This window comes from Actinoplanes sp. NPDC023801, from assembly GCF_040639655.1.
GTDB lineage: Bacteria > Actinomycetota > Actinomycetes > Mycobacteriales > Micromonosporaceae > Actinoplanes.
The window spans coordinates 115,344-308,219 of the sequence record NZ_JBFAAI010000007.1 but is presented as its reverse complement, the minus strand read 5'-3'; the positions used below and the strand labels follow the sequence as shown (position 1 = coordinate 308,219).

At 70.1% G+C, this 192,876-nt stretch carries 172 protein-coding genes, 1 pseudogene and 1 riboswitch (1 of these 174 cut by a window edge); of the genes and pseudogenes, 112 read left to right on the top strand and 61 right to left on the bottom strand.

Going from position 1 to position 192,876, the window contains the following annotated elements; genetic code table 11:
* Positions 1-88 precede the first annotated feature (88 nt).
* The 3 genes from AB0G04_RS16560 (at position 89) to dapB (ending at position 3,122) form a co-directional block, all read left to right on the top strand.
* Positions 89-1,360 carry a pitrilysin family protein gene (locus AB0G04_RS16560; protein WP_360982839.1) on the top strand — a complete coding sequence of 424 codons (1,272 nt, stop codon included), beginning with the start codon at positions 89-91 and terminating at the stop codon, positions 1,358-1,360.
* A gap of 105 nt (positions 1,361-1,465) precedes the next feature.
* Positions 1,466-2,356, top strand: coding sequence for a phosphatase PAP2 family protein (locus tag AB0G04_RS16555; RefSeq protein ID WP_360982837.1), 891 nt, complete (start codon positions 1,466-1,468; stop codon positions 2,354-2,356).
* Positions 2,357-2,360: 4 nt separating this feature from the next.
* A complete protein-coding gene (gene dapB, locus AB0G04_RS16550; RefSeq protein ID WP_360982807.1) occupies positions 2,361-3,122 on the top strand; it encodes a 4-hydroxy-tetrahydrodipicolinate reductase in 762 nt (253 codons plus the stop codon).
* Here dapB and AB0G04_RS16545 read toward each other — a convergent pair.
* Entirely contained in the window at positions 3,119-3,703 is a 585-nt protein-coding gene (locus AB0G04_RS16545; RefSeq protein WP_360982805.1) for a GNAT family N-acetyltransferase, read from the bottom strand. The two genes, dapB and AB0G04_RS16545, sit on opposite strands and share 4 nt — an antisense overlap.
* Before the next feature lie 39 nt (positions 3,704-3,742).
* Between AB0G04_RS16545 and AB0G04_RS16540 the strand changes: the two genes are divergently transcribed.
* The 5 genes from AB0G04_RS16540 (at position 3,743) to AB0G04_RS16520 (ending at position 9,806) form a co-directional block, all read left to right on the top strand.
* Positions 3,743-4,972: a crosslink repair DNA glycosylase YcaQ family protein gene (locus tag AB0G04_RS16540; protein WP_360982803.1), complete on the top strand. Its 1,230-nt coding sequence runs from the start codon at positions 3,743-3,745 to the stop codon at positions 4,970-4,972.
* 5 nt (positions 4,973-4,977) lie between these two features.
* The gene (locus AB0G04_RS16535; protein ID WP_360982801.1) at positions 4,978-5,520 is read left to right on the top strand and encodes a DUF2752 domain-containing protein; all 543 of its coding nucleotides are present in this window, start codon (positions 4,978-4,980) and stop codon (positions 5,518-5,520) included.
* Between the two features lie 26 nt (positions 5,521-5,546).
* Positions 5,547-6,440 carry a 4-hydroxy-tetrahydrodipicolinate synthase gene (dapA, locus tag AB0G04_RS16530; protein ID WP_360982799.1) on the top strand — a complete coding sequence of 298 codons (894 nt, stop codon included), beginning with the start codon at positions 5,547-5,549 and terminating at the stop codon, positions 6,438-6,440.
* Between the two features lie 13 nt (positions 6,441-6,453).
* A complete protein-coding gene (locus AB0G04_RS16525) occupies positions 6,454-8,142 on the top strand; it encodes a ribonuclease J (protein ID WP_360982797.1) in 1,689 nt (562 codons plus the stop codon).
* 116 nt (positions 8,143-8,258) lie between these two features.
* Positions 8,259-9,806 (top strand): S1 family peptidase, encoded by a 1,548-nt coding sequence (locus tag AB0G04_RS16520; RefSeq protein ID WP_360982795.1) that lies wholly within the window; start codon positions 8,259-8,261, stop codon positions 9,804-9,806.
* Positions 9,807-9,921: 115 nt separating this feature from the next.
* Here the strand turns inward: AB0G04_RS16520 and AB0G04_RS16515 are convergent, their stop codons facing one another.
* Positions 9,922-10,347, bottom strand: coding sequence for a YbjN domain-containing protein (locus AB0G04_RS16515; RefSeq protein ID WP_360982793.1), 426 nt, complete (start codon positions 10,345-10,347; stop codon positions 9,922-9,924).
* An 86-nt stretch (positions 10,348-10,433) separates the two neighbouring features.
* Between AB0G04_RS16515 and AB0G04_RS16510 the strand changes: the two genes are divergently transcribed.
* Positions 10,434-12,950, top strand: coding sequence for a DNA translocase FtsK (locus AB0G04_RS16510; RefSeq protein WP_360982791.1), 2,517 nt, complete (start codon positions 10,434-10,436; stop codon positions 12,948-12,950).
* Here AB0G04_RS16510 and AB0G04_RS16505 read toward each other — a convergent pair.
* Together AB0G04_RS16505 and AB0G04_RS16500 are read right to left on the bottom strand one after the other, a co-directional pair.
* On the bottom strand, positions 12,937-13,395 hold the full coding sequence (locus AB0G04_RS16505; RefSeq protein ID WP_360982789.1) for a DUF3291 domain-containing protein: 459 nt from the start codon (positions 13,393-13,395) through the stop codon (positions 12,937-12,939). The two genes, AB0G04_RS16510 and AB0G04_RS16505, sit on opposite strands and share 14 nt — an antisense overlap.
* 31 nt (positions 13,396-13,426) lie before the next feature.
* Entirely contained in the window at positions 13,427-14,086 is a 660-nt protein-coding gene (locus AB0G04_RS16500; RefSeq protein ID WP_360982787.1) for a transcriptional regulator, read from the bottom strand.
* Between the two features lie 88 nt (positions 14,087-14,174).
* Here AB0G04_RS16500 and rimO point away from each other — a divergent pair, with 88 nt between their 5' ends.
* From rimO to AB0G04_RS16470, 6 genes are all read left to right on the top strand, one after another.
* Positions 14,175-15,632, top strand: a complete 1,458-nt coding sequence (gene rimO, locus AB0G04_RS16495; protein WP_360982785.1) for a 30S ribosomal protein S12 methylthiotransferase RimO — start codon at positions 14,175-14,177, stop codon at positions 15,630-15,632.
* Positions 15,629-16,219, top strand: coding sequence for a CDP-diacylglycerol--glycerol-3-phosphate 3-phosphatidyltransferase (gene pgsA / locus AB0G04_RS16490; protein WP_360982782.1), 591 nt, complete (start codon positions 15,629-15,631; stop codon positions 16,217-16,219). The genes rimO and pgsA overlap by 4 nt, the downstream gene beginning before the upstream one ends.
* A gap of 8 nt (positions 16,220-16,227) precedes the next feature.
* On the top strand, positions 16,228-16,719 hold the full coding sequence (locus AB0G04_RS16485) for a CinA family protein (protein WP_360982780.1): 492 nt from the start codon (positions 16,228-16,230) through the stop codon (positions 16,717-16,719).
* 158 nt (positions 16,720-16,877) lie between these two features.
* Positions 16,878-17,255: a helix-turn-helix transcriptional regulator gene (locus AB0G04_RS16480; protein WP_360982778.1), complete on the top strand. Its 378-nt coding sequence runs from the start codon at positions 16,878-16,880 to the stop codon at positions 17,253-17,255.
* A gap of 226 nt (positions 17,256-17,481) precedes the next feature.
* Entirely contained in the window at positions 17,482-18,342 is an 861-nt protein-coding gene (locus AB0G04_RS16475; RefSeq protein ID WP_360982776.1) for a PspA/IM30 family protein, read from the top strand.
* Positions 18,343-18,370: 28 nt separating this feature from the next.
* Positions 18,371-19,234 (top strand): hypothetical protein, encoded by an 864-nt coding sequence (locus AB0G04_RS16470; protein ID WP_360982774.1) that lies wholly within the window; start codon positions 18,371-18,373, stop codon positions 19,232-19,234.
* Between the two features lie 138 nt (positions 19,235-19,372).
* Here AB0G04_RS16470 and AB0G04_RS16465 read toward each other — a convergent pair whose 3' ends face one another.
* Both AB0G04_RS16465 and AB0G04_RS16460 read right to left on the bottom strand, forming a co-directional pair.
* Entirely contained in the window at positions 19,373-20,161 is a 789-nt protein-coding gene (locus tag AB0G04_RS16465; protein ID WP_360982772.1) for a DNA-formamidopyrimidine glycosylase family protein, read from the bottom strand.
* 147 nt (positions 20,162-20,308) lie between these two features.
* Entirely contained in the window at positions 20,309-21,097 is a 789-nt protein-coding gene (locus AB0G04_RS16460; protein WP_360982771.1) for an SAM-dependent chlorinase/fluorinase, read from the bottom strand.
* Positions 21,098-21,170: 73 nt separating this feature from the next.
* Here AB0G04_RS16460 and AB0G04_RS16455 point away from each other — a divergent pair, with 73 nt between their 5' ends.
* Positions 21,171-22,100 carry an LLM class F420-dependent oxidoreductase gene (locus tag AB0G04_RS16455; RefSeq protein WP_360982769.1) on the top strand — a complete coding sequence of 310 codons (930 nt, stop codon included), beginning with the start codon at positions 21,171-21,173 and terminating at the stop codon, positions 22,098-22,100.
* A gap of 324 nt (positions 22,101-22,424) precedes the next feature.
* On the opposite strand, the gene AB0G04_RS16450 is transcribed toward AB0G04_RS16455, so the two are convergent.
* The gene (locus AB0G04_RS16450; protein ID WP_360982767.1) at positions 22,425-26,981 is read right to left on the bottom strand and encodes an ATP-dependent helicase; all 4,557 of its coding nucleotides are present in this window, start codon (positions 26,979-26,981) and stop codon (positions 22,425-22,427) included.
* A gap of 245 nt (positions 26,982-27,226) precedes the next feature.
* On the opposite strand from AB0G04_RS16450, the pseudogene AB0G04_RS16445 reads away from it, so the two are divergent.
* Positions 27,227-28,033: pseudogene (locus AB0G04_RS16445) on the top strand (serine/threonine-protein kinase); the annotation flags it as partial.
* A gap of 2,191 nt (positions 28,034-30,224) precedes the next feature.
* Here the strand turns inward: AB0G04_RS16445 and leuE are convergent.
* Positions 30,225-30,875 (bottom strand): leucine efflux protein LeuE, encoded by a 651-nt coding sequence (gene leuE / locus AB0G04_RS16440; RefSeq protein ID WP_360982765.1) that lies wholly within the window; start codon positions 30,873-30,875, stop codon positions 30,225-30,227.
* 32 nt (positions 30,876-30,907) lie between these two features.
* The gene (locus tag AB0G04_RS16435; RefSeq protein WP_360982835.1) at positions 30,908-32,146 is read right to left on the bottom strand and encodes a bifunctional pyridoxamine 5'-phosphate oxidase family protein/GNAT family N-acetyltransferase; all 1,239 of its coding nucleotides are present in this window, start codon (positions 32,144-32,146) and stop codon (positions 30,908-30,910) included.
* 60 nt (positions 32,147-32,206) lie between these two features.
* On the opposite strand from AB0G04_RS16435, the gene AB0G04_RS16430 reads away from it, so the two are divergent.
* The 6 genes from AB0G04_RS16430 (at position 32,207) to rny (ending at position 40,244) form a co-directional block, all read left to right on the top strand.
* Positions 32,207-33,553, top strand: coding sequence for an aminotransferase class I/II-fold pyridoxal phosphate-dependent enzyme (locus AB0G04_RS16430; RefSeq protein WP_360982762.1), 1,347 nt, complete (start codon positions 32,207-32,209; stop codon positions 33,551-33,553).
* A gap of 56 nt (positions 33,554-33,609) precedes the next feature.
* Positions 33,610-34,272, top strand: coding sequence for a UdgX family uracil-DNA binding protein (locus AB0G04_RS16425; RefSeq protein WP_360982760.1), 663 nt, complete (start codon positions 33,610-33,612; stop codon positions 34,270-34,272).
* Between the two features lie 34 nt (positions 34,273-34,306).
* Complete coding sequence (locus AB0G04_RS16420; protein ID WP_360982758.1) at positions 34,307-34,507, top strand: DUF3046 domain-containing protein; 201 nt, start codon at positions 34,307-34,309, stop codon at positions 34,505-34,507.
* A 196-nt stretch (positions 34,508-34,703) separates the two neighbouring features.
* Complete coding sequence (gene recA, locus AB0G04_RS16415; protein WP_360982756.1) at positions 34,704-35,753, top strand: recombinase RecA; 1,050 nt, start codon at positions 34,704-34,706, stop codon at positions 35,751-35,753.
* 14 nt (positions 35,754-35,767) lie between these two features.
* Complete coding sequence (locus tag AB0G04_RS16410; protein ID WP_360982754.1) at positions 35,768-36,529, top strand: regulatory protein RecX; 762 nt, start codon at positions 35,768-35,770, stop codon at positions 36,527-36,529.
* Positions 36,530-38,519: 1,990 nt separating this feature from the next.
* Complete coding sequence (gene rny / locus AB0G04_RS16405; protein ID WP_360982752.1) at positions 38,520-40,244, top strand: ribonuclease Y; 1,725 nt, start codon at positions 38,520-38,522, stop codon at positions 40,242-40,244.
* Between the two features lie 60 nt (positions 40,245-40,304).
* On the opposite strand, the gene AB0G04_RS16400 is transcribed toward rny, so the two are convergent.
* Genes AB0G04_RS16400 through AB0G04_RS16385 form a run of 4 tightly spaced genes read right to left on the bottom strand, consistent with a single transcriptional unit; the run spans position 40,305 to position 43,681 of the window.
* On the bottom strand, positions 40,305-41,264 hold the full coding sequence (locus AB0G04_RS16400) for an amino acid ABC transporter permease (RefSeq protein WP_360982749.1): 960 nt from the start codon (positions 41,262-41,264) through the stop codon (positions 40,305-40,307).
* A complete protein-coding gene (locus tag AB0G04_RS16395; protein ID WP_360982747.1) occupies positions 41,261-41,971 on the bottom strand; it encodes an amino acid ABC transporter permease in 711 nt (236 codons plus the stop codon). The genes AB0G04_RS16400 and AB0G04_RS16395 overlap by 4 nt, the downstream gene beginning before the upstream one ends.
* A 30-nt stretch (positions 41,972-42,001) precedes the next feature.
* Complete coding sequence (locus AB0G04_RS16390; protein ID WP_360982745.1) at positions 42,002-42,883, bottom strand: glutamate ABC transporter substrate-binding protein; 882 nt, start codon at positions 42,881-42,883, stop codon at positions 42,002-42,004.
* Between the two features lie 54 nt (positions 42,884-42,937).
* Positions 42,938-43,681, bottom strand: coding sequence for an amino acid ABC transporter ATP-binding protein (locus AB0G04_RS16385; protein ID WP_360982743.1), 744 nt, complete (start codon positions 43,679-43,681; stop codon positions 42,938-42,940).
* Positions 43,682-43,819: 138 nt separating this feature from the next.
* Between AB0G04_RS16385 and AB0G04_RS16380 the strand changes: the two genes are divergently transcribed.
* Positions 43,820-44,284 (top strand): hypothetical protein, encoded by a 465-nt coding sequence (locus AB0G04_RS16380; RefSeq protein ID WP_360982741.1) that lies wholly within the window; start codon positions 43,820-43,822, stop codon positions 44,282-44,284.
* Positions 44,285-44,299: 15 nt separating this feature from the next.
* Positions 44,300-45,805 carry a tRNA (N6-isopentenyl adenosine(37)-C2)-methylthiotransferase MiaB gene (gene miaB / locus AB0G04_RS16375; RefSeq protein ID WP_360982832.1) on the top strand — a complete coding sequence of 502 codons (1,506 nt, stop codon included), beginning with the start codon at positions 44,300-44,302 and terminating at the stop codon, positions 45,803-45,805.
* A 385-nt stretch (positions 45,806-46,190) separates the two neighbouring features.
* Here the strand turns inward: miaB and AB0G04_RS16370 are convergent, their stop codons facing one another.
* Entirely contained in the window at positions 46,191-47,117 is a 927-nt protein-coding gene (locus AB0G04_RS16370; RefSeq protein ID WP_360982739.1) for a LysR family transcriptional regulator, read from the bottom strand.
* Positions 47,118-47,202: 85 nt separating this feature from the next.
* Here AB0G04_RS16370 and AB0G04_RS16365 point away from each other — a divergent pair, with 85 nt between their 5' ends.
* Positions 47,203-48,156 carry a pyridoxal-phosphate dependent enzyme gene (locus AB0G04_RS16365; protein WP_360982737.1) on the top strand — a complete coding sequence of 318 codons (954 nt, stop codon included), beginning with the start codon at positions 47,203-47,205 and terminating at the stop codon, positions 48,154-48,156.
* 129 nt (positions 48,157-48,285) lie between these two features.
* On the opposite strand, the gene AB0G04_RS16360 is transcribed toward AB0G04_RS16365, so the two are convergent.
* A complete protein-coding gene (locus tag AB0G04_RS16360) occupies positions 48,286-49,494 on the bottom strand; it encodes a DUF349 domain-containing protein (RefSeq protein ID WP_360982735.1) in 1,209 nt (402 codons plus the stop codon).
* A gap of 180 nt (positions 49,495-49,674) precedes the next feature.
* On the opposite strand from AB0G04_RS16360, the gene miaA reads away from it, so the two are divergent.
* Genes miaA through AB0G04_RS16345 form a run of 3 tightly spaced genes read left to right on the top strand, consistent with a single transcriptional unit; the run spans position 49,675 to position 52,171 of the window.
* On the top strand, positions 49,675-50,580 hold the full coding sequence (miaA, locus tag AB0G04_RS16355) for a tRNA (adenosine(37)-N6)-dimethylallyltransferase MiaA (RefSeq protein ID WP_360982733.1): 906 nt from the start codon (positions 49,675-49,677) through the stop codon (positions 50,578-50,580).
* Between the two features lie 8 nt (positions 50,581-50,588).
* Complete coding sequence (dapF, locus tag AB0G04_RS16350) at positions 50,589-51,434, top strand: diaminopimelate epimerase (protein ID WP_360982731.1); 846 nt, start codon at positions 50,589-50,591, stop codon at positions 51,432-51,434.
* A complete protein-coding gene (locus AB0G04_RS16345; protein WP_360982729.1) occupies positions 51,434-52,171 on the top strand; it encodes a glycerophosphodiester phosphodiesterase family protein in 738 nt (245 codons plus the stop codon). The genes dapF and AB0G04_RS16345 overlap by 1 nt, the downstream gene beginning before the upstream one ends.
* A gap of 85 nt (positions 52,172-52,256) precedes the next feature.
* On the opposite strand, the gene AB0G04_RS16340 is transcribed toward AB0G04_RS16345, so the two are convergent.
* On the bottom strand, positions 52,257-53,717 hold the full coding sequence (locus tag AB0G04_RS16340; protein ID WP_360982727.1) for an NAD-dependent malic enzyme: 1,461 nt from the start codon (positions 53,715-53,717) through the stop codon (positions 52,257-52,259).
* A gap of 153 nt (positions 53,718-53,870) precedes the next feature.
* Here AB0G04_RS16340 and hflX point away from each other — a divergent pair, with 153 nt between their 5' ends.
* Both hflX and AB0G04_RS16330 read left to right on the top strand, forming a co-directional pair.
* Positions 53,871-55,280: a GTPase HflX gene (gene hflX, locus AB0G04_RS16335; RefSeq protein WP_360982725.1), complete on the top strand. Its 1,410-nt coding sequence runs from the start codon at positions 53,871-53,873 to the stop codon at positions 55,278-55,280.
* Positions 55,281-55,372: 92 nt separating this feature from the next.
* Entirely contained in the window at positions 55,373-57,211 is a 1,839-nt protein-coding gene (locus AB0G04_RS16330) for a hypothetical protein (protein WP_360982722.1), read from the top strand.
* 345 nt (positions 57,212-57,556) lie between these two features.
* Here the strand turns inward: AB0G04_RS16330 and lexA are convergent, their stop codons facing one another.
* Positions 57,557-58,330 (bottom strand): transcriptional repressor LexA, encoded by a 774-nt coding sequence (gene lexA / locus AB0G04_RS16325; RefSeq protein ID WP_360982720.1) that lies wholly within the window; start codon positions 58,328-58,330, stop codon positions 57,557-57,559.
* Positions 58,331-58,580: 250 nt separating this feature from the next.
* Here lexA and AB0G04_RS16320 point away from each other — a divergent pair, with 250 nt between their 5' ends.
* From AB0G04_RS16320 to AB0G04_RS16290, 7 genes are all read left to right on the top strand, one after another.
* Positions 58,581-58,718: a hypothetical protein gene (locus AB0G04_RS16320; protein WP_360982718.1), complete on the top strand. Its 138-nt coding sequence runs from the start codon at positions 58,581-58,583 to the stop codon at positions 58,716-58,718.
* A 353-nt stretch (positions 58,719-59,071) separates the two neighbouring features.
* Entirely contained in the window at positions 59,072-59,590 is a 519-nt protein-coding gene (gene nrdR, locus AB0G04_RS16315) for a transcriptional regulator NrdR (RefSeq protein ID WP_360982716.1), read from the top strand.
* Between the two features lie 83 nt (positions 59,591-59,673).
* Positions 59,674-62,580, top strand: coding sequence for a vitamin B12-dependent ribonucleotide reductase (locus AB0G04_RS16310; RefSeq protein ID WP_360982714.1), 2,907 nt, complete (start codon positions 59,674-59,676; stop codon positions 62,578-62,580).
* A 164-nt stretch (positions 62,581-62,744) separates the two neighbouring features.
* Positions 62,745-63,914: a site-specific integrase gene (locus AB0G04_RS16305; RefSeq protein WP_360982712.1), complete on the top strand. Its 1,170-nt coding sequence runs from the start codon at positions 62,745-62,747 to the stop codon at positions 63,912-63,914.
* Complete coding sequence (locus tag AB0G04_RS16300) at positions 63,911-64,237, top strand: helix-turn-helix transcriptional regulator (RefSeq protein WP_360982710.1); 327 nt, start codon at positions 63,911-63,913, stop codon at positions 64,235-64,237. Before AB0G04_RS16305 ends, AB0G04_RS16300 begins: the two co-directional genes overlap by 4 nt.
* Positions 64,238-65,271: 1,034 nt before the next feature.
* The gene (locus AB0G04_RS16295; protein ID WP_360982708.1) at positions 65,272-66,483 is read left to right on the top strand and encodes a hypothetical protein; all 1,212 of its coding nucleotides are present in this window, start codon (positions 65,272-65,274) and stop codon (positions 66,481-66,483) included.
* Positions 66,484-66,903: 420 nt separating this feature from the next.
* On the top strand, positions 66,904-68,082 hold the full coding sequence (locus AB0G04_RS16290; RefSeq protein WP_360982706.1) for a protein kinase family protein: 1,179 nt from the start codon (positions 66,904-66,906) through the stop codon (positions 68,080-68,082).
* Positions 68,083-68,197: 115 nt separating this feature from the next.
* Here the strand turns inward: AB0G04_RS16290 and AB0G04_RS16285 are convergent, their stop codons facing one another.
* Positions 68,198-68,461 (bottom strand): helix-turn-helix transcriptional regulator, encoded by a 264-nt coding sequence (locus AB0G04_RS16285; protein ID WP_360982703.1) that lies wholly within the window; start codon positions 68,459-68,461, stop codon positions 68,198-68,200.
* A 224-nt stretch (positions 68,462-68,685) separates the two neighbouring features.
* Between AB0G04_RS16285 and AB0G04_RS16280 the strand changes: the two genes are divergently transcribed.
* A complete protein-coding gene (locus tag AB0G04_RS16280) occupies positions 68,686-69,516 on the top strand; it encodes a hypothetical protein (protein WP_360982701.1) in 831 nt (276 codons plus the stop codon).
* 54 nt (positions 69,517-69,570) lie between these two features.
* Here AB0G04_RS16280 and AB0G04_RS16275 read toward each other — a convergent pair whose 3' ends face one another.
* The 4 genes from AB0G04_RS16275 to AB0G04_RS16260 all read right to left on the bottom strand — a co-directional run bounded on the left by AB0G04_RS16275 (position 69,571) and on the right by AB0G04_RS16260 (position 74,387).
* Positions 69,571-71,733 (bottom strand): hypothetical protein, encoded by a 2,163-nt coding sequence (locus AB0G04_RS16275; protein WP_360982699.1) that lies wholly within the window; start codon positions 71,731-71,733, stop codon positions 69,571-69,573.
* A 26-nt stretch (positions 71,734-71,759) separates the two neighbouring features.
* A complete protein-coding gene (locus tag AB0G04_RS16270; RefSeq protein ID WP_360982697.1) occupies positions 71,760-72,548 on the bottom strand; it encodes a hypothetical protein in 789 nt (262 codons plus the stop codon).
* 20 nt (positions 72,549-72,568) lie between these two features.
* A complete protein-coding gene (locus AB0G04_RS16265) occupies positions 72,569-73,408 on the bottom strand; it encodes a vWA domain-containing protein (RefSeq protein ID WP_360982695.1) in 840 nt (279 codons plus the stop codon).
* A 136-nt stretch (positions 73,409-73,544) separates the two neighbouring features.
* Positions 73,545-74,387, bottom strand: a complete 843-nt coding sequence (locus tag AB0G04_RS16260; protein WP_360982693.1) for a restriction endonuclease — start codon at positions 74,385-74,387, stop codon at positions 73,545-73,547.
* Positions 74,388-74,694: 307 nt separating this feature from the next.
* On the opposite strand from AB0G04_RS16260, the gene AB0G04_RS16255 reads away from it, so the two are divergent.
* The 6 genes from AB0G04_RS16255 to AB0G04_RS16230 all read left to right on the top strand — a co-directional run bounded on the left by AB0G04_RS16255 (position 74,695) and on the right by AB0G04_RS16230 (position 86,428).
* Entirely contained in the window at positions 74,695-74,826 is a 132-nt protein-coding gene (locus AB0G04_RS16255; RefSeq protein WP_360982691.1) for a hypothetical protein, read from the top strand.
* Positions 74,827-75,252: 426 nt separating this feature from the next.
* Positions 75,253-78,675 carry an NACHT domain-containing protein gene (locus AB0G04_RS16250; protein ID WP_360982689.1) on the top strand — a complete coding sequence of 1,141 codons (3,423 nt, stop codon included), beginning with the start codon at positions 75,253-75,255 and terminating at the stop codon, positions 78,673-78,675.
* A 387-nt stretch (positions 78,676-79,062) separates the two neighbouring features.
* The gene (locus AB0G04_RS16245; RefSeq protein WP_360982686.1) at positions 79,063-80,019 is read left to right on the top strand and encodes a radical SAM protein; all 957 of its coding nucleotides are present in this window, start codon (positions 79,063-79,065) and stop codon (positions 80,017-80,019) included.
* The gene (locus AB0G04_RS16240) at positions 80,016-80,447 is read left to right on the top strand and encodes a DUF6375 family protein (protein ID WP_360982684.1); all 432 of its coding nucleotides are present in this window, start codon (positions 80,016-80,018) and stop codon (positions 80,445-80,447) included. The genes AB0G04_RS16245 and AB0G04_RS16240 overlap by 4 nt, the downstream gene beginning before the upstream one ends.
* On the top strand, positions 80,440-84,438 hold the full coding sequence (locus AB0G04_RS16235; RefSeq protein WP_360982682.1) for a hypothetical protein: 3,999 nt from the start codon (positions 80,440-80,442) through the stop codon (positions 84,436-84,438). Before AB0G04_RS16240 ends, AB0G04_RS16235 begins: the two co-directional genes overlap by 8 nt.
* A 406-nt stretch (positions 84,439-84,844) precedes the next feature.
* On the top strand, positions 84,845-86,428 hold the full coding sequence (locus tag AB0G04_RS16230) for a hypothetical protein (RefSeq protein WP_360982680.1): 1,584 nt from the start codon (positions 84,845-84,847) through the stop codon (positions 86,426-86,428).
* 48 nt (positions 86,429-86,476) lie between these two features.
* Here AB0G04_RS16230 and AB0G04_RS16225 read toward each other — a convergent pair whose 3' ends face one another.
* The 6 genes from AB0G04_RS16225 to AB0G04_RS16200 form a co-directional block, all read right to left on the bottom strand.
* Complete coding sequence (locus tag AB0G04_RS16225; protein ID WP_360982678.1) at positions 86,477-87,475, bottom strand: SGNH/GDSL hydrolase family protein; 999 nt, start codon at positions 87,473-87,475, stop codon at positions 86,477-86,479.
* A gap of 69 nt (positions 87,476-87,544) precedes the next feature.
* Entirely contained in the window at positions 87,545-88,093 is a 549-nt protein-coding gene (locus tag AB0G04_RS16220; protein WP_360982676.1) for a hypothetical protein, read from the bottom strand.
* 119 nt (positions 88,094-88,212) lie between these two features.
* Entirely contained in the window at positions 88,213-89,199 is a 987-nt protein-coding gene (dctP, locus tag AB0G04_RS16215) for a TRAP transporter substrate-binding protein DctP (RefSeq protein ID WP_360982674.1), read from the bottom strand.
* A gap of 27 nt (positions 89,200-89,226) precedes the next feature.
* On the bottom strand, positions 89,227-91,215 hold the full coding sequence (locus tag AB0G04_RS16210; RefSeq protein ID WP_360982671.1) for a bifunctional diguanylate cyclase/phosphodiesterase: 1,989 nt from the start codon (positions 91,213-91,215) through the stop codon (positions 89,227-89,229).
* Positions 91,216-91,295: 80 nt separating this feature from the next.
* Positions 91,296-92,210, bottom strand: coding sequence for an alpha/beta hydrolase (locus tag AB0G04_RS16205; RefSeq protein ID WP_360982669.1), 915 nt, complete (start codon positions 92,208-92,210; stop codon positions 91,296-91,298).
* Positions 92,207-92,677, bottom strand: a complete 471-nt coding sequence (locus AB0G04_RS16200) for a hypothetical protein (protein ID WP_360982667.1) — start codon at positions 92,675-92,677, stop codon at positions 92,207-92,209. Before AB0G04_RS16200 ends, AB0G04_RS16205 begins: the two co-directional genes overlap by 4 nt.
* Positions 92,678-92,751: 74 nt before the next feature.
* On the opposite strand from AB0G04_RS16200, the gene AB0G04_RS16195 reads away from it, so the two are divergent.
* Positions 92,752-92,991: a DUF5522 domain-containing protein gene (locus tag AB0G04_RS16195; protein ID WP_360982665.1), complete on the top strand. Its 240-nt coding sequence runs from the start codon at positions 92,752-92,754 to the stop codon at positions 92,989-92,991.
* Positions 92,992-93,058: 67 nt separating this feature from the next.
* Positions 93,059-93,634: a hypothetical protein gene (locus tag AB0G04_RS16190; protein WP_360982662.1), complete on the top strand. Its 576-nt coding sequence runs from the start codon at positions 93,059-93,061 to the stop codon at positions 93,632-93,634.
* A 61-nt stretch (positions 93,635-93,695) separates the two neighbouring features.
* Here AB0G04_RS16190 and AB0G04_RS16185 read toward each other — a convergent pair whose 3' ends face one another.
* Positions 93,696-94,385 carry a metal-dependent transcriptional regulator gene (locus AB0G04_RS16185; RefSeq protein ID WP_360982830.1) on the bottom strand — a complete coding sequence of 230 codons (690 nt, stop codon included), beginning with the start codon at positions 94,383-94,385 and terminating at the stop codon, positions 93,696-93,698.
* A gap of 150 nt (positions 94,386-94,535) precedes the next feature.
* On the opposite strand from AB0G04_RS16185, the gene AB0G04_RS16180 reads away from it, so the two are divergent.
* Both AB0G04_RS16180 and AB0G04_RS16175 read left to right on the top strand, forming a co-directional pair.
* The gene (locus tag AB0G04_RS16180) at positions 94,536-95,717 is read left to right on the top strand and encodes an acetoin utilization protein AcuC (protein ID WP_360982660.1); all 1,182 of its coding nucleotides are present in this window, start codon (positions 94,536-94,538) and stop codon (positions 95,715-95,717) included.
* Between the two features lie 4 nt (positions 95,718-95,721).
* Complete coding sequence (locus AB0G04_RS16175) at positions 95,722-98,277, top strand: GNAT family N-acetyltransferase (RefSeq protein ID WP_360982658.1); 2,556 nt, start codon at positions 95,722-95,724, stop codon at positions 98,275-98,277.
* Here AB0G04_RS16175 and sigB read toward each other — a convergent pair whose 3' ends face one another.
* A complete protein-coding gene (gene sigB, locus AB0G04_RS16170; RefSeq protein ID WP_360982828.1) occupies positions 98,278-99,231 on the bottom strand; it encodes an RNA polymerase sigma factor SigB in 954 nt (317 codons plus the stop codon).
* Positions 99,232-99,501: 270 nt separating this feature from the next.
* Between sigB and AB0G04_RS16165 the strand changes: the two genes are divergently transcribed.
* On the top strand, positions 99,502-100,290 hold the full coding sequence (locus tag AB0G04_RS16165; RefSeq protein ID WP_360982656.1) for a sporulation protein: 789 nt from the start codon (positions 99,502-99,504) through the stop codon (positions 100,288-100,290).
* 45 nt (positions 100,291-100,335) lie between these two features.
* On the opposite strand, the gene dtd is transcribed toward AB0G04_RS16165, so the two are convergent.
* Positions 100,336-100,755, bottom strand: coding sequence for a D-aminoacyl-tRNA deacylase (gene dtd / locus AB0G04_RS16160; RefSeq protein WP_360982654.1), 420 nt, complete (start codon positions 100,753-100,755; stop codon positions 100,336-100,338).
* 37 nt (positions 100,756-100,792) lie between these two features.
* The gene (locus tag AB0G04_RS16155) at positions 100,793-101,014 is read right to left on the bottom strand and encodes a hypothetical protein (RefSeq protein ID WP_360982841.1); all 222 of its coding nucleotides are present in this window, start codon (positions 101,012-101,014) and stop codon (positions 100,793-100,795) included.
* Positions 101,015-101,261: 247 nt separating this feature from the next.
* On the opposite strand from AB0G04_RS16155, the gene AB0G04_RS16150 reads away from it, so the two are divergent.
* The 12 genes from AB0G04_RS16150 to AB0G04_RS16095 all read left to right on the top strand — a co-directional run bounded on the left by AB0G04_RS16150 (position 101,262) and on the right by AB0G04_RS16095 (position 112,032).
* Positions 101,262-103,202 carry a methyl-accepting chemotaxis protein gene (locus AB0G04_RS16150; RefSeq protein WP_360982652.1) on the top strand — a complete coding sequence of 647 codons (1,941 nt, stop codon included), beginning with the start codon at positions 101,262-101,264 and terminating at the stop codon, positions 103,200-103,202.
* A gap of 21 nt (positions 103,203-103,223) precedes the next feature.
* Positions 103,224-104,783, top strand: a complete 1,560-nt coding sequence (locus AB0G04_RS16145) for a chemotaxis protein CheW (protein ID WP_360982650.1) — start codon at positions 103,224-103,226, stop codon at positions 104,781-104,783.
* 11 nt (positions 104,784-104,794) lie between these two features.
* Entirely contained in the window at positions 104,795-105,859 is a 1,065-nt protein-coding gene (gene cheB / locus AB0G04_RS16140; RefSeq protein ID WP_360982648.1) for a chemotaxis-specific protein-glutamate methyltransferase CheB, read from the top strand.
* A 26-nt stretch (positions 105,860-105,885) separates the two neighbouring features.
* On the top strand, positions 105,886-106,512 hold the full coding sequence (locus tag AB0G04_RS16135) for a HEAT repeat domain-containing protein (RefSeq protein ID WP_360982646.1): 627 nt from the start codon (positions 105,886-105,888) through the stop codon (positions 106,510-106,512).
* The gene (locus tag AB0G04_RS16130) at positions 106,512-107,381 is read left to right on the top strand and encodes a protein-glutamate O-methyltransferase CheR (protein WP_360982644.1); all 870 of its coding nucleotides are present in this window, start codon (positions 106,512-106,514) and stop codon (positions 107,379-107,381) included. Before AB0G04_RS16135 ends, AB0G04_RS16130 begins: the two co-directional genes overlap by 1 nt.
* A complete protein-coding gene (locus AB0G04_RS16125; RefSeq protein WP_360982642.1) occupies positions 107,381-107,794 on the top strand; it encodes a response regulator in 414 nt (137 codons plus the stop codon). The genes AB0G04_RS16130 and AB0G04_RS16125 overlap by 1 nt, the downstream gene beginning before the upstream one ends.
* Positions 107,791-110,148, top strand: a complete 2,358-nt coding sequence (locus AB0G04_RS16120; protein WP_360982640.1) for a chemotaxis protein CheA — start codon at positions 107,791-107,793, stop codon at positions 110,146-110,148. Before AB0G04_RS16125 ends, AB0G04_RS16120 begins: the two co-directional genes overlap by 4 nt.
* Positions 110,129-110,404: a hypothetical protein gene (locus tag AB0G04_RS16115; protein WP_360982638.1), complete on the top strand. Its 276-nt coding sequence runs from the start codon at positions 110,129-110,131 to the stop codon at positions 110,402-110,404. The genes AB0G04_RS16120 and AB0G04_RS16115 overlap by 20 nt, the downstream gene beginning before the upstream one ends.
* Positions 110,401-110,559, top strand: a complete 159-nt coding sequence (locus AB0G04_RS16110) for a hypothetical protein (RefSeq protein WP_360982636.1) — start codon at positions 110,401-110,403, stop codon at positions 110,557-110,559. The genes AB0G04_RS16115 and AB0G04_RS16110 overlap by 4 nt, the downstream gene beginning before the upstream one ends.
* Positions 110,511-110,960 carry a GAF domain-containing protein gene (locus AB0G04_RS16105; RefSeq protein WP_360982633.1) on the top strand — a complete coding sequence of 150 codons (450 nt, stop codon included), beginning with the start codon at positions 110,511-110,513 and terminating at the stop codon, positions 110,958-110,960. Before AB0G04_RS16110 ends, AB0G04_RS16105 begins: the two co-directional genes overlap by 49 nt.
* Entirely contained in the window at positions 110,957-111,535 is a 579-nt protein-coding gene (locus tag AB0G04_RS16100) for an HhH-GPD-type base excision DNA repair protein (RefSeq protein WP_360982631.1), read from the top strand. Before AB0G04_RS16105 ends, AB0G04_RS16100 begins: the two co-directional genes overlap by 4 nt.
* Positions 111,536-111,603: 68 nt before the next feature.
* Entirely contained in the window at positions 111,604-112,032 is a 429-nt protein-coding gene (locus AB0G04_RS16095; protein WP_360982629.1) for a DUF3099 domain-containing protein, read from the top strand.
* On the opposite strand, the gene AB0G04_RS16090 is transcribed toward AB0G04_RS16095, so the two are convergent.
* Both AB0G04_RS16090 and AB0G04_RS16085 read right to left on the bottom strand, forming a co-directional pair.
* Positions 111,970-112,851 carry a PfkB family carbohydrate kinase gene (locus tag AB0G04_RS16090; protein WP_360982627.1) on the bottom strand — a complete coding sequence of 294 codons (882 nt, stop codon included), beginning with the start codon at positions 112,849-112,851 and terminating at the stop codon, positions 111,970-111,972. The two genes, AB0G04_RS16095 and AB0G04_RS16090, sit on opposite strands and share 63 nt — an antisense overlap.
* A 10-nt stretch (positions 112,852-112,861) precedes the next feature.
* On the bottom strand, positions 112,862-113,812 hold the full coding sequence (locus AB0G04_RS16085; RefSeq protein WP_360982625.1) for a pseudouridine-5'-phosphate glycosidase: 951 nt from the start codon (positions 113,810-113,812) through the stop codon (positions 112,862-112,864).
* Between the two features lie 191 nt (positions 113,813-114,003).
* Here AB0G04_RS16085 and AB0G04_RS16080 point away from each other — a divergent pair, with 191 nt between their 5' ends.
* The 6 genes from AB0G04_RS16080 (at position 114,004) to AB0G04_RS16055 (ending at position 119,170) form a co-directional block, all read left to right on the top strand.
* Positions 114,004-114,228 carry a DUF3039 domain-containing protein gene (locus AB0G04_RS16080; protein ID WP_360982826.1) on the top strand — a complete coding sequence of 75 codons (225 nt, stop codon included), beginning with the start codon at positions 114,004-114,006 and terminating at the stop codon, positions 114,226-114,228.
* Between the two features lie 7 nt (positions 114,229-114,235).
* Positions 114,236-114,850 (top strand): TRIC cation channel family protein, encoded by a 615-nt coding sequence (locus AB0G04_RS16075; RefSeq protein ID WP_360982623.1) that lies wholly within the window; start codon positions 114,236-114,238, stop codon positions 114,848-114,850.
* Between the two features lie 92 nt (positions 114,851-114,942).
* The gene (locus tag AB0G04_RS16070; RefSeq protein WP_360982621.1) at positions 114,943-116,673 is read left to right on the top strand and encodes a DEAD/DEAH box helicase; all 1,731 of its coding nucleotides are present in this window, start codon (positions 114,943-114,945) and stop codon (positions 116,671-116,673) included.
* A 60-nt stretch (positions 116,674-116,733) separates the two neighbouring features.
* A complete protein-coding gene (locus AB0G04_RS16065) occupies positions 116,734-118,329 on the top strand; it encodes a GGDEF domain-containing protein (protein ID WP_360982619.1) in 1,596 nt (531 codons plus the stop codon).
* A gap of 66 nt (positions 118,330-118,395) precedes the next feature.
* Positions 118,396-118,896: a hypothetical protein gene (locus AB0G04_RS16060; RefSeq protein ID WP_360982617.1), complete on the top strand. Its 501-nt coding sequence runs from the start codon at positions 118,396-118,398 to the stop codon at positions 118,894-118,896.
* Positions 118,897-118,939: 43 nt separating this feature from the next.
* A complete protein-coding gene (locus AB0G04_RS16055; protein ID WP_360982615.1) occupies positions 118,940-119,170 on the top strand; it encodes a helix-turn-helix transcriptional regulator in 231 nt (76 codons plus the stop codon).
* A gap of 79 nt (positions 119,171-119,249) precedes the next feature.
* On the opposite strand, the gene AB0G04_RS16050 is transcribed toward AB0G04_RS16055, so the two are convergent.
* Together AB0G04_RS16050 and AB0G04_RS16045 are read right to left on the bottom strand one after the other, a co-directional pair.
* Positions 119,250-119,492: a hypothetical protein gene (locus tag AB0G04_RS16050; protein ID WP_360982824.1), complete on the bottom strand. Its 243-nt coding sequence runs from the start codon at positions 119,490-119,492 to the stop codon at positions 119,250-119,252.
* A 245-nt stretch (positions 119,493-119,737) separates the two neighbouring features.
* The gene (locus AB0G04_RS16045; RefSeq protein WP_360982613.1) at positions 119,738-121,288 is read right to left on the bottom strand and encodes an RNA polymerase sigma factor; all 1,551 of its coding nucleotides are present in this window, start codon (positions 121,286-121,288) and stop codon (positions 119,738-119,740) included.
* Positions 121,289-121,543: 255 nt separating this feature from the next.
* On the opposite strand from AB0G04_RS16045, the gene AB0G04_RS16040 reads away from it, so the two are divergent.
* A complete protein-coding gene (locus AB0G04_RS16040) occupies positions 121,544-122,365 on the top strand; it encodes an inositol monophosphatase family protein (protein WP_360982611.1) in 822 nt (273 codons plus the stop codon).
* 20 nt (positions 122,366-122,385) lie between these two features.
* Here AB0G04_RS16040 and AB0G04_RS16035 read toward each other — a convergent pair whose 3' ends face one another.
* Positions 122,386-122,940 (bottom strand): LytR C-terminal domain-containing protein, encoded by a 555-nt coding sequence (locus AB0G04_RS16035; RefSeq protein WP_360982609.1) that lies wholly within the window; start codon positions 122,938-122,940, stop codon positions 122,386-122,388.
* Positions 122,941-123,286: 346 nt separating this feature from the next.
* On the opposite strand from AB0G04_RS16035, the gene AB0G04_RS16030 reads away from it, so the two are divergent.
* Positions 123,287-123,583: a DUF4193 domain-containing protein gene (locus tag AB0G04_RS16030; protein WP_111651499.1), complete on the top strand. Its 297-nt coding sequence runs from the start codon at positions 123,287-123,289 to the stop codon at positions 123,581-123,583.
* 145 nt (positions 123,584-123,728) lie between these two features.
* Positions 123,729-124,538, top strand: coding sequence for a hypothetical protein (locus AB0G04_RS16025; protein ID WP_360982607.1), 810 nt, complete (start codon positions 123,729-123,731; stop codon positions 124,536-124,538).
* Here AB0G04_RS16025 and AB0G04_RS16020 read toward each other — a convergent pair.
* The gene (locus AB0G04_RS16020; protein WP_360982605.1) at positions 124,504-125,001 is read right to left on the bottom strand and encodes a DUF3093 domain-containing protein; all 498 of its coding nucleotides are present in this window, start codon (positions 124,999-125,001) and stop codon (positions 124,504-124,506) included. The two genes, AB0G04_RS16025 and AB0G04_RS16020, sit on opposite strands and share 35 nt — an antisense overlap.
* Before the next feature lie 92 nt (positions 125,002-125,093).
* On the opposite strand from AB0G04_RS16020, the gene dut reads away from it, so the two are divergent.
* The 4 genes from dut (at position 125,094) to AB0G04_RS16000 (ending at position 127,643) form a co-directional block, all read left to right on the top strand.
* Positions 125,094-125,546, top strand: coding sequence for a dUTP diphosphatase (gene dut, locus AB0G04_RS16015; protein WP_360982603.1), 453 nt, complete (start codon positions 125,094-125,096; stop codon positions 125,544-125,546).
* Positions 125,547-125,573: 27 nt separating this feature from the next.
* Complete coding sequence (locus AB0G04_RS16010; protein ID WP_360982601.1) at positions 125,574-126,245, top strand: DUF3710 domain-containing protein; 672 nt, start codon at positions 125,574-125,576, stop codon at positions 126,243-126,245.
* An 88-nt stretch (positions 126,246-126,333) separates the two neighbouring features.
* Entirely contained in the window at positions 126,334-126,711 is a 378-nt protein-coding gene (locus AB0G04_RS16005; protein ID WP_360982599.1) for an OB-fold nucleic acid binding domain-containing protein, read from the top strand.
* Positions 126,708-127,643 (top strand): DUF3159 domain-containing protein, encoded by a 936-nt coding sequence (locus AB0G04_RS16000; protein ID WP_360982597.1) that lies wholly within the window; start codon positions 126,708-126,710, stop codon positions 127,641-127,643. The genes AB0G04_RS16005 and AB0G04_RS16000 overlap by 4 nt, the downstream gene beginning before the upstream one ends.
* Here the strand turns inward: AB0G04_RS16000 and AB0G04_RS15995 are convergent.
* Both AB0G04_RS15995 and AB0G04_RS15990 read right to left on the bottom strand, forming a co-directional pair.
* Positions 127,611-128,297: a TrkA family potassium uptake protein gene (locus tag AB0G04_RS15995; RefSeq protein ID WP_360982822.1), complete on the bottom strand. Its 687-nt coding sequence runs from the start codon at positions 128,295-128,297 to the stop codon at positions 127,611-127,613. The two genes, AB0G04_RS16000 and AB0G04_RS15995, sit on opposite strands and share 33 nt — an antisense overlap.
* Positions 128,294-128,959, bottom strand: coding sequence for a TrkA family potassium uptake protein (locus AB0G04_RS15990; RefSeq protein WP_360982595.1), 666 nt, complete (start codon positions 128,957-128,959; stop codon positions 128,294-128,296). The genes AB0G04_RS15995 and AB0G04_RS15990 overlap by 4 nt, the downstream gene beginning before the upstream one ends.
* Before the next feature lie 113 nt (positions 128,960-129,072).
* Between AB0G04_RS15990 and AB0G04_RS15985 the strand changes: the two genes are divergently transcribed.
* A complete protein-coding gene (locus AB0G04_RS15985) occupies positions 129,073-131,094 on the top strand; it encodes an APC family permease (protein WP_360982593.1) in 2,022 nt (673 codons plus the stop codon).
* Entirely contained in the window at positions 131,091-132,428 is a 1,338-nt protein-coding gene (locus tag AB0G04_RS15980; RefSeq protein ID WP_360982591.1) for a TRAM domain-containing protein, read from the top strand. The genes AB0G04_RS15985 and AB0G04_RS15980 overlap by 4 nt, the downstream gene beginning before the upstream one ends.
* Positions 132,429-132,504: 76 nt before the next feature.
* Here AB0G04_RS15980 and AB0G04_RS15975 read toward each other — a convergent pair whose 3' ends face one another.
* Positions 132,505-133,365, bottom strand: coding sequence for a bifunctional 5,10-methylenetetrahydrofolate dehydrogenase/5,10-methenyltetrahydrofolate cyclohydrolase (locus tag AB0G04_RS15975; protein ID WP_360982589.1), 861 nt, complete (start codon positions 133,363-133,365; stop codon positions 132,505-132,507).
* A gap of 14 nt (positions 133,366-133,379) precedes the next feature.
* Positions 133,380-133,462: riboswitch (ZMP/ZTP riboswitch) on the bottom strand.
* Positions 133,463-133,626: 164 nt separating this feature from the next.
* On the opposite strand from AB0G04_RS15975, the gene dxs reads away from it, so the two are divergent.
* The 6 genes from dxs to AB0G04_RS15945 all read left to right on the top strand — a co-directional run bounded on the left by dxs (position 133,627) and on the right by AB0G04_RS15945 (position 141,613).
* Entirely contained in the window at positions 133,627-135,552 is a 1,926-nt protein-coding gene (gene dxs / locus AB0G04_RS15970) for a 1-deoxy-D-xylulose-5-phosphate synthase (protein ID WP_360982588.1), read from the top strand.
* Positions 135,553-135,593: 41 nt separating this feature from the next.
* Positions 135,594-136,910, top strand: coding sequence for a PQQ-binding-like beta-propeller repeat protein (locus AB0G04_RS15965; RefSeq protein ID WP_360982586.1), 1,317 nt, complete (start codon positions 135,594-135,596; stop codon positions 136,908-136,910).
* Positions 136,911-136,926: 16 nt separating this feature from the next.
* Positions 136,927-138,282 carry a PQQ-binding-like beta-propeller repeat protein gene (locus tag AB0G04_RS15960; protein ID WP_360982584.1) on the top strand — a complete coding sequence of 452 codons (1,356 nt, stop codon included), beginning with the start codon at positions 136,927-136,929 and terminating at the stop codon, positions 138,280-138,282.
* Between the two features lie 58 nt (positions 138,283-138,340).
* Positions 138,341-139,663 (top strand): PQQ-binding-like beta-propeller repeat protein, encoded by a 1,323-nt coding sequence (locus AB0G04_RS15955; protein WP_360982582.1) that lies wholly within the window; start codon positions 138,341-138,343, stop codon positions 139,661-139,663.
* 61 nt (positions 139,664-139,724) lie between these two features.
* Complete coding sequence (locus AB0G04_RS15950) at positions 139,725-140,399, top strand: response regulator transcription factor (protein ID WP_360982580.1); 675 nt, start codon at positions 139,725-139,727, stop codon at positions 140,397-140,399.
* On the top strand, positions 140,396-141,613 hold the full coding sequence (locus AB0G04_RS15945; protein ID WP_360982578.1) for a HAMP domain-containing sensor histidine kinase: 1,218 nt from the start codon (positions 140,396-140,398) through the stop codon (positions 141,611-141,613). Before AB0G04_RS15950 ends, AB0G04_RS15945 begins: the two co-directional genes overlap by 4 nt.
* 22 nt (positions 141,614-141,635) lie before the next feature.
* On the opposite strand, the gene AB0G04_RS15940 is transcribed toward AB0G04_RS15945, so the two are convergent.
* The 3 genes from AB0G04_RS15940 to AB0G04_RS15930 all read right to left on the bottom strand — a co-directional run bounded on the left by AB0G04_RS15940 (position 141,636) and on the right by AB0G04_RS15930 (position 145,850).
* Entirely contained in the window at positions 141,636-142,466 is an 831-nt protein-coding gene (locus AB0G04_RS15940; protein WP_360982576.1) for a hypothetical protein, read from the bottom strand.
* 130 nt (positions 142,467-142,596) lie between these two features.
* Positions 142,597-144,657 (bottom strand): 3-hydroxyacyl-CoA dehydrogenase NAD-binding domain-containing protein, encoded by a 2,061-nt coding sequence (locus tag AB0G04_RS15935; RefSeq protein WP_360982574.1) that lies wholly within the window; start codon positions 144,655-144,657, stop codon positions 142,597-142,599.
* Positions 144,654-145,850 carry a thiolase family protein gene (locus tag AB0G04_RS15930; protein ID WP_360982572.1) on the bottom strand — a complete coding sequence of 399 codons (1,197 nt, stop codon included), beginning with the start codon at positions 145,848-145,850 and terminating at the stop codon, positions 144,654-144,656. The genes AB0G04_RS15935 and AB0G04_RS15930 overlap by 4 nt, the downstream gene beginning before the upstream one ends.
* A 265-nt stretch (positions 145,851-146,115) precedes the next feature.
* Here AB0G04_RS15930 and AB0G04_RS15925 point away from each other — a divergent pair, with 265 nt between their 5' ends.
* On the top strand, positions 146,116-147,012 hold the full coding sequence (locus AB0G04_RS15925; RefSeq protein WP_360982570.1) for a hypothetical protein: 897 nt from the start codon (positions 146,116-146,118) through the stop codon (positions 147,010-147,012).
* Between the two features lie 123 nt (positions 147,013-147,135).
* On the opposite strand, the gene AB0G04_RS15920 is transcribed toward AB0G04_RS15925, so the two are convergent.
* Complete coding sequence (locus AB0G04_RS15920; protein ID WP_360982568.1) at positions 147,136-148,443, bottom strand: ribonuclease D; 1,308 nt, start codon at positions 148,441-148,443, stop codon at positions 147,136-147,138.
* A 150-nt stretch (positions 148,444-148,593) separates the two neighbouring features.
* Here AB0G04_RS15920 and AB0G04_RS15915 point away from each other — a divergent pair, with 150 nt between their 5' ends.
* Positions 148,594-149,580, top strand: a complete 987-nt coding sequence (locus AB0G04_RS15915) for a trypsin-like peptidase domain-containing protein (protein ID WP_360982566.1) — start codon at positions 148,594-148,596, stop codon at positions 149,578-149,580.
* A 12-nt stretch (positions 149,581-149,592) separates the two neighbouring features.
* Here AB0G04_RS15915 and AB0G04_RS15910 read toward each other — a convergent pair whose 3' ends face one another.
* Positions 149,593-150,159: a DUF3000 domain-containing protein gene (locus tag AB0G04_RS15910; RefSeq protein ID WP_360982564.1), complete on the bottom strand. Its 567-nt coding sequence runs from the start codon at positions 150,157-150,159 to the stop codon at positions 149,593-149,595.
* An 81-nt stretch (positions 150,160-150,240) separates the two neighbouring features.
* On the opposite strand from AB0G04_RS15910, the gene hemE reads away from it, so the two are divergent.
* The 3 genes from hemE (at position 150,241) to hemQ (ending at position 153,437) form a co-directional block, all read left to right on the top strand.
* Positions 150,241-151,275 (top strand): uroporphyrinogen decarboxylase, encoded by a 1,035-nt coding sequence (gene hemE / locus AB0G04_RS15905; protein WP_360982562.1) that lies wholly within the window; start codon positions 150,241-150,243, stop codon positions 151,273-151,275.
* Positions 151,276-151,362: 87 nt separating this feature from the next.
* Positions 151,363-152,739 carry a protoporphyrinogen oxidase gene (gene hemG, locus AB0G04_RS15900; RefSeq protein WP_360982560.1) on the top strand — a complete coding sequence of 459 codons (1,377 nt, stop codon included), beginning with the start codon at positions 151,363-151,365 and terminating at the stop codon, positions 152,737-152,739.
* Positions 152,736-153,437 (top strand): hydrogen peroxide-dependent heme synthase, encoded by a 702-nt coding sequence (hemQ, locus tag AB0G04_RS15895; RefSeq protein WP_360982558.1) that lies wholly within the window; start codon positions 152,736-152,738, stop codon positions 153,435-153,437. The genes hemG and hemQ overlap by 4 nt, the downstream gene beginning before the upstream one ends.
* Here hemQ and AB0G04_RS15890 read toward each other — a convergent pair.
* Positions 153,409-153,876, bottom strand: a complete 468-nt coding sequence (locus AB0G04_RS15890; RefSeq protein WP_360982556.1) for a GNAT family N-acetyltransferase — start codon at positions 153,874-153,876, stop codon at positions 153,409-153,411. The genes hemQ and AB0G04_RS15890 overlap by 29 nt on opposite strands.
* A gap of 65 nt (positions 153,877-153,941) precedes the next feature.
* Here AB0G04_RS15890 and AB0G04_RS15885 point away from each other — a divergent pair, with 65 nt between their 5' ends.
* Genes AB0G04_RS15885 through AB0G04_RS15875 form a run of 3 tightly spaced genes read left to right on the top strand, consistent with a single transcriptional unit; the run spans position 153,942 to position 155,482 of the window.
* Entirely contained in the window at positions 153,942-154,196 is a 255-nt protein-coding gene (locus tag AB0G04_RS15885) for an isoamylase early set domain-containing protein (RefSeq protein WP_360982554.1), read from the top strand.
* A 24-nt stretch (positions 154,197-154,220) separates the two neighbouring features.
* Positions 154,221-155,012 (top strand): thymidylate synthase, encoded by a 792-nt coding sequence (locus tag AB0G04_RS15880; protein ID WP_360982552.1) that lies wholly within the window; start codon positions 154,221-154,223, stop codon positions 155,010-155,012.
* Positions 155,013-155,020: 8 nt separating this feature from the next.
* Positions 155,021-155,482: a dihydrofolate reductase gene (locus tag AB0G04_RS15875; protein WP_360982550.1), complete on the top strand. Its 462-nt coding sequence runs from the start codon at positions 155,021-155,023 to the stop codon at positions 155,480-155,482.
* On the opposite strand, the gene msrB is transcribed toward AB0G04_RS15875, so the two are convergent.
* Positions 155,460-155,876, bottom strand: a complete 417-nt coding sequence (gene msrB, locus AB0G04_RS15870) for a peptide-methionine (R)-S-oxide reductase MsrB (protein ID WP_360982548.1) — start codon at positions 155,874-155,876, stop codon at positions 155,460-155,462. The two genes, AB0G04_RS15875 and msrB, sit on opposite strands and share 23 nt — an antisense overlap.
* 65 nt (positions 155,877-155,941) lie before the next feature.
* Here msrB and AB0G04_RS15865 point away from each other — a divergent pair, with 65 nt between their 5' ends.
* The 3 genes from AB0G04_RS15865 (at position 155,942) to ligD (ending at position 158,191) form a co-directional block, all read left to right on the top strand.
* The gene (locus tag AB0G04_RS15865) at positions 155,942-156,421 is read left to right on the top strand and encodes a hypothetical protein (protein ID WP_360982546.1); all 480 of its coding nucleotides are present in this window, start codon (positions 155,942-155,944) and stop codon (positions 156,419-156,421) included.
* A 98-nt stretch (positions 156,422-156,519) separates the two neighbouring features.
* Entirely contained in the window at positions 156,520-157,089 is a 570-nt protein-coding gene (locus tag AB0G04_RS15860; RefSeq protein ID WP_360982544.1) for a hypothetical protein, read from the top strand.
* Positions 157,090-157,165: 76 nt separating this feature from the next.
* A complete protein-coding gene (gene ligD, locus AB0G04_RS15855) occupies positions 157,166-158,191 on the top strand; it encodes a non-homologous end-joining DNA ligase (RefSeq protein ID WP_360982542.1) in 1,026 nt (341 codons plus the stop codon).
* Here the strand turns inward: ligD and AB0G04_RS15850 are convergent.
* On the bottom strand, positions 158,180-158,635 hold the full coding sequence (locus tag AB0G04_RS15850; protein ID WP_360982820.1) for a GNAT family N-acetyltransferase: 456 nt from the start codon (positions 158,633-158,635) through the stop codon (positions 158,180-158,182). The two genes, ligD and AB0G04_RS15850, sit on opposite strands and share 12 nt — an antisense overlap.
* A 56-nt stretch (positions 158,636-158,691) precedes the next feature.
* Between AB0G04_RS15850 and AB0G04_RS15845 the strand changes: the two genes are divergently transcribed.
* Complete coding sequence (locus AB0G04_RS15845; RefSeq protein ID WP_360982540.1) at positions 158,692-159,153, top strand: potassium channel family protein; 462 nt, start codon at positions 158,692-158,694, stop codon at positions 159,151-159,153.
* On the opposite strand, the gene AB0G04_RS15840 is transcribed toward AB0G04_RS15845, so the two are convergent.
* Both AB0G04_RS15840 and AB0G04_RS15835 read right to left on the bottom strand, forming a co-directional pair.
* Positions 159,104-160,663, bottom strand: coding sequence for an alpha/beta hydrolase (locus AB0G04_RS15840; RefSeq protein ID WP_360982538.1), 1,560 nt, complete (start codon positions 160,661-160,663; stop codon positions 159,104-159,106). The two genes, AB0G04_RS15845 and AB0G04_RS15840, sit on opposite strands and share 50 nt — an antisense overlap.
* Positions 160,664-160,722: 59 nt before the next feature.
* A complete protein-coding gene (locus tag AB0G04_RS15835; RefSeq protein WP_360982536.1) occupies positions 160,723-161,790 on the bottom strand; it encodes an ATP-dependent DNA ligase in 1,068 nt (355 codons plus the stop codon).
* 55 nt (positions 161,791-161,845) lie between these two features.
* Between AB0G04_RS15835 and AB0G04_RS15830 the strand changes: the two genes are divergently transcribed.
* Together AB0G04_RS15830 and AB0G04_RS15825 are read left to right on the top strand one after the other, a co-directional pair.
* The gene (locus AB0G04_RS15830) at positions 161,846-162,676 is read left to right on the top strand and encodes a MerR family transcriptional regulator (protein WP_360982534.1); all 831 of its coding nucleotides are present in this window, start codon (positions 161,846-161,848) and stop codon (positions 162,674-162,676) included.
* A 5-nt stretch (positions 162,677-162,681) separates the two neighbouring features.
* On the top strand, positions 162,682-163,614 hold the full coding sequence (locus AB0G04_RS15825) for a transglutaminase-like domain-containing protein (protein ID WP_360982532.1): 933 nt from the start codon (positions 162,682-162,684) through the stop codon (positions 163,612-163,614).
* A gap of 188 nt (positions 163,615-163,802) precedes the next feature.
* On the opposite strand, the gene AB0G04_RS15820 is transcribed toward AB0G04_RS15825, so the two are convergent.
* The 3 genes from AB0G04_RS15820 to AB0G04_RS15810 all read right to left on the bottom strand — a co-directional run bounded on the left by AB0G04_RS15820 (position 163,803) and on the right by AB0G04_RS15810 (position 165,875).
* Positions 163,803-164,180, bottom strand: a complete 378-nt coding sequence (locus tag AB0G04_RS15820) for a DUF3037 domain-containing protein (RefSeq protein WP_360982530.1) — start codon at positions 164,178-164,180, stop codon at positions 163,803-163,805.
* Positions 164,177-164,899, bottom strand: coding sequence for a HipA family kinase (locus AB0G04_RS15815; protein WP_360982528.1), 723 nt, complete (start codon positions 164,897-164,899; stop codon positions 164,177-164,179). Before AB0G04_RS15815 ends, AB0G04_RS15820 begins: the two co-directional genes overlap by 4 nt.
* 424 nt (positions 164,900-165,323) lie before the next feature.
* On the bottom strand, positions 165,324-165,875 hold the full coding sequence (locus tag AB0G04_RS15810; protein ID WP_360982526.1) for a hypothetical protein: 552 nt from the start codon (positions 165,873-165,875) through the stop codon (positions 165,324-165,326).
* A gap of 1,136 nt (positions 165,876-167,011) precedes the next feature.
* Here AB0G04_RS15810 and AB0G04_RS15805 point away from each other — a divergent pair.
* The 3 genes from AB0G04_RS15805 (at position 167,012) to AB0G04_RS15795 (ending at position 169,676) form a co-directional block, all read left to right on the top strand.
* On the top strand, positions 167,012-167,359 hold the full coding sequence (locus tag AB0G04_RS15805; RefSeq protein ID WP_106319498.1) for an Lsr2 family protein: 348 nt from the start codon (positions 167,012-167,014) through the stop codon (positions 167,357-167,359).
* A 60-nt stretch (positions 167,360-167,419) separates the two neighbouring features.
* Positions 167,420-168,181, top strand: a complete 762-nt coding sequence (locus tag AB0G04_RS15800) for an SDR family NAD(P)-dependent oxidoreductase (protein WP_360982524.1) — start codon at positions 167,420-167,422, stop codon at positions 168,179-168,181.
* A gap of 418 nt (positions 168,182-168,599) precedes the next feature.
* Positions 168,600-169,676: an NAD-dependent epimerase/dehydratase family protein gene (locus tag AB0G04_RS15795; protein ID WP_360982523.1), complete on the top strand. Its 1,077-nt coding sequence runs from the start codon at positions 168,600-168,602 to the stop codon at positions 169,674-169,676.
* A gap of 151 nt (positions 169,677-169,827) precedes the next feature.
* Here the strand turns inward: AB0G04_RS15795 and AB0G04_RS15790 are convergent, their stop codons facing one another.
* The gene (locus tag AB0G04_RS15790; protein WP_360982521.1) at positions 169,828-172,857 is read right to left on the bottom strand and encodes an EAL domain-containing protein; all 3,030 of its coding nucleotides are present in this window, start codon (positions 172,855-172,857) and stop codon (positions 169,828-169,830) included.
* Between the two features lie 83 nt (positions 172,858-172,940).
* Between AB0G04_RS15790 and AB0G04_RS15785 the strand changes: the two genes are divergently transcribed.
* A complete protein-coding gene (locus AB0G04_RS15785; protein ID WP_360982519.1) occupies positions 172,941-173,573 on the top strand; it encodes a 50S ribosomal protein L11 methyltransferase in 633 nt (210 codons plus the stop codon).
* Between the two features lie 162 nt (positions 173,574-173,735).
* Here AB0G04_RS15785 and AB0G04_RS15780 read toward each other — a convergent pair whose 3' ends face one another.
* The 4 genes from AB0G04_RS15780 to AB0G04_RS15765 form a co-directional block, all read right to left on the bottom strand.
* Positions 173,736-174,455 (bottom strand): HAD family hydrolase, encoded by a 720-nt coding sequence (locus tag AB0G04_RS15780; RefSeq protein ID WP_360982517.1) that lies wholly within the window; start codon positions 174,453-174,455, stop codon positions 173,736-173,738.
* Positions 174,452-175,207, bottom strand: coding sequence for an ROK family protein (locus AB0G04_RS15775; protein ID WP_360982515.1), 756 nt, complete (start codon positions 175,205-175,207; stop codon positions 174,452-174,454). The genes AB0G04_RS15780 and AB0G04_RS15775 overlap by 4 nt, the downstream gene beginning before the upstream one ends.
* 56 nt (positions 175,208-175,263) lie before the next feature.
* Positions 175,264-175,971 (bottom strand): dethiobiotin synthase, encoded by a 708-nt coding sequence (gene bioD / locus AB0G04_RS15770; RefSeq protein WP_360982818.1) that lies wholly within the window; start codon positions 175,969-175,971, stop codon positions 175,264-175,266.
* Positions 175,972-176,354: 383 nt separating this feature from the next.
* Entirely contained in the window at positions 176,355-177,473 is a 1,119-nt protein-coding gene (locus AB0G04_RS15765) for an 8-amino-7-oxononanoate synthase (protein ID WP_360982513.1), read from the bottom strand.
* A gap of 84 nt (positions 177,474-177,557) precedes the next feature.
* Between AB0G04_RS15765 and bioB the strand changes: the two genes are divergently transcribed.
* Entirely contained in the window at positions 177,558-178,553 is a 996-nt protein-coding gene (bioB, locus tag AB0G04_RS15760; RefSeq protein ID WP_360982511.1) for a biotin synthase BioB, read from the top strand.
* A gap of 216 nt (positions 178,554-178,769) precedes the next feature.
* Here the strand turns inward: bioB and AB0G04_RS15755 are convergent, their stop codons facing one another.
* Both AB0G04_RS15755 and AB0G04_RS15750 read right to left on the bottom strand, forming a co-directional pair.
* Positions 178,770-179,810 carry a GNAT family N-acetyltransferase gene (locus AB0G04_RS15755; protein WP_360982509.1) on the bottom strand — a complete coding sequence of 347 codons (1,041 nt, stop codon included), beginning with the start codon at positions 179,808-179,810 and terminating at the stop codon, positions 178,770-178,772.
* Between the two features lie 88 nt (positions 179,811-179,898).
* Positions 179,899-180,609: an amino acid-binding protein gene (locus AB0G04_RS15750; RefSeq protein WP_360982507.1), complete on the bottom strand. Its 711-nt coding sequence runs from the start codon at positions 180,607-180,609 to the stop codon at positions 179,899-179,901.
* A 366-nt stretch (positions 180,610-180,975) separates the two neighbouring features.
* Between AB0G04_RS15750 and AB0G04_RS15745 the strand changes: the two genes are divergently transcribed.
* The 10 genes from AB0G04_RS15745 to AB0G04_RS15700 form a co-directional block, all read left to right on the top strand.
* Complete coding sequence (locus AB0G04_RS15745) at positions 180,976-181,701, top strand: pyrimidine reductase family protein (protein WP_360982505.1); 726 nt, start codon at positions 180,976-180,978, stop codon at positions 181,699-181,701.
* Positions 181,702-182,066: 365 nt separating this feature from the next.
* The gene (locus tag AB0G04_RS15740; protein ID WP_360982503.1) at positions 182,067-183,854 is read left to right on the top strand and encodes an ATP-binding protein; all 1,788 of its coding nucleotides are present in this window, start codon (positions 182,067-182,069) and stop codon (positions 183,852-183,854) included.
* Positions 183,855-183,875: 21 nt separating this feature from the next.
* Positions 183,876-185,030: an exonuclease SbcCD subunit D gene (locus tag AB0G04_RS15735; RefSeq protein WP_360982501.1), complete on the top strand. Its 1,155-nt coding sequence runs from the start codon at positions 183,876-183,878 to the stop codon at positions 185,028-185,030.
* Complete coding sequence (locus AB0G04_RS15730; protein ID WP_360982499.1) at positions 185,027-187,516, top strand: SMC family ATPase; 2,490 nt, start codon at positions 185,027-185,029, stop codon at positions 187,514-187,516. The genes AB0G04_RS15735 and AB0G04_RS15730 overlap by 4 nt, the downstream gene beginning before the upstream one ends.
* Entirely contained in the window at positions 187,513-188,484 is a 972-nt protein-coding gene (locus AB0G04_RS15725; RefSeq protein WP_360982498.1) for a hypothetical protein, read from the top strand. Before AB0G04_RS15730 ends, AB0G04_RS15725 begins: the two co-directional genes overlap by 4 nt.
* 623 nt (positions 188,485-189,107) lie before the next feature.
* The gene (locus tag AB0G04_RS15720; RefSeq protein ID WP_360982495.1) at positions 189,108-189,788 is read left to right on the top strand and encodes a sigma-70 family RNA polymerase sigma factor; all 681 of its coding nucleotides are present in this window, start codon (positions 189,108-189,110) and stop codon (positions 189,786-189,788) included.
* Positions 189,785-190,555 carry a zf-HC2 domain-containing protein gene (locus AB0G04_RS15715; RefSeq protein ID WP_360982493.1) on the top strand — a complete coding sequence of 257 codons (771 nt, stop codon included), beginning with the start codon at positions 189,785-189,787 and terminating at the stop codon, positions 190,553-190,555. The genes AB0G04_RS15720 and AB0G04_RS15715 overlap by 4 nt, the downstream gene beginning before the upstream one ends.
* A 222-nt stretch (positions 190,556-190,777) precedes the next feature.
* Complete coding sequence (locus AB0G04_RS15710; RefSeq protein WP_360982491.1) at positions 190,778-191,452, top strand: hypothetical protein; 675 nt, start codon at positions 190,778-190,780, stop codon at positions 191,450-191,452.
* Positions 191,453-191,483: 31 nt separating this feature from the next.
* Positions 191,484-192,260, top strand: coding sequence for a DUF4142 domain-containing protein (locus AB0G04_RS15705; protein WP_360982489.1), 777 nt, complete (start codon positions 191,484-191,486; stop codon positions 192,258-192,260).
* Between the two features lie 39 nt (positions 192,261-192,299).
* A protein-coding gene (locus AB0G04_RS15700; protein ID WP_360982487.1) for a Pecanex-like protein 1 crosses the window boundary here: on the top strand, positions 192,300-192,876 show its 5' portion. 647 nt of this gene lie beyond the right edge of the window; only the first 577 of its 1,224 coding nucleotides appear in the window; the start codon lies at positions 192,300-192,302; its stop codon lies beyond the right edge, outside the window.

The following is a 192,876-nucleotide window of genomic DNA, read 5'->3' as shown; positions in this document are numbered from 1 at the left end:
CGCCCCCGGCGGCCCCCCCCTATAATTTCTCACCCCCCCCTCCCGCGGGGGCCCCCCACCGCGCCCCCCCCGCGTCTCTACCCGGACCCTGCAGGACGGCGTCAAGAAGACCGTCCTGCCCAGTGGCCTGCGCATCATCACCGAGGCCATCCCGACCACCCGGAGCGCCGCCCTCGGCATCTGGGTCGGGATCGGCTCACGGGACGAGACGCCGGCCCTGCACGGTGCGTCGCACTTCCTGGAGCATCTGCTCTTCAAGGGCACCCGCAAACGCACCGCCCTCGAGATCTCCTCGCAGATCGAGGCGGTCGGCGGCGAGACGAACGCCTTCACCACGAAGGAGTACACCTGCTACTACGCGCGGGTGCTCGACACCGATCTGCCGCTGGCGGTGGACGTGCTGGTCGACGCGGTGGCCGACTCGATCCTCGACCCGGCGGACGTGGAGACCGAACGTGGCGTGATCCTCGAGGAGATCGCCATGCACGAGGACGAGCCCGGTGACGAGGTGCACGACGTCTTCGCCGAGGCGATCTACGGCGACCACCCGCTCGGACGGCTGATCTCCGGTACGCCCGACTCGATCACCCCGATGACCCGGGACCAGATCAACCGGTTCTACCGGCGCCGGTACACCGCGCCGGAGATCGTCGTCGCGGCGGCCGGCAACCTGGACCACGCGACGGTGGTGCGGCTGGTCCGCAAGGCGCTGGCCGGCACCCCGCTGGACACCGGACAGGCGGATCCGGCACCGCCGCGTGCCGGCAACGCGAAGGTACGGGTCCGCAAGGCACACGACGTCGTCCTGCACCGGGACACCGAGCAGGCGCACATCGTCCTGGGCGGCCCCGGGCTGGGCCGCCACGACCAGCGGCGCTTCGCGCTCGGTGTGCTGAACAACGTGCTCGGCGGCGGCATGTCGAGCCGGTTGTTCCAGGAGATCCGGGAGAAGCGCGGTCTCGCCTACTCGGTGTACTCCTACGCCAGTCAGTACGCCGACAGCGGCCTGATCGGCGTCTACGCCGGCTGCGCCCCGGCCAAGGCGCGTGAGGTGCTCGACCTGATCCGGCTCGAGCTGGGCCGGATCTCGGCCGACGGCATCACGGCCGAGGAACTGGTCCGCGGCCGGGGCATGGCCAAGGGGTCGTACGTGCTCGGACTTGAGGACAGCGGTTCCCGGATGAGCCGGCTGGCCAAGTCGGAGCTGCTGCACGGCGATCTGATGGGTGTGGACGAGTTGCTCGCCCGGGTGGACGCGGTCACCGCCGAGGAGGTCCACGCGGTCGCGGCGGAACTGCTGTCCAAACCGTTGTCGCTGGCCGTCGTGGGCCCGTTCGACGAGGGTGAATTACCTTCCTAGCAACCTGCGGTTCTACCCTTGTTCACCGTGACATCAGTGGAGACACCGCCCGAGACATCAGCCACCCCGCTGCCGCCGGACATCCGGAAACGGCGGATCGTGGGGATGCTCGTCTGGGCGGTGGTCTTCTCGGTCGGCGTCTACTTCGTGGGTGTCCCGACCAGTGACCCGCTGATCGCCTTCGGCTGGCTGTGGCTGGCCACCATCGCGTGGCGCAACCACGAGCCGTGGCGGACGCATCTGCGCTTCCTGCGTGACTGGTTGCCGATCTGCCTGCTCCTGGTGCTGTACAACGTTTCCCGCGGCTACGCCGACCGGCTGTTCGAGCCGCATGTCACCGAGCTGATCGCCTTCGACGAGTGGGCGTTCGGCGGGCTCACCGGCGGCGTCACACCGACCGAGTGGCTGCAGGACCACCTCTGGCAACCGGGCGTGGTCCAGTGGTGGGAGGTGGTCGTCTCGATCGTCTACTTCTCACACTTCCTGACGCTCCCGACGATCGCCGTGGTGCTGTGGATGCGGTCCCGGCCGCAGTGGGCGCGGTTCATGCGGCGCTGGTTCCTGCTCTGCGTGTTCGGCCTCATCACGTACTTCCTCTATCCGGCCGCCCCGCCGTGGTGGGCGGCCCTGCCGGAGCACGGTTCGCTGGTCGACGCCGAGCGCATCTCGACCAACGGCTGGAACGCGATCGGCCTGCACAGTGCCGGCAACACGTTGAACGCCCTGCAGGTGGAGGCGTCGAACCCGGTGGCCGCGATGCCGTCGCTGCACACCGCGTTCGCGTTCATGGCGGTGGTGTTCTTCCTGCCCGGGGTACGGCGGAGGTGGTGGCCGCTGCTGCTCGCCTACCCGCTGTCGATGACCTTCACGCTGGTCTACACGGCCGAGCACTGGGTGATCGACGTGCTCGTCGGATGGGCGTACGTGGGGCTGGTCTTCCTGGTCGTGGGCGCCGCCGAGCGATGGTGGGAGCGACGTGGGCGTACGTTAAGTTGACGGTGTGAGCGATCTGCCTGAACCCATCCGTGTCGGTGTTCTCGGCGCCCGGGGCCGCATGGGCCTCGAGGTGTGCAAGGCGGTCGACGCCGCCGACGATCTCGCCCTGGTGTCGATGATCGACCAGGGTGAGGAGTTGTTCCAGGCGTCCGACGCCGGAGCCCAGGTGCTCGTCGACTTCACCAACCCCGACGTGGTGATGGACAACCTGCGGTGGGCGATCGAGCAGGGCATCCACGTGGTGGTCGGCACGTCCGGGTTCACCGAGGACCGGCTCGACACTGTGCGTGGCTGGCTGGCCGCCAAGCCCGGCGTCGGCGTGCTGATCGCACCGAACTTCGGCATCGGCGCGGTGCTGATGATGCAGTTCGCCGCCCGCGCGGCCCGCTACTTCGAGTCGGTCGAGATCATCGAGCAGCACCACCCGCGCAAGCTGGACGCGCCGAGCGGCACGTCGATGCACACCGCGAAGGTGATCGCCGAGGCACGCGCCGCGGCGAAGTGCCCGCCGATGCCGGACGCCACCAAGGAGGAGCAACTCGGCGCCCGCGGCACCGAGATCGACGGCGTGCGGATCCATTCGGTACGCGCCTCGGGTCTCGTGGCGCACCAGGAGGTGTTGTTCGGCACCCCCGGCGAGACGCTGACCATCCGGCACGACTCGCTGGACCGGTCGTCGTTCATGCCGGGCGTGCTGCTCGCCGTCCGCAACGTGGTCGCCCGGCCGGGCCTGACCATCGGCCTCGACCCGCTCCTGGAGGGCTAGGCCGGGCCGGCGCCGGCGGTCGTCTCGTTGATCGCGACGTGCAGGCGGAGCTGCGGCACCAGGAGGTCGTCGACGTCCAGTGCCCGGCCCGCCCCGTCCGGTTCCCAGCCGGTCGAGCCGAGGAACTTGCGCATCGCGTCGTCGGCCTCGTACACCCAGGCCACCGCGGTCCGGAAGCCGTCGTCGCGCCAGTTGTCGACCGCGGCGGCCAGCAGCCGGCTGCCGTGGCCGCGCCGGCCCCACCGGGGTTCGATGAGCAGATCGGTGACGGCCGCGACGTCGTCCGGCAGCGGTTTCTCCTCGGGCGCCAGCGCCTGCTCGTCGGCCGGCCCGGAGGCGGCGAACCCGACCACGTGGGCGTTGCTCTCGCCCTGCTCGACGGCGATCAGGACCCGGTGCCGGGCGGACGGCGGCGCGGTGATCGCCTCGGTCCAGCCGCGTGCCAGGTAACCCTCGTCGAGACTGGCCAGTACGTGCGCCGGGAACATCCGGCGGTACGCGGTGCGCCAGGTGGAGAGCTGGATACGAGCGATCTCCGCGGCGTCCTCGGGACGGGCGGGACGGACGAAGCCGAGAGCCATGGCCGCAACTTTGTCATACCCGTCACCTAGTCTTCCCCGGTGGCTGTGTCCGAATCGCTCTCCGTCGCCCAGGCCCGCCGGATCACCCTGGCGGCCCAGGGTTTCCTGGACCCCCGGCCGGGCGGTGTCACCGACCTGCGCCACCTGCGCCGGGTGCTGCGCCGCCTGCACCTGATCCAGATGGATTCGGTCAACGTGCTGCAGCGTGCCCACTTCATGCCGCTCTACAGCCGCCTCGGACCCTATGACCCCGGGCTGCTGGAGCGGGCCGCCTATCGCCGGCCGCGAGAGCTCTTCGAGTTCTGGGGCCACGAGGCGTCGCTGATCCGCGCCGACCTGCAGCCGTTGTTCCGCTGGCGGATGGCGCGGGCACACGAGTTCGCCTGGGGCAACATGCGGCGCATCGCCGAGGAACAGCCCGGCCTGGTGGCCTGGGTCCTCGCCGAGGTGCGCGAGCGGGGCCCGATCACCGCGGCCGAGATCGAGCACGACGCCCCGCGCACCAAGGAGCACTGGGGGTGGAACTGGTCGGTCGTCAAGCAGGCCCTGGAGTGGCTCTTCTACACCGGTCAGGTGACCGCCGCCGAGCGCACCACCTCGTTCGCCCGCCGCTACGACCTGCCCGAGCGGGTGCTGCCGGCGGCGGTGCTTGCTGCGCCGACGCCCGAGCCGGCCGAGGCCTTCCGTGCCCTGGTGGAGCTCTCCGCCCGGGCTCTGGGGGTGGCCGGCGAGGCGGAGCTGCGCGACTACTTCCGCCTCCCGGTGCAGCCGTGCCGCACGGCGATCGCCGAGCTGGCCGAGGCCGGGGTGCTGCGGCCGGTGACGGTCCCGGGATGGAAGTCCGCGTGGCTGCATCACGAGGCACGGCTGCCCCGCCGGGTGAGCGCCGCGACGCTGATCAGCCCGTTCGACCCGCTCATCTGGGAGCGGGCCCGCACCGAGCGGCTGTTCGGCATGACGTACCGCATCGAGATCTACGTGCCGAAACCGCAGCGGCTGTTCGGGTATTACGTCCTGCCGTTCCTGCTCGGTGACCGGTTCGCGGCCCGGGTCGACCTGAAGGCCGATCGGCGCACCGGTGAGCTGCAGATCCCGGCCGCCTGGCTGGAGCCGGGCGCCGACCTGGAGGAGACCGCCGTGGCGCTCGCCGCCGAGCTGCGGCGCCTGGCCGGCTGGCTGGGGCTGCACACGGTCGCGGTGCCCGAGCGTGGTGACTTCGCCGGCCCGCTGTCGAGCGCGCTGGCGCACGGCACCGCGGGTGTACCGTGACGGCCATGAGCGCTGTCGAGCTGCCGGCCTGGTTGGCCGACCAGCCGGTTCAGGGCCCGCCGGTGCCTCCTGAGTGGTTCGACCACTACCGGCCGCCCGAGCCCGACCGGCTGACCCGCCTGGTCAACCGGCTCGCGGCCCGTTCGCCGATCTGGCTGGCCCCGTTCGCGGTGCTGGCCTGCACGGGTGCCGCGGTGGGTTACACGCTGATCAGCGACCCGGCCACCGCCGGTGCCGGCGAGGCGCCGTCCTGCCTGCTGAAATATCTGACGGGATTCGTCTGCCCGGGCTGCGGCGGTACCCGTGCCGCCTGGTTCCTGCTGCACGGCGATGTGCCGGCTGCGGCCCGGCATCACCTGCTGTTCGTCTTCGCGGTGCCGTTCCTGATCTATCTGTACGTGGCGTGGGCCGGCCGCAGGGTGTTCCGCTGGAAGCTGCCGGAGTTCTCGATCAGTCCGGCCGCCATGATCACGTTCATGGCGGTCTGGGGTGTGTGGAGCATCCTGCGCAACCTCCCATGGGCGCCGTTCACCGCTTTCTACGTGTGACCGGAGCGTCCGATAGGTTGTCAGGTATGACGCACGACCCGCGGCCCTTCGGACGGCTGCTGACCGCCATGGTGACCCCGTTCACCCCGGACGGTTCCCTGGACCTGGACGGAGCGGCCCGTCTCGCCGCCCACCTGGTCGACGAGCAGCGCAACGACGCTCTCGTGATCAGCGGCACCACCGGTGAATCCCCCACCACCACCGACGCGGAGAAGGAGTCACTGCTCCGCGCCGTGATCGAGGCCGTCGGGGACCGGGCGCAGGTGCTCGCGGGCGTGGGCACCAACAACACGGCCCACACCATCGAGCTGGCCCACGCCGCGGAGAAGGCGGGGGCGCACGGCCTGCTGGTCGTCACGCCGTACTACAGCAAGCCGCCGCAGGCGGGCATCGAGCGGCACTTCCGCACGGTCGCCGACGCCACCGGCCTGCCGATCATGGTGTATGACATCCCTCACCGTGCCGGCACGGCGATCACCACCGAGACCATGGTGCGGATCGCCGAGCACGACCGGATCATCGCGGTGAAGGACGCCAAGGGCGACCTGGTCGCCAGCTCCCAGGTGCTGGCCCGGACGGACCTGGCGTATTACTCCGGCGACGACGCGGCCACCCTGCCGCTGCTCGCGATCGGCGGGGTCGGCCTGGTGGGCACGTCGACGCACTTCACCGGCAAGCTCGCCAAGCAGATGATCGAGGCGTGGGAGCGGGGCGACGCGGCGGCCGCGCTGACCCTGCACCGCACCGCTCTGCCCCTGTTCACCGGCATCTTCCGGACGCAGGGGGTAATGCTGGTCAAGGCCGGTCTGGGCGCGCTCGGGCTGCCCGCCGGGCAGGTCCGCTCGCCGCTCGTCGACGCGACCACCGAGGAACTGAACCAACTGCGCCAGGACGCCGCCGCGGCCGGCATCGTGCTCTGACAGGAAGAGGCGAATGACTAACGCTCACATCGAGCTGGGTCCGCCGCCGCCGCTGCCGGAGGGCGCCCTGCGCGTCGTCCCGCTCGGTGGGCTCGGCGCCATCGGCCGCAACATGACCTATTTCGAGTACGACGGGAAGATCCTGATCGTCGACTGCGGGGTGCTCTTCCCCGACGTCGAGCAACCGGGTGTCGACCTGATCCTGCCCGACTTCGCGCCGATACTGGACCGGCTCGAGGACGTGCAGGCGATCGTCCTCACCCACGGGCACGAGGACCACATCGGCGCGGTGCCCTATCTGCTCGCCCACAAGCCGGACATCCCGCTGGTCGGCTCGGAGTTCACGCTCGCCCTGGTCGAGGCGAAACTCGCCGAGCGCCGGCTCGACCCGTACACCCTGACCGTCCGGGAGGGCGGCGTGGAGCGGCTCGGGCCGTTCGAGTGCGAGTTCTTCGCCGTGAACCACTCGATCCCGGACGCGCTTGCGGTCGCCATCCGGACCCCCGCGGGTCTGGTGCTGCACACCGGTGACTTCAAGATGGACCAGGTGCCGCTGGACGGCCGGATCACCGACCTGGCCGGCTTCGCCCGGCTCGGCGCCGAGGGCGTCGACCTGCTGCTCTCCGACTCGACGAACGCCGAGGTCCCGGGCTTCGTCACCCCGGAGCGCGACATCGGCCCGGTGCTCAGCTCGATCTTCGGCAAGGCGCGTGGCCGGATCATCGTGGCCAGCTTCGCCTCCCATGTGCACCGCGTGCAGCAGGTGATGGACGCCGCCTGGGAGTACGAACGGAAGGTCGCCCTGATCGGCCGGTCCATGGTCCGCAACATGGGCATCGCCCGGGACCTGGGTCTGCTGCGCATCCCCGAGGGACTGCTGGTCGGCCTGGACGAGGCCACCCACCTGCCGCCCGACGAGATCGTCTTCATGTCGACCGGTTCCCAGGGCGAGCCGATGAGCGCCCTCGGCCGGATGTCCACCGGCGACCACCGGCACATCACCATCGCGCCGGGAGACACGGTCGTGCTCGCCAGCTCCCTGGTGCCGGGCAACGAGACCTCGGTCTACCGGGTGATCAACCAGCTGTCCCGGGCCGGTGCGACCGTCGTCCACAAGGAGACGGCCAAGGTGCACGTCTCCGGGCACGCCCCGGCCGGCGAGCTGCGCTATCTGCTGAACGTGACCAGGCCCAGCAACCTGATGCCGGTGCACGGCGAGTGGCGGCACCTGCGCGCCCACGCGCAGCTCGGCATCGAGACCGGTGTGGCGCCGGACCGTGTGGTGCTGTGCGAGGACGGCGACGTGGTCGACCTGGTCGAGGGGCACGCCCGCGTGGTCGGCCGGGTCCGGAGCCGGTACGTCTACGTGGACGGTCTCGCGGTCGGCGACGTCAGCGAGTCGCTGCTCACCGAGCGCCGGATACTCGGTGACGGCGGGTTCATCGCGGCGACCGTGGTCATCGACTCGGTGACCGGGAAGGTGGTCGGCGAGCCGGTCATCTCGGCGAAGGGTTTCTCCGAGGACCCGGAGGCGTTCAACCCGGTCGTCCCGCTGCTGACCGCAGCCCTGCACCGCTCGGCCGAGGACGGCATCACCGACACCCACCAGCTGCAACAGGTGGTCCGCCGCACGGTGGGCCGCTGGGTGAACGACGCGTATCGCCGGCGGCCGATGATCGTACCGACGGTTGTCGAGGTCTGATATTCCTGTGAATCCATAAGCTCCGCGCGTCGATTTTCAACCATCTGCGCCTCAGCTGCGTACTCCCTGGCACCGGTGCCGCCCCCACGGCACCCGTGGCGGAGGGAGTTCTCCAGATGCAGCGCAGTGCGATCGCCGTAGGGGCGGTTGTTGCGGTGGCGGGTGCGGCGGCGGTCGCCTTCACCCTGCCATCGCTCGCCGGCACCGAAGACACCGGTGCGTCGAAGGCCAAGAGCAGCACTCCGGGGGGTCTGTCCCCGGATCTGCTCGCGGCGATGAAACGCGACCTCGGTCTCGACGGTGAACAGGCAGCCACCCGGCTGGCCCGCTCGGAGTGGGCGGGCGGCGTCTCGGCGACGCTGGCCGCACAGACAGGTGAGGACTTCGGCGGCGCCTGGCTGGCGTCCGACGGCACCACGCTCAAGGTCGCGGTGACCGATTCCGCAGCGGCGTCGGCGGTGAAGGCCGCGGGTGCCGTGCCGGTCCTGGTCAAGCGCAGCGAGGCCGAGCTGGACGCGGCGAAGACGAAGCTCGACGCGGCGGCCGCGAAGGCCTCCGGCCTGACCGGCTGGTATGTCGACGTCGCCACCAACAAGGTGGTCGTCGTGGCCCGGCCGGGTGAGAAGCCGGAGGCGCTCGCGCTCGCGAAGCGGGCCGGCCTCTCCTCGGACGCGGTGACCGTGAAGATCAGCGACGCCAGGCCGAAGCCGTTGTTCGACGTGCGCGGCGCCGACCCGTACTTCATCAACGTCGGTGGTGGCCAGGCCCGCTGCTCGATCGGCTTCTCGGTGACGACCGGCTTCGTCACCGCCGGTCACTGCGGCGCGGAGGGCGCCGCGACCACGGGCTTCAACAACCAGGCTCAGGGCACCGTGGAGTTCTCGGTCTTCCCCGGCGAGGCCGACATGGGCTTCGTCGCGGTGAACGGTGACTGGACGCCGCGTCCGGTGGTCAACGACTTCAAGGGCAACGAGCTGCCGGTGGCCGGCAACACCGAGGCCCCGGTCGGTGCGGCGATCTGCCGCTCCGGCTCCACCACCGGCACGTTCTGCGGCACGATCCTCGCCAAGAACCAGACGGTTCGCTACCCGGAGGGCGCGGTCACCGGCCTGACCCGGACCGATGTCTGCGCCGAGGGCGGCGACTCGGGTGGTCCGTGGCTCTCCGGCGACCAGGCCCAGGGTGTCACCTCGGGCGGGTCCGGCGACTGCACGGTCGGCGGCGAGACGTTCTTCCAGCCGCTGAACGAGATCCTCGCGGCGCAGAACCTGACCCTGGTCACCACCGAGGGTGCGGGTGGCGAGGCGCCACCGGCGACCACTCCGCCCGCTGAGGAGGGTGAGGAGGCGTCCGCGTGTGACGCGCTCCCGGTGCAGCGGACCGGCACGATCAACCGGACCGGTCAGGCACAGGCGCAGCCGAACGGCGGGGCCTACCGCGCCCGGGCCGGTACGCACACCGCCTGCCTCGACGCCCCGGAGGGCGCCGACTTCGACCTGGTGCTCCAGCGGGCGAACAACCGCGGTCAGTTCCGGACCGTGGCGCAATCGGCCGGTAACGGCGACAAGACGCTGAGCTTCACCGGCAACTCCGGCACCTACCGGTACGTCGTCGTGGCCAGTTCGGGCACCGGCGCGTACAGCCTGGGCTTCAACGTCCAGTAACCCGACGAGCATCGGGCCGGACCGGGTGGGGTAGCCACCCGTCTCCGGTCCGGCAGCCGGGTCCGGACGCCTCCGCCCGGCCGGGCATCCGTGACCCGGTATCGGATCGGGGTCCTCACGCCGTGCGTGGGGGCCCCGATTTCAGTTCGCCGAGGGCCTCTCCGAGCCGGCAGCCGGTCGCGACTCCGCAGAGGATGACCTGGTCGAGTTGCTGGACTGTGGCGCCGTGTTCCCAGTCGGTGGTGACCTCGCCCACCACGATCGCCTGGCCGTCGTCGGTGACCTGAACGTAGGCCTTCGGCCAGAGCTGATCCCGGTTCCAGGTGTTGCAGAACTCGTAGAGCCTCGGCACGTCCTCGACCGCGAAGACGTGCTGCATCATGGCCCGCACCTGGAGGATCTCCTGCCGCTGACCGAGGCGGAAGAAGTAGATGAGGTTGCCCTGGAAGTTGCCGGCTATGTCACCGTCGGCATCGACGAAGTACGAGAAGCCGCGCCCGTCCAGCGCGGCTTTGATCAAGTCGTTGCTGAGAGGTTGCACCGTACGATGGTAAATGCCGGGAAAGTGAAAAGCAGTCGCGGTGCGCCTTCTCGGCGGATCGGCCCCGCACCGCTACGGTGACATCCATGGCGGGCCGAACTCCTCCGGCGGGCCGGAGCCGCGCCGCGTCCACAACTCGGGGCGCGGCGGTCAACCGTGCCCGGCAACCGGCACGAAAGGCCACCGGCAAGGCGGCCGCGCGCAAACCCGCGGCCAAGCGCCCCGCGGTCCGCAAACAACCGCCGGTCGTCGGCCCCAGCATCGCACGCGGCGTCGGGTCGCTCTGGCTGGGCATGGCGGGCGGCGTCGGCTGGCTGGCCCGTGGCGCCGGCCGTCAGGCCGCCTCCGCCAAGTCGATCGGCCCGGAGCACCGCCGCGACGGCGCCGGCCTGTTCATGCTCGGCATCGCCATCCTGATCGCGGTCGCGGTCTGGGCGGGCAGCGCGGGCCCGGTCGGCGTCTGGGTGGCCGACATGGTCCGGCTCTTCCTCGGCAACCTTTCCGTGCTGCTGCCGCTGCTGCTGTTCTTCGGCGCGATCCGGCTGATGCGGGAGCCGGCCGACCCCGAGCATCGCGGGCGCTCCCTGGTCGGCTGGACGGCGATCATCGTGGCGACCGCGGCCCTCCTGCACATCTCCGGCCCGGCCTCGGACAACCCGCGGGTCGACCAGGCGGGCGGTCTGCTCGGCTTCGGGATCGGCGGGCTGCTGGAGCGCGCGGTGACCGCCTGGGTGGCCGTACCGCTGTTGCTGCTCCTCTTCGTCTTCGGTTTTCTGGTGATCACCGCGACGCCGATCGCGAAGATCCCGGAGCGGGTGACCCTGCTGATCGACATGGTGTCCGGTCGTTCCGGCCAGCACCTGCCCGCCGTGCCGCCCCCGCCGGTCGGCGAGGAGGACGAGCCGGAGGACGAGGACGCGACCGCCAAGCCGCGGCGCCCGGCCCGGCGCCGGCAGGCGACGATGGCCGAGCCGGTCCCCTTCGAGCCGGATGTGCCGGACGACTTCGACGAAGAGCTGATCCTGCACGACACGGTGGCGTTGCCCAAGCTGCCGAAGACGCGCAAGAAGCCGCCGCCCGAGCACTCGCCGATGCCGCCGGTCCGCGCCGAGCAGCTGGAGATCCCGGCGTCGATGGACGGCTACCGCCTGCCGCCGCCGAACCTGCTCGCCCTCGGTGCCCCGGCGAAGGCCCGCAGTCGTGCCAACGACGAGATCATGGCCGCGCTGACCGGGGTCTTCGAGCAGTTCAACGTGGACGCGGTGGTCACCGGCTTCACCCGTGGCCCCACCGTCACCCGCTACGAGGTGGAGATCGGCCCGGGCACCAAGGTCGAGCGGATCACCCAACTCTCCCGCAACATCGCCTACGCCGTGAAGTCCCCGGACGTTCGCATCCTCAGCCCGATCCCGGGCAAGAGCGCGGTCGGCGTGGAGATCCCCAACACCGATCCGGAGAACGTGGCCCTCGGTGACGTGCTGCGCTCCCCGATAGCCGCCGGCGACCGGCATCCGATGGTGGTGGCGCTCGGCAAGGACATCGAGGGCGGCTTTGTCATCGCCAACCTGGCGAAGATGCCGCACATCCTGATCGCCGGAGCCACCGGCGCGGGCAAGAGCTCCTGCCTCAACTCACTGCTGGTGTCGCTGCTGACCAGGGCCACCCCCGATCAGGTACGCCTGCTGCTCGTCGACCCGAAGCGGGTGGAGATGACCGCGTACGAGGGCATCCCGCACCTCGTCACGCCGATCATCACGAACCCGAAGAAGGCGGCGGACGCCCTGGAGTGGGTGGTCCGCGAGATGGACATGCGTTACGACGACCTCGCCGCCAACGGGGTACGCCACATCGACGACTTCAACCGCAAGGTCCGCAGCGGCGAGATCACGGCGCCGCCGGGCAGCGAGCGGGAGATGAAGCCGTACCCGTACCTGCTGGTGATCATCGACGAGCTCGCCGACCTGATGATGGTCGCCCCGCGTGACGTGGAGGACTCGGTCGTCCGGATCACCCAGCTGGCCCGGGCCGCCGGCATCCATCTGGTGCTGGCCACCCAGCGGCCGTCGGTCGACGTGGTCACCGGCCTGATCAAGGCCAACGTGCCGTCCCGCCTGGCGTTCGCCACCAGCTCGCTGGCCGACTCGCGGGTCATCCTGGACCAGCCGGGCGCGGAGAAGCTGCTCGGCCGGGGTGACGGCCTCTTCCTGCCGATGGGCGCGTCGAAACCGGTCCGGATCCAGGGCGCGTGGGTCGACGAGAAGGAGATCGCGGCGGTCGTCAAGTTCTGCAAGGACCAGCGCGAGCCGGAGTTCCGTCCGGATGTCACCGAGGTCCCGCAGAGCAAGAAGAAGGAGATCGACGAGGAGATCGGCGATGACCTGGCGCTCCTTATCCAGGCCATCGAGCTCGTGGTGACCAGCCAGTTCGGCTCGACCTCGATGCTTCAGCGCAAGCTGCGTGTCGGCTTCGCGAAGGCGGGCCGCCTGATGGACCTGATGGAGACCCGCGGCATCGTCGGCCCGTCCGAGGGCTCGAAGGCCCGCGACGTGCTGATCAAGCCGGACGAGCTGGAGGAGACGCTCGCCGCCCTCAGGGTCGACTGAGCACCGGGGCGGGGAACGTCTGGCGGAACGTGAACGCCTGCGGCCCCGGTCCCTGGGCGCCGAGCAGTGCCAGGCGCTGGAGGCCGTCGCGGAGCGTCGGGATCCGGCCGGCCTCCACCCACCACAGGACCATGGCGGACCCGCCGGCCACGAACCATTCCCGGCGGCGGCGCAGGTAGTCCAGGTGCGCGGACTGGTAGACGTACCCCCGGAGGGCCTCCAGGGACTCCCAGACCGACATCGTGGCGATCATGTCGGGAGCTGCCGGCTGGATACCGAGCGCTTCGAGATCGACATCCTCCTCCTTGAGCCGCCAGATGAAGCCGGGGGACCGGTCGGCCAGCTCGTTCATCAGGTCGACGCCGGCGGTGAACTCGGCGACCAGCGGATCTCCCTCCGGGGCTCGGAGCTTGGCGACGTTCATCTGGGCGAGGTGGAAGGTCATGCCTCCACTTCACCAGCCCGGTTTTCTAAAGTCAATCAGATTGTTTTTTAGAAACCGTGACGCAGCAGCGGCCCGGCGCCGGCTCCATCCGCGCGCACCACTCGCCGGCCAGCCCGGCGCCGTCGAGCAGGCCGCCGAGCATCGCCAGGTTCATCCCGCAGATCAGCGGCGGGAACTCCTCGGCGAGACGGTGGTACGGGCAGTTGCGCAACTCGATCCGCCCGTCCTCGTCCGCCGCCGGGGCGTAGCCGTTCTCGGCGAGCAGCGTCGTGACGTCCGGTGCCGGCCCGGCCTGTCTTCCGTGGGCCTCGGCCACCCGGTACAGCGCCTCCTCGCCGCCGGTGCGCTCCAGGGCCTCGGCGAGCAGTTCGGCGGCGCTGCGGTAGGCGCGCGGCGGCACACTGACGGCATGCTCCGCGGCGGAGAGCCGGTACAGCTTGGCGGGACGCCCGGCGCCCGGCCCACTCCGGCCGGACCTTCGCGCGTACGAGACCTCCAGCAACCCGGCGTCGACGAGTTTGTCCAGGTGGAATGCGGCAAGCGTGCGGCCCACGCCGAGCGTCTCGGCCACCTCGTCGCGTCCCAGCGGTCCGGGTGCCGCGTCGGCCACCGCGCGGTACGCCGCCCGTCGTACCCGGTCGGTGAGCGCCGCCACGGCGTCTAGGTCGTCCAGGTGCTCGGGTGTCGTCACCCGGCAATCGTATTGCCAACCCGGCTTGTCGCTAGAGTCCGACCGTGCGGAGGAAGGACCCGCCCCGGCCGCCCGGTAACCTTGTCGGGTGTCTGGAACTCCTCCCACCCGCCGTGTCGCCCTGCTGACCCTGGGCTGCGCCCGCAACGAGGTCGACTCGGAAGAGCTCGCCGCCCGCCTCGACGCCGGCGGCTGGGAAGTCGGTACCGACGCCGAGGGTGCCGACGTGGTCGTCGTCAACACCTGCGGCTTCGTCGAGAAGGCCAAGCAGGACTCGATCGACACCCTGCTCGCCGCCGCCGACACCGGTGCCAAGGTGGTGGCCGCCGGCTGCATGGCCGAGCGGTACGGCAAGGAGCTCGCCGACAACCTGCCCGAGGCGAACGCGGTGCTCGGCTTCGACGACTACACCGACATCACCGACCGCCTGGAAAGCGTGCTGCGCGGCGAGAGCCACGTCTCGCACGTTCCCCGCGACCGCCGCGAGCTGCTCCCGATCACGCCGGTCGAACGGCACGCCGCCAAGGTGGTCGTGCCCGGCCACGCCACGGTCGACGAGCACACCCCGGCCCACCTGCGCACCGTGCTGCGCCGCCGGCTCGACACCGGCCCGGTCGCCTCGCTCAAACTCGCCAGCGGCTGCGACCGGCGCTGCGCGTTCTGTGCGATCCCGGCGTTCCGCGGCGCCTTCGTCTCCCGCGACCCGCAGGAGCTCCTCGCCGAGGCCGAGTGGCTGGCCAAGACCGGCGTGCGCGAGCTGGTGCTGGTCAGTGAGAACAGCACGTCGTACGGCAAGGATCTGGGCGACCCGCGCCTGCTGGAGAAACTGCTGCCCCAGCTGGCCGCGGTCGACGGCATCGTGCGGGTCCGGGCCAGCTACCTGCAGCCCGCCGAGACCCGTCCCGGCCTGGTCGAGGCGATCGCCACCACGCCCGGTGTCGCCGCCTACTTCGACCTGTCATTCCAGCACTCCAGCGAGCCGGTGCTGCGCAGGATGCGCCGGTTCGGCTCGACCGACCGCTTCCTGGACCTGCTCGACTCGGCGCGCAAGCTGGCCCCCATGGCGGGCGCCCGGAGCAACTTCATCGTCGGTTTCCCCGGCGAGACGAAGCAGGACGTGGAGGAGCTGATCCGCTTCCTCACCGAGGCGCGCCTGGACGCCATCGGTGTCTTCGACTACAGCGACGAGGACGGCACCGAGGCCGCCGGCCTCGACGGCAAGGTCAGCGAGAACACCATCAAGCGGCGGTACGAGAAAGTCGTCGCCCTCGCCGAGGAGCTCTGCGCGCAGCGCGCCGAGGACCGTGTCGGCAGCACCGTCGAGGTGCTCGTCGACTCGATCGACGACGGTGAGATCGAGGGCCGCGCCGAGCACCAGGCGCCCGAGGTGGACGGGTCCACCACCCTGGTCAGCGGTGACCAGGGCGTCGATCTGGCCGCGCTGCGCCCCGGCGACCTGGTGCGCGCCCGCGTCACCGGCACCGAGGGCGTGGACCTGATCGCGGTGCCGATGGAGATGATCTCAGCCGCCTCGGTGACCCGGTGACCGACGAGCCGGTGCCCGCGCCCCGCGTGGTCTCGCTCTACAACGCCGCCAACGCGCTGACCGTGGTCCGGATCGTGCTGATCCCGGTCTTCCTGGCACTGGTCGTCGTCTCCGAGATGAACGACCCGGACTGGCGGATCGGGGCCTGCCTGGCCTTCTGCATCGCGTCGGCGACCGACTTCGCGGACGGCTGGATCGCGCGCAGATGGCACCTGGTCACCTCGTTCGGCAAGGTCGCCGACCCGATCGCGGACAAGGCGCTGACCGGGACGGCTCTCGTCCTGCTCTCCCTCTACGGCCCGCTGGCCTGGTGGGTGACCGCCGTGATCCTGATCCGTGAGTGGGGTGTGACGGCGCTCCGGTTCTGGGTCATCCGGTACGGCATCATCCCGGCGTCCCGGGGTGGCAAGCTCAAGACCGGGCTCCAGACCGCCGCCATCGCGTGGTACCTGTGGCCCGTACCCGAACCGTTCCATCTCGTCGGCGTCGTGCTGATGGGCGCCGCGCTGGTGGTCACCGTGGTCACCGGCGCCGACTACGTCGTGCAGGCCCTGAAGCTGCGACGGGATGCCCGCGAGAACTCCTAGGAGGTCCGATGGAGATGTCCGTGGCGGCCGCTGCGGCCGTGCATGCCCTCGTCGAGCGCCGGGAGACCCTGGCGGTCGCCGAGTCGCTCACCGGCGGCCTTCTGGCGGCGACCATCGTCGAGATCCCGGGCGTGAGCTCCGTCTTCCGCGGTGGGCTGGTGGTCTACGCCACCGACCTCAAGGCGCGTCTCGCCGGCGTACCGCAGGAACTGCTCGACGAGCGGGGCCCGGTCGACGGTGACGTGGCCGCCGCCCTGGCCCGTGGAGTCCGGGAACGCTGCGGCGCGGACTGGGGCCTGGCCACCACGGGCGTCGCGGGTCCCGAGCCGCAGGACGGCAAGCCGGTCGGGCTCGTCTATGTCGCGGTCTCCGGCCCGACCGGGACCTCGGTGAGTGAACTGAAACTGGACGGAAACCGGGAAGCCGTCCGCACCGAAAGTGTGACGGCCGTCCTGCAATTGCTGACCGACTCTCTCCGCTCCTTGCCGGAGCGGCTCTGAGCTGGGAATGTTTCCGCTCCTGCGCTAGTTGTCCGGTTCGATGGCGAGCCGGCCGGTCCGGGAATTCGGCGGGGCGGGATGTCGGCGCGGCTCGCGCCAGGTACGGTTGCGGGAAGCCTCCGGCGTCAGCCGGCGGCGAGCCCGCAGGAGGAGGTGCCATGGTCCTGCTACGCCGCGTTATCGGCGACGCTCTTCGTGCGCGCCGGCAGGGGCAGCACCGCACGCTGCGCGAGGTGTCGACCGCCGCGAACGTCAGCCTGGGTTATCTGTCCGAGATCGAGCGTGGGCAGAAGGAGGCGTCCAGCGAGCTCCTCGCGGCCATCTGCGACGCTCTCGGCGCCCGCCTGTCCGAGTTGCTCAGTGAGGTCAGCAACACGCTGGCTCTCGCCGAGAACATGGAGGGCGTGCTCGTCCCCATCGAGGAGAAGGCGTCCGCCGACGGAGATGTCTCCGTCAAGGTGCGCCACGATTCACCGCTGAAGGCGACGTTGCACGCGACCCGCAAACCGAAGCGGGACATCGTCTACGCCGCCTGATCATGACGAACTCGAGAGCCGGGCTGTTCCATGGGGAAAGCCCGGCCTTCTTCGTGCCTCGCCCATGGGCCTCAGGGCAGCGTAGCCTCGATGCCAGGGGAGACCCTGAGATCCCCCGGAGGACCCGTGACGCGGCTGGCGTCCGGCTGTCACGATGGGTTTCGCGTCACCGGCAGATCCAGCGGTGACGCGTCCGACGGAGCGACATTTGAGGGGACACCACGAGATGGCGAATCCGTTCGTCAAGGGCTGGCACTACGTGATGGCGCTCTTCGGCGCGAAGATCGACGAATACGCCGACCCGAAGGTCCAGATCCAGCAGGCCATCGAGGACGCTCAGCGCCAGCATCAGGCGCTCGTGCAGCAGGCCGCTGCCGTCATCGGCAACCAGCGGCAGCTCGAGATGAAGCTGTCCCGGCAGATGACCGAGGTCGAGAAGCTGCAGGGCATGGCTCGCCAGGCCCTGGTGCTCGCCGACCGGGCCCGCGCCGCCGGTGACGAGTCCGAGGCGCAGAAGTACGAGCAGACCGCTCAGACGCTTGCCACCCAGCTGGTCGCCGGCGAGCAGTCGATGGAGGACCTGAAGACCCTCCACGACCAGGCTCTCGGCGCCGCCGGTCAGGCCCGCAAGGCGGTCGAGAACAACGCGATGCTGCTGCAGCAGCGCATCGCCGAGCGTTCCCGTCTGCTCAGCCAGCTCGAGCAGGCCAAAATGCAGGAGACCGTGGCGAAGTCGCTGGAGTCGATGTCGCAGCTTGCCGCGCCGGGCAACACCCCGTCGCTGGACCAGGTGCGCGACAAGATCGAGCAGCGCTACGCGAACGCCATGGGCCGCGCGGAGCTGGCATCCAACTCGGTCGAGGGCCGCATGCTGGAGGTGCAGAAGTCCAGTCTGGACCTGGCCGGTGCGTCCCGGCTGGAGCAGATCCGGTCCAGCATGGCGGGCGACAAACTCGGCGGAGCCACGGCGCAGCCGGCCGTCGAGAAGCCCGCCACCCCGGCCGCCGACCCGGCGAGCGTCGCCCGGCTCGACGAGATCCGGGCCAGCCTGAACCAGAAGCGCGGCGACACCAGCGCGGCCGGCTGAGCGGCACCCTGACGGGAGAGGAGCGACGGTGGACGAGCGGGCCAGGTACTTCCGGCGGCTCAAGCGGCTGCGCGGAGCCGCGCGGCGGTGGAGCGTGCTGGGTGGTGGCCTGACCGCCGCCACGGCCGTTCTCGTACCGTACGCGGGCGTCGGCATCGGTGATGCGGCCTGGGCCGCCGGAGCCGGCGCGTCGGCGGTGTTCGCCTGGTGGCGCTGGAAAGACCACCGCGAGCTGGCCGCCACCCCGGCGCCGCCGCCGTCCCTCCCGGAGGACAAGTTCAGCGCAGCCCTGCAGCGGGTCCCCGGCGGACGTGCCGTGCTGCGGGAGGTCCGTCGCCAGCGCAACCGTTACGCGTTGCGCGGCTCCGTGATCGCCGACGCGTGGGACCGGCTCGAGCGGGCCTCGCAGACCATGGCAGGGCTGGCCGGCCTCCTCACGGGCCCCGGCGAGACCGCCGTGCTCGAGGCGGCGACGGCCGAGCACTGGCTTCGTGACCTCGGGCAGCGGGCGGCCAGCGTCGAGCGGGCCATCCCCCTGGGACAGCCGGGGCAACACGACGGCCTCGCCGAGTCGCACGCCGGGCTCACCGAGCAGTTCAGCGAAGGCGTCGCGGCGTTCGAGCAGCTGGTCGCCGCGGCCGCCAGTTATGTGGCCGAGGACGGCCATCCGCTCGCCGAGCCCCGCCACCCGGCGTACTTCAGCCTTGTCGACGCCGCCGAGCATCTGCGCGGCATCGCCGAGGGCCTTGCGGAGCTGCGGACCGGCGAGATCCGGATACCACCGGCTGCCCGGCCCGCCTCCGACCCGCTGAGCCCGCCGGACGAGCTACGGGAGACCCGGTCCGGTGAGTCGCATCGGCCGCCCGGCTCCCGGTCCGCCACGGCCGGCTGATCACGATTCCGGCCGGCAGCGCGGGCACCGGTGTGTGATTCGCTCGCGCTGGTCTGTCACGCCGGCTGATCATGGCTCTGGCCGACTGCGCGGATAGTCGGTGTGATCCGCTCGGGCTGGTCTGTCACGGCCGGCTGATCATGACTCCGGTTGGCAGCGCGGGCACCAGTATGTGATCCGCTCGCCCTGGTCCGCCTTGCGGATCGCCGTGCCGCACCGGCGGCACGGCTGGGCGCGACGGCCGTACACATAACTGGTCTCGCCCTTGCGTAAGGAACCGGTGGTGGTCTGCGTCCAGCGGCCGCGGTTGGACGCGACCAGCTTCTGAGCCAACTCGACCGTGCCGGTGAGATCGGCGACGGCGGCGACCGGTGTCCACGGCCACAGGCCGCGCAGGAACAGGGTCTCCGCCTTGTAGAGGTTGCCCACCCCGGCGAGGTTCCGCTGGTCCAGCAGTGCCTCGGCAATCGTGGTGGACGGCCCGGCGGAGATCCGGCGGACCACCTCGACCGGATCCCAGTCGGCGCCCAGCAGGTCCGGCCCCAGGTGGCCGACCAGGCTCTCCTCCTCGGCGGTCGGTACCAGGGCGATCTCGTGCAGGTGGTAACCGACCGCCACCGACCGGCCCGCGCGCAGCACCACCCGGATCAGATGGGCGGGGCGGCCGGTCCAGCGTTCCCCGGGGGCGTAGGCACGCCACGCGCCGTCCATCCGCAGATGCGAGTGAAGGGTGTGCGGCGGACGGCCGTCTCGGGCCAGGCGCAGCAGCAGGTGCTTGCCGCGGCTGGCCGACTCGGCGACCGTCCAGCCGGACAGGTCCGTCGTCGCCAGCCGGGGGACGCGGAAGTCCGAACCGGTCAGGGTTTCCCCGGTCAGGGCCTTCTCCAGCACCCGTGCGGTGTTCCAGACGGTGTCCCCTTCCGGCATGCCCCCATTCTGCCCGCGGCCGCCGTGCCGAAACCGGATGCCGGACCGGCGTGCGGCTGACATCCCGCCGCGACGGACCCGGGCTGTGTCACACCGCTGTCTCGACGGGCTTGAGACAGCGGTGCGGCACAGCCGGGACGCCGAGTCTCAGCGGGCCGTGATGCGGACGATGTCGCCGGGGACCACCGAGAGCAGGACGACAGCGCGGCCGTTGTTGACAGCGATCGCCACCCGGTCGGCGGAGTCGGCGAAGACGAGCAGTTCGCCCACGTTCACGTCGGCGAACGTGGTGCCGCGCCGGGCCCGTACCCCGCCGTTGACGAGCAGCTCGGAGCCGAGGCCGGACAGCGCGGAGCCCTCCGCGGCGAGTTGAACGTTGCCGAACCGGTCGACGGTGAGGACCTCGGCCTCGATCCAGCCGTCCCCGACGGTCACGACCGGATCCGGGAGACGGGTCAGACCGGCCGGGTCGATCTCCGGGCCGGCGTCCTCCGGTGCCGCTCCGGCCGCCAGCCGGGCCGCAGCCGGAGCGAACAGGTCCCGGCCGTGGAAGGTGCGGGACACGTCGCCGAGCGTCCAGTCCTTGTTGGCCAGCTCACGGGCGGCGGTGATGCCGCCCAGTGCGTCTGCCGCCCAGATCAGCAGCCCGTTGTCGGGGCCGACCAGGAGCCCGTTCGGCGTGGTCAGCACGATGCCGCGACGGGCCGTGCCGACACCCGGGTCGACCACCGCCAGGTGCACGGATGCAGGCAGGTGCGGTGCGGTCTGCGCCAGGACGGCCGCACCGCGGGCGACGTCGGCCGGCGGCACATGGTGAGTGACATCGATCACTTTGATGTCAGGTGCGATCCGGGCGATCGAGCCATGGCAGGCGGCGACGAAGCCGTCAAAAGTGCCGTAATCGGTAGTGAAGCTGATCCATCCATAACCGGCCATGGTGGTCAACGTTACTGCCTGTTGTTGTTCGATGTGGTACGGGCACGCCGGGGTGTCGTGGCAGTGTTGGGCCATGCGTCTCGTGATCTTCACCGAACCCCAGCAGGGCGCCAGCCACGACGATCTCCTGCGCGTCGCCAAGGCCGCCGAGGACGGCGGATACGACGGATTCTTCCGCTCCGACCACTACCTCAAGATGGGCGACGTCTCCGGCCTGCCCGGACCCAGCGACGCGTGGATCACCCTGGCAGCGCTGGCCGTGCAGACCTCCCGCATCCGGCTCGGCACCCTCGTCAGCTCCGCCACGTTCCGCCTGCCCGGCCCGCTCGCGATCGCGGTGGCCCAGGTCGACGCGATGAGCGGCGGACGCGTCGAGTTCGGCCTCGGCGGCGGCTGGTTCGAGGACGAGCACACCGCCTACGGCATCCCGTTCCCGCCGCTCGGCGAGCGCTTCGACCGCCTCGAGGAGCAGCTCGAGATCATCACCGGCCTGTGGGAGACCCCCGAAGGGTCCACCTACGACTTCAAGGGCAAGCACTACCAGATCGGCAACTCGCCGGCGCTGCCCAAGCCGGTGCAGGCCCCGCGCCCGCCGGTCATCATCGGCGGACACGGGAAGAAGCGCACGCCGTACCTGGCCGCACGCTACGCCACCGAATTCAACGTCCCGTTCGCCAAGATCGAAGACATTCCGGCCCAGTACGACCGGGTCCGCGCCGCCTCCGACACCCTCGGCCGCACGGAACCGCCCGCCTTCTCCGCCGCCGCGGTCCTCTGCGTCGGCCGTGACGACGCCGAGATCAACCGTCGCGCCGCAGCGATCGGCCGGGAGGCCGGCGAGATGCGCGCCAACGGCGGCGTGGTCGGAACGCCGGCCGAGGCCGTGGACACCATCCGCCGCTACGCCGAGGCGGGTGCCTCTCGCCTCTTCCTGCAGGTCCTCGACCTGTCCGACCTCGACCACATCGACCTGGTCGCCGCCGAGGTGGCCCCGCAGCTCTGACGTCGTGCAGCGCCGGCTTCCGCACAGCGCCGGCCTTCGTGCGGTGCCGGCGTTCGTGCGGTGCCGGCGTTCGTGCGGTGCCGGCGTTCGTGCAACGCCGGCGTTCGTGCGCTGACAGCCTTCGCGCAGCGCCGGCGTTCGTGCGCTGCAGGCGTTCGCGCAGCGCCCGCGTTCGGGCGGTGCCGCCCTCCGGGCGGTGCCGCCCTCCGGGCGGTGCCGCGCTTAGCGGGCGCGTCTGCAGCATCGATGCAACGCTGGAACGGCCCGCCGCACGGGCCGCTCCAGCGTCCCGCGATGGCCCGGAGCGGTGGCCGGTCGAGGGCGTCAGGCTCGGAGCCGGAGGCCTCGCGGTGTGGTTCGGAAACCGGCCGCGGTGAGGGCGTCTCGCAGAGGTGACGCGTGTACCGATTCGCCGTCGGCGCGTTCCACCGACATCGGGCCCAGCGCGCCCGACCGGACCGCGCCGGCCAGACCGTGCGCGGCGCGGATGAGCAGTTCCGTGTCGTCCGAGAAGGACAGCAGGGTGCGTCCGCCGCGTTCGACGTAGAGCACCAGATCACCGCCGGCCAGCACCACCAGGGCACCGGCTTTGCGGCCGGCCCGATGACCGGCCTTGGCGACCGGTTCGCCGCTGCCGCTGTCGATGATCCGCTCCGGCCACGGGAGCGCCGCCCCATAAGGATTGGCCGGGTCGGTCGAGGCCAGCACCACCGCCGGTGATCCGTCGCGCCGTTCGTCGTCGGGTTCGGTCAGCGCGCGCAGCCGGTCCACCGCGCCGGGAACCGCGAACTGCGCCGCCCCGAGCCCTTCGACGAAATATCCACGCCGGGCCGCTCCGCGCTCCTCCAGGGCCGCCAGCACCGGGTAGACGGCCGCGAAGCCGCCGCTCACCCCCTCGGCCACGGCCGCGCCGCGGGTCACCACACCGTGCCTTTCCAGCAGCAGGTCGGCGACCGCGGCAGCCCGCCGGGTGGGGTCGAGGTCACGGTCCGGCAGCCGGGACCAGCGGCCCGCCATGTTCGGCGGACCACCGCGGGCGGGCATGGACGGTCGTCCGGGACGGCGGTACCGAGCGCGGGCCGGGGCCGCTTTCGCCTTGTGCGCGCCGCTGCCACCGAGCAGAGCCCGCAGCGGCGCAAACGTGTCATTGGTCAGGTACCCGGCCCACACCAGGTCCCATACCGCTGCGGACAAGGCGGTGTCGTCGGTCGACCCGGCCCGATCCGAGAGCGACCGGAAGAACAGGGCCTGCCCGCCGTCGAGCGCGTCCAGGACCGCCTGGTGCAGCGGGGTCGCCGCGAATTCGTCGTCGGGCGGTGGCAGCAGCAGCGGTGCGCTCTCCGCGTAGGCCAGGGTCACCCAGCCGTCCCCGCCGGCGATCGACCCTGACCCGGCCCACAACACCTCGCCGGAGGCACACAGCTCGTCCAGCTGTGGTGCCGCGTAGTCGGCGACCCGGGCCGGGAGCACCAGCCGCTCCCAGGCCGACGCCGGCACCGCCACACCTTGTACCTGCTCCAGCGCGGCGGCGAGCGCGTCCACCCCGCGGTTGTTACCGCCCACCTGCTGCCAGCGGGGCAGGAAGGTGGCCAGTACCCGGGGTGGCACCGGCTCGATCTCGCGGCGCAGCGCGGCCAGTGAACGGCGGCGCAGCATCCGCAGCACCTCGGCGTCGCACCACTCGGTCCCGGCGCCGCCGGGGGAGAACTCGCCGGAGGTGACCCTCCCGGTGGCGCTGAGCCGTTTGAGAGCCTGCTCGACGACGAAGACGCCGAGCCCGAACCGCGCCGCGCAGGTCGCCGCCGCAAACGGCGCATGTGTCCGGGCCCAGCGTGCGACCAGGTCACCGAGCGGGTCGGCGACCGGCTCGAGATAGGCCTCCGCAATGCCGACCGGCAGCGCCACACCGAGCGCGTCGCGGTAGCGTCCGGCGTCGTCGATGCCGATCCACCGGTCCTCGCCGGCCACCCGCACCCGGATCGCCCGGCGGGCCGCGGCGAGAGCCTCGACCCACTCCTCGGGAACACCCCGCACGGCGAGCTCGGCCGCGGACAGATCACCGAGGAGCCGGAGGAGCTCGGCCGCGTCCTCGGCGTCGCGCGGGGTGCGCTGTGCGGTGAGCCACTGCAGCTGGGCCTCGGTCTCGGCGACGACCTCGGGGTCAAGCAGCTCCCGCAGGTCGACCCGGCCCAGCAACTCGCCGAGCAGGGTCGAGTCGAGGGTGAGCGCGGCAGCGCGGCGCTCGGCCAGTGGCGCGTCACCCTCGTAGAGGAAGGCGCCCACATAGCCGAACAGCAGTGACCGGGCGAACGGCGACGGCCGGGAGGTCTCGGCCTCGACCAACCGGACCTTGCGCCCGGAGATCTCCCGCATCAACCCGATCAGTCCCGGCAGGTCGAAGACGTCCTGGAGACACTCGCGGGCCGCCTCCAGCGTCACCGGGAAGTCGGCGAACTCCCGGGCCACGTCGAGCAGCTGCGCCGACCGCTGCCGCTGCTGCCAGAGGGGCTGCCGGCGCCGCGGGTCACGACGGGGAAGCAGCAGGGACCGGGCGGCGCACTCCCGGAACCGGGAAGCGAACAGTGCCGACGTGCCGACCGACTCCTCGACCAGCTGGCCGATCTCCTCCGGGTCGAAGGCGATCAGTTCGCTCCCGGGCGGCTCGTCCGCGGTGTCCGGCAGGCGCACCACGATGCCGTCGTCGGAGGGCATGACCTGCCCGTCCACACCGTATCGCTCGGACAGCCGGCGGGCGATCGCGAGCGCCCACGGCGCGTTGACCCGGGCGCCGAGCACACAGTGCACGGTCATCCGCCAGTCGCCGAGCTCGTCGCGGAACCTCTCGACCACGACGGTCCGGTCGTCGGGCAGGTGCCGGGTCGACTCGCGTTGCTCGCGGAGATAGGCCACCAGATTGTCGGCCGCCCACTCGTCCAGCCCCGACTCGCGCAGCGCGGTCGTGGCGGCTTCGTCACCGGCCCGCGTCAGCCCGCGCAGCCGTGCACCGATCGCACGGCCCAGCTCGATCGGGCGGCCGGGTGAGTCGCCCTTCCAGAACGGCATCCGGGCCGGCGCTCCCGGAGCGGGGGAGACCAGCACCCGGTCAGGGGTGATGTCCTCGATCCGCCAGGACGTCGACCCGAGCAGGAAGACGTCACCGACGCGTGACTCGTACACCATCTCCTCGTCGAGCTCACCGACCCTCGAGGCACGCTCCGACCCGGCCAGGAAGACCCCGAAGGTGCCGCGGTCCGGAATGGTGCCGCCGCTGGTCACGGCGAGGCGTTGCGCGCCCGGCCGGCCGCTGAGCTGATCGGTGGACCGATCCCAGACCAGGCGGGGGCGCAGCTCGGCGAACGCGGTGGACGGATAGCGCCCGGACAGCATGTCGAGCACGGCGTGCAACGCCGACGACGGCAGTTCGGCGAACGGCGCCGCCCGCCGGACCAGCGCCGCCAGATCGTCGACCTGCCACTCGTCGAGTGCCACCATCGCGACGATCTGCTGAGCCAGCACGTCCAGTGGATTGCGTGGGCAGCGCAGCTCCTCGATCGCGCCGTCGCCCATCCGCTCGGCCACGACGGCACAGGACAGCAGATCACCGCGATGCTTCGGGAAGACCACGCCTCGCGAGACGGCGCCCACCTGGTGCCCGGCCCGGCCGATGCGCTGCAGGCCGGCCGCGACCGACGGCGGGGCCTCGATCTGGACCACCAGGTCGACCGCCCCCATGTCGATGCCCAGCTCCAGGCTGGACGTCGCCACCACTGCCGGCAACTGCCCTGACTTGAGCGCCTCCTCGATCTGTTTGCGTTCCTCCCGGGAGACGCTGCCGTGGTGGGCGCGGGCCACCACGGCGGGCGCGCCGCGGGTGCCGCCGGCCTGCGCCATGATCTCCGCGGGCAGCCGGGAGCCGACGGGGATCTGCGCGGATTCCGGATCGGCGCGTTCGGCGGCCAGCTCGTTGAGGCGGGCGCAGAGCCGCTCGGATCCGCGTCGCGAGTTCGTGAACACGATCGTCGACCGGTGCGCCTGGATCAGGTCGAGAACCCGCTCCTCGACGGCCGGCCAGATCGACGGCGTGTGCCGCCCGGAACCGGGACCCTCCTGATCGGGATCGGGCACCTCGTCGAGGCGGGTCATGTCCTCCACCGGGACCTCGACGGTCACCTCGATCGTCTTGGCACTGCGTGGCTGCACTATCTCGACGTCGTGCGCCCCGCCGAGGAACCGCGCGGTCTCGTCGATCGGCCGGACGGTCGCGGACAGGCCGATCCGCTGGGCGGGGCGCTCCAGCAGCGCGTCCAGCCGTTCCAGCGAGAGCGCCAGATGCGCGCCGCGCTTCGTCGCCGCGACCGCGTGCACCTCATCGATGATCACTGTCTGGACTCCGCGCAGCGACTCCCGCGCGGCCGACGTGAGCAGCAGGAACAACGACTCCGGAGTGGTGATCAGGATGTCCGGCGGGGTGCGGGCGAAGCCGCGTCGCTCCTCGGCCGGGGTGTCGCCGGTGCGCATCCCGACGGTGATCTCCGGTGGTGGCAGGCCGAGACGCCCGGCCGCCTGCCGGATCCCGGTCAGCGGTGCCCGCAGATTGCGCTCCACATCGACCGCCAGTGCCTTCAGCGGGCTCACGTAGAGCACCCGGCATCGCTGCCGGACCTGCTCCGGAACCGGCTCACGGGACAGTCGGTCGAGCGACCAGAGGAAGGCCGCAAGCGTCTTGCCGGAACCGGTTGGCGCGACCACCAGGGCGTTGCGCCCCGCGCCGATCGCCCGCCACGCTCCGGTCTGAGCGGCGGTGGGCGCGGCGAAGGCGGCCGCGAACCACTCACGTGTGGCTGGACCGAACTTCTCGAGCACCTCTCGCACGTCCCTCATCCTGCCCCGGGGGTATGACAGAAAACCGGCGCGGACGCGACGCCGGACCGAAGACCCCCATTTCCTCAGCCGGTACGGGGCGAGCGCGCGCCTGGCCGGCAGGCGGCGGCACGCGTGGCCCGTACCGGAGAGGGTCGTGAAGGGTTTTCGGATCCTGCGGGCCCTGAGCGGTGGGCGGGTGATCGTCGTTCCTTGGGCGGTCTGTGCGTGATTATCCTGATACCCGACGTGATGGGTGGGTGCCGATGGCGGTCAGGCAGATGCTCGTCGCAGACCGGTACCGCCTCCTGGAACCGGTCGGCGCCGGCGGGATGGGCCGGGTCTGGCTGGCCCGGGACGAGATGCTGCACCGCGACGTGGCCGTCAAGGAGATCGTGCCGCCCTCGTGGATGTCCGATGCTGAACAGGACAGGATGCGCGACCGAACCCTTCGGGAAGCTCGCAGCGCCGCCCGCCTCAACCATCCTCACGTGGTCCGGATCTATGACGTGGTGCACGCCGAAGGCCTGTCCTGGATCGTCATGGAGTACGTCCCGTCCCGTTCCCTGCACCAGGTCCTGAACGAGGAAGGGCCCTACGATCCGGCGGCGGCCGCACGGATCGGCCTGGCTTTGCTCGACGCGCTCGCCGCCGCGCACCGGGCCGGTGTGCTGCACCGCGACGTGAAGCCCCACAACGTGCTGATCGGCACCGACGGCCGCGTTGTTCTGACCGATTTCGGTCTGGCCACCTTTGTGGGTGACGGCTCCGTGACCGCTCCCGGGCTGATCGTCGGCTCGCCGCAGTACGTCTCCCCGGAACGGGCCCGCACCGGTGCGTCCACCGTCGAATCGGACCTGTGGTCTCTTGGCGCGACCCTTTACGCCGCGGTCGAAGGGCACTCCCCGTACGCGCGGGAGACCGCGATGGCGACCCTCTCCGCCCTCGCCACCGAACCCCCCGATCCGCCTGTCCGGGCCGGGCCGCTCGCTGCGGTCCTCGACGGGCTGCTGCGGTACGAACCAGCCACCCGTCTGACCGTGCCGGAGATCGAACGACGGCTTCGCATGATCGTGTCCAGCGACCCGCGCGAGATACCGTTCCTGTCCCGCCGGGACCGCCCGGGGACCCGGCGACGGTCTTCCGGCGAGGGGGTGGTTCCCGCGGCATCGGGACGTGCCGGGGCCGGGGCATCCGGGCCCTCCGGACCGCTGCGGGGTACGGCCACCGTCCCCGGCCGGCATGCTCAGCCACCGTCACCGTCACCGTCACCGCCGCCGGCCTGGCCGCCGAGGCCGGCCGATTCCCCGGCTCGGCAGACCGGCCCTGAGCGGCCGTCGCCCCGCCAACTGCGGCGGCCGGCTGGCCCCGGCGCTTCGACTGCCTCCCCGGCTCCGGCAGTCCCAACTCCCGCGGTCCCGGCAAACCCAACTGCCGCCGTCCCGGCAACCCCAACTCCCGCGGTCCCGGCAAACCCAACTGCCGCCGTCCCGGCAACCCCAACTGCCGCCGTCCCGGCAACCCCAACTGCCGGCGGCCCGGCGGCCCCGGCCGTTCCGGCGGCCCCGGCGGTTCGGAGAGCACCTAACGCCCCCAACGTCCTGCCGGTTCCCAACGCCGCCCCCGTCCCGCCTGCCCCGTCTGCCGCCATCGTCCCGGCAGCCCCCGATGCCCGTCCGGCGCCGCGTCCCGCTCAGGGGCGTTCCGTGCCCGCCGCAGCCACGCCGGAGCAGGGGAATGTCCCGTCCGGGGCACACCCGGAGGACGCCAGTCCGGTGTCGGCTGACACCGATGCTGAATTCCCCGGGCAGTTGAATCCGGTCACCCCCGTGGCGCTACCGCTCTCCCCGAGCACTGATCTGGCCGTTCCGGACACCTCGTCCGAACGGGACTCCGGTGCGGCCTCTCCCGATGCCGATCGCCCTCTGCCGCATGTCGACCACCACTCGCCCGACGACGACCCGCGGGCGCCTGGACATGTCGCTCATCGCCCGGCGGATGCCGGGCTGCCGGCCCCGGACAACGTTGATCATCAGCCGGAAGACGGCGCGTCACCGGACTCCGGGACGCATGCCGACCCCGGACCCCCTGGAGTGAAGGACCCCGGACGCCCCGGAGTGAAGGACCCCGGGCCCCCCGGAGTGAAGGACCTCGACGATCCCCCGGCGTCCGGCTCGGACGAATCGGAGAACAGGCGAACCCCTGGTGCTCCCAGCCAGGCCCTGGTCCCGATCGGAACCGGACCCGCCACGGGTACCACCGGGCGGCGATCACGCCGGCGCTGGTTCGGGGCTCCGACGCCGATCCGCCTGACCCCGGCGCGTCTCGCCGCGACCGGTCTCGTGGTACTGCTGCTCGGCGGCAGCCTGGTAGCCGGTTACGTGGCGGAGCTGACCGGTGCGCGGCCACAGGTCTTCGTACCGTCCCCTCTGCCTTCGGCACCGTCATTCCGGCCGACCGATCCGTCCGGGCAGCATCCGGGAGCCACCGGGCCCGGACCTGTCCCGGCCCCCTCGTCGTTCGTTCCCGGCCCGGCGTCCTCGTCGTTCGTGCCGGGACCGGCCTCCTCGCCGTCCGTCGTGGGTCCTGCCGCGGGCCCGTCGGGTACCCCCGCCGCTCCGGCGGAGTCCGGGCCGGCGTCCGTCGCTCCGCCCGTACGCCCGTTCTCGCCCGTTGCGTGCGACTCACCGTCGCTCCGGGGTCTGCCCCTGACGCCGCTGCCGGGGGCCACCCGGGGCGTCAACGGCTGGAGCCTGCAAGCCGGCTGGTCCTACTTCTCCGACGGCTCCGGCTTCCACATCGCCGTGCCCGACGGGTGGACCTACCAGCGGATCGGTACGACGCACTGCTTCCGTAGCCCGCGCAACACCCGCGTGATGACCGTCGACACGAGCCGGGACCCGGCCGTCGACCCGTTGACGGCGTCCCGTGCCACGGAACGCCGCCTCGCCGCCTCCGGTGATCTGCCCGGATACGAACTGATCGGTCTCGCCGCGGTGCCGTTGCTGCACAGAGCCGCCGACTGGGAGTACCGGTACCGCCCACCGAGCGGTGCGGCCCGGCACACCGCCGTCCGCTGGTTCGGCATCGGCGGCAAGACCTACGTGCTCGGGTGGAGCACGACGGAGAAGACCTGGAAGGCCGACCTGAGCAGGATCCAGATGATTCGGAGCACGTTCTACTCCAGCGTGCCCCGATGAGGGTCGCGCCCCGGCTGCCGGAGCGGCTCGGAAACCAGCCGGCGCCCGCCGTGGCCGGCTTGAATCAGCCGGCGCCGGCGGTGGCCAGCTTGATGCCGAAGCCCACGAAGAGGGCGCCCACCGCGGTCGCGGCCCCGGTCGCCAGGCGGCCGCGCTGCTGGAACTGCCCGGCCAGGTATCGCCCGCCGAAGATCAGTGCGGACAGGTAGAGCGCACTGAAGAACTGCACCACCGCACCGAGGATCAGGAACGACAGCTCGGGATGGGCATACCCCGGCTCCACGAACTGGATGAAGAACGAGATGAAGAACAGGATGGCCTTGGGATTGAGGAGGCTGATCACCGCGGCCCGGCGGAACGGACGCCGCACCTCCGCCGGTGGCTTCCCGGCCGTCACCGCCGGCTCGCCACGGTGCCGCCACTTGCCCCAGGCGCTGCGGATGATGTTGATACCGACCCACCCCAGATAGGCCGCGCCCGCGTACTTCAGGACGAGGAACAGGGGTGGGTGTGTGCTCAGCAGCGATGCCACACCGGTGGCGGAGAGGACCATGAGAACCGCGTCGCCGAGGAAGACGCCACCGGCCGCCCGGTAACCGGCGCGGATGCCTCGCTGGGCGGCCACCGACAGCACGAAGATCGAGTTTGGGCCGGGCAGCAGAATGATGGCCACCACACCGAGTACGTACGTCCAGAAATCGGTGATGCCCAGCATCGGTCAGCCTTCCTCGAAGAGTGGGGTGTGGTTCATCCCGCCGCCAGCCGGTCGCGGAGCCGCCGCGCGGCGGCCGGCCATTCATCGGCGGTCATCGCGAACACTACGGTGTCCCGCCAGCTGCCGTCCGGACGCCTGCGCTGGTGCCGGATCAGCCCGTCCCGGCTCGCACCGAGGCGCGCGATGGCCTGCTGGGAACGCTCGTTGCGGATGTCGGTGTACCAGAAGACACGCTCGGCGCCGAGCACGTCGAAGGCGCGCTCCAGGAGCATCAGCTTCGCCTCGGTGTTGACACCCGTCCGCCACCACTTGCGCCCCACCATGGTGTGACCGATGCCGAGAGCGCGCAGGTTCGTGTCGATGTCGTGATAGCACGTCATGCCGATCACCGCACCGCTGGCCGGGTCGATCTGGGCCCAGCCGGACCGCTGGCCCAGCCACTGACCGCGCAGTACCCCGGTGATGTCCTCGGTCAGCGCCTCCGGTGTGCGCGGGCGCGGGTACGGGATGTGCCGCCAGACCTCCTCGTCGTCGAGCGCCTCGAACAGGCCCTGTGCGTGGCCGGGCGTGAGGGGCTCGAGGCGTACGTGCCGGCCCTCCAGGACGACCGGTGTCTGCCATTGCGAGGGGGAGCCGGGCAGGTAGGACGGTGGTGCGGCGGCCACGCCGGGCTCGGTCACCGGCGGCCCCGCCACCGTCCGCAGCGGCAGCACGCCGGCCCAGTACGGCAGGTCGAGATCCTCCGGGTCGTCCCCGACCCCGCCGGACCGGGACCGGACGGACACCTCGACCAGCGGGAGCGCGAGGACGGTGGTCTGTGCGAGTTCCTGCCGGGTGGGTGGGCGGCTGTCGGCGGACCGGCCCGGACCGACCTTGTCGGTCAGCGCACGGAGCACTCGCAGCTTCTCGGCCTCGTCGGTGACCGGGCGGGCCGTCCCGAGCGCGACGACCGAGCGGTAGTTGGCGCTGTGGCTGAACTGGGACCGCGCATACACGAGAGCGTCGAGGAGGGTGACGGTCACACACACCGTGACCCCGTCGGCCCGGGCGGCCAGGCCGAGCCGTGCGCCGGTGGAACCGTGCAGGTAGAGAGTGTCGCCGATGCGGACGTGCAGGTTGGGCAGGACGCGGGGCTCACCGTCCACGACGAAGCCCACCGAACAGTCGTACGCCTCGTCGAGAATCGCGTGGGCGGTCTCGCGGTCGTAGCTCATCCGTTTGCGGGTGCGGGTGGCCGTCGTGCGGTCGGTGGGTGTGTAGAGGTCGGTCATCGTGGCCTCCCCGGCGTGTTCCGCTTGCGCGATCACCTGTACTAGTACAGGATGCTGACTGTGGCAGAACAATATCAGGTCAGCGGAACGAACGCCGCCGAGATTTCCGCCAGCATCGAGACCGGCGTCATGCGAGGGGACTGGGTGACCGGCGCGGCGCTTCCGTCGGTGCGGATCCTGGCGAGCCATCTGCACGTCAGCCCGGCCACGGTCGCCAAGGCGTACCAGGAACTGCGGCAGCGTGGCGTGCTCGAGACCGAGGGCCGGCGCGGCACCCGGGTCCGGTCCCGCCCGGCGGTGTCCACGCCTCGTTCCGGACTGCGTACGCCGGTCCCGCACGGATTGCGTGACCTCTCCGCCGGCGAACCCGACCTGCGTCTGCTTCCGCCGCTGGAACCGGCACTGGCGGCGGCGGCGGCCGTGGCCCGCCCGCCGCAGGGCTACTCGTTGGCTGTCACGATGCCCGAGCTCGCCGACGCGGCACGACCACGCCTGCTCGCCGAGGGTGTGCCGGTCGCCGGGGCCGGGATCGTGGTGACCTCGGGGGCGCTCGACTCCATCGAGCGTGTGTTCAACGCGCATCTTCGACCAGGCGACACCGTCGCGATCGAGGATCCGGGCTGGGCCGCGCTGATCGACCTGCTGGCCGCCTTGGGCCTGCGTGCGACGCCGGTCGCCATTGACGGGGAGGGTCCGGATCCGGAGTCGCTCGAGGCCGCGCTGCGGTCCGGTGCCCGGGCCGTGGTCGTCACCGTCCGGGCGCAGAACCCCACCGGCGCCGCGGTGAGCCGGGCTCGCGCCGGCAAGCTCCGTGAGCTGCTGAGCGGTCACCCCGGTGTACTGGTGATCGAGGACGACCACGCAGCCGAGCTGGCCGAGCAGGAGCCGCACTGCATCGGCCCGGTGACGGGGCGCTGGGCGTTCGTGCGGTCTGCCTCCAAACCGTTCGGCCCCGATCTGCGCATCGCTGTCCTGGCCGGTGACGAGACAACGGTCGCCCGGGTGACCGGGCGGATGCGGATCGGTATGGGCTGGGTCTCCACCGTGCTGCAGCGGATGCTTCTCTGGTTGTGGCGCGACCACGAGGTGACGGCTCTGGTGGAGCAGGCTGCGAAGACCTACGGCGTACGCCGTCGTGCCCTGCGTGACGCTCTCCGGTCGGCGGGTGTCGACTCGTCCGGCGACACCGGCATCAACGTCTGGATTCCGGTGCCGGACGAGACGCGCGCCGTGGCCGTCCTCCGCGACCAGGGCTACGCCGTGGCCGCGGGTGCGCTCTTCCGCCTGGAGTCACCGCCCGGGATTCGCATCACGATCAGCACGCTGGAGCCGGCGGAGACGGCGGATCTGGCGCGTGCGGTGGCGCTCGCCGTCCACCCGGCCGGCGTCACTTCGCCGATGAGGTGACCATCGGGAGAGTTACGCGGCGGAATGTTGTCGGGGGCTACGGGTAGAACATTGCCATGCACAGGACGGACGCGCCGGTCGGCGCGCAGCAGTGGGTGCCACCCCACCCCCGGAGCGTCGACGAGCTGAAGTCGGCGGCGGCGGAGTGTCACGGCTGTGAGCTGTACGCGAACGCGACCCAGACCGTGTTCGGCCGCGGGGCGCCGCACGCGAAGATCGTCTTCGTGGGTGAGCAGCCCGGCGATGTCGAGGACCGGCACGGCCTGCCGTTCGTCGGCCCGGCCGGCCGGCTGCTCCGGGAGGCAGTGGACGACGCCGGGATCGACCCGGGTGAGCTCTACATCACCAACGCGGTCAAACACTTCCGCTTCGAGCTGCGCGGCAGCCGGCGGATCCATCAGAACCCCGGACCGGCCCACATCACCGCCTGCCGGCCCTGGCTGGTGTCCGAGTTCTCGCTGCTCAAGCCGAAGCTCGTGGTGATTCTCGGTGCGACGGCGGGCAAGGCGCTGCTCGGTCCGTCGTTCCGGGTCACGAAGTCACGCGGGCAGCTGATGCCCTGGCCGGCCTCCGCCCAGCATCCGGAGGACTTCCCGGTGGAGGAAATCCAGGCGCTCGCCACCATCCATCCGTCCGCCGTGCTGCGGGCCGACGATCGGGAGACCGCCTACCGCGGGCTCGTCGACGATCTGCGGGTGGCGGCCGCGGCGGTCGCCTGAGTTCGGCGGGAGCCGACGTGGGTAACCTTTCCGGGTGCGGTTGACAGATTTCTGGGCACGCCTGGAGCAGAGTTTCGGCTCTGTTTACGCCCGCAGCATCGCGGCCGATCACGCCTTCACGGAGCTCGGCGGGCGGACCATAGACGAAGCAATCACTCAGGGTATCGACACCGCTACTATATGGCGCGCGGTGGTGGCGGCATACCCCGATCGAGTGCCCTCGCGACTGCGCTGAGCTGCCTTTCGTACGCATGTTCTGGCGTGTCACTCGATCGTCGTACAGGTGTTCGGCTATTGTCCACAGCGGCTCGGTCATCCACAGCACACGACAGGGCGGAGGATTTTTGTCGTACCCCTCGCCTAACGTGTCGACCGTGGTGAACAAAAGCTCGTCGACGAAGAGCACGAAGTCGAATACAGGGGTGGCAGGAATGGCGGTAGGACCTGATCGGGAGAAAGCGCTCGAGCTGGCGCTGGCACAGATCGACAAGCAGTTCGGCAAGGGCTCGGTGATGAGGCTCGGGGAGCGGCCGGTCGTGCAGACCGCCGTCATCCCCACCAGCTCCATCGCCCTCGATGTGGCGCTTGGCGTCGGCGGCCTGCCGCGCGGCCGGGTCATCGAGATCTACGGCCCGGAGTCGAGCGGTAAGACCACGGTCGCCCTGCACGCCGTGGCCAACGCGCAGAAGGCCGGCGGCATCGCGGCGTTCATCGACGCGGAGCACGCGCTCGACCCGGACTACGCACGGGCGCTCGGCGTCGACACCGACGCTCTCCTCATCTCGCAGCCGGACACCGGTGAGCAGGCACTCGAGATCGTGGACATGCTGATCCGGTCCGGCGCCCTCGACATCATCGTCATCGACTCGGTCGCCGCCCTCGTGCCGCGTGCCGAGATCGAGGGTGAAATGGGCGACAGCCACGTCGGTCTCCAGGCCCGCCTGATGAGTCAGGCGCTCCGGAAGATCACCGGCATCCTGAGCAACGCGGGCACGACCGCGATCTTCATCAACCAGCTGCGCGAGAAGATCGGCGTGATGTTCGGCTCGCCCGAGACCACGACCGGTGGCCGCGCGCTGAAGTTCTACTCGTCGGTGCGCCTTGACGTCCGGCGGATCGAGAGCCTGAAGGACGGCACCGACGTCGTCGGCAACCGGACCCGGGTCAAGGTCGTCAAGAACAAGGTGGCCGCGCCGTTCAAGCAGGCCGAGTTCGACATCATGTACGGCAAGGGCATCTCGCGGGAGGGTTCGCTCATCGACGTCGGCGTCGAGCAGAGCATCATCCGCAAGTCCGGCGCCTGGTACACGTATGACGGCGACCAGCTCGGTCAGGGCAAGGAGAAGGCTCGGGAGTTCCTCAAGGAGAACCCCGACGTGGCCGCCGAGATCGAGAAGAAAATCCTGGAGAAGCTCGGTGTCGGTCAGGCCGGCACGAGCGACGCCGCCGGCGGCCCCGAGCTGCCGCCGGTCGACTTCTGATCCGGTAGACCGCAATGGCTGGACGGCGCGGCGCACGGTCCGGGCGAGGATGGGATGCCATCCCGCCCAGGGCCGGCGCCGGCATGGCATCGGACGACGCTGCCGCGGAGCCACGGCGTTCCTCCGGGCGCCGCGGCCGCCCCGGTGGTGAAGAGCCACCGAGCGGTGAAGGTCCGCCGAGCGGTGGAGAGCCGCAGCGCGACCAGGACGGCCGGATCCGCGGCCGGAGTGAGCCACCGCGGAGCGAGGCCGAGGTCGCCCGGGAGATCTGTCTGCGCCAGCTGGCGGTCCGTCCACGGACCCGTGCCGAGCTCGCCAAGGCATTGCTCCGCAAGGAGATCTCCGAGGAGGTCATCGCCGAGGTTCTCGACCGCTATGACGAGGTCGGGATCATCGACGATGCGGCCTTCGCCAGGGCCTGGGTGTCCAGCCGGCATCATGGCCGAGGGCTTGCCCGGCGGGCACTGGCCAACGAGCTGCGCCAGCGTGGTGTCGACCCGGAAGTAGCCGGCGAGGCACTGGAGGCTGTCGACGACGAGGCGGAGGCCGAGGCCGCGCGGGCGTTGGTCGACCGCAAGCTGCGCACCGCTTCGGGCACCCCGGATGCGATCTTCCGTCGCCTCGTCGGGATGCTCGCCCGCAAGGGTTACCCGGCCGGGGTGGCCATCCGCGCTGTGAAGGACGCGCTGGCCGCCCGTGACGCCGAGGCCGCCGAGTTCGCCGAGGCGCTCGATGCCGACGCCCTTGCTGACGAGGCTGGCGGCCCCGAGTCCTGAGCAGTCAGCGTCCGACGGCTGCAATCGTCGGCAGCCGTGAGTCCGCTTCACCGTGCTCGGCCCGCTGAGATCCCCTTGGATCTCGGTGGTCGCGGGCCGGGCCGTGAGTGCCTGAGTTGCGGGCCGGGCCGTGAGTGCCTGAGTTGCGGGCCGGGCCGTGAGTGCCTGAGTTGCGGGCCGGCCGTCGTGTCGGCGAGGCCGAGGCTTGCGAGGCCGGATGCCGTGATGCCGGACCGGCCTTCTTTGCCGGCCGTTGGTTTGTCGAAAGCCTGCCGCAGCCCATGCTGCAATGCCCGGAGGGCCGTCAAGGCGCCGGATTGCCTGCAGGATGCCGGATCGCCCGCAGCATGCCGGATCGCCTACAAGATGCCGGACGGGTGTCGAGATGCCGGCGGACTGAGATTCAGCAGTCCGATTGAGGCGGAACCCGCGTGTGAACGGGTTGCCACCCGTCAGGCCGCCCGTGGGTAGCCCCTCGACGGTCTGTCGCCGGTGACAGCGGCCGAGTCTGACGCCGCAGAGCTGTGGACGGGAGGAGGAGAAGGCCACCGATAGCCATCAGGGGTGTAGGCGGCAGCAGACGTGGTCGTAAGCAGCGCCGTTGCAGCCGGTGGCCAGGGTGCAGGCCGATATAGTCATGATGTGAGGAAAGTTCTTCTGGGCGCTGTTCGGCCCGATTCCCGCGACGGCGTAGGGGACGTGGCGGCTGACACGCTGCGTAACCTTCAAGTGATGTCACGCTTCGTGTCACGCGTTCGGTGGTGAGGGTGGCGGCAATAATGGGAGATCACTCGATCGGCTGGGTGTGATCGCATGGAACGTCAGGATATGTCCCGTGGGATCGTGAGCTGGGCGTAAGCAACTCTGTGCCGTACGTCCTATCCGCTGCCGAATCATGAGTCCTTGACCGAAGCGGTCCTTGCGACCTAGCCTCGCGTTACACAAGGTTTGTTCGACCATCGCATGCAACAGGCACAACATAGATCGCATTACATTACGGCATCACTTGGGCAGATTTGGTCCAGGTGAGGTCTCCGTCAGCCGCTGACCGCGTGGCTGACGGCGCGACATACCTGCGGTTAACCCCACAACTCCACATACTCCTGATTCGAGCGGCCGACGGGTGGCTCGCTGGCGGGGCATCCGTGACCGGCCGGGAGATCAGATGGGGTCTCGGGCGACATCGTTCGCTCGAGACATCGTCATATCCCACGGACTGTGACGAGCTTCCGTCCAGTGAGACGACCGCGGTGGCAAGGCTTCGCAGGGCAGCGCCGCACCCATGGGCACATAGTGATCATGGGGGGCGTGGCCCATCGGCACCTTCGGCTGGAGCATCTCGAGACCCTTCGAGGTCGGTAGAAACGCGGAACTCACGCGCGACTGCTGATTCCGGATGCACGGTGACAGCCGAGCCGACGACCGGTCCGGCCCATGCCGAGCCAGGCGACAGCCCAGCCGGACGACAGCCGAGCCGGTGAAAGCTGATCCTGGCGACAGCCGAGCCGGGCAACAGCCGAAACCCGGGCCCGGTCCACCGCTGAGGCGGCTGGTCCGGCGACGAGGCACACCATCAGGTGAGCCGACCGCCGGGACGAGCCCGTACCCAGGCGGACCGACCAGGCCGGCGGGCCGGGCCTCCGGAGGGCACGCCGTCCGGGCGGACCTGGCAGGCGGGCAGGTAGCCGCGGAAGGCGAAGCGGACCGGACCATCCGGCCCCGCGGAGCCGGACCGGGTGGCACGGCCGAAGGTGGCATCCCCGCCGGCGGCCGCCGCACGCGTGAGCGTCGAACCGGGCGCCACGGGCGCCGGCGGGCGTAAGCGGGGCGGCGGAAGCCGTTCGGACGGAGACTGGAGGCTCGGGGTGGCCGGAGGCGGAGCGCGTGATACCCGGGCCCGGTGCCGCCCGCGGTCAGCTGCCTTGGTCGGGCATCCCGCAGACAGCCCGTGCGTGTGCTTCGCGCCGGCGGCGAAGGGAGACGCGGCGAGATGACCTCCGTGACCTGGGTACTCGTGGTTGCGATCATCGTGCTTGCCGTGTTGGTGATAGCCGGGCTTCTTCTCGGGGCGCGTGCGTTGCGTCAGTTGCACTCCGACCGGCAGGTTGCCCAGGAGAAGCAGGAGCAGGCGGTCGGCGACGCCCAGGCCAAGGTCGAGGACGCGAATGCGAAGGCGGCTTCGGTACGGGCGGAGACAGCCGCCGCGAAGGCGGAGGCGAATGCGGCCCGCGCCGAGGCTCGCCGGGTTCTGGAGGCGGCGCACAGCGAGGCCGACACGATTCTCGAGCATGCCCATCGTCAGGCGGAGGCGGATGCCGAGCAATTGCGTTCGGCGGCCCGCAGGTCGGGGGAGCGGGAGATCGCGCTGCTCAACGCCACGGTGAAGGAGCAGGCGGCGGAGGTGGAGCGCCGGGCGGCCCGGATCGACGAACGGGAGCGGCTGCACGGCGAGGAGGTGGAGCGCCTGGTAGAGCGGGAGCGCCGGCTCGCCGCTCTGGAGTCGGATCTGTCGCGGCGGGAGGCGGCGCTGGCCGAGCGTGAGTCGGAGCTGGCCCGGTCCGAGGAGGTGAGGCGCCGTGAGCTGGAGCGGATCGCCGGGCTGACTGCGGACACGGCGCGCGGCGAGCTGATCGAGGCGATCGAGGGGCAGGCGAAGCGGGAGGCCGCGATCCTGGTCCGGGACATCGAGACCGAGGCGAAGAACACCGCCGACAACCGGGCCCGGCACATCGTGGTCGACGCCATCCAGCGGATCGCCAGTGAGCAGACCGCGGAGAGCGTGGTCAGTGTGCTGCATCTGCCGAGTGACGAGATGAAGGGCCGGATCATCGGCCGTGAGGGCCGGAACATCCGGGCGTTCGAGTCGACCACCGGCGTCAACCTGATCATCGATGACACTCCGGAAGCGGTGCTGCTGTCCTGTTTTGATCCGGTACGCCGGGAGGTGGGCCGTCTGACGCTGGAGAAGCTGGTGCTTGACGGCCGGATCCATCCGCACCGGATCGAGGAGGTCTTCGACAGTGCCAAGAACGAGGTGGAGCGGCTCTGTGACCGGGCGGCCGAGGAGGCCCTGGTCGACGTCGGGATCACGAACATCCACCCCGAGCTGGTGAAGCTGCTGGGCCGCTTGCGATACCGGACGAGCTACGGCCAGAACGTGCTGAAGCATCTGGTGGAGACCGCGCACATCGCCGGCATCATGGCGGCCGAGCTGGGCCTGGACGTGCCGACGATGAAGCGGGCGGCGTTCCTGCACGACATCGGCAAGGCGCTCACCCACGAGGTGGAGGGCAGCCACGCGCTGATCGGCGCCGACATGGCCCGCAAGTACGGCGAGCACGAGGACATCGTCCACGCCATCGAAGCGCACCACAACGAGGTGCCGCCGCAGACCATCGAGGCGGTGCTGACACAGGCCGCGGACGCCTGTTCGGGCGGGCGGCCGGGGGCGCGGCGGGAGAGCCTGGAGGCGTACGTCAAAAGGCTGGAACGCATCGAGGAGATCGCCGGCGGGAAGGCCGGCGTGGAGAAGGTGTTCGCGATGCAGGCGGGTCGCGAGATCCGGGTGATGGTGCGACCCGACGACATCGACGACATCGGTGCCGCCGTGCTGGCCCGTGACGTTGCGAAGCAGATCGAGGAGGAGCTGACCTACCCGGGCCAGATCCGCGTCACCGTGGTCCGTGAGTCCCGGGTGACCGAACTGGCCCGCTGACGGCCGTGAACTGACGAAGGGCTGCCACCCGTGCGGGTGACAGCCCTTTCGCGTTCCGTCTCAGACGCCGCCCGCGCCCTCTGCCTGGCTCATCAGAGCGGCGGGGGGCGGGTTCTGCGCCGGGAGTGCGGCGGTCTTGCGGCCGCGGGCGAGCCGGCGCTGGACGTACTGGGCGAGCTTCGACAGCGAGTAGTTGACCAGGATGAAGAGCACCGCGATCACGAAGTAGACCTGGATCGGGTTGCTCAGCACACCGATGATCTGCTTGCCGATGTTCAGCGTTTCCTCGTAGCTGATGATGAAGCCGAGCGAGGTGTCCTTGAGGACCACGACGAGCTGGCTGATCAGCGCCGGAAGCATGATCCGGAAGGACTGCGGCAGCAGGATCAGCGTGGTGGTCTGGAACGGGGAGAGGCCGATCGCGACGGCCGCCTCCCGCTGGCCGAACGGCAGGCCCTCCATGCCGGAGCGCAGGATCTCGGCGATGACCACACCGTTGTACACGGTCAGGCCGATCACCAGGTACCACAGCGTCTCGAGGGTGATGCCGAACTCGGGGAAGCCCCGGGCCACGAAGAAGATCGTGATGACCACGGGAAGGCCCCGGAAGACCTCGACACAGACCCGGGTGAGTACGGACAGACCGCTGCCGAGCCCGCGCAGCAGGTAGGCGACCGGGGCGGACAGGCCCGCGTACCGGCGCCCGGCCAGGCTCTTGAGCTGCAGGCGCAGGACCGCCAGCAGGGTGCCGATGACAAGCGACGCGACGATGGCCAGGGCGGCCGCGATCAGGGTGTTCTCGATGCCGACCCAGATCCGTTCCCAGACGAGCACGAAGTTCTCGTTCGAGGGGTCGATCAGCGGCCCCCACAGCTCCATCGAGAACTGCCCCTTCTCGTCCAGGGGCAGGTAGATCAGGTAGTAGGCGCCGACTGCCACCAGGACCGTGGCGACGAGGCTGAGAATCAGGGTGAGGCGCCGCTGGCGCGGCCCGGGAACGTCGTAGAGGACGCTGGTCATCGGGTCGCCACCGCCTGTCGCTGCTCGATCCGGTCCAGGAGGGCCCCCAGGGGGACGGTCATGATCAGATATCCGATCGAGATGCCGATGGCTACGGGGATGAAGGCGTAGCCCTCGGCCGAGGTGAGCTGGTCGGCGCTCTGCGACAGGTCGCCGACGACACCGAAGAAGCCGATCAGTGCGGAGTTCTTGATCATCGCGATGATGACTGAACCGAGCGGGACGATCGAGGCCTTCCAGGACTGCGGCAGCACCACGTGGCGCAGGTTCTGCCCGAAGGTCAGCCCGAGCGAGCGGGCCGCCTCGGCCTGGCCGGGCGGCACCGCGTTGATCCCGGACCGCAGCGCCTCGCAGACGAACGCGGCGGTGTACAGGGTCAGCGCGATGAGGGCGAAGCGGAAGTACGGCAGGTCCGTACCGAGCCGGGTGAAGACCACATCGAGCCCGGGGACCCGCAGGAAGTCCGCGTTGGAGCCGAGGGCCGGCAACGCGAACGCGGAGAAGAACATGACCACGGTCAGCGGCATGTTACGGAAGATCGTGACGTAGGCGGTGCCGACCGCGCGCAGCGGCGGCACCGGTGAGATGCGGAGCACCGCCACGACGGCGCCCAGGATGAGGGCGCCGATCGCGGCGAGCACGCAGATCTGGAAGGTGAGCCAGAAACCGCCCGCGAAGACGTCGAACTTGTCTACCAACACACTCACGGGCGGAAGCTCCCCGGATCAGCTGATGGATCAGTAACGGTTGACGGCCGGGGCGGTGCCCAGCTCGGCGCCGAACTTGCCGGCGGTGTCGTCCCAGGCCTTCTTCCAGCTGCCGTCGGCGTAGGCCTTCTCCAGCGTGTCGTTGATGAAGGTCCGGAAGTCCTTGTCCTCGAGCTTCACGCCGATGCCGTACGGCTCCTTGGTGAAGTTGTCGCCGGCCAGCTTGTACTTGCCCTCGTTCTTGGCGATGTAGCCGAGAAGGATGACGTTGTCGGTGGTCACGGCGTTGACCTGGCCACCCTCGAGGGCGGCGACGCACTTGTCGTAGGTGTCGAAGAGCACCACCTGAGCGGCGACGTCCTTGACCGACTCCTTGATCTTCTCGGCCGGGGTGGAGCCGGTGACCGAGCAGACCTTCTTGTCGCCGGCCTTGAACGAGTCAGGCCCGGTGATCGTCGTGTCGTCCGCCTTGACCAGGATGTTCTGGCCGGCCTCGTAGTACGGCCCGGCGAACGCGATGCGCTCCTTGCGCTTGTCGTTGATCGTGTACGTCGCCACGATGAAGTCGACGTTGTTGTTCACGATGGCGTCCTCGCGGACCTTCGAGGTGGTCTCGACCCACTCGATCTTGTCGGCGGGGATGCCGAGCTCCTTGACGATGATCTTCGCGACCTCGACGTCGAAGCCCTCGGGCTTGCCGGAGAGGCCCTTGAGGCCGAAGCCCGGCTGGTCGAACTTGGTGCCGACCTTGATCGCCTGGGCCTTGTAGAGCCGCTCCATGGTGCTGCCCGCGGCGAAGGTCTTGGCGGTGGCGGTGTCACCACCGGATCCGGCGTCCTCGCCGCCACACGCGGTCAGGCCGAAGGTCAGAGCCGCGGCGGTGGCCACAACGGCTGCACGAGTGAAACGCATACTTCATCTCCTTTTCGATCAGGGCCACCGTCGTGTGGCGGCCCTGAGGGCGCATCAGTGCGTGAGGATCTTGGAAAGGAAGTCCCGGGCCCGGTCGCTGCGCGGGTTCGCGAAGAACTCCTCCGGCGCAGCCTGCTCGACGAGCTGGCCGTCGGCCATGAAGACGACGCGATCGGCGGCGTGCCGGGCGAAACCCATTTCGTGAGTGACGACCACCATGGTCATGCCCTCGCGCGCCAGCGAGGTCATGACGTCCAGCACCTCGCCGACCATCTCCGGGTCCAGCGCGCTGGTCGGCTCGTCGAAGAGCAGCGCCTTGGGCTGCATGGCGAGCGCCCGCGCGATCGCGACGCGCTGCTGCTGGCCGCCGGAGAGCTGAGCCGGGTACTTGTCCGCCTGGTTGGCGATGCCCACCCTCTCCAGAAGCCCCATGGCGCGGTCGCGGACCACGGCGGCCTTCTCCTTGCGCACCTTGACCGGGCCCAGCATCACGTTCTGCAGGATGGTCTTGTGCGCGAAGAGGTTGAAGGACTGGAACACCATGCCGACTTCGCTGCGTAGCCGGGCCAGAGCCCGGCCTTCCGCCGGAAGGGGACGCCCGTCGAAAGTGATCGTGCCGGAGTCGATCGGCTCCAGCCGGTTGATGGCGCGGCACAGCGTGGACTTACCGGACCCGGAGGGTCCGATGACGACCACCACCTCGCCGCGCGCGACAGACAAATCCACGTCCTGTAGCACGTGCAACGGGCCGAACCACTTGTTGACGTTCTCCAGAACGATGAGAGCCTCGCCTGTCACCCCTGGTCCATCCACTCGTTCTCGGTTCACTCGAATGGACACACCCTAGGGGTCGCTCCGTATCGGAATGTGTCGAGAATGGTCACGGAGCGGTAACACAGCCAATGCGCTGAGAGAGGGGTCCAGACCATGGACTTTATGGCGGAGGGCCCGTGGAACTGGTGCGTATCCGGCCGTGTCGATGCGGACCGGGTCATGGGCGCACTGGCCGGCGCTCTGGAACGGCCCGTGCACGGCATGGTGCCCGGCGCGGAACTGCTCTGCGACGTCTATCACGTCGGTGGGGACTTCCCGACCGTGGTCGACGTCTACGTGACGCCCGCCGGCGTCGCCGAGGAGACCATCGCGAGCGCCGTCGCGGTCCGGCTGGGTGCCGCGATCCTGCTTCCCGACGACACGCTGAATCCGACGCGGTACGTGCTCGCCGAGCCCGACGGCACGCTGAGGCCGGTGCACGTCGACGAGCGGGAGACCGACGACGGCCCGGAACGGCGGCATGTCCGGCCGTGCACCGGCTACGACCCGGCCTGTGCCGCTCCGGCCGGTTGTCACCGTTCGCGCTGGCGACCGGAGCCGACTCCGGAGCGGCCCGCGGCAGCGTAAGGGGTAGCCTGGTCAATTGCCATGACTACCGAGACTGCGGGCACCCCGCGCACCTATGATGTGCGTACCTACGGCTGCCAGATGAACGTGCACGACAGCGAGCGGATCTCCGGCCTGATGGAGGACGCCGGCTACGTGCGCGCCGCCGACACGGACGCCGCTGACGTCGTGGTCTTCAACACCTGTGCGGTACGCGAGAACGCCGACAACCGTCTCTACGGAAACCTCGGCCACCTGCGCCCGACCAAGCTGAAGAACCCCGGAATGCAGATCGCGGTCGGTGGCTGTCTCGCCCAGAAGGACAAGGGCGACATCGTCAAGAAGGCGCCCTGGGTCGACGTCGTCTTCGGCACCCACAACATCGGCTCCCTGCCCGCCATGCTCGAACGCGCCCGGCACAACGAGGAGGCGCAGGTCGAGATCCTCGAGTCGCTCGAGGTCTTCCCCTCCACGCTGCCGACCAAGCGCGAGTCGACGTACGCCGGATGGGTCTCGATCTCGGTGGGTTGCAACAACACCTGCACCTTCTGCATCGTGCCGAGCCTGCGCGGCAAGGAGAAGGACCGCCGTCCCGGTGACATCCTGGCCGAGGTCCGCGCGCTGGTCGCCGAGGGTGTCCTCGAGGTGACCCTGCTCGGGCAGAACGTGAATTCCTACGGCGTCGAGTTCGGTGACCGGCTCGCCTTCGGCAAGCTGCTGCGCGCGTGCGGTGAGGTGGAGGGCCTGGAGCGGGTCCGGTTCACCAGCCCGCACCCGAAGGACTTCACCGACGACGTGATCGCCGCGATGGCCGAGACGCCGAACGTGTGCCACTCGCTGCACATGCCGCTGCAGTCCGGGTCCGACACCGTGCTCAAGGCCATGCGCCGCAGCTACCGCCAGGAGAAATACCTGGGCATCATCGAGAAGGTCCGGGCCGCCATGCCGGACGCCGCGATCACCACCGACATCATCGTCGGCTTCCCGGGCGAGACCGAGGAGGACTTCGAGCAGACTCTCGAGGTGGTCCGCCGGGCCCGGTTCTCCAGCGCGTTCACCTTCCAGTACTCCAAGCGGCCCGGCACGCCCGCCGCGACCATGGAGGAGCAGGTTCCCAAGGCGGTCGTCCAGGACCGCTACAACCGGCTGATCGCCACGCTCGAGGACATCACGTGGTCGGAGAACAAGAAGCTGGTCGGCGAGAAGGTCGAGGTCCTGGTCGCGGTCGGTGAGGGCCGCAAGGACGAGCGCACCGGCCGGATGAGCGGCCGGGCCCGGGACGGCCGCCTGGTGCACTTCGCCACCGGCGACCTGACCGGTGACCGGGCTCCGCGTCCCGGCGACATCGTCGAGACGGTGATCACTTACGCCGCCCCGCACCACCTGAACGCGGACGGCGATCCGCTGAGTCACCGCCGGACGCGTGCCGGCGACGCCTTCGAGGCCGGCCGAACCCCGAAACTGAAGGGCGTCTCGCTGGGCCTGCCCAGCATCGGCGTCCCCGCCCCGCTGCCGCCCGCCACCGACGGCTGCGCCCTCTGACCTCCGTCACCGTTGATCTGGTGAGTTTCTAGTGCGACGTCGCGCTCGTTGACGTCGTCGCTCCGGCCGCCGATCGCCTGCGCGGCAGCTCTCCGGAGGTGTGCCGCCATCGCATCCTCCACTCACGGGGTGAGCTGCGGCGCGATGTGAACCCAGGTCGCCACGCTCCCGGCGTTACGCCCCGCGTGGTGACTTGTGGCTGGCCGGCAGGCGCGCGGTGACTTACGGCGGGCGCGCCCCCGTGTGGTGATCTACGGCTTGCCGGTGGGCGTAGGTCATCACGGTGCGGGCGGAGCGTCCCCGCGTGGGGATGTGTGGGGTGGATCGGACCGCTATCACTACGCGGTTGAAGCGGGGTGACTTGCGGTTCAGGGGCTCGCGGAGGTCAGGACGGCGCAGCTCGAGCCGGCCGCGAACTCCCGAGATCGGTGTGAAGTGTCGAAGCGACCGCCGCCCTGAGCTGCGCGAGTAAGGCGGCCGTGGCCGGCGGGTCCGGCGGGTCGCCGGGCAGAGCGATCGACACCTGCCGGCCGGGGCCGGGCAGCGGGACCACCCGCACCCGTGGATCGCGGTGGGCCGCCAGCGCCAGGGCGGGCAGGGTGGTGGCGCCCATCCCGGCGGCGACCAGCGCCTGCACCGCCACGTAGTCGTCGGTGGTGAACCGGATGTCCGGCGTGAAGCCGTCCGCCGCGCAGGCGCTGACAAGCCGGTCGCGGCACTTCTCGCACCCGCCGATCCACGGCCGGTCCCGGTGGTCGGTCAGCCGGTCGCCCGGCCGGTCCGCCGGGACGACCAGGCAGGTCGGCTCCTCCAGCAGTGGCTCGTGCCGCAGGCCCGCCAGCTCCGGGAACGGTTCGCCGGGGTGGCTGAAGACGAGGGCGGCCTCCACTTCGCCACCCCGTAGCAGCCGGACCGCGTCAGGCGGCTCGGCCTCGACGAAGCGCAGATCGACGCCCGGATGGGCGGCGACGAATCCCGCCGCGGCCACCGGGACGAACGTGCCGAGCGCCGACGGGAACGCGGCCAGCCGGACCCGCCCGGCGCGCAGCCCGGTCAGCTCGGCCAGCTCCGCCTCGGCGGCCGTGAGCCGGCCCAGGATCTCCTCGGCCCGGTCGGCGAGCAGACGCCCCGCCTCGGTGAGCCGCACGCCACGACCGGCCCGCTGCAGCAGCCGTGTGCCGGTCTCGGCCTCGAGCCGGGCCAAGTGGTGGCTCACCGACGGCTGGGCGTAGTGCAGGGCCCGCGCGGCTGCCGTGACCGAACCGTGCCGGGCGAGGGCGACCAGCACGGTCAGCCGGGTGACGTCGAGCATGGCGTCAATGTATCAACGTGGTCTATGGGTTTTAGAGAACACTGACATTGGACCTATGGCCGGTCCGGGGCCGACCATCGAAGGCATGGAACTCACCCTCGACCACATCCGCGCCGCCCGCGATCTGCTCCGCGACCACCTGCCGCCCACACCGATGTGGTCCTATCCGCTGCTGGACCGAGCTGCCGGCGCCTCGGTGCTGGTCAAGCACGAGAACACCCAGCCGGTCGGAGCCTTCAAGGTGCGCGGCGGCCTGACCCTGCTGGCCGGGATGAGCCCGGCCGACCGGGAACGCGGGACGGTCACCTGGTCCACCGGTAACCACGCCCAGTCGCTCGCGTACGCCGGGCATGTCTTCGGGTCGAAGTGCACGGTCGTCATGCCGGCCGGCACACCGGAGAGCAAGGCGGCGGCGGTCGAGGGCTGGGGCGCCCGGGCGGTCCGCACCGGCGACAGCCTGGAAGCGGCCGAACGGCACGCCCGCGAGTACGCCGCCGAGACCGGGGCCCGTCTGATCAGCCCGGGGGACACGCCCGAGCTGCTGGCCGGGGTCGGCACCGTCTATCTGGAGATCCTGGAACAACGCCCCGACCTCGACGCGATCGTCGTCCCGGTCGGCAGCGGGACCGGCGCCGCCGCGGCCTGTCTCGTCGCCGCCGGACTGGCACCCCGCTGCGCGGTCATCGCCGTCCAATCGTCGGCCTCGCCGGCCGCGCACGACTCCTGGCGTTCCGGCGAGCTCGTCGAACGCCCCAACCGCACCCGCGCCGCCGGACTGGCCACCGGCCGGGGCTTCGCGCTGCCGCAGAGCCTGATGCGGGATCGTCTCGCCGACTTCCTGCTGGTGACCGACGAGCAGATCACCGGGGCGAGAAGTGTGCTGGCGACCGCGGCGCACACCCTCGCCGAAGGGGCCGGGGCGGCCGCGCTGGCCGGGGTGCTGAGCCGGCCCGACCTGTTCCACGGCAAGAGGGTGGCGGTCGTGTGCACCGGCGGCAACGCCGACCCGGCCGAGCTGGCCACCCTGTGCGGGCTGTGAAGAACCCCGGCCGCACGGATACCCGGGCACGAAGAAGCCGGGGCGGCGGGCTCGACAGCCCGCCACCCCGGCTGGAACGTCAGTCGGCCTGCTCGGCCGGAACTTCAGTCGGCTCGCTCGGCGGGAACCTCAGTTGGCCTGCTCGGCCAGAGCGAGGAACTGCTTCTTGGAGGCGAGCGCCTGCTCGGCCTCCTTGATGCGGCGGTTGTCGCCGGCCGCCTTCGCCCGCTCGAGACGCTGCTCGGCCTCGGCGACCTGCTCGCGCATCTGGCGCAGCAGCGGGTTGTCCTGCGGGCTGGTCTTGCGCCACGCCGAGTCCATCGCCACCCGGATCCGCTCCTCGGCGGCCCGCCAGCGCCGGTCCAGCGAGGCGGAGGCCTCCCGCGGCACCCGGCCGGCCTCGTGCCACGCGGCCTGGGCGTCACGCAGCTTGTTCTGCGCGGCGCGGGCGTCCGCGTCGACGTCGACCGCCTCGAGCTCGGCGAGGATGGCCTGCTTCTTCTCCAGGTTGCCCTGGTACTCCGCGTCACGGGCGGAGAAGACCTCGCTGCGCCTGGTGAAGAACGCGTCCTGGGCGGCGCGGAAGCGTTCCCAGAGGCGCTGCTCGGCCTCCTTGGCGGCGCGCGGCGCAGCCTTCCACTCCGTCATGAGGTCCTTGAGCCGGTTCGCCGTGCTCGACCACTCGGTCGATTCGGCCAGCGCCTCCGCCTCCTTGACCAGCTCCTCCTTGGCGGTCTGCGCCTGCTTGCGCTGACCGTCGAGAGTGGCGAAGTGTGCACCGCGACGGCGGGTGAAGCCGTCCCGGGCGGCGGCGAACCGCTTCCACAGCTCACCGTCGGTCTTCTTGTCGACGCCGCGGATGGTCTTCCACTCGTCGAGGATCTCCTTGAGCCGGTCGCCGGCGGTCTTCCAGCCGGTGGCGTCGGCGGCGATCGTCTCCGCCTCCTCGACCAGCGCCGTCTTGCGGGCCAGGGCCTCGGTGCGGGCGACCTCGCGGGCCGCGCGGGCCTCGCCGGCCTTCTCCTCGGCGAGCGTGGCGAGCCGGTCCAGGCGGGTGGCGAGACCGTCGATGTCACCCACCACGTGGGCCTCGTCGAGCGTCGTGCGCAGCCGCTTGACACTGCTCAGGGAGTGGGCCGCGTCCGCTGCGCCCGACTTGAGGCGAGCCTCGACGAGCTCGACCTCGGTCACCAGATCGGCGAATCGCCGGGCGAAGTGGGCCAGCCCCTCTTCAGGGGTGCCCGCCTGCCAGGAGCCGACCACCCGGTCGCCCTCAGCGGTCTTCACGTACACGGTGCCGTCGGCATCCACGCGCCCGAAGGCCGTCCAGTCGTTCATGAGCTCATCCTCGTTCTCCCGGCGTCACCGGCCCGAACCGGGCCTGCGGCCACCGCCACGGCGCAGTCTGAATGCCAACTTCTCATCGGCATTCTTTCTCGCGCATTGTCACAGGTCCAACCCGGTTAGGGGAAAGCTCCCGCTGACGACCGTGACACAACGGTGTCCTACGGTGGGTTCGTGCCGTTCCGGACAGGTCTGCGAGTCCTCACCGTCGTCGGTCCCACGGCCGCCGGCAAGTCGGCTCTGAGCATCGCGCTAGCCCACGAGCTGGGCGGCGAGGTGGTCAACGCCGACTCCATGCAGCTCTACCGGGGGATGGACATCGGCACGGCCAAGCTCACCCCGGCCGAGCGCGAGGGCGTACCGCATCATCTGCTCGACATCTGGGACGTGACCGAACCCGCCGCGGTCGCCGAATACCAGCGGCTGGCCCGCGCCGCGATCGACGACATCCACGCGCGCGGCCGGGTGCCGCTGCTCGTCGGTGGTTCCGGCCTCTACGTCCGCGCGGTGCTGGAGGACTTCGAGTTCCCCGGTACCGATCCGGCGATCCGGGCCCGCCTCGAGGAGGAACTCGCCGGGACCGGCACCGGCCCGCTGTACGCCCGGCTCGCCGAGCGCGACCCGGAGGCGGCCGCGAAGATCCTGCCGAGCAACGGCCGGCGCATCGTCCGCGCGCTCGAGGTGATCGAGCTGACCGGCCGGCCCTTCACCGCTTCGCTGCCGGACCCGCGGCCCGTCTACGAGTCGGTGCAGATCGGCGTCGACCGGGACACCGCCGAGCTCGACGAGCGGATCGCGCTGCGGGTGGATCAGATGTGGGCGGCCGGGCTGATCGACGAGGTCCGCGGCCTGCACGGCATCCGGGAGGGGCGCACCGCGTCGCGCGCGCTCGGTTACCAGCAGGCCCTCGCCCAGATCGACGGCGTGTTCACCGAGGAGCAGGCCAGAGCCGACACGGTGCAGGGCACCCGCCGGTTCGTACGCCGTCAGCGCTCCTGGTTCCGCCGGGACCCCTCGATCACCTGGCTCGACGGCGCGGCGCCGAAGCTGTTGGCGGATGCCCTGGACCTTGCGCGATGATGGGCCGCGTGCGTTTCACCAAGGGCCATGGAACCAGTAACGACTTCGTCCTGCTCCCCGATCCCGACGGCGAGCTGGAGCTGACACCCGCACTCGTCGCGGCGCTCTGCGACCGACGGCGGGGCATCGGCGGTGACGGCGTGATCCGGGTGGTGCGCAGCGCCAAGCACCCGGAGGCCGCCGGCCACGCCGGCGAGGCCGAGTGGTTCATGGACTACCACAACAGCGACGGCTCGATCGCCGAGATGTGCGGCAACGGCCTGCGGGTCTTCGTCCGCTATCTGCTGGAGAAGGGCCTGGCCACGCCCGGCCCGGCGGGCCTCGCGGTGGCGACCCGGGCCGGTGTGCTGGTCACCGTCGTCGGTGACGGCACGATCAGCGCACGGATGACGACCCCCCGGGTGTACGCGGGAAGCACCGCGACCATCGGAGCCCTGACCGTCCCCGGAGTCGCGGTCGACTGCGGGAACCCGCACCTGGTCTGCGGCCTGCACGACGGGGTGGAACTGACCGCCCTCGACCTGACCACGGCACCGCTGCACGACCGGAAGATCTTCCCCGCCGGGGTGAACGTGGAGTTCGTCGAGTCCGCCGAGCCACTCGACGGCGTGGACCTGCACGTCCGCATGCGGGTGCACGAGCGCGGCTCCGGCGAGACCCAGTCGTGCGGCACGGGTGCGCTGGCGGTCGGCGCGGTGGCGCTGCGCGATGCCGGCCTCCCGACCGGTTCGGTGGCGGTGGACGTGCTCGGCGGCCGGGTGATCGTCACCGCCGACGCGGACGGCGCCTGGTGGCTGGAGGGCCCGGCGGTGCTGGTCGCCGACGGCGAGGTCGACCCGGCGGCCGTGCTCTGATGCCGGCCGACAACCTGCTGGCCCGGGTGGCGCACCGGGGCTATTCCACCGTCGCGCCCGAGAACACGCTGCCGGCCTTCGCCGCCGCGGTCCGGGCCGGTGCCACGGTCGTCGAGTTCGACGTCCGGGTGACCCGCGACGGCGTGCCGGTGGTGATCCACGACCGCACGGTGAACCGCACCACGAACGGCAGCGGCCGGGTCTGGGACCTGACCTGGGACGAGGTGGCCGTACTCGACGCCGGGTCCTGGTTCGGTCCCGGGTTCGCCGGCCTTCGGGTGCCGTCGCTTGCCGAGACGCTCGACCTGCTCGCGCCCGAGCCGGTCGAACTGCTCGTCGAGATCAAGCCGCCGGCCACCCTCGACGAGGTGAAATCGGTCGTCGCCCAGCTCGCCGAGCGCGACCTGCTGGGCCGGGCCGTGGTGCAGAGCTTCGACGCCGACGTGGTCCGCAAGGTCCGCGACGTGGCTCCCGAGGTACGTCGTGGCCTGCTGCTGTTCCGGTTCGACGCGGAGACCGTCGAGCTCTCCCGTGAGCTGGGCGTCGTCTGGTGCAATCCGCCCGTGGACGACGTGCTGCACGGGCCGGAGACGATGGCCGCGCTCACCGCGGCCGGGGTCGGCGTGATGCCGTGGACCCCCAACGACATCGCCCAGTGGCGCCCGCTTGTGGACGCGGGCGTGGCCGGGCTGATCACCGACCTGGTGGGGGAGCTGACCGGCTGGGCCAGCGCCTGACCCCGGCCGTGTGGTGACCCGCGGCGCGCTGGGCGCCGCAGGTCACCACGATCGGGTGCGCGATGGACGTACCCGCGGAAGGTTTTCAGAAAGTCGTCTCCGGGGCCTTGTCGAGTTCGCTCTCCGGAACCGCCGCGGGGTTGGCCGGGACCGGACCGCCCCGGACGATCGCCCGGATCGCCGCCGCGACCGCCGGGGTGACCCGGGGGTCGAAGACGCTCGGGATGATGACCGTGGGGTTGAGCTTGTCCTCACCGACCACGTCGGCGATGGCCCGGGCCGCGGCCAGCGCCATCTCCTCGGTGAACTCCTCGGCGGCGGCGTCCAGCATGCCGCGGAACACACCCGGGAAGGCCAGCACGTTGTTGATCTGGTTGGGCTGGTCGGAGCGGCCGGTCGCGACGATCGCCGCGTGCCTGCGGGCCTCGCGCGGGTCGACCTCCGGATCCGGGTTGGCCATCGCGAACACGATCGACTTCTCCGCCATCTTCGCGATGTCGTCGCCGGTGAGCAGGTTCGGTGCGGAGACCCCGATGAAGACGTCCGCGCCGACGATCGCACCGGGCAGGTCGCCGGCGTAGTTCTCCTTGTTGGTGTTCTCGGCCAGCCACTGCATCGACTCGTTCAGGCCGGGCATGCCGCGGTGCAGGGCACCCTTCCGGTCGTACGCGATGATGTCGCCCACGCCCTGGCGCATGAGCAGTTTCATGATCGCGGTACCGGCCGCACCGGCCCCGGACACGACGACCTTGACGTCCTGCATCCGTTTGCCGACCACCCGCAGCGCGTTGGTCAGTGCCGCCAGCACGCAGATCGCGGTGCCGTGCTGATCGTCGTGAAAGACCGGGATGTCCAGCAGTTCCTTCAGCCGCGCCTCGATCTCGAAGCACCGCGGTGCCGCGATGTCCTCCAGATTGATGCCGCCGTAGGCCGGCGCGATCGCCTTGACGATCGCGACGATCTCGTCGGTGTCCTGGGTGTCGAGCACCACGGGCCAGGCGTCCACACCGCCGAACCGCTTGAACAGCGCGGCCTTGCCCTCCATCACCGGCATGGCCGCGGCCGGACCGATGTTGCCCAGGCCCAGGACGGCCGAACCGTCGCTGACCACGGCGACCGTGTTGCGCTTGATGGTGAGGCGCCGGGCGTCCGCCGGGTTCTCCGCGATCGCCATGCAGACCCTGGCCACCCCGGGGGTGTACGCCCGGGACAGCTCGTCACGGTTGCGGAGCGCGACCTTCGACGACACCTCGATCTTGCCGCCCAGGTGCAGCAGGAACGTGCGGTCCGACACCTTGCGGACGTCGACGCCGTCCTGTTCCTCGAGCTGCTTGACGACCTGATCGGCGTGCGCGGCGTCGGCGGTGTCGCAGGTGAGGTCGACCAGGACGTGGGTGGGGTCGGAGTCCACCACGTCCAGCGCCGTCACGATCGCGCCGGCTTCACCCACACAGGTGGTGAGTCGTCCGATGGACGAGGCGTCCGCGGTAACGGCGATTCGGATCGTGATCGAGAATCCTGCGCTCGGCAGGCGGGTGGTCACCACGGTGTTCCCTCCGACGTTGGTGGGTGAAGTCCTCAGATTGTCGCTCTTGTGGAATAACGGCTCACCGCTCGGTGGTTACTGATGGGTCAGGTGGAGTTATGCGGATGCGTTCGCTCTCGTGACGTGCCACGATCGAACGTAGGAGGTCACCTTTTGCGAAACACGTACCAGACACCCGTCCTTGACGAGCTGGATCCCACCACCGGGGACCTGGAGCTCGAGGAGCGGCACTCGCTCAGGCGGGTGGCCGGTCTTTCCACCGAGCTGACCGACGTCACCGAGGTCGAGTACCGCCAGTTGCGACTCGAACGGGTCGTGTTGGTCGGGGTGTGGACCGAGGGCAGTGTCGAAGATGCCGACAATTCACTCACCGAGCTGGCCGCTCTTGCCGAGACCGCCGGCTCCCAGGTCCTCGAGGGCCTGATCCAACGACGGAAACAGCCCGACGCCGCCACCTTCATCGGCCGCGGCAAGGTCCACGAGCTTCGCGACGTGGTCGTCATGACCGGCGCGGACACGGTCATCTGCGACGGCGAGCTGTCCCCGTCCCAACTGCGCAATCTCGAGCAGCAGATCAAGGTCAAGGTGGTCGACCGGACCGCCCTGATCCTCGACATCTTCGCTCAGCACGCGAAGAGCCGCGAAGGTAAGGCCCAGGTCGAGCTGGCCCAGCTGCAATACCTCCTGCCGCGACTGCGCGGCTGGGGTGAGTCGATGTCCCGCCAGGGTGGCGGCGCCGGCGGCGGTTCGGGCGGCGGCGTGGGCACCCGTGGTCCCGGTGAGACCAAGCTGGAGACCGACCGGCGGCGGATCAACACCCGCATCGCCAAACTGCGGCGTGAGATCAAGTCCATGAAGACGGTACGGGAGACCAAGCGCTCCCGCCGGGCCGCGAGCGGCGTGCCGGCCGTGGCCATCGCCGGTTACACCAACGCCGGCAAGTCCAGCCTGCTCAACCGCCTCACGAGCGCGGGTGTGCTGGTGGAGGACGCACTGTTCGCCACGCTCGACCCGACCACGCGGCGCACCGCCGCGGAGGACGGGCGGGTCTTCACCCTCTCCGACACGGTCGGGTTCGTCCGGCACCTTCCGCACCAGATCGTCGAGGCGTTCCGCTCGACGCTCGAGGAAGTGGCCCGCGCCGACCTGTTGGTGCACGTCGTCGACGGCGCCCACCCGGACCCCGAGGGCCAGGTCAGCGCGGTCCGCGAGGTGCTCGGCGAGGTCGGGGCCGATCAGCTCCCCGAGCTGCTGGTGATCAACAAGGTCGACGCGGCCGACGAGGAGACCGTGCTCCGGCTCAAGCGGACGTGGCCGGAGGCGCTCTTCGTGTCGGCTCGCTCCGGGGCCGGCATCGCGGAGCTCCACAAGGCGATCGCCGACCGGCTGCCCCGGCCCGCGATCGAGATGCGGGTCCTGATCCCGTACGACCGGGGTGACCTGGTGGCCCGGGTGCACCGGTCCGGTCAGGTGCTCCAGTCCCGGCATCTGGATGACGGGACCGAACTCCTGGTCCGCGTCGATGAACGCATCGCTGCGGAGCTGTCCGATTTTCGGAGCTGAGCAGGAAACGCAATCCGGACTTCATGGGTGCTGTCGCCCGTGTTGATCCACACGTAATACCGGCACGAGACGTCGCGTGCGACACTGTTCGGATGCGGCGTCTCGTGTTTCCGACCATCGTGGCCATCGGTCTGGTAATGGTCGGCTCCTCCAGCGCGTCCGCCGAGGACCCGACGCCCGCGCCCACCGTGAGCGCGAAGTCGACGCCCGGCAAGAAGCTCTGCAAGATCGCCGATCCCGAGCTGGCGGAGATCTCCGGCATCGCGACCACCAAGGCCGGCTACGCCGTCGTCAACGACGGCCGGATCGACGGTGGTGCCGCCAAGATCTACTTCCTGAACCGTGAGTGCGAGAAGGTCAAGGAAGCGTCATTCGACGGCACGCCGCTCGACGCCGAGGACATCGTGCTGTCGCCCGACGGCCAGACGCTGTGGATCGCCGACATCGGTGACAACAATGTCCGCAACGACCCGTCGAACGTCCGGCCGCACGTCGCGCTCTGGAGCATCCCGGTCAGCGGCAACGGCGAGGCGGTCATCCACCGGGTGAAGTACCCGGACAAGGACAAGCACGACGCCGAGGCACTGATCTTCGACGGTGACGGCACACCGTTGATCGTGACCAAGGAGATCGGTGCGGCCGCCGGCATCTACAAACCGTCCGCCGCGCTGAAGAAGAACAGCAACACCCCGGTCCCGCTGGAGCGGGTCGGCGAAATCAGGCTCTCCGCCACCGAGACGGCCGGCAACCCGGTCGCCCGGATCGGCAACAAGACGATCACCGGCGGCGCGGTCACCAAGGACGTGACCAAGGTGGTGCTGCGGACCTACACCGACGCCGTCGAGTGGGACGTGACCGGTGGCGACGTGATCGCAGCGCTCAAGAAGGAGCCCCGCACCACCGGCCTGCCCAACGAGCCGCTCGGTGAGGCGATCGCCTACAGCAATGACGGCAAGCTCTTCTACACGGTCTCTGACATGAGCGGAGTCAAGGACGCCGCCAACCACATCCGGGAGTACACCCCGGCCACCACCGTCGCGGCGAAGTCCGCGAAATCAGCCGACGCCGACGGTGGCGGTTCGTGGTACTCGGATCTCAGCATCGACGACGTCACCTACATCGTGGGTGGCATCGGTGTGCTCGGCCTGATCCTGGTCGGCGCCGGCGTCTTCGGCATCATGCGGTTCCGCAAGTCGCCGCAGGGCCGTACCGGCGATGACGACGACGACCTCCTGTCCGGTAGCCCGCGCAAGGGCGACCCGGAGACGGAGCTGATCGGTGTCGGCGGCGCACCGCAGCGTGGTGCCGGCTACGGCGCCGGTGGTGGGGGCGGACGGCCCGGGGGCGGTCCGGTCTACGGCGCGCAATCCGGTGGCCCGGCCGCCGGTGGCCCGCAACGCGGCAAAGGCGTCTACGGCGGTGGTGGCCAGGGCGGCGGCGGTAAGGGCGGTTCTGGTGGGGGCGGCCCGCAGTACGCCCGTCCTGCCGGTCAGCCGCCGCGTGGGCCCCAGCAGGCTCCGGCCCGTAATCCGCAGCAGGCTCCGGCTCGTAACCCCCAGCAGGCTCCGGCTCGTAACCCCCAGCAGGCTCCGGCCCGTAACCCCCAGCAGGCTCCGGCCCGTAATCCGCAGCAGGCTCCGCCTCGTAGCCCGCAGCAGGCTCCGCCTCGTAATCCGCAGCAGGCTCCGCCTCGTAATCCGCAGGCGGCTCCACGTGGTCCGCAGCAGGTGCCCGGCCGTGGCGGGGCTCAGCAGCCGCCGCGTGGTCCGCAGCAGGCCCCGGCCCGTGGACCGCAGCAGCCGCCTCGTGGTCCGCAGCAGGGCGGTGGTGGCGGCGGTGTCTACGGCGGTCAGCAGCCGCCTCGTGGGCCGCAAGGACACGCTCCCGGCACCTATGGTGGTCGTCCGCAAGGCCCCGACGGCCGTCGATAGCCGCCGTCGATAGCCGGCCCCGCCGACCCGGCGGAGCCGGCTTTTTCGTGGCCGCCTCGCCGTCTCCGGAGCGCAACGCCGTACCCGGCCGGCGCCCGGCCAGCGGCGAGAGTCGTGGCGCGTTTCAAGCCTCAGGCCACCCACGTCGCCTTCGGGTGCCGGTGAGCGTCGTGATCAGCGCCCTCACGCGAGCCGCGGGTCACCACGCGGGGGTGGGTGCCGGTGAGCGTGGTGATCAGTGCCCTCATGCGAGCCGTAGGTCACCACGCGGCAGTGGGGTGGCGGTGAGTGTGGTGAGTTGTGGTGCGCATCGAGCCGCAACTCACCACACTGCGCGGGTGGCGGTCAGATTCGCCGGAGGACCGCCACGACGCGGCCCATGATCGTCGCGTCGTCGCCGGGGATCGGGTCGAAGGCCGGGTTCGCCGGCATCAGCCAGACGTGCCCGTCCCGCTGCCGGTAACTCTTGACCGTCGCCTCGCCGTCGATCATCGCGGCGACGATGTCACCGGCCTCGGCGTTGGGCTGCTGGCGCACGACCACCCAGTCGCCGTTGCAGATCGCGGCATCGATCATCGAGTCGCCCTTGACCTCGAGCATGAACACCTCGCCCTCGCCGACCAGCTCGCGCGGCAGCGGGAAGAAGTCCTCGACGGCCTGCTCGGCGAGGATCGGGCCCCCGGCGGCGATCCGGCCGACCAGCGGCACGTAGGTGGGCTGCGGGCGGGCCGCACGCAGCGCATCGTCGTCGACCAGGTCGCCGGGCGCCCGCACGTCCACAGCGCGGGGACGGTTGGGGTCGCGGCGCAGGTATCCCTTGGATTCCAGGGCCTTCAGCTGGTAGGCCACGCTGGAGGGGGAGACCAGGCCGACGGCCTCGCCGATCTCACGAACGCTCGGCGGGTAGCCGTAGCGCTCCACCCAGTCACGGATGAACTCGAGGATCCGCCGCTGCCGGGCGGTCAGGTCGGTGGCGACCACTTCCGGGACGTGACCGACCGGCGTGACCGCGCGTAACTGCGGCGCGTCCGCTGCGCGGGAACGACTCGGTGCGCGGCGCCGGACGGTCTCGGGCTTCCTGCTCTGCTGCTGTCGGTTGGTCCGGTCTTCGGTCGACACGTCCGCCCTCCCTGTCGGCCAGGTGCCTCGCGGCACGTGGTGCGTCGCGGAGCCGGTCGCCGCCGTGGGGATGGCGGGCGTCCGGCTGACCCCTCTTCACGGAGAACCTAGTGTGCAGGTCCGACATATTCAAACATCTGTACGAGTTTTCACCGGCGTGTCGCTGTAGAAAGGCTCGACTTTCGCACCTGTGTTCTGATAGACCCTCGTACGGGCGTTCTATCGAACGCATGTCCGAGAGGAGTCAGGCATGACGGTCAGTGGTGCGCGACACGCCGAGCCGCAGCTCCGGCTCACCCGTCGTGGCCGGGTGGTGCTGCTGAGTCTGTTCTTCGCCACCGTCCTCCTGGCGAACGTGGTCCTCTTCACCACCGCCTCGCAGGGCTGATCCCCTCGATCCCCGGCGTCCCGGGTTGATCTCCGTCGGGTGTGGTGCCCGATTCTCCGGCGCGTCGCGCAACCTGATCCGGCCGCTGGGCGTGATGGTGTGATCACCCCAGGTGGTGAGGCGGAAAATACGGCGCGTCGGCACACCGGTGAACTTGCATCGGCGTCCGCCGGGGCCTAGCGTCTACCCCAACATCTAGTGGTTACACGGATGTAAGTCGTCCACAGGTTGGGTTTCCTTCTCCCTGGTTATCCACATGTCATCCACAGCGCAACCGATTGCTCCGACAATGGGTTGGCTGCGTTTCGGCATGCCCGGAAATCGGTGGGACGGGTCCGGAGGGAGATCTCAGAGTGCGCTGCCCGTACTGTCGCCACGCCGATTCGCGCGTGGTCGACTCACGAGAGGCCGACGACGGTCAGCTGATCCGTCGCCGCCGCTCGTGTCCCGAGTGCGGCAAGCGCTTCACCACGGTCGAGGAGGCGGTTCTCGCGGTGGTCAAGCGCAGCGGCGTCACGGAACCCTTCAGCCGGACGAAGATCATGAGCGGGGTGCGCAAGGCCTGCCAGGGCCGGCCCGTCGACGAGGACTCCATCGCGAAGCTGGCGCAGCGCGTGGAGGAAGCCGTCCGGGCCCGCGGTGCCGCCGAGATCCCGAGCCACGAGGTGGGCCTGGCCATCCTCACGCCGTTGCGTGAGCTCGACCAGGTGGCTTACCTCCGGTTCGCCAGCGTGTACAAGTCGTTCGACTCTCTCGACGAATTCGAGAAGGAGATCGCCGCGCTGCGCGAAGCCGGCCCCGTCCGGGAAACCGGGACGCGACACGCTGTCGCGCCACGGTCCGGGGGACGCGCACCCAAGCTGAACGGCTGAGGCACCGAGTCCGGCCGGCCTCAGCCCGAGGCACTTCATACCGACACACCTGTAGCGGTATCTACGAGGGGGAGCACATCCATATGGCCGGAGACGGCATCACTGCAGGTCGCCAGCGCAGCCGGACGAACGGCGGCGGCGGCGCGGCGGCCGGGGGGCTGCGAGTGGAGCGGGTCTGGACGAGCGAGGGCGTTCACCCGTACGACGAGGTCGAGTGGGAACGCCGCGACGTCGTCATGACCAACTGGCGCGACGGCTCGATCAACTTCGAGCAGCGCGGCGTGGAGTACCCGGCGTTCTGGAGCGTGAACGCCGCGAACATCGTCACGACCAAGTACTTCCGTGGCGCGGTCGGCACACCTGACCGGGAGTGGTCGCTCAAGCAGCTGATCGACCGGGTCGTCAAGACCTACCGCAAGGCCGGCGAGGACTACGGCTACTTCGCCACCCCCGCCGACGCTGAGATCTTCGACCACGAGCTCACCTGGATGCTGCTGCACCAGGTGTTCAGCTTCAACTCGCCGGTCTGGTTCAACGTCGGCACCAAGTCGCCGCAGCAGGTCAGCGCTTGCTTCATCCTGTCGGTCGACGACTCGATGGACTCGATCCTCGACTGGTACAAGGAAGAGGGCCTGATCTTCAAGGGCGGTTCCGGCTCGGGTGTCAACCTGTCCCGGATCCGGTCGTCCAAGGAGCTGCTGTCGTCCGGCGGAACGGCGAGCGGCCCGGTCAGCTTCATGCGCGGCGCCGACGCCAGCGCGGGCACCATCAAGTCCGGCGGCGCCACCCGGCGCGCGGCGAAGATGGTCATCCTCGACGTCGACCACCCGGACATCGAGGAGTTCGTCTCGACGAAGGCGCGCGAGGAGGACAAGATCCGCGCGCTGCGGGACGCCGGCTTCGACATGGACCTGGGCGGCGCCGACATCGTCTCCGTGCAGTACCAGAACGCCAACAACTCGGTGCGGGTCAGCGACGAGTTCATGCGGGCGTACGAGGAAGGCACCGAATTCGGTCTCCGCGGCCGCCTCGACGGCGAGGTCATCGAGACCATCGACGCCCGGAAGCTGTTCCGTGGCATCGCCCAGGCCGCCTGGGAGTGCGCCGACCCCGGCCTGCAGTACGACGACACGATCAACGACTGGCACACCAACCCCGAGACCGGCCGGATCACCGCGTCCAACCCGTGCTCGGAATACATGTCGCTGGACGACTCGTCCTGCAACCTGGCCTCACTGAACCTGATGAAGTTCCTCAAGTCCGACGGTGGCTTCGAGGTGGAGAAGTTCGTCAAGAGCGTCGAGTTCATCATCACCGCGATGGACATCTCGATCTGCTTCGCCGACTTCCCGACCGAGAAGATCGGGATCACCACCCGGGCATACCGTCAGCTCGGCATCGGATACGCGAACATCGGCGCGCTGCTCATGGCGTCCGGTCTTCCGTACGACTCCGATGGTGGCCGTAGTGTCGCCGCGGCAATCACCTCGCTGATGACCGGTACCGCCTACCGCCGCTCGGCCGAGCTGGCCGGTGTCGTCGGCGCGTACGAGGGCTACGCCCGCAACGCCGACGCGCACCAGCGGGTCATGCGTAAGCACGCCGCCGCCAACGACGAGGTCCGCCCGATCGGCGCGGTCGCCACCGAGGTGCTCCGCGAGGCGACGCGGCAGTGGCAGAACGGCAACAAGATCGGTGCCAAGAACGGCTGGCGCAACGCGCAGGCCTCGGTGCTCGCGCCGACCGGCACCATCGGCCTGATGATGGACTGTGACACCACCGGCATCGAGCCCGACCTGGCCCTGGTCAAGTTCAAGAAGCTCGTCGGCGGCGGCTCGATGCAGATCGTCAACCAGACGGTTCCGCGCGCCCTGCGCAGCATCGGGTACCCCGAGGAGCAGGTCGAGGCGATCATCGAGCACATCGCCGAGCACGGCAACGTCGTCGACGCGCCCGGTCTCAAGCCGGAGCACTACGCGATCTTCGACTGCGCCATGGGTGACCGGGTGATCTCCCCGCTCGGTCACGTCAAGATGATGGCCGCGGTGCAGCCGTTCATCTCCGGTGCCATCTCCAAGACGGTCAACATGCCGGAGACGGCGACCGTCGAGGAGATCGAGGAGATCCACTACCAGGGCTGGAAGCTGGGTCTCAAGGCGCTCGCAATCTACCGCGACAACTGCAAGGTCGGCCAGCCGCTGTCGGCCGCCAAGTCGTCGTCGAAGGCCGCCACGCCGGAGAAGGTCGTCGACGAGAAGACGGTCGAGAAGATCATCGAGAAGGTCATCGAGTACCGCCCGATCCGTAAGCGCCTGCCGAAGAAGCGGGCGTCGGAGACGGTGTCGTTCTCGGTCGCCGGCGCCAAGGGCTACCTCACCGCCTCGTCCTACCCGGACGACGGTCTCGGCGAGGTCTTCCTCAAGATGTCGAAGCAGGGTTCCACCCTGGCCGGCGTCATGGACGCCTTCTCGGTCGCGATCTCGATAGGGCTGCAGTACGGCGTCCCGCTCGAGACGTTCGTCAGCAAGTTCACCAACATGCGCTTCGAGCCGGCCGGTATGACCGACGACCCGGACGTGCGCATGGCGACCTCGGTGATGGACTACATCTTCCGTCGCCTGGCGCTGGACTTCCTGCCGTACGAGACGCGGGCCGAGCTCGGCATCTTCACCGTCAAGGAGCGGACCGCGCAGGCCGCTGCCGAGGCGGCCGCCGCCGAGGCCACCGAGGAACTGGCCACCCTGGCCGCCTCCGCGCCGGTCTCCACCCCGGCGGCCAACCCCGCCAAGGTGACGGTGGCCGAGGTCAAGGCCTCCACCACCCCGGAGAGGGAGACCCCGGCACCGGTCGGCTCCTCGACCGAGCTGCTGGAGAAGGTGACCGGCCACGCGGCCGACGCGCCGCTCTGCTTCACCTGCGGTACGAAGATGCGCCGCGCCGGCAGCTGCTACGTCTGTGAGGGCTGCGGCTCCACCTCCGGCTGCAGCTGAAAAGCTCCGCTATTGCAGTGGATGCAACATAGGGAACGGCTAGCCTGAGCGCTAGAAGTACCTGCACAAGAGCGGCATCGGGTAGTCCCGATGCCGCTCTTTCGTGTACCTGACCTGCCCCGGTGTCCCGCCCTCGCCAGGCGGATGCAAGGATGATGCGTCAGATGCAACACGTTGAGGAGTGCACGATGGCGGCTGGTGGAGAACCTGGCTCGGCATTGACGTTGCTGCCTGGGAACGTTCGGCATCTCGACGAAGAGCCAGCAGTGTTTGCCGCCATGTTGGAGGGCTGGACACGACAGCAGCAGGCACGCCACCTCAAACCGTCCACGATCAAGGGCCGCATCGACCTGGTGAAGCGGTTCCAGCGCTTCACCAACAGCTACCCCTGGCAGTGGGAGCCCGCCGACCTGGAAGCCTGGTCGGCGTCGCTCGTCTCTGGCGCCAAGCCGATTGAGCCCTCAACGCTGCGCTCTTATCAGACCGAACTCGGCTTGTTCTGCGAGTACCTGATTGACGCCCGATACGACTGGGTCAACCAGTGCAGCACCCGATTCGCCGCCGTTCCGCAGCAGATCTGCCACGAGTGGAACACTGTCGCGCACAATGCCGCCTACGAAGGCCGACCCGGCCGCCGAGCTCTCACCTACGACGAGCTGCAGGCATTGTTCGACGCCGCCGACGAACGCGTGGAACGCATCAGATCCCTCAAGCGCAAGGGCGTACTGGCCGCCCACCGCGACGCCATCACGATCAAGACGATCTACGCCTTCGGTCTTCGCCGGCGCGAGGCATGCGGGCTGGACCTGGCTGACCTGCGACGAAACCCCAACGTGCCAACCTGGGGCCGCTTCGGCGCTCTCGAAGTACGCTGGGGCAAAGGCGTTGCCGGCAGCCGTCCCCGCCGTCGAACCGTGCTACTCGTCCCAGAATTTGACTGGTGGCCGGACCTGATGCGTCTTTGGGTCGACGAATTGCGATCCGGATTCAACCCAGGAGCCCACCCTGCTTTATGGATGACGGAGAGAGCCGGACGGGTACAAGTCAGCCGGCTCGACGAGAACTTCGCCGAAATCCGCGCTGCCGCGGGCTTGCCTGACGAATTGACGTTGCACTGCCTCCGGCACTCCTACATCACCCATCTGCTGGAGTTTGGCTACCCGGAACTGTTCGTGCAACAGCAAGCTGGTCACGGCTACGCGTCCACAACCGCAATCTACAGCCACGTCGGCGACGGCTATCGCAACCGCATCCTGACCGCGTCGCTTGCCCGGCAACTCGGCGATCGTAGCCTTGACGTGCCAGCCAGCCTGACCGGGAAGGGCAAACCGTGAAACGCACCAGCGGATATGTCTGGCACCTAAGGCAGATCATGGCGGCCCGCGGAATGTTCGCCACTTCCGATTTGCACCCACTTCTGGCCGAACGAGGCATCAACCTGTCCCGGGAACAGGTTTACCGGCTTGTTGTCCAGACCCCGCAACGGCTGTCCTTGGACATCCTGGCCGCCCTGTGTCACATTCTGGACTGCGGCCCGCAGGACCTTATCGAGGTCCAGGTCATCAATGAGCAGATCCGCAAGGAAGCGACCACCGGATCGAACATCCGAGAACTGCCCACCACGCGAACTGTCGTCCGACGGCCTGACGGGTTATGACCCGAGAACTTTCGGCAGCAGTTGCCGAACGGCACGCCAGCATTCTCGGCATCGACGCCGGACGACTGCAAGACGCCGTCCGCGGTCTCAACCTTGGCCCGGCCGCACTATCACGCCTCAACGGCTTTCTAACCGAACACCGCGACGGGCTTGTCAGCGGCACCTCCGCTATGCCCGCAGAGACCATCCGTCTAGTGGCGATCCTGCGTGACAACGACGTCGAAACCGCTACACCGCCCCGCTGCGCGGACTGCGGCCGCGTTCGTCCCCTACGTCACCGCGTGCCACACGGGCGAATCTGCGGCGCTTGCTACAACCGTGCCAACACTGGTCAATGCGCCGACTGCGGCGAGTTAAAGCCGATAGCAGTGCGGCTGCCAGAAGGAAAAGTGCGCTGCTCCCGCTGCCGTGACCTCGACCAGGCGGAACCATGCATCGGCTGCCAGCGGACCCTCCCGGTCAGGGCCCGTAACGAACAAGGCCAGCCGTTCTGCCAGACCTGCCGACCCCGCACCCGGGAAACCTGCGCCGGATGCGGAAACGACCGACACGTCCACAGTCGCACCGACGCCGGCCCTCTCTGCGCGAGCTGCTACAAGGCTGTCCAACCAACCCGGCCCTGCGGCGGTTGCGACAGACAAACCTACATCGCCGTCCGCGCACGACACGGACGACCCGACCTCTGCGAACGGTGCGCCGACCGAGCGGCCGCCGCGGGCGGCGAGCAAAGAACGCCCCCAAGCGCCGATGTCGCACGGCCCCGAACCGGCGCACGGACCCCTCCACTGCCCCGACCCGTCAAACCCGTCCCCTCCTGCGCACTCTGCGGAACTCAGCGACGCGCCCAGGCTCGTTGGCCCCTCGGACCGGTCTGCGCCAGTTGCTACGAGGGCGCCCTGTCCAGCCCTGACACCTGCCTTGCCTGCGGGCAGCTCGCCGTCCTCACCGGCCTGCGCCACGACGGCCGCATCTGCGGTCCCTGCGCCGGTGACAAGCGAGACTACCGCTGCGTCAACTGCAGGGCACCCGGCCGGATGCAAGCCCGCGGAGATTGCGCCGATTGCCACCTCGAGCACGTCCTCGACGAACTGCTGCCAGCCGATGCCACCGTCGACCTCGCTCCGTTACGCGAGTCGTTGATCGGCACCGAAAATGCCCGTTCAGTCCTGGGATGGCTCGGAAAAGGCGGCTCCCGGACCCTGGCCACACTCGTCGATGCGAATCAGCCAATCACACACGACCTGCTTGACAACCTGCAGGGCGGCAAGGAACTGGACCACCTTCGCGCACTTCTCGCCAGCGCTGGAATCCTCGAAGAGCGATCGGAACACCTCGAGCGCATCGAGCGTTGGATCCAGGACCGATGCGCAGTCGTTCCACGCTCGCACAGCAACCTCGTTCGCCCGTTCGCCCAATGGACCCTTTTACGCCGCGCCCGCCAACGGGATGTGTCGGGCAAATTCACTGAAGGCAGCGCCAAGTGGCTGAGACAGCGCGTGACCGCGGCGCTACATTTCCTGCGCTTTCTTGACGAGCATTCCACGACCCTCGAGCAAGCTGACCAGAAGCTAATGGACCTATACCTCGCCGCAGGCAACACCCGGCGCTACGTCGTCCGCGACTTCATCCACTGGGCCCATCGGCGCCGGCTCTGTGCCAAGTTGACTATCCCGCTGCGGCAGCCGCAGCGTCCTGCCGAACGCATCGATGATGACGCTCGCTGGGACCTGCTGACGCGATTCCTGCACGACGACGCGATAAAGCTGCATGTTCGAGTCGCCGGCGCCTTCGCGCTGCTCTATGGCCAGCACTTGTCTCGCATCACGGCGTGGACAACCGATCGGGTCAACGTCGAAGACGGTGTCACCAAGATAAGGATGGCCCAAGTTCCTATCGACGTTCCGGAGCCGTTGGGCGCTCTCCTGGCCAAGCTGGTCTCTGCGCCCAGAGGAAAAGCTCTTGTCGGCCGCAACGACACCGCCGCTCGGTGGATCTTCCCCGGAGGCCTTCCCGGCCGGCACATCACAACCGAACGTCTCCGGCAGGATCTTGCCGAAGTCGGCCTCGTGCTGCGCCCCTCCCGCAACACCGCATTGGCCGAGTTCGCCAGTGACGTCCCATCCGCCGTCCTGGCCGGTCTGCTCGGGCTTCACATCAACACGGCGGTCGCGTGGTCCCGCAGCATGCAGCAAGACTGGAACGCCTTCGTCGCCCACACCCGGGATGCCTACCTGTCAAGCAGCTAAGTGAGTGTCACGACGGGGTGAGCCCGCGCGACAGGGCGCCCGTGCCGGTTAACGAACGCGAACTCGGGCTTGAGCTATCTCGGAATAGCACAAGACTCCGCCGGCGACGCGATGTAGTTCGCAACGAACGCGATGGGGGCCTGCAGTCCTCGATTCCCGCAGCGGCCTCACCGGCCGGTAGCCATGTCACCATCTGGGGTGACCGGCTTCTCAGCCGCTTCTGTCCGAACGAGACCTTCAGCCAGGTTTGCGGTGTGGCGGCCGAGTCCGAGTCCTGGGGTAAGTTCGAAATGTACTCGCCTCGACGCCCCACGGGGCGTCGAGGTTTCGGCGGCGGCGCCGGAACGTGAACCCTAGGGCCTCTCCCGACGGTGCCATCCCGAGCGCCAGGCGACCATCCCACCGACTCGGGTGTGTCAGATGAAGCGAGGCGTACAGGCAGTGACCGACGTAGGGACCCCGCTGGAACTGATGCTCGCTGACTTCGCCGCAAGGTACGGCGGGTACACGCCGGAACCGGTGTTCTCCCAGCTGTACGACGACCCCGAACTCGGTCCGATGTTCGCGTACTTCCACGACCAGCTGACCCGGCACTTCGAAAGTATCAACGACCGGGCCCGCAGCGGTCGGCATTACTGGGCGGACGCGAGCCGCGAACTGATCGCTTTGATCGACGACCTGCACCAAGCTCTGATGGCGTTGACAGCCTCAGGCGTCGAAGTCCGGTTCGACGACCGATACCGGCTGGTGGTGGACCGGTGCCAGCAGTGGCTATCGACCAGCGGCGGCAGCCCGATACCGGACAACTTCACCTCTATCGTAGTGGTGCGGTACGAGCCGGTGTTCGTGCGAGCGGACACGACGACCCGGCTAGCCACAGACCGGCGCCTGGTCAAACTTAAAATGGAAGGTGAAGGCTCGTACGCGATCGTGTACTCGTACACCGACCCGGAGTACGGCACCCGATTCGCGATCAAGCGGGCAAAGAAGGGGATCAGCGACCGGGACCTGGTCCGTTTTAAGAAAGAGTTCGAGACGATGAAGCGGCTCAGCTTTCCCTACATCCTTGAGGTGTACCAGTACAACGACACCCGCAACGAGTACCGAATGGAGTACTGCCAGGACACCCTGCGGTCGTTCATCAAGCGGCGCAATAGCAACCTGTCGTTCCCATCGCGCAAGCGCATCGCGCTACAGTTCCTGTACGCGATTAGCTATCTACACGGGCAGTCGCTGCTGCACCGCGACATCAGCCTGCAGAACGTACTGCTGAAGGTGTACACCAGCAACGCCGTCCTGGTGAAATTGTCGGACTTCGGGCTCGTCAAGGACCCGGCGTCGAAATTCACCCGGACGGCCACGGAGATGCGCGGCACCATCCGCGACCCGGTCCTGCATGACTTTCGGGCGTACGGCGTCACTAACGAGATCTACGCCATCGGCTGGGTGCTGTCGTACATCTTTACCGGCCGCGAAGCACTGCCGATAGCCGACTCAGCGGTCGCCCGCATCGTGCGGACGTGCACCACTCATGACCTCGCCAACCGGTACCAATCGGTCCGGGACCTAATCGTCGACGTCGAACAGCTCACCGATTAGCAGGCACAATCAGCCCGAAGCGCACAGCAGGCCCGGCGGCTGTCACCGGACCGAGCCGCCTTCAATCTGTGTCGGAGCGACCTGCAATACCGCGCCGCGATGCGCGACGCTGTGCTCAATACGACGCTTCCGCGACGTCGTCCCCGTGGACGCAACCGTGCTGTGCGAGGTCTCCCACAGGGATGCCGAGTCCGTGCGCAATTGCGTGCAGCGTGGTGATCCGCGGTGTCTTATTGGCCTGTTCGATGTCGATGAGCTGGCGGCGGGAGATGCCGCTGCGCTCGGCCAGCTGCTCAAGCGTGAGCCTTGCCGCTTGGCGGGCTTTCGCGATCGAGACGCCGAGTGCCGTCACGTCGTAGGGCGGCGGCGGATCGATCACGCGTTCAAGCGAACGTTGAGGTCATCCGCGTGTCAGTGCGCTGTAGCGCACTTTCTCGGCATACGGTGCGTGGCGACTGTTACCGAGCTTGGCTGATCCTCATGTCGCTCGGGCAGTCTCGCGGACGCTCCCTCTTTAGGGGCCGTCGTCTCCCCGGCCAGGGACATGGCATCTCCCCGGCCAGGGAATGGCAGACCGCGTAGTCGAGGCAGGGAGGTCTGGCGTTGAACGCGACCGAGGTGCAGTTCTCCGGCGTACGGTTCCCCACGCTGCTGCACGCGCAGTGGGCGTTGTTCTTCGAGGATCTGTTCATGCCGTGGCAGTTCCGGCCTGAGACATTCACGCTGGGCAGCGGTGTACGGTACGCACCCGACTTCTGGCTTCCCCGCCATGAGTTGTGGTTCCAGGTGGGCCTCGATGCGGACTTCCAGGAAGATTTCCGGCGCTGGCAGGAGTTCGCGGCAGCCGCGGACTGTGAGCCGTGCGAGGCGCATAACCAATTCGTGCCCGGGATGACGTGCGAGATCCACGAAACGCACTCGGGACGGCCGCTACCTGAGCAGTGGCGAGCCCGGGAGGTCCTGTACAGCGCCGGTGGCCTGCCGGCACCGGAGCACATGGACGCCGAGGGTCCGCGGTGGAATCGGAACAACTTCGAATCCATGCTCACCGCGCATGACAACTGGTATCAATGGACGGCCTGCCCTCAGTGCGGTTACGTCGGAGCCGAGCACGCGGGTCGGGCTGACCGTCTCGCGTGCGGCCACGGCGATCCGATCCGCGATAGCAATGAGCGATCCAACGCCCCGCAGATCCTCGCCGCCTACCGGCTGGCCCGCCAAACCGTCGCTGCACAGTTCGGTGGACTGTGCGCGGAATGCGCGACACCAATGGCCTTCGGTGACTTGGTCGGAGCAGGACGCCCTGTGGGGCGCCGTCGCTGGTATCACGCCGACTGTCTTCTCGTCAGCCGCCGCAAGCGGTACCAGCTGCACCAGTCTAAAACCAGCGCGGGCAGCCCACCGGAAAATCCGGGCGAACTACTCGCTGGCTGACCACGGCCCGAACGACCTCTCCAGCGTGGCTTTGGCATGTCAGCGCTATCGGTCCTACGGCGAGGTGACTCCCACGATGGCCAGCAGGTAGGTGCCCGCGGAAACTCGTGTTAGGGGCGCCAGCGCGTCGCTCATGTCCCCCGCATTGCGACGGGCGGCGGTGACCGCCGCGTCGGCTCCGACGATGCGTCGATCAAGGTTCGCGCGCTTGTCCTGAGCCTCCGCCTCCAGCTGTTTCTCCTGCGCGTCCATAGCTACCTGTGCCGCCCCTTCGGCGGCTCGTGCCTGTTCCACCGCGGTGCGAGCCTGCTGCTTGGCCGCATTCTCTTCGGCGTTGAGAGCGGCCTGGATCTGCTGGACCTGCACGGTCACCTCGTGGCGTTGCTGCGGGGTGAGGGTCTTGGGCGCCTGACTCTCCGCCCGGCTGATGATGTTCTGTCGCCACTGCAACAGGGCCTTGGCGCGCTTTTCTCCGACGTTCTCCACGTACGTTCCATAGTCGGTTCGGCTCCGCTTGATGAACGTCTTGTCGTAACGGCCGTGCCCGGACACGGTGCGGTAGTCGACGAAGTCGGCAGCGGTCCGGAAGCCCTGGTCGGCCAGCGCTCCGGCAATTTTGGCCTCGATGCCGCGCGGTGGGTTCTTGGCGATGACGGCGTTGCTCAGTGCGCGCTGAACGTACTCCGCGGCGATCTCGGCAAGTCGTTTCTGCTCCCGGGCCTGTGGGGTGTTGCTCCAGTCCGATCGCCGTTGCGCGATGCTGTGCAGGCTCTGCTGCAGGACCTGTTGTGCGTGCGCTATCGCGGTGTCACGCTGCCGGATGGCGGCGTCCCGCTGGCCGCGCAGCGCCTGTTGCTGGGCGGTGGTGGCGGACTCCAGCTGGGCCCGCGTTCCTCGGACGGCCTGCGCCTGGGCTTTGGCGGCGGCCAGTTCTTGCTGGGCGGCGATGTAGGCGTCGCGAGCCTTGCGGCGGGCCGCGACCAACGGATGAGTCAGGTAGCTGCCGGCGATCGCGACCATGGCGGTAAGGGCGGTGAGGATCCAGGCGAAGACGGGCATGGCGGCCAGCGCGGCCACGCCGACGCCGGCCGCGATACCCCCAGCAACGCCGAGCAGCAGACCTGCGGCGGCGAGGCGAGCGACGGCCAGATGTCTTCCGACGAATGAGTGCACCGAGGCGCTGGCCGGTGTTTCGGCGGGTGCGGCTGGGCTGACCGGTGGTGTTTTGGGTAGGTGGTCGGCCAGCCAATCGGGTGTTTCCGTCGCGGAAGCAGCGCGTGGTGCGGGCATCGACACCGTGCCCGCGGGCATGGTTTCCAGCGCGGGTATCTGCGAGGGGGTCAGGCGGGTGAAGGTGGCGAGCTGGTCGGCGAGAGCGGCTAGATGCGGCGGCCCCGCGGAGCGCAGCGTTTGAAAGGCGCCGGAGGCGGCCGGGTCGAGGTAGTCGTCGGAGGCGAACAGCAGTTTGGTGTCGTCGTCAGTGGCGCGCAGGCGTCTCCACAGGTCTGGGCGGGCGGCGAGCGCGACCAGGCTGGTGTAGATCACCCAGGCGGAGAACCGATCGAGGCCGGGCCCGTAGTCGCTGTCGCCGCGGCGGGGGTGCTGGTAGTTGACGAGGCCTTTCTCGTTCGGTGGCAGCTCGGCGATCTCCGGGACGTACATGCCGTCGTAGTCGATCAGTTTGAGTTCGTCCTGGTCGGTGATCAGCAGGTTGCCGTGTTGCAGGTCGCCGTGCGCGATACCCGCCTTCTCCAGCGTGGCGACGACGTCAGCGAATTGCTCGGCCACGGTGAGCAGCCGTTCCGGGTGTGAGATGTGCGTTTCCAGCCATGGCATGAGCCCTTGGGCCTGGACCCAGCGCATCTTCAGCAGCGGGTACCGCACGCCGGCCACCATGATCCCGTCGGCCTGGTAGTCGAAGTCCACCAGGGCCGGATGGTGCAATGCCTGCAGAGCGGTGGCGATCGCGTCGTACCGGTGGTGCCGGTCTGCGTCAGGACGGACGAAACACTTGATCGCCCACTGTTCACCCGTGGTCCCGTAGACGTGGAAGACGGAGGCGAAGTTGCCTGACACCGGCTCTGGCATGCCGAGGGCGTCGGTCTTGACCGTGCCGGCCCGCAGCTGGGGGTCAGTGAAGGCCAGGCCCGGCGCTTGCAGCGCGTCGACGTAGTCGCCGCCGGTCGGGTACCGGGTCGGTGATCTTTGCTGGGTCACGGTGGTCGTCCTCGTTCGTCAGCGGTTCACAGGTCGATGCGCAACAGCGTGGTGTCGTCGTTCTTCAGCGACCCGTTGGCGCGGCAGCCGTCGACGAGGGCGGCGAACCCGCCGATCTCGGCGTCGGTGCCGAGATCGGACAGGGTGCGCCACGGTGTTCCACCAGCCCGGGTCTGCGCCAGGAACCACTGGGCCAGGGCGTCGCTGGCCAGTAGCAGCTGATCGCCTTGCCGCCACTCGGTGGCCAGCGCCACCACGTGCTCGCCGATCTTGGCGGGGTCGAGCGGCCGGGACGGGGCCAGACCGGGCCGGGTGTCGAACTCGTCGGGGTTGTCGATCGGGAATGCGGTGATCAGCTCGTCGTCGCGTACCTGGAACAGGCAGGCGTCGCCGAGCGCGGACGCCAGCAGCGGCCCCTGATGGTCGGTGGCGCCGTCGAGCAGGTGAACGCCGACGAGAGTGGCGTAGGCGCCGCGACGCAGCCCATCCTCCTCGTACCAGGCGATCGGCTCGCCGGCCTCGTCGCGGGCATGCCGGTACTCGGCTTCAACCGCGTCCCAGCCGGCCGCCGCCGCGACGATCGTCGCGGCTAGGTCCTGCCCGGCGGGCGCCGCCGTGAACGTGGTGGTGAGGTGTCGGGCCCAGTGTCCGGCGAGCATGGCCTCGCTGGCACCGTCCGCGACCGCGGCGGCCAGCCACGGCCCGGTGACCTCCGCGTCGTCATCGGCCGCGGGTCGCACTTCGCTGGCGTCCTCGTACTCCTGATCAGTCGAGCCGGCCTTGGGTACCGCGAACGTACTGATGAATGCGCGCATGAGCAGAACCGCCTTCAGGCTCAGCGCAGGTCCGTGGCGCGGGTGCCGATGTCGAGGAACTGCACGATGGTGATCATGTCGGCGTTGTAGACGAAGCCGCGGCTGGTGTCATCGACGGCGATGCCCTGCTGTGCGGCGTAGGCGCGCATGTGCGGCGGCAGCGGGGAACTCATCGAGAACAAGGTGCGGGCGTACTCATCATTCAGCTCGGCCGACGCTCCCGGGAAGATGGTCGGCTTGCCACCCTCGCTGGACACATGCAGGTTGAACAGCAGCACGTTGCCGTCAGTGGACGCCAGCTCCCGCAACGCTTCCGCGGCCGGGCGCGGATCGCCGTCGGTGGACTGCCCGTCGGTCAGGTTCAGCACCACCGGCGGGAAGCAGTTCTCATTGGTCGCCAGGAATGTGTTGGCCAGGATGGTCGCCTGGCGCAGTGCCTCGACCATCGGGGTGCCGTGATTACCGACCGGTTCCACCCAGACCGGGAACTTGGTCGGCTGCTCGACCAGCCCACCGGCGCCGTCGGGGACCTTCTTCATTCGCTCTTCTACCCGGGCCGGGTACTTCGCGACCTGTGACAGCGGGACCAGGTCGCGCCCGCTGAGCTCGCCTTCGAACAGCGATCCGACGCGTACGCCGTAGCCGATGACCGCGACGTGGAAGTAGTCGCGGACGCCGCCTTCCTTGGCGCATTTGATCGCCAGCTCGCGCAGGAGCCGGTTCAGCGCGTCGGCGACCACGTCCGCCTTGCAGCGCACCAGCTCGCCTTCGGTGATCTCGTCGAGCATCGACGCCGATTGGTCGAGCAGGAAGATGAAGCAGCTGGGGTTCGAGCGGCTGATCTCGGCGGTGTACGCCACGGTGGTTCCTTCCGGGTTCGGATTGTGCAACGGGCAGGTGACGTTCCTGGTGGGACGTGACGACGGCTTGTTGAGGGTGAGTTCCTACCGAGGACGGTTCAGCCAGGTCAGACACTGTTTAGGTGTGGCAGCGGTGTTACGGCGCCTCGTTCCACCAATCCGTGTTGGCCGGGGCGACAACCGGCGGCGGTGCGGTGGTATTCGTCGGCACGGCGCTGGCGGGAGCAGCAGGAGACGCCGGCGGAGGACGTCCGTCCACGGGGGCGATGGGCCGCGAACGCTGTCGTGCCCGCCTTGACGACCACACCGTTCTTAAGTGGTGGAAGCGCCGGGCTGCGGGAAGCCGTGTCCACCGCGTCCCCGCGGAGGTGACCGGCTGGCCGGGGAGCGCGGCGATCGGCACCGTCAGCGAGTCCGCCCACCGGCCGAGCGCGTCGCGGTCGACGACGCTGATGTGACACCGCCGGGCCACGTCGGCGGCCTGAGCGGTGAGGTAGTTGTTCGTGACGAGCAACGCCACGTCGGCGTCGTGAATGTGCCGGGCGGTTCCGGCGAAGCGCTGCACCTCGGGGCTGCCGACTTTCGCGCTGTACCGTTTGCATTGCACGACGAGCCGCCGCCCGTCCGGGGCGTACCCCGTCACGTCGGCGCCCATGTCGCCGGAACCGCCAGACACCCGTACCCTCCGGCATCCGCTGGCCCGCATCAGCCTCGCCACCCAGTGCTCGAACTGCGAGCCGGACATGACGTCGGTGACGGCGACCGTACGTTCCTGCTGCGCCAGCTGCCGGGACCGCTGCACCCACCACCACCCGCCCCCGCACGCCGCCGCGAGCACGGCTATCGCGATCAGGGACGCTGCCACCGGGTGCTGTTGCACCGACTGCACGACGATGCTGATACCCAGCAACGTCGCGCCTGCCAGCCACCAGACCGTGTCCGAGCTGGTACGCCGGGTCGTGCGTCTGCGTCTGGCCATAATCACCTTCCTCGCGCCGTCGGCCGCAGCCCTGCGTGGGCGACTGATTGCCGACTGTAGAGGGAGGGTCTGACACTTCCGCTCAAGTTGATCTATGGCTGGGATGTCAGAAACCCGACACGACGCCCATGGTTCCGGTTAGTGCAGCGCCTACCCCGGATCGCCGTGCCGGTCAGTTCGGACCGCACCACTCGGGCGCATCCTGCCCTCGCCGGTGTGGCGAGATTGTCAGACGTGGATGCAAGGATGTCGACCGTCCGTAGTGGGCGTTCGATCGCACAGTGATCTTCGCGTGGAGGGGTCAGTCATGCCGTTCGTCAAGCCGCACCAACGCGGCGGCAAGCCGGTCAAGGGGTACTACCGGTTGAACTCGATCTGGAATTTTTGGTTCGGCTTCATCCTGATGTTGCTGTTCTTCGCCGTCGCCCGCGGCCGCTAACCGGTTCGGCCCACAAGGTCACCTTGGCGACGAATGGCATATCTGGCGTCCGCTCGACGCGGGCGAGCTGACCAGGTCGCTGAGTGCGCTGGGGCCGCGCACCGTGCTTTGGCTCGACGAGATACAGCGGTTCTTGGACGAGGCTACGGCTCTGCAGCTGCGCACTATGGCCGATGACCATCCAGCAAGACTACCGGCCCAACGGCGGCGCGCCGCCGTGGTTCGGGTCGGCCATCGCGGGAAGCTGAGGCGGAAGCGGCAGGGCGGTGTGCGGGGAGGGCGATGTCCGGGCTGGGTGGCGGTGCAGGGAACGAGGGGGGTGCGGTTCACCGTGCTGGTGTCGCAGCCTATCTGGCATGCTGCGGGCTGACCGGGCACTCGCCGTTCCCCCTCGAGGCAGGCGCACGGGGCCCGTTCCCAGTAAGAGTGGAGTTCGAGACCGATGCGCCGACCGACGATCTCGGGTGTGTGCTGAGCGACGGCTCCCGCATCGACTTCTCAGCCAAACGCCAGTGCAGCCTGGACGCCCAGTTCCGCAAGACCGTTAACCAATGGAGGACCCAGGTCGACGACTTGCGTCCGGGCGACCGACTGGGTCTGGTCGTTGCCGAACCCGCCTCGACCATCGTTGATCTCGGTGAGGCGCTGCGGCGACGCCGTGCGGGCACACTGGTGTACTCGGCCGGGCAGCAAAGCGCCTTGGAAACGTTGAAGGGCTTACTCGCCGGGCTCTCGGAGGAACAGGTCACGCGGATTCTCGACGCCGCCCACGTTCTGAAGGTTCACGCCGGGGAGGTCGGCAATCCGGAGTCGGATCTGGCAGCTGCACGGCTAGAAAACGTTCTTGTTCCGGCTGACGCCGGTCAGAAAGCCTTCGATGCGCTCTACAAGTTGATGCAGGTGGACGCGGGCAAGGCCTACGTCAGCGATGTAGAGGTCTGGCTCAACACCCTCGAAGAGGCGGGAGTAGAACTGTTCCGCGATCTGCGCGGGCCGGTTGGTGCCGTTGTGCGGGCGCAGCAGGTTGCGGTGGCAGCACATCGGCAACGGTTGCGTGACGCGGACGGTCTCGTCGAACTCGCTCTGCTCGCCGAGGATCTCCCTCCGCTGCGGGTGGCCGGTCTCGCGGACGGTTTACACGGTTACGTCGTGGGATCCGACGGGAGCCGGGAGAAGGTCAAATTGCTGCACGTGGCCAGGCGGTGGCGCAGGCTGCTGTTAGTAGGTCTACCGGGCATGGGCAAGACGACCACGGTGCGCCAGATCGCCGCGCGGTGGGCGAGCGACGACGACGCTCCGATTCCGGTGATCACACCATTACGCCGGCTCGCCGAACGGTGTCCGCAAGCGTCCATGGTGACGTTGAGCGTGCTGTGCGAGATCGCCGCTGAGGAAGCACCGGCCGACGAGCAGGAAAACCTCGCCCGGGCTCTTGAGCAACGGTGCCGCGACGGGCGTGCCGTCCTGCTCGCCGACGGCCTGGACGAGTGCGGCGCGCGGCGCGGGCTCGTAGCGCAAGGTTTAACGACCGTCATCGCGACATTGCCGGCCGAAACCGGCGTGCTGGTGACCACGCGATCGAGTGCTTTGCCCGCCGCCGAGCAGCTGGCCTTCCCGCAGGTCGAGGTCACAACACCCACCGGACTCGACGATGTGCTCGATCAAGTCCTGGAGCACGTAGCAAGCCGCCGCATCGACGCGGGGCACCTCCCGGACTGGCTGCATTCGAGGAAGCAGTGGCTGCGCACGACCAGGGCCAGTCACCGTGACTTCGGTAAGGTTCCGCTGCTGGCCACCCTTCTTGCGCTGGTCATCGCCATGGACGGCGACATGCCGCTGCCTGCTGGCCCCGCACGATTGTTGAAACAAGCGGTGATCGATAGCGTGCAGCGGTGGGAACAGCGCCGCGGCGTCGCCACCGATCCCGGCCAGCTGGAGCAGAGCAGACAGCGGCTGCTCGACGGTTTCGCAACGCTCGGGCGGCTGCTGTCGGCATCCACGGGTGCCGTCTCTATCACCGCGGCACGGGACGCCCTCGTCACGATGCTCACCTCGCCCCGGTGGCGACTCGCCGAAGGCGAGGCTGAAGAGGCCGCCGAGTCGATCCTGTGGTTCTGGGACCAGCGCGTCGGCGTGTTCGTCCAGACCGGAAGAGGGGTTGTCGCCCGGAGCCGGGTCTTCACCGAAATCGCCGCCGCGATGGGCACCTGGCTACTCGACGCCCACGCACTGACCAGATGGGTCACCGCAGCGCTGCACGATGGCGACCACCACCAGGGACTGCTGCTCGCCGCCGAGCTCGACCTCAACGTGCGCGCCCTGCTGATCAACGCGTCCGGTGATGCGGCAGCCGCATTGATCGCCGCCAAGGCGGCCCGTGCCGGAGCGGCGTTCACGCTGGAGCAGATGTCACGACTAATGGAGAACCTGGCCGTCGCCGGTGTCGGGTACACCGGCGACCAGCACACCGCCGAAGGCCCACCCCCTGCCCATCAGGAGTACCGAGACGGGGCGAACTGGCTGCCGTGGCCGTCGCTGGCCGGGCTGCGACTGCCATCCGGGTTGCGGAGCCGCCGTGACGAACTGCTGCAGGGGGCGATAGTCGGTCCCAGCCGGGCGACGCTGTTGGCCGGGTTGGCGGCGCTCTCCGACGCGGACGCCGACCAGCGGCCTCTGGCTCCCGGTGAGATCCCGGCGGTACGCGCTCTGCTTCACCTGCCCCGTTCCAGCCCCGGGATCACAACCCGCAACATCGACGGGTCTACCGAGTTCGTCCAGGGGAATTTCCTAGTTACCGGTCACGTGCAGGGCGCGTTCGAGGCCGCGAAACATCTCCCTGAGCTCGGCTCGGAGGCCGCCGACGACATCCTGGCGATCAGCGAGTGGGCCGACTGGCAGGAATCGCTGGAGCTCGACCGCAGGCTGCGCGGTTACGGCGTACCGGTCCGCCCTTCGCCGCTCGCGCAAAGCCTCGCGTCGCTGGCAATCTTGGGCGCCCCGATCATTCAGGCCGGCCGGGAACGTCCATTGCTGGAAGCGATCGCCGGGCTCTCCGACATACCGGCCACCGTGTCGCCGACCCAGCAATGGCGTTACGACCAGCTTGCTGATCTGCTGGCCTCGGCGCGTGCCCAGCACATCAGCGTGGCCGACTTTGGTAACGCCGTGGGCGTCGACAGCGACGAAACCCGGCGGGGCTGGCTCGGGGCGCTCGCGGCGGCCTCAGGCCTGGACTGGGCGGACGTCGCCGCGCAGGCCAGACGCGCGCTGACCGAACGCACGAACGAAGTGGCGATAGGTGATGTGTGGGAGCTGCTCACCACTCCGATGCCGGACGCTCCGCCAGCCGCAGATGTCAACCGGCTTACCGCTACGGACCGAACTGCCCTGGTGGCCGCTCTTGACGCCGCGTCGGAGTGGATCGCCGAGGTCGCCGCTCACACGCTGCTGGGCGTCTGCGACGAGAGCTTGAGCGCTCTGTTGATGAGCCGGTTGGCGGAGTATCCGCCCCGCCGCCGTTATCTGATCGCGCAACTCGCTGGCCGTTGTTCCGACGATCCCGCGGCCGCGGCCCCCCGCCTCCTAGCGAGCACCGACCCCGTCCAGCGAGTCGCCGGCGCTCGGGTCCTACACACACTCGATCGCGCTTTGCCCGCCGTGGCGGCATTGCAGGACGCTGCCGCTCGAGACGCAGACCTTACGGTCCGGCACGCCGTACAGCACCAGGATCTCCCGGAAGTGATAGATGCGCCCGCGTCGCACTGGTCGTGCCTCGGGTGCGCGGCTGAGCAGCCATTGTCCGCGATGCGATGCTCGGGTTGCGGTCGGCGGCAGCCGACGCTGCCATAAGGCGTCCGACCGGAGATTCACTTGCCGCGGGCATCGGTCGGCACTGTGCGTGATTGCGGTTGCGGGGACGCCCTTACGCTGGCCGTTTTCAAATCTTCCGTACCCGGTCACCGATCGAGAACACGTTGCTGCGGCGCACCGCTGAGGTCGCAGTCGGCCTGCGTCCGCATGTGGCGGTGACGCACGACACCCGATGCACCGCCTCGGCGACGGTAGCCGCTGATCACTCCGTCGGGGTTCGGGCGCCCTTGTCGGATCATTGCGGTCATCCGGGCCGAGGTGGGGTGACCGGCAGCCTCATCTAGACCTCACGGGTGGCACTATGCACTGCTGGGTGTCACGTTCGGATAACGTCAGGACCGAAGTGACTCCGAAGGGATGCGGTGGGTGGCAGCAGAATCCGAGCAGAGTGCCCCGGCCGGACCGGCTGGCGTGCCGGCCGGGATCAAGACTCGCCGTACAGCGCTCGGGACGCATCTGTTCGATCGCCGGACCGGGATGAATCTGTTCATCGACCAGCCGAGGGCCGACGAACCCGCTCCTCTCGCGCCACGGCAGGTGTCGGTAGCCCTGACCAACGCCTGCGACCTGCGCTGTTCCTACTGCTACGCGCCGAAGACGCCCGGCCGCCACGACTCTGCCATCGTGGTGTCGTGGGCGAAGGAACTTGACGCGCACGGCTGTTTCGGGGTCGGGTTCGGTGGGGGCGAGCCGACACTGCTCGCCGGCTTTCCCGAGCTGTGCCAGCTCGTCGCAGCACAGACGGGTCTCGCCGTCACCTTCACCACACACGGTCACCATCTCACGGCCTCGCTCTGTTCCCAGCTCGCCGGCGCGGTGCATTTCATCCGGATCAGCATGGACGGCGTCGGGCAGACCTACGAGCGGTTACGGGGAAGGTCGTTCGGCGCGCTGCTCGACCGCCTCGCGGTTGTCCGAGACGTGGCGCCGTTCGGCATCAATGTCGTAGTCAACGAGTGGACCGTACGCGAACTCGGCCAGGTCGCCGACGTGGCGGCGCGGGCCGGTGCGCGCGAACTCTTACTTCTTCCCCAGCAGCCCACAGCGCGCCGGCACGGCATCGACGACGTCGCACTGTCGGAAATGCGGTCGTGGCTGCACCGCTATCGGGGACCGCTGGCGGTCACCCTCGGCGCAACCGGCATCGAAGGGCTGCCGGCGATCGCGCCGGTCCCAGGCGAGCAGCCGCTCGAGGCCTACGCTCATATCACCGCCGACGGCGTTCTGAAGAGAACCTCATACCATGCCGGCGGGTTGCCGATCGGAAAGGACGGAGTCATGGCCGCGCTGTCGGTCCTGCAGGCCGCCGGAGCCACCCTGTGAGGATTTGGTGGGGTTACGGCTCCGAACACTCGATGAACCTCGTCATGGTGGGCAAGTTCGCCTCCGCGGGCGAGGCTGACGCTGTGAAGGAACTCATCGACCGGCTGGCCGCCGGCGTCCAGGACGACCTCGACGCCGGGAAGATCGAGTACGGTCAGCCGCCGTCCCGCTTCAGCGACTCGATGCTCGCCCTGCTCCAGGCACTCGAGATCCATAATCTCGGCCCGGCCGAACTCGAACAACTGGCGTACGGCGCCAACGTCGCGGCGCGTGGCGACGCGGTGGTGATCCGTACGGACGAGACGGAAGTCCAGGCCTACATCAAGATTTTCCTCACCAAGGGTGCCCGCATCGAGATGTTCTCCGCCCACGATTTCCCGGAGGAGGGAAAGCGCCTCGACGACGACGGGTTGCGACGCAATGGGTAGCGTCAACTGGGAGGCGTTCGCGCAGTTACCGGGCGCCGCCACCTACAACTTCGAAATGCTTTGCCGGCATCTGATGCACCGCCACTACGGCGGGTACGGCGACTTCAAGGCCACCGCGAATCAGGCCGGCATCGAGTTCCACCTCAAGCTTGACAAGGATTGTGCACTCGGCGAGGCGGCTCGATGGTTCGGCTGGCAGTGCCGATGGTACGAACTGCCGCCTGGACGGGCGATCGGCAGCACCCGGCGAAAGAAGATCGAGAAGGCCATCCAGGACACGGTTCAGGATCTGCCGGGTCTGACCGACTGGGTGCTGTGGACACGTAATCCCCTCACCAAAGGGGATCAGGAGTGGTTCTACGCGCTGAAGCCGATCGCCGGCAATATGCGGCTGACCCTGTGGACCAGCGCGAACGTCGAGGAGCATCTGGCCGGTCCAGGGCAGCTGTACCGGGAGACGTACTTCGGTGAACTCGTCCTGACTCCGGAAACCCTGCGACAGCTGCACGACCGAAGCGTCTCCTCGGTACGTTTCCGTTGGGTGCCCGATGCTCACCAACCAGTCAACGCCGAACGGTCCATCCAACGGATGCTCGGCGATCTCGGTGCCCGCCAGCAGCTCGACGCCGCCGCATCGGCGCTCGAGATCGCGGGTGTTGAGGTGACCGCCGGACTATCGACCGGCGTACCCGCCGCTCTGCGTGACGAGACAGGCGAGCTCGTCGCGACGCTCGCCACCGGCCGTGCCCAATGCCTCGCGATCGCCGCCGATCTCGAACGGGCGGACTGGCAGGCACTGCGCAGCCGCTACGCCACCACACCCCGGGTAAGCACGCAGCATCGTGTCCTGCTGCGTAAGCTGCGCAACGCCCGCAGCCCAGTGGCGCTGCCGGCGACGAACGCGGTAGATGACCTGAACAACGCACACGACCTCGTCGCAGCGATCGAGGACCATCTTGATGTCCGCTTGGTCGCAGTCGTCGCCGACGCGGGCAACGGCAAGACGCACCTCGCCGCCCAGCTCACCGCCGACGGCAGTGACCGCCCCGCAGGCATTTTCCTGCATGGTCGCCAACTGGGGGCGCGGGACACCCTCGACGATCTCGCGCAGACGCTGTCCATCAACGGCCGGCCCGTTCTGACGATGGAGGCTCTCCTGGCCGCGCTCGACGCCGCTGGCGAACGCGCCGAGCGACGCCTGCCGCTGGTGATCGACGGGCTGAACGAGGCGGAAGACCCCCGCAGCTGGAAGCCCCTGCTCGACGCCGTCGAACCCCTCCTGACCCGCTACCCGCACGTGCTGCTGATCGTGACGCTCCGTAAGCGGTTCGTCGCCGAGTGCCTGCCCGCCGGAGCGCGGCAACTAGTGATCGACGGTTTCGGCATCGACCGCCAGGCGGCGCTCGACCGCTACTTCACCTACTACCGGATCGACGCGACCGACGCTGACCTGCAGGAATGGATCCTCGACGACCCGCTGACACTGCGCCTGTTCTGCGAGGTGACCAATCCCGACCGGCGCAAGATGGTCGGTCCGGAGGCCATGCCCGGATCGCTCACCGCCGTCTTCGACCGTTACCTGGAACAAACGGCCGAGCGCATCTCCCAGCTGGCTCCCACACACCGCCGGATCTACCCTCCCGAGGTCCGCACAGCCCTGGAGAAGATCGGCGATCTGCTGTGGGATCGCCGCGCCCACGGCATCGAGTTCGAACGGCTCCGCCAGCTGATCGACCACGATCCGCACTGGGACACCAGCATGGTCGGCCTGCTGGAGCAGGAAGGCATTCTCCTGCGCACGCCGATACGCAGCCGGCCTGGCAGGTTCGGCATGATCATCAGCTTCGACGCCCTCGCCGGGCACATCATCGCGGACGCGCTGATCGCGACACGACACCGTCAAGCCGTTGAGCAATGGCTCGAAGACCCGTCCACCATCGACGCGCTAACCACTGGCCACGCCCAGGCGCACCCCCTGGCCGAGGACATCGTCGCCGCCCTCGCTGGCCTCCTCCCACGACGACGTCAACAGCAGCTGTGGACCCTGGTCCCGCAAGCACTGCGCAACCGTGGACTCCTCCTTGCCACAGCGCTCGAAGCCCGCTACCTCGACGCGGCCACTGTCGACGCCATGGGCAATCTGCTGCGCGACCCCAGCGTCGACGAGAGCCAGTTGTTTCCTCGCCTGCAACTGCTACGCGGTGCCCTGTCCCACCCGCTCAACGCGGCATTCCTGCACGACACGCTGAGCGCGATGGAACTGGCCGAACGAGACCTCGTGTGGACGGAATGGGCCCGACCACGATGGCAGGACTTGGCCCGCGATCTGCGCGATCTGCAGCAGCGCTGGGCCACGCCCGACGCGACCGACCCACGGGATCAGCTGCGCGCTCGGTGGGTGATGTGGCTGTTGACCAGCACCGTTCGGACGGTGCGGGAACAGGCCATCCGGACGCTGTACTGGTTCGGCCGGCGCGACCCGGACAAGCTGTTTGAACTCGCTCTCGAAGCGTTGGAACTCAACGACCCGTACATCGGTCAGGGCACCGTCGCGGCGGCCTATGGCGTGGTGCTCGCGCACCAGCGCAACGCCGGCGCTCTCACGGCATTTCCTCTACTGCTCGCCGGCCTGCGCGACGCCCTGCTCGGACCCGCCGCGACCCGGCCTACCGATGACTGGCTCATCAGGCTCTACGTCCGAGGGATCCTCTACTTCGCGCACCAGTTCCGGACGGACGCCCTGCCCGAGGACATCCCGGCACCGGAGGAAGCCGTATTCGGCGATCCCGTCGCCGCCGAGCCGCTGCCGGCCGACGACCCACGCAGCGACGAGGTGGGCGAGGCTCTGCACCTCGACTTCCAGAACTACACCATCGGCGGCCTGCTCGAGGACCGCGCTAACTACGACCGCGACCATCCTCGCTACCTGCAGTTGCTCGCTGACATCCGGGGCGCCATCTGGATGCTGGGCTGGCGGGAGAACACGTTCGGCCCCATCGACCAAAAGATTGAGAATCTCGCCTACACTCCACGGTCCACAGGCAACGGCAACGTCGAGCGCTACGGGAAGAAGTACAGCTGGATCGGCTTCTACGCCATCGCCGGGCGGTTGGAATCCAGCGGAGAACGCTCCCCCGACCAGGAACGAATCTCCGACCTGCCAGTCGATCCGTCGTTTCCCGACCGTCTGCCGCCCCTGCCGGTGACGGTGTCGGACTGGGCGCGGACCACCCCACCGCGCGTCGAGGACTGGGTGGTCTCCGGCGCCGTCGACCTAGCCTCGGAACTTATCGAAGTCCCCCGCCTCGGTGAGCATGATGGGCCGTGGATCGCCGTCGGCGGACATCTCGAAACCAGCACCCAGGCACCCGGCCGGCGGGTCTGGGGCATGCTGTTCGCGCTGCTAGCGAACGAGACAGACGCCGAAACAATCACCAGAGCAGTCGCTGAGACGGGCTACCCCGGACGCCATTGGTTCCCGGAGCCGCCGCAGGACTACTACACGTTCGCGGGAGAGATTCCGTGGCATCCCGAATTCGCGCGCAACGCTCACGAGGTGTGGCCGGGCAACCCGTACGGCAGGCTGATGAATCTCGACGGCACTGAGGTCGAGGTGGAGGTACTCGCCCACCGTGTGACCTGGGAGGGCTATGAGCCGTCCGACACCGGCATCGGAACCGTTCTCGTCCCGTCGAAGTCGCTGTCGAAGGCGATGGGGCTGTGCGCCGGGCCGCAAGTGTTCCACCAATTCGATCAGTCCGGTCTACCCGCGAGCCTCTCGTATGGTCCTCCACCACGGATGACCGGCCACCTGCTGTACCTGCGGCGCGATGTGATTCAGCAGTATGCCCAGGGACGGCATCTGGTCCTGCTGTGGTGGGGTGAGCGGCTTCCCCGCCCGTTCCCGTCCCAGCGCCCCTCATGGCTTGCAGAGACTTGGGAGTCCAACAAGCAGGTGTGGCGCGAGGTCCGGAATGTTGACCTTTCGTAGCGCGAAACGCCCCGCCGGTGCTGTTATCCAACCTGGGCTACGCCGCTGACCTCAAACCTTCGTCAGGCCATTGCGGCGGTGCCGCACCGCAAGATCAAGTAGGAACGTATCCACCGCGACGGCCCGTGACGATCGTTCAGGCGGATCGATTGCCCACACCTGCGAACAGCTAGGACGGACGGCTTCACATGAAGTAGACGTGGGCAGCGCCGATGTCATCCGGGTGTCGGCGCTGCTTGTGCCCGTCGTCAGGCTGAAAGAGCGAGAGGACACGGGAAAGCAGTCCAGAGGCTGAGGAATAGCGGACGATGGAATAAGTCATCTCCACCCCTAACCTGATCGACAGAACGTCCCCCGGACCGTGACGGTCCGGGGGACTTTCCGTCTCTACGGCATCATGGCGGTCGTGCCGATCGAATCCCTCGTGGTGACCATCGATTCCTTGCTGGACTCCGCGCTGGCGGAGGAACCGGCCGACCGGCCGTACGCCGCGACGGAACTGCTTCCCCACCTGGACCGATCCCAGCTCGAACGGGTGTGGACACTGGGGACGGAGGCCGCGACCCATCCGCAGCGCGTCCGGGTGCTCCGGGAACTGGTGGACTTTCTGGACCCCGAACGGGCGGGCGAGGTGCTGGAGATCGCCCGGAACATGCCGGACGACGGCTGGCGAACCAGTCTGTTCAGGGCTCTGGTGCCGAATCTGGCGCCGGAGGAACGACCTGCCGTCCTCGATCAGATCCTCGACGAGACCGAGCCGGCCTGGCATGCGGCGACCGGCTTCCGCGACCTGCTACCGCTCATGTCACCGCAGCAGGTCACCCGGCTGGCGGACCTCATCCTCGCCGACGCCGATCAGCGCGAGGCGGCCAGTGCCGTCGCCGGGCTTGCTGAGTTCCTGCCGTCCGGGGTTCGCGAACGCGCCTGGCGGGCGGTACTGGAGATCGCCGACGGACGGTTCCGGGCCGCCGTGCTGGTCCGCTGGGCACCGCACGCCACCGCTGCAGAGGCACGGCATCTCCTCGCCGACGCGGAACGACTGCCGGCCGGGGACGCCCGTGGTGCGGTGCTGACGGCGGTCGCGACCTCGGCCGGGCTGTCGGAGGAGGAACGGACCACGGTGGTACGGGCGGCGCTGCGCGAGGTGCACCACGGCCTCATCATGAACATGCTGCCCCGGCTCGCCGCGATTCTCGATCCTGCCGACCAGGGCGTCCTGTTGACGCGCGCCGGCCCGGGCCTGCCGGTCGACGTGGCTCGATACCTCGATGACGAACGGCTGGAGCAGGCGCTGCGGACCGTCGAGGACGACGGCGATGCCTGGTTGGTGGCCGCTGCCGAATGCCTGGATCACCTGTCCGCTGGCCGACGCGGTGCCGTCCAGGACCGCTGTGTCGAGATCATCCTCGCCCGGGGCCTGGTGGACCGGCTGCCGAAGCTGGTGGGGCGGTTGCGGGAGGAGCAGTACGCCGCACTGATACCGCTGGCGCTGACCTTGCCGGCCGGTGACGTTCAGGGTCTGATCGCCCTCGCACCGAAGCTCGATCGGGAGCAACGAGACGAGGCGCTGCGGGCGGTACGGTCACTTCCCGACGCCCGCCGGTGTGCCGACCTGGTCACCGCGCTGGCACCCCATCTCGACCAGGACCAGTTGACGGTGGCGGCGACCCGGCTGCCGCCGGCGACCGCCGGTCCGGTGGACAGGGTGGTCATGCTGGTCGCACTCGCTCGGGCGGCGACGGGCGATCTGCGGAGTGTGCTGACCGCGAAGGCCGTCGCCGGGGTCGTCGCGCTGGAGGAGCCATGGCGTGGGGCCGAGGCGCTGCTCGAATGGGCCGGTGCCGAAACGGACGACATCCTCCGGGACCGTCTGCTGGACACGCTGCTCCAGCTGTCTCCCCGGATGGATCCCGGCGACCGCACCCGTCTCCGCGTCCGGATGGCAGGGCTGCTTGGAGCGGAACGGCGAACGCATATAGCGACCGCCTGAACGGCGAATGCCCCGGCCGGAGGACGACCGGGGCATTGCCGACGTCGATCAGGTGCTGGACCAGCGGGTGACCTGACGGGTCTTGATCACATGCCGGCCGGGCACCCAGGTGCGGCCGCTGCGGCGGCTCTCGTAGTGGCCCGGCTCCCAGATCCGGACCGATTCGGTGACCACACGCCGCGTCTGCCAGCGTTCGGCGGTGATCGCCCGGTCACCCTCGCGAGACACGATGACCCGGCGCAGATGCCAGGCGCGGCAGTCCCGTTCGGTACGGCTCTTGGCGTGGCACAGGTGAGCCTGCCGGGCCTTGTACGGGTTCCCGGTCCCGGGCCACTCCGGGTGCAGTGTGGTGCGCATGGCCTGGTACCAGTTGTGGGCCATCTTGCGGTACCCGAACTCGTTCGGGTGGTGCGCGTCGTAGATGTCCAGCCCGGTGACGGTCGACTGGTCGACCAGGTGCACCTTCGGCCCCTTGCCGCGGACGATGTCCGGGATCATCGCGTTGTAGGCCTTGTTGGCCGGGGTCTCGGACTTCACCGCGGTGCCGACGATCCGCGCCACGAAGACGTGTGCGTGCGGCACTCGTCGGTGGACGACGTCGATCAGGCCGGAGAGCTTGGCGGCGGCTGACTCCGGGTTCTCCGAGCGGGTGATGTTGTTGGTGCCGGCGTGCAGGAGGACGACGTCGGGCTCGTACTCGGCGAGCCGCTGGTCGGCGATGCCGGCGATCTGCTCGATCGTCCATCCGCCGTGGCCTTCGTGGTCGAGGTCGCCACCGGTGCCCTCGCTCTGCGATCCGACGAAGTCGACAGGCATGCCGGCGTCCCTCAGGCGGCGCTGCAGATCGCCGCGGTAGCCGTTCTTGCCGGGGGATCCGACGCCGACCGTGATGCTGTCGCCGAGCGGCATGATCCGCAGCGTGGTGGACGCCACGGTGCCGGTGAGGTCGGGTGCGGACGGTTGCGCTGACGCGGAGGTTGCCATGCCGGTGCAGAACAGGAGCCCTGTGACCGAAGCCGCGAACATGCCGAGCCGGGAACGCCTCATCTGTGCCCATCCTGGAGTGCCGATGCCTACGCCTGCGGTATCGGCGGGTCCGGACCGGCGATGAGGGGGTCAGCGGGTGTTGCGCTCGGTTCGCAACCAGACGCCGAACTCGACCGCGGTCCGGACGCCGTGTTCCAGCACCGCGGTGTAGATGTCGAAGCCACCGACCTCGTCCGGATACTCCGGACGCAGGTGCCAGACGTTCTTGATGGCGAGGATGGCCTGGCGCTCCTCGTCGGTCAGCCGGGCGGTGAGTTCACGGTGCCATTCGGTCACATTCGCGTGATCGTCGTGCAGCCAGATCGACAGATCGACACGCCACTCCCCGATGGTCAGGGTGAGGTGATACCGCTCGTCCCGGCGCTTGCCGGTCGGTGACCGGTCCCCACGTTCGTCGGCGTAACCGAAACCGGTCAGCCCGGGAATCGTCACCGCCTTGGCGAGCAGGGCGACGACGTCCTCCGGGCTGAAGCCGGGGCCACCGTGGAGCATCACGTCCAGGTCGCGCCACACCATTAGGCCCGAGACGTAACTGCCGGTCGGCGTCAGTGACCCGAGCGGCTCCAGCAGCGCGAGCACCGTACGCGCCTCCGCCTCCAGATCCTCCGGGCTGGCCATCGCGCGTTCCTCCTCCAGATGTCTCCGACACCCCGTCGAAGCACATTGTCGGATGTGGCCGGTCCGGACTTGGTGACCGCCCCCGCCCGGACGAACCGGCACGGCCGTCCGGCGTGCTGTCACGCGCCCGGCAGCAGGGCGGCCAGATCCCCGAAGGCGCCGCGGTGATTGCTGATCACTTTCGCCAGCGCTCGCCGGAAGGCCGCCACGTCGACGTCGTTGAGCCGGCTGCCCTGCTTCCGGGCGAGGGCGGTCTGCTCCTCCGTGGCCTTGGCCCAGAGGCGGATCTCCTCCTCCTGGGCGAGGAGTCCGGCCTGCATGATCGGGTCGCGCATCGTGGCCGGCCGCTCCGACAGCCACTTCGCGCTGGCGAGCAGCACGTCGACACCGTGCTGGTGGCGGGACCACGAGACATACGGGGCGTACGCCTGATGCTGCTCGGTCATGTAGAAGATGACGCTGTTCTCGGCGCCGTCGACCAGTCCCTGTTTCAGCGCGGAACCGACGTCGTTGGTGGCCAGCGGCACGGCGGTGGCCCCGAGCGCGTTGACCATGTCGATCGACACGATGCTCTGCGGGACCCGTATCCGGAGGCCCTTGAGGTCCGCCGGGGTGCGGATCGGCCGTACCCGGTTGTAGAAGTTGCGGTCGCCGGCGTAGAAGAAGCCGAGCGTGACGAGGCCGTGTTCGGCGAGGATGGCCGAGCAGCGCCGGCCGAAGTCCCCGCGCATGCTCTGCAGGCACTGGTCCCGGTCGGCGAACGAGTACGGCAGGCTGGCCACGGCGAGGCGTTTGTCGTAGGCGGTGAGATTCGCGAGCAGCGTCTTGCAGAAGGCCAGCTTCCCGGTGCGGAGCATCTCGGCCATACGTTGCTCGTCGCCCAGCTCGCCGCCGGGTTTCACGGTCACCCGGCACTGCCCGCCGGTGAGCTCGGCAACCTTGGCGGCGAAGAACTTCTCCGCGGCGACCAGAGGGCTCGCCGGCTGTACCGACTCACCGAGCAGCACGTCCAGCGGGGCGGTCGGTGCCGACGGGGAGCGGCTGCATCCGGTGGCGAGCCCGGTCCCCGCCGCGCACACCGCCGCCATCAGGGCTCGGCGATTCACGTACTCAATCTAGGTCAGCGGCGGATGTCACATCGTGCTGATCGCCAGACCGGAGCCGGCCAGCCAGCCGGTGAGTTCGGCAGCCGGGAGAGGACGGCTGATGTGGTAGCCCTGCGCCTCGTGGCAGCCGAGATCGTGGAGGGTCCGCAGGGCGGACTCGGTCTCGACGCCCTCGGCGACGACCCGCAGACGCAGGTTCTTGGCCAGTTCGACGACCGCGCGCACGATGGTCTCGTCCCGGGTGCTCTCGCACATCTTCATCACGAAGCTACGGTCGATCTTCAACTCGTGCGGGGGCATGTCCCGCAGGTGCGCGATCGAGGAGTAGCCGGTGCCGAAGTCGTCGATCGAGATGTTGACGCCCTGCTCCCGCAGGGTGCTGAGCACCTCGCCGGCGCGCAGCGGGTCGATGATCACGGCACTCTCGGTGATCTCCAGGGTCAACAGATCCGGGCGTACGCCATGACGCGCGAGCGCCGCGGCGACAGTGCCGGGGAACGCGCCGTCGGTCATCGACCGGGCCGGGACGTTCACCGACACCGGTAGCTCGTGACCAAGGTCGGCCCACCTGCCGATCTGGGCCAGGGCCTGGTCGAGCACCTCGGCGGTGACCAGATCGATCAGGCCGCTCTCCTCGGCCAGCGGGATGAAGGCGTCCGGAGCGAGCAGCCCCCGGCTCGGGTGCTGCCAGCGCACCAGTGCCTCCGCGCCGCACGGCCGTCGGGTGGCCACATCCACCTTCGGCTGGTAGAAGACGACCAGCTCGCCGCGTTCGATGCCCTGACGCAGCTCGCTCTGCAGCGTCAAACGGCTCGCGTCACCACTGTCCAGCGCCGGGTCGTAGCCGCACACTCCGCTGTGGCGGCGCTTGGCCGCGTACATGGCGACGTCGGCGTGCTGCAGCAACTCGGCCGCGTCGTGACCGTCGCGCGGGCACGACGCGACACCGATGCTCGCGTCGATGTCGACCAGCAGGTCACCCAGCCGGATCGGCCGGCGCAGCGCCTCGAGGATGCGGTGCCCGGCCTCGATCGCCTCCGGGTGGTCCGGCTTCGTCGGGAGGATCAGCGCGAACTCGTCGCCGCCGAGGCGCACCACCACATCGTCGGCCCGGCAGCCCCGGTCGAGGCGTTGCGCCACCTCGACCAGCAGCTCGTCACCGGCCTGGTGCCCGAGCGTGTCGTTGATCTCCTTGAACCGGTCGAGGTCGATGAGCAGCAGGCTGAACGGCTGACCGGTCTCCTGCCCGTGCCGTACGGCAGCGTCGAGCTCGGCGTGCAGCATCGCCCGGTTGCCGAGTCCGGTCAGAGGGTCGTGGGTGGCCTCGTGCAGTCGCCGCGCGGCCTGCTGTTCGGCGCGGCGCTGATAGCCGACGAGCACCCGCGCACAGACCGCGAACAGCGCAAGGACGACCGCGATCGTCGCCACCGCGATCAGGTGCAGGATCTCGGCACGCCGGTTCACCTCGCGCAGGTACTCGGTCAGCCGCCGCTGGTGATGATCACCGATGCTGAGTACGTTGTCGCGCAGCGGCGCGAACGTCAGCGAGGCCAGGTCGGTGTAGCCCTTGACGTCCCCACCCTGGTCGGTGTGCGCCATGATGTCGAAGACGATCCGGTTGTAGTTCTCGTAGGCGCCGCGGATGGCGTCCAGTTCCGCCCGGTCCACGGAGCTGTCCTGCTGGAGCCAGTCCAGGTGTGCCTGCGCCCCGCCCAGCGTGCTGGTCAGCTGGACGCGACGGTACTCGGTGCCGCCGGTGGTCAGGTATTCCCGCAGGGCAGCGTCCTCGGCGTTGATCTGGACCGAGATCCCGTTCAGTTTCTGGGTGATCGTCTGGACGCGGCGGACCTTCTCGGTCGTGTCGGCCATGCCGGTGGAGGCGAGCACGGCCGAGGCCGCCAGGATGACGATGCCCATCGCGGTGCCGGCGATGGCCGACCGCGCCATCGCGCGGTTCTCCAGCAGCCGGCTCCACCGCTGCCGCCTCGATCCGCCCGCCGAACGATCCACCGTCATGGGAGGTACGTTCGGCTCCGCGAGCGGCGACTTTATCCTTCTCCCGGGCCGCCCGGCGTGATCCGGCCGACGCCCGATGGTTACTGGCTCCGCCCGCCGAGGAAGTCGGTGATCACGGTGGCCAGCACGGCCGGCTGCTCGATCACCATGGCGTGGGATGCGTCGGCCAGGGACAGGTGGCGCAGGTGCGGGATCGCGGCGGCCTGCTCGACCAGGAACCGGCGGTGGGCGGCGTACAGGTCGGCGAACGGCTCCTGCTGGGGCAGGTCACGGGTGGGCAGGACGACGAGCTCGGGGCAGGTCGTGGCGGCGTAGACCGGGGTCAGATCGAGCTCGTTCATGGCGGTGCGCAGTTCGGCGGTGAGGGTCGCCGACGGGCGGATCGAGGTCTCGCCGCCGAGGTGGACGAGGTTACGCCGGAAGCCCTCGACCCACACCTTCTCGTTGGCGCCCATGTCCCGGGCCGCCATCTGCTGCTGCTCCACCAGGTCGGGCAGCTGGTCGGCGGGGATGACCTGTCCCGCGGCGGCCTGGACGCCGTCGAAGACCGCGTGCAGGCGGGCGAGTTCGGTGGCTGCCTTCTCCGGATCGAGGCCGGGGAGGTGCTCGGGCCGCGTGGGCGGCGGGTTCCCGTCCAGGCTGATCACGCCGGGGGATTCGGGGTGCCGCTGGCCCCAGAGGGCGGCCAGCATGCCGCCGAGCGAGTGGCCGACGACCGCGGGCCGTTCCAGTTCGAGCTGGACGCAGACGGCCGCCAGGTCGCCCAGTGCGGCGTCCCAGGTCCAGGGGCCGTCGCCGGAGCGGCCGTGCCCGCGCAGATCCATGGTCACCACCCGGTGCCGGGGGCGCAGCGCCCTGGCCAGCGTGGTCATGTGCGCGAGGTTGGCACCCGCGCCGTGCAGGAGCAGCAGGGGCGGCTCGTCCCCGAAGTCGCCGCCGAAGTCGCGGGTGGCGATCTGGACGCCGCCGGCGTCGATGAGACGGTCGTTGATCATGTGGACTCCTCAGTGGGAGGGGCGTTGCGCAGCCGGGCTCGGATGGCGTCGACGGGTACGCCCCCGTCCGGGTGGCGGGGCAGGCGGCCTCGGCGGACCAGGTCGTGCACGCCCTGCCGGCTGATGCCGAGCATCGCGCCGGCGGTCGCGTAGGACACCGAGACCGCGAACGGGTGGCCGGCCCGGCGCACCACGATCTGGCCGAGCGGGGTCCGCCACCAGTCGACCGGCGGTGTGAAGGCCTGGTCACCGGTGTAGAGCGTGCCGATCAGGCGGGCGATCATCCGGATCGCCGCGTCGTCGTCGCCGGTCTCCAGGATCCGGGCCCAGCCGGCGGCCCGACGCCGGACCAGGCCGCGCACCTCGTCGACGACCCCGGCGTCCTCCAGCAGGATCTCGAGCGGGTCGAGCAGACGGTTGTCGAGCAGCTGGAGGAGTTGCCCGGTGAGGTCGCCGGTCTTGCTCATACGGTCATCGTTCCGCTACTTGACAGTCGGTGTCAAGCGGGTTGCCGGATGTCCGCCGGGATAGGGTTCGGGCCGTGAAGCGACTCCCCTTGGCGCCGCGAGCGCTGACCGAGCCGCACCCGTCCCGCCTGGCACCGGACCATCCGCACCGAGCCGAGATCCTCGCCTCCCACGCCGCCGCGCTCGAGGCCGGGCAGGCCGGTTACCCGGATCCCGGCACCGGTCTCTTCGTGCTGACGGCGGGATTCCTGGCGGCCCGGGAGACGTGCTGCACACGCGGATGCCGTCACTGCCCGTACGTGCACGACCCCTGATCGCCCTCTTCCGTGATCGCCGCCCGCCCAGTACGTTGTGTGCGCCCGCCCCCGGGGAGGATCATCAGTGCCCAAGCGTCTGGCCGCTATCGGTGCCGCCGTCGTGCTAGCCGTGGCCGGCTGCAGCGACTCCGGCGATGAGTCCGCCACTCTCGTCACCCCGGTGCCGTCGGTGTCGGCGGCGGATCAACTGGCCGAGCAGCCGGCCGCGTCGGCCGGTGGCGCGTGCATCCTGTGGGATTACGCCTTCATCGAGGAGACGATCGGCATCCGGTTCGCCGTGGCCGCCTCGGATCAGATCGATGACACGTCGACCTGTGTGGTGCAGACGACGACCGCGGCATGGCCCGACCTCTCGCTGTCCGTTGTGGAGACGACGAGCGCGAACGCCGACGTCTTCCTGGACACCCGGATGCCGGCGAAGGCGACGAAGCTGACCGGTCTGGGCCGCGCCGCTTACCGCCTGAACACGAAGGCGTCCGCCGAGCACGGGCCGACCGTGGAGATCGGCTGGCTCAGCGAGGCCAAGCAGCTGCAGACGGTCCGTTTCACCTTCGCGAAGGGCGCCTCGGCGGCCGACGTCAAGAGCATGAACACGAAGCTGCTCAGCCTCGCCAAGGGCTTGAGCACGACGAACGGCTAGACACGACCGAACGGTTGGGTACGACCGAACCGCTGGGTACGACCGAACTGCTGGGCAGGGCTCAACGGGCCGCCACGAACACCCGGGAGGCCACCTCGCGGGGGAGCCGGATCTTGTCGCCGGCGGAACCGTCGATGGTCACGCCGTCGCGTTCCTGGGCGACGGTCACCGTGGTGCCCGGATTGATGCCGGCCGCGTGCAGCTGGCGCAGCACGTCGGAGTTGGTCTGCACGCTCTCGCAGATGCGCTGGATGACCACGCTGCCGCTGAGACCGGGGAAGGCCAGATTGCGCTCGCCCCGGCTGAGCACCTCGGCGGTGTCGTCCGGCGCGCCCAGCTGCTCGAGGCCGGGGATCGGATTGCCGTACGGCGAGCGGGTCGGCTTGTTGAGCAGCTCGTAGACCCGCTTCTCGACGGCGTCGCTCATCACGTGCTCCCAGCGGCAGGCCTCCTCGTGGGCCTCCTCGTAGGGCATCCCGATGACGTTGACCAGCAGCAGCTCGGCGAGACGATGCTTGCGCATCACCGCGACGGCGTTGCTGCGGCCGAGGTCGGTGAGCACGAGGTGGCGGTCGCCCTCGACGGTGAGGAGGCCGTCGCGCTCCATGCGCGCGACGGTCTGGCTGACCGTGGGGCCGCTCTGGTGGAGGCGCTCGGCGATCCTGGCGCGGAGCGCGGGCACACCCTCTTCCTCGAGCTCCAGAATGGTGCGCAGGTACATCTCGGTGGTATCGACGAGGTCGTTCACGATGTGGCCCTCCCAGCAGCGATAATACCGCGTTGCGGTGGGTTGACCTCCGCCCCGGACAAGTGCCTGCCGACCCTACCCGACGGCGGAACACGTGTGCTGAGAGCACAGCGCCACGACCGGGGGACGGGAACAGCGTGGGAACATGTCGGCATGGCGGACGACACGACGGCGGTGGTCTGGGACAGTGCCCTGCTGGACTATGACATGGGCGACCATCCCCTCAACCCGGTGCGGGTCGAACTGACCATGGCCCTGGCCAGGGAACTGGGCGTCCTCGACCGTCCGGGCGTGCAGATGATCACCCCGGTGGAGGCCACTGAGATCGATCTCACCCGGGTGCATCGTGCCGACTATCTGGACGCCGTCCGGGTGGCCCCGATCGACCCGTTCTTCACCGGCTGGGGACTGAACACACCGGACAACCCGGTCTTCGACGGCATGCACCAGGCCTCCGCCCGGATCTGCGGCGCCACCCTCGCCGCCGTGCGGGCGGTCTGGCACGGCGCGGCCCGGCGAGCGGTCAACGTGGCCGGCGGCCTGCACCACGCCATGCCCGCCCGGGCCGCCGGGTTCTGCGTCTACAACGACCCGGCGGTGGCCATCGCCTGGCTGCTGGAGCAGGGTGCCCAGCGGGTGGCGTACATCGATGTCGACGTGCACCACGGCGACGGTGTGCAGACGGCGTTCTACAACGATCCGCGGGTGCTCACCGTGAGCCTGCACGAGTCGCCGCTGGCACTGTTCCCGGGCACCGGCTTCGCCGACGAGATCGGCGGCCCGGACGCCGAGGGCACCGCCGTCAACGTGCCGCTGCCGCCGGGCACCGGCGACGCCGGCTGGCTGAAGGCCTTCCACGCGGTCGTGCCGTCGGTGGTCCGCGCCTTCGCTCCGGAGATCATCATCAGTCAGTGCGGCGCTGACGCGCACCGGCTCGACCCGCTGGCCGACCTGCGCCTTTCCGTCGACGGGCAGCGCGCCGGCTACATCGCCATGCGGCAGCTGGCCGACGAACTCTGCGACGGCCGCTGGGTGGCGACCGGCGGCGGGGGATACGCGCTGGTCGAGGTGGTTCCCCGAGCCTGGGCGCACCTGCTCGCGGTGGCCACCGGCGAGCCGCTGGCACCCGAGCTGCGGATCCCGCAGGGATGGCGCACGCTGGCCGCGTCGCGCCGTCCGGGGGCTACGATTCCGGAGACGATGACCGATGGCACCGAGCCTCCGACGGAGGGCTGGCCGGGGACCGCCGACGACCCGGTGGACCGGGCCGTCCTCGCCACCCGGACCGCGGTCTTCCCGTTGTACGGCCTGGACCCCCACGATCCCCGGGACTGAGACGATGGAGCGCAGCGCGGACGTCCTCCTCTCCGACGGCACGGCCGTGCACCTGCGCCGGATCCGGCCGGACGACGCACCGGCCATCGTGGACTTCCACTCCCGGATGAGTGACCGCACCCGCTACCTTCGCTACTTCTCGCCCTATCCGCGGATTCCGGAGCGCGACCTGCAGCGTTTCGTCAACGTCGACCATCGTGACCGCGAGGCGTTCGTGACCGTGGCCGACGGCCGGATCACCTCGGTCGGCCGGTACGAACGGCTCGGCCCGGACTCGCCGGAGGCCGAGGTCGCGTTCGTGGTGGAGGACGCGCACCAGGGCCGGGGCATCGGGTCGGTGCTGCTGGAACATCTCGCCGACGCGGCGCGGGAGAACGGCATCACCCGGTTCGTCGCCGAGGTGCTGCCGGAGAACAACGGCATGCTGCGGGTCTTCGGCGACACCGGCTACCAGGTGCAGCGCCGCTACGCCGACGGTGTGGTGCATCTGAGCTTCCCGATCGAGCCCACCGAGAAGTCCCGCGAGGTGCAGGAGTCCCGTGAGCACCTGACCGAGGCGCGGTCGATCGCCCGCCTGCTGGCCCCGCGCGGCATCGCGATCTACGGTGCCAGTGCCACCGGCCACGGCATCGGCGCGCACATCCTCGGCAACCTGCGCGACAGCGGCTACACCGGTGACGTGGTGCCCGTGCATCCCACCGCGGAACGGGTGGCCGGGCTTCCGGCGTACCGGAACGCGATCGATGCCGGTGTCCCGATCGACCTGGCCCTGATCGCCGTGCCTGCCGACCGGGTGGCGGAGGCCGGGGCGGACGCCGCACGTGCCGGAGCCGGTGGGATGGTGGTGGTCTCGGCGGGCTTCGCCGAGACCGGCGCCGAGGGGGCCGCGCGGCAGCGTGCCCTGGTGGAGACCGCCCGGGCGGCCGGGTTGCGCGTGGTGGGCCCGGGCAGTTTCGGTATCGCCAACACCGACCCGGCGGTACGCCTCAACGCGACCCTGTCGCCACGCCTGCCGAAAGCCGGTCGGGTCGGCTTCTTCAGCCAGAGCGGCGCGCTCGGTGTCGCCCTGCTGGCCGAGGCCGACCGGCGCGGTCTGGGCCTGTCCAGCTTCGTGTCGGCCGGCAACCGTGCCGATGTCTCCGGCAACGACCTGCTGCAGTACTGGCAGGACGACCCCGGCACCGACGTGGTGCTGCTCTACCTGGAGACGTTCGGCAACCCGCGCAAGTTCGCCCGGCTGGCCCGCCGGATCAGCCGGGTCAAGCCGGTGGTGGCGGTGGCGTCGGCGACCCGCCCGCCGGGTCTGTCCGGCGACGCGCCGAGCCCCGACGCGCACGCGGTGACCGCCCTGTTCGCCCGGTCCGGCGTGATCCGGGTGGACACCGTCCAGGAGCTCTTCGACGTCGGCATGCTCCTCGCCCATCAGCCGTTGCCGGCCGGTCGCCGGGTCGCCGTGGTTGGCAACTCGTCGGCGCTGGCCGAGCTGGCCGTGGTGGCCTGCCGCTCGGCCGGGCTGGTGGTGGCCGACGGCTATCCGCGGGACACCGGTCCGGAGGCCGGGGCGCACGATCTCGCCGACGCGCTGGCTGACGCGGCGGTCGACGACGCGGTGGACGCGCTGGTGGTGGTCTTCGCGCCACCGATGCCGGGCCGGCACGCCGACGAGGACGCGGACTTCACGGCTGCGCTCGCGAGTGTGGCCCTGGCCGGTGAGAAACCGACCGTCGCGACAATGGTCTTCGGCCAGGTGCCGCCGCGGGTGCCCGCCTATCCGTCGGTCGAGGAGGCGGTCCGGGCACTGTCCAGGGTGGTCGGTTACGCCGACTGGCTGCGACGTCCGCCGGGCGTGATGCCGGTTCTGTCCGGTGTGGACCCGGTCGCGGCCGAGGCTGCGGTCGCCGCCGAGTCGCCGACCGGCCTGCTCGCCGCCTACGGCGTCCCGGTGGTGCCGTCGATCCTGGCCGGCGATGTCGAGGCGGCCGTCACGGCGGCGGCCGAGCTGGGCTTCCCGGTCGCGCTCAAAGCGGCGGGCGGGGCCTTGCGGCATCGGATCGACCTCGGCGCGGTGCGCCTCGCGGTCTCCGACGAGCCGGGCGTACGCACCGCGTACGCCGAACTGGCCGGCGCGTTCGGGCCGGACGTGCTGGTGCAGAGCATGGTGCCGCCGGGCGTCGCCTGCACGATCGAGATGGTCGAGGACCCGGCATTCGGCCCGGTGATCGGTTTCGGTCTCGGTGGCGTGGCAAGCGAGCTGCTCGGCGATCTGGCCTGGCGGGCCGCGCCGCTCACCGACCGGGCCGCCGAGGCGCTGGTCGACGAGCCGCGTGCGGCTCCGCTGCTGCACGGTTACCGCGGGTCCACCCCGGTGAACCGGGCCGCCCTGATCGATCTCCTGCTCCGGGTGGGCCGGCTGGCCGACGAGCAGCCGCGGGTCCGGTCACTGACGCTGAACCCGGTGCTGGCGCGCCCCGACGGCTGGTCGGTGCTGCACGCCGCGATCGAGTTCGGCGACCCGGGGGCCCGGCCGGACACCGGCCCCCGGAGGTTGCGAAGCGTGTGATCAGACGGCGTACGCCTCGAGGCGGGAGGCCCGCTCCGGGTCACGCAGCTTCAGCATGGTGACCTTCTCGATCTGGCGGATCCGCTCCCGGCTGAGGCCGAACTCGCGGCCTACCTCGTCGAGGGTGCGCTGACGGCCGTCGTCCAGGCCGAAGCGCAGCCGGATCACCGCGGACTCCCGCTCGGAGAGGGTGGAGAGCACGATCTCGACCTGACCGCGCAGCTCGCCCTGGCTGTGGCCCTCGCCGGGCACGTTGGGGTCGACGGCGGCGACGAAGTCACCGAGGGCACTCTCGCCGTCCTCGCCGACAGCCTGGTCCAGGCTGACCGGCTCCCGGTCGTACGAGATCAGCTCGATCACCTGGAACTCGGGCACGTCCATCGCCTTGGCGATCTCGGCGATGCTCGGCTCGCGGCCCAGCTGGGCCGCCAGGTCGCGGCGGGCACGCACCATGCGGTTGACCTGCTCGACCATGTGCACCGGGATGCGGATGGTGCGGGCCTGGTCGGCCATGGCGCGGGTGATGGCCTGCCGGATCCACCAGGTGGCGTACGTGGAGAACTTGTAGCCCTTGGTGTAGTCGAACTTCTCGACCGCGCGGATCAGGCCGAGGTTGCCCTCCTGGATCAGGTCCAGGAACGCCATCCCGCGACCGGTGTAGCGCTTCGCGATGCTGACCACGAGGCGCAGGTTCGCCTCAAGCAGGTGGTTCTTCGCGGACTTGCCCTCCGCGGCGATGACGCGCAGCAGAGGCGCCAGGTCGGCCGGGGCCGACGGCAGCTTCTCCTCGGCGTACAGACCCGCCTCGATGCGCTTGGAAAGTGTCACCTCCTCGACGGCGGTGAGCAGGCGGGTGCGCCCGATTCCGTTCAGGTACGCACGGACCAGATCGGCGGAGACGCCGCGCTCATCCGTGGCGTCCAGGTCGGTCAGCGCCTCGACATCGTCGGTCATGCTGTCCTCAACCGTCTTGGACTCCGACGCCTTCATCTTCAGGACCACTTTTCAGTCCCCTCCCCCGAGTAACGTCTCGTGCGTACCAGCCGCTCCGTGCCGGTGAGGCATAGCTTCGTCCGTGGCGCGTTAAGCGGAGGTGAGGCCAGCGTCCAGGTGGCATGAATCAGGGAGAACCCTGCCGTCGTCAAGCCGACAACCCGGACGTTCGAACCACCTTCAGGATTTGCCGGAACTAGATAATGTGCTTGGCCCTAGGAGGAAATCAGCGTGGTCTTCAAGCGAATGATGCAAGCGCTCGGCGTCGGTGGCCCGTCGGTGGACACGGTGCTGACAAACCCGAACACCTACCCCGGCGGTTACCTCGAGGGGCAGGTCCAGGTGGTCGGCGGCGATCACGCGGTCGACATCGAGTATGTCGCGATCGCCCTGACCACCAGGGTCGAGGTGGAGAGCGGCGACAGTGAGTACCAGTCGAACCAGGAGTTTCACCGGCAACGTCTGACCGGCTCGTTCAAGCTGGAGAAGGGCGTGCGCCACGACGTCCCGTTCCGCTTCGAGGTTCCCTGGCAGACACCCATCACGGATCTGTACGGCCAGCGGCTGCACGGCATGACGATGGGTCTGGCGACCGAGTTGGAGGTGGCCCGCGCGGTCGACAAGTCCGATCTGGACGCCATCGCCGTGCACCCGCTGCCGGCCCAGGAGCGGATCCTGAACGCTCTGCTCCAGATCGGCTTCCGCTTCAGCAAGGCGGATGTCGAGCAGGGCCGGATCTACGGTGTCGAGCAGCACCTGCCGTTCTACCAGGAGATCGAGTTCTACCCGCCCCCGCAGTACGCGAGCGGCATCAACCAGCTGGAGCTGACGTTCCTGCCGACGCCGCAGAAACTGCAGGTGGTGCTGGAGCTCGACAAGCGTGGCGGAGTGTTCACCGAGGGCCGCGACGCGTTCGGCAGCTTCGACGTCGACTACGCGACCGCCGACCAGACCGATTGGGTCTCCCGGCTGGACCAGTGGCTGCGCCAGTCGGCCTCACGCCGGGGCCTGTTCTTCTAGAGCAGGCTTCTTCCGGAACCGGCCGGGGCCCGTTTCGCCGGGTTCTCAGAGTTCCAGCAGGACCGTGCACGGTCCGACGTTCACCGACTCCACCAGCATGTGCGCCCGGAAGCGGCCGGTCTCGACGGTCGCTCCCCGGGCGCGCAGTGCTTTCACGTACTCCTCGATGAGAGGTTCGGCGGTCTCGGCCGGCGCGGCGGCGCTCCAGCTAGGCCGGCGGCCCTTGCGTGCGTCGCCGTACAGGGTGAACTGGCTGATCACGAGCAGGGGCGCGGCCAGGTCGGCGGCCGACCGGTCGTCCAGGACCCGTAGCTCCCACGTCTTGCGGGCCAGTTCGGCGGCCTTCGCGGGGGTGTCGTCGTGGGTCACGCCGACCAGCACCAGCAGGCCGTCCATGATCTCACCGACGACCGCCTCGCCGACGGTCACACTCGCCCGGCTGACGGTCTGTACCAGTGCACGCATGCGTGCACCGTAATAGAGGCCGGCGGAGGGCCGGCGGTTACTCCTCGACGTTCATGGCGCCGGTGCCGGCGTCGCCCGTGGTGGTGTTGGCCACGCCGGGGCCGGTGCGTGCCCGGTCCGGGAAGCTGGCCGGACCCGCGGTGCCGCCGGTGGTGGTGAGGATGCCCTCGCCGGCCGGCCCGCCGTTGCGGAGCTCCTCCGGGTCGGTCCCGGCGGGAATCGTGCTCGACAGTTCGCCTTCGGTGCGGGGGTCGCTCATCGTCCACCTTCGCAAGTTCGTACGGAATGACCGTCCCGGTTTGCCCGTGCCGGGCCGGTGTAAACGTCTCGCACCGCCCGTGAACTCGGTGAATATCTCCGCGACGTGGTTCGGGCGATGCCAGGATTTGCCTGATTGGAGAGGGTTGTCAGTTTTATGGCCCGATGGTGGCTGACGCGACCTGTCCTGATCGTGGCGACCTGACCCCGCGTGTGCCGGACAACCGGACCCAGATGGGAGACCACCCATGCCCCTCACCAGTACCACCAGTGGGCGCAGCACCGACACATCCCGATCGGCCCGGCCACCCGTCACCGCGGCGCCGGCCCGGCCGGTTCGCGGCGGCGACGGGGACGCCACCAGACGCCAGGCGCGGTCGGTGGCGAAGCAGCAGCAGGCCGCCGAACGGATCGCGGCGGCCACCGCGGAGATCTCCGCGCAGAACGCCCAGGCGGCGGAGGCGTCCCGGCAGCTCACCGAGTCGATGCAGCAGATCGCGGCGGGCGCCGAGGAGGCCTCGGGCGCCACTCAGCAGAGCCTCGCCGCGATGAATCAGGTGGAGCAGCGGGCCGGCCAGCAGGAGACCACCACCCGTCAGGTGGCCGAGCTGAGCCAGACCCTGCAGGCGTTGCTCAACGAGACCCGCAACGGCATCAACACCCTGCTCACCAATGTCGACAGTGCCTCCACCCGGCAGACCGACTCGGTCGTGACGATCACCGAGCTGGAGAAGCAGGCCGACGAGATCGGCGAGATCGTCAAGACGGTCGCGCACATCGCCGACCAGACCAACCTGCTCGCGCTGAACGCCGCGATCGAGGCGGCCCGGGCCAGGCAGCACGGCAAGGGTTTCGCCGTGGTCGCCGACGAGGTGCGCACGCTGGCGGAGACCAGCGAGCGCAGTGCCCGGCAGATCCGGGATCTCATCGACGAGGTCCGCAGTTCGGTGACCGAGATCGCCGCGGCCGTGCAGACCTCCGCCGAGGCGGCCCGATCCGAGTCGGAGAAGGGCCGGACCATCAACTCGCAGCTGGAGACCATCCGTGCCGACATGGGCACGATCATGGTCGGGGCGACCGAGATGGCAAGCGCGGCGCAGCAGGCGCTGCGGTCCGCCGGGGCGGCGAAGGCCCGCTCCGAGGAGATCGCCGCCGCGGCCGAGGAGCAGTCGGCGGCCTGCGAGGAGTCCCTGCAGACGGTCAGCCAGCAGAGTCAGGCGCTGCGGCAGAGCGAGCAGGCGGCGGAGGAACTCGCCGAGGTCTCCGAGACGCTGCGCAACAGCACCGACATCGCCAAGAGCGCCGAGGAGGTCGCCGCCGCGGCCGAGGAGCTGTCCGCCTCGGTGGAGGAGATCAACCGCGCGGCCACCCAGATCAACGTCGCGATCAACCAGATCAACGCGGGTGCCCGGACCGCGGCCGAGAAGGGTCAGCAGACGGCGGAGCTGGTCAATCAGATCGAGCAGGGCGCCCAGCTCTCGCTGGAGCGCGGCGGCTCGGCGGTCGAGCGGTCCGACGTGATCCTGGATCTGCTGACGACGAACAAGGAATCCGTCAACTCCATGATCGAGGCCATCGAGAACGCGGCGAAGAACGGCATCGAGAACGTCCGCAAGGTCGCCGAGCTGGAACAGATCTCCCGCCGTATCGACAAGATCGTCGATGCCATCGCCAACGTCTCCGTCCAGACCAACATGCTCGCGGTCAACGGCTCCGTGGAATCGGCGCGAGCCGGTGAGTTCGGCAAGGGCTTCGCCGTGGTGTCGACCGACATCCGGAACCTGGCCCGGGACTCGGCCGACAACGCCGACCGGATCAAGGACCTGGTCAAGGCGGTGCAGGACCGCATCGTCGAGGTGCGGGGCGACCTGGAGGAGACCAGCCGGATGTCGCTGGCCGAGGCGGAGTCGGCCAAGGCCACGACCGCCCGGCTCGAGGAGATCGAACGCGACATGCAGCAGGTGCGCAGCGGCAGCCAGGAGGTCCGGGAGGGCGCCCAGCAGATCGCGAGCGTGCTGAACGAGGTGAAGACCGGACTGGAGCAGATCGCCGCGTCCGCGAACCAGGCCGAGCAACTGGCCGGCCAGGCCTCCACAGCGGCCCGGGAGCAGGCTCAGGGCGTCGAACAGCTCGCGGCCGCGGTCGAGGAGACCGCCGCGCTCGCCGACGAGCTGCAGAACGCCGCCTGACCGGCGGGAGGAGAGCGGTCCATGGATGCCGGCACAGATCTCGCCGACGAGGAATTCGACGAGAACAGCGACTTCGTCACGTTCGACATGGCGGGGGAGCGGTACGCCTTCCCGATGCGCCGTGTGCAGGAGATCATCCGGATGCCGGCCGTGGTCAAGGTGCCGCTCGGCCCGCCGTCGCTGGAAGGGCTGGCCAACCTGCGCGGGCGAGTTCTGCCGGTGGTCAGCCTGCGGCGGTGCTGTGCGATGGACCAGATCGGGCACGACGAGACCACCAGGGTGATCGTGGTGGACGGGGGAGTGCCGCTCGGCTTCGTCGTCGACCGGGTGTCCAGTGTGATCAGTATCGACCCGCAGCAGGTCGAACCGGCCGACGCCGTGCAGGCGACCGTCCGGTCCGACGTGCTGGTGGGGGTCATCAAGTCCGGGGACGGTGACATGACCACCGTGCTCGACGTCGACCGGCTGATCGGCAGCCAGTTCGCCCGGCTCTTCGAGAAGCGCGGCGGACGGGAGACCGCGCAGGCGGTCCGGGTGCCGTCCGACATCGACGCCGACGCCGAGCTCGACGACACCCTTGAGCTGGTCAGCTTCGCCGTGGAGGGCCAGGAGTACGCCCTACCCATCGACCAGGTGCAGGAGATCGTGCAGGCGCCCGAGTCGGTGAGTCACGTGCCGAACGCGGGCAGCCGGGTGCTCGGCGTCATCGACCTGCGCGGGCGGCTGCTGCCGGTGGTGAGCATGCGCCGGGTGTTCGGACTGCCGGTGACCCCATTGGAACCCCAGAACCGGATCGTCGTGGTCTCGATAGACGGCGGCGTGGTCGGCATGGTGATGGACACCGTCCGGGAGGTGCTGCGGGTGCCGCACCACCTGGTCGCCCCGTTGCCGACGGTGGTCGCCGGTGACGGCCGCAACACCGAGGTGGAGTCGGTGTGCCGGCTCGAGGACGGCAAGCGGCTGGTGTCGGTCCTCAGCGTGAGCCGGATGTTCGACTCACCGGAGGTACGCGATGAGATCGCCGACTATCGGCGAGAGGATGAACAGGACATGGGCGCTGACTCAGCGAGCGCGGCCGACGACGGGCGCGGCGACGAGGAACTCTTCGTGGTGTTCCGTCTCGACGACGAGGAGTACGCCGTCGACGTCGATGCGGTGCAGGAGATCATCCGGGTGCCGGAGGCGCTGATCCGGGTCCCGAAGTCGTTCGACTTCGTCGAGGGCCTGGTCAACCTGCGCGGGACGGTGCTGCCGGTGGTGGATCTGCGGACCCGGCTCGGTCTGATCCGTACCGAACGGGACGAGCGGCAGCGGATCGTGGTCCTGATCATCGGAGGGATCCGCACCGGGTTCGTCGTGGACTCGGTGGCCGAGGTGGCCAGGGTGGGCCGCAACGTGCTGGAGCCGGCGCCCGAGCTGTCGGCCGAACAGGCCCGGGTGGTGTCCCGGGTGGCGAATCTGCCGGAGCAGCAGCGGATGCTCCTTCTCGTCCAAGTGGATCAGTTGCTTGCCGGCGATCAGGCCGACAAGGCGGCTGAGCTCTGCGAGGCCGTCGTCGACGAGGCCCTCGCCGCTGTCTGATCGGAGTTCCGGTGCCCCCCACGTCGGTTCTGGTGGTCGACGACTCGGCGCTGATGCGCCGGGCGCTGAAGGGCATCCTCGTCGAGGCCGGTGATTTCGAGGTGCACACCGCCCGCAACGGTGTGGACGCGCTCGAGCAACTGGGCCGGATGCGGCCGGACGTCATCACTCTCGACATCAACATGCCCGAGATGGACGGGCTCACCTGCCTCGCGAAGATCATGGAGGAGCACCCCACGCCGGTGGTGATGGTCTCCTCGCTGACCGATCACAACGCCCTGGTCACCCTGGAGGCGCTGGAACTCGGGGCGGTGGACTACGTGCCGAAGCCCGGCGGCACGGTGTCGCTCAACATCGACGAGGTGGCGGAGGATCTGGTCGCCAAGGTCCGTGGCGCCGCGGCGGCCCGGCTCAAGCGCGCCGGTGGTCTGACGGCCCGGATCCGGGCACAGTCGCGGCGTGCCGCCACCACCCCGCCGGCCCGGGACATCGGCGCGGTCGGCGCGGTGGACCTGGTCCTGGTCGGCTCGTCCACCGGCGGGCCGGCGCTGCTGTCCGACCTGTTCTCCCGGCTGCCGGCCACGTTCGGTGCACCGGTGGTGGTGGCTCAGCACATTCCGGCGTCGTTCACCGCGGCGCTGGCCCGGCGACTGAACGAGTGCTGTGCGCTGCGGGTGCACGAGGTCGACCGGATCATGAACCTGCAGCGCGGCAATGTCTACATCGGCCGGGGCAACGCCGACGTGGTGGTGGCCCGGCGCTCCGAGGGACTGATCGTCAAGAGCGTGCCGGCCGCCGCTGAGTACCGCTGGCATCCGAGCGTGGACCGGCTGGTCGCCTCGGCCCGCCGGTACGCGGACCCGCAGCGGCTGGTGTGTGTCCTGCTCACGGGAATGGGCGACGACGGCGCCACGGAGATGGCAGCGGTGAAGGAGGGCGGTGGCCGGACCATCGCCGAGTCCGAGGAGACCGCGGTGGTCTGGGGCATGCCGGGTGAACTGACCCGGCGCGGCGGGGCCACGCTCGTGCTCCCCGCCCACGAGATCGCCGAGAAGCTGGCCGACTGGGTCCGCTGACCCTCGTCGAGGAAAGGTTGGGCACGATGGGACTCGTCCGCAAGAAGGCCCCGCAGGACCCGCCGGAGGAGGTACTGCCGGACAGGACATCGCCCGAGACTCTGCTGAGCCAGCTGGACGATCCGGACGCGGACTGCCGGCGGGAGGCGGCGCTGGGTCTGGCGAACGTACCGGAGGCGGTGCACGACCTGCTGGCCCGGGTAGGGACCGAGGACGACCCGCGGGTTCTCGAGTCGATCCTGACCACGCTCGCGGCGCACGACACCGAGGAGGTCGCCGGGAGTCTCGCGGTCCACCTCGCGAGCGACGAGGCGGGGCTGCGTACGGCGGTGGCCGCGGCCCTCGCCACCATGCCCAGTTCGGTCCCCGCTGTGCTGCCCGGCCTGCTGGCCGCCCCCGACCACGACGTCCGCGTGATGACCGCGATGGTGCTTGCCGACCTGCAGCATCCGGAGGCGCACGCCTGGCTGGTGCGGATGATCTGCGAGGACCCCCATCCGAACGTGGTGACCGGAGCGATCGACGCCCTCCTGCCCTCGGCCACCGCCGACGACATCCCGCTGCTGACCGACGCCGTGGAGCGGTTCCCGGACGACCCGTTCCTGCGCTTCACCGTGAAATCGGCGCTCCCCCGGCTGACCGGGACGCCGTGATGGTGAGCCCGCCCGCCGCCATCGGACTCTCCGACGCGGACTTCGAACGGTTCTGCGAGTACTTCTACAAACGCACCGGCATCCATTTCACGTCGGCGAAGCGGTACTTCGTGGACAAGCGGATCGACGCCTGTATCCGTAGCTCCAGGTACGACACGTTCGCGGCCTGGTTCGCCGCGCTCCGGATGTCCGACCACGGAGAGATGCTCCAGGAGCTGATCAACCAGCTGACCGTCAACGAGACCTACTTCCTGCGTGAGGACTACCAGTTCGACGCGATGCTCAGCACGGTGCTGCCGGAGGTACTGAAGGCCCGTGGCGGGCGGGGCCGGATCGCCGGGCCGTTGAAGATCCTCTCGCTGCCGTGCTCGACCGGTGAGGAGCCGTACTCGATCGCCCTCCGTCTCCTGGAGGAGTGGGACGAGATCGACCACGTGGACGTGGAGATCCACGGTGCCGACATCGACAGCGACGTGCTGGCCAAGGCCGCGCACGCCAGTTACGGCGAGCGATCCGTGCAGCGGGTGCCCAAGGCCTGGATGAACAAGTACTTCGTCGTAGTCGGGGGCGGGCGCTACCAGGTCGACGAGGGCATCCGCAGCGCGGTGACCCTGCACCGGGTCAACATCTGCGACACCGCCGCCATGCGGTCGTTCCGCGACTTCGACGTGATCTTCTGCCGCAACGTGCTCATCTACTTCGACGAGCTGTCCAGCCGCCGGGCCGCGGAGAACCTGTACGGCGCCCTGCGCCCCGGCGGCTACCTGTTCCTCGGCCATTCCGGGTCGATGAGCCGCATCTCGCCGATCTTCACGCCGACCCGCCTGCCGGAGGGCCTCGTCTACCAGCGACCGACCGGAGCCAAGTGATGACCTCGGATACCGCGACCAGCTCGGACACCGGGACCAGAGCCCGGGTGCTCGTCGTCGACGACGCCGCGACCGTGCGGCTGTACCACTCCAGCCTGCTCACCGGCGCCGGCTTCCAGGTGAGCGAGGCGGCGAACGGCCTGGAGGCCGTGGAGGCCGCGCTCGGTACCGAGTTCGACCTGTTCGTGGTGGACGTCAACATGCCGAGGATGAACGGTTACGCCTGCGTCGAGGCGCTCCGCTCGGAGAACGTCGGCACCGCCTCGCCGGTCGTCATGATCAGTACCGAGGACCGGCCCGGCGACGCCGACCGGGCCTATCTGGCCGGGGCGAACCTGTACCTCGTCAAACCGGTGAACGGCGATCGGCTGGTACGCGTGGCCACGATGCTGACGGCGGAGGTGGCGGCATGAATCCGCTGCTCGCCCAGTTCCTCGCCGAGGCGAACGACCTGCTGGCCCAGGTCGACGAAGGGCTGCTCCAGCTGGAGCGGGTGCCGGGCGACCCGGAGCTGGTCAACGAGGTGTTCCGGGCCGCGCACACGTTCAAGGGCTCGTCCGGCCTGTTCGACTTCCCCGAGCTGACCCGGCTCACCCACGCCGCCGAGGACCTTCTGGACGCGGTACGCGCCGGCCGGCTCGCCCTCGACTCGGGCATGACCGACGACCTGCTGGCCGCCTTCGACCTGATCCGCGGCTGGCTGGCACACGTCACGGTGCACGAACGGCTCCCCGGGAGCGCCGGCAACGACGCCGCCGGCCTGATCACGCGGCTGCGCGCACCGCTCGGCGGCGAGCAGGCGCCGGCCGCCCGGGCCGCGGGCGTACCGGCACCCGTGATCGACGCGGCGCCGGACTGGCTGGCCTGGCTGGACGCCGAATGGCTGACCGAGACGGCGGCCTGGCTGGCCACCACCTCGTCCACGATGCGCTTCGTCCGGTACGCCCCGGACAGCGACTGCTTCTTCCGGGCCGAGGACCCGCTGCATCTGGTCCGGCAGGTGCCCGCCCTGGAACGGCTGGGGGTCGTTGCGCCGGAGACCTGGCCCGACCCGGAGCAGTACGACGAGTACACGTGCCTGCTCTCCTTCGTCGTGGTCACCCGGGCCGCGATGGGCGAGCTGGAGTACCTGTTCCGTTACGTCCCGGACCAGATCGAGATCGTCGAGCTGGACTCGGACGCGATCACCCGGCATCTGAGCGGTGAGCCGCCGCTCAAGGCCGAGGAAGCGGTCACCGTCGCACTGACCCCGGTGATCGACTCGGAGGTGGCGGCCGACGCCCGTGCGGTCCTGCACGCCGCGCACCGCGCCCTCACCATCGAGGGCGCGGTGGTCGAAGGGACCCGGCTGCGGTCGGTACGCCATGCGGTCGCCGCGGCGGCGCAGGTGCTCGGTGTGCCCGTGGACCTGACCGAGTCCACCCCGGACGAGCTGATCGTGACGATCGGCCGGCTCGCCGGCGAGGCGGCCCCGGCGCCGGTCGCCCCGGTCGCGGTGCCGGCACTTCCCCAGCCGGCCGTGCCGCACGAGGAGAAGGAGCCGGCCGGGCGGGCCGACGACCCCGGTGGTCAGGTCGGCACCCGGGTGCTCAAGGTCGACCAGGAGAAGGTGGACCGGCTCATGGAACTGGTCGGCGAGTTGAACGTGGCCAAGAACGGGCTCACCTTCCTGGCCGACGCCGCCGAGGAGGAGTTCGGCAGCCGGGTGCTCAGCCGCCGGATCAAGGACCAGTACGCCGGCATGCACCGGATCGCCGAGGAACTGCAGGCAGCCGTCATGGACGTCCGGATGCTGCCGCTGTCGGTGGCGTTCGGCCGATTCCCGCGCCTGGTCCGCGACCTCAGCCGGCGCCTCGGCAAGACCATCGAGCTGGTCACCGAGGGCGAGGACACGATGGCCGACAAGGATGTCATCGAGGCGCTCGGCGACCCGCTGGTGCACCTGGTACGCAACAGCCTCGACCACGGCATCGAACCGTCCGAGGAACGGATCGCGGCCGGCAAGCCGCCGGCCGCCAGACTGACCCTCGCGGCGGTCGCCGACGGTGACGCGGTGATCGTGGAGGTGTCCGACGACGGCCGGGGGGTCGACCCGGAGCGGGTCAAACGCAAGGCGTACGAGAAGGGCCTGATCTCCGAGGCGGAGTTGGAGACGCTGAGCGAGACCGATGCGGTGAACCTGGTGTTCCGGGCCGGATTCTCCACCGCGGACCAGGTCTCGGATCTCTCCGGCCGGGGAGTCGGCATGGACGCGGTCCGGGCCAGCGTCGAGAAGCTCGGCGGATCCGTCACCATGCGGTCCAAGCTGGGACAGGGCACCTTCACCCGGCTCCGGCTGCCGCTGTCCATGGCCGTCACCCAGGTGATGGTGGTCAGCGTGGCCGGGCAGCGGTTCGGCATCCCGGTCGACCTGTTGGTCGAGACGGTGCGGGTGCCGGCCGGTGAGATGGGCCGGGTGCTGCACCAGGACGTGGTGATGATGCGCGGCGAGGTGGTGCCGGTGGTCGATCTCGCCCGGACTCTCGACATGCCGTGGTCCCCGGCCCCCGGCGAGGACCGGCGGATCCTGGTGGTGAACGTGAACAGCCAGCGGATCGGCCTGCTGGTCGAGCAGTTCCATCGGGAGGTCGACGTGATCCTGAAGCCGATGGAGGGCCTGCTCGCCTACGCCGACGAGTTCTCCGGGACGGCGCTGCTCGGCGACGGCCTGGTCCTGCTGGTGCTCAACATGAAGGAGGTGCTCGGCCTTGCCGCTCGAGTTGCATGACGAGACCGCGAACCTGGTCGGCGTGGTGACCGTCGACGAGGTGGAGCAGCTGGCCGGCTGGCTGCGCACCGCGAAACGTCCGAAGGTCTCCCTGCGCCGTTGCAACCATCTGCACACCGGCGCACTCCAGGCGCTGCTGCTTTTCCGTCCGAAGATTTCTTCAGCACCGAACGACGCCTTCCTGGCGGCGCAGGTGCTGCCGCTGCTCACGGGGAGCAGTGGCCCAGCCAACAAGCAGGGAAGCGATCCTCCATGACCACTGTGATGCTCGTCGACGACTCCGCCACCATGCTGATGAGCCTGAAGGCCATCCTGACCAAGGCGGGTTACGCCGTGGAGACCGCCGGCCACGGCAAGGAGGCGTGGAACGGCCGTACCTCACCGAGATCGTGGAGACCGTCTCGGACCTGATGGAGACCCCGTTCGCCGTCATCAGCGTCCTGCTCGACGGCGCTCAGGTCTTCCTCGCCGGCCATGGCCCGGTCCCGAAGTGGATCGGGGACGCGGGCGGCACCCCGATCGAGTGGGCGTTCTGCATGCCGATGCTGAGGTCCCGCGCCGGCTGGTTCGTCAACGACTTCACCACCGAGCCGGATCACCGGGACAATCCGCTGGTCACGGTCGAGGGCATCCGGTCCTACATCGCGGCCCCGCTGATCACCGGCGACGGTCATGTGGTCGGCGGGCTGTGCGGTCTCGACGTGCGGCCCCGTGACTTCGGTCCCGGCCAGGTGGCGGTCCTGCAGGATCTGGCGGACGAGGCGATCCGCCGCATCGAGGCCGGCGCCGAGCCTGACATCATGAAGCCGTGACGTTCTCGCTGCCGGTGCCCGCCGAAGCCAACGACCTGCTCAACCGGGACCCGCTCGCCGTGACCCTCGGCATCGTGCTCGACCAGCAGATCACCCTGGAGAAAGCGTTCACCTCGCCGTGGGTGCTGGCGCAGCGGCTCGGCCACGAACCCACCGCCGTCGAGCTCGCCGAGTTCGACCCGGAGGCGCTGGTCGCGATCTTCTCCGAGCCGCCCGCCCTGCACCGCTTCCCGAAGGCGATGGCGGCCCGGGTGCAGGAGGTCTGCCGGGTGATCGCCGACGAGTACGACGGTGACGCGGCCGGGCTCTGGCGCGGGGTCGCGGACGGCGCTGAGCTCTACCGGCGGATCTTCGCGCTGCCCGGGTTCGGCCGGCAGAAGGCGCAGATCTTCGTGGCGCTGCTCGGCAAGTTGTACGACGTACGGCCGGACGGCTGGCGCGAGGCGGCCGGCGGTTACGGCGAGGAGGGCTCCTACCGGTCGGTGGCCGACATCGTCGACGCCGAGTCGCTGGGGAAGGTCCGGGCGTACAAGAAGCAGGTCAAGGCCGAGGCGAAGGCGGCAAAAGAGGCCTGAGTCCCCGCCTCGGTGGGCATGAGGGCCCTGCCGGTGGGAGGATGGCGAGGTCGATCGGAGACCCTCGCGTGAAGAAGCACCCGGAGCGTACGGTGTTGATCACCGACGCCGCACGCAGCCAGGACGATCAACTTCGCAGCCGCCAAATTCGCTATGTCTCGATGATGAGCGTGCGTGCCGCATGCCTCATCCTCGGCGGCATCTTGATCAGCGCGCAGGTGCCACTGCTGCCCCTCTGGCTGGCCCTCTGCGCGCTCGGCATGGTGCTGCTGCCGTGGATGGCGGTGCTGATCGCCAACGACCGCCCGCCCAAGACCAAGGAGGAACGGGCCGCCGACGCGGCCGCGCGGGAGGACGTGCGCCGGTCCCTCGAGCCGCCGCGTCCGGAGCCGGACTACATCACCATCGACGCCGAGATCGTCGGCGAGCCGGAACTAGGCCGGGCGGGCACCGATCCGGGAGACGGCCGCGGCGCCCAGCGCGCTTCCGGCGTCTAGCGCGGCCTGCGGCCCGGCGCCGGAACACCATGCGGTGAGCAGGCCCGCGGCGAAGGCGTCACCGGCGCCGGTGGGATCCTTCAGCGGTACGGCACGCGCCGCCACCGAGCGGACCACCCCGTCCCGGCCGGCCCACACCGCACCGGCCGCGCCCTGCTTGACCACTGCGTGACGCACGTGCGCGGTCAGCCGGACCGCCTGGTCGGCCGCGCTACCCGGACCGGCCAGCACGCCTGCCTCGTCCGCGTTGCACAGGAGCACGTCGGTTCCTCGTACCCAATCCAGGAAGACCTCGGCGCCGGCGTCGCGCAACGGGCCCGTCGACGCCGCGTCGACGCTCACCGTGAGTTCTTTCGCCGAAGCGGCCGCGAGGGCCGCCAGGCCCGCCGGACGGGACCCGGCGTGCAGCAGGGGATAGCCGGAGAGGTGCAGGTGGCTCCCGGCCGGTGCCGTGGTGATCGCTGCCGTGACGTGGCCGGGATCGAGGAGCAGGGACGCGCCCCGGTCGGTGATCATGGTGCGTTCGCCCGCACCGATGAGCACCACCACGCTGCCGGTGGCCACGCCCGGAAGGACCCGGACCGCGCAGCGGACCCCGGCGGCTTCCAGTTCGGCCACCCGGTCCTGGCCCGCCCGGTCGTCGCCGACCGCCGCCACCAGGGTCACCGCGTGCCCGGTGGAGGCCAGCCAGGCGGCGGTGTTCGCGGCCTGGCCGCCACCGGCGACCCGGATCGCCGCGTCCGTGTCCGAGCCGATCCGGATCTCTCCGGAGTGCTCGACCAGGACGTCGGTGACCAGGTCGCCGACGACGTAGATCATGCGCTCGTCCTCATGCCGGAACGGCGAAGCCGACCGGTGCCGCCGATCCGTCGCTCACGGCCGCCGCGATCCTGGCGGCCAGGGCGGCGTTGCGCAGGATGATCCGGATGTTGACCGCCAGGCTCCGGCCCTCGGTGCTGGAGTGGAAGTGGCCGAGCAGGAACGGGGTGACCGCCTTGCCGGTGATGTTCTGCTCGGCGAGCAGGTTCAGTCCGGTGGCCAGGGTCCGGTCGTGCAGCGCCGGGTCCAGCTGCTCGTCGGTCGGCAGCGGATTGGCCAGCACCAGCGCGCTCTCCGCGACGCCCTGGTCGGTGCGGGCCCGGATGAAGTCGGCGACCTGCTCCGGCGAGTCCAGCTGCCAGTCCAGGTCGAAACCGCCGTCGGTGATGAAGAAACCGGGGAACCGGCGGGTGCGGTAACCGGCCACCGAGACGCCGAGGGTCTCCAGGCGCTCCAGGGTGGCGCCGACGTCGAGGATCGACTTCACCCCGGCGCAGACCACCACGATGGGGGTACGGGCCAGCGCGGTCAGGTCGGCCGACTCGTCATATGTGACGTTCGCCTCCCGGTGCACGCCGCCCAGCCCGCCGGTGGCGAACACACCGATGCCCGCGGCCGCGGCGATCGCGCTGGTGGCGGCGACCGTGGTGGCTCCGTCAGCGCGCCGGGCCGCGGCGATCGCCAGGTCCCGGATCGAGAGCTTGGCCACCGCCTCCGCCGACGCCAGCCGCTCGACCTGGGCGTCCTCCAGGCCGACGATCACCTCGCCGTCGATCATGCCGATCGTGGCCGGGACCGCCCCGTTGTCCCGGACGGCCTGTTCGATCTCACCGGCCACCCGGATGTTGTCCGGGTGCGGCAGCCCGTGCGAGATGATCGTGCTCTCCAGGGCCACCACCGGCCGGCCGTCCCGGCGGGCGCGGAGCACGTGCTCGCCGTATCGAATTGCGAAGTCAGTCACTGAGTCTCCCTGTCGTGCCCTTACCGGCCCTCGCCTGCGGCGCCACTGATCAGGCGCGCCGGGGTGCCGCTCGGTGCAGTCGTTCCCGACTCGCTAACGCTACGGCTCTCCACGACTGCGTTGTCGTTGGACCGGACAGGCGTGAGGTGTCAGACTTGACGGCTGGAGCTTGGCATTTTTCAGAAGGGCAGATAGCTGTGAGCACCCAGATTCTGGAGCGTCCGGAGACCCAAGACGCCGACACCGGTCCCGAGATGTTCCACTACGTGCGTAAGGAGAAGATCGCCGAGAGTGCCGTCATGGGCACCCACGTGATCGCTCTCTGCGGCGAGACCTTCCCGGTGACGAAGACGCCGAAGCCTGGATCCCCGGTGTGCCCGCAGTGCAAGGAGATCTACGAAGCCATGAAGGCCTGATCGGGACGTGACGGGCGGATATCCGCTGCTCGTCGCGGATCTGATCGGTGTGGCGGTGTTCGCCGCCTCGGGTGCCTCGGCCGGCGTTGCGAAACGACTCGACCTGTTCGGTGTCGCCTTCGTCGGCTTCGTGGCCGCACTCGGTGGTGGCATCCTGCGTGAACTCGTGATCGGTGCCGTCCCGCCACTGGCCTTCGCCGACTGGCGGTATGCCCTGGCCGCGGTGGCCGCCTCGGTCGCGGCATTCTGGCTACACCCGGCGCTGCACCGGGTGCGGCGGACCGTGCTCGTGCTCGACGCCGCCGGCCTCGGCCTGTTCACCGTGACCGGCACTTTGAAGGCGCTCGAAGCGGGCGTCCCGGCGGTCGGCGCCTGCCTCGTGGGGATGCTCACAGCGATCGGTGGAGGACTGGCCCGCGACCTGCTCACCGGCGAGATCCCGGTGGTGCTGCAGAAAGAGATCTACGCGGTGGTCGCCCTCGGCGGCGCCGTGCTGGTGGCCGTCCTGCACCGGCTCGGGCAGACCGGTGTGGGCCCCCTGGTGGCCGCTGCGACGGTCATCACCGGATTGCGGATCATCGCGCTGGTCCGCCGCTGGTCAGCGCCGGTGGCGGTGCCGTAAGCGCGTCCGGCAACGTTGCGCCGCTATGCTGGACCCCGCCTCCGCGCCCCTTCATCGCGGAGGTTTTTCCATGGAGAAGGGATCATCGCAGCTTGAGCCCGCCTGTGCCGAACCTGGACAGCTTTCCGCCGCTGCGGGACTGGCAGCGCAAAGCGATGGTGACGTACCTCCGTCGCCGTTCCGAGGACTTCATGGCCGTGGCCACGCCCGGCGCCGGAAAGACCACGTTCGCTCTGCGGATCGCCGCCGAGCTGCTCGCCGACGGCACCTGCGAAGCGGTCACGGTCGTCTGCCCGACCGAGCACCTGAAGACGCAGTGGTCGCTCGCCGCGGCCCGGGTCGGCATCCAGCTCGACCCGAAGTTCCGCAACTCGGACGTGCACTCGTCGCGTGACTTCCACGGCGCCGTCCTCACCTATGCGCAGGTCGGCATGGCCCCGGCCGTGCACAAGCGCCGCACCCTGGCCCGCCGCACGTTCGTCATCCTCGACGAGATCCACCACGCCGGTGACTCACGGACCTGGGGTGACGGCGTCAAGGACGCGTTCGAACCCGCCGAGCGGCGCCTGCTGCTCACCGGGACGCCGTTCCGGTCCGACGAGAACCCGATCCCGTTCGTGACCTACGAGCGCGGCCAGGACGGCATCCAGCGTTCGAAGGCCGATTCGGTGTACGGCTACGCCGACGCCCTCAAGGACCGGGTCGTGCGGCCGGTGCTGTTCATGGCGTACTCGGGCGAGACCCGGTGGCGCACCAACGCCGGCGACGAACTGGCCGCCCGGCTCGGCGAGCCGATGACCAAGGATCTGATCGCGCAGGCCTGGCGGACCGCCCTGGACCACCGGGGCGACTGGATGCCGCAGGTGATGCGGGCCGCCGACGCCCGCCTCTCGAAGATCCGCGACCACGGCATGCCGGACGCGGGCGGCCTGGTCATCGCGAGCGACCAGCAGTCCGCCCGGGCGTACGCGAAACTCCTGCACGAACTGACCGGTGAGCCCGCCACCGTGGTCCTCTCCGACGACGAGGGGGCCTCGGGCCGGATCGCCGAGTTCGCCGCCTCGGAGAAGCGCTGGATGGTGGCGGTCCGGATGGTGTCCGAGGGTGTCGACATCCCGCGCCTGGCCGTCGGCGTGTACGCGACCAGCGCCTCCACCCCGCTCTACTTCGCGCAGGCGATCGGACGCTTCGTGCGGTCCCGGGTGCCGGGCGAGACCGCGACCGTCTTCCTGCCCAGCGTCCCGCACCTGCTCGGGCTGGCCAGCGAGATGGAGGCGCAGCGCAACCACGTGCTCGGCGCGCCGAAGGAGAAGGACGGCCTCGACGACGAGCTGCTGGAGCGGGCGCAGAAGAGCGAGGACGCGATCGGCGAGCTGGACAAGATGTTCGAGGCGCTGTCCGCCACGGCCGAGCTGGACCAGGTCATCTACGAGGGCACGTCGTTCGGCACGGGGGCGCTGAGCGGCACCGCCGAGGAGGCGGACTATCTGGGCCTGCCCGGGCTCCTCACCCCGGACCAGGTGACCACCCTGCTGAACAAGCGCCAGTCGGAGCAGATGGCGGCCCAGAAACGCCGGCAGTCGGAGCAGGTGAAGGAAGACGAACCGGCCCGCCCGGAGCCCGTCGTGCCGCTGAGCGCGGGGGAGCGGCGCAACAGCCTGCGCCGTCAGCTGAACACCCTTGTCGCGGCGCACCATCACCGGACGAACCTGCCGCACGGCAAGATTCACGCCGAACTCCGCCGGATCTGTGGCGGGCCGCCGAGTGCACAGGCGACGATCGAGCAACTCGAGGAAAGGATCGCTACGATCCAGACGTTCTGAGCTTCCGGATTCCCTCCGCTCGGCCGCCCCGGCGCCGATAGGGCGCCGGGGAGGGGACCGATGCGGGAGATCACACGAGAGGCGGCGCGCCTGCTCGAGCGGGCGCAGATCGGCGAGGCCGACGCTGCCCGGGACCGGGCCGAAGAGGTCCTCCGTTCGGTCTCCGGCGACCTCGCGGACGGCCCGGCCTGCATGCACTTCGTCCGGATGGTCACTTTCATCGCCCAGGCCGATCCGGCGGGCGCGATCAAGGCCGCCGACCTGATGCTGCCGGCGGCCGAGCGGGAGGGCAGCGCCGGGTGGCGGGCCTGTGCGCTGGCCGGCCGTGCGTGGCAGCGGCTGCGGCTCGGCCGGATGGATCCGTCCCAGAACGACGTGGACCGGGTGCTGCGCGACCTGGTGGCCGCCGATTCGCTGGCGGCCGAGGAACGGGAGCCGATCGCCGCGGTCAACTCACTGGTGGCGGTCGCGATCGGTTACTGGGAACTACGACTGTACGAGCTGGCCGATCCGCAGTTCCGGATGGCCTACGAGATGAGCCGCGCCGACGACGAGCAGAACGGCAACCGGGCCATGTGGTTGCTCAACCTCGCCGAGATGCACCTGTGCTGGGCCCTGGAGCTCTACCAGATCTCGGACGTCGACGAGGCCGAGGAACACACCGCCCAGGCCGAGGGGTACGCCCTGCGGGCCGCTCAGGAGGTCGACGGCGCCGATGCGGCGGCCTGGCGTGAGAACGCGCTGCTCTACGCCGCCTGCTCGCGCGCGGACCGGAACGACCCGGCCGGCGCTGCCGCCGACATCGAGCTGTACCTGGGCAAGTTGGAGGCACGCGGCTTCATGGCGACGCCGACGACCCTCAGCAAGCCGTTCTACGCCGTCGCTCTGAGTCGTTCGGGGCGTTCCGAGGAGGCGCTCGAGGTGATGGCGTGCGCGGTCCGGGAGTTGCCGGCGGACGCCGACTGGCTGGTCACGGCGAGCACCCACCGTACCCGCGCGGTGCTGCTGGCCAGGCTGGGTTCGCGGGACGCCGAGTCGACCCTGGCGTACGGCGACACACTGGCCGCCGGGCTGTGGCGGCAGCGGCTGAACACCCTGCACGCCGCCCGCAGCCTGCACGACCTGGAGGCACTGCGCCTGCAGCACGAGCAGATGGCCCGGGCGGCCGAACTGGACGCGCTGACCGGTATCGCCAACCGGCGCGCCTTCGACCGGGCCGTCGAGCAGGCCGGGGCGGCGCCGGATGCGGCCCGCCGCCGGATCGCCGTGCTGCTCATCGACACGGACAAGTTCAAGGAGATCAACGACACCCGGGGTCATGCGGCCGGAGACGCGGCGCTGCGGGCCATCGCGGACGTCCTGGAGGCGCAGACCAGCCCCGATGACCTGGTCGCACGACTGGGCGGGGACGAGTTCGCGGCGCTTCTGGAGGGTTGTGACGAGGATGAGGCGGCCGCGATCGCCCGGCGGATGGTCGCGGCGGTGCGGGAGATCCCGGACTGCACGGCCACGGTCAGCATCGGGATCGCGGTGGCGTCCGCGGCCGGCCTGCCGGCCGCGCTGTGCCGCGCCGACGAGGTCATGTACCGGGTGAAACGCGGAGGGGGCGACGGTGTCCTGGTGAGTCGTCCCGAGCAGGCCGTGTTCGCCGCCTGAAGATGTCAAAGGAACTTGACGTTAAGGGGACTTGACGTCAAGTCTCCTTAACATCATGATTGAGGCATGACGACGACGGTTCTCGATCGCATTGTCCGGTGGCATCTCGACTTCGACGGCGACATCTACGGCGCGGACGAGCGTGACCGCCTGCGGTGGTACGAGGCGACCACCGTGGCCGCGTCCGTGCAGTGGACCGCCGTTCCGTGGGCGGCCACCGTCCTGGTCTGGGTGCTCGGTGAGCCCGCCGTGCTGCCGCTGGCCGTGGTGATGGCGGTGCTCGCCGTCCCGATGGTGCTCACCACGTTCTACCTGCGTCGCCGGCAGGTCGACACCGATCCCCGCTCCTGGAGCCGCAAGCGGATCGTGCTCGCCGTGTTCGGCAGCGCGCCGTGGGTGCTGTTCTTCGTCGGTGCCGCGTACCACGCCGCCGGCCCGTCCTCGACCATCTGGCAGAGCACCGCCATCGGCGGAGTCCTCGGCGGCGTGGCGGGTGTGGTCGCCTCGGCGATCCGGACCCGTCGCCGCAAGAAGCTGGAAGACTCCCTCGTCGAGGACGACGAGTGAGCGGACGGCAACCGATGAGCGGCTACGGCGAGCGGGAGGCGTGATGGCGCCGGCGGGCCCGGTACGGGCAACGGACACCGACGACGCCGCGGGCGAGCGGATCCGGGCGGCACGGAAGGTCGCCAAGTTCACCCAGCAGACCCTCGCGGTCGAGGTGAAGGTGAGCCGGCAGACGATAATCGCCATGGAGACCGGCGACTACGCCCCCTCGGTGTACCTCGCCGTGAAAGTGGCGCGGGCCCTGGGCACCACGGTCGAGGATCTCTGGGGCTGAGATGAAAGTCAGAGAGGGCGCTCCCGGTGGGAGTGCCCTCTCTTGCCGTCACGTCTTGTCGTTCGGGGGACCGCTGCTGCTAGTTGCTGGAGTTCGACATCATGTCCGCGCCGCGCCAGGTGAACTCGGGATCGGCCTTGTACTGCACCGCGATCTTCACCAGGTCTTTGGCGTACCGGTTGGCGTGGTGGCCACAGAAAACCAGTTCACTGCCACCCGCCAGGGTCAAACGGAGCTTCCCGGCTGCATTGCAGCGGTCGCACCGTTCATCGGCTGCGGGGCCGGCCACGTTTCCGGCCGGCGGCGTGAGGGTCGGGGTCATCGCCTTCCTCCTCTGTTCGTCACCGATGAACATGTTCCTCGGCTACTGCTCACACATCGTGCAACACCCTGCACCGTTGCAGCCTTCCCAGAGTGCCCCGGGGGGACCGAAGTCACACGCTGGTCTGGCTAGTGTGCCGTGATCCAAGGGTGCCACGTCAACGATCACTTCTGCACAACGGTCCGATCACCACCCGTTGATGTACGGGTGGTGACCAAACCGACACTCAATGTTGACCAAAGGTCCTAGTCGAGGTAGTCACGCAGGACTTGGGACCGCGACGGGTGCCGAAGTTTCGACATCGTCTTGGACTCGATCTGCCGGATCCGCTCCCGGGTCACCCCGTAGACCTGGCCGATCTCGTCCAGGGTCCGCGGCTGGCCGTCGGTCAGGCCGAACCGCAGCCGGACCACACCCGCCTCACGCTCGGAGAGCGTCTGCAGCACCTGCTGGAGCTGGTCCTGCAGCAGCGAGAACGAGACCGCGTCGACCGCGACGACCGCTTCGGAGTCCTCGATGAAGTCACCGAGCTGGCTGTCGCCCTCGTCGCCGATGGTCTGGTCGAGCGAGATGGGCTCCCGAGCGTACTGCTGGATCTCCAGCACCTTTTCGGGCGTGATGTCCATCTCCTTGGCCAGCTCCTCCGGGGTGGGCTCACGGCCCAGGTCCTGGAGCAGCTCGCGCTGGATGCGGCCGAGCTTGTTGATGACCTCGACCATGTGCACCGGGATGCGGATGGTGCGGGCCTGGTCGGCCATGGCGCGGGTGATGGCCTGCCGGATCCACCAGGTGGCGTACGTGGAGAACTTGTAGCCCTTGGTGTAGTCGAACTTCTCGACCGCGCGGATCAGGCCGAGGTTGCCCTCCTGGATCAGGTCCAGGAACGCCATACCGCGACCGGTGTAGCGCTTGGCAAGCGAGACCACGAGCCGGAGGTTCGCCTCGAGCAGGTGATTCTTCGCCCGCTCACCGTCCCGGTTGATCCACTTGAGGTCGCGCTCGAAGTTGCGCTCGAGCGCCTCCTCGCCCTCGTCCGCGGCGCGCAGCCGCTCGGCGGCGTACAGGCCGGCCTCGATCCGCTTGGCGAGCTCGACCTCCTGCTCCGCGTTGAGCAGCGGAACCTTGCCGATCTGCTTGAGGTAGGCGCGGACCGAGTCGGCCGAGGCGGTCAGCTCCGCGTCACGGCGGGCCTGCTTGAGTGCCTCGGACTCCTCGTCGTCCCACTCGAAGTCGCCGTCGGTGGCCGAGCTGGCGGCGTCGGTGGCGGCGGCCACGACCATGGCGACCGGCTCCTCGATCACCACGTCCTCGACCGCGGCGGCGAGCTCCTCGGGATCGATCTCCTCGCCGGGGCCCTCCTCGCCGGGCTTACCGGGAACGGCCTTCTTGGCCGGCGCGGCGGCCTTGGCCACAGCGGCCTTGCGGACCGGTGCGGCCTTCTTGGCCGCTCCGGGCGCGGCGTCGCCGCCGACGGCCGGTGCGGCCTGCTTCGGTGCGGGCGCGGCCTTCTTGGCGGGCGCGGTCTTGGCGGTGGTCGCCCGGGACGCCGGCGTGGTGGACCGGGCCGCGGCGACCTTCGGCCGGCGGGTACTGGCGGAGCCGTCGACAACGACGGTGATGCCGGCGTCAACCAGGGCGCGCAGGATCTTCTTGGCCTGCGCCGGGTTGACCGCGGCGGACTCGAGCGTGTGCGCGACCTGGGCCGATGTGAGTTGCCCGCCCGCACCCTGGGCATGGGTGATCAAGGCCTCGGTGAGAGAGCGAACGTCGGCACCGTTCTGGTGGGCTTCTGTCACGAATGACCTTCCGGAGGCGATGAGGTTGGGCACGGCCATGGTCCAGCGCAGCCCGCGGGGGCGAGTGTCGCCGGAGTCGGTTTGTGGGGGCCCCCGGCTCGCGGACCGTCCCGGTGGCGTGTCCGTGAAGCGGTGGGCAGGGGTGAATTGTAGCGCCGCTTACCGAGATCCTCCGCCCACAGCACGCCGCCGGGGCCCGACGACCTCGTCAGAGACGCCTGACGCGAGAATGCTATCGGCGGAAAGGACCCAAACGTGAGCGAGATTCCGGTGGTATCGACACCTGACGAGCTGCTGTCCGTGGCGTTGCGGGTGGCGCGGGAGGCGGCCGTCACGGCCCGCAGGATGCGGGACGAGGCGATCGGCGACGTCCGGACCAAGAGCACCGACACCGACGTGGTGACGGCGGCGGACACGGCCGTCGAGCGGCAGGTGGTCGAGGCTCTGAAGGCGGAGAGACCCGCTGACGGCGTTCTCGGCGAGGAGTACGGCGACTCGGCCGAGGTGGAGCCCGGCGCGGTCCGGTGGATCCTCGACCCGATCGACGGGACCGTGAACTACCTCTACGGCCTGCCGCAGTACGCGGTCTCGCTGGCTGCCGAACGCGACGGCGAGGTGGTGGCCGGAGTGGTGATCAACGCGGCCACCGGTGACGAGTGGACGGCGACCCTGGGCGGCGGCGCCTGGCGCGCTGGGCGGCGGCTCACCGGTTCCGTGCGGACCACGCTCGACCAGTCGCTGGTCGGCACCGGGTTCGGTTACGACCCGCGGCGGAGGGCCCATCAGGGCCAGGTTTTCGCCGCACTGATCACCCGGGTGCGTGACATCCGCAGGTTCGGCGCGGCGGCTCTGGACCTCTGCCTGACCGCGGAGGGCTCGCTGGACGCGTACTACGAGAAGGGACTGAACCTCTGGGACCACGCCGCGGGCGGCCTGATCGCCACGGAGGCGGGCCTGATCGTCGCGGGGCTGTCCGGGGAACCGGCCGGCGGCCGGATGCTCGTAGCGGCCCCACCAGCGCTCTTCCCGCCCCTGCACGAGGCGCTGGTCGAGCTGGACGCGGCCGGCGGGCCGTGAACCCGGCGGCCGCGTGCGGATCATTCCGTCTCGGGCTCGGTGGTCTCGGTGACCGGCTTGAGACAGGCGCCCGGCGGCAGGGTGGGCTCACCCTCGGCGCCCAGCGACTGGTTCACCTCGGTGGTCGTGGCGAGCTGCTGGAACTGGTTGCCGATGATGATGTCGACGACGTCGCCCTTGCGCTTCGCGTTGTAGACCATCGTCGACCTGGCCAGGAAGTACGCCCGCAGGAGCTGCGCCTTGCCGACGGTGTCCGGGCCGTACCGGATCTCGGCGACGCCGTCGACCCGGGTCTTGGTCTTGCCCGGCTTCTCGACCACGAACCGGCGGTTGGCGAACTCGTTGCTCACCTGCTCGGCGACGTCGGACTTGTTGGTCCCGTTGTAGACCTTGATCTTCACCTGGGCGGGGTCGTTCGGGAGCCGGATGTCGGCGAGCGGGGCACCGGCCGGGCAGTCGCTGCCGTTCACACTGCCGCGCTGGGTGTCCCGGAAGAGGGTCACGACGACGAAGACCACGGCGGCCACGGCGAGCACACCTACCACGACCAGCGCTCGGACGCGGGCAAAGCTCATGGTTCGGCTCCAGGATCGGGGGACGGACCCGGGTGAGGTGCCCGGACCTGTCGAGAGGTTAACGTCTGTCCGCCAAGGGCGCGGAAACAGGGAATGCTTCCGGCGCGTTGACAATGATCCAGAGCCTGGTGCCCCTACTTTGATGTCGCCTCGGTCACATCGGGAACAATGTGCCGCCGGAGTGCGTACAAGCCTGCCGCGACAGCGGTAGTGTTCCGCGCCCACCGGGGCAGTTTCTGAGGTCCGAAACGGGTGTCAGAAATCGGCCGGCGGAACCGGGAACCGAAACACTGCCAATGGCGTTACAAACGCCAAGTGACACATCGATACAGGAGAGTGAAGACCGATGGCCACCGACTACGACGCCCCGCGTCGCGATGAGGTCGACCTCGGCGAGGACAGCCTTGAGGAGCTCAAGGCCCGCCGCGCCGACTCGCAGTCGGGCGCAGTGGACGTCGACGAGGTCGAGGTGGCGGAGAGCTTCGAGCTGCCCGGCGCCGACCTTGCCGACGAGGAGCTCACCGTCAAGGTGCTGCCGATGCAGACCGACGAGTTCCGCTGTTCCCGCTGTTTCCTCGTGCACCACCGGAGCCAGTTGGCGACGGAGCGCAACGGGGAGCTGATCTGCCGCGAGTGCGTCTGAGCGCACTCGCGCGCAGCGCGCCTCATCACCCGATCGCGGAACCCGCGGTCGGGCGTACGGCGTTCACGGGGGAGTTCGACAAGGGGGGTTTGACCCAGGGCCGGGACCGGGCATCTATCCGGTGACGACCATGGGAAGGACGACGATGGACCAGCCGGATCGCGCGCCCGAGTCCGGGACCGAGATCGTGCCCGCCACCGCCGCGAACGCGGAGGAGGTGGGCCGCACCGTCGCGGCGCTCACCGCGGACGATCTCGAACCCGGCGGCCGCCGCCGGATCCTCGGCCGGCTGGCGGGCGGGATACGGGCCCGTGGCGTGGGCCGGTTGTTCCGGCCCGGGGCGGCGCTGCGCTGGATCACCGACCTGGTCGCCGATGTGGCGCCGCACGTGCCCGTCCGTGATCGGGAGACGTTGCGCCGGCACTTCCCGGACCTGGACGACGCCGAACTGGCGGAGCGCCTGATCCGCAACGCCGCGCGGGCGACGGCCGGGGTGGGGGCGGCCGGAGGCGGCGTCGCCGCGGTCGAGTGGGTCGCCGCCCCGACTCTGCTCTCCGCGCCCGTGCTGCTTGCCACCGAGACGGTCGCGGTGGTCGCGATCGAGATCAAGCTCATCGGTGAGCTGCACGAGGTATACGGACGCCCGATCACCGGCACCATGGCTGAGCGGGCGATCAAACTGGTCGAGGCGTGGTCCGGCCGCCGCGGCGTCAACCCGCTCGTGCCCGGCGTCGGAGTCGCCACCGTGCTCGGCACCACAGCCCGCAAGGAACTGCAGAAATCACTGATGAAGCGGTTCGGGCGCAATCTGACCTCGCTGGGCCCGATGCTGACCGGTGCGGCGGTCGCCAGTTACCTCAACCGGCGGGCCACCCGGCAGGTCGGCGACAGCGTGCACGCTGACCTGCGCAAACAGGCCGTCACGACGCCCGTTCGGCCCGCGCTCGGCGACTGACCTCCAGCAGGGCGGTCGCCAGTTCCACCGGGCGCCGCGTGCTCACCACCCAGAACGGCGTCGGGTCGTCCGGGTCGTCGAGCAGCACCTGCACGGCCGTGCCGATCCAGGCCCGCTGCACCACGAACGCCAGCGGGTGCGAGCCGACCCCGAGCGCCTCCCGCTTGCCCGCTGCGTCGAGCGCGACCACACCCGAGACGAACTCCACCGGCAGGCGGGCGTCGTCGGCCCGGAACTCGTCGGCGGTGACCTCGACCCGCCACCGGCCCAGCGGGACCAGCGCCAGCACGCTCAGCGGCATCAGCACGGCGTACGGCAGCCAGATCGGCAGCTCGGGCAGGCCCAGCATGAGTTCGGTGGCCAGGATGCCGCCGGCCAGGAGCGCGGCCGGCCACGCCCACCACGGGAGGCTCAGCCGTTCCTGATGGGCCGCCACGGTGCGGGCCGGGGACTCGGGGGTCACCCTCGAAGGGTACGGCGCGCCTCCGTGGCCGGGCGCGGCAGGATGGCAGGGTAGGTGCCGCCCGCAGTGACCCCAGTGAAGGAACACCCGCCGTGACCGATGTGATCGTCCAGGTCCTCCGGATCGACCCGGATCTGCCTCTTCCGGCGTACGCCCATCCGGGTGACGCCGGCGCTGACCTGGTCGCGGCCGAGGAGACGGAGATCGCCCCGGGCGCGCGCGTCAAGATCCGTACCGGCGTGGCGATCGCTCTCCCGGAGGGCTTCGTGGGCCTGGTCCACCCGCGCTCCGGGTTGGCGGCGCGACTGGGGGTGACGGTCCTCAACGCGCCCGGTACGGTCGACGCCGGGTACCGCGGCGAGATCCTGGTGAACCTGATCAATCACGACCGGGAGAACACCGTCAAGATCTCGCGGGGCGACCGGATCGCCCAGCTCGTGATCCAGCGTGTCGAGCGGGCGGCGTTCCACGCCGTGGACGCCCTCGACGACACCGCGCGCGGCGCGGGCGGGCACGGTTCCACCGGCGGCCACCAGGCCCTCTGAACTTGAAGAACGGAAAGGCTGGCAGTGATGTTCTCCCGTAAGCGCGGTGAAGCGAAGCACGTCCGTGCGGCGGACGCGCCGCCCTCCAAGGCGCTCGCCGACAGCCTGGCCTCCGACGGCTTGCCGCCGGCGCCCGAGTTCGGCCCGTGGGACGTCAAGCAGGCCCCGCGCGGGGTGCAGCTGCTTGACCTCGGCAGCCTGCGGATCCCGGCGATCGAGGGCGTCGAGGTACGGGTGCAGGCGAATCCGGACGGCGGCGTCGAGCAGATCGTCCTGGTCGACGGCGAGAGCGCCCTGCAGCTCGGTGTCTTCGCCGCGCCGAAGACCGAGGGCATCTGGGGCGAGGTGCGGGCCGAGATCGCCGGGGCGATGGCCGCCGACGGCGTGAGCGCGCGTGAGGTCGAGGGCCGGTACGGCGTGGAGCTGCTGGCCCGGGTGAACACCCCGGAGGGCCCGGCCGACGTCCGCTTCGTCGGCGTGGACGGCCCCCGCTGGATGGTCCGGGCCCTGTACCAGGGCGCGGCCGCCTCGGACCCGTCCCGCGAGGGTGTGCTCGGCGACGTGCTCTCCGGCCTGGTGGTGGTTCGGGACAACGAGCCTCGCCCGGTGCGCGAGCCGCTGCCGATGCGCCTGCCGCGGGAGATGGCCGAGCAGGGACAGGCGGCGCAGCAGGCGGCGAACGGAAGCCCGCAGGAGTGAGCTAGATCACCGGTGCTCCTCGGGCGTAGCGTGGTCATCGGAGACACGCGCACACTGCGTCGCGTCGATGAAGGGTGACGGCGAAGTCATGACGACCGAAGAGCGCACCGCTTTCCGCCGGTTCCTCAACCGGCTGACGGCGACCGACTCCGAGCTGGACGCCGAGGAGTTGCAGCGGGACAGCGCCAAGTGCGGCGCCGTCCCGGCCGGTGACTGCCGGCGAGGGCAGGTCGTTTCGGTGTCGGGGCGGCTGCGCACGGTGGCGTACACTCCTCGGACCAACCTGCCTACGCTGGAGGCCGGCCTCTACGACGGCAGTGACGTGGTCACGCTGGTCTTCCTGGGGCGCCGGTCCATCGCCGGCATCGAACCGGGGCGTCAGCTCACCGCGCGAGGCCGGATCGCGATCCGGGACGATCGCAAGGTGATCTACAACCCCTACTACGAGCTGGAGGCGCCCCGGTGACGTCCGGAAGCGAGCCGCGCCATGCCGCGGACGAGTCGGTCGAGGAGCGCCTCTCCGAGATGTTCGACTCGGCCGAGGAGAAGATCGCCGAGGAGATCATCGCGGAGCACGACCTCCACCCGGTGACCGACCCGGCGGCGAGCGCGCTGGTGAATCCGGGGGTGGACCCGGCGGTGAACCCGGTGGTGACCCCCAAGGCGGGCCCGGCGGCGAACGCGCTGGGGAACCCGGGTGCGAACCCGGTGTCGAAGGGGCGGGCCGACGACGAGGAGGAGCCCCTCCCGTCGATGAGCGAGCAGATCTCCGAGCAGCTGGGCGGCGTCCGCGGCCTGGTCGAGTCGAGCATTCCGGTGCTTGCGTTCGTGCTGCTCAACGTGCTGCTCGGCGACGCGGTCCTGGGCTTGGAGAAACGCGACGCGCTGCTCTGGGCGATCATCGGCTCGGTCGGCTCGGCGCTGGCCATCGGTGGTATCCGGCTGGCTCGCCGGCAACCCGTACGCCATGCCGTGAACGGGCTGCTCGGCATCGCGATCGGCGCCTATCTCGCGTGGAAGACCGGCGACGCCAAGAACTTCTACGCCCCCGGCATCATCCTGACCTTCGTCCAGGCGGCCGGCCTGCTGATCTCGGTGGCGTTCCGCAAGCCGTTGATCGGGTACGCGTGGGGCATCATGGCGAACAAGGGCAAACAGGACTGGTTCGGCAACGCCCGGCTGTTCCGCACCTTCCAGTGGCTCACCGTGCTGTGGGCGGTCTCGCTGAGCGTGCGCGCCGGCATCCAGGCCGTCCTGTGGCTGATGGGCGAGGCGAATGCGATCGGCATCGTGCGGATCCTGGTGAGCTGGCCGATCTACGCCGGCACGTTCGCTTTCACGGTGTGGGCCATCCACCGGGTGACGTCAGCCCAGCGGCGGGAGACCGCTGTCGCCTAGCACCACGGCCCGGACCTGATCCTCGACCTCCGCGGTGCACACGAAGATCAGCTCGTCGCCGGACTCCAGCGGGTCGTCGGGCGTGGGCACCAGGACCCGCTTGCCGCGCAGGATCGCCACCAGGGCGGAGTCACGCGGCATCGGCACCGAGCGGACCGGCTTGCCCTCGTACGGCGCGTTCTTCGGCAGGGTGATCTCGACCAGGTTCGCCTCGCCCTGCCGGAAAGTCATCAGCCGGACCAGGTCGCCGACCGTCACGGCCTCCTCGACCAGGGCGGCCATCAGGCGAGGCTTGCTCACCGCGACGTCGACGCCCCACTGCTCGGTGAAGAGCCACTCGTTCTCGGCGCGGTTCACCCGCGCCACCACCCGCGGCACCGCGAACTCGGTCTTGGCCAGCAGCGACACCACCAGGTTGGCCTTGTCGTCGCCGGTGGCGGCCACCACGACGTCGCAGCCGGCCAGGTCGGACTCCTCGAGGCTGCTCAGCTCGCAGGCGTCGGCGAGCACCCAGCGGGCCTCCGGCACCCGCTCGGGGCAGAGCTGCCGCGGGTGCCGTTCGATCAGCATGACCTCGTGCCCGTTACCGATCAGTTCCTGGGCGATTGACCGGCCCACGTTGCCGGCTCCGGCGATGGCGATGCGCACGGTCAGTTGCCTTCCTTGTCGGCGCCCTGGGCGATGTCCAGGACCTGCTCGACGGTCTCGTCGGTGACCAGCATGTAGACCTGGTCGCCGTCCTGCAGCACGATGGAGGGCTGGGCCAGGGTGCCCATGCCGAACCGGGCCAGGTAGGCGACCCGCGCACCGGTCCGCTCCTCGAGCGAGCTGACGGTCTGCCCGATCCAGTCGCGGTGCAGCGGCGTCTCCACGATGCTGACCACACTGGTCGGGTCGCGGAACACCTCGACCCGGTCCTCGGGCACCAGGAACCGGTACATCCGGTCGGCGGCCCAGCGGATCGTGGCGATGGTCGGGATGCCGAGCCGCTCATAGACCTGCGCGCGCCGGGAGTCGTAGATCCGGGCCACCACACGGGAGACGCCGAACGTCTCGCGGGCCAGCCGGGCCGAGATGATGTTGGAGTTGTCCCCGCTGGAGACCGCGGCGAAGGCGTCGGCCCGCTCGACGCCGGCGGCTTGCAGCACGCCCCGGTCGAAGCCCACGCCGGTCACCGTGACACCGCCGAAGTTGTCGCCGAGCCGCCGGAACGCATCGGCGTCCCGATCGATCACCGCGACCTGATGTCCCTGGGCGTCGAGCTTCTGCGCCAGCGTCGAACCGAGCCGGCCGCATCCCATGATGACCACGTGCACGGTTCGTGCCCTCCCGAATCTGTACGGTTCAGTGTGAGCCTGCCATGCCCTGCACACCGGTGGTGTCCGGGGCGGGGCACGCGTCCGCTGGTACGCCCGTACGCTTGGCACTCGTGGCAAGAACCACCTCCCTGGCCAAACGGCTGCTGCTCGGCAGGCCCTTCCGCTCGGACAAGCTGCAACACACGCTGCTGCCGAAGCGGATCGCCCTGCCGGTCTTCGCGAGCGACGCGCTCTCCAGCGTGGCGTACGCGCCCGACGAGATCCTGCTGACCCTCTCGATCGCCGGCGCCGGCGCCTACCTCTATTCGCCCTGGGTGACGCTCGCGGTCGCGGTGGTCATGGTGACGGTGGTCGCCAGCTATCGGCAGAACGTGCACGCGTACCCGTCCGGCGGCGGTGACTACGAGGTGGCCACGGTCAACCTCGGTTCCAGGGCCGGGCTCGGGGTGGCAAGCGCGCTTCTGGTCGACTACATCCTGACGGTGGCGGTGTCGATCTCGTCCGGGGTGAGCAACCTGGGCTCGGTCATCCCGTGGGTGGCCACCCACAAGGTCATCATCGCCATCATCGCGATCGTCGTGCTCAGCGCGCTCAACCTGCGCGGCCTGCGGGAGTCGGGAGCGGCTTTCGCCGTACCCACCTATCTCTTCATCGTCGTGATCGTCGGGATGATCCTGACGGGTCTGTTCCGGGTGTTCGTGCTCGGCGACGATCTGCGGGCGCCCAGCGCCGCCCTGACGATCGTCGCCGAGGACGAGTTCACCCAGGCCGGCTTCGCGTTCCTGCTGTTGCGGACGTTCTCGTCCGGCTGCGCGGCGCTGACCGGTGTCGAGGCGATCTCCAACGGGGTGCCCGCGTTCAAGAAGCCGAAGAGCAAGAACGCGGCGACCACACTGCTGCTGCTCGGAGGCATCTCGATCGTCATGCTCTACGGCATCATCCTGCTGGCCCAGGCCACCCACCTGAAGTTCGTCGAGAACCCGATGCTGCAGATCGTCCCGAACGCGGCGTCCGAGGGGTACGTCCAGAAGACGGTCACCACGCAGCTCGCCGAGACCGTCTTCGGCAGCGGGTCGGTCCTGCTGTACCTGGTCGGCGCGGTCACCGCGCTGATCCTGTTCCTGGCCGCGAACACCGCGTTCAACGGTTTCCCGGTACTCGGCTCGATCCTGGCCCAGGACCGCTATCTGCCCCGCCAGCTGCACACCCGCGGTGACCGGCTGGCGTTCAGCAACGGCATCGTCTTCCTCGCGGTCGCCGCCATGGTGCTCATCGTGGCCTTCGAGGCCGAGGTCACCCGGCTCATCCAGCTCTACATCGTGGGCGTGTTCGTGTCGTTCACGCTCTCCCAGGCGGGCATGATCCTGCACTGGAACCGGCTGCTGCGTACCCAGCGTGACCCGGCCCGGCGGCGGCAGATGATCCGGTCGCGGGCGATCAACACGTTCGGCATGCTTCTCACCGGCGCCGTGCTGATCGTCGTGCTGGTCACCAAGTTCCTGCTCGGCGCGTGGATCGCGATCGCTGCCATGATCGTCATCTACGGGCTGATGGTGGCCATCCACCGCCATTACACCCGGGTCGCCGAGGAACTCAAACCCACCGACGAGCGGCCCGTCCTGCCGTCCCGCAACCACGCGATCGTGCTGGTCAGCAAGGTGCACCAGCCGACGCTGCGGGCACTGGCCTACGCGCAGGCGACCCGGCCGGACACGCTCACCGCGGTCACCGTGAACGTCGACGACAACGACACCCGGTCCATCCAGGCCGAATGGGAGCGGCGGCAGCTGCCGGTGCCGCTCACGGTGGTCGACTCGCCGTACCGGGAGATCACCCGCCCGATCATCGAGTTCGTGAAGAACACCCGGCGTGCCTCGCCGCGCGACGTGGTCACCGTCTTCGTCCCGGAGTACGTGGTGGGCCGCTGGTGGGAGAACCTCCTGCACAACCAGAGCGCCCTGCGGATCAAGGGCCGGCTGCTCTTCGAGCCCGGCGTCATGGTCGTCAGTGTCCCCTGGCAGCTGCGGTCCAGTCAGGACCGTGACCTCGATCGTCTCGACCGGGTGCTGAGCCGTGCCCCCGCCCGTGGGCCGCGTGCCCAGCCCACCCAAGAGGACGGTGACCAGCCATGACCGCTCACGCCGAGATCACCGAGGACCTGATCGAGGGCGACCGCGTCGAGGTGGTCGTCGGCGCTCCCGCGCACGGCGGGCACTGCGTCGCCCGGATCGGCGGTCCGCACGGCCGGGTCGTCTTCGTCCGGCACGCGCTGCCCGGCGAGCGGGTCACCGTCGAGATCACCGAACTGCACCGCGGTTACCTGCGGGGCGACGCCGTGGAGATCCACGAGGCGAGTCCGGACCGGGTCACCCCGCCGTGCCCGTACGCGCGGCCCGGCGCCTGCGGCGGCTGCGATCTTCAGCACGCCTCCGGCGATGCCCAGCTGCGGTGGAAGACCGAGGTGGTCCGGGAGCAGCTCACCCGTCTGGCCGGCCTCACCCTCCAGGAGCAGGAGCAGATCTTCGTACGGGTGGAAGCCCTCCCGCCGCCGCCGGAACGTCCCGGCCTGCCCGCCGAGACCGGCGACGACGCGGCACGGCTGCTCGGGTGGCGCAGCCGGGTCAGGTACGCGATCGACGCCGCCGGCCGGCCCGGGCTGCTGCAGCACCGATCGAACCAGGTCGTGCCGATCGACCGCTGCCGGATCGCCCACCCCGCGATCCAGGACCTGGACGTGCTCGCCAACGACTGGCCCAACATCGACGCGTTGCAGGCGGTCGCCTCCACCGGCGGAGATGTGGCCGTCCTCGGGCGGCCGTCCGGCACGGCCGGCTCACCGGCTTCCGACGATCTCACCGAGGCCCAGGAGGGCGGTCCGCTGGTCCGCCTCTCCGGACCGGCCGAAGTGATCGAGCTGGCCGCCGGGCATGCGTGGCGGATCCCGCCGCAGGGCTTCTGGCAGGTCCACCCGGTCGCGGCGGACACTCTGGTGGCCGCCGTCGTGGACATGCTGCGTCCCGCCGGGGGAGAGACCGCCTGGGATCTCTACGGTGGCGCCGGGCTGTTCGCGGCCGCGGTCGCCGATCGGACCGGCGCGCGGGTGACGGTCGTCGAATCGTCTCCGGCCGGGGTCGCCGCGGCCCGTACGAACCTGAGCGGCCTGCCGCACGTGGACGTGGTGGAGGCGCGCGTCGAGGCGGCGCTGTCCCGGCGGCGCGTGACCGGCCCGGTCGACCTGGTGGTGCTGGACCCGCCGCGGGCCGGTGCCGGTGCCCGGGTGGTCCGGGCGATCGCGGCGGCCCGGCCCCGGGCGGTCGCCTACGTGGCATGTGACCCGGCGGCCCTGGCCCGCGACCTGAAGACGTTCCGGTCGGAGGGCTGGCGGGTCGAGCGTCTGCGGGCCTTCGACTGTTTCCCGATGACTCAGCACGTGGAGTGCGTGGCACTGGTGGTGCCGGCCGGCTGAGCGGAGACCCCACCCGGACCCCCGTGCCGGCGGACCGCCGGTGCGGGGATCCGGATCCCCGCACCAGCGGTCCCGGTCAGGGGTTGGCCCGCTCGGCGGCGGCCACCGCGTTGCGGAACAGCATCGCGACCGTGGTGGGGCCCACACCGCCGACGCGGGGGGTGATGGCTCCGGCCACCTCGGCGCAGGACTCCTCGACGTCCGGCAGCAGGCGGCGGCCCTCGTAGCGGACGCCGGCGCCGATCACCACCGAGCCGGGCCGGACGTGCTCGGGCTTGACGATGCCGGGCACGCCGACCGCGGCGATCAGGATGTCGGCACGCTTGGCGTAACGCGGCCAGTCCTTCACGCCGGTGTGCACCACGGTGACGGCGGCGTTGGCGGTGGGCCGCTTCTGCGCCAGCAGCATCGCCAGCGGGCGGCCGAGGGTCGCGCCCCGGCCGAGGATGACGACCTCACGGCCGGACACCTCGACGCCGTGGAAGGCGAGCAGCGCCTCGATCCCGGCGGGGGTGCAGGGCAGCGGGCCGGGCAGGCCGACGGCGAGGCGGCCCATGTTCAGCGGGTGCATGCCGTCGACGTCCTTGTCGGGGTCGAGGGTCTGCAGCGCGGCGTCGTAGTCGAGGTGGCCGGGGATCGGGTACTGGATGAGAACGCCGTGCACGTTCTTGTCGTCGTTGTAGCCGGCGATCACCTTGAGCAGGTCGGCCTGGGTCACGTCGCCGCTCAGGTGCTCGTGCGGTGACTCGAAGCCGAGCTCGGCGGCCTGCTTCTGCTTGATGCGGATGTAGCCGGCGCTGGCGTCGTCGTCGCCGACCAGGATGGTGGCGAGACTGGGCTGGACGCCACGTGCCTTGAGACGTGCGACACGCTCGCGGACGTCATTGAGGACGGACTCGGCGACCGGGGCGCCGGGAAGAAGACGTGCGGTTGACATGTGCGACTCCTCGCGCGGGGAGCCCAGGCGGTCGACTCCTCGTGACGAGCTCCCCGATGGTTCGACCATCCCCGTGCCGCCAGTCGCTGTGTGCCTTCCAGGATGCCGGAAGGGCTCCTCGCGTGCCCAGCCGGGGGCATGATTCGCACCGGTCGGCGGAGGTCCAGGCAGGCGGAGGACGAGGTTCCAATTGTGTGGAGGATTGGTGACGGTCCGTTCGCTCAGTCGCCATGAAGCGCCGCACGGATAGACTCTCACCTCATGAGCGACTCCCCCTCGACCCCGGCCGGTCTGCTGAACAGCATCACCGCCCCCGGTGATCTGAAGCGACTGACCGCCGAGCAGCTGATCCTGCTCGCGGCCGAGATCCGTGACTTCCTCGTCGCCAAGGTGTCGCGGACCGGGGGACACCTCGGGCCGAACCTGGGTGTGGTCGAGACCACCCTCGCGCTGCACCGGGTCTTCGACTCCCCACGCGACAAGATCCTCTTCGACACCGGTCATCAGGCTTACGTGCACAAGATCGTGACCGGCCGGCAGGACGGTTTCGACCTGCTCCGCCAGCGTGGCGGCCTCACCGGCTACCCGAGCCGGGCGGAGAGCGAGCACGACCTGATCGAGAACTCGCACGCCTCCACCGCCCTGTCCTACGCGGACGGTCTGGCCAAGGCGTTCACCCTGCGCGGCGAGGACCGGCACGTGGTCGCGGTCGTCGGCGACGGCGCGCTGACCGGCGGCATGTGCTGGGAGGCCCTCAACAACATCGCGGCGACCCGCAACCGCCTGGTCATCGTGGTCAACGACAACGGCCGCTCCTACGCGCCGACCATCGGTGGCCTGGCCGACCACCTGTCCACGCTGCGCCTCAACCCGGGTTACGAGAAGGTGCTCGACCTGGTCAAGGACGCGCTGGGCCAGACACCGGTGGTGGGCAAGCCGGTCTTCGAGGTGCTGCACGCGGTCAAGAAGGGCATCAAGGACGCGGTCAGCCCGCAGCCGATGTTCGAGGACCTCGGCCTGAAGTACATCGGTCCGGTGGACGGCCACGACCTGCAGGCCATGGAGTCGGCGCTGCGGCGGGCCAAGGGCTTCAACGCGCCGGTCATCGTGCACGCGGTGACCCGCAAGGGCTACGGCTACCGCCCCGCCGAGCAGGACGAGGCGGACTGTCTGCACGGTCCGGGCGCGTTCGACCCGCAGACCGGCGCGCTGACCGCCAAGCCGTCGCTGAAGTGGACCAAGGTGTTCTCCGACGAGCTGGTCCGGATCGCCGACGAGCGGCCGGACATCGTCGGCATCACCGCCGCGATGGCCGAGCCGACCGGCATCGCCGCGCTGGCCGAGAAGTACCCGGAGCGGACGTACGACGTGGGTATCGCCGAGCAGCACGCGGCGACCAGCGCGGCCGGTCTCGCGATGGGTGGCCTGCACCCGGTGGTGGCGGTCTACGCCACCTTCCTGAACCGGGCGTTCGACCAGGTGCTGCTCGATGTGGCGATGCACGAGCTGCCGGTCACCTTCGTGCTGGACCGGGCCGGCATCACCGGGCCGGACGGGCCGAGCCACTACGGCATGTGGGACATGAGCGTCTTCGGCGTGGTGCCGGGGCTGCGGATCGCCGCCCCGCGCGATGCCGCGACGCTGCGTGAGGAACTGCGCGAGGCGGTCGCGGTCGAGGACGGGCCGACCATCGTGCGGTTCCCGACCGGCGCGGTCGCGCCCGACACCCCGGCGATCCGCCGGGTGGGTCAAATCGACGTGCTCCGCGAGCCCTCCGACGGCGGTGCGGGGCGGCAGGACCTTCTCATCGTGGCGGTCGGATCCTTCGTCGGCCTGGCGCTCGAGGTGGCCGAGCGGATCACCGAGCAGGGGTACGGCGTGACGGTCGTCGACCCGCGCTGGGTCCGCCCCGTGCCGATCGAGCTGACCGGCCTGGCCGCCCAGCACCGGGCCGTGGTGACGCTTGAGGACGGCGTCCGGGCCGGCGGCGTCGGTGACGCGGTGGCCAGCGCGCTGCGGGACGCCGGGGTGTCCACGCCGCTGCGCGACTTCGGCGTGCCGGTGGGCTTCCACCCGCACGGCACCCGCGCCGAGATCCTGGCCTCGCTGGGTCTCACGCCGCAGGATGTGGCGCGGGAGACGATGGCGTGGGTGTCGCGTCTCGCGGAGCCTGACATCCGGGTCTGAGATCCTGGGCAGAATCGTTACGGCAACGTTAGCGTTGTCGGATGAGAGCGGACACCGTGGCGGGTCCAGTCGTCATCGACCTGGGCACGAGCCGGGGTGAGCCGCTGGCTTACGACCGGCCGGGCCGGAACTGGGCACCGCCCTGGTTCGGCCCGGCCGTGGTCGTCGTCCTGCTGCTCTTCAGCACCCTCGCCTCGGCGCCACCGCCTCCTCCACTGCTGGCCGAGATGCTGCGGGTCGAGATCGGTTCCGGTGACCCCTACCTGGTGACCGGGACGGACCAGCTGGTGGTCCAGTCAGCCGGTCGGTTGTCCGCCTACGACCTGCGCACCGGCGAGCGGCAGTGGCGGGTCGTTCAGCAGATCCCCACCTACCGGCTCCGAGCCGGTGACGGGCTGCTCCTGCTGCGCCCGTGGGGTGCCGGCAGCATCGAGCCGGGCACCACCGCGGTCTCCCTGCGCACCGGTGCCGAACGGTGGCACAACCAGCGCAGCGTGGTGAGCTTCGACGGCACCGGCCTGATGTTCTCGGTCGAGGGCGTGCGCAGCCAGTCCTCCGGCACCGGGCGCCGGGTGGAACGCAGCGTCGAGGCCCTGGACCCGGACGCCGGTCTGCTCCGCTGGCGAGTCGAGGTGCCGTCGACGGCGGTGCTGCTCAGCGTGCCCGGCCCGGCCGGCGCTCCGGCGCGGATGCTGATGGTCCGCGACGACCTCACCGCCCTGCTGTACGACGGGCGGACCGGCGCGGTCCTGGCCGAGCGCAAAGTGCCCGCGGCCAACTACGACACGGAGAACCCGCTGCTGGTGGGTGGAGCGGTGCTGTTGCGGCATCCCGGCCCGTCCGGGATCGAGGTGTCGGCGTACGACCCGGTCACCCTGCGGCCGCTGTGGACCCGCCCGGCCGGCAGCGCCCGCGAGATCCAGCCGTGCGGCCCGCTCGCCTGCCTGATCGGGCTGGACGGCGTACGGGCCATCGATCCGGCGACCGGTGATCCGCGCTGGCAGCGGCCGGGCTGGCGGTCGGTGGAGGTGATCGGCGGCGGACTGATCGCCTACGCGGACGGGCCACAGGCGCCGACCGCGTTGACCGATCCGGAGTCCGGCCGGGTGCTCGTCGACCTGGCCGGCTGGCAGCCGCTCGGTGGTGTCACCAGCGGCGGGGAGGTGCTGGTCACCAGGGATACCGGCCCCGACCGGCGTACCATGGTCGCCGTCGCGTCGCCCCGCCTGTCCCGGCCACGCCTGCTCGGCGAACTACCCACCGGCACCGGTGAGTGCCAGGCCGCGCCGGCCCGGCTCATCTGCCGGTCGATGTACGGCGAACTGGTCGTCTGGTCCTACCGGAGCGAGACGGCGTGATCGGGAAGGATGTGGCGTGGCGCTGATCGAGCTGGATCTGGACGCCCCGCCCGACCGGTCCGCCGAGCGCCGCCCGCCGCCCCCGTGGCGCTACCGCCACCTCGGTCTGGCCCTGGCCGTCGTGCTGCTGTTCACGCTCGCCGGGGCCGCGCCGGCCGGCGGCACGTTCTGGCGGGAGCTCGGACTGATCCCGGCCGAGGCCGGCACCGAGGCGAGCATCCAGCTGGCCGGCGGCCGGGTGTTCACGGTCGTCTCGACCGGCCGCAACCGGACCCTGACCGCGTGGGAGCCGCAGCCGTCACCGCATCGGCTGTGGGACGCCGAGGTGCCGATCAGCGCCTCGTTCGACCCGGTGAACGGCGTCTTCGGCGTGGTCCGCGTCGAGCGGATCGGTGATCTGCTGCTGCTCGGTGCCGGCCTCTCCAGCACAGTCCTGGACCCGGCGACCGGCCGGATCCGATGGACCACCCCGGCCCGGATCACCCCGGTGGACGGTGGCACGGCGGTCGTCACCGAACGGATCTTCCGGCCCGGCACGCTCTACGACCAGGAGTCCGGGGACCCGGGGATGCTGTACTTCTCGGCCGACGGGCAGCCGCACGTCGAGCCGCCGATCCGTACCGAGGTGCGCGGGCTGGACCTGGCGACCGGCGCGGTCCTGTGGAGCGCCGCTCCGGGCGGATCGGTGACCGCCGAGGCGGTCGGCGGCGACGACCGCCCGGCCGTCCTGATCACCGCGTCGGACCGGCTGAGCCTGCGGGACGCCCGGACCGGTGCGGTGCTGCGCGAGACCGGCCTGCCGGAGGAGAACGGTTCCGGGCCCGGCACCAGTGACGTGCTGGACGACGTGGTCCTGATCGGCTATCCGGAGGCCGGGCGGCAGGCCGCCTACGACACCCGGACCCTGGAGCGGCTCTGGACCCGGGACCTGCACCCCGGACACGACTCGGTCGACTGTGCCGGGCTGCTCTGCACCGGGGCACGCGGCGAGGTACGCGTCCTGGACCGGCGTACCGGTCGGACGGCCTGGTCCGCGCCGTCCGAGGCGGAGCTGGCGATGCGATCCGGCTGGGTGGTGATGAGCGAGCCGTCGTCGGGTACACCGGCCGCGCTGGCGGATCCCGCGACCGGACGGCCGGTGGTGCCGCTGTCCGGCTGGAGCGGGGAGGTGGAGGGTTTCGCGTCCCGGGTCCTGCTGCTACGGCGTGACGACGGGAACGGTGACCGGGTCTTCGGGGCGGTGCTGCCCGGGCAGCCGGAGGTGCGGCTCCTCGGGACCGCCGGCGGCAGCGGCGGGGACTGCGGAGGCGATGATCGCTACGTAGTCTGTCGGGATGTCCGGGGACTGCGCGTCTGGGCCTACCGGATCTGAACGTCGCGGGTGAACAGGCCTCACGAGGAGGCGTCCGTTGCTGCATCCGGGAGCCGGCGTGCGGGATGTCCTGATCGACCTCGGTGAGGTGCCGTCCGGTGAGCCGGAGCCGGCATCGCCGCGGGCGCCGTTCCCGTACCGATGGATTCTCGGTCCTCTGACCCTCGTCCTGGCCGTTCTGCTCGGTGGCGGTGGCCCGTGGCCGCAACCACCGCCCGAGCCGGTGGTCCTGCCGCTGACCCTGAACGACGGGATCCGGATCGACAACGATCGGCTGTACGTGATCGGGCCGGCCGATCCGCTCGGCAGGGTGGTCCGTGATCATCTCGTCCGGGTCTACGAACTGCCCGGCCTGATCCTGCTCAACACGTACCGGGTGACGGTGCCCGGCGATATTCACCTGCTCAGCGACCTCGGCGACGGCCTGCTGCTGATCAGCTACAGCGACGTACAGACCGGCGCGCCGGGCACGGCCGTGATGCGCCCCGGCGATGCGCCGGTCTGGGACCGCCCGGTGTCGCTCTACGGCGTGGCCCCGGACCGCGGCGTGCTGCTGGTCCACGAGGGGCATGAGGACGCGGTGGAGGGCCGGCCCGGCCGTTCCGTCTGGCACGGGCTCGACCCGCGGACCGGCGCGGTCCGGTGGTCGGTCGAGCAGCCCGAGCGCGGTCAGGTCGCGATGCCGGTCGAGACCTTCTGGTCGGGATTCCCGGAACGGATCTACACGATGCGCGGCGACGGCCTGATCGAGGCACGGAGCACCAGCACCGGCGCGGTGATCACATCCGCCCGGCTGACGGGTCCGCCGCGCGACGACACGGAACTCTGGGCGATCGGGGGTCTGCTGATGGTCGGGCAGGGCACCACCGAGACGGTCGCCTACGACCAGGTGACCCTCGCCGAGCGGTGGCGGCGTCCCGGGCCGGTGGTGCCGGAGGAGGGCTACCCGCACGACTGCCGGCCGACGATCTGCATCGCCTCGTACGGCGGTGGCGGCTTCTCCGCGGTGGACCCGGCCGACGGGCGGCGGCTGTGGCACGTCGACGGCTACGACTCCAGCGAGGTGATCGACGGGCACGTGCTCGTCGCGAGCGCGAGCCAGGCCGAACCCGTGCTGGCCCTGCTCGACCCGGTGACGGGCCGGGTCGTCACCCGGATCACCGGCTGGGTGAGCGGCGGTTCCGGACCGGCACCCGGCACCGCGTGGGTCCACCACGTCGCTCAGCCCGGCTATCACCTCCGCTACGGGGTCCTCGACCTGACCGACGGGAGGGTCCGCCTGCTCGGCCGGGCGGAGCGGATCGCCGGCGGATGCCAGTTCGGCACGACCGTCCTGGTCTGCCGCCGGCTCGATTCGTCGGTAGCGGTCTGGCGGCTCTGACGACACCTGGTTCCCGGTCGGTAACCTGCACGTACGGCCCGGACGACGGCGGAGGTCAGCGGTGCGCGTGCTGGTGGTGGAAGACGAGCGGGACATGGCCGACGCGATCGCGCGCGGCCTGCGTCGCAAGGGCATGGCGGTGGACGTCGCCTACGACGGCCTGCAAGGGCACGAGATGGCGTACGTGACGCGGTACGACGTGGTCGTGCTCGACCGGGACCTGCCCGGCATGCACGGCGACGACATCTGCGCGGCCCTGGTCGAGTCGGGCGCGCTCACCCGGGTGCTGATGCTGACCGCCAGCTCCTCCGTCGACGACAAGGTGGAAGGCCTCGAGCTGGGTGCCGACGACTACCTGGCCAAGCCGTTCGACTTCAAGGAGCTGGTGGCGAGGGTGCAGGCGCTCGGCCGCCGGGCCACCCCCGTCGCGCCGCCGGTGCTCACCGCCGGCGACCTGGTGCTGGACCAGTCCCGCCGGGTGGTGACCCGGGGCGGGACGACGCTCGACCTCACGAACAAGGAGTTCTGTGTCCTGGAGGAGCTGCTCAAGGCCAAGGGCGGCGTGGTCTCCAGCGAGGAGCTGCTGGAACGGGTCTGGGACGCGAACACCGACCCGTTCACCACGACCGTCCGGGTCACCATCAACACGCTTCGCAAGAAGATCGGGGACCCGCCGTTGATCGAGACCGTGGTGGGCGCCGGTTACCGGGTCCCGGAGCCGGTCGTGGCGTCGTGACCGTCTATCCGGGCCTGCGCCGCCGCGGCCTGCGGCTCGACGTGCGGCCGACCCTGCGGCTGCGGCTGACCCTGCTCAACGGTCTTCTGCTGGTCGGTGCCGGGACGGTGCTGGTGCTGCTGGACTGGCTGTTGATCAGCCAGTCGGTCCGGCCCGTCCCGCAACTGCGCGAGGGCACGATGGTGACCCTGGAGGACGGGACCACCCGGGACGCGGCCGCCTGGCAGAGTCAGGTCATCGATCAGGCCTCCCGCGACCTGCTGATCCAGGGGTTCGGGGCGCTGGCTCTGGTGGTGATCGTGGGCATCGTCCTGGCCTACGTGGTGACCGGCCGCGCTCTGCGCCCGCTGCGCGACGTCACCCAGACGGCGCAGCGGCTCGGCGAGGAGACCCTCGACCAGCGGATCCGCTACTCCGGCGCGGACGGTGAGGTGGCAGAGCTGGCGCAGACCTTCGACGCGATGCTGGACCGGCTGGCGGCCGCCTTCGAGTCGCAGAAACGGTTCGTGGCGAACGCGTCGCACGAGTTGCGTACCCCGCTCGCGGTGATGCGGACCGAGATCGACGTGACGCTCAGCGACGACGAGGCCGACGTCGCCGAGTACCGGCGGATGGCCAAGGTGGTCCGCAACGCCTCGGAACGCGCGAACGGGCTGGTGGACGCGTTGCTGGTGCTGGCCCGCTCGGAGGCGCAGTCCGGCCGGCGGCTGGTCCGTAAGGTACCGGCCGACCTGGCGCTCAGTGTGCAGAACGCGTTGTCCGCGGTGAAGGCCGAGGCCGAGCGGCTGAAACTCGAGGTCACCACGGACCTGGAGCCGGCTCCGGTGGTCGGCGATCCCAGTCTCCTGGACCGGCTCGCCGGGAACCTGATCGAGAACGCGATCCGCTACAACCACCTGCTGGGCCGGTTGTGGCTGCGTACCGAGTCGTCCGGCGGCCGGGCCCGGCTGATCGTCGGCAACACCGGGTACGAGGTGGAGCCCCCCGACGTGCCGGGCCTGTTCGAACCCTTCCGGCGGGGCGGCTGGGAACGTACCGGATCGAGGGGGTCGGGGTTGGGTCTGTCGATCGTGCGGGCGGTCTGTGACGCGCACGGCGGCACGGTCAGTGCGGTGGCTCAGGACGGCGGTGGCCTCGAGGTCACGGTGACCCTGCCGGCCGCCGACACGACGCCCGTGGTGGCCGCGACGGCGAGCGTTCCCCGCACCAGGTGATGAGGGGAACGCCCGCGATCGGTCACTTCGACTTGGTCTCGATCTCGGCGCGCAGCTTGGGGAACTCGGCCTGCACGTCCGGGGCCTTCTTGAAGAACCACATGATCATGCCGACGCTGCCCTCGTCGGCCCAGCCGCAGACCGCCACGTCGATGCCGGAGAACGCGCTGGTGCCGCACTTGGCGACGCCGCCGAGCGTGCCGGTGCCGGCGTCGGTCAGGCCGCTGACCGGCGCGTCCTTGCTGAACGTCTTGAACGAGGCGTCGAGCTCTGCCTGCGGGTTCGCGATCAGGGCCTTGGTGGCGATGGCGGCGACCATGTCCTGCTTCTCCGGGTCACCGTAGAAGGCGCCGAACGAGCTGGAGGCACCCGGGTACGCGGCGAGGCTCTTCTCCATGTCCGCCGTGAGGGTGGCGTACTCCGGAGTGTCCAGCTTCGGCCGGCCGCCGAGTGTCGCGGGCTCGGTGATGCTGACCGCGGCGGCGTCGTCGACCGCGTCCTTGCCGACGAAGTAGAGCGCCGCACCGCCGCCGATGCAGAGCACCGCCAGGATGCCCACGACGATCAGAATGATCGGCAGGACCCGCGACTTGCGCTGCGGGGCCCCCGGCGGCGGGAAGCCGGGCGGCGGGAGCTGACCGGGCTGGCCGTACTGCGGGGCGGGTGCGCCGTACTGGGGTGGCTGCGGAGACCCGTATTGCGGCTGCTGCGGCGTCCCGTATTGCGGCTGCTGCGGCGTCCCGTACTGCGGCTGCTGCGGTGTCCCGTACTGCGGGGGCTGCTGGCCGTAGGGCGGCTGCGGCGGCGGGTATCCGGAAGGGTTGGGCTCACCGGGGTGAGGAGGATACGTCATCGATGCTCCAGAGCTTGTGTAGTCGGTGGATCCTACCGGCGAACCGGCGACGGGGTCGGCCGCTGACGGGTGAACGCAAGAGGCCCCCGCACCTCAGCGGCGCGGGGGCACTCGTTGTGCACCATGTGAATCAGGCGCGGAGGTTCGCCACCCCGTCGGCGAGGAACCGCTTGCTGGTCACCTTCTCCGAGGTGCCGCTGCGGTCCAGGTACGGCGTGACACCGCCCAGATGGAACGGGTAGCCGGCGCCGAGGATCATGCACAGGTCGATGTCCTGCGCCTCCGCGACCACGCCCTCGTCCAGCATGATGCGGATCTCCTCGGCCAGCCCGTCGAGCGCCTTCTGGCGGACCTCGTCGGCGGTGAGCGGGGCGTCGCCGACCTCGAGGATCTTGACGACCTCCGGGTTGATCTCCTTGTCCGCCATGACCGGCAGCTTGGAGTCGACGATCCGCTTGAGGTTGGGGGAGTTCACGTACCGGTCCGGGAACGCGGCGTGCAGGGTCTCGCCCACGTGGTACGCCACGGCCGGGCCGACCAGCTGGAGCAGGGCGATCGGGCGCATCGGCAGACCCAGCGGGTCCATCGCCACGTTCACCACGTCCAGCGGGGTGCCCGCGTCGACGGCCTGGAAGATCTCGCTGGTGACCCGGGTGAGCAGGCGGTTGACCACGAACGCCGGGGCGTCCTTGACCAGCACCGACGACTTCTTCAGGGTCTTGCCGATCTCGAACGCGGTGGCCAGCGTGGCGTCGTCGGTCTTCTCGCCCCGGATGATCTCCAGCAGCGGGAGGACGGCGACCGGGTTGAAGAAGTGGAAACCGACGACCCGCTCCGGGTGCTCCAGATCGGCTGCCATCTCGGTGATCGAGAGCGAGCTGGTGTTTGTCGCGAGGATCGCCTCGGGCTTGACGATCTTCTCGAACTCGGCCCAGATCTGCTTCTTGAGCTCGAGGTTCTCGAAGACGGCCTCGATCACGAAGTCCGCGTCGGCGAAGACCGACCGGTCGACCGAGCCGCTGATCAGCAGTCGCAGCTTGGCCGCGGTGCCGTCGTCCATCCGCCGCTTCGAGACCAGCTTGTCGATCTCGGCGTGCACGTAGGCCACGCCCTTGTCGACGCGCTCCTGGTCCAGGTCGGTCAGCACGACCGGGACCTGCAGGCGGCGCAGGAACAGCAGGGCCAGCTGGGAGGCCATCAGACCGGCACCGACGATGCCGACCTTGGTGACCTTGCGGGCCAGCGACTTGTCCGGCACCCCGACCGGGCGCTTGGCCCGGCGCTGGACCAGGTCGAACGAGTACAGGCTGGCCCGCGCCTCGTCGCCCATGATCAGGTCGGCGAGAGCCTCGGTCTCGGCCGCGGTGCCGTCCTCGAACGACGCGTCCTTGGCCAGGGCCAGCAACTCGAGGGCCTTGTTGGCGGACGGGACAGCCCCGTGCAGCTTCTCGTCGAGCACCGCCTTGGCGAACTCGAGAACGCCGTCCCAGTCCTTGCGCTCGATCTCCGGGCGCTCGACGGTGATCTCGCCCTTGACCACGCCGGCCGCCCAGGCCAGCGAGTCCTCCAGGAAGTCGGCCGCCTCGAACAGGGCGTCCGCGACACCCCACTCCCGGGCCTGCTTCGGGCGCAGCGTCTTCTGGGTCAGCGGGTTCTGCAGGATGACCGTGGCCGCGTTGATGATGCCGATCAGGTTCGGCAGGATCTGCGAGCCGCCCCAGCCGGGGATCAGGCCGATCGCGACCTCGGGCAGTGCCAGCGCCGCAGCGCCGGTGGAGACGGTCCGGTAGTGGGCGTGCAGCGCCACCTCGAGACCGCCGCCCATCGCCGCGCCGTTGATGAACGCGAAGGTCGGGATCTCGCTGTTCCGCAGCCGCGCGAACACCCGGTGGCCGAGCTCCCCGAGCGCGACGGCCTGCTCACGCGAGTTGATCAGCGGCATGCCGGTGATGTCGGCGCCGACACAGAAGATGTACGGCTTGCCGGTGACCGCGATGAACGCCGGGTTCGCCTCGGTGGCCGTGGTGATCGCCTCGTCGAGCGACTTGAGGCCGCCCGGCCCGAAGCTGTTCGGCTTCTTGTGGTCGAAACCGTTGTCGAGCGTGATGAGGGCGGCGGGCTTCTCCAGCCCGGGGACCTGTACCAGGCGGACGATCGCCTTGGTGACTACCTCGTTCGGGTTCTCGATCACTTGGCCGCGCCCTCCCAGTACGGGTTCTCCCAGATAACGGTGCCGCCCATGCCGATGCCGATGCACATCGCGTTGATCCCGTAGCGGACGTCGGGACGCTCGGCGAACTGCCGGGCGAGCTGCGTCATCAGGCGGATCGCCGAGGACGCGAGCGGGTGACCGATGGCGATCGCGCCGCCCCACGGGTTGACCCGCGGGTCGTCGTCGGCGATGCCGAAGTGGTCGAGGAACGCCAGCACCTGAACCGCGAAGGCCTCGTTCAGCTCGAACAGGCCGATGTCGCCGATGGTCAGGCCGGCCTTCTTCAGCGCCTTCTCGGTCGACGGGACCGGGCCGTAACCCATGACCTCCGGCTCGACGCCGACGAACGCGTAGGACACCAGGCGCATGGCGACCGGCAGACCGAGCTCACGGGCGGTCGCCTCGTCGGCCAGGATCGCCGCGGTCGCGCCGTCGTTGAGACCCGCCGCGTTGCCCGCGGTGACGCGGCCGTGCGGACGGAACGGGGTCTTCAGGGTGGCGAGCTTCTCCATCGACGTCTGGCGCGGTGCCTCGTCGACGGTGGCCAGGCCCCAGCCCAGCTCCGCGGAGCGGATCGCGACCGGCACCAGGTCGGGCTGGATCTTGCCGTCGGCGTACGCCTTGGCGGTCTTGATCTGCGAGTTGAGGCCGTACGCGTCGGCCCGCTCCTTGGTGATGTGCGGCAGCCGGTCGTGCAGGTTCTCCGCCGTGGAGCCCATCACCAGGGCGGACGGGTCGACCAGTTTCTCGGCCAGGATCCGCGGGTTGGGGTCGACGCCCTCACCCATCGGGTGCCGGCCCATGTGCTCGACGCCACCGGCGATGGCGATGTCGTACGCGCCCATCGCGATACCGCCGGCGACATTGGTCACGGCGGTCATGGCGCCCGCGCACATCCGGTCGACGGAGTAGCCGGGTGTGGTATTGGGCAGGCCGGAGAGCAGTGCGGCGGTCCGGCCGAGTGTCAGGCCCTGGTCGCCGATCTGGGTGGTGGCCGCGATCGCGACCTCCTCCACCTTCTCGGGCGGGAGGTTGGGATTCCGCTTGAGCAGTTCGCGCATGCAGCGGATCACCAGGTCGTCGGCGCGGGTCTCGGCATACATGCCGCCCGCCTTGCCGAACGGGGTGCGGACGCCGTCGACGAAGACGACCTCGCGTACTTCACGGGGCACAGCAAGCCTCCTTGCGGGCGTGAACCCAAATGTGTCGGCAATGCTACTCGCCAGTAACTAGTAGCGGCCAGGGGCTCCGGGAAAACGTCACATCCGCGGCGCTTCCCTGTAGATCGGCCCGGCCGGCCCGGACTGAACCGAAAAGCCACCGGCTTGACCGGAGAACGAAGACCAGCCGAACCGGTGCCCGATGTCACCGGTTGAGGGACCATCCCGAGGTCCCGGCGCCGGTAGGATCCACCGACATCACGATATTGGAGCGTTGATGACGTACCCGCCGTATTCCGGTGAACCAAACCCCGCCCAGCCGACGAGCGGGCAGCCGTCAGGATGGGGACCTCCCCAGCCACCGGCGTACCCTGACCCGACCCTGCCGCAGTTCGGGGCGCAGCCGCAGTACGGCCAGCCGCAGTACGGTCAGCCCCAGTTCGACCCGAACCAGCCGCCGCCGTTCGACCCGAACCAGCAGTACGGCGCGCCGGGCTTCCCGCCACCCGTGCCGCCGAAGAAGTCGAAGACGCCGATCATCCTGGGCGTCGTCGCACTCGTCCTGGTGCTCTGTGTCGGTGGCGTGACGTCGCTGTACCTGGTCGGCAAGAACGCCATCGACGAGACCAACAAGGCCATCGACACGGCCGCCTCGGGTCTGCCGACGACCGAGTCCACGTCGTCCCCGGAGACGACGGAGCCCGCACCGCCGAAGGCGACCATCAAGATCACTGAGCCGGTGAAGCTGGGCGGCCGCCCCAAGCTCACCGACGAGCAGTTCGCCGACATCACCAAGGAACTGCAGGACGGGATCGCCGCCGACTACGGCTCCGGCGACTCGTTCGGCGCGTTCTACGGCGAGCTCGGCTCCGAGGACATCGTCATCGCAATCGCCGTCGAGACCGACGTACCGAACCCCAAGACGGCGCTCGCCGGCACGTTCGCCGGCATCGGCATCGGCGGCCTCAAGGTCAGCAACCTGACCGAGGCGAGCACCGGCAAGCTGGGCGGCGCCGCCAAGTGCGGTGACAGCAACGCCGACGGCGTGGACGTCGCGGTCTGCAGCTGGGCCGACGAGGGCAGCATCGGCATGGTCATGTGGTACTTCAAGAAGGCCAAGCAGGTGAAGACCGAGTTCCCGAAGCTGCGGGCTCAGATCGAGACCAAGAGCTGACCTTCAGCCGTACGTGAGAAGCCCGGCCCATTCGAGCCGGGCTTCTTGCATGCCGCCCCACCGAGCGCTACCCCGTCTGTCACCGCGTCGCTTCCGGCGCGGGTGGCGGCGAGAACAGTGGGTTCAACGGGGTTCGGGAAGGGCCTCGGCGAGCTGATCGGCGAGCAGGTTGATCTGCCAGTTACGGGCGCCGAAGCCGCGGAGGATGTCGCCGACCGTGCGGGCGGTCATCTCGTCCGGCGGTGACCAGGCCAGGCGCCGGATGAAGTCCGGGCTGATCAGGTTCTCCGGCGGCAGGGTGTGCTGCTCGGCGGTGCCGACCACGATCTGCCGGCAGCGTGCCAGCCGGGCCGCGGCAATCGGGTCGCGTTCGGCCCAGCGGTGCGGCGGCGGTGGGCCGTCGACCGGCTGGTTCACCGGCAGCGCGTCGTCCGGCAGGGCTCGCGCCTGGTCGAGGGCGTCCAGCCAGATGCGGGCCAGCCGGCGGACCGAGCGGCCGCCGAAACCGGGGATGCCGAGCAGGGTGCGTTCGTCCTTGGGGTCCATCTCGGCGGCGGCGACGATCGCCGAGTCGGGAAGTACCCGGCCGGGCGCGGAGTCCCGCCGGGCGGCGACACCGTCGCGGGCATACCAGAGGGCGCGCACCCGGGACTGGGCGCGTGCGCCACGGACCCGGTGGATGCCGGAGGTACGGCGCCACGGGTCGGGGCGGACCCGGGGCGGGCGGTCGGCGCTCTGCACGAGTGCGGCGAACTCCTCCGCCGCCCACGCCGTCTTGTTCTGGCGCTCCAGTTCCTCGGCGAGCACGTCGCGCAGATCGGTGAGCAGTTCCACGTCGAGGGCCGCGTAGGTGAGCCACGACTCGGGCAGCGGCCGGGTCGACCAGTCGGCGGCCGAGTGGTGTTTCTCCAGCGAGTAGCCGAGCAGCTGCTCGGTCAGCGCGGCCAGCCCGACCCGCTCGAAGCCGGCCAGCCGGGCGGCCAGCTCGGTGTCGAACAGCCGGCGGGGCCGGAAACCGAGTTCGGCCAGGCAGGGCAGGTCCTGGCTGGCGGCGTGCAGCACCCACTCGGTGTCGGCCAGCGCGGCGTCCAGGGTGCGCAGGTCGTCGAGGGGGAGCGGGTCGATCAGCACGGTGCCGGAACCGGCCCGGCGAAGCTGCACCAGGTATGCCCGCTGGGTGTAGCGGTAGCCGGAGGCACGCTCGGCATCGACGGCGACCGGGCCGGTGCCCGCCGTCATCCGGGAAACCACATCGGCCAGCTCGTCCGGGGTCTCCACCGGTGGGGGCGTGCCGTCGCGGGGTGCGGTCAGGGGTGTCGCGGGGCGGGAATCCTCGGGACCGCCAGATGTCGGGTCGGGCGGCACAAGGTGCGGTCCGTCCCCTGCCGTGTCCGGCGAGTCCCGACGGCGCAGGGGTGCTTCGTCGGTCACTCCGTAACCGTACGGGGGTAGCACCCTTGCCGTGCGCAGCAGGGCTCCCGGCGCGTCGATTCTCGATCTTCCGGGTGGGTTCATCCGTTCGCCGCTGACGTCCGTACCACTTGTCGCAGCGCCGAGAGACCACCCGGGAGGCCGCGCCCTATGTCCACTCCGTTCGAGCCCTTCACGCCGGCCAACAGTGGCCGCCGCGCCCAGGAGTGGAACTGGCAGGACGACCAGTACCCGGCGCAGGACCCGTGGTCCCAGCAGCAGCCGGTCTACCAGCAGCCGGTCTATGAGCAGCCCGTCTACCAGCAGTCCGTCTACGAGCAGCCGGTCTACCAGCCCGTCTACCAGCAGCCGGTCCATGAACAGCCCGTCCAGCCGTCTTACGAGCCGCCGCGAGCGAGGACGAGCCGGTACAAGCCGATCGTCATCGGCCTGGTCGTCGCGCTGGTGGCGGTCTCCGGCTGGCAGGCGTTCCGGGTCGAGAGCATGATCCAGAGCAGCAACGACCTCGCCGAGGCGGTCAGCTCCTCGCAGGGCCGCACCGACGAGCTGGAGAAGAAGCTGACCTCGGTCTTCGACTCGGAGGGCATCGCCGAGGACGTTCTTCCCAGCGTCTTCCGGGTCCGCGCCGGCGAGTTCACCGGTACCGCGTTCGCGGTGAGCCAGGCCAACGGGCGGACCAGCCTGTTCACCAACTTCCACGTGGTCGAGGAGGTGTGGGACAGCGGCGACAAGGCGATCACGCTGGAACGCGGCAACACCCGGATCAACGCGACGATCGTCAAGGTCAGCGAGGGCAAGGACCTGGCGCTGCTGCGCGCGAACCGGGAGATCACGACGCTGAAGGTCGCCGGCGGCAAGGTGAAGTCCGGTCAGCAGGTGATGGTGGTCGGTGCGCCGCTCGGCCTGGAGGACTCGGTGACCACCGGTGTGATCAGCGCCTTCCGGGACACCGAGGACGGGCCGACGATCCAGTTCGACGCGCCGATCAACCCCGGCAACTCGGGTGGGCCGGTGGTCGACTCCAAGCGGCAGGTGGTCGGGCTGGCCACGGCGAAGGCCCGGGACGCCGAGGGCATCGGCCTGGCGATCCCGATCGAGGTCGCCTGCGACACCCTCGGGGGCTGCGGGAACAGCTAGGTCCGGTGCGTCCTAGACGCGTAACTGGCGGTCGCTGAGCGAGGCCACCCCGGGCGGCGGCAGGCCGGCCGTCGAGGAGAGCATCGCCAGCCAGCCGCGCAGATGCGCGCCGAAGTCGTCGGAGGTGGGCGTCCACGACGCTCGTACCTCCAGATCAGCGGTCGGCTCGGGCCCGGCCAGCTCGCCGAACCGGGTGGACGCGGTCTGCGTGACCGTGCCGCCGATCGCCGTGTACGCCGCGGCGTGCTGATCGAGCCCGTCGGTCAGCCAGGTCCAGGCCACCGCCGGCAGCAGCGGGTCGGAGGCGAGGTCCTCCTCCAGCTCCGCGGTGATCAGCGTGACCAGCCGCAGGTCACCCCGCCAGGCGTCGTGCCCGGCCGGGTCGTGCAGCAGGATGAGCCGGCCGCTCGCCACCTCGTCACCGGCGCGGAGCACGGTGGCGCTGAGAGCGAACGAGAACGGCGCGAGCCGCTGTGGCGCGGCGATCTCCTCGAGCAGGATCTCGGGCCGCGGCGACTCCGCGCGCAACCCGGCAACGGCGCGGGTGAACGCCTCGGGGGCAGCGGAGGGGGACGCCATGGGGGCAGCCTATGCCGATCTCACCGCCGGTCGTGCTCGGCGCGCCGCCGGGCCTGTTCAGTCGCGTGGCACGATGTCTCGGTGACGGTTCTTGAGGATTCCCCCTTCGTCCGGGCATGCCGTGGTCTGCCCGTCCCGCATACGCCGGTCTGGTTCATGCGGCAGGCCGGGCGGTCGCTGCCGGAGTACCGCAAGATCCGCCAGGGTGTCGGCATGCTCGAGTCGTGCCGCCGGCCGGACCTGGTCACCGAGATCACCCTGCAGCCGGTGCGCCGCCACAACGTGGACGCGGCGATCTTCTTCAGCGACATCGTGGTGCCGGTCGCGGCGGCCGGTATCGATCTGGACATCGTGGCCGGTACCGGCCCGGTGGTCGCCGAGCCGATCCGGTCCGAGGCCGACCTGGCCCGGCTGCGGCCGATCACCCCGGGCGACGTGGACTTCGTCACCGAGGCGGTGGAGACGCTTGTCGCCGAACTCGGCGCCACCCCGCTGATCGGCTTCGCCGGCGCGCCGTTCACGCTTGCCAGCTATCTCATCGAGGGCGGTCCCTCACGGACCTACCTCAAGACCAAGGCCATGATGTACGGCGCACCCGAGCTGTGGAACGCGTTGCTCGCGCGCCTCGCCGAGATCACGCTGACGTTCCTGCGGGTTCAGGTGGACGCCGGGGTGAGCGCGGTCCAGCTGTTCGACTCGTGGGCCGGCGCCTTGTCCGAGGCCGACTACCGGCGGTTCGTCATGCCGCACTCGGCGTCGGTGCTGCGCGGCCTGGCCGACGCCGGCGTGCCGCGGATCCACTTCGGGGTCGGTACGGCGGTGCTGCTGGAGGCGATGGGTGAGGCCGGCGCCGACGTGGTCGGGGTGGACTGGCGCACTCCGCTGGACGAGGCCACCAGGCGGGTCGGCCCGGACCGTGCGGTGCAGGGCAACCTGGACCCGGCGATCCTGTTCGCCGGCTGGGACGTGGTCGAGCGGGAGACCCGTCGGGTGCTCCAGCAGGGCACGTCCGCTCCGGGTCACGTGTTCAACCTGGGTCATGGCGTGATGCCGGAGACCGACCCGGACGTGCTGACCCGGCTGACCGCTCTGGTGCACGAGGTGTCGTCCCGCTGATCAGCTCCGTCCGGGCCCTGACCGGCTCGCGTCACAGCGGACGACCCCGGTCGGCGGGCCGGGGCAGGACCTGGGAGTGTGGAAAGCGTGCGGAAGCGGATCGCGATCATCGGCGGCGGCATCGCGGGCCTGGCGGCGTCGGTGCGCCTGCGTGACCTCCTTCCCGATACAGAGATCCTGCTGTACGAGCAGAGTGCCGCTCCGGGCGGCAAGCTCCGCACCGGCGACCTCGGCGGACGGCCGGTGGAGCGCGGAGCCGAGTCGTTCCTGAACAGCGCCTCCGACGGCGGTGAGTCCGCGGCTGTCGGCCTGGTCCGGCGGCTCGGTCTCGGGGACGCGCTGGTGCATCCGGCCCCCCGCCCGGCCGCACTGGCCCTCGGCGGCCGGCTCGCCCCGATCCCCGGTGGCACCCTCGTCGGGGTGCCCGGCGATCTGTCCGCGCTGGACGGTGTGGCGACACCCGCCGACGGCGCCGACGACGACCGCGGCCGTCCGCTGCTGGCTCCGGGTGAGGACGTGGCGGTCGGCGCGCTGGTGCGGGAGCGTTACGGCGACGAGGTGGTGGACCGGCTGGTCGACCCGATGCTCGGCGGCGTCTACGCGGGCCGCGCCGACCGGTTGTCGCTGCGGGTCACCATGCCTCAGCTCGCGGCCACGGCGGAGTCCGAGCACACCCTGGCCGGTGCCGTGCGGGCGGCTCAGGCGCGCAGCCGGCGGGTTCCGGGACGGCCGGTGTTCGCGGCCGTCGACGGCGGGATGAGCCGGCTCGTGGCGGCCGCCGTGGCGGCCGGCGGCGCGCGGATCATGCTGGGGCAGGCGGTGCGCGAGCTCACCCGTACCGCTGACGGCCGTTGGCAGTTGATCTTTGGTCCGGTGCCCGCGCCGCGGGCCGAGGTGGTCGACGCGGTGATCCTGGCCGTGCCCGCCAAACCGGCGGCGCGGCTGCTCGGGGATGCCTCGATCGGCGAACTCGACTATGCGAGCGTCGCGCTTGCCGGGCTGGCCCTGCCGCCCGGCACCGAACTGCCTGATCTTTCGGGTTTCCTCGTCCCGCCCGGAGAGGGGACGCTGGTCAAGGCCGCGACCTTCTTCACGACGAAGTGGCCGCACCTGGCCGCCCCGGACGGTCCGGTGATCGTCCGGGCCTCACTGGGCCGGGCCGGCGAGGAGGCCCGGCTGCAGCTCGACGACGCGTCGTTGCTCGCCACCGCCCGCCGTGAGCTGGGCGAGCTGATCAGTGCCGGGCTGCCGGAGCCGGTGGACTCGTGGGTGCAGCGCTGGGGTGGTGGCCTCCCGCAGTACGAGCCGGGTCACGCCGGCCGGGTGGCGCGGGTGCGCGCCGGGCTGCCGGCCGGGCTGGCGCTGGCCGGGGCGGCGTTCGACGGTGTGGGCATCCCGGTGTGCGTGGCAAGTGGTGAACGTGCGGCAGACGATGTGAGCAAGTTCCTGAAGGAGACCGAATGACCGAGCAGACCAACGCGTCGCGCATCAAGGAACTGAACGCGACGATCCGCTACACCATGTGGTCGGTGTTCCGCGCCTCGTCGCCGCTGCCGGCCCTGCGCGACGATCTCGCCGCCGAGGTCGACGGGCTGTTCGAGCAGCTCGCCGGCAAGGACGTGACGATCCGCGGCACCTACGACGTGTCGGGTCTGCGCGCTGACGCCGACATCATGGTGTGGTGGCACTCCGAGTCGCCGGACGCGCTGCAGGACGCTTACGGGCTGTTCCGCCGCACCGCGCTGGGGCGCCACCTGGAGCCGGTCTGGTCCCAGATGGCGCTGCACCGCCCGGCCGAGTTCAACCGCAGTCACCTGCCGGCCTTCCTCGCCGGCGAGGAGGCCCGGCCGTACATCTGCGTCTACCCGTTCGTCCGCTCCTACGAGTGGTACCTGCTGCCCGACGAGGAGCGCCGCGCGCTGCTGGCCGAGCACGGCAGGATGGCCCGGCCGTACCCGGACGTGCGGGCCAACACGGTCGCCTCGTTCGCGCTCGGTGACTACGAGTGGATGCTCGCCTTCGAGGCCGATGAGCTGCACCGCATCGTCGACCTGATGCGTGACCTGCGCGCGTCGGGGGCCCGGCGGCACGTCCGCGAGGAGGTGCCGTTCTACACCGGCCGCCGGCGTTCGGTCACCGAACTGGTGTCTCAGCTGCCGTAACGCGCCTCATGGGCACGTGCGGGATGCCGTCCTCGAGGTATTCCGGGCCGGTCGTCTCGAAGCCGAACCTGCCGTAGAAATCGGTGAGGTGCGCCTGGGCGTCGAGTACGGCCGGCCGGTTGCCGATCACCCGCAGCGCCTCCTCCATGAGGCGGCCGGCCAGCCCGGTCCCGCGCGCGTCCGGGGCGGTCACCACCCGGCCGATCCGCTCGACCCCGTCGTCGCTGAGGATCCGCAGGTAGGCGCGCACCGTCTTGCCCTGAGCGAACCACACATGCCGGGTTCCGGGCTCGTTGTCCCGTCCGTCCGGGTCGAGGTAGGGACATTCCTGCTCGACCACGAAGACCTCGCTGCGCAGCTTGAGAATTTCGTAGAGGGTGGTGGTGTCAAGGTCGCGGAAGGACGCCACCCGCAGCTCATCATGAGGTTCGGGATGCATCGGCACAACATACGCGGCTGTCCGACGTTGTACCGGTGAAGCCCTGTTTCGGAAAGGGGGACCTCATGATCAAGCGCAGCAAGCTGTTCGGTAACAAGACCCGGGTGACCTTCAGCCTGCCGGCCGACGAGCCGGCCGGCCGGGTCAGCGTGGTCGGCGACTTCAACGACTGGCAGCCCGGCCTGCACGAACTGCAGGTGCGGCGCAACGGCACCCGCACGGTGAGCGTCCCGCTCGACCCGGGGCACTACAAGTTCCGCTATCTGGCGACCGACGGCGTGTGGTTCGACGACGAACAGGGCAGCGAGCTTCACCTATAGGCGCGGCGGTAAGGTTGAGGGCTTATGGACACCGAGTACGAAGATCTGCTCCGCCGGGTGCTGGAGACCGGGACGCCGAAGAGCGACCGCACCGGTACGGGAACGCTCAGCCTGTTCGGCGAACGTCTGCGGTACGACCTGTCGCAGGGGTTCCCGCTGATCACCACGAAGCGGGTGCACTTCAAGTCGCTCGCGGTGGAGCTGCTCTGGTTCCTCCGCGGTGACACCAACGTCCGGTGGCTGCGCGACCAGGGTGTCACGATCTGGGACGAGTGGGCCGACGAGGACGGTGACCTCGGCCCCGTCTACGGCAAGCAGTGGCGGTCGTGGCCGACGTCACGCGGGGACGTGGATCAGCTGGCCGAGGTCGTGGAGACGATCCGGACGAACCCCGACTCCCGCCGGATGATCGTCTCGGCCTGGAACGTGTCGGACATCCCGGACATGGCGCTGGCGCCGTGTCATGCGCTGTTCCAGTTCTACGTGGCCGACGGCAAGTTGTCCTGCCAGCTCTACCAGCGCAGCGCCGATCTGTTCCTGGGCGTGCCGTTCAACATCGCCAGCTACGCGCTGCTGACGCAGATGGTCGCCGCGCACGTGGGCCTGGAGCCGGGGGACTTCATCTGGGTCGGCGGCGACGTGCACATCTACACCAACCACATCGAACAGGTGAAGGAGCAGCTCACCCGGGAGCCGTACCCGTTCCCCACGATCGAGATCAAGCCTCGGGAGAGCCTGTTCGCCCACGAGTACGAGGACTTCACCGTGGTCGATTACCGGCACCACCCGCTGATCAAGGCCCCGGTCGCGATCTGATGATCCACATGATCTGGGCCGAGGCACACGGCCGGGTGATCGGCGCGGGGAACACGATCCCGTGGCGCGTGCCGGGCGAGCAGCGGATCTTCAAGGAGCGGACGACCGGTGCCGCGGTCGTGATGGGCCGGCTCACCTGGGACTCGTTGCCGCTCAAGCCGTTACCCGGCCGGGAGAACATCGTGCTGACCAGGAAGCTGTCCTGGGAAGCGCCGGGCGCTACGGTGGCGCACTCCCTGGACGACGTGAAGCACGACGACTTCTGGGTGATGGGCGGCGCCGAGGTCTACGCCGCCTTCCTGCCGCACGCCGAGCACATCGTGCGCACCAGGATCGACCTCGAGGTGCCCGGGGACAGCTTCGCGCCCGAACTCGGCGATGACTGGGAGGTCACCGGCGCCGTCGAGCACGAGGCGTCCACCGGGGTCACCTATGTGGTCGAGGACCTCAGGAGGCGGGGTCCAGCCTGATCGACAGGCTGTTCACGCAGTGCCGTGTGTTCTTCGGGGTGAAACCCTCGCCCCGGAACACGTGGCCCAGGTGCGAGTCGCAACGCGCGCAGCGGATCTCGACCCGGACCATCCCGTGGCCGCGGTCCTCGATCTCCTTGACCGCACCCGGGATGGCGTCGTCGAACGACGGCCAGCCGCAGTGCGAGTCGAACTTCGTGTCACTGGGATAAAGTTCCGCGCCGCACGCCCGGCAGTCGTACACACCCTCGGTCTTGGTGTTCACATACTCCCCGGACCAGGGGGCCTCGGTGCCGGCCTCCCGGAGCACCCGGAACTCGGCGGGGCTCAGGCGGATCCGCCACTCGTCCTCGGTCCTGGGCAGATCGGGGGTCGCGGGTAGATCGGTCGTCATGCCATCAACCGTACGTCGCACGCCCGGTGCGCCACGGGTGATGTGTGCCGCCGGTTGAGACCTCTATGGAAGGTGCATCCCCGGCGACGTTCCGGCCGACCAATCAGCAGGTTCTCGGCCACGGTCTCTACCTCGGCGTGCTCGGCGCGGTGGCGAGTGTCACGGTGGGGGTGATCGCCGCGCTGTTCTGGTCCGCGCCGCCGGGCTGGACGTGGCCGGTCCTGGTGCTCGGGCCGCTGCTGACCGGGGCGGCGATCGGCGCGGTGGCCGGGTGGCGCACCGGCGTCGAGGTGGGTGCGGGCGGTATCCGTAACTCCTCCGTGTTCGACGAGGGTGTCGCGCCCTGGCACCGGGTGGTGGACCTGCGGGCGGAGCGGCGGGGCAGCCGCAACGTGGTCTCGGTCTACCTGGACTCGGGGGTCAGCGTGCAGCTCAACGCCCCGTACAGCGGAGGTCTGTTCGCGGCAGACCCGCAGTTCGAGTTCAAGGTGTTCGCTCTGTCCCATTTGTGGCGGAGTCACCGTTTCGGTGGTCTTCCGGGGTGAAGACGCGCGGGGGGGTGTTTCCGGGTAAAACGGGCAATTACCGTTAAGCTCCCGTGCGACCATGGAACGTACCTTCCGCAACAGAACGGATACTCCTCATGAGCTTTTCGCGCCGTCCGGCCGCTGGACTCGCCACGGTCGGTGCCACTCTTCTCGCTGCTCTCGCCCTCGGCGGAGCTCCCGCGACCGCCGCTGACGTAGCCGTCAAGGGCGGTCACGCGGTTGTCACGCCGAGTCCCGATACGGGCGATCAGCGCGGTGACGCGGGCTACGGCGGCACAGTCAAGGAAGCGCCGCAGACCGTACCCACCGCCACGACGCCGGCTCCGGTCACCACGACCACGGGGCCCACCCGTGGGCGTCCGGGCTACACCGCGGCCACGACCAGCCCGCCGCAGACCACCCCGCCCACGACCAGCCCCACCACCAGCCCGACGCCCAGCCAGCCGACGACGACCGGCAGCGTGAACGTGATCACGCCGACCGGTGTCAGCTCGCAGACCGCCGCGCCGGTGGGTGGCCCCGGGGCCACTGGTACCGGACTCAGCGCGGGCGAGGAACTGCCGCTCACCGGTGCCCCGCTCGGCGGCACCCTGGCGCTCGGTGGTCTGATGCTGGCCGGTGGCGCCACCGCCGTCTGGTACACCCGCCGCCGTCGCAGCGCCTGAGAAGTCCGTCCCCGTACCGAGGCCGTCCGGTTCGCCGGGCGGCCTCGGCGCGTCTGGAGGGCCTAGGCTCGGGGGCATGCCGAAAGCCGCCGCTGAAGAGCACGAGATCGCCGGGCACACCGTGCGCCTGAGCAGCCCGGACAAGATCGTCTTCCCGGAGCGCGGGTTCACCAAGCGCGACGTCTTCGAGTACTACCGCTCCGTCGGCGACGGCATCCTGCGAGCCCTGCGCGACCGTCCCACCACCCTGCAGCGCTTCCCCGACGGCATCGAGGGGGAGATGTTCTTCCAGAAGCGGATATCCACCAGGGGTGTCCCCGACTGGATCAGAACGGCGACGATCAAATTCCCGAGCATGCGTACGGCGGACGAGCTCAGCCCCGCCGACCTGGCCCACGTCGCCTGGGCCGCCCAGATGGGCACCGTGGTCTTCCACCCCTGGCCGGTGCGCGCCGACCGTCCCGACGAGCCCGACGAGCTGCGCATCGACCTCGACCCGCAGCCGGGCACCGGCTTCGCCGACGTGGTCACCACCGCCGGAGTCGTCCGCGAGGTCCTCGCCGACCTCGGCTGGACCGGCTATCCGAAGACCTCCGGCGGCCGCGGGGTGCACGTCTACGTACGGATCGCCCCCCGCTGGTCCTTCGTGGAGGTGCGGCGCGCCGCGATCGCGCTGGCCCGCGAGGTGGAGCGGCGCAACCCGGCCGGCATCACCACGGCCTGGTGGAAGGAGGAACGCGGCGAGCGGGTCTTCCTCGACTACAACCAGATGGCCCGGGACCGGACCATCGCCTGTGCCTACTCACTGCGCGCCAACGGCCGGGCCACCGTCTCCGCCCCGGTCACCTGGGACGAGCTGCCCCGCGTCGAACCGGACGACTTCGACCTGCGGACCGTCCCGGAACGGTTCGCCGCGATCGGCGACCCGCACGCCGGCATCGACGACGTGGCGCACGACCTCACCCCGCTGCTCGAATGGGTGGAGCGGGACGAACGCGACGGCCTCGGCGACCTGCCGTACCCGCCCGACCATCCGAAGATGCCCGGCGAGCCCAAACGCGTACAACCCTCGAAGGACCGGGACCTCAAGTCACAGCGCTAGCTTCATCCCCTCGTGGGAGGCCTCGAAGCCCAGCGCGGCGTAGAAGCGGTGCGCGTCGGTGCGCCGCTTGTCCGTGGTGAGCTGCACGATCCGGCAACCCCGCTCCCGGGCCCGCTCGACCGTCCAGCGGATCAGCTCGCCACCCAGGCCCTGCCCACGGCGGCCGGAGTGGATCCGGACCGCCTCGATCAGCATCCGCTCGGCACCGCCCCGGCTCAGCCCTGGGATGAACGTCAGCTGGCAGGTGCCGATCACCTCGTCACCGTCGACCGCCACGATCAGCTCGTTGCGCTCGTCCGCGTCGATCGCCTCGAAAGCCGCCCAGACGGCGGCGTCGACATCCTCGGGCACCACCCCGAAACCACGGGCGCGGCTGACGTCGTCATCGGCGAGCAGGCCGAGGACGGCGGGGACATCGGTACGGGTGGCGATCCGGATCTGCACGATCGAAAGCTTGTCACGGGCTGCCACGAGACGATGACCTCGGGCACCATGACCACATGAACGCGCTGCTCTTCCTGCCTCGCAGGCTGTACAGGGTGCTGGTCTGGCTGGCCAACTCGCCGAGGAAGCTCCTGCTGTCGTACGCGCTGCTGATCGTTGTCTGTGCCGTTCTCTACCAACAGTTCGAGGATCGGACTTTCGGCGACTCGGTCTGGTGGGCCGTGGTCACCGCGTCCACCGTCGGGTACGGCGACATCTCGCCGCAGACCTGGCAGGCACGCCTGATGGCCGGAATCCTGATCTCCGCCATGGTGCTGCTCGTGATCCCGCTGATCACGGCGCACTTCGCCAGCAAGCTCATCGTGAACAACGACGCGTTCCACCACGAGGAGCAGGAAGAACTCAAGGAGAACCTGCGGATGACCCGGGCCCTGATCGAGGAGATGGCCGCCCGTCAGGGCATCACGCTCACTTCGGAGGGCAGCGCAGGCCCTCCTGCGGCACCTTCAGATCGATGAAGTAGGAGTCCACCGCGTCCCGGATGCAGGTGGTCGACGGGTACGCCGTGTGGCCCTCGCCCTCCCACGTCAGCACGTGGCCGACACCGAGCATGTTCGCCAGGTCGGCGGTGTTCTCGTACGGCGTGGCCGGGTCACCGGTCGTGCCCACCACCACGATCGGCGGGGCGCCCTCGGCCTTGCCGGCCGGGTACGGGTCGCGGTCCTTCGCCCAGTACGTGCACGGCAGCATCCCGATCGCCAGGGCCGGGCCGAACAGCGGGTACTTCGTGCGCCACTCGCCCTGCAGCTTGCGCACCTCCTCGACGGTCGGCGCCTTGTCGGTGTCCGCGCAGTTCACCGTCAGGTTGGCGTCGAACAGGTTCGAGTAGGTGCCGTCCGGCTCACGTTCGGCGTACTGATCGGCCAGCTCGAAGACGCCCCCGGCGTCGCCCTGCTGGAGTTCGTCGATCGCGCTCGCCAGGCTGGCCCAGCCGGACTCGGTGTACAGCGACGAGATCACGCTCAGGAAGATCCAGCCGGCGGTCGCGTCCCGCCCGTCCGTACCGCGCACCGGCGACGTCTCGGCCTTGGCCATCGCGTCGGTCACCGCGCCACGGGCGTCCGGGGCGATCGGGCACTTCCCGGCGTTCTTCGCGCACCAGTTCGTGAAGTTGGTGAACGCCCGCTCGAAGCCCTTCGCCTGCTGCTCGGAGCCGGCCACGAAGCCCTCGGTCGGGTCGACCGCGCCGTCCAGCACCAGCGCCCGCACGTTCTTCGGGAACAGCTGCGCGTAGGTGGCCCCCAGCAGCGTCCCGTACGAATAGCCGAGGTAGGTCAGTTTCTCGTCGCCGACCGCGGTGCGCAGTGCGTCCAGGTCGCGAGCCGCCTGCTCGGTGGAGAAGGTCCGCAGGCGGGTGCCGTACTTCTCGGTGCAGCCGTCGGCGATCTTCTTGTTCAGTGCCGCGATCGCGTCGAAGGCGGCCTGGTCGGCCGGATCCGGGTCGGCGGCGAAGCTGGCGTCCTGGTCGCGCGGGCTGATGCACTTCACCGGGTCCGATTCGCCGACGCCGCGCGGGTCGAAACCGACGATGTCGAAACGGTCGGTGATCCCGGTCGGCAGACCGCCGAGCCCCGGGCCGTACGACAGGTAGACCGCCACGTCGATGCCGGAACCGCCGGGGCCGCCCGGATTCAGCAGCAGTGAGCCGATCCGCTGTTTCTGGTTCTTCGACCGGATCCGGATCATGTCGATGCCGTACGTCTCGCCGCCCGCCGGTGCCGCCCAGTCGCGCGGCACCTGGACCGTGGCGCAGTCGTAACTCATGCCCTCGGCGGCCTTGCCGACCAGATCGCGGGGCACGTCGGGGCACGGTTTCCACTGGGCGCCGGAGGCGCTGCCGGGCGTGCTTGTGCCGCCCCGGCGGGCCGGTTCGCCGGAGCCCTCCGGCGCGAACGAGGGCAACGTGCACCCCGTGGCGAGGACGAGCACCGAGAAGAGAGCCACAGCCAGGCGCGAGCGACGTTCCACGCAACGACCCTATCCGGTCCGCGCCCGGGTGCCACTTCGCGGCTGGCCCGGGGTGCCGCTCAGCGGCTCGTCAGCACCTCCGCCAGGTCGAACCGGACCGGACGCTCCAGCTGCTCGTACGTGCAGGTCACCGGCTCGCGATCGGGCCGCCACCGTTCGAACTGGGCGGTGTGCCGGAACCGGATCCCCTCCATGTAGTCGTAGCGCACCTCGACCACCCGCTCCGGCCGCAGCGGTGTGAACGACAGGTCCTTGCCCGCGTTCCACCGGCTCACCTCGTTCTTGCGCGGGGTCCGCTCGCCCTGCTCGTGCGCCGCCCAGTTCCACGGATGTCCCTCGAACGTCGTGACCAGCGGTTGCAGCTCCTCGAACAGCTCCTCGCGGACCTTCATCGGGAACGAGCCGATCACCCCGACGCTCACCAGCACACCGCGCTCGTCGTGCAGGCCCAGCAGCAGCGAACCGATCCGGTTCTCCGCCGACTTGTGCACCCGGTAGCCGGCCACCACGCAGTCCGCGGTCCGCTTGTGCTTGACCTTCGCCATCACCCGCTTGTCCGGCTGGTACGTCAGGTCGCGGGACTTCGCGATCAGGCCGTCCAGGCCGGCACCCTCGAACTCGGCGAACCAGCGCCGGGCCGTCTCCAGATCCTCGGTCGCCGGCGTGACGTACACCGGAGGCCCGGCCTTCTCGAGGGCCTTCACAAGCATCTCGCGCCTTCTGTGGAACGGCAGTTCGGTCAGATCCTCTTCGCCGAGCGCCAGCAGGTCGAAGGCCACGAAACTGGCCGGCGTCTGTTCGGAGAGCAGCCTCACCCGGCTCGCCGCCGGATGGATGCGCTGCTGGAGGGCCTCGAAATCGAGCATGTTCCGCTCGGTGTCGGCCACGATCACCTCGCCGTCGATCACCGCCCGCTCCGGGAAGTTCGCCAGCACCGCCTCGACCACCTCGGGGAAGTAGCGCGTCATCGGCTTCTCGTTGCGGCTGCCGATCTCCACCTCGTCGCCGTCGCGGAAGACGATCGACCGGAATCCGTCCCATTTGGGCTCGTAGACCTGGCCGGGAGGGATGTCCGCGACGGGTTTGGCGAGCATCGGCTTGACCGGCGGGTTCAGCGGGAGCTGCATCCGATCAGTGTGCCTCCTTTACCCGTCCCCTGGGGCAGACCTCATCATCAAACCCATGACGACGCGGGGGCTCGAGTTGATGACCATCGGGGAGTTCGGCCGCCGGGCCGGGCTCTCCATCAAGGCCCTGCGGCTCTACGAGGCATCCGGCCTGCTGCCGCCCGCGACCGTGGACGCCAGCAACTACCGGAGGTACACACCGGACCAACTCGGCCGCGCCGGCCGGATCAGCGTGTTCCGACGACTCGGCATGCCGCTGGCCGTGATCGGCGAGCTGCTCGATCTGCCCGACGCCGAGGCGGTGCGCCGCCTCGACCGCTGGTGGGCGTCCGAGCGGGCGGCCTGGTCCTCCCGCAGCGAGACCTACACGTGGCTGCGCACCCGGCTCGCGCACGGCGACGAGCCCGAGCGGCGGTATGCGGTCCACACCGGCGTGCGTCCGGCGCGCAAGGTGGCGACCCTGCACATCGAGGTCGACCAGGTGCAGCTGGTGCCGGAGATGAGCGCTGCCGAGTGGGAGATCCGCCGCCACCTGCAGGAGCAGGGCGCCGTTGCGACCGGCGAGCACTGGGTGATCTTCCACGGCCAGGTCACGCCGGACAGCGAGGCGCGGGTCGAGGTCTGCGTCCCGTTCACCGGCGCCGTCGAACCGGCCGGCCGCATCACCATCCGGGTCGAACCCGAGCGGCTGGTCGCCTATGCCGCGGTCACGCGCGACGACTGTTTCTACCCACGGATCCTGCAGGCGTACGAAGCGGTCGGCGAACATGTCCGTGCCGCCGGCCTGACCGTCAGCGCGCCACCGCGTGAGCTCTATCTGGACAGCTGGGAGAACCTCTCCGGCACCGACGACTTCGTGCACGTCGCCCAACCCTTCGAAGGGTGAACACCATGGACCACACGCGACAGACCCGCTTCTCCGATCCCGGCCGGCACCTCGCCCGCGTCGAGGCGCTCCCCGACGACGTCGCCGGGATCAGCGCAGCCGTTCGCAACCTGGTCGTCCACTACCGGGCGTCCGGTCTCGACTTCCCGCCGGAGCGGCTGGCCGAGATCGACAACCGCTGGGTGGAGACCATGCTCGACTCCCTCGGCGACGACGGGCCGCTCGTCACCCCACGCCCCGCCGGCGAGCGCATCGTCGGCTGCTGCCGCGACTTCACCCTGCTCACCGTCGCGGCGCTGCGAGCCAAAGGGGTGCCGGCGCGCAGCCGGATCGGCTTCGCCGACTACTTCGAACCCGGCTTCCACGTCGACCACGTCGTCGCCGAGTACCACGACGGGACCCGCTGGATCGCCACCGACGCCCAACTCGATCCGGACTCCGGCTTTCCCGTCGACGCGGCGGACGTGCCCCTCGGCCCCGGCGGGTTACGCACTGCGGCTCAGTGCTGGCGTGCCTTCCGGCGCGGCGAGATCGATCCCGAGAAGTACGGCGTCGGCCGTGACGTGCCGATCAGAGGTCCCCTGATGATCCGGAAGTACGTCCTGTCCGAACTGGCTCACCGCTGCGGCGACGAACTGCTGCTCTGGGACTTCTGGGGCGACGAAGCCACGTTCGTCGGCGACCTCGGCGGCCGGTCGCTCGTCGAGGCCTGGGCCGACCTGCCGCCGTGGGACACCGGAGCCGTCGATCTGATCGACGAGATCGCTGACCTGCTGATCGACGCGGACGCCGGAGACCGGGCCGCCGAACAGAAGTTGGCCTCCCGATACGCCGACGATCCCCGCATCCGCCTCGGCGACGTCGTCACCTGCCACTCACCGCGAGGCCTCGCCTACGACGTCGACCCACGCCGACCGGCCCCGCCTCCGCCGGCTTGACACATGCGGCCGCCGGGCCCACCTCGGGGCCGCCGTGGTCGGGCGGTGCCGTTCCGTCCCGGCTTTCCGTGGGTGGGCGGTGTCGTTTCGTCCGACTTTGCCGTGGCGGGTGGTGCCGATCTGTCCGGCTTTGCCGTGGCCGGGCGGCGTCATTGTTCCGTCCGGGTTGTCGTGGGCGGTTTCTCCGTTCAGTGGACCAGTAGGCCGACAAGCCTCTCCAGTTCGGCGGCCGGGTCCGCGGTCAGACCCATGTGGACCGGGCCGGCCCGCAGGATCGTGCTGCGCGGTGCCACCAGCCAGCGAAACCGTTCACCGAGTCGCATCTGCTCAGAGGCGCCGCCCCCGGTGCAGGTCTTCTCCCAGGCGTCCAGGGCGGCACGGATCGCCTCGACGTCAGCCCCGGCATCGAGTGCCCGGAGCCGGGCCGGATCCAGGTGGGTCCGGGCGCACAGGAAGTCGTGCCGCTGGCTGTAGAGCAGCACCCCGACATTGATCAGCTCGCCGCGCTCGATCCGCGGTACCGCTTGGATGATCGCGTACTCGTAGGGAGTCAATGTGTTCGTCACGGCAGCCACGCTTCCGGACGCGCCGCCCGGCGCGACAGGTGCTCCAGGTACGCGGCCCGGTCGCCCTCCTCGAGCCACTCCCCGGGCACCAGTGCGATCACCTCACCCAGCAGCTCCGGCGTGATCCGCTCGGCCAGCGCCGGACCTTCGGTGGCCAGATCATGGGCGTACGGCTTCAGCACATGGTCGTCCCACTTGTAGGACCGGTGCACCACCTGCTCGGCCCGGGCCCAGTTGTGGTGGAAGTAAAGCGTCGCCCCGTGGTCGATGAGCCACAGCCCGCGGTGCCAGATCAGCAGGTTGGGATTGCGCCAGCTTCGATCGACGTTCTCCACGAAGGCGTCGAACGCCACCACCCGGCTGGCCAGCCCCGGCTCGATGTGGTGTGCCACCGGGTCATAACCGAGCGACCCCGGCAGGAAATCCATCCCGAGATTGCTGCCCGCGCTGGCCTTGATCAGCTCTTGGACCTCTTCGTCGGGCTCGGCCCGGGCGACCACCGGATCCAGCTCGACCCGGGTTAGCTCGGGCACCGGAAGCCCGAGCCGCCGAGCCAGCTCCCCGGCGATCACCTCAGCGACGAGAGCTCTAGGACCCTGGCCGGCCCCGCGAAACTTGACCACATAGGTCCCGAGATCGTCGGCCTCGACAACGCCCGGCAGAGAACCACCCTCACGAAGCGGCGTGACATAACGAATAGCGGTGACCTCACGAAGCACGCCGCCCACCCTACGGCCGTCCCCGTCACCCGAGCCCTGCACCCGCCATCCGGCCGCCATCCGACCGCGCCGATCCCCGCTGACCCCGCCCCGGTATCCCGAAGCCTCATCAACCACACCGGGCCAACTCTTCGGTCTCAGTGACCACACCCGGCCAACTGGTCAACGTCATCAACCACATCGGGCCAGATCGTCAGCCTCGGAGAGCACACCCGGCCAGCTCGCTCGGCCGTCGTGTTGCTCGTGCCATAGCAAGGGTCTTGGCAGGCCGGAGCGGCGAGGGTCGTACGGGCCAGCGATGAGGACTGCCATATCGGCATGCCGATAGAAACCAGCCGTTCGCTTGCGGGCCGGACGGCTGGGCGGCGGCGGTGTCAGCCGCCCAGCCGTCCGTGACGGGACAGCTGGGCGGTGGTGGATGGTGTCAGGCGTCCGGGCCTCGGCGGCGGAGCTCGTCGACCTGGGTCATGGCGTTGCGAAGTTCGGTCAGCCAGTCCTCGGTGTGGCGGCCGACCAGCTTGACGCACCAGGCGAGGGCCTCGGACCGGGAGCGCGCCACCCCGGCGTCGACAAGGGTGTCGAGCACTTGGCGTTCGGGCTGGCGGAGACGGGTCATGACCGGGGCTGACAGGTGTGTGAAGAGCTCGGAGGCGTCACCGCAACGGACGCCCCAGGCGACCTTGCGCTGGTAGCGGTGCTCGACCTGCCGGGCGACCCGGATCCGTGCATCACGGGTGTCCTCCCTGAACTGGGCGATCCTCCCGGCCTGCGCAGCCGCGGTGTCCGCCTCGGTCGCGTCGTCACCCAGCTCAGGACGGGGTAGCCGGCCCCAGATGATGATCTCGTCGCGGTCGATGACCACTTCGGGCTGCTCGGTGAACCATCCGTCCGTGACCGCACCGGCGATCCAGGCGGCAGCGTCGTCGGCGGGCGGTGGCTCAGACCGTCCACCGGGTGGGGCGAATCTAACTCGCATGTCATCCTCCGATTGCTTACCTGATTACATGCTTACAACCTTTCGCGGGCGATGGCCACTGCTGGTGCCAACCTTTGCGTGCTCTCGTAAGACCTGAGATCTCAGACCGGACTTCTGACCAGCTGAGGGCAACGCCGAAGTAGGCGTAGGAGCAGAGGTATCCATCCCAGGCAGCCGAGCGAAAGCCGCTTCGATATAGATCGAAGGTCTGCCGAGCGTGGCTGATGCGGGCGAGGTGGAGCCAAGTCGACGGCCACGCATGGGGCGGGCCGCGCTGAGTCGCCAGTGAGAGCCGGTGCAGCCGGGCACCGGACGGCGCCCACCCGGCCCAGAAAGTCGGCGTGCGCCAGCAGCGGGAACGGCCGGACAGTGAAGGTCCGCTATGGCCGACCGGCGCTGGTTGCGGAGCGGGGTTTGTTGTACCGACCAAGCCGGGTGGCGGATCGGGCGGGCGACGGGAGTCGACCGGAGCTGTGTGACGGATCGGGCAGGGGTGGGGCCGGTTGTAGGCGGTGCGGCCGGCGGCAGTTTCGGTGAGGACGGGCTGGCTGGAGCCCCACTGGGCGGGATGTGATGGGCGGGAGTGGCGCCGGCTGAAACGGCGAACCGCCCCGGCGCCGGCTAAAACGGCGAACCGCCCCGGCGCCGGCTGAAACGGCGATCCGGCCTGGCGTCGGTTGAAACGGCGAACCGCCCCGGCGCCGGAGAATCGGCGACGAGGCGGCTCGGGTTCGTGGGCAGCGATGGGGTGGCGTTCGGTGTCGAAGGTCAACTACGCTGCGGGGTCAGCGCGGCCGGGTCCGCGCTGCGACTCAGGCTCGGGCCTGTTGGGCGGCGACGAGCGCGGCGGCTACCGCGAACGCCGCCAGGGCGGTCAGGGGCATGACTCGGACAGCGCGTCCCGCTTGGCCTCCAGGAGGTCTGGGAGCGCTCCCACCTGCGACGTTACCGTACATTCACGGCCACGAAAAGGGTTCTCGGGCTGTTGGTACCCGGCAATTGCGACATGCCAGAACGGGCAATTTGCACTGGCCGCCTTGTGGAAGTCAGAATGAATGCGACGGCGGGCATTCGCAAGCAGGACTGGCGTGTGCGCGCGGACGTCAGCCGAATACTCGCCGTAGGAGCGAACAACCATGGCCAAGCAGATAATTACCGTGCTGACCGACGACCTCGACGGCACCGAAGCGGACCGCACCGTCGAATTCGGCCTCGATGGGGTCAACTACACGATCGATCTGTCCGAGAAGAACGCCGGCAAGCTGCGTAAAGCATTGGAACCGTTCCTCTCCGCAGCCACCCGGCTGGGCCGGAACGGTAACGTTCCGACCCCTGCCCGTCGCGCAGTTCCTGCGGTGTCGAGCCGTTCCAGCCGCGACCAGAATCAGGCTATTCGGGAGTGGGCCAACAAGAACGGTTTCACCGTCTCCGAGCGCGGCCGCATCCCGAGTGAGGTCGTCGAGGCGTACCACAGCAAGCGCTAGTTCCCGCGAAACGGCGCCGCCCAGCCCGGGCGGCGCCGTTTGCCGTCGAAAGGGGAGGTCGTGGCTGTCGTAGTGGTGACCGGGGCGTCCAGCGGCATCGGACGGGCGATCGCCGTCCGGCTGGGAGCGCGGGGTGACACCGTGGTGCTGGCGGCGCGCCGCGCCGCGGAGCTGGAGTCGGTGGCGGCCGAGATCGCGGCGGCGGGTGGCGCGGCGCTAGTGGCACCCGCTGACGTCACCGACCCGGAGGCTGTGAATGCGCTGGTCGAGCGGGCTCTGACGGTCAGCGGGCGGATCGACGCCCTGGTCAACAACGCCGGTGTGGGCTGCGACGCGTCGATCCTGACCGGCGAGGACGACGTACGGGCGGTCGTCGAGGTCAATCTTCTGGCCCCGATCCGGCTGATGCGGGCGGTCGTCCCGATCATGCGGGAGCAGCGGTCCGGTTCGATCGTGAACATCGGCTCGGTGGCCGGTGAGATCGGCATCGGCGGGGTCTACTCGGCCAGCAAGTTCGGCCTTCGCGGGATCACCGACTCGGTGCGCAGGGAACTGGCCGGTACCGGCATCGGCGTCACTCTCGTCGAGCCCGGATACATCGCCACCGAGCTGACCGCACACCGTTCCGGCCTGCCGGGGCCGGAAATCGTGGCAGCCGCGGTAGAACGCGCGCTGAACCGGCCGCGCCGCCGCATCGTAGTTCCGGGGAAGTATCGCGCGGCGATCCTGCTGGCCAATGCGCTGCCGTTCGTCCCGGACCGGCTCTACGCGGGGAGGGCGGCTCGAAAGAGCGGTCCTGCAGCCACGAACGGCGGCCCGTAGTCCACCAAAGAACGGCCCGGTGGGCTCCGGAGAACGGCCGGGCGGCTCGAGAGAACGGTCGGGTGGAGAGAAAGAACGGCCTGCGGTCAGGCGAAGAACAGCCGCTGAGCCCCGAGAACCGCCGGCACCGCCAAAGTGGCAAAGCGGGGCGAAGAATTTCTGGATAACCGGGGCGGCACCCCGGCCATTCATGGTCGGCGCGCAGGAAAGCCGCCCATGGCCGGCACGCTGGAAAATCGGCTCGCGGCCGGCACCACGGAAAGCCCGCTCAGGACCGGCATGCGAGAAACCGCCCCCGGCGTACCTGATTTCCGGCTCGCAAGAATGAAACGGCTCCGGCCCGACGTGCTGCCGGCGGCACGACAGGTAGTGCGGACGGCAGCGGTTCAAGCGGGTACCGCGGGGTACCGCAACAGCCATGCGTGTTGTGATCGTGGGTGCCAGCGGCAACGCCGGGACAGCCCTGCTGCGGCGTCTTCACGAGGAATCCGATCTCGAACTGATCGGCATCAGCCGCCGCCGGCCGCCGTCGACCGGCCCGTACGCGGATGTCGACTGGCACTCGATCGACATCGGGACCGACGAGGCCGGCCCCCGGCTCACCGAAATCTTCACCGGAGCCGACGCGGTGGTGAACCTGGCCTGGCAGATCCAGCCCAGTCATGATCAGCGCCGCCTGTACCGGACGAACGTCCTCGGCAGCCGCACCGTCTTCCGGGCGGCGATCGCGGCCGGCGTCCCGGCCCTGGTGCACGCGTCGTCGGTCGGTGTGTACGCACCCGGCCCGAAGCGCGCGTTCGTCCGGGAGACCTGGCTGCGCACCGGTGTCGCCGAGTCGTCGTACAGCCGCCACAAGGCGCTGGTGGAGCGGATGCTCGACGAGATCGAATCGGATCATCCGACGATGCGGATCGTCCGGCTGCGGCCGGGGCTGATCTTCCAGCGGGACGCCGGCACCGAGATCGCCCGCTACTTCGCCGGGCCGCTGCTGCCGGCCGGCCTGCTGCGCTTCGGACGGATCCCGATCGTCCCCAGTCACCCGGGGCTTCGGATGCAGGCGGTGCACGCGGACGATGTGGCCGACGCCTTCCTGCGCGTGCTGCGCGCCGACGTGCGGGGCGCTTTCAACCTCGCCGCCGGCCCCGTGCTCGACGCCGACATCGTGGGGCGCGCGTTTCACGGCGTACCGCTGCGGGTGCCTGGTCTTCTGCTGGAGGGTGCCGCCGCGCTGACCTGGCAGTTGCGGCTCCAGCCGGTGGACCGCGGGTGGGTTCGGCTGGCGCTGAAGGCGCCGCTGATGAGCTGCGACCGGGCGGCCGCCGATCTTGGCTGGCGCCCGCGGACCGATGCGGTGAGCGCGTTGCGTGAGCTTCTCGCCGGGATCGCCGGCGACGCCGGTACGGAGAGCCCGCCGCTGGCGGACAATCCCGGCCTGCCGGGACGGCTGGGCGGTCTGCTGCGCGGCCGGCTTCCCGGCACCGGAAACCCTTACTGACCCTTTTCCGGTACGGACGACGCGGCGCCCGGCGCGGTCGGCGTCGGTTCGCCTGTTCAACCGCGGTGCAATGCGAGCCGCAGGTCACCACGCGGTCGGTGGCGGTGAGCCGCGGTGCAATGCGAGCCGCAGGTCACCACGCGGGGTGGGGTCAGACGGCGATCGACTGGGTGCTGCGGAGCCAGGCCAGCACCTCGGTGGGGCCGAGCGGACTCGAGAACAGGTATCCCTGGCCGAGCGGACAGCCCAGGCGCACCAGCACCTCCCGATGGCCGGGTTCCTCGATGCCCTCGGCCACGACGGTCAGGCCGAGCGACTGCGCCAGGCTGACGATGCCGCTGACCAGGGCCAGCGGCTGCTGCCCGGTGACCATGTCGTCGATGAACGTCTTGTCGATCTTGATGACGTCGATCGGGCGCTGCCGGAGGTAGCCGAGGGACGAGTAACCGGTGCCGAAGTCGTCGATGGCGATCCGGATGCCCATCTCGCGCAGCACACCCAGGTCGGTCCACATCCGTTCGTCGTCCTTGACCAGCAGCGTCTCGGTGATCTCCAGCATCAGCGACTGCGGCGGCACCCCGGTGTGCGCGAGCGCGGTCCGCACCTGGTCGACGAACCCGCTCTCCCGGAACTGCCGGACCGAGACATTGACGCTGACGTACGGCGCATGGCCGGGCGGCAGGATGCGGCGCCACTCGGCGACCGTACGCAGCGCCTCCTCCAGCACCCAGCGGCCCATCGGCAGAACCAGACCGCTCTCCTCGGCGACCTCGATGAACTGGTCCGGAGTGATCACCCCGCGCTTCGGATGGTGCCAGCGGACCAGCGCCTCGAAACCGACCGCCATGCCCGACGGCAGGTCCACGATCGGCTGGTAGTGCAGCAGGAAGTGGCCCTCGTTGACGGCGTGGTCGAGCGCCGACCGCAGTTCCAGCCGCGCCACCATCTCGTTGTGCAGGTGCGCCTGGTAACGCCGCCACTGGTTCTTACCGGCGCCCTTGGCCACGTAGAGCGCCAGGTCGGCCTGCCGCAGCAGTTCGTCGGCGTCGTTGCCCTCGGGCGTCGTGGTGATGCCGATGCTGGCCATCGCGTACAGCGGCTTGGCGTCGGTCATGACCGGCTGGGCGAGGGCCGCGAAGATGCGGTTCGCGGTCTCCTCGACGGCACCGGGGTCGTTGACGTTCTCCACGAGGGCGGCGAACTCGTCGCCGCCGAGCCGGGCCGCGGTGTCGTCGGCCCGCAGTGCCCCGGCGATCCGGTGCGCCACCTCGATCAGCAGCTGGTCGCCGACCGCGTGCCCGAGCGTGTCGTTCACCATCTTGAAGTCGTCCAGGTCGATGAAGAGCACGCCGATCACCGAGCCGTCCCGGGTGCTACGGGACACCGCGTGCCGGAGCCGGTCGTGGAAGAGCACGCGGTTCGCCAGGCCGGTCATCGCGTCGTGGAACGCCTGGTGGGTGAGTTCGTTCTGCAGGCGGCGCTGCTCGGTGACGTCCCGCATGGTGATGACCAGGCCGGCCACGGTCGGTTCGGCCCGCAGGTCCCGGCAGTGCAGTTCGAGCAGGACCTCGGTACGCCGGTTGCCGCGCGCCCGGAAGTCCAGCTGCTGCTCCAGCTGGTGGCCGCCACGGACCGCGGCCAGGACGTCACCGAGCCGGTCCCGCTCGCCGGGGTGGATCACCTCGGGCAGCAGGGCGCCGGTCGGGTCACCGCCGAACACCCCGACGGCGGACGGGCTGGCGTACCGGATCCGGTCCCCCTCGTCGACGATCGTGATCACGTCGGCGGTGTTCTGGATCAGCGTCCGGAAGTAGGTCTCACTGTTGCGCCGCGCCACCTCGTGCCCGAGACCGATCCGTTCCAAAGCTAGTGCCACCTGGCCGGCGAGCACCTCGACCGACCGTTGCAGATCGAGCAGGGCCCAGGTCGGCGCTCCCACGTGCAGCACGCCGACGAGCGGTTCGCCGCCGGGCCGGTCCTTGAGCACCATCGGGCAGCGCAGCGTCTTGGTGAACTGGGTCAGGCGTACCGCCACCGCCCAGTCCACGTCCCGGGTGGTGACGAGCCGGGCCGCGGTGCCGGTGGCCCGGTCCACGGCGGCCTGCGCGACCGCCTCCGGCGACTGCGGCTCGGACTGCGTGATCGCGATCGCCAGGACCACCCCGTGCGGCACGTCACCGGGGATGAGCTGGGCGACCGCGGTCCGTACGGCCAGACCCACCGCCTCGGTGTCGGCGGCCGAGACCAGCGCCGCCGACGCCTCACGCAGCGCACGCTCCCGGGACATCGCCTGCCGGTGGTTCGCCATGATCCCGGCCATCCGGGCCAGGATCAGCGCCACCATCAGGGTGCTGAGTGCGGCGACCACGGTGAGCCCGGCGAACTGGCCGTCCCGGAACATCTTCACCAGCAGCACGGTCGGCGCGACCATGGCCGCCACCCCGAGCAGCGCCAGCCGGGCGTGACTCGTCTCCGTCGGCGGCGTCTCGGCCGGCCTGGTCAGCTCCGCCATCGACGGGATCAGCGCGGCCAGCCCCGCCGCCGTGTAAAGGGCCAGATGACCGAAACCGGACGCCCGGCCCACGTCGGCGGCGAGCAGAGCCACCACCCCGGCACCGAGCATGTAGCCGGGTGCCACCAGCCGGCCCGGCATGGTCGCGAGCCGGACCAGCAGGCCCAGGCAGAGCAGGTCGGCGACCGGCATGGCGATCTCGGTCCAGCCGGTGGCGGCCGAACCCTCCAGCCGCGGCCCGACCGCGAACGTCCAGATCAGCAGCGCCACCCCGGACGTGACGGTGAGCGCGTCCAGCAGCCCGGCCCGGTCCCGTGACGAACTGGTGCGGCGGTCCACGAAGCCGGCCAGCGCGACGGCCAGTGCGGCGTACGCGACCAGCAGCAACGCGACCCCGGCCGACTCCAGCCAGGTCAGCCAGTTCGCGATGAACGACGGGACGTCAGCGGCGGCACCACCGACCGCCGACAGGCCCACCGCTCCGGCGAGCACCCACCACGGTTTGACGTCGTCGGGGCGGCTGCGGCTGATGCCGAGGGAGAGCGCCAGCACCGCCGAGACCCCGGCGACCAGGCGTAACGGTGCCTGCAGGGCCGGCTGCAGCCCGAAGGCCACGGCGAGCACCACCATCCACGCACCGAAGATGGTGGCGGGCCACCGTGTCGGCATCGGTGCTCCTCCCGACGTACACCCTTGTCGGACTGATCGGCCCGGTCGCCGCGCATCTGAGTGGAAACGGCACAATCGCAGGCGTGCTTCTGGAGTTTCTCCGCGCCCACACCGCTCTGGCGCCGGTTCCGTTCGTGCCCGAGGTCTCGCTCTTTCAGGCCGGGGACCCGATTGCTCTGTGGGAGGCGACCGAGGAGTCCGGAACTCCGCAGCCGCCGCCGTTCTGGGCGTTCGCCTGGGCCGGTGGGCAGGCCTTGGCCCGCCATGTCCTCGACGATCCCGATCTGGTGGCCGGTCGCAGTGTCCTCGACCTGGCGACCGGTTCCGGCCTGGTGGCGGTGGCCGCGGCGCGGGCCGGCGCACGTCCGGTGACCGCGAACGACATCGACCCACTGTCGCTCGCCGCGGCCCGGGCCAACGCCGATGCCAACGATGTCCGGGTGGAGACGGTCGAGGCGGACCTGCTCGATTCCGACGACCGGTACGGCGTGGTCCTGGCCGGCGACGTCTTCTACAGCCGGGAGATGGCCGGGCGGATGCTGCCGTTCCTGCGGCGGGCGGCGGGGCGCGGTTCGCTGGTCCTGGTCGGTGACCCGGGCCGGGCCTACCTGCCGGAGGGCCTGATCCAGCGGGCGGTCTACGACGTCCCGGTGGTCGAGGAGCTGGAGAACATGCCGATCCGCCGTACCACCGTCTGGCAGGTGACCCCGTCCTGACCGTTTGCTCACCGGCTGGACATCACCGCTGTCTCGAGGCTTTTGAGACAGCGGTGCTGTCCAGCCGGGGAGGGAAGGCATGAGCCGGCGGCCGGGGAGTTCGGGAGGGTTCGCCCACGTCGGTCGCCCGGAGCCCGGGTGCTCCGCGTGGCCCGTACGAAATCAAGGAAGAAGGTCCAGAAGCCCGAAGCCGTCGGCGACCACCGCATCGGGGTCGGGCTGATCTCCGCCGTGGTCCTGGCGCCCGGACGGCATGAGGATGGCCGCACCGGCGTCCGCGCGCCGGGCGCAGGCGATGTCGCGGCGCCGGCTGTCGCCGACGAACCAGCAGCTCGCCGGGGCGACGCCGAGCGCATCGGTGGCGTTCCAGATCATCTGCGGATTGGGTTTGCGGACCCCGGCCTCGTCGCTGTAGATCTGGGCCGCGAAAAGGCGGCCGACGCCGGCCTTGGCCAGGAAGTCGCGGTGCGCCGCTCCGCTGAGGGTGTTGCTGACCACCGCGAGCGGGATGCCGCGCCCGGCGCACTCGGTGAGGAACTCCCCGATCCCGGGCCGCAGCGCCCAGCCTTCGCGCCAGGCCCAGTCGTAGCTGAGCCGGGCGACCGAGCCGCGCACCCGGGCCTGGGTGAGCGGCGGCCAGTCGTGGATCACGAAGCGTTCCCACACCTCGAGTTGCGGCAGCTCGTCGGGCCAGTCCTCGTCCCGCCAGCGGGCGTAGGCGGCGGCGCCGTCGATCAGCGACTGCTGGATCCGGCCGGGAGAGAGGGCCGCATCGATCAGGTTGTAGAGGCGCAGAACCAGGTCGGGGCGTTCGGCACGGTACGGAGCGTCGGCAAGGACACCACCGAAGTCGAGCAGTACGGCGGCCGGCTTGATGATCATGAGCGACGTCCGAGGGTCCAGGCCCGGACACCGCCGACGATGCCTGCCGTGTTCGGGACCACCACCACGTCGTCGCCCATCCGGGCAAGCTGGGCCGGCGTGATCAGCCGCGAGTTGCCGCCGCCCAGGTAGACCCGGTCCCACAGGAAGACCGGGCGCAGGCCGTCGACCACGTTGCGGACCCGGCGGGACCAGAGCGCGTCGCCGAGCCGGCGGCGCTCGTGCTCACCGATGTACGTGTCGTAGGACGTCCCCCACCGGATCGGCGCCTGCGACATCTCCAGATGCGGGGCCAGCTCGCCGCCGTCGAAGAGGGCACAGCCCAGCCCGGTACCGAGTGTCAGGACCAGCTCGCAGCCGGTCCCGGCGACCACCCCGGCGCCGTGCACCTCGGCGTCGTTGAGCACCAGCGTCGGCAACCCGAACGCCTCGGCCAGGGCGGTCCGCGCGTCGAACCCGTGCCAGGCCCGGACCAGCTCGGGATCGACCTTCGTCCGCGGACCGGAACGGGTCACGTAGTGCGGGGTCGCCACCACCACACCGTGCCGGATCATCCCTGGCATGCCGACCGTGACCCGGTCCGCGGACGGCAACTCCTCGCCCAGCGCGACCAGCGTCTTCACGAACAGGTCGGGGGGCAGGGGATAGGGCGTCGGCACCCGGATCGGCTGAGCCCGCATCGTCCCTGCCTCGTCGAGCACGGAACCCTTGATCCCGCCGCCGCCACAGTCGATCGTCAGGGTGAAAGCCACCCGGCCAGTCTGCACGCGGATCACCTCCCCGGACTGCAATTGTGGCGGGTGTCCCGTTACCCCGCCTCCTCCGCCCACACGCGCCAGTTGTCCAGCACACCGTGCAGCGCGGGAGTCAGCCAGCCGGGAGCCGACCGCCGGAACACACCCGGGTCCATCGATCCGGCGCCCGCCGGCAGGGCCCCGACCAGGTGCGGCACGAGTTCGCCGAGGTTCGCCCAATGGACCAGCTCGGGTTCGGCCGGCCACGCGCCCAGGATCACCTTGGCCGTGACCCCGCGCCGGTCCAGCGCCTCCAGGGTGAGCGCCGTGTGGTTGAGCGTGCCGAGCCCGGCCCGGGCCACCACGATCGTGCCGGAGCCGAGCGTGGTCGCGAGGTCGGCGAACGTCCACGCCTCGCCGGACGGCCGCAGGCCCATCGGCACCAGCAGGCCGCCGGCGCCCTCGACCAGGACCAGGTCATGTTTCCCGGCCTCCGCCCGGATCGCGTCGACCACGTCGAACAGGTCGAGTGCGGGCAGGCCGGCGACCTTGGCGGCGGCGAGCGGGGCCAATGGTTCCGGGTACTCGGCGAGGGTGCGGACGGTGTCCGGGCCGGCCAGGCGGGTCACCACGTCGGCGTCGGTGGGCGCGCCGGTCGCGATGCCTGTCTGACCGGGTTTGATCACGGCGACGCGAAGGCCGGCGGCCTGGGCGGCGGCAGCCATCGCGGCGGTCGCGATGGTCTTGCCGACCTCGGTGTCGGTGCCGGTGACGAGAACGATCCCGTGCCATTCGTCCGCCGGCGCGGCGGCCTTCGTCGCGGGCTCGTCCTCCTCGGTCGCGGTCCGCGAGGTTTCCCGCGGCGCGACGGGCGCGGTCGCCGAGGTTTCCGGCGGTGCGGTGGGCGCGGTTTCCGGGCTCTCCCGCGGTGCGGTGGGCGCGGTGTGCGGGGTCTCTTCCGGCTCCGCGCGCGGCAGGTCTGGGACCGGCGGGGGTACGGGTGGAAGCTGCGCCGCCTGCCCGCCACCGTGGGCCTGCAGCGGATCGGGGCCGTTCAGGACGGTCCGCCGGGCCGGCACGCCGGGCAGCCCGTGGCCGCCGGATCGGGGCAGTGGGGGAACCGACGAGAGGTGTCGCCGGTCGGTCGCCTGTGGGGGGTCGGCGGTCATGGTGCGCACTCCAGGATCACTTGCAAGGCCCGGGCGAAAGCCTCCTCGGGGACGCCCGCGTTCACGGTCAGCCGCAGGCGCGAGCTGCCGTCCGGTGTCGACGGTGGCCGGAAGCAGCCGACCGCGACCCCGTTGTCCCGGCAGTCCGCGGCCCAGGTCACGGCGGCCTCCGGTCCGGGTGCCGGGACCGAGAGCACCCCGGCCGCCGGGACGGGCCGGTGCAGCGTCGCGGCCAGCCGCGCGCCCCGCCGGAACAGCACGGCCCGCCGGTCGTCGGCGGCGCGGGCCACTTCGACGGCGGCGAGCACCCCGGCGGCCACGGCCGGTGGGGGAGCGGTGTCGTAGATGAAGCTGCGGCCGGTGTCGACCAGGTGCCGGACCAGCGCCGCCGGGCCGGCCACCACCCCACCTGCGCCGCCGAGCGATTTGGACAGCGTCGCGGTGACGATCACGTCCGGCTCGCCGGCCAGGCCGGCGGCCGCGACCCCGCCCGCGCCGGAGTCACCGAGCAGGCCGAGCGCGTGGGCGTCGTCGACGATCAGTAGTGCGCCGCGGGCCGAGGTGACCCGGTGCAGCTCGGCGAGCGGGGCGAGGTCACCGTCGACGGAGAAGACCGACTCGGTGACGACGGCGGCCCGGCCGGGGTGCGCGTCGAGAACGGCGGCGACGGCGGCCGGGTCGTTGTGCGGGGCCACCCGCACCGGCAGCCCGGAGATCTTGCACCCGTCGATCAGGGAGGCGTGGTTGTACGCGTCGGAGACCACCAGGTCGCAGACCGCGGAGAGGGCCCGGACGACGGCCAGGTTGGCGAGGTAGCCGGAGGAGAAGACCAGGGCCGCGTCGAGACCGAGCCATCCGGCCAGGGCGTCCTCGAGGGCGGCGTGCGCATCGGTCGAGCCGCGGACCAGCCGGGAGCCGGTGGCGCCCAGGCCGAACGTCTCCAGCGCCTGCCGCGCCGCGGCGATCACCCGGGGATGACCGGAGAGACCGAGGTAGTCGTTGCCGGCGAGGTCGATGACGGTGTCACCGGCCGTCCGTGGCCGTAACTGACGGGTGAGCCCCGCCTCGGCCCGCTCGTGGGCCAGCCGGTCGAGCGTCTCCAACCAGTCCGCCAAGACACCCCCATTGATCACCAGAGTGGCAAACTATCACCCGGCTCCGACAGAACTACCGTGCTCGAAATTCTGTAGGGTACGGGCATGCCAGAGATCCTCGACCGGGCGCGGGCCCGGGTGCTCGACGACGGTGCCGGTCTCGGTGAGGCGGACATCCTTGAGATTCTGCGCCTGCCCGACGAGGACCTGCCGGAGCTGCTCCAGCTCGCCCACGACGTACGGATGAAGTGGTGCGGCCCGGAGGTCGAGGTCGAGGGCATCGTCTCGCTGAAGACCGGTGGCTGTCCCGAGGACTGCCATTTCTGCTCGCAGTCGGGCCTTTTCGCATCCCCCGTCCGGGCGGTGTGGCTCGACATTCCCTCCCTGGTGGAGGCTGCGAGGCAGACCGCGGCCACCGGAGCGAGCGAGTTCTGCATCGTCGCCGCGGTTCGCGGGCCGGACAAGCGCCTGATGGATCAGATGCGTGAGGGTGTCAAGGCGATCCGGGAGGCGGTCGACATCCAGGTCGCCGCCAGCCTGGGCATGCTCACCCAGGAGCAGGTCGACGAGCTGGTCGAGATGGGTGTGCACCGCTACAACCACAACCTCGAGACCTGTCGGTCGTACTTCCCCAACGTGGTTACCACCCATTCGTGGGAGGAGCGCTGGGGCACGCTCACGATGGTGCGCGAGTCCGGCATGGAGGTCTGCTGCGGCGGCATCCTCGGCATGGGCGAGACCCTCGAGCAGCGCGCCGAGTTCGCCGCCCAGCTGGCGGAACTCGACCCGCACGAGGTCCCGCTGAACTTCCTCACCCCGCGACCCGGGACCCCGTTCGGGGACCGTCCGGTGGTGGAGGGCCGCGACGCGTTGCGCGCGATCGCCGCCTTCCGGCTCGCGATGCCGAGGACCATCCTTCGGTACGCCGGCGGGCGCGAGATCACCCTGGGCGATCTGGGTACGCGGGACGGTCTGCTCGGTGGCATCAACGCGATGATCGTCGGCAACTACCTGACGACGCTGGGCCGTCCGGCGAGCGACGACCTGGAGCTCCTGAAAGACCTGAAGATGCCGGTCAAGTCGCTGTCGGCGACGTTCTGATGTACTGCGACCGTTGCGGGGAGCCGGGTTCCCATCCGGGATGCGCGGCCGCCCGCGAGCTCGAGCCGCCGCGGTACTGCGCGCACTGCCGCCGCCGGATGAAGGTGCAGGTCGTCCCGACCGGCTGGACCGCGACCTGTGTGGAGCACGGCGAACTGCGGGGCTGACGACCCTTGGGTGACGGCGGGTCCGAACCGGTGCCCGCCGCCACCCCTCTCACCCCGCGACGCGGGGAGCTTCGTCGCCGACCCGTGGACCGGCCGTGCGCAGGGTGACGGTGACCATCGCGCCGTCCCGCTCGATCGGGCCCGAGCCGACCCGGCGCAGGGTGCGCAGCATCGCCACGTTTCCCGCCCCGATGTGCGCGACCATCGCTGCCACACCCGATCGCGTGGCGTGCGCGCGGAGCCGGCGCAGCAGAGCCGTGCCCAAGCCGCGCCGCTGCCAGTCGTCGGCCACCAGAACCCGCACCTCACCCAGGTCGCCCTCGGCCAGCAGGGTCGCCATCGCCACCACGGCCCCGCCGGGCGTGACCGCGAGCAGGGTCGTCCCGCCGGCGGGCTCCAGCAGGCGGCGCAGCCGGCCCTCGGCAGGCACCCCGGCCGGGTAACGCTGCCGCAGCGCCGCCGGCGAGCACTCGTCGTGGAACTCGGCGACCGCGGCCATGTCGTCCGGTCCGGCGGCGCGCAGCAGCGTCTCGGTGCCGTCCGGAAGCAGCAGCGCCACCTGTTCGCGGTACTGCCGGTGGACCCCGCCGGCGACCTCGACCAGTGCCTGGGCACGGGCGAACTCGGCCGGGGTGAACGCGGGAAGTGCCCGGAGCACCTCCAGCGCGCCACCGGCCGGGTCGGTCAGGACCATCCGCCCGCCGTGGAAGCCGGGCAGGTCACCGCCCTGTGGCCGCCAGCGCACCTCGGTGGCGTCGAGCAGGGTGACCAGGGCCTCGCCCAACGACTCGGGCTCGTGCACCAGACGCCCGGCCAGGGCGAGCGCCCTGGTGGGCTGATCGGCCAGTCCCTGCGCCTCGGCCCGGGCCACGAACGCGTCCCGGCCGCGCCCCTTGGCCACCGCGGCCAGCAGATCGGCCTCGACCAGATTGTCCGGAGCGTCCACCAGGAAGTCGTCGACCGCGCCGTCCTCGGTGGTGTGCACCTGCACGGCGAGGATGTTGACCGACCGCAGGGCCAGGCTCGCGGTCAGCACCGAGAGGTAACCGGGGCGGTCGTCGACCGTTGCCCTGACTCGCCACAACGCCATCTGGGGCACTCCCTCCATCCGACTTACAGAGTGCACCGCCGTTGTTGCGCTGGTATTGCTTGAGCTGCGAAAACCTGGGTTAGTACGGTCACACCGGGTTGACGGCCGCGGGCGTGCCGACGGAGTCCAGCCGGTCGCCGAGGATGACCGCGGCGGCCCGGACCAGCTGGGCGATCCGGTCCACCTCGGTGATGTGGAAGGCGGCGGCCGGCAGGTCGTCGTCGTCGCTACGGGCGACGACCAGGACCAGCCCGGCCCGGCCGAACGGGGCGACCGCGTACCGCGCACCACCGGGCTCGACCATCGGGCGGGCCCGCAGCGGGGTCACCTCGGGCAGGTGCAGCGGGGACGGGGCACGCCAGCTCGCGTAGACGACACCCGGTCCGGTGCCGCCCCCGGAACCGTTGCGGGCCGCCCAGTCGGCCGGCACCACGGCGGCCGCCGCCCAGTCGGCGGCGAGCAGTCCGGGCACCGCGTCGACCAGGGTCGCCAGACCGTCCATCGGGTTCGCCGCGACCTGGGCGAGCAGTTCGGCGTCGTGGCCGCCGGCGACCGGGGCTCCTATCGCCTTCCACACGCCGTCGACCTGCACACCGGGGATGGCGGCCAGACCGGCGAGGAGACGCTCGACCCGGGTGGCGCCGGGCCAGACGACGGTGAAGTCGTCGACCGCACGGCCGCCGAGCCGCTCCAGCACCACGACCTGGACGATGTCGGCACCGGCCACGCCCAGGGTGCGCGCGACCTGGCCGAGCGCGCCGGGACGGTCCGGCAGGGTGACTCGAACCCGTAGCAACATGTGACTCCTCCCGTCGCGACGGCCGGTGGCGCCGTCCCCGATCAACACCCTGCCCACCTGGCGTTTCCGACCCGTTGCACGGCCGTGTCCCAGCCGTCAAGCTGTTGCGGTATGCCCGGAATCACCACTCAGAGTAGAAGTACGGGCCGGTCCGGGCGGTTCACCGGTCGGGTGTCGGACACCGCCGTCCTCCCGGAGAGTGGATCAGATTCCCAGAATCCGGGAAGAGGGCAGGCGTTAAGGTCGAGGAATGATCTGTGAGGCCTGCCGGAAGCGGCGGCACGACGACTGCCGGGGCGGATCCTGGTGCGACTGCCAGCACCGTCAGCCCGAACCGATCCCGCCGGTCACCGGCCCGCCCGGCCCATGATCTTCTCGACCGGCGAGCTGCTCGCCCACTACCCGCGGACCGAGCACCCGAGCCTGCGGGCCAACTTCATCGCCAGCGCCGACGGGGCGGTCACCGTCGACGGGCTCTCCGCCGGCCTGCAGGGGCCGGGCGACAAGGAGGTCTTCGACCACCTGCGGATGATCTGCGACGCCCTGATCGTCGCGGCCGGCACGGTCCGCGCCGAGCGCTACGACGCGCTGCGCCTCACCGAGCAGGGCCGGGCCTGGCGGATGGCGAACGGCCTCTCCCCGTACCCGCTCATGGTGGTCGTCTCCGGCTCCCTCGACCTCGATCCGGCACAACTGATCTTCTCGGACGCCCCGGTCCGCCCGATCGTGCTGACCCACCGGGCGGCTCCCGCCGACGCGCCGATCCGCGAGGCCGCCGAGGTGATCGCGCTCGGCGGCGACGAGGTCGACCTCGCCGCCGGGGTGCGCCTGCTGCACGATCGGGGTGCCACCCGGCTGCTCTGCGAGGGCGGGCCGGGGCTGCTCGGCGCGATGATCGCCGCCGACGTGGTCGACGAACTGTGCCTCACCGTCGCCCCGCTGCTCGCCGGCGGCACGGCGGGCCGGATCGCGCACGGCCCGCCGGCGCCACCGCGCCGGATGTCGCTGCGGCACGCGCTGACCCACGACGACATGCTCTTCCTCCGGTACGTCCGCAGCGAACCGGCCACCACTCAATCCCCGGCGCGGTGACCTCCACGCCCCCGACGTGGTGACCTCCACACGCCGACGTGGTGACCTGCGGCGCGCCGGCGGGCATAGCTGACCACGCCGGCCCGCGCCCCCGGTCGCGGGGTGAGTAGCGGTTCGCTCCGTGCCGCCGTTCACCACGTACGTCTCTGTCGATGGTTGCGTGGTGAGCTGTGCCCTTGGGTGCGCCGCGGTTCACCACGCTACGGGGTGGGGGCGGCGTGACGGGTGCCCGGAAAGGTGTAATCGGTTCGGTTTCAGGCGCGCCTTCGCCCAAAGGTCAAGATCTTGTGCATAACTCTGTGGATGGACACCAGAAGTTGTGGACAACCGAGGCCGCAGGCATTTTGTCGTACCGCTGAGGCACCATGATCCCTGTGTCTGACGAAGCTGGGCTCCTCCGTGGCGGAAAACTGAATGACCAACCGGGTGAGAACCCGGTCGGAAGGGTGCTCGGAACAGCGGACGCGACACCGCTGCAGTTCTGGACGGCAGTCAATCCGGGCAGCTATCTCCAGCTCGACGACGTCGTGGTGACCAGGCGCGACCTGCCGGACCGCGAGCCGGTGACGATCGCCGGGGTGGTCACCCAGGTCCGGGCCCGGCACGAGGGTGCCCAGTTCGACTCGGACGTGTTCGCCATCGCCGACGGCACGCTGCCCGCGATGGTGCAGGAGGCGGCCGAGATCACCACCACCCGCGTCGACCCGGAGCTCTATGTGCCGCCCGCCCCCGGCGCGGTGGTGCACCGGGCCACCGGCGACGCCCGGGACGCGGCGCTGCACTTCGACCGGATGGAGCGGCGGGTCCCGATGGGCACCGGCCGCGACGGTGTCCCGGTCTTCCTCAACGCCGACTTCATGGACGGCACCCGCGGCGCGCACGTGTCGATCTCCGGCATCTCCGGGGTGGCGACCAAGACCAGTTTCGCGACGTTCCTGCTGTACTCGGTGTTCCGGTCCGGGCAGCTGGGCGCCGACGGCACCAACGCCCGCGCGCTGATCTTCAACGTCAAGGGCGAGGACCTGCTCTTCCTCGACCATCCGAACATCAAACTCGACGACCGGACCCGCGAGGCGTACGCGTTGCTCGGTCTGCCGGCCGCCCCGTTCCCGGACGTGCGGGTCTACGCGCCGCCCCGGGCCGGCGACTCGTCCGGCGCACCCGACGTGGCCAGCCGGCTCACCGGCGTCGACGCGTTCTACTGGACTCTCGCCGAGTTCTGCGAGCAGAAACTCCTGCCGTACGTGTTCGCCGACGCCGACGACGAGCGTCAGCAGTACACGATGGTGGTCCACTCGGTGACCGCCCACCTGAACCGGTACGCGGTTCCCGCCGAGGGCGGCATCAGCATCGACGGCAAGCGGATCTCCTCGTACCAGGATCTGGTGGATCACGTCGTCGAGCAGCTCACCGACGACGAGACCCGGTCCACCTGGGCGGGCAGCGCGGTCAACATGGGCACGGTAAACGCCTTCGCGCGGCGGCTGATCGGCAGCAAGCGCGACCTGTCCCGGCTGATCCGCGGTGACCTGGCGCAGCGCCGCCCGCACCGGATCAAGACCGCCGACAGTGCCCAGGTCACCGTGGTCGACCTGCACAACCTGCCGGACCGGGCCCAGCGGTTCGTGGTCGGTGTGACGCTGAAGACGGAGTTCGAGGAGAAGGAGAAGGCGGGCACCGGCCGGCCGCTGCTCTTCGTGGTCCTCGACGAGCTGAACAAGTACGCCCCGCGGGAGGGTTCCTCGCCGATCAAGGAGGTGCTGCTCGACATCGCCGAGCGGGGCCGGTCACTCGGTGTGATCCTGATCGGCGCCCAGCAGACCGCCAGCGAGGTGGAGCGGCGGATCGTCACCAACTCGGCGATCCGGGTGGTCGGCCGGCTCGACCCGGCCGAGGCGTCGAGGCCGGAGTACGGCTTCCTGCCACCCGCCATGCGCCAGCGTGCCCTGCTCGCCCGGCCGGGCACGATGTTCGTGAACCAGCCGGACATCCCGGTGCCGCTCTGCGTCGAGTTCCCGTTCCCGGCGTGGGCCACCCGCAAGTCGGAGTCCGGACCGCCGCCGGCCGAGACGCTCCGTTCGATAGTCCAGGGCGCCGACCCGTTCGCGGTGATAGGCGGGCGACCAGGGGCCGACGACGACATTCCCTTCTAGCGTTCGGACTAGGGTTCAGCGATGCGCATCCTGCACACCTCCGACTGGCACGTCGGGAAGGTTCTCAAGGGCCGCAACCGCCACGAGGAGCACATCAAGGTCCTCGCCCAGGTGGTGGAGATAGCCCGCGCCGAACGCCCCGACCTGGTGATCGTGGCCGGTGACCTCTACGACACCGCCGCGCCGACCGCCGACGCGACCCGCCTGGTCACCCGGGCGCTGTCGGCGCTGCGCAACACCGGTGCACGGGTCGTGGCGATCGGCGGCAACCACGACAACGGTGCCGCCCTCGACGCGCTGCGGCCATGGGCCGACGCGGCCGGGATCGAGCTGCGCGGGTCGTACCCCAAGGGTGATCTGACCGATCTTCTGATCGAGGGGACCACCGAGGGCGGTGAGCGGTGGCGGCTCGTCGCTCTGCCGTTCCTCTCCCAGCGGTACGCGATCCGCGCGGCCGAGATGTACGAACTGACCGCCGCCGAGGCCAACCAGACGTACGCCGACCTGATGGCCCGCCTGATCGCGAAGGTGAGCGCGCCGTTCGAGGAGCCGGGCGCGGTCAACCTGCTGACCGCACACCTGACGATCGTCGGCGCGAGCACCGGCGGCGGCGAGCGCGAGGCGCACACCATCATGGGGTACGCGGTGCCGGCCACCGTCTTCCCGCCGAACGCGCACTACGTCGCTCTGGGCCACCTGCACCGCACCCAGACGGTGATCTCCCCGTGCCCCACCCGGTACAGCGGCAGCCCGCTCGCCGTCGACTTCGGCGAGGAGGAGAACGTCTGCTCGGTCGCAATCGTCGACGTGTCCACCGACAAGGCGGCCCATGTCCGGGACGTCCCGGTGACCTCGGCGCTCACCCTGCGGACCGTCCGCGGCACCCTGGAGCAGCTGGCCACGGTGAACCTTCCGGATGCCTGGCTGCGTGTCCTGGTGCGGGAAACGCCCCGGCCGGGCCTGCGCGAGGACGTGCAGGAGCTCCTGCCGAACGCCCTGGAGGTGCGCGTCGACCCGGACATGCTGCCGAGCCGCAGCGGCGCCCGCAGCGCCGAGCGGGCCGGCCGGTCGCCACGCGAGCTCTTCGGCGACTACCTGGACAGCCGCGGCAACGCCGAGGAGGGCGTCCGCGAGCTCTTCGACGCGCTCTACGACGAGGTGAGCAGCAACCGATGAGGCCACTGAGGCTCGACATGGCCGGGTTCACGGTCTTCCGCGACCAGACGACCGTGGATTTCACCGACGCCGACTACTTCGCCCTGGTCGGCCCGACCGGGTCGGGCAAGTCGACCGTCCTGGACGCGATCTGTTTCGCCCTCTACGGCACGGTGCCCCGGTGGGGCGGCGCCCGGGGGATCGTCAACGCCCTCGCGCCGTCGGCCGCCGAGGCCCGGGTGCGGCTGGTGTTCGAGTCGGCCGGCGACCGCTTCGTGGCGACCCGGGTGGTCCGCCGGGACGGCCGGGGCAACGTGAAGACCGCGGGGGCCGGACTGCAGCTGATGCCGCCCGGCTTCGACGTCACCAAGCTCGACACCGGCATGGACCTGGCGGACCTGGGCGAGGTCCTGGCCGGCACACCCGCCGAGATGGACGCGGCCGTGCTGGACGCGGTCGGCCTGCCCTACGAGCAGTTCACCAGCTGTGTGGTGCTGCCGCAGGGGCAGTTCGCCGACTTCCTGCACGCCAAGCCGGCCACCCGGCAGCAGATCCTGGTCAACCTTCTGGGCCTGCACGTCTACGAGGAGGTGCAGGTCAAGGCCGCCGAGCGCGGTAAGGGGGCGGAGGCCAAACTGACCGTGGTCGAGCAGCGGCTCGGTGCCCTGGGCGACGCCACCGACGAGGCCGTGGCGGACGCCGCCGGCCGTCTCGAGCGGATGCGGGAGCTGACCGCCGCGGTGGAGGCAGCGGTGCCGGGGCTGCGGACGGTCCGGGCGGCCGAGGTCGCCGCCTCGGAGGCGCTCGACGCGGTGGACGCCGAGCTGGCGTCGCTCGGCTCCGTGCGTCCCCCCGCGGGCCTGAGCGAGGCCACCGGCGCGGTCGCCGCGGCACGTGAGGCGGCCGACCGGGCCGCCGACGAGGTCCACGCGGCCGAGGAGGCCGAGGAGAAGGTGCGCGGCGAGCTGTCCGCGGCCGGTGATCCCGGGCAGCTGCGGGTGGCGCTGGACCGGCACTCCGAGCTGGGCCGGCTGATCGAGCAGGAGGAGTGGTTCGCCGGGAAGGTGTCGGTGGCCGACGTCGAGCACCGGGACGCGCTGGCCGCCGCCGAGCTGGCCCACGCTCAGCACCTCGGTGCCCAGCAGCTGCTGGAGCAGGCCCGTCAGGACTACCGGGACGCCCAGCAGCGGGACCGGGCGGTGGCGCTGCGCGGCCACCTCAAGGCCGGCGACTCGTGCCCGGTCTGCGAGCAGACCGTCACGGTGGTGCCCGAGGTGCCCCGGGAGTCGGCGGTCCGGCTGGCCGAGCAGGCCGGCAACGTGGCCCGCGAGGAGGCCGAGTCGGCGCAGGCCCGCTGGCGGGAACGCGACGCGGTCGCCCGCAACGCGGCTTTCGACCTGGAACGTAAGCGCGGCCAGCACGAGCATCACCTGACCCGGCTGGCCGAGGTGCGCAAGGCCGTCGAGGCGCTGCCCGGGGTGGAGGTGCTGCAGCGGCGGCTGGCCGAGCTGGGCGCCCTGCAACGGCGGCTGGAGGACGCCGGGGCGGCGGTACGCGCGGCGCGCGAGGCGCAGCGCAAGGCGCAGACGGTGCTCCGGGCCGCCGAGGAGCAGCAGCGTACGGCTTGGCGCACGTTCGACGCGGTGCGGGACGGTCTGGCCCGGTTCGGCCCGCCGCCCGCCGAACGGGAGGACCTCGCCGGTGCCTGGCGCGCCCTGGTCGGCTGGGCGACCGGGGAGCACGCCGCCCGGCAGGCGGCCCGTGCCAAGGCGGTGGCCGCGGTGGCCGCCGCGCACCAGCAGACGGTCCGGGCCCGCGCCGACATCGTGGACCTGTTCACCGCGGCCGGTGCACCGGGTCCGGCGTCGGCTGACGAGGCGGGCCTGATCCGGGCCGCCGCGGTGACGGCCGAACGCGCCGAGGCGGCCTGGCGGCGGCTCGCCGAGCGTCGTGCGGAGGCCCGGACCGCGATCGAGCAGCGGGACACGCTGCTGCGCGACAGCCGGGTGGCGAAGTCGCTGGCCGGGCATCTGCGGGCGAACAACTTCGAGCGCTGGCTGCTGGAGGAGGCACTCGACCTGCTGGTCGACGGGGCGTCCCGGATCCTGCGGGAGCTGACCGGCGGTCAGTACGAGTTGATACACGACAAGGGCGAGTTCTTCGTCGTCGACCATCACGACGCGGGGCTGCGGCGCGGGGTGCGGACCCTGTCCGGCGGCGAGACGTTCCAGGCCTCGCTCGCCTTGGCGCTGGCGCTGTCCGAGCAGCTGGCCGGGATGAGCACCACTGCGGCGAGCCTCGAGTCGATCGTCCTGGACGAGGGCTTCGGCACCCTGGACGCGGCCACCCTCGACGTCGTGGCGGCCACGCTGGAGAACCTGGCGGCCCGCGGCGACCGGATGGTCGGCCTGGTCACCCATGTGCACGCGCTCGCCGAGCGGGTGCCGGTCCGGTTCGAGGTGCGCAAGGACGCGCGTACCGCCCATGTCGAGAGGGTCGGTCTGTGACTCGGATGTTCGTCGATGCCTGGGACCCGTCCTACGGCTCCTCGTTCGAGGGCGGCGACGGCGGGGACGGGCCGGGCTCGTCCAGCAGTGCCCAGGTCGACGTGGACGTGGAGGTTCCGGCCGCCGAGTGGGCGCCGATCGACGTGTCCCGGACGACTGCGGTGCCGGACGTGGTGTTCCTGGTCGACGGGGTGCGGCGGAACGACGCCGGGCTGTGGACGGCTGAGGAGGACGGCACGTCGTACGCGGGGCTGGCCGCCTCGTACGCCGCCGGGGTGGTCCGTTGTGACCTGGCGCGGGGTGTGGCCGAGCTGGTCGGCGCGCGGGTCGCCCGGGGTCTGTTCACGGCGAGCCCGACGGCCACCGACGTGCAGGCCGGGTCGGTGCGTTACGAGGTGCACCGGATCAGCGGTGCCGGTGAGGCGAGCAAGTTGCCGGCCGCGGTGCAGGGGCCGCTGACCGCGCTGGAGATCGAGATCTCGGCGGCTGCCCGGGACGGTGGCTCGGACGGCGCGGATCTGCTGGTCGTGGACGGACCGCTGCGCAACCGGCGGCAGCTGCCACGGACCATCGGCTACGTAAAGACCCAGCAGAAGCACTATCTGCCGGCCGCGCAGGAGGCGATCGTGCCCCGGCTGCGGCCGGGTCAGCGGACGCCGGTGTTCCACCTGGGCTCGGTGTGGGGCGGCTGGTCGTGGTACCTCCGGCTGCCCGGGGCGTCGGGCGCCCCGTGGTCGGGCATCGTGCGGGTGGAGTGTTCGCCGGAGCTGACGGCCGAGCAGGCGATCGAGCTTGCCGAGGTGTCGGTGGCGACGCTGCCGCGGTTCGCCTCGTCGGCGTACAAGGATCCGCGTGCCCCGCAGAACCTGGTGCCGATCGCGGGGCTGGAGCGCCGGCTGCGGGGGATGCTCGGCGACGCCCGGGTCCTGCACCGTGCGTTGTCGCTGGCGACCAGTCGCACCCGCTGAGGCGGACCGTCTTGTGATCGTGCACATTCCGTTCTCGCCAGGTGGGCCGGGGCCATCTCAGAAGAGACTGTTCCGTCCCGCGGTCTGGGGACTTCATCCGCACATCGGAACGCCGTCGCCCGTGGGGAAAGGTGGTCGTGCCGACCTGCCCGCGCCCGGTGCCCGCGGCGCCCGGCGAGCGGCGGCACGCAGGCTCACCAACTGCGAAATCGGGAATGGGAGCGCTCCCTGACGGGTGTCGCCCGAAAGAGTCCATCCGTCATTGAGGCATCCCCCGATCGGCTCATGGGAGCGCGCATTCACCGCACAATACGCACGTGTGACAACGGAGCGAAATCGCCTGTTCACGCTGCGAGATCACGCTCTCTCGCGATCGGCGAGAATTATTCTCGGGGACATGTCCAGGGTCGAATGTCGCTGAGTATCATTCCGGCTTACCTGGCATCCCGATCGGCGTTGATCAATACGGAGCGTGATCGGCGGCTAGGGTTGCCTCTCCACCACGAAAGCAGCGGAGGACCGTTGAGACCGAGCGTCCCGGAAAATCTCGCCCCGGCTTTGATCCCGACCGGGCCTCCCGGCCGTATCTCAGGCGACGGGGAAAGGTCCGGGCGGAGGTATCGATGCATGCGGTGGCCGAGGATCGGCTCGCGCCGGAGAGGGTGCTTGTGATGGCACGGCAACACTCCGGTGGTAGGTGGCAGGCTCTCGACGGTGGCAACAACCGGGACGAGGGCACGGTGATCCCGCGGCAGTCACCGCGGCACGAGGCCGCTCCGAACAGCACGCCGGGTCACGAGGACACCCTCGTGCGGCTGCTGTACGAGGAGCATGCCGGTCCCCTGCTGATGTTCGTGCTGCGGCTGACCGGTGGAGACCGGCAGCGCGCCGAGGACATCGTGCAGGAGACCCTCCTGCGGGCCTGGCGCAACGCGCACCGGCTCGGCGCGCAGGGACAGCAGTCGCTGCGCCCGTGGCTGGTCACCGTCGCCCGGCGGATCGCCATCGACGAGCATCGCAGCGCCAATGCGCGCCCCGCCGAGACGTATGATCGTGAGCTGGAGAGTTTCCCGACCACGTCCGACGAGACCGACAAGGTCCTGCAGTCGATGACGGTCTCGGACGCGCTCCGGCAGCTCAGCCACTCGCATCGGGAGATCCTCATCGAGACGTACTTCCGTGGCCGCACCGTCCCGGAGGCCGCCGAGGCGCTGAACCTGCCGCTCGGCACGGCCAAGTCACGGGTCTACTACGCGCTGCGCGCCCTCCGGACCGCTCTGCAGCAGCGGGGGGTGACGGAATGACCCAGGACCAGCACTACGACGTGGCGTCCTACGCCCTCGGCATCCTGGACGACCGGGACGCGGCCCGCTTCGAGGACCACCTCATCGACTGCGCGCAGTGCGCGTACGAGCTGGAGTCGTTCGTCGAGGTGGCCGACGTCCTCGCGACCGTCGACGGTGAGGCCTTCGAGGCCGCCGAGCGTGCCGAACGGGACGGTGCGGTGCTCAACAAGATGCTCCGCGAGGTCGGTGCCGAGCGGCAGCGTGCCAACAGCCGCCGCCTCTACTCGCTTGCCGCCGCCGTGGTGATCTTCGCGATGCTGTCCGTCGGCGCGCTCTTCGCCGGCGGCGAGTGGCTCGGCGGCGACGGCACGGCCAAGCCGGGGAGCACCGCCGAGGCGGGCAACAAGCTCGACCCGCTGCCCGCCGACAACGTGGACATCGGTGGCACGCCGCTGCCCGGTGACAACTTCACCGGCAAGGACCCGCGCAGCGGTGTCAGCGCCGCGGTGGGCCTGCTGAAGAAGGACTGGGGCACGCAGGTCTCCTTCGCGGTCGCCGGCGTGAGCGGGCCGAAGAAGTGCGCCCTGTACCTGGTCCGCCGGGACGGCACCTCGGAGAAGATCGCCGACTGGACGGTGGGCGACAAGGGCTGGGGCACGGCGGCCAACCGCGAGCCCTTGATGCTGCAGGCGGTCACCTCCACCCCGCGTGACGACATCGCTCACGTGCAGGTGCAGGAGATCACCGAGAGTGGCGTGGGCGAAACTCTGGTTCGCGTTCCGTAACCGTACGAACACCGAAATGGCCCGGTCGCTGAGGCGACCGGGCCTTTTTTGCGCAGGTGATCCCCGGTTTTACGTACCGGACGGCCAGAAGGTTCAACCGAAAAAACATTGATTTGATCCACCCGAATGTTCAACCGACTTGAACCCCTCTCCGTACTACTGGCCGGAAATGGCATGACCCTGAATCAGTTGGAGGGGCCAGTGGCACCGGAGAAGCGAAAGTTGAAGGTTGTCGGCGCGGGTCTGGCGGCGGTGATCGCCATGGCCGGTTGCGCCCCGACCGGATACAACGCGGCCGACTACGGCAACGCGGCTGAGCCGGCGTCCAACGATGTCGCCGCCACGCCGGGTGCGGAGGCGGGCGACCCCACAGCCGAGGCGACCGCACCGGCCGAGCCGGCCGACGGCGAGGCGAACACGCCGGAGATCAGCGACGAGCTGGCCACCACGGAGCTCAACGCCCGCAAGGTCGCCCGGATGGGCACGACCGTGCAGGACGAGGACGGCTTCGTCCTCTACCGCTTCGACAAGGACGGCGACAGCCCGTCCAAGTCGAACTGCAACGACGAATGCGCCAAGATCTGGCCGCCGGTCTACACCAACGACGGCGAGCCGACCCTGGACGGCGTCGACGAGTCCCTGGTCGGGACCGTCACCCGGGCCGACGGCACCAAGCAGCTCACCCTCAAGGGCTGGCCGCTCTACCGCTACATCGGTGACAAGAAGGCCGGTCAGTGGAAGGGCCAGAACGTCAGTGGCACCTGGTTCGTGATCCAGCCGAACGGCACCAAGAACCTGACCTGCCTCCCCGCCGTGTCGAAGCCGGTCGCGCCGCCCAAGGACGCCGAGGGTGAGGCCGGCGGCGACGCGGACGCCGGCGGCGACTACAGCTACTGATCAGGCACAGCACCGGAGGTTGGAGGAAGACATGAGGACCCGCCGTATTCCCCGATGGCTGGTCGCCACGCTGGCACTGTCCCTGGCGTTCATGGTGACGCCGACCAGTGCCGCCCACGCCGAGCCCGCGGTACCGGTACCCCCGAACACCGGTCTGACCGACAAGGGCTCCGGCGTGGTCAGCGCCGCGGACCGTGACTTCGTGGTCAAGGTCCGGCTGGCCGGTCTCTGGGAGGTCCCGGCCGGCAACATGGTCGCGGAGAAGTCCGAGAACCCGGTGATCCGGAAGATCGGCGCGGAGATCGCCAAGCAGCACGAGTCCCTCGATGCGCTGGACAGGGCGGTGGCCGCGAAGCTCGGCATCATGCTGCCGAACAAGCCGAACGGCGATCAGCAGGCCTGGCTGAACGAGATGAGGACGGCTCCGACCCCGAAGCAGCTTGACCAGATCTTCATCGACCGGCTCCGGGCCGCCCACGGCAACATCTTCCCCGCCATCGCCACCATCCGCGGCACCACGCGCAACGACTCGGTCCGCAAGCTCGCGCAGCAGACCAACCAGTTCGTGATGACGCACATGACCCTGCTGGAGAGCAGCGGCATCGTCGACTACGCCGCGCTGCCCACGGCGCCGGCTCCGAAGGCCGCCGCGGGTCAGGGCCCGGTGCCCATCGACAACCAGATGCTGGTTTCAGCCACCTCCGGGGAGAACATCCCCGGCCTCAGCAACACCGTGATCCTGTTGGTCCTCGCTGCCGCGCTGGTTGTCGGGGTCGTCACCACCATGCGCATCTTCCGCGCACGGTAGGTCAAACATCGCCCAGGCGACAGAGAAAGGTGTCACCCCATGCGAAGGTCCAAGTACCGCCGCGCCAATACACCGGCGTGGTTCAGCGGTCGGCGCCGCATCATCGCCCTCGCCGCCGCTTCGCTGGCAGCGTTCGGTGGTGTCGTGGCCGTCACGCAGATCTCCAATGCCAGCTCCGAGGACCCGGTCACCAAACGGGCTCTGGCCTCCTGTGACAACCTCACGGCTCCGAAGTCCTCCCGGCTGTCGACCCAGACCCGGAAGGGCACGTACACCACCAACAACGGCCGGGTCACGCAGCACGCGGACGACGGTGCCGGTGACGTGGCGACGACCGCTCAGGTCCGTACCCGGTGCCGCGAGTGGGTCATGAACAACGTCGCGTCCGACGCTGAGACGCTGGCCCGCCGGAACCGTGGCCGTGGCAACAACAACGGCGGCAACCAGGGTGGCAACAACAACGGTGGCAACCAGGGCGGTAACAACGGCGGCAACGCCAGTGCCCAGCCGAGCACCGGAGCCCAGCCGAGCAACGGAGCCCAGCCCAGCACCGGCGCCGGCAGCCAGCCGCCCGCTCAGGGCGGCGACAACGGCGGCAACAACAACGGTGGCGACC

Excerpts from the sequence above, each read along its gene's own strand:
- AB0G04_RS16555 (WP_360982837.1), top strand. The coding sequence starts at position 1,466 with ATGCTCGTCTGGGCGGTGGTCTTCTCGGTCGGCGTCTACTTCGTGGGT.
- AB0G04_RS16545 (WP_360982805.1), bottom strand. The coding sequence starts at position 3,703 with ATGGCTCTCGGCTTCGTCCGTCCCGCCCGTCCCGAGGACGCCGCGGAG.
- AB0G04_RS16535 (WP_360982801.1), top strand. The coding sequence starts at position 4,978 with ATGAGCGCTGTCGAGCTGCCGGCCTGGTTGGCCGACCAGCCGGTTCAG.
- dapA (WP_360982799.1), top strand. The coding sequence starts at position 5,547 with ATGACGCACGACCCGCGGCCCTTCGGACGGCTGCTGACCGCCATGGTG.
- AB0G04_RS16525 (WP_360982797.1), top strand. The coding sequence starts at position 6,454 with ATGACTAACGCTCACATCGAGCTGGGTCCGCCGCCGCCGCTGCCGGAG.
- AB0G04_RS16520 (WP_360982795.1), top strand. The coding sequence starts at position 8,259 with ATGCAGCGCAGTGCGATCGCCGTAGGGGCGGTTGTTGCGGTGGCGGGT.
- AB0G04_RS16510 (WP_360982791.1), top strand. The coding sequence starts at position 10,434 with ATGGCGGGCCGAACTCCTCCGGCGGGCCGGAGCCGCGCCGCGTCCACA.
- AB0G04_RS16505 (WP_360982789.1), bottom strand. The coding sequence starts at position 13,395 with ATGACCTTCCACCTCGCCCAGATGAACGTCGCCAAGCTCCGAGCCCCG.
- AB0G04_RS16485 (WP_360982780.1), top strand. The coding sequence starts at position 16,228 with ATGGAGATGTCCGTGGCGGCCGCTGCGGCCGTGCATGCCCTCGTCGAG.
- AB0G04_RS16480 (WP_360982778.1), top strand. The coding sequence starts at position 16,878 with ATGGTCCTGCTACGCCGCGTTATCGGCGACGCTCTTCGTGCGCGCCGG.
- AB0G04_RS16475 (WP_360982776.1), top strand. The coding sequence starts at position 17,482 with ATGGCGAATCCGTTCGTCAAGGGCTGGCACTACGTGATGGCGCTCTTC.
- AB0G04_RS16465 (WP_360982772.1), bottom strand. The coding sequence starts at position 20,161 with ATGCCGGAAGGGGACACCGTCTGGAACACCGCACGGGTGCTGGAGAAG.
- AB0G04_RS16460 (WP_360982771.1), bottom strand. The coding sequence starts at position 21,097 with ATGGCCGGTTATGGATGGATCAGCTTCACTACCGATTACGGCACTTTT.
- AB0G04_RS16455 (WP_360982769.1), top strand. The coding sequence starts at position 21,171 with ATGCGTCTCGTGATCTTCACCGAACCCCAGCAGGGCGCCAGCCACGAC.
- AB0G04_RS16450 (WP_360982767.1), bottom strand. The coding sequence starts at position 26,981 with ATGAGGGACGTGCGAGAGGTGCTCGAGAAGTTCGGTCCAGCCACACGT.
- leuE (WP_360982765.1), bottom strand. The coding sequence starts at position 30,875 with ATGCTGGGCATCACCGATTTCTGGACGTACGTACTCGGTGTGGTGGCC.
- AB0G04_RS16435 (WP_360982835.1), bottom strand. The coding sequence starts at position 32,146 with ATGACCGACCTCTACACACCCACCGACCGCACGACGGCCACCCGCACC.
- AB0G04_RS16425 (WP_360982760.1), top strand. The coding sequence starts at position 33,610 with ATGCACAGGACGGACGCGCCGGTCGGCGCGCAGCAGTGGGTGCCACCC.
- recA (WP_360982756.1), top strand. The coding sequence starts at position 34,704 with ATGGCGGTAGGACCTGATCGGGAGAAAGCGCTCGAGCTGGCGCTGGCA.
- AB0G04_RS16410 (WP_360982754.1), top strand. The coding sequence starts at position 35,768 with ATGGCTGGACGGCGCGGCGCACGGTCCGGGCGAGGATGGGATGCCATC.
- rny (WP_360982752.1), top strand. The coding sequence starts at position 38,520 with ATGACCTCCGTGACCTGGGTACTCGTGGTTGCGATCATCGTGCTTGCC.
- AB0G04_RS16400 (WP_360982749.1), bottom strand. The coding sequence starts at position 41,264 with ATGACCAGCGTCCTCTACGACGTTCCCGGGCCGCGCCAGCGGCGCCTC.
- AB0G04_RS16390 (WP_360982745.1), bottom strand. The coding sequence starts at position 42,883 with ATGCGTTTCACTCGTGCAGCCGTTGTGGCCACCGCCGCGGCTCTGACC.
- AB0G04_RS16380 (WP_360982741.1), top strand. The coding sequence starts at position 43,820 with ATGGCGGAGGGCCCGTGGAACTGGTGCGTATCCGGCCGTGTCGATGCG.
- AB0G04_RS16370 (WP_360982739.1), bottom strand. The coding sequence starts at position 47,117 with ATGCTCGACGTCACCCGGCTGACCGTGCTGGTCGCCCTCGCCCGGCAC.
- AB0G04_RS16365 (WP_360982737.1), top strand. The coding sequence starts at position 47,203 with ATGGAACTCACCCTCGACCACATCCGCGCCGCCCGCGATCTGCTCCGC.
- AB0G04_RS16360 (WP_360982735.1), bottom strand. The coding sequence starts at position 49,494 with ATGAACGACTGGACGGCCTTCGGGCGCGTGGATGCCGACGGCACCGTG.
- AB0G04_RS16345 (WP_360982729.1), top strand. The coding sequence starts at position 51,434 with ATGCCGGCCGACAACCTGCTGGCCCGGGTGGCGCACCGGGGCTATTCC.
- AB0G04_RS16330 (WP_360982722.1), top strand. The coding sequence starts at position 55,373 with ATGCGGCGTCTCGTGTTTCCGACCATCGTGGCCATCGGTCTGGTAATG.
- AB0G04_RS16320 (WP_360982718.1), top strand. The coding sequence starts at position 58,581 with ATGACGGTCAGTGGTGCGCGACACGCCGAGCCGCAGCTCCGGCTCACC.
- AB0G04_RS16310 (WP_360982714.1), top strand. The coding sequence starts at position 59,674 with ATGGCCGGAGACGGCATCACTGCAGGTCGCCAGCGCAGCCGGACGAAC.
- AB0G04_RS16305 (WP_360982712.1), top strand. The coding sequence starts at position 62,745 with ATGCAACACGTTGAGGAGTGCACGATGGCGGCTGGTGGAGAACCTGGC.
- AB0G04_RS16295 (WP_360982708.1), top strand. The coding sequence starts at position 65,272 with ATGCAAGCCCGCGGAGATTGCGCCGATTGCCACCTCGAGCACGTCCTC.
- AB0G04_RS16290 (WP_360982706.1), top strand. The coding sequence starts at position 66,904 with ATGAAGCGAGGCGTACAGGCAGTGACCGACGTAGGGACCCCGCTGGAA.
- AB0G04_RS16270 (WP_360982697.1), bottom strand. The coding sequence starts at position 72,548 with ATGCGCGCATTCATCAGTACGTTCGCGGTACCCAAGGCCGGCTCGACT.
- AB0G04_RS16260 (WP_360982693.1), bottom strand. The coding sequence starts at position 74,387 with ATGGCCAGACGCAGACGCACGACCCGGCGTACCAGCTCGGACACGGTC.
- AB0G04_RS16255 (WP_360982691.1), top strand. The coding sequence starts at position 74,695 with ATGCCGTTCGTCAAGCCGCACCAACGCGGCGGCAAGCCGGTCAAGGGG.
- AB0G04_RS16235 (WP_360982682.1), top strand. The coding sequence starts at position 80,440 with ATGGGTAGCGTCAACTGGGAGGCGTTCGCGCAGTTACCGGGCGCCGCC.
- AB0G04_RS16225 (WP_360982678.1), bottom strand. The coding sequence starts at position 87,475 with ATGAGGCGTTCCCGGCTCGGCATGTTCGCGGCTTCGGTCACAGGGCTC.
- AB0G04_RS16220 (WP_360982676.1), bottom strand. The coding sequence starts at position 88,093 with ATGGCCAGCCCGGAGGATCTGGAGGCGGAGGCGCGTACGGTGCTCGCG.
- AB0G04_RS16210 (WP_360982671.1), bottom strand. The coding sequence starts at position 91,215 with ATGACGGTGGATCGTTCGGCGGGCGGATCGAGGCGGCAGCGGTGGAGC.
- AB0G04_RS16205 (WP_360982669.1), bottom strand. The coding sequence starts at position 92,210 with ATGATCAACGACCGTCTCATCGACGCCGGCGGCGTCCAGATCGCCACC.
- AB0G04_RS16200 (WP_360982667.1), bottom strand. The coding sequence starts at position 92,677 with ATGAGCAAGACCGGCGACCTCACCGGGCAACTCCTCCAGCTGCTCGAC.
- AB0G04_RS16180 (WP_360982660.1), top strand. The coding sequence starts at position 94,536 with ATGGCGGACGACACGACGGCGGTGGTCTGGGACAGTGCCCTGCTGGAC.
- AB0G04_RS16175 (WP_360982658.1), top strand. The coding sequence starts at position 95,722 with ATGGAGCGCAGCGCGGACGTCCTCCTCTCCGACGGCACGGCCGTGCAC.
- sigB (WP_360982828.1), bottom strand. The coding sequence starts at position 99,231 with ATGACCGACGATGTCGAGGCGCTGACCGACCTGGACGCCACGGATGAG.
- dtd (WP_360982654.1), bottom strand. The coding sequence starts at position 100,755 with ATGCGTGCACTGGTACAGACCGTCAGCCGGGCGAGTGTGACCGTCGGC.
- AB0G04_RS16155 (WP_360982841.1), bottom strand. The coding sequence starts at position 101,014 with ATGAGCGACCCCCGCACCGAAGGCGAACTGTCGAGCACGATTCCCGCC.
- AB0G04_RS16150 (WP_360982652.1), top strand. The coding sequence starts at position 101,262 with ATGCCCCTCACCAGTACCACCAGTGGGCGCAGCACCGACACATCCCGA.
- AB0G04_RS16145 (WP_360982650.1), top strand. The coding sequence starts at position 103,224 with ATGGATGCCGGCACAGATCTCGCCGACGAGGAATTCGACGAGAACAGC.
- AB0G04_RS16135 (WP_360982646.1), top strand. The coding sequence starts at position 105,886 with ATGGGACTCGTCCGCAAGAAGGCCCCGCAGGACCCGCCGGAGGAGGTA.
- AB0G04_RS16130 (WP_360982644.1), top strand. The coding sequence starts at position 106,512 with ATGGTGAGCCCGCCCGCCGCCATCGGACTCTCCGACGCGGACTTCGAA.
- AB0G04_RS16125 (WP_360982642.1), top strand. The coding sequence starts at position 107,381 with ATGACCTCGGATACCGCGACCAGCTCGGACACCGGGACCAGAGCCCGG.
- AB0G04_RS16120 (WP_360982640.1), top strand. The coding sequence starts at position 107,791 with ATGAATCCGCTGCTCGCCCAGTTCCTCGCCGAGGCGAACGACCTGCTG.
- AB0G04_RS16110 (WP_360982636.1), top strand. The coding sequence starts at position 110,401 with ATGACCACTGTGATGCTCGTCGACGACTCCGCCACCATGCTGATGAGC.
- AB0G04_RS16090 (WP_360982627.1), bottom strand. The coding sequence starts at position 112,851 with ATGATCTACGTCGTCGGCGACCTGGTCACCGACGTCCTGGTCGAGCAC.
- AB0G04_RS16065 (WP_360982619.1), top strand. The coding sequence starts at position 116,734 with ATGCGGGAGATCACACGAGAGGCGGCGCGCCTGCTCGAGCGGGCGCAG.
- AB0G04_RS16060 (WP_360982617.1), top strand. The coding sequence starts at position 118,396 with ATGACGACGACGGTTCTCGATCGCATTGTCCGGTGGCATCTCGACTTC.
- AB0G04_RS16055 (WP_360982615.1), top strand. The coding sequence starts at position 118,940 with ATGGCGCCGGCGGGCCCGGTACGGGCAACGGACACCGACGACGCCGCG.
- AB0G04_RS16050 (WP_360982824.1), bottom strand. The coding sequence starts at position 119,492 with ATGACCCCGACCCTCACGCCGCCGGCCGGAAACGTGGCCGGCCCCGCA.
- AB0G04_RS16035 (WP_360982609.1), bottom strand. The coding sequence starts at position 122,940 with ATGAGCTTTGCCCGCGTCCGAGCGCTGGTCGTGGTAGGTGTGCTCGCC.
- AB0G04_RS16030 (WP_111651499.1), top strand. The coding sequence starts at position 123,287 with ATGGCCACCGACTACGACGCCCCGCGTCGCGATGAGGTCGACCTCGGC.
- AB0G04_RS16025 (WP_360982607.1), top strand. The coding sequence starts at position 123,729 with ATGGACCAGCCGGATCGCGCGCCCGAGTCCGGGACCGAGATCGTGCCC.
- AB0G04_RS16010 (WP_360982601.1), top strand. The coding sequence starts at position 125,574 with ATGTTCTCCCGTAAGCGCGGTGAAGCGAAGCACGTCCGTGCGGCGGAC.
- AB0G04_RS16005 (WP_360982599.1), top strand. The coding sequence starts at position 126,334 with ATGACGACCGAAGAGCGCACCGCTTTCCGCCGGTTCCTCAACCGGCTG.
- AB0G04_RS15980 (WP_360982591.1), top strand. The coding sequence starts at position 131,091 with ATGACCGCTCACGCCGAGATCACCGAGGACCTGATCGAGGGCGACCGC.
- AB0G04_RS15975 (WP_360982589.1), bottom strand. The coding sequence starts at position 133,365 with ATGTCAACCGCACGTCTTCTTCCCGGCGCCCCGGTCGCCGAGTCCGTC.
- dxs (WP_360982588.1), top strand. The coding sequence starts at position 133,627 with ATGAGCGACTCCCCCTCGACCCCGGCCGGTCTGCTGAACAGCATCACC.
- AB0G04_RS15965 (WP_360982586.1), top strand. The coding sequence starts at position 135,594 with ATGAGAGCGGACACCGTGGCGGGTCCAGTCGTCATCGACCTGGGCACG.
- AB0G04_RS15940 (WP_360982576.1), bottom strand. The coding sequence starts at position 142,466 with ATGACGTATCCTCCTCACCCCGGTGAGCCCAACCCTTCCGGATACCCG.
- AB0G04_RS15925 (WP_360982570.1), top strand. The coding sequence starts at position 146,116 with ATGACGTACCCGCCGTATTCCGGTGAACCAAACCCCGCCCAGCCGACG.
- AB0G04_RS15915 (WP_360982566.1), top strand. The coding sequence starts at position 148,594 with ATGTCCACTCCGTTCGAGCCCTTCACGCCGGCCAACAGTGGCCGCCGC.
- AB0G04_RS15910 (WP_360982564.1), bottom strand. The coding sequence starts at position 150,159 with ATGGCGTCCCCCTCCGCTGCCCCCGAGGCGTTCACCCGCGCCGTTGCC.
- hemQ (WP_360982558.1), top strand. The coding sequence starts at position 152,736 with ATGACCGAGCAGACCAACGCGTCGCGCATCAAGGAACTGAACGCGACG.
- AB0G04_RS15890 (WP_360982556.1), bottom strand. The coding sequence starts at position 153,876 with ATGCATCCCGAACCTCATGATGAGCTGCGGGTGGCGTCCTTCCGCGAC.
- AB0G04_RS15885 (WP_360982554.1), top strand. The coding sequence starts at position 153,942 with ATGATCAAGCGCAGCAAGCTGTTCGGTAACAAGACCCGGGTGACCTTC.
- AB0G04_RS15880 (WP_360982552.1), top strand. The coding sequence starts at position 154,221 with ATGGACACCGAGTACGAAGATCTGCTCCGCCGGGTGCTGGAGACCGGG.
- AB0G04_RS15875 (WP_360982550.1), top strand. The coding sequence starts at position 155,021 with ATGATCTGGGCCGAGGCACACGGCCGGGTGATCGGCGCGGGGAACACG.
- msrB (WP_360982548.1), bottom strand. The coding sequence starts at position 155,876 with ATGACGACCGATCTACCCGCGACCCCCGATCTGCCCAGGACCGAGGAC.
- AB0G04_RS15865 (WP_360982546.1), top strand. The coding sequence starts at position 155,942 with ATGGAAGGTGCATCCCCGGCGACGTTCCGGCCGACCAATCAGCAGGTT.
- AB0G04_RS15860 (WP_360982544.1), top strand. The coding sequence starts at position 156,520 with ATGAGCTTTTCGCGCCGTCCGGCCGCTGGACTCGCCACGGTCGGTGCC.
- ligD (WP_360982542.1), top strand. The coding sequence starts at position 157,166 with ATGCCGAAAGCCGCCGCTGAAGAGCACGAGATCGCCGGGCACACCGTG.
- AB0G04_RS15845 (WP_360982540.1), top strand. The coding sequence starts at position 158,692 with ATGAACGCGCTGCTCTTCCTGCCTCGCAGGCTGTACAGGGTGCTGGTC.
- AB0G04_RS15835 (WP_360982536.1), bottom strand. The coding sequence starts at position 161,790 with ATGCAGCTCCCGCTGAACCCGCCGGTCAAGCCGATGCTCGCCAAACCC.
- AB0G04_RS15830 (WP_360982534.1), top strand. The coding sequence starts at position 161,846 with ATGACGACGCGGGGGCTCGAGTTGATGACCATCGGGGAGTTCGGCCGC.
- AB0G04_RS15825 (WP_360982532.1), top strand. The coding sequence starts at position 162,682 with ATGGACCACACGCGACAGACCCGCTTCTCCGATCCCGGCCGGCACCTC.
- AB0G04_RS15810 (WP_360982526.1), bottom strand. The coding sequence starts at position 165,875 with ATGCGAGTTAGATTCGCCCCACCCGGTGGACGGTCTGAGCCACCGCCC.
- AB0G04_RS15805 (WP_106319498.1), top strand. The coding sequence starts at position 167,012 with ATGGCCAAGCAGATAATTACCGTGCTGACCGACGACCTCGACGGCACC.
- AB0G04_RS15795 (WP_360982523.1), top strand. The coding sequence starts at position 168,600 with ATGCGTGTTGTGATCGTGGGTGCCAGCGGCAACGCCGGGACAGCCCTG.
- AB0G04_RS15790 (WP_360982521.1), bottom strand. The coding sequence starts at position 172,857 with ATGCCGACACGGTGGCCCGCCACCATCTTCGGTGCGTGGATGGTGGTG.
- AB0G04_RS15780 (WP_360982517.1), bottom strand. The coding sequence starts at position 174,455 with ATGATCATCAAGCCGGCCGCCGTACTGCTCGACTTCGGTGGTGTCCTT.
- bioB (WP_360982511.1), top strand. The coding sequence starts at position 177,558 with ATGCCAGAGATCCTCGACCGGGCGCGGGCCCGGGTGCTCGACGACGGT.
- AB0G04_RS15755 (WP_360982509.1), bottom strand. The coding sequence starts at position 179,810 with ATGGCGTTGTGGCGAGTCAGGGCAACGGTCGACGACCGCCCCGGTTAC.
- AB0G04_RS15750 (WP_360982507.1), bottom strand. The coding sequence starts at position 180,609 with ATGTTGCTACGGGTTCGAGTCACCCTGCCGGACCGTCCCGGCGCGCTC.
- AB0G04_RS15745 (WP_360982505.1), top strand. The coding sequence starts at position 180,976 with ATGATCTTCTCGACCGGCGAGCTGCTCGCCCACTACCCGCGGACCGAG.
- AB0G04_RS15740 (WP_360982503.1), top strand. The coding sequence starts at position 182,067 with ATGATCCCTGTGTCTGACGAAGCTGGGCTCCTCCGTGGCGGAAAACTG.
- AB0G04_RS15735 (WP_360982501.1), top strand. The coding sequence starts at position 183,876 with ATGCGCATCCTGCACACCTCCGACTGGCACGTCGGGAAGGTTCTCAAG.
- AB0G04_RS15730 (WP_360982499.1), top strand. The coding sequence starts at position 185,027 with ATGAGGCCACTGAGGCTCGACATGGCCGGGTTCACGGTCTTCCGCGAC.
- AB0G04_RS15720 (WP_360982495.1), top strand. The coding sequence starts at position 189,108 with ATGCATGCGGTGGCCGAGGATCGGCTCGCGCCGGAGAGGGTGCTTGTG.
- AB0G04_RS15715 (WP_360982493.1), top strand. The coding sequence starts at position 189,785 with ATGACCCAGGACCAGCACTACGACGTGGCGTCCTACGCCCTCGGCATC.
- AB0G04_RS15705 (WP_360982489.1), top strand. The coding sequence starts at position 191,484 with ATGAGGACCCGCCGTATTCCCCGATGGCTGGTCGCCACGCTGGCACTG.